This is a genomic window from Clostridium vitabionis (genome assembly GCF_015351765.1).
Lineage (GTDB): Bacteria > Bacillota > Clostridia > Lachnospirales > Lachnospiraceae > Clostridium_R > Clostridium_R vitabionis.
Window position 1 is genome coordinate 114,998 of record NZ_JADKQA010000004.1, and the last position, 175,511, is coordinate 290,508.

At 57.1% G+C, this 175,511-nt stretch carries 170 protein-coding genes, 3 tRNA genes, 2 pseudogenes, 1 riboswitch and 1 other annotated feature (1 of these 177 cut by a window edge); of the genes and pseudogenes, 124 read left to right on the plus strand and 51 right to left on the minus strand.

The window, feature by feature from the left end; genetic code table 11:
- The 10 genes from ISF27_RS08995 to ISF27_RS09040 all read right to left on the minus strand — a co-directional run.
- Positions 1-982, minus strand: the 5' portion of a protein-coding gene (locus ISF27_RS08995) for an ABC transporter ATP-binding protein (RefSeq protein ID WP_194611166.1). 53 nt of this gene lie to the left of the window's left edge; only the first 982 of its 1,035 coding nucleotides appear in the window; it begins with the start codon at positions 980-982; its stop codon lies beyond the left edge, outside the window.
- Positions 983-1,007: 25 nt separating this feature from the next.
- On the minus strand, positions 1,008-1,931 hold the full coding sequence (locus ISF27_RS09000; protein ID WP_194611167.1) for an ABC transporter permease: 924 nt from the start codon (positions 1,929-1,931) through the stop codon (positions 1,008-1,010).
- Positions 1,932-1,968: 37 nt separating this feature from the next.
- Entirely contained in the window at positions 1,969-2,886 is a 918-nt protein-coding gene (locus ISF27_RS09005; protein ID WP_194611168.1) for an ABC transporter permease, read from the minus strand.
- Between the two features lie 134 nt (positions 2,887-3,020).
- Positions 3,021-4,706 carry a peptide ABC transporter substrate-binding protein gene (locus ISF27_RS09010; RefSeq protein ID WP_194611169.1) on the minus strand — a complete coding sequence of 562 codons (1,686 nt, stop codon included), beginning with the start codon at positions 4,704-4,706 and terminating at the stop codon, positions 3,021-3,023.
- A gap of 239 nt (positions 4,707-4,945) precedes the next feature.
- Positions 4,946-6,628, minus strand: a complete 1,683-nt coding sequence (locus ISF27_RS09015) for a peptide ABC transporter substrate-binding protein (protein ID WP_194611170.1) — start codon at positions 6,626-6,628, stop codon at positions 4,946-4,948.
- A 270-nt stretch (positions 6,629-6,898) separates the two neighbouring features.
- Positions 6,899-8,047, minus strand: coding sequence for an NAD(P)/FAD-dependent oxidoreductase (locus tag ISF27_RS09020; RefSeq protein WP_194611171.1), 1,149 nt, complete (start codon positions 8,045-8,047; stop codon positions 6,899-6,901).
- Positions 8,044-8,421 (minus strand): (2Fe-2S)-binding protein, encoded by a 378-nt coding sequence (locus ISF27_RS09025; RefSeq protein WP_194611172.1) that lies wholly within the window; start codon positions 8,419-8,421, stop codon positions 8,044-8,046. Before ISF27_RS09025 ends, ISF27_RS09020 begins: the two co-directional genes overlap by 4 nt.
- Positions 8,421-8,912, minus strand: a complete 492-nt coding sequence (locus tag ISF27_RS09030) for a 4Fe-4S dicluster domain-containing protein (protein WP_194611173.1) — start codon at positions 8,910-8,912, stop codon at positions 8,421-8,423. Before ISF27_RS09030 ends, ISF27_RS09025 begins: the two co-directional genes overlap by 1 nt.
- Positions 8,912-10,066 carry an NAD(P)/FAD-dependent oxidoreductase gene (locus ISF27_RS09035; protein WP_207727423.1) on the minus strand — a complete coding sequence of 385 codons (1,155 nt, stop codon included), beginning with the start codon at positions 10,064-10,066 and terminating at the stop codon, positions 8,912-8,914. Before ISF27_RS09035 ends, ISF27_RS09030 begins: the two co-directional genes overlap by 1 nt.
- The gene (locus ISF27_RS09040; RefSeq protein ID WP_194611174.1) at positions 10,059-10,370 is read right to left on the minus strand and encodes a (2Fe-2S)-binding protein; all 312 of its coding nucleotides are present in this window, start codon (positions 10,368-10,370) and stop codon (positions 10,059-10,061) included. Before ISF27_RS09040 ends, ISF27_RS09035 begins: the two co-directional genes overlap by 8 nt.
- A gap of 195 nt (positions 10,371-10,565) precedes the next feature.
- Between ISF27_RS09040 and ISF27_RS09045 the strand changes: the two genes are divergently transcribed.
- From ISF27_RS09045 to ISF27_RS09055, 3 genes are all read left to right on the plus strand, one after another.
- Positions 10,566-10,805, plus strand: coding sequence for a hypothetical protein (locus ISF27_RS09045; protein WP_194611175.1), 240 nt, complete (start codon positions 10,566-10,568; stop codon positions 10,803-10,805).
- 152 nt (positions 10,806-10,957) lie between these two features.
- Positions 10,958-12,109 carry an exonuclease SbcCD subunit D gene (locus tag ISF27_RS09050; protein ID WP_194611176.1) on the plus strand — a complete coding sequence of 384 codons (1,152 nt, stop codon included), beginning with the start codon at positions 10,958-10,960 and terminating at the stop codon, positions 12,107-12,109.
- Complete coding sequence (locus ISF27_RS09055) at positions 12,106-15,414, plus strand: AAA family ATPase (RefSeq protein WP_194611177.1); 3,309 nt, start codon at positions 12,106-12,108, stop codon at positions 15,412-15,414. The genes ISF27_RS09050 and ISF27_RS09055 overlap by 4 nt, the downstream gene beginning before the upstream one ends.
- 63 nt (positions 15,415-15,477) lie before the next feature.
- On the opposite strand, the gene pepT is transcribed toward ISF27_RS09055, so the two are convergent.
- From pepT to dctP, 7 genes are all read right to left on the minus strand, one after another.
- On the minus strand, positions 15,478-16,722 hold the full coding sequence (gene pepT, locus ISF27_RS09060) for a peptidase T (RefSeq protein ID WP_194611178.1): 1,245 nt from the start codon (positions 16,720-16,722) through the stop codon (positions 15,478-15,480).
- A 4-nt stretch (positions 16,723-16,726) separates the two neighbouring features.
- Entirely contained in the window at positions 16,727-17,308 is a 582-nt protein-coding gene (locus ISF27_RS09065) for a YcxB family protein (RefSeq protein WP_194611179.1), read from the minus strand.
- A 14-nt stretch (positions 17,309-17,322) separates the two neighbouring features.
- Positions 17,323-18,168: an HAD-IIA family hydrolase gene (locus tag ISF27_RS09070; protein ID WP_194611180.1), complete on the minus strand. Its 846-nt coding sequence runs from the start codon at positions 18,166-18,168 to the stop codon at positions 17,323-17,325.
- Positions 18,169-18,223: 55 nt separating this feature from the next.
- Positions 18,224-19,408, minus strand: coding sequence for a L,D-transpeptidase family protein (locus ISF27_RS09075; RefSeq protein ID WP_194611181.1), 1,185 nt, complete (start codon positions 19,406-19,408; stop codon positions 18,224-18,226).
- 178 nt (positions 19,409-19,586) lie between these two features.
- Entirely contained in the window at positions 19,587-20,897 is a 1,311-nt protein-coding gene (locus tag ISF27_RS09080; protein ID WP_194611182.1) for a TRAP transporter large permease, read from the minus strand.
- Positions 20,894-21,604, minus strand: coding sequence for a TRAP transporter small permease (locus ISF27_RS09085; protein ID WP_194611183.1), 711 nt, complete (start codon positions 21,602-21,604; stop codon positions 20,894-20,896). Before ISF27_RS09085 ends, ISF27_RS09080 begins: the two co-directional genes overlap by 4 nt.
- A gap of 277 nt (positions 21,605-21,881) precedes the next feature.
- A complete protein-coding gene (dctP, locus tag ISF27_RS09090) occupies positions 21,882-23,045 on the minus strand; it encodes a TRAP transporter substrate-binding protein DctP (protein WP_194611184.1) in 1,164 nt (387 codons plus the stop codon).
- A 482-nt stretch (positions 23,046-23,527) separates the two neighbouring features.
- On the opposite strand from dctP, the gene ISF27_RS09095 reads away from it, so the two are divergent.
- The 12 genes from ISF27_RS09095 to ribH all read left to right on the plus strand — a co-directional run bounded on the left by ISF27_RS09095 (position 23,528) and on the right by ribH (position 35,988).
- The gene (locus ISF27_RS09095) at positions 23,528-24,100 is read left to right on the plus strand and encodes a xanthine phosphoribosyltransferase (RefSeq protein WP_194611185.1); all 573 of its coding nucleotides are present in this window, start codon (positions 23,528-23,530) and stop codon (positions 24,098-24,100) included.
- Positions 24,101-24,152: 52 nt separating this feature from the next.
- A complete protein-coding gene (locus ISF27_RS09100; RefSeq protein ID WP_194611186.1) occupies positions 24,153-25,424 on the plus strand; it encodes a BMP family ABC transporter substrate-binding protein in 1,272 nt (423 codons plus the stop codon).
- 190 nt (positions 25,425-25,614) lie between these two features.
- Entirely contained in the window at positions 25,615-27,156 is a 1,542-nt protein-coding gene (locus ISF27_RS09105) for an ABC transporter ATP-binding protein (protein WP_194611187.1), read from the plus strand.
- Positions 27,143-28,252 carry an ABC transporter permease gene (locus ISF27_RS09110; RefSeq protein ID WP_194611188.1) on the plus strand — a complete coding sequence of 370 codons (1,110 nt, stop codon included), beginning with the start codon at positions 27,143-27,145 and terminating at the stop codon, positions 28,250-28,252. Before ISF27_RS09105 ends, ISF27_RS09110 begins: the two co-directional genes overlap by 14 nt.
- Entirely contained in the window at positions 28,245-29,237 is a 993-nt protein-coding gene (locus ISF27_RS09115) for an ABC transporter permease (protein WP_194611189.1), read from the plus strand. The genes ISF27_RS09110 and ISF27_RS09115 overlap by 8 nt, the downstream gene beginning before the upstream one ends.
- A gap of 234 nt (positions 29,238-29,471) precedes the next feature.
- Positions 29,472-30,359, plus strand: a complete 888-nt coding sequence (locus ISF27_RS09120) for a transporter substrate-binding domain-containing protein (RefSeq protein ID WP_194611190.1) — start codon at positions 29,472-29,474, stop codon at positions 30,357-30,359.
- Positions 30,360-30,501: 142 nt separating this feature from the next.
- Complete coding sequence (locus ISF27_RS09125; RefSeq protein ID WP_194611191.1) at positions 30,502-31,155, plus strand: amino acid ABC transporter permease; 654 nt, start codon at positions 30,502-30,504, stop codon at positions 31,153-31,155.
- 38 nt (positions 31,156-31,193) lie between these two features.
- Entirely contained in the window at positions 31,194-31,964 is a 771-nt protein-coding gene (locus ISF27_RS09130) for an amino acid ABC transporter ATP-binding protein (RefSeq protein WP_194611192.1), read from the plus strand.
- Between the two features lie 66 nt (positions 31,965-32,030).
- Positions 32,031-32,145: riboswitch (FMN riboswitch) on the plus strand.
- A 110-nt stretch (positions 32,146-32,255) separates the two neighbouring features.
- Complete coding sequence (ribD, locus tag ISF27_RS09135) at positions 32,256-33,521, plus strand: bifunctional diaminohydroxyphosphoribosylaminopyrimidine deaminase/5-amino-6-(5-phosphoribosylamino)uracil reductase RibD (RefSeq protein ID WP_235986211.1); 1,266 nt, start codon at positions 32,256-32,258, stop codon at positions 33,519-33,521.
- Positions 33,502-34,248: a riboflavin synthase gene (locus tag ISF27_RS09140; RefSeq protein WP_194611193.1), complete on the plus strand. Its 747-nt coding sequence runs from the start codon at positions 33,502-33,504 to the stop codon at positions 34,246-34,248. Before ribD ends, ISF27_RS09140 begins: the two co-directional genes overlap by 20 nt.
- 28 nt (positions 34,249-34,276) lie before the next feature.
- Complete coding sequence (locus ISF27_RS09145; RefSeq protein WP_194611194.1) at positions 34,277-35,494, plus strand: bifunctional 3,4-dihydroxy-2-butanone-4-phosphate synthase/GTP cyclohydrolase II; 1,218 nt, start codon at positions 34,277-34,279, stop codon at positions 35,492-35,494.
- A 29-nt stretch (positions 35,495-35,523) separates the two neighbouring features.
- Entirely contained in the window at positions 35,524-35,988 is a 465-nt protein-coding gene (gene ribH / locus ISF27_RS09150; protein WP_456236839.1) for a 6,7-dimethyl-8-ribityllumazine synthase, read from the plus strand.
- A 346-nt stretch (positions 35,989-36,334) separates the two neighbouring features.
- Here ribH and ISF27_RS09155 read toward each other — a convergent pair whose 3' ends face one another.
- Entirely contained in the window at positions 36,335-37,762 is a 1,428-nt protein-coding gene (locus ISF27_RS09155; RefSeq protein ID WP_194608004.1) for an IS5 family transposase, read from the minus strand.
- 360 nt (positions 37,763-38,122) lie between these two features.
- Between ISF27_RS09155 and ISF27_RS09160 the strand changes: the two genes are divergently transcribed.
- Together ISF27_RS09160 and tnpA (ISF27_RS09165) are read left to right on the plus strand one after the other, a co-directional pair.
- Positions 38,123-38,473 carry a glutaredoxin family protein gene (locus ISF27_RS09160; protein ID WP_207727424.1) on the plus strand — a complete coding sequence of 117 codons (351 nt, stop codon included), beginning with the start codon at positions 38,123-38,125 and terminating at the stop codon, positions 38,471-38,473.
- Between the two features lie 6 nt (positions 38,474-38,479).
- Entirely contained in the window at positions 38,480-38,881 is a 402-nt protein-coding gene (tnpA, locus tag ISF27_RS09165) for an IS200/IS605 family transposase (protein ID WP_194611196.1), read from the plus strand.
- 145 nt (positions 38,882-39,026) lie between these two features.
- Here tnpA (ISF27_RS09165) and ISF27_RS09170 read toward each other — a convergent pair.
- A pseudogene (locus ISF27_RS09170) lies at positions 39,027-40,521 on the minus strand (aldehyde dehydrogenase family protein).
- 501 nt (positions 40,522-41,022) lie between these two features.
- Between ISF27_RS09170 and ISF27_RS09175 the strand changes: the two are divergent.
- Positions 41,023-42,813: a Na/Pi cotransporter family protein gene (locus tag ISF27_RS09175; protein ID WP_194611197.1), complete on the plus strand. Its 1,791-nt coding sequence runs from the start codon at positions 41,023-41,025 to the stop codon at positions 42,811-42,813.
- A 57-nt stretch (positions 42,814-42,870) separates the two neighbouring features.
- Positions 42,871-44,019, plus strand: coding sequence for a DUF4317 domain-containing protein (locus ISF27_RS09180; protein WP_194611198.1), 1,149 nt, complete (start codon positions 42,871-42,873; stop codon positions 44,017-44,019).
- 128 nt (positions 44,020-44,147) lie between these two features.
- On the opposite strand, the gene ISF27_RS09185 is transcribed toward ISF27_RS09180, so the two are convergent.
- A complete protein-coding gene (locus tag ISF27_RS09185) occupies positions 44,148-45,521 on the minus strand; it encodes a uracil-xanthine permease family protein (RefSeq protein WP_194611199.1) in 1,374 nt (457 codons plus the stop codon).
- Positions 45,522-45,787: 266 nt separating this feature from the next.
- Between ISF27_RS09185 and ISF27_RS09190 the strand changes: the two genes are divergently transcribed.
- Entirely contained in the window at positions 45,788-49,666 is a 3,879-nt protein-coding gene (locus tag ISF27_RS09190; RefSeq protein WP_194611200.1) for a DEAD/DEAH box helicase, read from the plus strand.
- Between the two features lie 265 nt (positions 49,667-49,931).
- Here the strand turns inward: ISF27_RS09190 and ISF27_RS09195 are convergent, their stop codons facing one another.
- Positions 49,932-50,267, minus strand: a complete 336-nt coding sequence (locus tag ISF27_RS09195) for a DUF1858 domain-containing protein (protein ID WP_235986214.1) — start codon at positions 50,265-50,267, stop codon at positions 49,932-49,934.
- 232 nt (positions 50,268-50,499) lie between these two features.
- On the opposite strand from ISF27_RS09195, the gene aroD reads away from it, so the two are divergent.
- Both aroD and aroE read left to right on the plus strand, forming a co-directional pair.
- Complete coding sequence (gene aroD / locus ISF27_RS09200) at positions 50,500-51,261, plus strand: type I 3-dehydroquinate dehydratase (RefSeq protein ID WP_194611201.1); 762 nt, start codon at positions 50,500-50,502, stop codon at positions 51,259-51,261.
- Between the two features lie 100 nt (positions 51,262-51,361).
- Complete coding sequence (gene aroE, locus ISF27_RS09205) at positions 51,362-52,231, plus strand: shikimate dehydrogenase (protein ID WP_194611202.1); 870 nt, start codon at positions 51,362-51,364, stop codon at positions 52,229-52,231.
- A 134-nt stretch (positions 52,232-52,365) separates the two neighbouring features.
- On the opposite strand, the gene ISF27_RS09210 is transcribed toward aroE, so the two are convergent.
- Positions 52,366-53,799: an SLC13 family permease gene (locus tag ISF27_RS09210; RefSeq protein WP_194611203.1), complete on the minus strand. Its 1,434-nt coding sequence runs from the start codon at positions 53,797-53,799 to the stop codon at positions 52,366-52,368.
- Between the two features lie 35 nt (positions 53,800-53,834).
- Positions 53,835-55,130 carry an FAD-dependent oxidoreductase gene (locus ISF27_RS09215; RefSeq protein WP_194611204.1) on the minus strand — a complete coding sequence of 432 codons (1,296 nt, stop codon included), beginning with the start codon at positions 55,128-55,130 and terminating at the stop codon, positions 53,835-53,837.
- A 273-nt stretch (positions 55,131-55,403) separates the two neighbouring features.
- Between ISF27_RS09215 and ISF27_RS09220 the strand changes: the two genes are divergently transcribed.
- Positions 55,404-56,342, plus strand: coding sequence for a LysR family transcriptional regulator (locus ISF27_RS09220; RefSeq protein WP_268904257.1), 939 nt, complete (start codon positions 55,404-55,406; stop codon positions 56,340-56,342).
- A gap of 110 nt (positions 56,343-56,452) precedes the next feature.
- On the opposite strand, the gene ISF27_RS09225 is transcribed toward ISF27_RS09220, so the two are convergent.
- The 3 genes from ISF27_RS09225 to ISF27_RS09235 form a co-directional block, all read right to left on the minus strand.
- On the minus strand, positions 56,453-57,241 hold the full coding sequence (locus ISF27_RS09225; RefSeq protein WP_194611206.1) for a shikimate kinase: 789 nt from the start codon (positions 57,239-57,241) through the stop codon (positions 56,453-56,455).
- A gap of 294 nt (positions 57,242-57,535) precedes the next feature.
- Positions 57,536-58,483, minus strand: coding sequence for an AEC family transporter (locus ISF27_RS09230; RefSeq protein WP_194611207.1), 948 nt, complete (start codon positions 58,481-58,483; stop codon positions 57,536-57,538).
- Positions 58,484-58,516: 33 nt separating this feature from the next.
- Positions 58,517-59,995, minus strand: coding sequence for a VanW family protein (locus ISF27_RS09235; protein WP_194611208.1), 1,479 nt, complete (start codon positions 59,993-59,995; stop codon positions 58,517-58,519).
- A gap of 212 nt (positions 59,996-60,207) precedes the next feature.
- On the opposite strand from ISF27_RS09235, the gene ISF27_RS09240 reads away from it, so the two are divergent.
- Together ISF27_RS09240 and ISF27_RS09245 are read left to right on the plus strand one after the other, a co-directional pair.
- Complete coding sequence (locus ISF27_RS09240) at positions 60,208-60,567, plus strand: CidA/LrgA family protein (RefSeq protein ID WP_194611209.1); 360 nt, start codon at positions 60,208-60,210, stop codon at positions 60,565-60,567.
- On the plus strand, positions 60,564-61,259 hold the full coding sequence (locus ISF27_RS09245; RefSeq protein ID WP_328701578.1) for an LrgB family protein: 696 nt from the start codon (positions 60,564-60,566) through the stop codon (positions 61,257-61,259). The genes ISF27_RS09240 and ISF27_RS09245 overlap by 4 nt, the downstream gene beginning before the upstream one ends.
- A 62-nt stretch (positions 61,260-61,321) precedes the next feature.
- On the opposite strand, the gene ISF27_RS09250 is transcribed toward ISF27_RS09245, so the two are convergent.
- The 6 genes from ISF27_RS09250 to ISF27_RS09275 all read right to left on the minus strand — a co-directional run bounded on the left by ISF27_RS09250 (position 61,322) and on the right by ISF27_RS09275 (position 66,794).
- Positions 61,322-61,394, minus strand: a tRNA-Val gene (locus ISF27_RS09250).
- A 247-nt stretch (positions 61,395-61,641) separates the two neighbouring features.
- Positions 61,642-62,832 (minus strand): amidohydrolase family protein, encoded by a 1,191-nt coding sequence (locus ISF27_RS09255; RefSeq protein WP_194611210.1) that lies wholly within the window; start codon positions 62,830-62,832, stop codon positions 61,642-61,644.
- A 110-nt stretch (positions 62,833-62,942) separates the two neighbouring features.
- Positions 62,943-63,593 (minus strand): hypothetical protein, encoded by a 651-nt coding sequence (locus ISF27_RS09260; protein WP_194611211.1) that lies wholly within the window; start codon positions 63,591-63,593, stop codon positions 62,943-62,945.
- 36 nt (positions 63,594-63,629) lie between these two features.
- Positions 63,630-64,337: a DUF5058 family protein gene (locus tag ISF27_RS09265; protein WP_194611212.1), complete on the minus strand. Its 708-nt coding sequence runs from the start codon at positions 64,335-64,337 to the stop codon at positions 63,630-63,632.
- A gap of 563 nt (positions 64,338-64,900) precedes the next feature.
- Positions 64,901-65,113, minus strand: coding sequence for a hypothetical protein (locus ISF27_RS09270; RefSeq protein WP_194610096.1), 213 nt, complete (start codon positions 65,111-65,113; stop codon positions 64,901-64,903).
- Positions 65,091-66,794 (minus strand): IS1634 family transposase, encoded by a 1,704-nt coding sequence (locus ISF27_RS09275; protein ID WP_235986045.1) that lies wholly within the window; start codon positions 66,792-66,794, stop codon positions 65,091-65,093. Before ISF27_RS09275 ends, ISF27_RS09270 begins: the two co-directional genes overlap by 23 nt.
- A gap of 206 nt (positions 66,795-67,000) precedes the next feature.
- On the opposite strand from ISF27_RS09275, the gene ISF27_RS09280 reads away from it, so the two are divergent.
- Positions 67,001-68,245, plus strand: a complete 1,245-nt coding sequence (locus ISF27_RS09280) for a PucR family transcriptional regulator (RefSeq protein ID WP_235986237.1) — start codon at positions 67,001-67,003, stop codon at positions 68,243-68,245.
- Positions 68,246-68,295: 50 nt separating this feature from the next.
- On the opposite strand, the pseudogene ISF27_RS13540 reads toward ISF27_RS09280, so the two are convergent.
- Positions 68,296-68,376: pseudogene (locus tag ISF27_RS13540) on the minus strand (IS3 family transposase); the annotation flags it as partial.
- A 551-nt stretch (positions 68,377-68,927) separates the two neighbouring features.
- On the opposite strand from ISF27_RS13540, the gene ISF27_RS09285 reads away from it, so the two are divergent.
- Positions 68,928-70,481, plus strand: a complete 1,554-nt coding sequence (locus ISF27_RS09285) for an SH3 domain-containing protein (RefSeq protein WP_194611214.1) — start codon at positions 68,928-68,930, stop codon at positions 70,479-70,481.
- A 90-nt stretch (positions 70,482-70,571) separates the two neighbouring features.
- Positions 70,572-72,440 carry a D-alanyl-D-alanine carboxypeptidase family protein gene (locus tag ISF27_RS13350; RefSeq protein ID WP_235986217.1) on the plus strand — a complete coding sequence of 623 codons (1,869 nt, stop codon included), beginning with the start codon at positions 70,572-70,574 and terminating at the stop codon, positions 72,438-72,440.
- A gap of 33 nt (positions 72,441-72,473) precedes the next feature.
- On the opposite strand, the gene ISF27_RS09295 is transcribed toward ISF27_RS13350, so the two are convergent.
- On the minus strand, positions 72,474-73,523 hold the full coding sequence (locus ISF27_RS09295; RefSeq protein ID WP_194611215.1) for a 3'-5' exonuclease: 1,050 nt from the start codon (positions 73,521-73,523) through the stop codon (positions 72,474-72,476).
- A 216-nt stretch (positions 73,524-73,739) separates the two neighbouring features.
- Between ISF27_RS09295 and hisC the strand changes: the two genes are divergently transcribed.
- The 13 genes from hisC to ISF27_RS13165 all read left to right on the plus strand — a co-directional run bounded on the left by hisC (position 73,740) and on the right by ISF27_RS13165 (position 83,809).
- Positions 73,740-74,795, plus strand: coding sequence for a histidinol-phosphate transaminase (gene hisC / locus ISF27_RS09300; protein ID WP_194611216.1), 1,056 nt, complete (start codon positions 73,740-73,742; stop codon positions 74,793-74,795).
- Positions 74,796-74,807: 12 nt separating this feature from the next.
- The gene (gene hisB, locus ISF27_RS09305; protein ID WP_194611217.1) at positions 74,808-75,401 is read left to right on the plus strand and encodes an imidazoleglycerol-phosphate dehydratase HisB; all 594 of its coding nucleotides are present in this window, start codon (positions 74,808-74,810) and stop codon (positions 75,399-75,401) included.
- Positions 75,398-76,513 carry an ATP phosphoribosyltransferase regulatory subunit gene (locus ISF27_RS09310; protein ID WP_194611218.1) on the plus strand — a complete coding sequence of 372 codons (1,116 nt, stop codon included), beginning with the start codon at positions 75,398-75,400 and terminating at the stop codon, positions 76,511-76,513. Before hisB ends, ISF27_RS09310 begins: the two co-directional genes overlap by 4 nt.
- Positions 76,510-77,130 carry an ATP phosphoribosyltransferase gene (gene hisG / locus ISF27_RS09315; protein WP_194611219.1) on the plus strand — a complete coding sequence of 207 codons (621 nt, stop codon included), beginning with the start codon at positions 76,510-76,512 and terminating at the stop codon, positions 77,128-77,130. Before ISF27_RS09310 ends, hisG begins: the two co-directional genes overlap by 4 nt.
- A gap of 2 nt (positions 77,131-77,132) precedes the next feature.
- A complete protein-coding gene (hisH, locus tag ISF27_RS09320; protein ID WP_194611220.1) occupies positions 77,133-77,747 on the plus strand; it encodes an imidazole glycerol phosphate synthase subunit HisH in 615 nt (204 codons plus the stop codon).
- Positions 77,748-77,757: 10 nt separating this feature from the next.
- Positions 77,758-78,477 carry a 1-(5-phosphoribosyl)-5-[(5-phosphoribosylamino)methylideneamino]imidazole-4-carboxamide isomerase gene (gene hisA, locus ISF27_RS09325; protein WP_194611221.1) on the plus strand — a complete coding sequence of 240 codons (720 nt, stop codon included), beginning with the start codon at positions 77,758-77,760 and terminating at the stop codon, positions 78,475-78,477.
- Between the two features lie 19 nt (positions 78,478-78,496).
- Positions 78,497-79,258, plus strand: coding sequence for an imidazole glycerol phosphate synthase subunit HisF (gene hisF / locus ISF27_RS09330; RefSeq protein WP_194611222.1), 762 nt, complete (start codon positions 78,497-78,499; stop codon positions 79,256-79,258).
- Positions 79,255-79,668, plus strand: a complete 414-nt coding sequence (hisI, locus tag ISF27_RS09335; RefSeq protein WP_235986231.1) for a phosphoribosyl-AMP cyclohydrolase — start codon at positions 79,255-79,257, stop codon at positions 79,666-79,668. The genes hisF and hisI overlap by 4 nt, the downstream gene beginning before the upstream one ends.
- Positions 79,669-79,725: 57 nt before the next feature.
- Positions 79,726-80,067, plus strand: coding sequence for a phosphoribosyl-ATP diphosphatase (gene hisE, locus ISF27_RS09340; protein ID WP_268904258.1), 342 nt, complete (start codon positions 79,726-79,728; stop codon positions 80,065-80,067).
- A gap of 98 nt (positions 80,068-80,165) precedes the next feature.
- Positions 80,166-81,002, plus strand: a complete 837-nt coding sequence (locus ISF27_RS09345) for a histidinol-phosphatase (RefSeq protein WP_194611223.1) — start codon at positions 80,166-80,168, stop codon at positions 81,000-81,002.
- A gap of 81 nt (positions 81,003-81,083) precedes the next feature.
- Positions 81,084-82,037, plus strand: a complete 954-nt coding sequence (locus ISF27_RS09350) for a cation diffusion facilitator family transporter (protein ID WP_194611224.1) — start codon at positions 81,084-81,086, stop codon at positions 82,035-82,037.
- 306 nt (positions 82,038-82,343) lie between these two features.
- Positions 82,344-82,916 carry a helix-turn-helix domain-containing protein gene (locus ISF27_RS13160; RefSeq protein ID WP_207727425.1) on the plus strand — a complete coding sequence of 191 codons (573 nt, stop codon included), beginning with the start codon at positions 82,344-82,346 and terminating at the stop codon, positions 82,914-82,916.
- A gap of 8 nt (positions 82,917-82,924) precedes the next feature.
- The gene (locus ISF27_RS13165) at positions 82,925-83,809 is read left to right on the plus strand and encodes an IS3 family transposase (protein WP_235986239.1); all 885 of its coding nucleotides are present in this window, start codon (positions 82,925-82,927) and stop codon (positions 83,807-83,809) included.
- 117 nt (positions 83,810-83,926) lie between these two features.
- Here the strand turns inward: ISF27_RS13165 and ISF27_RS09360 are convergent, their stop codons facing one another.
- From ISF27_RS09360 to trmB, 4 genes are all read right to left on the minus strand, one after another.
- Entirely contained in the window at positions 83,927-84,736 is an 810-nt protein-coding gene (locus ISF27_RS09360; protein WP_194611225.1) for a polysaccharide deacetylase family protein, read from the minus strand.
- Between the two features lie 107 nt (positions 84,737-84,843).
- On the minus strand, positions 84,844-85,794 hold the full coding sequence (locus tag ISF27_RS09365; protein ID WP_194611226.1) for a DUF2232 domain-containing protein: 951 nt from the start codon (positions 85,792-85,794) through the stop codon (positions 84,844-84,846).
- Positions 85,795-86,104: 310 nt separating this feature from the next.
- Positions 86,105-86,177, minus strand: a tRNA-Lys gene (locus ISF27_RS09370).
- A 173-nt stretch (positions 86,178-86,350) separates the two neighbouring features.
- Entirely contained in the window at positions 86,351-86,989 is a 639-nt protein-coding gene (gene trmB, locus ISF27_RS09375; protein ID WP_328701592.1) for a tRNA (guanosine(46)-N7)-methyltransferase TrmB, read from the minus strand.
- Between the two features lie 242 nt (positions 86,990-87,231).
- Between trmB and ISF27_RS09380 the strand changes: the two genes are divergently transcribed.
- From ISF27_RS09380 to ISF27_RS09410, 7 genes are all read left to right on the plus strand, one after another.
- Positions 87,232-87,840 carry a Maf family protein gene (locus ISF27_RS09380; RefSeq protein WP_194611228.1) on the plus strand — a complete coding sequence of 203 codons (609 nt, stop codon included), beginning with the start codon at positions 87,232-87,234 and terminating at the stop codon, positions 87,838-87,840.
- 292 nt (positions 87,841-88,132) lie between these two features.
- Positions 88,133-90,325, plus strand: coding sequence for an anaerobic ribonucleoside-triphosphate reductase (nrdD, locus tag ISF27_RS09385; RefSeq protein ID WP_194611229.1), 2,193 nt, complete (start codon positions 88,133-88,135; stop codon positions 90,323-90,325).
- Positions 90,326-90,597: 272 nt separating this feature from the next.
- Positions 90,598-91,215 (plus strand): DUF4230 domain-containing protein, encoded by a 618-nt coding sequence (locus ISF27_RS09390; RefSeq protein WP_194611230.1) that lies wholly within the window; start codon positions 90,598-90,600, stop codon positions 91,213-91,215.
- A gap of 36 nt (positions 91,216-91,251) precedes the next feature.
- Entirely contained in the window at positions 91,252-91,923 is a 672-nt protein-coding gene (locus ISF27_RS09395; protein WP_194611231.1) for a DUF4230 domain-containing protein, read from the plus strand.
- A gap of 520 nt (positions 91,924-92,443) precedes the next feature.
- Entirely contained in the window at positions 92,444-92,857 is a 414-nt protein-coding gene (gene tnpA, locus ISF27_RS09400) for an IS200/IS605 family transposase (RefSeq protein WP_194611232.1), read from the plus strand.
- Positions 92,854-93,990: an RNA-guided endonuclease TnpB family protein gene (locus ISF27_RS09405; protein WP_194611233.1), complete on the plus strand. Its 1,137-nt coding sequence runs from the start codon at positions 92,854-92,856 to the stop codon at positions 93,988-93,990. The genes tnpA (ISF27_RS09400) and ISF27_RS09405 overlap by 4 nt, the downstream gene beginning before the upstream one ends.
- Before the next feature lie 181 nt (positions 93,991-94,171).
- Positions 94,172-95,578 (plus strand): alanine/glycine:cation symporter family protein, encoded by a 1,407-nt coding sequence (locus ISF27_RS09410; RefSeq protein ID WP_194611234.1) that lies wholly within the window; start codon positions 94,172-94,174, stop codon positions 95,576-95,578.
- A 107-nt stretch (positions 95,579-95,685) separates the two neighbouring features.
- Here the strand turns inward: ISF27_RS09410 and ISF27_RS09415 are convergent, their stop codons facing one another.
- The 4 genes from ISF27_RS09415 to ISF27_RS09430 all read right to left on the minus strand — a co-directional run bounded on the left by ISF27_RS09415 (position 95,686) and on the right by ISF27_RS09430 (position 99,612).
- Positions 95,686-97,401: a hypothetical protein gene (locus tag ISF27_RS09415; RefSeq protein ID WP_194611235.1), complete on the minus strand. Its 1,716-nt coding sequence runs from the start codon at positions 97,399-97,401 to the stop codon at positions 95,686-95,688.
- Positions 97,402-97,494: 93 nt separating this feature from the next.
- Positions 97,495-97,713 (minus strand): hypothetical protein, encoded by a 219-nt coding sequence (locus ISF27_RS09420; protein WP_194611236.1) that lies wholly within the window; start codon positions 97,711-97,713, stop codon positions 97,495-97,497.
- Positions 97,714-97,958: 245 nt separating this feature from the next.
- Entirely contained in the window at positions 97,959-98,984 is a 1,026-nt protein-coding gene (locus ISF27_RS09425) for a putative ABC transporter permease (RefSeq protein WP_235986233.1), read from the minus strand.
- Positions 98,985-99,006: 22 nt separating this feature from the next.
- Positions 99,007-99,612 (minus strand): GerMN domain-containing protein, encoded by a 606-nt coding sequence (locus tag ISF27_RS09430; RefSeq protein ID WP_194611238.1) that lies wholly within the window; start codon positions 99,610-99,612, stop codon positions 99,007-99,009.
- Positions 99,613-100,067: 455 nt separating this feature from the next.
- Between ISF27_RS09430 and ISF27_RS09435 the strand changes: the two genes are divergently transcribed.
- From ISF27_RS09435 to nrdG, 4 genes are read left to right on the plus strand one after another with little or no spacing between them, the layout of a single operon-like run.
- Positions 100,068-100,763, plus strand: a complete 696-nt coding sequence (locus ISF27_RS09435; RefSeq protein WP_194611239.1) for a response regulator transcription factor — start codon at positions 100,068-100,070, stop codon at positions 100,761-100,763.
- 15 nt (positions 100,764-100,778) lie between these two features.
- Positions 100,779-103,319, plus strand: a complete 2,541-nt coding sequence (locus tag ISF27_RS09440) for a sensor histidine kinase (protein WP_194611329.1) — start codon at positions 100,779-100,781, stop codon at positions 103,317-103,319.
- A gap of 31 nt (positions 103,320-103,350) precedes the next feature.
- A complete protein-coding gene (hcp, locus tag ISF27_RS09445; RefSeq protein ID WP_194611240.1) occupies positions 103,351-105,228 on the plus strand; it encodes a hydroxylamine reductase in 1,878 nt (625 codons plus the stop codon).
- Between the two features lie 25 nt (positions 105,229-105,253).
- The gene (nrdG, locus tag ISF27_RS09450; protein WP_194611241.1) at positions 105,254-105,748 is read left to right on the plus strand and encodes an anaerobic ribonucleoside-triphosphate reductase activating protein; all 495 of its coding nucleotides are present in this window, start codon (positions 105,254-105,256) and stop codon (positions 105,746-105,748) included.
- Positions 105,749-105,878: 130 nt separating this feature from the next.
- Here nrdG and ISF27_RS09455 read toward each other — a convergent pair whose 3' ends face one another.
- From ISF27_RS09455 to lepB, 3 genes are all read right to left on the minus strand, one after another.
- Positions 105,879-106,688, minus strand: a complete 810-nt coding sequence (locus ISF27_RS09455) for an amidohydrolase family protein (RefSeq protein ID WP_194611242.1) — start codon at positions 106,686-106,688, stop codon at positions 105,879-105,881.
- An 85-nt stretch (positions 106,689-106,773) separates the two neighbouring features.
- Positions 106,774-108,093, minus strand: a complete 1,320-nt coding sequence (locus ISF27_RS09460) for an aspartate kinase (protein WP_194611243.1) — start codon at positions 108,091-108,093, stop codon at positions 106,774-106,776.
- A 58-nt stretch (positions 108,094-108,151) separates the two neighbouring features.
- Positions 108,152-108,793, minus strand: a complete 642-nt coding sequence (lepB, locus tag ISF27_RS09465) for a signal peptidase I (protein WP_194611330.1) — start codon at positions 108,791-108,793, stop codon at positions 108,152-108,154.
- 507 nt (positions 108,794-109,300) lie between these two features.
- On the opposite strand from lepB, the gene glgB reads away from it, so the two are divergent.
- The 10 genes from glgB to ISF27_RS09515 all read left to right on the plus strand — a co-directional run bounded on the left by glgB (position 109,301) and on the right by ISF27_RS09515 (position 120,112).
- Positions 109,301-111,754 carry a 1,4-alpha-glucan branching protein GlgB gene (glgB, locus tag ISF27_RS09470; protein ID WP_194611244.1) on the plus strand — a complete coding sequence of 818 codons (2,454 nt, stop codon included), beginning with the start codon at positions 109,301-109,303 and terminating at the stop codon, positions 111,752-111,754.
- A complete protein-coding gene (locus ISF27_RS09475; protein WP_194611245.1) occupies positions 111,751-112,032 on the plus strand; it encodes a GIY-YIG nuclease family protein in 282 nt (93 codons plus the stop codon). The genes glgB and ISF27_RS09475 overlap by 4 nt, the downstream gene beginning before the upstream one ends.
- A 14-nt stretch (positions 112,033-112,046) precedes the next feature.
- Positions 112,047-113,084, plus strand: coding sequence for a LysR family transcriptional regulator (locus ISF27_RS09480; RefSeq protein WP_194611246.1), 1,038 nt, complete (start codon positions 112,047-112,049; stop codon positions 113,082-113,084).
- Positions 113,085-113,088: 4 nt separating this feature from the next.
- Complete coding sequence (locus tag ISF27_RS09485) at positions 113,089-113,967, plus strand: radical SAM protein (RefSeq protein ID WP_194611247.1); 879 nt, start codon at positions 113,089-113,091, stop codon at positions 113,965-113,967.
- A gap of 16 nt (positions 113,968-113,983) precedes the next feature.
- A complete protein-coding gene (locus ISF27_RS09490) occupies positions 113,984-114,445 on the plus strand; it encodes a zinc ribbon domain-containing protein (protein WP_194611248.1) in 462 nt (153 codons plus the stop codon).
- Between the two features lie 133 nt (positions 114,446-114,578).
- Positions 114,579-114,962, plus strand: coding sequence for a thioesterase family protein (locus ISF27_RS09495; RefSeq protein ID WP_194611249.1), 384 nt, complete (start codon positions 114,579-114,581; stop codon positions 114,960-114,962).
- A complete protein-coding gene (locus ISF27_RS09500; protein ID WP_194611250.1) occupies positions 114,959-115,666 on the plus strand; it encodes an MBL fold metallo-hydrolase in 708 nt (235 codons plus the stop codon). Before ISF27_RS09495 ends, ISF27_RS09500 begins: the two co-directional genes overlap by 4 nt.
- Positions 115,663-116,973, plus strand: a complete 1,311-nt coding sequence (locus ISF27_RS09505) for a dihydroorotase (protein ID WP_194611251.1) — start codon at positions 115,663-115,665, stop codon at positions 116,971-116,973. The genes ISF27_RS09500 and ISF27_RS09505 overlap by 4 nt, the downstream gene beginning before the upstream one ends.
- Entirely contained in the window at positions 116,954-118,459 is a 1,506-nt protein-coding gene (gene malQ / locus ISF27_RS09510; RefSeq protein WP_194611252.1) for a 4-alpha-glucanotransferase, read from the plus strand. Before ISF27_RS09505 ends, malQ begins: the two co-directional genes overlap by 20 nt.
- Positions 118,460-118,474: 15 nt before the next feature.
- Complete coding sequence (locus tag ISF27_RS09515; RefSeq protein ID WP_194611253.1) at positions 118,475-120,112, plus strand: ABC-F family ATP-binding cassette domain-containing protein; 1,638 nt, start codon at positions 118,475-118,477, stop codon at positions 120,110-120,112.
- Between the two features lie 152 nt (positions 120,113-120,264).
- Here ISF27_RS09515 and ISF27_RS09520 read toward each other — a convergent pair whose 3' ends face one another.
- Positions 120,265-120,717, minus strand: coding sequence for a helix-turn-helix domain-containing protein (locus ISF27_RS09520; protein ID WP_194611254.1), 453 nt, complete (start codon positions 120,715-120,717; stop codon positions 120,265-120,267).
- Between the two features lie 450 nt (positions 120,718-121,167).
- Here ISF27_RS09520 and ISF27_RS09525 point away from each other — a divergent pair, with 450 nt between their 5' ends.
- Positions 121,168-121,932, plus strand: a complete 765-nt coding sequence (locus ISF27_RS09525) for an exodeoxyribonuclease III (protein WP_194611255.1) — start codon at positions 121,168-121,170, stop codon at positions 121,930-121,932.
- Between the two features lie 2,058 nt (positions 121,933-123,990).
- On the opposite strand, the gene ISF27_RS09530 is transcribed toward ISF27_RS09525, so the two are convergent.
- Positions 123,991-124,851, minus strand: a complete 861-nt coding sequence (locus ISF27_RS09530) for a class I SAM-dependent methyltransferase (protein WP_194611256.1) — start codon at positions 124,849-124,851, stop codon at positions 123,991-123,993.
- 195 nt (positions 124,852-125,046) lie between these two features.
- Here ISF27_RS09530 and ISF27_RS09535 point away from each other — a divergent pair, with 195 nt between their 5' ends.
- From ISF27_RS09535 to ISF27_RS09780, 50 genes are all read left to right on the plus strand, one after another.
- Positions 125,047-126,423 carry a cell wall-binding protein gene (locus ISF27_RS09535; RefSeq protein WP_194611257.1) on the plus strand — a complete coding sequence of 459 codons (1,377 nt, stop codon included), beginning with the start codon at positions 125,047-125,049 and terminating at the stop codon, positions 126,421-126,423.
- Positions 126,424-126,846: 423 nt separating this feature from the next.
- Positions 126,847-127,167, plus strand: a complete 321-nt coding sequence (gene rpsJ, locus ISF27_RS09540; protein ID WP_194611258.1) for a 30S ribosomal protein S10 — start codon at positions 126,847-126,849, stop codon at positions 127,165-127,167.
- 91 nt (positions 127,168-127,258) lie between these two features.
- Positions 127,259-127,894, plus strand: a complete 636-nt coding sequence (gene rplC / locus ISF27_RS09545) for a 50S ribosomal protein L3 (RefSeq protein ID WP_194611259.1) — start codon at positions 127,259-127,261, stop codon at positions 127,892-127,894.
- 31 nt (positions 127,895-127,925) lie between these two features.
- Positions 127,926-128,546: a 50S ribosomal protein L4 gene (gene rplD / locus ISF27_RS09550; RefSeq protein WP_194611260.1), complete on the plus strand. Its 621-nt coding sequence runs from the start codon at positions 127,926-127,928 to the stop codon at positions 128,544-128,546.
- Positions 128,546-128,845, plus strand: coding sequence for a 50S ribosomal protein L23 (gene rplW, locus ISF27_RS09555; RefSeq protein WP_194611261.1), 300 nt, complete (start codon positions 128,546-128,548; stop codon positions 128,843-128,845). The genes rplD and rplW overlap by 1 nt, the downstream gene beginning before the upstream one ends.
- 136 nt (positions 128,846-128,981) lie before the next feature.
- A complete protein-coding gene (gene rplB / locus ISF27_RS09560) occupies positions 128,982-129,821 on the plus strand; it encodes a 50S ribosomal protein L2 (RefSeq protein WP_194611262.1) in 840 nt (279 codons plus the stop codon).
- 16 nt (positions 129,822-129,837) lie between these two features.
- Positions 129,838-130,113, plus strand: a complete 276-nt coding sequence (gene rpsS, locus ISF27_RS09565; protein WP_194611263.1) for a 30S ribosomal protein S19 — start codon at positions 129,838-129,840, stop codon at positions 130,111-130,113.
- A 26-nt stretch (positions 130,114-130,139) separates the two neighbouring features.
- Positions 130,140-130,526 (plus strand): 50S ribosomal protein L22, encoded by a 387-nt coding sequence (rplV, locus tag ISF27_RS09570; protein ID WP_194611264.1) that lies wholly within the window; start codon positions 130,140-130,142, stop codon positions 130,524-130,526.
- Between the two features lie 12 nt (positions 130,527-130,538).
- The gene (gene rpsC, locus ISF27_RS09575; protein ID WP_194611265.1) at positions 130,539-131,198 is read left to right on the plus strand and encodes a 30S ribosomal protein S3; all 660 of its coding nucleotides are present in this window, start codon (positions 130,539-130,541) and stop codon (positions 131,196-131,198) included.
- On the plus strand, positions 131,198-131,635 hold the full coding sequence (gene rplP / locus ISF27_RS09580; RefSeq protein WP_194611266.1) for a 50S ribosomal protein L16: 438 nt from the start codon (positions 131,198-131,200) through the stop codon (positions 131,633-131,635). The genes rpsC and rplP overlap by 1 nt, the downstream gene beginning before the upstream one ends.
- The gene (gene rpmC / locus ISF27_RS09585) at positions 131,625-131,831 is read left to right on the plus strand and encodes a 50S ribosomal protein L29 (protein ID WP_194611267.1); all 207 of its coding nucleotides are present in this window, start codon (positions 131,625-131,627) and stop codon (positions 131,829-131,831) included. Before rplP ends, rpmC begins: the two co-directional genes overlap by 11 nt.
- Positions 131,832-131,864: 33 nt before the next feature.
- Positions 131,865-132,119, plus strand: a complete 255-nt coding sequence (rpsQ, locus tag ISF27_RS09590) for a 30S ribosomal protein S17 (RefSeq protein WP_194611268.1) — start codon at positions 131,865-131,867, stop codon at positions 132,117-132,119.
- Positions 132,120-132,146: 27 nt separating this feature from the next.
- On the plus strand, positions 132,147-132,515 hold the full coding sequence (gene rplN, locus ISF27_RS09595; protein WP_194611269.1) for a 50S ribosomal protein L14: 369 nt from the start codon (positions 132,147-132,149) through the stop codon (positions 132,513-132,515).
- A gap of 13 nt (positions 132,516-132,528) precedes the next feature.
- Complete coding sequence (gene rplX, locus ISF27_RS09600; protein ID WP_194611270.1) at positions 132,529-132,834, plus strand: 50S ribosomal protein L24; 306 nt, start codon at positions 132,529-132,531, stop codon at positions 132,832-132,834.
- Positions 132,835-132,854: 20 nt separating this feature from the next.
- The gene (gene rplE / locus ISF27_RS09605; protein WP_194611271.1) at positions 132,855-133,394 is read left to right on the plus strand and encodes a 50S ribosomal protein L5; all 540 of its coding nucleotides are present in this window, start codon (positions 132,855-132,857) and stop codon (positions 133,392-133,394) included.
- Between the two features lie 19 nt (positions 133,395-133,413).
- Entirely contained in the window at positions 133,414-133,599 is a 186-nt protein-coding gene (locus ISF27_RS09610) for a type Z 30S ribosomal protein S14 (RefSeq protein ID WP_194611272.1), read from the plus strand.
- A gap of 29 nt (positions 133,600-133,628) precedes the next feature.
- Complete coding sequence (gene rpsH, locus ISF27_RS09615; RefSeq protein WP_194611273.1) at positions 133,629-134,033, plus strand: 30S ribosomal protein S8; 405 nt, start codon at positions 133,629-133,631, stop codon at positions 134,031-134,033.
- An 85-nt stretch (positions 134,034-134,118) separates the two neighbouring features.
- On the plus strand, positions 134,119-134,658 hold the full coding sequence (rplF, locus tag ISF27_RS09620) for a 50S ribosomal protein L6 (RefSeq protein ID WP_194611274.1): 540 nt from the start codon (positions 134,119-134,121) through the stop codon (positions 134,656-134,658).
- A gap of 17 nt (positions 134,659-134,675) precedes the next feature.
- The gene (gene rplR / locus ISF27_RS09625; RefSeq protein ID WP_194611275.1) at positions 134,676-135,044 is read left to right on the plus strand and encodes a 50S ribosomal protein L18; all 369 of its coding nucleotides are present in this window, start codon (positions 134,676-134,678) and stop codon (positions 135,042-135,044) included.
- An 18-nt stretch (positions 135,045-135,062) separates the two neighbouring features.
- Positions 135,063-135,572: a 30S ribosomal protein S5 gene (rpsE, locus tag ISF27_RS09630; protein WP_194611276.1), complete on the plus strand. Its 510-nt coding sequence runs from the start codon at positions 135,063-135,065 to the stop codon at positions 135,570-135,572.
- Between the two features lie 13 nt (positions 135,573-135,585).
- Positions 135,586-135,768 (plus strand): 50S ribosomal protein L30, encoded by a 183-nt coding sequence (gene rpmD / locus ISF27_RS09635; protein ID WP_194611277.1) that lies wholly within the window; start codon positions 135,586-135,588, stop codon positions 135,766-135,768.
- Between the two features lie 17 nt (positions 135,769-135,785).
- Positions 135,786-136,226 carry a 50S ribosomal protein L15 gene (gene rplO, locus ISF27_RS09640; RefSeq protein ID WP_194611278.1) on the plus strand — a complete coding sequence of 147 codons (441 nt, stop codon included), beginning with the start codon at positions 135,786-135,788 and terminating at the stop codon, positions 136,224-136,226.
- Between the two features lies 1 nt (position 136,227).
- On the plus strand, positions 136,228-137,547 hold the full coding sequence (secY, locus tag ISF27_RS09645; RefSeq protein ID WP_194611279.1) for a preprotein translocase subunit SecY: 1,320 nt from the start codon (positions 136,228-136,230) through the stop codon (positions 137,545-137,547).
- Positions 137,548-137,652: 105 nt separating this feature from the next.
- On the plus strand, positions 137,653-138,294 hold the full coding sequence (locus ISF27_RS09650) for an adenylate kinase (RefSeq protein WP_194611280.1): 642 nt from the start codon (positions 137,653-137,655) through the stop codon (positions 138,292-138,294).
- A 73-nt stretch (positions 138,295-138,367) separates the two neighbouring features.
- A complete protein-coding gene (map, locus tag ISF27_RS09655; RefSeq protein ID WP_194611281.1) occupies positions 138,368-139,144 on the plus strand; it encodes a type I methionyl aminopeptidase in 777 nt (258 codons plus the stop codon).
- 34 nt (positions 139,145-139,178) lie between these two features.
- Positions 139,179-139,397 (plus strand): translation initiation factor IF-1, encoded by a 219-nt coding sequence (gene infA, locus ISF27_RS09660; RefSeq protein WP_194611282.1) that lies wholly within the window; start codon positions 139,179-139,181, stop codon positions 139,395-139,397.
- Between the two features lie 87 nt (positions 139,398-139,484).
- Positions 139,485-139,598 carry a 50S ribosomal protein L36 gene (rpmJ, locus tag ISF27_RS09665; protein WP_003497809.1) on the plus strand — a complete coding sequence of 38 codons (114 nt, stop codon included), beginning with the start codon at positions 139,485-139,487 and terminating at the stop codon, positions 139,596-139,598.
- Between the two features lie 76 nt (positions 139,599-139,674).
- Positions 139,675-140,043: a 30S ribosomal protein S13 gene (gene rpsM, locus ISF27_RS09670; RefSeq protein ID WP_194611283.1), complete on the plus strand. Its 369-nt coding sequence runs from the start codon at positions 139,675-139,677 to the stop codon at positions 140,041-140,043.
- Between the two features lie 95 nt (positions 140,044-140,138).
- The gene (rpsK, locus tag ISF27_RS09675) at positions 140,139-140,543 is read left to right on the plus strand and encodes a 30S ribosomal protein S11 (protein WP_194611284.1); all 405 of its coding nucleotides are present in this window, start codon (positions 140,139-140,141) and stop codon (positions 140,541-140,543) included.
- A gap of 18 nt (positions 140,544-140,561) precedes the next feature.
- Positions 140,562-141,155, plus strand: coding sequence for a 30S ribosomal protein S4 (gene rpsD, locus ISF27_RS09680; RefSeq protein WP_194611285.1), 594 nt, complete (start codon positions 140,562-140,564; stop codon positions 141,153-141,155).
- A gap of 69 nt (positions 141,156-141,224) precedes the next feature.
- Entirely contained in the window at positions 141,225-142,190 is a 966-nt protein-coding gene (locus tag ISF27_RS09685; RefSeq protein ID WP_194611286.1) for a DNA-directed RNA polymerase subunit alpha, read from the plus strand.
- Between the two features lie 139 nt (positions 142,191-142,329).
- On the plus strand, positions 142,330-142,866 hold the full coding sequence (locus ISF27_RS09690) for a bL17 family ribosomal protein (RefSeq protein WP_194611287.1): 537 nt from the start codon (positions 142,330-142,332) through the stop codon (positions 142,864-142,866).
- Between the two features lie 249 nt (positions 142,867-143,115).
- A complete protein-coding gene (locus ISF27_RS09695) occupies positions 143,116-144,063 on the plus strand; it encodes an ABC transporter ATP-binding protein (protein ID WP_194611288.1) in 948 nt (315 codons plus the stop codon).
- On the plus strand, positions 144,060-146,171 hold the full coding sequence (locus ISF27_RS09700) for a Gldg family protein (protein WP_194611289.1): 2,112 nt from the start codon (positions 144,060-144,062) through the stop codon (positions 146,169-146,171). Before ISF27_RS09695 ends, ISF27_RS09700 begins: the two co-directional genes overlap by 4 nt.
- A 191-nt stretch (positions 146,172-146,362) precedes the next feature.
- Positions 146,363-147,808, plus strand: coding sequence for a glycogen synthase GlgA (gene glgA / locus ISF27_RS09705; RefSeq protein WP_194611290.1), 1,446 nt, complete (start codon positions 146,363-146,365; stop codon positions 147,806-147,808).
- Positions 147,809-147,811: 3 nt separating this feature from the next.
- Positions 147,812-148,786, plus strand: a complete 975-nt coding sequence (locus ISF27_RS09710; RefSeq protein ID WP_194611291.1) for a peptidylprolyl isomerase — start codon at positions 147,812-147,814, stop codon at positions 148,784-148,786.
- A 235-nt stretch (positions 148,787-149,021) separates the two neighbouring features.
- Entirely contained in the window at positions 149,022-149,900 is an 879-nt protein-coding gene (locus ISF27_RS09715) for an energy-coupling factor transporter ATPase (protein WP_194611292.1), read from the plus strand.
- Positions 149,890-150,780: an energy-coupling factor transporter ATPase gene (locus ISF27_RS09720; RefSeq protein WP_194611293.1), complete on the plus strand. Its 891-nt coding sequence runs from the start codon at positions 149,890-149,892 to the stop codon at positions 150,778-150,780. The genes ISF27_RS09715 and ISF27_RS09720 overlap by 11 nt, the downstream gene beginning before the upstream one ends.
- The gene (locus ISF27_RS09725) at positions 150,780-151,601 is read left to right on the plus strand and encodes an energy-coupling factor transporter transmembrane component T family protein (protein WP_194611294.1); all 822 of its coding nucleotides are present in this window, start codon (positions 150,780-150,782) and stop codon (positions 151,599-151,601) included. The genes ISF27_RS09720 and ISF27_RS09725 overlap by 1 nt, the downstream gene beginning before the upstream one ends.
- Positions 151,601-152,794, plus strand: a complete 1,194-nt coding sequence (truA, locus tag ISF27_RS09730) for a tRNA pseudouridine(38-40) synthase TruA (RefSeq protein ID WP_328701589.1) — start codon at positions 151,601-151,603, stop codon at positions 152,792-152,794. Before ISF27_RS09725 ends, truA begins: the two co-directional genes overlap by 1 nt.
- 189 nt (positions 152,795-152,983) lie before the next feature.
- On the plus strand, positions 152,984-153,418 hold the full coding sequence (gene rplM / locus ISF27_RS09735; protein WP_194611295.1) for a 50S ribosomal protein L13: 435 nt from the start codon (positions 152,984-152,986) through the stop codon (positions 153,416-153,418).
- A gap of 27 nt (positions 153,419-153,445) precedes the next feature.
- Positions 153,446-153,835: a 30S ribosomal protein S9 gene (gene rpsI, locus ISF27_RS09740; RefSeq protein ID WP_194611296.1), complete on the plus strand. Its 390-nt coding sequence runs from the start codon at positions 153,446-153,448 to the stop codon at positions 153,833-153,835.
- Positions 153,836-154,241: 406 nt separating this feature from the next.
- Entirely contained in the window at positions 154,242-155,924 is a 1,683-nt protein-coding gene (locus ISF27_RS09745; protein ID WP_194611297.1) for a histidine kinase N-terminal 7TM domain-containing protein, read from the plus strand.
- On the plus strand, positions 155,912-156,934 hold the full coding sequence (locus ISF27_RS09750) for a sensor histidine kinase (protein WP_194611298.1): 1,023 nt from the start codon (positions 155,912-155,914) through the stop codon (positions 156,932-156,934). Before ISF27_RS09745 ends, ISF27_RS09750 begins: the two co-directional genes overlap by 13 nt.
- Entirely contained in the window at positions 156,912-157,577 is a 666-nt protein-coding gene (locus ISF27_RS09755) for a response regulator transcription factor (RefSeq protein ID WP_194611299.1), read from the plus strand. Before ISF27_RS09750 ends, ISF27_RS09755 begins: the two co-directional genes overlap by 23 nt.
- Before the next feature lie 248 nt (positions 157,578-157,825).
- The gene (locus tag ISF27_RS09760; RefSeq protein WP_328701590.1) at positions 157,826-158,344 is read left to right on the plus strand and encodes a DUF6935 domain-containing protein; all 519 of its coding nucleotides are present in this window, start codon (positions 157,826-157,828) and stop codon (positions 158,342-158,344) included.
- A 161-nt stretch (positions 158,345-158,505) separates the two neighbouring features.
- Positions 158,506-159,318 (plus strand): alpha/beta hydrolase, encoded by an 813-nt coding sequence (locus ISF27_RS09765; RefSeq protein ID WP_194611301.1) that lies wholly within the window; start codon positions 158,506-158,508, stop codon positions 159,316-159,318.
- A 61-nt stretch (positions 159,319-159,379) separates the two neighbouring features.
- On the plus strand, positions 159,380-160,045 hold the full coding sequence (locus tag ISF27_RS09770) for a CatA-like O-acetyltransferase (RefSeq protein ID WP_194611302.1): 666 nt from the start codon (positions 159,380-159,382) through the stop codon (positions 160,043-160,045).
- Positions 160,046-160,147: 102 nt separating this feature from the next.
- Positions 160,148-161,263, plus strand: a complete 1,116-nt coding sequence (locus ISF27_RS09775) for a cation diffusion facilitator family transporter (protein WP_194611303.1) — start codon at positions 160,148-160,150, stop codon at positions 161,261-161,263.
- 127 nt (positions 161,264-161,390) lie between these two features.
- Complete coding sequence (locus ISF27_RS09780) at positions 161,391-162,827, plus strand: hypothetical protein (protein ID WP_194611304.1); 1,437 nt, start codon at positions 161,391-161,393, stop codon at positions 162,825-162,827.
- 131 nt (positions 162,828-162,958) lie between these two features.
- Here the strand turns inward: ISF27_RS09780 and ISF27_RS09785 are convergent, their stop codons facing one another.
- Genes ISF27_RS09785 through ISF27_RS09795 form a run of 3 tightly spaced genes read right to left on the minus strand, consistent with a single transcriptional unit; the run spans position 162,959 to position 165,997 of the window.
- Positions 162,959-163,957: a lysylphosphatidylglycerol synthase transmembrane domain-containing protein gene (locus ISF27_RS09785; RefSeq protein ID WP_194611305.1), complete on the minus strand. Its 999-nt coding sequence runs from the start codon at positions 163,955-163,957 to the stop codon at positions 162,959-162,961.
- Positions 163,958-163,977: 20 nt separating this feature from the next.
- Positions 163,978-165,435, minus strand: coding sequence for a radical SAM protein (locus tag ISF27_RS09790; protein WP_194611306.1), 1,458 nt, complete (start codon positions 165,433-165,435; stop codon positions 163,978-163,980).
- A complete protein-coding gene (locus tag ISF27_RS09795; RefSeq protein ID WP_194611307.1) occupies positions 165,413-165,997 on the minus strand; it encodes a DUF308 domain-containing protein in 585 nt (194 codons plus the stop codon). Before ISF27_RS09795 ends, ISF27_RS09790 begins: the two co-directional genes overlap by 23 nt.
- 267 nt (positions 165,998-166,264) lie before the next feature.
- Here ISF27_RS09795 and ISF27_RS09800 point away from each other — a divergent pair, with 267 nt between their 5' ends.
- The 11 genes from ISF27_RS09800 (at position 166,265) to ISF27_RS09850 (ending at position 174,621) form a co-directional block, all read left to right on the plus strand.
- Complete coding sequence (locus ISF27_RS09800; RefSeq protein WP_194611308.1) at positions 166,265-166,753, plus strand: TetR/AcrR family transcriptional regulator; 489 nt, start codon at positions 166,265-166,267, stop codon at positions 166,751-166,753.
- Between the two features lie 130 nt (positions 166,754-166,883).
- Positions 166,884-167,090, plus strand: coding sequence for a hypothetical protein (locus ISF27_RS09805; RefSeq protein ID WP_194611309.1), 207 nt, complete (start codon positions 166,884-166,886; stop codon positions 167,088-167,090).
- A 37-nt stretch (positions 167,091-167,127) separates the two neighbouring features.
- Positions 167,128-167,264, plus strand: a sequence feature (ribosomal protein L10 leader region).
- A gap of 46 nt (positions 167,265-167,310) precedes the next feature.
- Positions 167,311-167,838, plus strand: a complete 528-nt coding sequence (gene rplJ / locus ISF27_RS09810; protein WP_194611310.1) for a 50S ribosomal protein L10 — start codon at positions 167,311-167,313, stop codon at positions 167,836-167,838.
- Between the two features lie 105 nt (positions 167,839-167,943).
- A complete protein-coding gene (rplL, locus tag ISF27_RS09815) occupies positions 167,944-168,315 on the plus strand; it encodes a 50S ribosomal protein L7/L12 (protein WP_194611311.1) in 372 nt (123 codons plus the stop codon).
- 314 nt (positions 168,316-168,629) lie between these two features.
- Positions 168,630-169,577, plus strand: a complete 948-nt coding sequence (locus ISF27_RS09820; RefSeq protein WP_194611312.1) for an acyl-CoA dehydratase activase-related protein — start codon at positions 168,630-168,632, stop codon at positions 169,575-169,577.
- Positions 169,574-170,674: a hypothetical protein gene (locus ISF27_RS09825; RefSeq protein ID WP_194611313.1), complete on the plus strand. Its 1,101-nt coding sequence runs from the start codon at positions 169,574-169,576 to the stop codon at positions 170,672-170,674. The genes ISF27_RS09820 and ISF27_RS09825 overlap by 4 nt, the downstream gene beginning before the upstream one ends.
- Position 170,675: 1 nt before the next feature.
- Complete coding sequence (locus tag ISF27_RS09830; protein WP_194611314.1) at positions 170,676-171,632, plus strand: acyl-CoA dehydratase activase; 957 nt, start codon at positions 170,676-170,678, stop codon at positions 171,630-171,632.
- Positions 171,633-171,678: 46 nt separating this feature from the next.
- On the plus strand, positions 171,679-172,245 hold the full coding sequence (locus ISF27_RS09835; protein WP_194611315.1) for a GNAT family N-acetyltransferase: 567 nt from the start codon (positions 171,679-171,681) through the stop codon (positions 172,243-172,245).
- A gap of 5 nt (positions 172,246-172,250) precedes the next feature.
- Positions 172,251-173,324, plus strand: coding sequence for an alanine/ornithine racemase family PLP-dependent enzyme (locus ISF27_RS09840; protein ID WP_194611316.1), 1,074 nt, complete (start codon positions 172,251-172,253; stop codon positions 173,322-173,324).
- A 272-nt stretch (positions 173,325-173,596) separates the two neighbouring features.
- Positions 173,597-174,016 carry a flavodoxin gene (locus tag ISF27_RS09845; RefSeq protein WP_194611332.1) on the plus strand — a complete coding sequence of 140 codons (420 nt, stop codon included), beginning with the start codon at positions 173,597-173,599 and terminating at the stop codon, positions 174,014-174,016.
- A 38-nt stretch (positions 174,017-174,054) separates the two neighbouring features.
- Positions 174,055-174,621: a DUF3793 family protein gene (locus tag ISF27_RS09850; RefSeq protein WP_194611317.1), complete on the plus strand. Its 567-nt coding sequence runs from the start codon at positions 174,055-174,057 to the stop codon at positions 174,619-174,621.
- Positions 174,622-174,834: 213 nt separating this feature from the next.
- Here the strand turns inward: ISF27_RS09850 and ISF27_RS09855 are convergent.
- Positions 174,835-174,907: transfer RNA gene (locus tag ISF27_RS09855), tRNA-Ala, on the minus strand.
- Positions 174,908-175,511: the final 604 nt, after the last annotated feature.

A 175,511-nucleotide genomic window follows, 5' to 3' on the forward strand; every position in this document is an offset into this window, starting at 1 on the left:
TCGGCGCATATTCGTGCTGCAGCCAACACCGGGTCGCGTGGCTTGGGGAAAGGCTCGTGAACTCCGGCGGATACTTCGCGCATACCTTCATGCCATAGTCACAGCGCGCGGCGAACGGGCATCCCGCAGGCGGTGCGAAAAGGTCAGGCGGTGTGCCCTCGATCGGCTTTAAGACGGCGTCCTTCGGGGTGCTGAGACCCGCGATGGAGTTCATCAGGCCGTGGGTGTAGGGGTGCGCGGTCTCGTAGAAGATCTCATTGACGGTTCCGTGTTCGAGAACCTCGCCGCCGTACATGACGACAACGCGGTCGCAGATCCGGGCGATGACGCCGAGGTCGTGCGTGATGATGATGATCGAGGTGCCAAGCTTCTTTCGGAGCTCCAGCAGAAGATCCAGGATCTGCGCCTCGATGGTGACATCCAGGGAGGTGGTCGGCTCATCGCAGATGATGAGATCCGGGTGGCTGACCAGGGCAATGGCGATCATGACACGCTGCTTCATGCCGCCGGAGAGCTCGTGGGGATACTGGCGGAAGCGCTTCTCGACATCGGAGATGCCGACCAGGCGCATGATCTCCAGTGCCCGCTCGTGGACTTCCTTCTTCGGGACATCGTTCCGGCCGACGAAGACTTCCTCGATCTGTGCGCCGACCCGCATGGTCGGGTTCAGGGAAGTCATCGGATCCTGGAAAATGAAGCCGATCTCTTTCCCGCGGATCTGGCGCATTTCCTTCTCGGAGAGTTTCAGCAGGTCTCTTCCCTTGAAGAAGATCTGGCCGCCCTCGAAGAAGCCCGGCGGTTCCGGATTCAGGCGCAGGATGCTCTGCGCGGTGACGCTCTTTCCGCAGCCAGACTCACCGACGATGCCCAGGACTTCCCCCTTTTTCACATCGAAGCTGACGCCGCGGACCGCCTTGACGGTGCCGCCGTAGGTGCGGAAGGAATATCGCAAATCTTTGATTTCCAATAGATTCTCTGCCATAGTTTATCCATCCTTGTCTTGTCAATTATTCGGTTCCGCGCAGGTTCGGGTCGAAGGCGTCGCGGAGCCCGTCGCCCAGAAGGTTCAGGGCAAGCATCGTCGTGCAGATGAAGAAGGTGGGCACGGCGATCTCGTGGGGCGCCACCCGCAGCATCTTGATGCCGTCCTTCGCCAGAAGACCCCAGCTGCAGTTCGGCGGGGCGATGCCCAGGCCGATATAGCTCAGGAACGCTTCCTGGAAAATGGCACCCGGGATGGCGAGGCAGAGGTTGGTGATCAGGAGCCCCATGATGTTGGGGATGATGTGCCGGCAGATAATCTTGAAGTTGGACACGCCCAGCAGGCGGGCGGCAAGGACGAAATCCCGCTCACGCAGCCGGAAGGTCTCGCCGCGGACAAAACGGCAGGTGCCGATCCAACCGACGATGCACATGGCGGCGATCAGGGTGCCCACGCCAGTGCCCATGACGACCATCAGGAGGATGGTGACGATCAGGCTGGGGATGCCGTAGAGGATATCCACGATCCGCATCATGATCATGTCCAGCTTGCCGCCGAAATAACCGCAGAGGCCGCCCATGACGGCGCCGACGCACATATTGATGGTCGCGGCGCAGAGACCGATGGTCAGGGATACACGGGCGCCCATCCAGGTACGGACCCAGAGGTCGCGGCCGGTTGAGTCACAGCCAAGCCAGTGTGTGGCGCTCGGGCCGGCGTTGATTGCTGTGGCATCCATGCCGGAGAAGCTGTAGTGGCTGAGCATCGGGGCGAAGATGGCGAAGAGGGCATAAATGATCACAATGACCATTCCAGTGAAGGCGGCGCGGTTTTTCCGCAGCCTTCGCCAGGCGTCCTGCCAGAAGGAGATATTGGGGCGGCTGATCGACTCCATCTTCTCAGCATTTCTGCCCTCGATGACAAAGAGATCTTTTGATAAATCCTGCATATTATTATCACCTGCGATTCCTTTAGATTTAGTGGTCTCAGCGGGACACGCGGATGCGCGGGTCCACAAGTCCGTACAGAATATCCACGATCAGGTTGCAGATGACGAGGAAAATTCCGTAGAAGATCGTCATGCCCAGGATGAGGGAGTAGTCGTTGTTGGTCACGCTCTCAACGTAATATTTGCCCATGCCGGGGATGGCGAAGATCGATTCGATGACAAAAGTGCCGGTCAGGACGGACGCGACGGTGGGGCCGAGCATCGTCAGCACCGGCATGATCGCGTTCCGGATCTGGTGCTTAACGACAATGCGGAGGTTGCTGAGACCCTTCGACCGGGCGGTCTTGATGTAGTCCTGCTGGACCACATCCAGCATGCTCGCGCGCATGATCTTGGAGACGGAGGCCAGGGTGTAGAAGGCGAGGCCGCAGGCCGGGAGAATGGTGTAGGCAAAGCCCTTATATCCGGCGACGGGGAGAAGTCCCCACTTGATGCCGAAGAAAAACTGGAGAAATGCCCCCATGATGAAGTCGGGAATGCTGGTTCCGAGGATGGCGACGATGACACAGAAGAAATCGATCTTCGTGCCGCGGTGGCGGGCTGCAAGGATGCCCAGGACGATGCCAAAGGAAATGGCGAGGACGAGAGCCCTGATGCCGAGGTCAGCGGAGAATGGGAAGCCATCCATGATGATATCGTTGACGGTCCGGTTCGTGTAGAACATCGAGTAGCCGAAGTTCCCGTGAACCAGGTTCTGGAGAAACAGGAGATACTGCGCGATCAGCGGCTTGTTGAAGCCATAGTAGGCTTCCAGGTTGGCCTTGACCTGTGGCGTCAGCTTCGGGTTGGTGAAGGGGTCGCCGGGCATCAGGCGGACGAGGAAGAAGACGACCGTCGCGAGGGTCAGGACGGTCAGCAGGGCTGCGATCAGCCGCTTGACGATGTATTTTGCCATGAGTTGGATCACCTCTGTTCCGAGATTCTGATGTACTTGGAAATGCCGGCAATTGTCCGGAGAGGGATGAAGCTTCTCTCCTCCCGGGACAACGCCGGCAGATGCATTTTGCGTCAGATCAAAAGAGTAATGGATCAGTCTTTTTCCGCAAACGGCCAGTCAAGGTTCAGGCCGCTGAAGTAGAAGGAAACGTTCTTCATCTGCGGGTTCAGCAGGTAGTGCTCCTGCCTGCACTGAAGAGGAACCAGGGCGCCGTCGTCGAGGACGATCTGCTCAGCCTTGTTGAGCATATCCATGCGGGCTTTCTTGTCTGTTTCCGTGTTGGATGCCTTGAGCAGGCTGTCAAACTCATCGTTCTTATACTTGGAGTAGTTGTACGGGTTGTCGCTCTTGAAGAGCTCCAGGTAGGTGTACGGGTCAGGGTAATCCGGACCCCAGCCGGCGTAGGCGAGCTCGTAGTCGCCCTTCGGGAGGACTTCACCGTAGATGTTCTTGTAGGTTACCTGGCGGACTTCCACGTTGATGCCGAGCGCGCTGTTCAGAAGGTTCTGGCAGACCTCAGCGATCTTCTTTGACGATTCCGCATCGGTGGTGGTGATGGTGACGGTGATGTCTGATGCCTTGGCAATGCCCAGATCCTTCATGGCTGCCTCGAGGTACTGCTTAGCCTTGTCAGGGTCGCCGTCCATCGGGTAGGACTTTTCAGACATCGGGTATTCCTCGCCGTAGGTCTTCTCGACACCGTTCACAAGCGGCATTACGAGAGTATTGGTCGGCGTGTAGACATTGTTGGTTGCCAGCTGGATGTAGGCATTCCGGTTGATTCCGTAATTGAGGGCAAGGCGGAAGTTCTTATTGGCGAGCAGTGGGTTCGATCCGCCCTGGTTGATGTAGAGGTAGTCCTCGTTACCGTTCATGTACTCCTGATCCTTGTCGTCGTAGTTCGGCACGGCGTCGGTCGGGATCTTGACGAAGTCCAGGTCGCCGGATTCATACATCGCAAGGGCGGTGTTCTGATCGGCGATTACGCTGACCTCGGCGCCGTCGAGCTTGACATTGTCAGCATTCCAGTAATTCGGGTTCTTCTCGAAGACATATTTCTGCGCGGCAGAGCTGGTCAGCATGAAGGGACCGCTGTAGACATTCTTGCTGGCATCGCCCGCAAAGTCAGTCCCGTACTTCTCCACGATATCCTGGCGGATCGGCGCGTACTCGGCGAGTGAGCCAACGAGGCTCAGGAAGTATGCGGTCGGGTGTTCCAGGGTGATCACCAGGGTGTGGTCATCCGGGGCGGACACGCCGAGCTCGGAGGGCTGCATCTTCCCGCTCTCCACGGCGGCGCCGTTCTTAATATATTCCCCGATGAAGGCATAGACGGAAGCGGTGTTGGGATCCATCAGTCTCTGGAGGCTGTAGACGAAATCGCCCGCCTTGATCGGCTCGCCGTCGCTCCACTTGGCGTCCCGCAGGTGGAAGGTGTAGGTCAGGCCGTCATCGGACAGTTCCCAGGATTCGGCGATACCGGGAGAGATTTCGCCGGCGGTGTTGCGGACAAGCCCCTCCGTCATCGCGTGCTGCAGTTCAGCGTCCGCGATGGAATCCGATTTGTTCGGATCCAGGGTTGTGGCCTCCGAGGTGATCGAGTAGCGGAAAATCTTGTCTCCCGATGTGGAAGAGGCGTTCTCCGAGGCAGCGCTGCCGGCTGCTGCGTCAGTCGCGGCGGCTGTGGTGGTGTCCTTCTCGTAGGCGCCGCCGCAGGCTGCGAGGCTTGCGGTCATGGCACCGCACAGGAGAAGCGACAGGACTTTCGATTTTTTCATAAGCTTTCCCTCCTTGCCCTTATGGGGTGATTTCATTATAACGCCGTACTCCCGGAAAACATAGCTTGGCTGTTATTTTGAATAGTATGAAAAAATTATGATTGAACAAAAACTATTATAACCATACTATAGATAATATGTAAACCCTGTTCTAGGAAAAAAATAGATAAATTTACTTTTTTACGAAATTTGACAGATATTTCACAGAAAAAGAGCACATGCGCCAGAGGACGGGGAGATCAGTCCTTTTCCGCATAAGGCCAGTCCAGGTTCAGCCCGCAGAAATAGAAGGAGACATTCTTCATCTGCGGATTCAGCAGGTAGTGTTCCTCCCTGCACTGGAGCGGAACCAGGGCACCGTCGTCGAGGAGGATCTGCTCTGCCTTGTTGAGCATATCCATACGGGTCTTGGCGTCTAATTCTGTGTTGGATGCATCAAGAAGGCTGTCAAACTCGTCGTTTTTATACTTGGAGTAGTTGTACGGGTTTCCGCTCTTGAAGAGCTCCAGGTAAGTGTACGGGTCGGAGTAATCCGGACCCCACCCGGAGTAGGCGATTTCGTACTTGCCTTTCGGGAGGATTTCGCTGAAAACATTTTTGTAGGTCACCTGGTGAACTTCCACGTTGATGCCGAGAGCGGTGCTGAGGAGGTTCTGGCAGACCTCAGCGACCTTCTTGGACGATTCCGCGTCTGTGGTGGTGATGGCGACCGTGATGTCCGCGGCGTTGGCGATCCCAAGATCCTTCATGGCAGCTTCCAGATACTGTTTGGCCTTATCCTCATCCCCGTCCATCGGGTAGGACCTGTCGGTCATCGGATATTCCTCGCCATAGGTCTTCTCGACGCCGCTCACGAGAGGCATGACCAGGGAATTGGTCGGGGTGTAGACGCTGTTGGTCGCCAGCTGGATGTAAGCGTTCCGATTGAGGCCGTAGTTGAGGGCGAGGCGGAAGTTCTTATTGGTGAGCAGCGGGTTCGACCCATCCTGGTTGATGTAGAGGAAGTCCTCGTTGCCGTTCATGAATTCCTGATCCTTGCCGCGGTAGCCCGGTACGGCGTCGGTCGGGATCTTGACAAAATCCAGATCGCCGGATTCATACATCGCGAGGGCGGTGTTCTGATCAGAGATCACACTGACCTCGGCGCCGTCGAGCTTGATGTTCTCCGCATCCCAGAAATTCGGATTCTTCTCCAGAATATACTTCTGCGCGGCGGAGCTGGTCAGCATGAAGGGGCCGCTGTAGACGTTCTTGCCGGCGTCGGCAGCGAAATCCGATCCGTACTTTTCCACAATGTCCCGGCGGATCGGCGAGTACTGCGGCATGGAACCGATCAGGCTCAGGAAGTAGGCGGCCGGGTGGTCAAGCGTGATGACCAGGGTATGGTCATCCGGGGCGGACACGCCGAGATCCTCGGGCTTCATCTGCCCGCTCTCGACAGCGGCGCCGTTCTTGATATATTCCCCGATAAAGGCATAGACAGAGGCAGTGTCGGGATTCATCAGCCGCTGGAGGCTGTAGACAAAATCCCCTGCCTTGATCGGCACACCGTCACTCCACTTGGCATCCCGCAGATGGAAGGTGTAGGTCAGGCCATCGCCGGACACATCCCAGGATTCGGCAATACCGGGTGTGATCTTGCCGGCGGTGTTGCGGACGAGGCCCTCAGTCAGCGCGTGCAGCAGCTCGGCGTCATCGAGGGCAGTCGATTTGGATGGATCCAGTGAGACGGCCTCTGTGGTGATGGAGTAGCGGAAGACCTTGGCTCCAGATGCGGAAGAGGTGTCCTCTGCCTGTGTGCTGCCGGATGCGGTATCCGCTGCTGCCGTGGCGGCAGCTTTCTCGTAGACGCCGCCGCAGCCCGTGAGTCCCGCGGCCATGGCTCCGCACAGGAGAAATGACAGGATTTTTGATGTTTTCATAAGCTTTTCCCCCTCGCCCTTGCCGGGCGCATATTGAACAGAATCTACCGGATGCACAGCTCTGCTGTCATTTGACATAACTATTGTAACTACATAATAGACGATATGTAAACATGATTCTGAAAAATAACAAAAAATCTGCAAATCTATTCATATTGGTAAAATACACCAGAACAAGGGGCAATCGAGAAGGGAATCCTGCCAATGCCTCATGTTCGGGAAAAAAAGCGGGAGCGGAACCAGGTTCCGCTCCCGCAGGGCAGGAGAAGGTCAGACGACAGCCGGCTCCAGAAGGAGCTTGCCGGTCTTGAAGCGCTCTTTGCTGAACATGGCGATATCCATACTGTCGTCCATGCCGGCAATCTTGTTGGCCATCAGGATGCCGATTCTCGGGGCGACCATGAAGCCGTGGCCGGAGAAGCCGCAGACGGTCCAGAAGCCCTTGGCCTCAGCCGCCTCGTCGATGACGGGGTTGCAGTCCGGGCTCATATCATACTGGCCGGCCCACTGGCGGATGACCTTGGTCTTGCGCAGGAAGGGCAGGGCGTCGCACATGACGGCGCAGTTCTCCTCAAGAAACTGCCAGCTGGACTTGAAATTAAAGCTCGGATCCTCGTTCTTCGTGCCGATGCCCATCAGGAAGCTGCCGTTCGGCTCCTGCTGGACATAATAGGACTTGACGAAGGACATGACCATGCAGTCCAGGACAGGCGCGTATTTCTCCGTGATCAGCGCCTGATGCCGCTCGGAGATGACCGGGACATCCTCGCCGACCATTTTCGCCAGCTCAGGGGCGTGGACATTGGCACAGTTGATGACGGTCTTCGCCTCAAAATTGCCCCGCGTGGTCTCCACGCCGGTGATTTTTCCGCCCTCGGTGAGGAGGCCGGTGACCTCGGTATAGGTCAGGAACTTTACACCCATGCGGGCAGCTCCGGTCGCGTAAGCCTGTGTGCACTGGAACGGGTCCGCATGGCCGTCCTTCTGGCAGAAGGTCCCGCCGTACATGCCCTCGGTGTTGATGCCGGGGCAGATCTCCTTGATCTGCGGGATATCGACGGCGTAGGAATCAATGCCGAGCTTATGCTGAACCTCAAGGTTCTTCTGGAACTGATCCCACTCTTTCTCGGTGTAGGCCACCAGGAGGTAGCCGCCCTGGTGAAGGCCGCAGTTCCGGGAATAGCCGGTGTATTCCTCCAGGTGCTCGAAGATATTCGTGCTCTCGAGGGCGATCCGGGCGTTCAGCTCGGAGCCCCACTGCTGGCGGATGCCGGCGCCGCAGCGGCCGGAAGCGCCGGAAGTCAGGAAGCGCTTTTCAATCAGAAGGACATCGGTGATGCCGCGCTTCGCCAGCTCGAAGGCGGTGGCGCAGCCGATGATGCCTCCGCCGATGATGATGACGTCATAACCCTTTTTCATGCTTTTCCGCCTCCTGCGTGCTCCTTATTCCATGCGTCTGCGAGTGTGCCCATGCTGATTGCCTTTGTCGGCGGACGGAAAGTGGACATCAGCACTTCCTCCATCGGAACATGGTAATAGTTGGCGAGCTCTCTGGCAATCAGCAGGCGGCAGGTGCGTCCCTGGCAGGGACCCATGCCGGCGCGGGTTACCCGCTTGATTTCATCGATGGTGCAGTAGCCCTCCCGGATGCAGTCCATGATTTCCGCCCGGGTGATATCCTCACAGCGGCAGATGATCGTATTTTCCTCCGCCTCGCGGGTTTTCGGGTCGATCGGTGCCTCAAGTGCCTTTTTCGACTCCGGGGAGCCGGGATTGATCACATGGTCTTCCATTACGCTTCACCTCCCACTCTGATGGCGCGGACAGTCATCGCGAGATCCGCCGGAACGCGGATGCCGATGACCCAGGTCATGTTCTTCTTCCCGCCGGAGACGACGCTCTCCACCGGGAATGTGCCGACGGCCTTCCCCTCGCGGTCGAGGCCGGTCACCATATCGCCCTTCGCGGGGACCGGAAGAAACTCATAGGGCAGGCGGACCAGCGCGGAATCGCCGGCGGTCATGTCGACGACGAAAATGGCGAGGCCGGGACACTTGGATACGCAGGCGCTGCACCCGTTGCAGATATCATAATCGATTTTCGGGCGCTGGTTGATGTCCGGCTCGACCTTGAGCGCGCCCTTCGCGCAGGCGGTCATGCAGGGGTTGCAGGGGATATTCTGGAAGCATTCGGTGATCGCAAATGCGCCCTTTTTCATTCTCTCCGCGGAGGGCATTACCTTGGCCAGGTCTTCCTCTGTCGGGATTCCATCCTGATACAGCATCAGCAGTTACCTCCCTTCGCGGCAAGCTCGCCGGGCAGTTCGCCCATGCCGTCCGCCGTCATCTCCATGATTCTGTGTTCCGCCATCTTGGCAAGGCCGGAGCGCACCTTGGCGCCGGTGTCGCCGGATCTGAGCTCGGTGAGCTCCGCGATGGCCTCCTTCTTCCGCTTTTCGGCTTCTTCCTTCTGATAGCCCAGGGCCTCAGCGACGGCGTAGCCGGCGATTTTGCCCTCCACCATGGCGGAGGAAGCTTCCTCGATGCCGGTGGAGTCGCCCGCCGCGTAGATCCCCTTGACGGAGGTCTCCAGATTTTCATCCTTGACCGGGACATGGCCGGAAAATTCCGGAATGTAGGCCATATGGCAGCCCGCCTGCCACAGCAGCTCGGTCAGCGGGGAAAGGCCGACGGCGAGGCAGAGCGTGTCACATTTGACATCCTCCTCTGTGCCCGGGATCGGCTGGAAATGTTCATCGACCTTGGCGATGATGACGCCCTCGAGCTCCCCATTGCCGTAGGCTTCCTTAACGGTGTAGCCGGTGCGGATCGGGACGCCCGCGCGGCGGATCTTGGATGCGTGAACCAGGTAGCCGCCGATCTTCGGGGCTGCCTCGACAACGCCGGCGACATCGACACCGGCCTGAAGCAGCTGGTAGGAGACGATCAGCCCGATATTGCCCGCACCGACCATGAGCGCGCGCTTTGCCGGCAGGACGCCGTAGAGGTTCATCAGCGTCTGGACAGCGCCCGCGCCGTAGATGCCCGGAAGGTCATTGCCCGGGAATTCCAGGAATTTCTCGGAGGCGCCGGTGCAGACAATGATTTTTTCTGGCTTGTATTTCCAATGCTTTCCCTCGTGCAGGACGGTGACGACGCCGTCCTCGTAGAAGCCGAGAACCTCCGCGTCTGTCATGATCTCGATATTCGGATTGGCTTTCACCTTCTCCGTCAGGATCTGTCCGATCTGGAAACCGCGCTCGCCGGCATACTGATGCTCAGAACCGAAGAATTTGTGGGTCTGCTTGACCAGCTGCCCGCCCGGGAAATCAAAGCGCTCGCAGACCAGCACATGAGCGCCCATGGAAGCCGCGGCGTCCGCCGCGCAGAGGCCGGCAGGGCCGCCCCCGACGATGAGAACTTCGACCTGTTTAATCAATGGTGATTACCCCCTTTCCATCCTGTTCGCGCACATCCATGCCGCTCCGGACTTTTGTGACGCAGACGCGGACATTGGGCTCGCCGTCGACGGTCATAAAGCAGGAAGAACAGTTGCCGATCGCGCAGAACAGGCCGCGCGGGCGGTGTTTTTCCTGACTGTGGGCGAGGGTGCGGACGCCGGCAGCGTGCAGCGCCGCGGCGATGGTCTCACCGGTGTAGCCTTCGACCGGGTTTCCGTTATAGAAAAAGGTAACTTTTTCTCCCCGGTCAAATTGAAGAATGGGATGTTCCGAGATTCTCATGCTGTTTGCACCTCCTGTGGGTTGCCCGGGATGCCCTGGCATCCGGGATAGTATCCGACGGTTTTTCCTGATCCGGAGCGGCGGTTTCTTCGCTGCCCTTCCCCTGATATAATAGACTGTGCCGGCAGGCATCTGCCGGGCGGTCCCCCGCTTCGCGGCTGCCGTCGGATCCTGCAGCGGCCGCTGCCTTTGGATTTGAAAAACAGAAAGGCGCAGCCTCACTGCCCGGAAATTCCGGAAGGATTGTCTGCGCCTTTGCAAAGAACATTCTGTTTTTCAAATATGTTTCATATTATCATTCACATATTTTTAAAGATCAATGACCAAATCGTTGATCCTGTACATGAGGGCGCGGATGGAGAGAATATACAAAAAAATATCGGATGGCTTGGAAAAACTGTCTGTGTTGACGATTATAACACATCAAATTTTTGAAATACGAAGAAATTAACGGCGATATATGAAAAAATAGTCATCATAATTTGTGCATATTTCAAAAACGAGATATAGAAAACGGCACATTTTGCTCCGCACAGCACGAAAACGGAATGATTTCTGCACATTTTTGCGAGAGGAGTAGAAAAAGTATGAAAATTTTCCATCTTTCGGATCTTCATATCGGATTAAAACTGCTGAATATGGATCTCCTGGAGGATCAGGCCTACATCCTTGACCGGATCACGGACCTCGCGGCGGCGCGGAAGCCGGACGCGGTGGTGGTCGCCGGGGATCTCTACGATAAGCCGGTGCCTTCCGTGGAGGCGGTCGCCCTCTTTGACCATTTTGTCACCGCCCTCCGCGGGGCGGTGCCGGAGGCGGAGATCATGATGATCAGCGGAAACCACGACAGCGCAGCCAGGACGAACCTGTTCCGCGGCCTGCTGTCCCGGGAGAAGGTCCACATGATCGGGCTGCCGCCGGAGAGGCCGGAGGATCATCTCGAGAAGGTGACACTCCGGGATGCGTTCGGCCCGGTGAATTTTTACCTGCTGCCGTTTGTCCGCCCGTCCATGGTCCGGCTGATCACGGGAAACCGGGAAAATGGCACCGCCATGAGCTATGACGAGGCGCTCCGCTGCCTGATTGCCCGCGAGCAGGTGGACACCGCGGAGCGGAATGTCCTGGTCAGCCACCAGTTTTATCTCCCCGCCGGGAAGAACGCGGAGGAGGTTGAGCGGATGAGCTCGGAGGTGCGGACCGTGGGCAACATCGACCAGGTGTCGGCGGAGGTGCTGGCGCCGTTTGACTATGCTGCCCTCGGGCACATCCACAAGCCGATGAAGGTGGGCAGCGAAATCTACCGCTATCCCGGGACGCCCATGGCCTGTTCGGTCGACGAAGCGGGGCAGCAGAAGGGGATTCTTGAGGTGGAGCTCGGGAAGAAGGGGGATACCGCCATCCGCGTGCTCCCCCTGACGCCCCTCCGGGAGATCCGGGTACTCCGGGGGACACTCGCGGAGATCCTGCGGAAGCCCTCGGAGGATTACGTCTCGGTGATCCTCACGGACACCAGCGACCTCGATGTCATGGATATGCAGGACCGGCTCAGGAACGCATTTCCCAATCTTCTGGAGATCCGCCGGGAAAATGTGCTCCGGGCGGATTACGACGCGCCGTATTCTCCGCGGGCGGAGAAGAGCCCGTACGAGCTCTGCCTGGATTTTCTCGGGGAGGTGGATGAGGAGGAGAAGGCACTGCTCAGAGATGTGCTCAATACTGTCGGGGAGGAAAGAGAATGAGACCGCTGAAACTCACGATGCAGGCATTTGTCTCTTATAAGGACAGGACAGAGATCGATTTTACAAAGCCAAACCAGCGCCTGTTCCTCATTACCGGGGATACCGGGGCGGGGAAGACGACGATTTTCGACGCGATCGTCTACGCGCTCTACGGGGAGACCAGCGCCTCCGAGGGGAGAAGCGCCGGCACGGGGCTGAAAAGCCAGTTTGCCGCCGCAGGGGCTGAGCCCATGGTGGAGCTCACCTTCTCCGAGACGGCGGGCGGGGAGGAAAAGATCTACACGGTTGTCCGGTCGCCGCAGCATTTCCGGCCGAAGAAGCGCGGGACAGGAACCAGCCTCACGGCAGAGCGGGTGACCCTTTATCTGCCGGACGGCACCGCGTTTAAGGGCAATGTCCGGGAGACGGACAGCCGGCTCGTCGAGATCCTCGGCCTCACCCGCGCGCAGTTTATGCAGGTCGGCATGATCGCCCAGGGGGAGTTTATGAACCTCCTCCGGGCGGATTCCGACGAGCGCAAGGAGATCTTCCGGCGGCTTTTCGGCACGGGAAAATATCAGGAGATTGTCCATGAGCTGGCCGAGCGGCGGAAGGCGAAGAACCGGGAGCTCGACGCGGTGCGAACCGTCTTTCTCACGGAAGCGGGGCACGCGGAGATTCCGGCGGATGCCGGCGGCGCGGTGAGCCTCATCGCCCTGCAGAAAAAGATGATGGAAGGCGGGGAGATCCCGGTGACGGACATGGAGGAATTTCTGGATGGCCTCCGGAACGTCTCCGCGGAGATGGACGCCCGGAAAGCGCAGGCTGCGGAGGAGGTCCGGAAAGCCCAGGAGGAGCGCGACCGGCAGAGAGACCGGGCTGCCAGCGCGGAGAACCTGCTGAAGTTCTTCGCCCAGAGGGAGCAGGCTGCGCGGGAGCTTCGGGAACTTGGCGCCCGGGAGCCGGCCCTCCGGGAGCGGCTTGCGCTCGGGGAGACGATCAGAAAATCTTATGAGATCCTGGAGGTCTACCGGCGCTTCGCGGATGCGGAAAATGAGGCGCGGGAGATCCGGAAGAAGCTCGCCGCGGAGAGAGGGAAGATGCCGTCCCTGGAGGCGGAGTATGCTGCCGCCGGGGAGGCGGAGAAGGCGGCGAGAAAAGCGCAGAAGGAAGCCGCCACGGAGGCGGCCGGGATTACCGAGCGCGCGGACCGCGCACTCTCCCTGTTTTCCCGGATCGCGGCTGCCGGAAAGGCAGTCCGGGAGTGCGGGGAAAAGAGGGCCGGGGCATTGGCCGCGCTCAGGGAGGCGAGGGAAGCGGAAGCGGCCTTTGAGGCGCGGGCGGAGAAATGGAAAATGCGCTCGGAGGAGCTCGCGGAGGCTGACCGCCGCCTGGATGCCTGGACAGCGGAGAGGGATGCCCGCGACAGCCTGGCAGGGGACGCGGAGGCGGCAAAAAAACTCGCCAATCAGGCATTTCTCCACAAAAAAGCGGCGGAAAAGGCGGCGGAGGCCTTCGTCCGGGCGGAGGACGGCTACCATGCGGCGGATCAGGCCTGGCAGCGCGGGCAGGACAGCTTTCTCCGGGCTCAGGCGGGCTTTCTCGCGAGGGCGCTCCGGGATGGCGAGCCATGCCCGGTCTGCGGGTCGGTCTCGCATCCCCATCCCTGCGCGCTCAATCCGGAGGATCAGAAGCTTACCCGAGAGGCGGTAGACGAACGGAAAAAGAAAGCTGATCAGGCGGCGGAGCTCCGCCAGAAGGCTGCCGAGGCATCCGGGAAGGCGGCGGAGGCTTTCCGGGGGTCTGTCGAGCGCCTCACGGAGAGCGTGGACAGGCTGGCATCGGGGATCCGAGCGCTTCCGGGCGCGGACCAGCTCCCGGCGGGCGGCGGCCCGGGCCGTCTGGCGGTGGCCGGGTTTACGGCGGGCGTGGATCTTCCGGTGACCCGTCAGGCCGGGGCTGAGGAGCTTTCTGTGCTTCTTGAGCAGGCAATTGCCCTGCTGAAATCCCTGGCAGCGCGTCTTTCGGCGGACCGCGCCGTTTTCGACGGGAAAGAGGGAAAACTCCGGAAGGACGCGGAAGAACTTGCCGGGCTTAAGAAACAGCTGCAGGACGCGGACAGCCGCCGAGCAGAGCTCAGGAAAGGGGAAGAGCTGGCGGAGGCGGCGGACCGTGCGGCGGAGGCAGAGCTCGCGGCAGCCAGGGCCGCGCTGGCGTCGATGAACGGCTCCCGGGACTATGCCGATGAACAAGCCGCCATCGCGGCAAAGCGGGAGGCTCTTGCGAAAACGGGGGCAGCGGATCAGGCGGAGAAGGCCGCGGAGGAACGCCTCCGCAGGGCGGGAACCTCGCGGGACAGCTCGGCGGCACTGATTACCCGGTATGCGGGGGAGCTCCCGGGGCGTGATGCGGAGGCCGCACAGCGAAAGGCGGAATATGAACAGGTTCTCGGAGAGAAAGCGCTGGCGGGGGAGGCCTGGCAGAAGATCACGGCAGAGCACAGGAAGGAGGAGGCTGAGGAGATCCGCCGGGAGGCAGAGCAGATGAGAAGCCGGAAAGCGGCGGCGGAGAGCATGAAAATGTCCGCCGATCAGGCGATCGGCGGACGGGAAAAACCAGAGCTCTCCGAAATCCGGAGCGCCCTCGGCAGGGCGGAGGAGGTTCTCTCATCCGCCCAGGATAAGCTGGAGAAGATCTCCGCGGCGTCCCGGGCAAATGCGCGCGCCCTCCGGGCGCTGGAGCCAAATCTCCGGGAACGCAGCCAGCTGCTCAGGGAATTTACCCGGATGGACAGCCTGCTCGGCCGGCTCGGGGGAAAGCGCAGCGGCTCCCGGATGGATATCGAGACCTTCGTACAGCGCTGGTATCTGGAGCGGATCCTGCGCGCGGCGAATCTCCGCTTCCGCCGGATGTCCGGCGGGCAGTTCGAGCTCCGGATGGTCAGCCTGGACCGCGCCGGCGAGGGGAAGAACCATGGCCTGGACCTGACGGTTTATTCCACTGTCACCGGGAAGGAGCGGTCGGTGAACACGCTGTCCGGCGGGGAATCTTTCCTGGCGGCGCTCTCCCTGGCTCTCGGCATGGCCGACCAGATCCAGGAGAACTCCGCGGCGGTTCACCCCGACATCATGTTCATCGATGAGGGCTTCGGCTCCCTGGACGACCACGCCCGCGAGCAGGCGGTGCGCGTCCTGCAGGGGATGGCGGAAAACTCCCGCTTGATCGGGATTATTTCCCATGTGAGCGAACTCAAGATGGAGATCGAGGACCAGCTGATTGTCACCCGAGACCGGGAGGGCAGCCACGTCCGGTGGCAGATTTCGTGACGCCGGATGCGTCCCGGCGATTCGCTGCCTTCCGGAAGCACCCCGGCAGATTCCACGGCTGGCTCAATCCCGCGCGCCGACCATGTTTTTGGTGATCTCCACCAGCATGGCGGCGATCTTCCGCATCGCGTTGATGTTCAGGTACTCATACACCCCGTGGTAATTCTCCCCGCCGGTCGGCAGATTCGGGCAGGGGAGCCCCTTGTAGCTGAGCACCGCGCCGTCGGTGCCTCCGCGGATCGGAACCGCCTCGGGGATGGCGCCGACCGCCCGAGTGGCCTTCTCCGCCGCGTCGATCAGGAACATGTACGGCTTGATTTTCTCTTTCATATTGTAATACTGGTCCCGGAGCGTGACCTCGACCGAGGCATCTGTGCCCGCGTATTTCTCATTCAGGGTGTCGGCGGCCTCCTGGAAAATGCGTTTTTTCTCCTCAAATTTGTCCCGGTCGTGATCGCGGATGATGTACTTCATCTCACAGTCCGAGGCGTCGCCGCGGATGGAGCAGAGATGGAAGAAGCCCTCATAGCCGTCGGTGTTGTCCGGCCGGCACTCCGGGAGGAGGGCATTGAACGCCATGCCGACGAGGCTTGCGTTGACCATTTTCCCCTTGGCGCTCCCGGGGTGGACATTCACGCCGCGGATGCGGACTGTGCCCGCGGCGGCGTTGAAGTTCTCGTATTCCAGATGGCCGAGGGTCCCGCCGTCCACGGTGTAGGCGGCATCGGCTCCGAAGCCGGCAAGGTCGAAATGCTCGGTTCCGCGCCCGACCTCCTCGTCCGGGGTGAAGGCGATCTCAATTTCCCCGTGCTTTACCTCCGGGTGCGTGAGCAGATACTCCGCGAGATCCATGATCTCGGCGACGCCGGCCTTGTCATCGGCGCCGAGCAGGGTCGTCCCGTCGGTGACCGCGAGGTCATCACCGATCGCTGCCCGGAGGGCAGGAAAGGTGACCGGCGAGAGGACGGCGCCGCTGCCGAGGGCAATGTCGCCGCCTGCGTAGGCGTGGATGATGCGCGGCGAAACGCCGTTTCCGGGAGCGTCCGGCGAGGTGTCCATGTGCGCGATGAAGCCGAGCTTCGGCGTCTTCTGTGCTTCCGGGGACGCCGGGTCGAGGTTTGACGGGATCCGTGCATAGACGTAGCAGTATTCGGAGAGCCGCACATCTTGGGCGCCCATGTCCCGGAGCTGCTGCTCCAGCAGGCGGGCGAGATCAAATTCATCGATCGAGGTCGGCTGGGCCTCCGCGTCCTCCGAGGACTGGGTTCCGATTTTTGCATACATCAGAAAACGATCCAGAATATCCATAAAATCATCCTTTCCTTTCTGTATAGCGGTCTCTCAGTCGTGCCCTGAGGGAGAGAAATGGGATCTGCGGCCGGTTAATGTGCCTGCCGGACGCATTTTCCAGAAAATCGCGAAATTCCTGCTCACGGCTGCCGAGAGCCGCTTTCGGGACGACATAGCCGCCGAACCTGTCGCGGAAAATATAATAGTTTTCGCTGTCCTCGCCGATCCCGGCGATGTCCCGGAAGCGGAGGACGGTGACCTCGCTGCTCTTTGCCGGCTGCGGGATGACGCGGAGGCAGGCGGGGGTGAATTCCAGCCGGTCGCGCGGATAGCCGAGGCCGGAGGCCTCGATGGTCTTCTCCACCTGGTTTACCGTGTGATTGGCCTGGTTGTACCGCCCGGTCAGCAGGTAGCCGCCGTAGGCGATCAGGAGAAAGCTCCACCAGGCGGGCATGTACAGGGCGCCGATGCCGATGACGCTTATGGCGACGAGCGTCCGGGAAATCCGGTTTTTCACGCAGAACAGGTCATACTGCATGTGGGCGAGGCCGGTCAGGCGGCTATGGCTGAGTTCGGTCTCGATGATGAAAGCTGGCGCGCTCAAGGCAGATCCCTCCCTCATGGCCGGAGAATGCCGGCGAGTTCCTTCACATCCCGGAGGACATAGTCCGGCTTCCGCTCCGCGGCGTCGATCATCGCCTGGTCAGACTCCCCCGAGAGGACGCAGACGGACACGGCGCCGGCGTTCTGGGCGACAGCGATGTCCGTGTAGAGCCGGTCGCCGACACAGCAGATTTTCCCGTTCGGGATCTTTCTTTCTTCTGAGATGAGATCAACCATATTCCGGTCCGGTTTGCCGATGTAGACGGGCTTTACTCCCGTCGAGGCGGTCAGCAGGGCGCAGATGCTCCCGCAGTCCGGCAGGACTTCGCCGCCGGGCATGGGGCACACCCAGTCCGGATTGGCCGCGATGAAGCGGGCGCCCTTCCGGAGGTAGTGGACCGCAAGCTGGAGATCCCGGTAGACCAGCTCTGTGTCGAAGCCGACGCAGACCGTGTCCACCCGGTCGGGAAGGCTTTTGTCATCCAGGGATGCGGTCAGGAGATTTACCCCGTAGCTTGCCAGCTCCCGCTGGAATGCGCGGGTGCCCACGACAAAGACCGGTTTCCCGGCGGCATGCTCCCGCATCCAGAGGCCGGTGGCCATGCCGGAGGTGAAGACATTTTCCCGCTCGCAGGGGAAGCCCAGGCGCCTGAGGCGGGTGATGTAGTCCTCGCCCGCACGGGATGAGTTGTTGGTCAGGTAGATATAGCTGCGGCCGGTCGCCTCCAGGGTGCGGATAAAGTCCACTGCCCCGTCGAAGACCTCGTCCCCGAGGTAGAGGGTGCCGTCCATGTCAAGAAGATAGAGCGTGCAGGCGCGGAGCCTGCGGTAACGTTCGTCAGCGGTAAGATTTTCGTTCATTGGTCCTCCGATCGTATGGAAACGGGGGCACCCGAAGGTGTCCCCGTTTGTCCGTTCAGCTGTGATAAATGACAATGGTGGTTCCCCGCGGGATGTTGTCGTGGAGCCATTTCGCGTCATCCAGCGGGAGACGGATGCATCCGTGGGAAATTGCCCTGCCGGTCCTGTCGTCGATGGAGTGCAGCGGCGCGCCCTCCGGCTTGTACAGCGTCGAGTGGTACAGGTAATTGCCGGAAATCTGCGTCGCGTACCAGCAGCGGTATGCGTTCGTCCCGAAGTAGAGCTCCTTGATGCCGGAGCTGTAGACGCCGTCCGGGGTTGCGCCGCCCGCGCCGACGGCGCAGGGGAAGCTCTGGATCTGCGTCCAGTTGCCCTTTGATCCGGTGAAGACCGCAGTCGTGTAGGTGGACTGGTCGGTCAGGATCAGGTAGCCGGTCGGGCTGCTGTATTCCCACGCCTTCCGGAGCATGGGGCTTCTCCGGGCAATGACCTGCTGGTGAAGGCTGTCATAGGTTCCCTGATCGTAGTTCTCTTTTCCGGCAAGGCCGGCGTCCATGCCCTTCTCGGCGAAATAGGTGATCAGCGCCGCGTCGGAGCTGCCTACCTCGTTCACGACATCGGGATGGTGATCCCGGAAATAGGTATAGTCATAGACCGCGGAGAAATCGATCCCGGCGGCGATCGTCATCGGGTGCGGATCCTGCGCGCTGCTGTTTGCGGCGTACCAGGCGATGTCCTCCGCGTTCCATCCCGCCGCGGTGAGGTTTGAGATCTCCTCGGCGCTGGTGGTGTAGCTGTGCTGGCCGCTCACGTTGCTGGCGCGATAGACCGGGACTTCCCGCTGATCGTCCGAGTAGAAAGCGACACCCTCGTCACGCCAGTCCCTCTGGGCGGCAATTCCCGCGCGCTCCTCCTCACTGGCGGTGAAGAAGTGGTCGCCGTTCCGGGCATTGTAGAGGCGGTAGACCGGCGTGGAGGAGCTTGACGGCTCGATCCAGCCGATGCCCTCATACGTCCAGCCGGAGAGGGCCAGATTGTTCCTTTCCTCATAGCTTGCGGTGTAGAGATGACCGCCCTTTTTGCTGTTGTACATGCGGTAGATAAAGACAGCGCTGCTGTCGTCCGCGGCCGCCTGGTCATCGGCGTAGGCGTTCACAGAGCCCGCGATGAGAAACAGCGAGAAGACTGCCGGGAAGATCAGAAGCTTCCCCGCGGATTTCCACCTGGTGACCTTTTTCATAAGTACGTTCTCCCCCTTCTGGCCTCCCGTTTCGATAACGCCGGAAGGCTCCGGCTGTTTTTGGCCGGCTCATTCCATTATAGACGAATCGTCCGCGGAAGACTATAGAAATCAGGAAATTCTTTCTCCGGCGCTGGGCAGAAAACGGGGCTTTTTCCGTCACTGTTCAGGCTCCGAATTATGCCGGGCCGTAGATCAGGTCCGGAAGGATGGTCACAAGGATCGGGCAGAAGGTGATCAGCAGCAGAACCGCCAGCAGGCACACGATGAATGGCCACACCTCGCGGATGAAGTCGGAGATGGGGCAGTTCGTGATGCCGCAGGTGGTGAACATCATCGAGCCGAACGGCGGGGTCAGGCCGCCGATCATGATATTGACGATGACCACCAGGCCAAAGTGGTAGACGTTGATGCCGAGCTTTAGGGCTACCGGCAGGAGAAGCGGGGTGATGATCATCATCGCCGCGCCGCCTTCCAGGAACATGCCCATGATCAGCAGGACCACATTGCACAGGAGCAGGAAGATATACTTATTATTCGTCAGCCCCAGGATTGAGGAGGCGACGATCTTCGGCAGATTGATCCAGGTCATATACTGACCGAAGACATTGGCCGCCACCATGATCAGAACGACACTGGAGGTGCCGGAGATGGTGTCCAGGATAATCGGGATCAGGTGTTCCCGGAGGGTGAGACGTTTGTAGACGACCTTGCCGATGATAAAGCAGTAGAGGACGCCGACGGCACCACCCTCAGACGGGGTAAACAGGCCGAAACGCATGCCGAGGATAATGCCAAACGGGAAGAACAGTGCCCAGAAGGACGTCAGTGCCTGTTTTCCCACGACGCTCCACGGCGGGAAATGCTCATGAACTTTCGGATAATTGCGCTTTTTCGCGATGATTGCCACCACGATCATCATGGAGACACTCATCAGGATGCCGGGAATATAGCCTGCGGCGAAGGTGCGGCCGAGGGATGCCTGCGCGATCAGCGTGAAAATGATCAGGTTGACGCCCGGTGGGATGACCGGCGTGGCGGCGGAGGAGGCGGCGGTGATAGCGGCGGAGAATGCCTTGGAGTAGCCCTTTCTCTCCATCGCGGGCACCAGCATCTTGGACTGCATCGCGCAGTCCGCGTTGGCGGATCCGGAGCATCCGCCCATCAGCATGGACAGGAGGACATTGACCTGCGCGAGGCCGCCCCTCATGTGCCCGGTGACACACTCGCAGAAGTCCATCATCTTATCGCTGATTCCGCCGAAGTTCATGACGGAACCAGACATGACGAAGAACGGGATCGCCAGCAGGGAGAAGGACATTGTGGAGTTCATGACCTTCTGCAGGATGGTCCAGGGAGCGGTGGCATTGTCCAGCACGAGGAAGAAGAAAAATGTGGAGCCAAACAGGGCATAGACGATCGGCATTCCGAAGAAATAGAGAAAGAATACCATGATGATCGGGATAATCTGGGTAAAGGTGAGCGTCATGATTTCCGGCCTCCTTTCTTCGTTTTCTTCCTTCCGCCGTCACTGCCCTTTTTCAGGGGAGTTTCCGGGGAAATAGTTTTTTCGGCGGATTTCTCTTCGAGGTTCTTTTTCGCGGTATCGTCCGGGGACGCCACATCCTCGTGGATATGTTCCTCGATCGGGGTGACCTCGGGCTCCTCCTCAAAGATCGGCGCCTGTGGCTTGAAGCCCTTGATCAGGTGCAGCCGGTCTTTCAGGAAAAAGTAGACGGCATAGATGAGTGAGAGGCCAAAGCCGATGGGGACAGCGATACCGGTCCACCATTTCGGAACGCGGAGGGTATCTGTCATCGTCAGCTTGTAGACGCCTCGCACATAGATCAGATGATAAACGTACTGCGCGCTGATGACGGTCAGCATCAGCAGGACGAGAATCTGAAGAATGTCCATGATAAACTGGATCACGCGCTTCCCCTTCGGGGGGAATAGATTGACCAGGATGTCCACTCCCAGGTGGGCGTGGCGGCGGTGGGCATAGGCGGTCCCGATAAAGACGGTCCAGACGAAGAGGCTGGTCACCACCTCATCGCACCACTTGAGCGGGCGATTGATAAAATAACGCATCAGTACGTTGACATTGACCAGGATAACGCAGATCAGCAGCGTGGTGCCGGTGATGATTGTATCGAGGTTACTTAGAATGGTTTTTCCGGTTATTTTTGTTTTCATCGATTCGAGATCCTCTCATGGCAGGATAAGAAAAAAGGGGGAGCAGGGTGGTGTCAGCCTTTCCGGCAGGCACGGAAGAAGAAAAAGGAACGGCGGGAAGGCAGTCCGAGATGGGGACAGGGACTGCCTCCCGCAGTTCCCTCTCTTCCCACTCTGCGAACTGCAGCTGAATATCCGGTTGTGTTGTGCGGACATCCGGCCGGTCATCCCCCCGGGACCGGCTCCGGAACCTCCCGCCAGTGTTTAATTTTGAACCCCTTCTCTGAAGAACTCTTCCTTATTTCGCTGCGGAAGATGATTCCGCTGCCGCGGCTCCGTCGGCCTGCGTGCTCTCCGCCGGCTCTGTCTTACGGAACTCGGTCAGCTCATCGACGATTTTCTGGTGAAGATCCGGATCCGCGCCGTACTCGGAGACAATCCAGTCATAGACCGGTGCGCAGGCTTCCTCAAAGGCTTCGGTGTCCACATCGTTCCAGGTGACGCCGTTCTGCTTCAGCATCTCGATCATGCTGGCCTCATCGTCTTCGCAGGATTTCTGCTCCCACTCGCCGCATTCCTTCGCGCACTCGTCAATGACGGTTCTGTACTTCTCCGGGATGGACTGATAGAGGTCTTCCGGCATGAACAGCCAGCGGGTAGCCATCAGGTGATTGGTCTTCGCAACCTTCTTCACCAATTCATACGGCGCACCGGCACCAGCCAGCGTTGAGGTCGATCCCTCGAAGCCCTCAACTACGCCGGAGGAGATGGCGGAGAGGCATTCGGTGAAGGACATCGGGACGGCGGTGGCACCCATGGCTTCCAGCGTCTTCACGAACAGGGCGGAGGAGGTGGCGCGCATCTTTACGCCCTTCAGGTCGTCCGGCTTCACGATGTCACGGTTGGTGACCACGTTGCGGAAGCCGAAGGAATACTGGGTATCCAGGATGTGGATATTCTGCTCTGCCAGCCTCTGCTTGATGTCGCTGACAATGTCGGAATCCATGATGTAATTGTACTCGGCGTCGTTGCGGTAAAGCATCGGCCCGACGAGCACAGCGGTGTCACCGACATAGTCAGCGAACAGGGACGGCTCCTCGAGGCCCATCCAGTCTGCGCCGTTGACTGCCTGGGTTACAGAATCGCCGTAGCAGTCCAGCTCGTTCTGGCCGTAGTAGGTTACCGTGATGTGGCCGTCAGTCTTCTCCGTGATTTCCTTTGCCAGCTTCTCGGAAGCCTTGTAGTTCCACTCGGTCGGCTGGAAAACGTTGGAGAATTTGATGTCCAGATGGTAGTCATCATCGTCCGCCGCGGCCTGTGTATCTGCCGCCGCCGTGGTGTCTCCTGATGCCCCGGCGGATCCCGCCGCTGCGGTCGTGGCAGATGAGGAACCGCCTCCGCAGCCGGCGAGCATCGAAGCTGCCATTGCTGCCGCGAGTGTCATAGCGATCACTTTTTTCATAGATTTTTCCTCCTTGGTCATACTCCCCATGTGTTGACCCGTATCTATTCAGCTAAAATTGATTATAAATTGTCTGAATAGACAAATCAATAATATTTGTAAAATATATAAAATAAATCTTGAAAAAACCGGAATAAACTGGCGAAAGCGACAAAAGGTACCGGCAGGCCGGCGGAGGGGCAATGTAAAACTTGTATAAATAAGGGAAGCTTCCCGGGGAATCCATTGTATAATTATTGATCAATGCCGGAATATCGCGCCGCGTACCCGGCTTTGTTCCTGCTTGGCGCATACGCCGGGATATCCCGCAGGCGCCCGATGCGGAGGCGGAATATTACCCAACAATCCTTCCGCTGAAATCCGGGTTAATGATTGACAAGGTAAGGGCATAAGAGATAAAGTTAGGGTTATCAACATTCCCTTAAGGGCTATCGTTTCTGAATAAATACAACTTCATTTTGAATGCGCGGGAGAGGGCAGACATGCGTGAGATGGAAGAGAAGATCCTGACGGAGGGCAAGGTCCTTCCGGGGGGCATCCTGAAGGTCGGAAATTTTCTTAACCAGCAGATTGATTCCGTATTTCTCCGGGAGATCGGCGAGGAGATCGCGAAGCTTTACGCGGGCTCCCGCGTGACAAAGATCCTGACCATCGAATCCAGCGGCATCGCGATCGCCGCGGCTGCCGGCATGATCATGAAGGTTCCCGTGGTCTTCGCGAAAAAGCACCGGACCAGCAATGTGGACGGCGAGGTCTACGCGACCAGCGTCCACTCGTTCACGCACGGCAACGACTATCAGGCCGTGGTGAGCCGCGATTACCTCACCCGCGGTGACCGCGTACTTCTTGTCGATGACTTCCTTGCCAACGGCAATGCGCTCCGCGGGCTGATCGACCTGGTGCGCCAGGCGGACGCGGAGCTTGCCGGCGCCGCGGTGGCGATTGAGAAATGCTTCCAGCAGGGCGGCGACGAGCTGCGGGAGAAGGGCATCCGGGTGGAGAGTCTCGCGATGATCGAGTCGATGTCTGACGGCGTGATCAAGTTCCGCCGGTAAATCTGTGCTCAATGAGCAATCTTACCTATAGATCCACTTCAAGGAGGAAAAAATGAAAAAAGCGGTAAGTTTGATGCTGACAGTATCTATGTGCGCGGCAGCGCTCGCAGCCTGCGGCGGAAGCAGCAGTTCCGCCACAACCGCGGCGGCATCCGGTTCCACGGCTGCGGCAGCGGCGGAGAGCGGCGCGGCGTCGACGGAAGCTGCCGGCGCGAAGTCGGACTTCAAGGCAGGCTTTATTTTCCTGCATGACGAGAACTCTACCTATGACAAGAACTTCATGGAGGGCGCAAAGGCGGCCTGCGATAAGCTCGGCGTGGAGATGGTCCAGAAGACCAATATCCCGGAAGGCCAGGAATGCTATGATGCCGCCGCTAAGCTTGCGGATTCCGGCTGCGGCTTCGTTTTCGCCGATTCCTTCGGCCATGAGGACTATATCCTTCAGGCGGCGCAGGAGTTCCCGGATGTCCAGTTCAGCCACGCGAGCGGTACCCAGGCGCATACCGCCGGCGTGGACAATTTCCACAACGCGTTCGCCTCGATCTATGAGGGCCGTTATCTCGCCGGCATTGCCGCCGGCATGAAGCTGAACGAGATGATCAAGGACGGAAAGATCACCGCGGATCAGGCGAAGATCGGCTATGTCGGCGCCTTCACCTACGCGGAGGTGATCTCCGGTTATACGTCCTTCTTCCTGGGCGCACGCTCTGAGTGCCCGACAGCCACGATGGATGTGACCTTCACCGGTTCCTGGTATGATGAGACCGCTGAGAAGGAAGCCGCCAACAACCTGATCAACGAGGGCTGCGTCCTGATCAGCCAGCACGCAGATTCCATGGGCGCCCCGACCGCCTGCGAGGCAGCCGGCGTTCCGGATGTCTCCTACAACGGCAGCACGGTCGACGCCTGCCCGAACACCTTCATTGTTTCCTCCAGAATCAACTGGGAGCCGTACTTTGAGTATGCGATCACCGCGGCGATGAACGGCGACCCGATCGACACCGACTGGACCGGCGACCTCTCCACCGGCTCCGTGGCCCTGACCGATGTCAACCCGAAGGCTGCCGCCGAGGGTACGCAGGAGGAGATCGACAAGGTGAAGGGTGAGCTGGAAAATGGTTCCCTCCACGTATTTGATACCTCCAAGTTCACGGTTGACGGCAAGGAAGTTACCTCCTGCATGGCGGATGTCGACACGGATCCGAACTACGAGGGCGACACCGAGGCGGTTTCCGACGGCTACTTCCATGAGTCCGAGTACCGCTCTGCCCCGTACTTCGATCTGAAGATCGACGGCATTAACCTCCTGGACACCAAGTCCTGATCAGGCAGAGTTTATAAGGAAAAACAGGCCGGAAGGTTCCGGGGCAGTGATGCCCCGGGGTCTTCCGCGCCGTCATTTATGGGCGGATGCGTTCTGCCATGGGCCGGGGACAGTTCCCCGGCGCCATGGGAAAACATATCCGGAGAGAGATCCCCCGGGACAGAAGGGGCAGCACAGGAAGGAGCGGGAGATGGAGAGCAGGAAACCGGTTGTTTCCATGCGGAACATAACCAAGACATTCGGGCCGGTCAGGGCGAACGACGACGTGTCGCTGGATGTCTACGGCGGGGAGATTCTGGCGCTTCTCGGCGAGAACGGGAGCGGCAAGACAACCCTGATGAACATGCTGTCGGGCATTTACACGCCGGACAGTGGAACGATCCTCATCAACGGGGAGGTGGCGGAGATCCGTTCCCCGAGGGACGCATTTTCCTACGGGATCGGCATGGTCTACCAGCACTTTAAGCTGGTAGACGTACTGACGGCAGCGGAGAATATCGTCCTCGGCCATGAGGAGAAGGGACGCCTGAACCTGAAGGCGGCAGCGGAGAAGATCCGCACGATCTGCCAGGCCTACGGGTTTGATGTGGATCCGGACCAGAAGATCTACACGATGTCCGTCTCCCAGAAGCAGACCGTGGAGATCGTGAAGGTGCTGTACCGGGGGGCCAATATCCTGATCCTGGATGAGCCGACGGCCGTGCTGACGCCGCAGGAGACGGAGAAGCTGTTCCGCGTCCTACGGAATATGCGGGATGCCGGGAAGACGGTGATCATCATCACCCACAAGATGCGCGAGGTCGAGGAGCTGAGCGACCGGGTGGCTGTCCTCCGCGCCGGCCGCTATATCGGGGATATGGAGACAAAGAAGACGAACGCCCAGGAGATGACCAACATGATGGTCGGCCGGCAGGTGACGCTGAATATCGAGCGGCCGGCGCCGGTTAATCCGAAGCCGCGCCTTAAGGTGGACGGGCTGACCGTCCGCACCGGCGACGGTATCCTCCGGCTGGATGATGTCTGCTTCACGGCGAACTCCGGCGAGATTCTCGGTGTTGCCGGAATTTCCGGCAGCGGGCAGAAGGAGCTCCTGGAGGCGATCGCGGGCCTGCAGAAGACCGAGCGGGGCAAGGTCACCTACATCGAGGACAATGGGAAAATGGATGAGCTGATCGGCAGGGATCCGCTGGAGATCGCCTCAATGGGCGTCACACTCGCGTTTGTGCCGGAGGACCGGCTCGGCATGGGCCTTGTCGGGGACATGGACCTCACGGACAACATGATGCTCCGGTCGTACCGGAAGGGCCGGTCCATTTTCACCAACCGGACAGATCCGAGAACGCTGGCGGAGAAGGTGGTCAAGGATCTGGAGGTCAGCGCGGCGTCCATCTCCGAGCCGGTGCGCCGCCTGTCCGGCGGAAATGTGCAGAAAATCCTGGTCGGGCGGGAGATTTCCTCCGCGCCGACGGTGCTTTTGACCGCGTATGCCGTCCGGGGACTGGATATCAACTCGTCCTACACCATTTACCATCTGATCAACGAGCAGAAGAAGCGGGGCGTCGCCGTCGTCTATGTCGGCGAGGACCTGGATGTCATGCTGGAGCTCTGCGACCGCATCCTCGTGCTCTGCGGCGGGCGGGTCAGCGGCATCGTGGACGCGGACAAGACGACGAAAAATGAGATAGGACTCATGATGACCGAGCTCAGGGAGGACGAGGATGACTACGACTAAAAAGAAGCAATCCGGCATCTACATTACCCGCAGGGAGGAAGCGCCGTGGTACAGGAACTGGGCGGTCCGCCTGATTGCGATCGCCCTCGCCCTGGTGCTCTGCGGCCTTCTGACCACGCTCCTTGTCGGGGAGAATCCCATCCAGGTGTACGCTTCGATGATCACCGGCGCGTTCGGGACCGCGCGGAAGACCTGGATCACCCTGCAGGAGACGGCGATGCTGCTCTGCGTCGCCTTAGCGCTCGCGCCTGCGTTCCGGATGCGCTTCTGGAACCTGGGCGGCGAGGGGCAGATCCTTGCCGGCGGCCTGGTCTCAGCGCTCTGCATGATCCTTCTCGGGGGGAAAATGCCGAATGCCCTGCTGATCATCCTGACGGCGGTGGCCTCGATCCTTGCCGGCGCCGTCTGGGGCGTCATCCCCGCCGTCTGCAAGGCGAAGTGGAATACCAACGAGACGCTGTTTACCCTGATGATGAACTATGTGGCAACACAGCTTGTGGCGTTTTTCGTCATCATCTTTGAGTCGCCGCGCGGCTCCGGCAAGATCGGCATCATCAACCAGAAGACCCAGGCCGGCTGGCTGCCCCAGATCGGCTCGAACCGGTATCTGCTGAACATCCTGATTGTCGTCCTTGTGGCGGTGCTGATGCACATTTACCTGAACTACAGCAAGCACGGCTATGAGCTCACGGTCGTCGGCGAATCCCAGTCCACGGCGCGCTATGTCGGCATCAAGGTCGGGAAAACCATCATCCGGACCATGTTCCTCTCCGGCGCGCTCTGCGGCCTCGCGGGGCTGCTGCTCGTGGCAGGCACCAACCACACCATCACGACGACCATCGCGGGCGGCCGCGGCTTCACTGCCGTCCTCGTCGCCTGGCTTGCGAAGTTCAGCCCGGCGGGCATGATCCTCAGCAGCCTCCTCCTGGTCTTTATGGAGCAGGGTGCCGGCGAGATTTCCACCACGTTCGCGCTGAACCAGTCGTTCGGCGATATCCTGACGGGGATTATCCTGTTCTTCATCATCGGGAGTGAATTCTTCATCACTTACCGGGTACATTTCCGCGGAGGCAGAAAGGAGAAGGAAAATGATTGATTTCGTGAGTTTCATTCCCCGGGCGGTCGCCCAGAGTATCCCGCTCATGTATGGCAGCACGGGTGAAACCATCTCCGAGAAGGCTGGCAACCTGAACCTCGGAATCCCCGGTGTCATGTACGTGGGCGCCATCTGCGGGGTGATCGGTTCCTTCTTCTATGAGCAGTCCATGGCCGGGCAGCCGTTAAATGGCTTTCTCGCCATCGCGATCCCGCTCCTCTGCTGCCTTCTGGGGTCGTTCCTCATGGGGCTGCTCTACTGCTTCCTCACGGTGTCGCTCCGCGCGAACCAGAACGTGGTCGGCCTCTCCATGACGACCTTCGGCGTCGGCGTCGGCAACTTCTTCGGCGGTTCCCTGATGAAGCTCGCCGGGAGCGACGTCCCGTCCATCGCCCTCTCGGCGACAAGCCAGTGCTTCAGCCGCCGCCTGCCCTTTGCCGGCTCGACCGGGTGGTTCGGGAAAATCTTCCTGTCCTACGGTTTCCTCGCGTACCTGGCGGTGATCATTTCCCTGATTGCCTCCCATGTGATCGAGCGGACCAGGACCGGCCTCTATCTCCGCGCGGTCGGGGAAAATCCGGCAACCGCGGACGCGGCGGGCATAGGCATTGACAAGTATAAGTATTTTGCCACCTGCATCGGGTGCATGATCGCCGGCCTCGGCGGCCTCTACTATGTCATGGATTACGCGAGCGGCGTCTGGTCCAATGACGCCTTCGGCGACCGCGGCTGGCTGGCCATCGCGCTGGTGATCTTCACCGGCTGGAAGCCGAAGGTGGGAATCCTGGCCTCCATGCTGTTCGGCGGCCTCTACATCCTCTACCTCTTTATCCCGACGGGAACCAATCTGTCCATGAAGGAGATCTACAAGATGCTGCCTTACGTGGTCACGATCATCGTCCTCGTGATCACCAGCATGCGGAACCGGCGGGAGAGCCAGCCGCCGGAAAGCCTCGGGCTCCCGTATTTCCGCGAGGAGCGGTAAGCTGGCCACTGTTCAGCACATGCGGGGAGAGAGATAGCGCTTGACAGCCTTTCCGGCCCTATGGTATGATTGCCCTGTCGATTTTAGCATGGTAAAGTGAAAACGTGCTGAAATCGGCGGGGCTTTTGTTTTTTCGTATTGACCAGCGGAGACCGGGCAGATCCCGGCCGCGGCACCCGGGTTTCAGCAGGCCGGGTGCGGGAGAAAAGAGTACAGAGACAGGGAGAGAAAATTATGAGAAAAAGACTGATCAGCGGGATCCTTGCGGGAATTCTGGCCATGTCCATGGCAGCGTGCGGCGGCTCCGGCTCGTCCGCGAAGACGACGGCAGCAGGGGCGTCCTCCGCCGCGGAGACGACGGAGGCGGCTTCCAAGGAGGCAGCGTCCGGGGCGTCCTCGGAGGCGGCATCCGGCGATAGCGACGTTGCTTATATCAAGGGCAAGGGCACGATGATTGTCGGCATCACGGATTTTGAGCCGATGGATTACAAGGAACAGGGCTCGGACGAGTGGATCGGCTTTGACGCTGACCTTGCGAGAAAGGTAGCTGAGGATCTCGGCGTTGAGGCACAGTTTGTCGAGATCGACTGGGACAACAAGATCCTGGAGATGGAGAACAAGAGCGTGGACGTTGTCTGGAACGGGATGACCCTGACCGACGAGGTGACCAAGTCCCTGTCCTGCACGAAGCCGTACCTGAACAATGCCCAGGTGGTTGTGGTTCCGTCCGACGTGGCGGACAAGTATCAGGATAAGGACAGCCTGAAGGACCTGAACTTTGCGGTTGAGGTCGGCTCCGCCGGCAAGGAGGCTGCTGAGGAGAATGGCCTCAAGACGACCGAGGTTTCGTCCCAGGCGGACGCGCTGATGAATGTCCAGGCGAAGACCGCTGACGCGGCGATCATTGATCTCCTGATGGCGGGCGCGATGATCGGCGACGGCACCTCCTACCCGAACCTCACCCACACGGTTGAGCTGAGCACCGAGGAGTACGGAATCGGCTGCCGCAAGGGTTCTGACCTCACCGATTTCATCGACGAGGAGCTGGACAAGTTCCGCAAGGACGGCTCGCTCAAGGAGCTGGCGGAGAAGTACGGCGTCCAGGACGCGCTTGTTGACTGATCTGTCCATGCCGCGGAGAAGCTGCCCGGCCTGTCCCTGCGGGGGCGGCGGGTCCGCATCAGCGCCGCGGCGATAACATTTTCCGGGGATCGGCAGAGCCGTGAGCGCTCTGTCGATTTCCGCGTATCCCAGGAGAAAACTCATGTTTCTTAACGTTACGCTGGCCCTTTTTGGCGGATTCCTGATGACGATCAAGCTGTTCTGCCTGACCCTTCTTTTTGCCCTGCCCCTCGGGCTGCTGATCTGCTTCGGCTCGATGAGCAGAAACCGGGTCATTTCCGTCCCGGTGAACCTGATCATCTGGATTGTCCGCGGCACCCCGCTGCTTCTGCAGCTCCTGATCATCTACTTCGGCCCGGGCCTGATGTTCGGCGTCAACATCTGGGGCCCCGGCGATCCGGGGCGCTTCACGGCCGCGCTGGTTTCCTTCGTCTTCAACTACTCCTGCTATTTTTCCGTGATCTACCGGGGCGGTATTCAGAGCGTGCCGGTGGGGCAGACGGAGGCAGGCAAGGTTCTCGGTCTGACGAACGGCCAGATTTTCCGGAAAATCATCCTGCTCCAGGTCATCAAGAATATTGTCCCGCCGATCTCCAACGAGATCATCACGTTGGTCAAGGATACTTCCCTCGCCCGCGTGATCGCGGTCTATGAGGTCATCTGGGCCGGGCAGACTTTCATCAAGAGCGCCGGCATCATCTGGCCGCTGTTCTACACCGGCGTGTACTACCTGGTGTTCAGCGCGTTCCTGACCTGGCTGTTCCATGAGGCGGAGAAAAAACTGAGTTATTTCTGAGCGGTTGTGAAAAGATTTCGGAAGAGAGAGGATCAGGCATGGCGTTACTCAAGGTTCAGCATGTAAAAAAGAATTTCGGGCAGACGGAGGTCCTGAAGGATATCTCCTTCACCATGGAGAAGGGCGAGGCGCTCTCCATCATCGGATCCTCGGGGAGCGGCAAGACGACGCTCCTGCGCTGCCTGAACTTTCTGGAGACCCCGGATGAGGGGCAGATCATCGTGAATGGGGAGACCCTGTTCGACGGCTCCGCGCACACGCATTTTTCCGATGAGCAGATTCGGAAAAAGCGGCTGCACTTCGGCCTGGTGTTCCAGCAGTTCAATCTGTTCCCCCAGTACACGGCACTGGAAAATGTCACGCTCGCGCCGAAGCTGCTTTCGGCGGATAAAACGGGCGCGCAGTTCACCAATATCGAGGAGACGGCGCGCCGTCTCCTCGGCATGATGGGGCTGCTCAACCGGGCAAATAATTATCCCCACCAGCTCTCCGGCGGACAGCAGCAGCGCGTGGCCATCGCCCGCGCACTCGCGCTCCATCCGGACATCCTCTGCTTTGATGAGCCTACCTCGGCGCTCGATCCCGAGCTGACCGGCGAGGTTCTCCGGGTCATCCGGTCATTGGCGGAGCAGCACACGACGATGATCATCGTCACCCATGAGATGAAATTCGCCCATGATGTGGCGGACAAGGTGCTCTTCATGGACAATGGGGTGATCCTGGAACAGGGAACGCCGGAGGAGGTCTTCGACAAGCCGCAGCACGAGCGGACCAGGCAGTTTCTCGCCGGATATCGGGATGTCACTTGACGGACGGCATCTCCGGGAGTATGATCAATTTTGTAAGCAGCCGGAAGATTCCGGAAAAACAGAATACAGCGTCTTCAGGGCGGGGTGCGATTCCCCACCGGCGGTAAAGCCCGCGAGCCGAAAGGCATGATCCGGTGAGATTCCGGGGCCGACAGTACAGTCTGGATGAGAGAAGATGAGATAGATACCCGCGCGGAGGTTATGCCGCGCGCCGTTGGAATAGTCTGTGCAGAGCCCTGATCATGAGATCAGGGCTCTATTTTTGTGCGCCCGGCGCGGAAAGGGGGACAAATGGAAGATTCGATGATCGGGCGGCATCTTTCTTCGGATGCCGAGTATATGCGGCGGGCCATTGTGCTGGCGCGCCGCGGTGAGGGCTGGTGCCATCCGAACCCGATGGTCGGCGCTGTCCTCGTGAAGGACGGCGTCATTATCGGCGAGGGATATCATGAGCGGTACGGCGGCCTGCACGCGGAGAGGAACGCCCTCCGGAGCTGCGGCATTTCCCCGGAGGGGGCGGTGCTCTATGTGACGCTGGAGCCCTGCTGCCATCACGGGAAGCAGCCGCCGTGCACGGACGCCATCCTGGAGAGCGGGATCTCCAGGGTCTTCGTGGGATCCCGTGATCCCAATCCGCTGGTGTCCGGGAAGGGTGTCCGGATCCTCCGGGAACATGGTGTGGAGGTCACGGAGGATTTCCTTCGGGAGGAGTGCGACCGGCTGAATCCGGTCTTCTTCCACTTTATCACGACAGGGCTTCCCTATGTCCGCATGAAGTACGCGATGACCGCCGACGGCAAGATTGCCGCGAAGACCGGCGCCTCGCGCTGGATCACCGGGGAGATGGCCAGGCAGCGGGTGCAGGAGATGCGCCACGCCTCCATGGGGATCATGGCGGGCATCGGAACCGTCCTCGCCGACGACCCGATGCTGAACTGCCGCCTGCCGGGCCAAAAGAGCCCGGTCCGGATCCTCTGTGACACGAATCTGCGCCTCCCGCTCAAGAGCCGGATCGCGCAGACCGCGAAGGAATACCGCACGATCGACGTCTGCGGCGCGGATCCGGAGACAGATCCGGTGCTCGCGGACAGGGCGGCGGATCTCCGGGAAATGGGCGTCGAGGTTCTTCCCTGCCCGCTGCCGGGCAATCTCCGCCGGCGGAGCGCCGACCGGGATGTGGTGCTCGGGACATTTTCCGGCAATCCCGACGGGAAAAATACAGATGCCTGCCGTTCCATGGGCGTTGACCTCCCGGTTCTCCTGCGGCTTCTCGGCCGCCGCGGCATCGACAGCATCCTGCTGGAGGGCGGGGGCACGCTGAACGAGAGCGCGCTTACCTCCGGGATCGTGGATGAGATCGATGCTTTTGTGGCGCCGAAGATTTTCGGCGGGACGGCGAAAACCCCGGTCGAGGGCATCGGGGTCTCCGATCCGTCGGAGGCGCTTCTCCTGGAACTCCGGGAGGTCGAGCAGATCGGGGAGGACCTGCTTATCCGTTATCTGGTAAGAAAAGGTGGCGTCCGGAGGGAGGTGCGCGATGTTCACGGGAATCATTGAGGAGGTCGGGATCATCCGCTCCCTGGCGCTCAGGGGGAGTTCCGGGAAGATCACCGTCGGGGCGCGCCGGGTGCTCGAGGGAACCCGGATCGGCGACAGCATCGCCGTGAACGGCGTCTGCCTGACCGTGGTGGCCATGGGGGACGCGGAATTCACCGCGGACATCATGGCGGAGACATGCCGGCGCAGCAGCCTCGGCAGCCTCCGGGCGGGGAGCCGTGTAAACCTGGAGCGGGCGATGGCAGCGGACGGCCGTTTCGGCGGTCATCTCGTCTCCGGCCACATCGACGGGACCGGGGTTATCCGCTCCCTGCGGCGGGAGGAAAATGCGGTCTGGGTGGAGATCGCCGCCCCGCCCCGGATCCTCCGCCTGGTGGTGGAGAAGGGATCCGTCGCGATCGACGGCATCAGCCTCACGGTGGCGGATGTCGGAAGGGACAGCTTCCGGGTGTCTGTCATTCCCCACACCGGGCAGGAGACCACCCTGCTCTCCAAAAAGCCCGGGGATGCGGTCAACCTGGAAAATGATATGGTCGGGCGCTATGTCGAGCGCCTTCTCGGCTGGCCGCCGGGGGCGGAAAAGCCAGCCGGAACCGGAAGGGCATCCGGTGAAGAAAAGCCCGGCGGGACGGGGAGGACATCCTGGGAAGAAAAGCCCGGCATTGCGGGAAATTCCCCGCGGCAGGGGGGACTGACGATGGAGACCTTGCGGAACATGGGATTCTGATCCGCTGGATAAGGAAGGAGCGAACACGATGGCTGAACAGAAGCATGAATATGCGCCGATTGAGAAGGCACTGGAGGATCTCCGGGCAGGCAAAATTATCCTCTGCACAGATGACCCGGACAGGGAGAATGAGGGAGACATGATCTGCGCGGCGGAATTCGCCACACAGGAAAATATCAATTTTATGGCATCCCTTGGGAAGGGGCTGATCTGCACGCCGATGAGCGCGAAAGTCGCCGCCCGGCTCGGCCTTCCGCCGATGGTCAGCGAGAACACCGACAACCATGAGACCGCATTTACCGTCTCCGTGGACCATGTCGACACGACCACGGGAATCTCCGCGAAGGAGAGGGGATACACGATCCGGAAATGCGCGGATCCGGCGACAAAGCCGCAAGACCTGCGCCGGCCGGGGCACACCTTTCCGCTGGTCGCCCGCTACGGCGGGGTTCTCGTCCGCAGCGGCCACACGGAGGCCACCGTTGACCTGCTCCGCCTGGCGGGGCTCACGGAATGCGGGGTGTGCTGTGAGGTGATGGATGAGGACGGCACGATGATGCGGACGCCGAAGCTGTGGGAGATCGCGGACCGCTATGGCCTCACCTTCATCACGATCCGGGAGCTGCAGAATTACTGCCGCATCCATGAAAAACACGTCATCCGGGAGGCGGAGGCCCATCTTCCCACCCGCTACGGCGATTTCCAGATGTACGGATACATCAATGACATTACCGGCGAGCACCATGTGGCTCTCGTCAAGGGGGAGATCGGGGACGGGGAAAATGTCCTCTGCCGTGTCCATTCCGAATGTCTGACCGGCGACACCTTCGGCTCACTCCGCTGTGACTGCGGCCTCCAGCTCAGAACCTCCATGGAGATGATCGAGAAGGAGGGGCGGGGGATCGTCCTCTATATGCGGCAGGAGGGCCGCGGCATCGGACTGATCAACAAGATCAAGGCCTATGCCCTCCAGGAGCAGGGCTATGACACCGTGGAGGCGAATGTCAAGCTCGGTTTTGCTCCGGATCTCCGGGAGTACTGGGTCGGCGCGCAGATCCTCCGGGATCTCGGCGCGAAATCCCTGCGCCTTCTGACCAACAACCCGGACAAGATTTACCAGCTCAGCGGGTTCGGCCTTACGATCACAGACCGGGTGCCGATTGAGATCCCGCCGCAGAAATTCGATTACCGGTATCTCCGGACGAAGAAGACGAAGATGGGACACATCCTGAATGAGATCCGGTGAGCAGCAGAGAGGAGAAGAAGATGAAAGAAATTCATGTGCTGGAAGGAAAAGTGGTTGCCCCGGAGGGGGTGAAGATCGGGATCGTGGTATCCCGGTTCAACGAGATCATCACGAACAAGCTTCTCGGCGGTGCGGTGGACGGCCTGACCCGCCACGGCGTGGACGAGCGGAATATCACGGCGGCGTGGGTGCCCGGCGCGTTCGAGATTCCGACGGCGGCTCTCCGGATGGCGAAGTCCGGGGTCTATGACGCGGTCATCTGTCTCGGCTGCGTCATCCGCGGCGAGACGACCCACTACGATTACGTCTGCAATGAGGTCTCCAAGGGCATTGCCCAGGTCGGCCTGGCGACCGGGGTGCCCACGATGTTCGGGATCGTCACCACGGAGAACATCGAGCAGGCCATCGCCCGGGCAGGCAGCCATGTCGGCAATAAGGGCTATGACTGCGCCCTCAGTGCCATTGAGATGGTGAATTTGCTGCATCAAATGTGAAAAATCGTACAATTCCAGGGCAGCGGGCAGGTATTGACGGAAATTTATGGTTCGGCGGGAAGCTTCCGCCGGACCTTTTGTCGTTTCCGGGCTGGCGGAAAAATGATAAGATGGCAGAAATCTGTGAAAATACAGCGAATTGCGAGGGCGTATATGACAAAATAAATTTAAGTTTGACAATGTTGAGATGAAATTCGTTTATATCAAAAAATTCATACAAATTTTGGAAAGGTTGTGGTATGATATAAATAGTGTCTGCTCAACATTGGGTCCAATTTTAGCAAACTGCAAAGGTATCTGGACGGCTGCCAACCGTACAGTGCAGCCCGGAATTCTGGCGAATTGCTCACGTTGCATCGTCCATTTCGATGAACTGCGCTGTTTCCGGCCCGTATCCGCAGTCCGCAAAATAAAGCACAAAAAGATTCCCTGTAGGAATTGCGAAGAGGTTGGTGACATAGACTGATAATGCGATAGATGCCAGTGTTGTTTCAGCCAGTCTGGTCATAATGAGACCAGCGCCGTTACAACGCTTCTCCCTGCTGAAGAAGCGCTCTACCTCGATCCGGTCAGTGTTGTCTTTATACTCCTCCCGGTTAGCCTTATGATCGGCTGCGGGACGCCCCAGTCTCGGGCCGGAGATGCGGATGCCGTGCTCTTTACAGTAAGCACGGTTCGCCCTTGTCCTGTAGATCTGGTCAACAAGAACCCGTACCGGATAATGCCCGGTGCGTTCCTTATAACGTTCTACCGCATCCTGCAGGACAGAGCTCTCATTGTAAGGATCAAACTGGAGCTTCTCCAGGCGGGCGTGGCCCTTTTCGTCAATGCTGACATCATACTTGGCGCCAAACTCCACGGGAGACTTGGCTTTGCCGCGCACGATGGGACGGATATACGGCTGGCTGATGCTCACAATCCGGTCATCCACTCTGTGAGTGTTGTTATCAAACATGTACTTCTGCTGTTCGTACAGCTTCTGGACGGTCAGATAGCAGTCAATATACTTCTGTGGCAGGGCATAGCCTTCTGTCATGTATGCCTCCAGATACCGCAGATCGCGATTCAGGCAGCCAAGCTGCTTACGGATCAGGCTCCGGAGCTTCTTCGTCGGGCGTTTTTTGGCTTTCGCCATGGCAAGATATTCTTTTCTTGCGCGCCTCCGGTATGTTCTGGGCTTCGTCCATGGATGATACTGGTGATGGAAATAGTCAATCATCTCTTCGAGCTTCTCCCTGGCATCATTGAGAAGCACAAAGTCCTGAGGATACTTGATGTTGGACGGAGAACAGGTGGCATCCAGAATGAAAGTCCCCACGTTCTCCCCGTCGGCGGATTTTTCCGGTTTATCGCCGGCATGTTCCGGCGTGGCAGCGCCTGCAGCAAGGTATTCTTCATTCGCCATCATCAGAAAACGGGAATCCAGCCTGCGGCGAAAATACACGAGAACTGTCGGCTTGAACGGGCAGGTGTCCGAAAACCGGTCCATACCAATGAAGTACTGGTAATACGGGTTTTGGGCGACTTCCTTAACCAGCCTGCGGTCAGAAAGCCCCTCACGTTTCTGAATGATCAGAGCACCGAGAGCAACACGCAGAGGAAAGGCCTGCCGTCCTTCGTGTGAGGGAAAGAGAGAAGCGTACACTTTTTCCAGGCTTGTCCAGTCGATGGCATTTGCAAGCCGGACCCATTCATTGTTTTCATCCAGCGGTGTTCCACAGCTCTGGTTGAAATCAAAAATCGAAATCTGGTGCTCGGACGGTTTTTTGTACATGGCGGACTGCCTCGGATATATCAATAAGTGCAAAGAAATTAGGAGAAATTGCAAAAATCTTTGCACTTATTATACCGCAATCCGCCGTTATTGTCAGTAAATATTGCATTCTACGCTATTGAGCAGACACTAAATACTGATTCAATGTGGTTTTAAAGACTACTTGATTTCCCGGCTTTACATCTTTGATCCGCTTCGTTGGGTGACACCAGGGTTACCGGCGCGTGTTCGCTCAGGAAGTTCTGAAATCGAGACAGAACCTGTCGCAGCAGTATTTTCCCGGAAGGAACAAGAAATATGGATTTTGAGATCCGCGGGGCAGTTTATCGCCCGGCGGTGAGGGGGAAAGGAGATTTCCTTATGCAGAGGATTACAATGTTTTATCTGGAATCCTGCCCGTACTGTGCACAGGCGACACAGGCAATCCGAGAGCTCCGTTCAGAGGATCCGGAGTATGCCAGGGTAGAGCTGTGGTACGTGGAGGAGACCCGCCGCCCGGATGTGGCGGCGAAGTTTGATTACTATTATGTTCCGGCGATGTTCATCGATGGCGAGCGGATTTACGAGGCGAAGCCCGGGGAAAGCTATAAAACCTGCAAGGCGAATGTGAAAAGGGTGTTTGACCGTGCTCTGGGCCGCATTCCAGTGAGCGGGTTTGAGGCAAGGCGGAAGGCCGGAAACATTGGGGACGACGCCGTGGTGGGATTTTAGCCGCGCATGAAGACGGTTTACCGAACCACGGACACAACGGTCTCCATGCTCCGATACCATTTTGTCTTCTGTCCGCGCTACCGCCGCAGAATCTTTGACATCCCGGGCGTCGCGGAGTGCTTCCGCAAGGCGACCGGGGAGGCATGCCGGAAAAACCACATTGAAATTCTGGACATGAAATGCAATTCCGATCACGCACATCTGTATGTCAGCGCGCCGCCGCAGCTGAGCGTTCCCGAAATCATGCGGATCATCAAGGGCGCGACGACGCACCTGCTCCGGGACACCTTCCCCGAGCTCTCGCAGATGCCGTCCCTGTGGACGAGAAGCTATTTCGTCTCTACCGCGCCGGCACTCAGCGAGGCGACGATCCGGCGCTATACCGAGACCCAGCGGACGAGGTACTGAGCGCGGGTGGGAAGCGGACATCCGATGAAGACAAAACCAAGGCATAAGAAAACGACGGCAGGATAGAGAAGGCCCCTTCCGGGAGGAATTTCCCGGAGGGGGCCTTCGATTTCAGCAGAGCACTTACGCTTTGGGAATATGGCCGTCAGGTGGTCGGATAGAATCCCGACGGAGCATCGGTCAGGTCGATGAAAATATTCTTCTTCTGCGTGTAATTGTCCAGAATCATCTTGTGTGTCTCGCGGCCGATGCCGGACTTCTTGTAACCGCCGAACGGGGCCTTCTCCGGAAGCTGGTTGTAGGTGTTGACCCACATGCGGCCGGTCTCCACAGCCCTGGCTACACGGAACGCGCGGTTGATGTCCTGCGTCCAGACCGCGCCGCCGAGGCCGTACTCGGAATCATTGGCCATCGCGATGACCTCGTCCTCATCATGGAACTTGATGACAACGGCAACCGGGCCGAAGATCTCCTCCTGCGCGACGCGCATCCGGTTGTTGCAGTCCACAAGCAGGGTCGGCTTCATGAAGGCGCCCTTCGCGAGATCGCCCTCGGCCGCCCGCTCGCCGCCGCAGGCTACTTTTGCGCCCTCAGCCTTGCCAATCTCGATGTAGCCGAGAATCTTTTTCAGCTGCCCTTCGTTGATCTGGCTGCCCATCTGGGTCGCCGGATCCCACGGCATGCCGACTTTGACTTGATGAAACCGTTTTACTGCCTCCGCGATAAATTTATCGTAGATGGTATCCTGGACGAAGACTCTCGATCCGGCGCAGCATACCTGGCCCTGGTTGAACAGGATGCCGAGCTGCAGGCCATCCATCGCTTTCTCCCAGTTGCAGTCGTCGAAGAAGATATTCGCCGATTTTCCGCCGAGCTCGAGGGTCGCCGGGATCAGCTTCTTCGCGGCCGCCTCGGCTACGCTGTAGCCCACCTCGGTTGAGCCGGTGAAGGCAAGCTTGCGGATGTCCGGATGGTCAAGGAGATACTGGCCTGCCTTGCCGCCGCTGCCGGTGATCACCTGGAATACGCCGGCCGGGATGATCTCCTTCGTCATCCTCGCGAACTCAAGAACCGAGAGCGAGGTCGCGCTCGACGGCTTGAATACGGTGCAGTCGCCGGCAGCCAGCACCGGGGCCAGCTTCCAGGCCGCCATGCAGAACGGGAAGTTCCACGGGACAATCTGTCCGACGACGCCGATGGGCTCCCGGAGGATGATGGAGAGATATTTCTCGTCAATCACGGTCGCGGATCCCTCCTCCGCCTCAATGCAGCTGGCAAACAAAGTAGCGGAAATGGTCGATGGAGAGCGGAATATCGATATTCAGGGTCTCGCGGATCGGTTTGCCGTTGTCCATGGATTCCACCATGGCGAGATAGTCCTTGTTCTTCTCAAGAACATCCGCGACCTCCCGGAGAATCGCCGCCCGCTGTTTCGGCGTGGTCTTCTTCCAGGTCTTGAACGCCGCCCAGGCGCCCTTTACCGCCTCATCCACATCTTCCTTCGTCGCCGCCGCGCAGGTGGCCAGGTATTCGCCGTCCGCCGGGCAATAGCTCTTGAAGGTGCCGCCGTCAGACGCGTCGCGGAATTCTCCGTTGATGTACAGTCCATATTTTTCCTGAAGCTTTACGTGTTCACTCATCGCGTACCTCCTTGCTCTATTCCGTCGAAAAAAGGATCTGCCGTCCCCCGTGCGGCAGGTCATTCCTTCGGGGAAAATCGTTTATCCTGGGCACCTGCGGGGGAGAACGCGAAAAGCCGTCCGCGTGCGGCCGGTTTGCGGGTTCTCCCCCGCAGGGGCTGAACAGTGACGCATATTGTATTTTTATTAGAACATAGCACCCAGAAATTGTCAATAAAAGTTAATAAAATAGCATAAATGATAAAATAATAACGGATGATAAGCTGATATTACCGGATAATATATCGATATAATTTAACAAGCAAAATAATAAAAGGATAATTCTTAACAAGCACAATAACTCGGCGCGGATGATTAACAGCTGGGGAAAGATCAGCAGCGATCGGGGCTGCGCCGGGAAAATCTCCCCGCGGAAGCCGTTTTCATCCTTCCGGAAATATAGTACAATCAAAATATTGCGTTTTTGGCGGGGAAGTGCCCCACCGGCGTCAGGAGGAAAATATGGGTATAGAAAATATTCTGTCACTGATCGGCGGACTTGCTTTATTTCTCTATGGCATGCATGTCCTCGGCGACGGGCTGACCAGGCTTTCCGGAGGGCGGATGGAGTCGATCCTCTCCAGGCTTACGAGCAACAAGTACATGGGTATCCTGCTCGGCCTCGGGGTCACCGCGGTTATCCAGTCCTCGTCGGCGACAACGGTCATGGTGGTCGGCTTCGTCAATTCCGGCCTGATGAAGCTCCAGCAGGCGGTCGGCGTTATCATGGGCGCCAATATCGGAACGACCGTGACCAGCTGGATTCTCAGCCTGGCCGGGATCAGCGGCAGCAATGTGTTCCTCTCGCTCCTGAAACCGCAGTCCTTCTCCCCGGTGCTCGCGATGATCGGCGTGATCCTGATCATGACCGCGAAATCCGACAAAAAGCAGACAGTCGGCACGATCCTGATCGGCTTTGCCGTCCTCATGTTCGGCATGGAGGCGATGAGCGATTCGGTTGCCCCGCTGGAGGACGTACCGGCATTTACCCGGCTGTTTGTCGCATTTTCGAACCCGCTTCTCGGCATGCTGGTTGGTGTCGGGCTAACCGCAATTATCCAGAGCTCATCCGCGTCCGTTGGCATTCTCCAGGCGCTGTGCATGACCGGGGCGGTGCCCTACGCGGCGGCAATCCCGATCATCATGGGACAGAACATCGGTACCTGCGTCACGGCGCTCCTCTCCTCGATCGGGGCGAAGATCAACGCGAAGCGGGCAGCTTTTATCCACCTGTATTTCAATGTGATCGGCACGCTCCTCTTCATGGCAGTCTTTTATCTGATCAACCTGGTTCACCCGTTTTCTTTCCTGAATACGGCGGCGGGGCCGGCGGGGATCGCCATTGTCCACTCGACGTTCAATATCTGCGCGACGCTTGTCCTCCTGCCGTTCTCTGATCTTCTGGTGAAGCTGGCGACGCTCTCCGTGCGGGATCACGAAGCGGGGAAGAGCGCGGAAAAGGGGAGGCCGGAGGAGCTCGGGGATCTCGACCCGCGTTTCCTCGAGCAGCCCGCATTTGCCCTCAGGCAGAGCGCGTCCGCGACCGAGCGCATGGCCACCCTCGCGAGACAGACCTACAGCCAGGCATTTGCCGTTGTGCGCAGCTACAGTGAGGATGAGGTCAACCAGGTCTACACCCTGGAATCGCGGGTGGACAGCTACGAGGACGAGCTGACCGCCTACCTGACGAAGATTATGACGCATGACCTCCCCCGGCGGGATTCCCTCAAGGCCTCAGAGCTTCAGCACTGCATCGGCGATTTCGAGCGGATCACGGACCACGCACTGAATGTCGCCGTCGCCGCCCAGAAGATGCACCGGAAGGGGCAGGCCTTCTCGCAGGATGCCGAGGGGGATCTGGGGATCCTCGACGGCGCCATCCGGGAAATTCTCTCGCTCACGGCGGCCTCCTTCATCGCGGACGACACCGAACAGGCAAGCCGCGTGGAGCCGCTCGCGGAGGTGATCGACCTGCTGAGCGAAAAGATCAACGACCGGCATATGCAGCGCCTCGCGGAAGGCCGCTGCACGGTGGAGATGGGGTTTGTCCTGCAGGATATCACCAGCGATATGAAGCGGATCGCGGACCATTGCAGCAATATCGCGATCACCGTGATGCAGATGAAAAATGGCAGCATCGGCCAGCATGGGTACAAGGAATTTGCCGACAGGGAAGGAAGTGCTTACCACACGCTCTTCCTCGGATACCAGGCGCAGTTCGCGCTTCCGGAGAGTGCGCATAAGGATGCCTAAGGCGGCGCAAAACTTCGGATGCGGGGATAGAAAAAAGAAAGGGGATCATCATTTATTATGGATAGAAAAGCGGTCAATGAAATCCGCAAGCTGTTTAATAAGAACGACTGCCGCATCGACAAGCTGCGGGGCTGCTTTGTGGATGAGAATAAGCAGCGGGTGTTTGAGATGAAGGAGAACTTCCTTGCCCTGCCGGACGAGGAATTTGTCAAGTACAGCGATCTCTTCAAGAAAGCCATGTCGGGGCGCTTCGGGCGGACGCTCTTCAACCTGGAATTTCCCTCGGAGGAGGAACAGGAGGGCGGAAGGCAGGAATTTCTGTACCGGCTGAACCGGAGCGGCCTCATGGATGAAACGCTGCTGGACGAATTCTACCGGAAGCTGGTCGAGAAGCTGCAGATTCAGGGCAAATACCTCATTCTCGCCGCCCACGGCGTCTATGACGTTCCCGGGCGCACCTCAGACAACCTCGAGATGGAGGACGCTTCCGAGTATATTTATGAATTCACAGCCTGCGCCATCTGTCCCATCACGCTGACCAAGGAAGGCCTCTGCTGCGACGCGGCGGCCAAGACCTTTGTCGCGCGGCCGCAGGATCTCGGGGTGGACAGGCCGCTGCTCGGCTTCCTGTTCCCGGCGTTCAATGACCGGGCCGGGGATATCCATGCGGCCCTCTACTATTCCCGGAAGGCGGATGAGCGCCATGAGGAGCTGGTGCGGGATTTTCTCGGCACGGAGCTGCCGCCGGATGAGGAGGCGCAGAGAAGTGTGTTCCGCCGGGTGATCGAGGAGACGCTCGGGCGTGACTGCGGGTTTGCGCAGGTGAAGGAGATCAATGAGGCGGTCGGGGAAATGGTTGAGGCCGCGAAGGACAGCCCGGAGCCGGCCGTCCTGGACAAGGCGGACATGCGGAAGCTTCTCGAGGACAGCGGGGCGGATGCGGACACAATGAAGAAATTTGAGACAGTCTATGACGAGAATGTGGAGGACGGGACGGCGCTCCTCGCGGAAAATGTGACCGATACCTCCCGCCTTGAGGTGAAGACGAACGGCATGAAGCTCAGCGTGAAGGCGGAGATGGCGCCGATCGTGGAGACGCGGGTCATTGACGGCATCGAGTATTTCCTGATTCCGGTGTCGGACGATGTGGAGGTCAACGGGATCAGGATCCGAAGCAGGCGGCAGCCGGAGCCCGGGCAGGAATAATCAAGCAGAGCGGCGGTTCGCGGCACACGGGAAGCCCCGGGAGCCGGAAATGCCCCGGAGAGTAGAAAAAGGGCTGCTGTCATTCCCTTTTCGTGGGGAGTGGCAGCAGCCTATTTCTGTACTTACGGTCAGCGCAGGCTCTTTCCCTGGGAGATTTCCAGGTCGACGCCGGTCTGGTTCGGCTCATCGTTCTCGAACTTATAATTCTTTCCGGGCAGGATCGCGTTCATCAGAATGCCGACTAGGGATCCGGTGGCGAGGCCGGAGAAGCTGATGGTGACATTGCCGGCGGTGAAGCCGACAGAGCCCTTCGTGGAGTAGGTGATGCCGATGGTCAGTACCAGGATCAGGGCGGCGACGATGACATTGCGGCTTTGGGAGAAATCCACATGTGTCTCCACGACGTTTCGGATGCCGACGGCGGAAATCATGCCGTAGAGAACCAGGGAGATTCCGCCGATGGTTGCCCCGGGCATCACCTCAATGATTGCGGCGAATTTCGGGCAGAAGGAGAGGATGATAGCGAACACCGCGGCGAGGCGGATGACGCGGGGGTCATAGACCCGGGTCAGCGTGAGGACGCCGGTATTTTCCCCATAGGTCGTGTTCGCCGGCGCGCCGAAGAGCGATGCCAGGGTGGTGGCGAGGCCGTCGCCGCAGAGCGTGCGGTGCAGGCCGGGGTCACGGATGAAGTTGATGCCGACCGTCGAGGAGATGGCGGAGATATCGCCGATGTGCTCCATCATCGTCGCGAAGGAGATCGGGACGATCGTGAAGAGCGAGGTGATCAGCAGGGGGACGTTCGTATTTCCGCCGGTGAAGATGGAGAAGACCGTCTGGCTGTAGTGCACCGGCAGGCCGAACAGGGGAGCTTCCATCACCGGGGTAAAATCGATGATCCCGGCGATGGCGGCTGCGACATAGGAGCCGATGACGCCGAGGAGGATCGGGATAATCTTCACCATGCCCCGCCCCCAGATGTTGCAGGCGACCACGATAATGATGGCGACGAGGGCGATCGGCCAGTTCGTCTCACAGTTTTCTACTGCGGATTTCGACAGCGTAAGGCCGATCGCGATGATGATCGGGCCGGTGACGACCGGCGGGAAGAACTGCATCACCCGATTTGCACCGTAGGTTTTGAAAAATGCCGCCAGGACCAGGTAGACGAGGCCGGACGCCGCCACGCCGAAGCAGGCGTAGGGGAGAAGCTCCGGCTCGCCGTGCGGCGCGATCGCCATATAGCCGGCGAGGAAAGCGAAGGAAGAGCCGAGGAACGCAGGCACCTTTTTCTTGGAAATCAGATGAAAGAGCAGCGTGCCGAGGCCGGCGAAGAGAAGCGTGGTGGAGACGCTCAGGCCGGTGAGCAGCGGAACCAGGACGGTGGACCCGAACATCGCGAAGAGATGCTGCAGGCCGAGGATAAACATCCGGGGCGCTCCCAGGACGGTGGCGTCGAAGATGGCTTCTTCGCCGACTTTGATTTTCGGAATTTTTTCCATACGTTTCCCCTTTCTGTCGGTGGCCGCCGGGCGGCCGCAGGTCAAGTCTATATTGCGGGATATTCACGGCCGTCCGGAACAGGTCAGGAATACCCGCAAAAGGCGATGGGGCTTCTTGCGAATCTTCCTGACCTGCGGGTTCCCGGACAGCCAGGGCTATTGTAGCATATCCGTAAAAAATGTTACAGGAGGAAAAGGGAAAATCCATGTTATAATAGAACGATTGCAGTATTTTGCCTAAATCGTCATTGGAAAGGAACTGCCGCATGGAATGGTCTTATCTTTTTGCCCCCAGAATCGAAAAGCAGGGCAGGCTGATGTATCAGAACGGCCAGGTGATCAACCTGGTTCGGGACGGCAATGTCTACAGCGCTGATGTCCTGGACGGTGACAGATACCGGGTAAAGGCGCTGTTCAACCGGAAAGGGCAGCTGACCCAGGTGGGCTGCAGCTGCTGGGATTCGGCAAAGGGGAATTTCTGCAGCCACATGGCAGCCCTGCTCTACAAGCTGGACGGCGGTGACCGGGACGGACAGCCGGAAAGCTCGTCAGGGAATGCCTCACGGGAGCCCGCATCCAGGGAAAACGGGCTGTCCGGAAACGGCGGCGCGTCCGGGATGGACAGCGCCCCGGACGCGGGGGATAGAACTGCCGCGGGGACAGGGCAGAGCATGCGCGCGATGAAGAAAAAAGGCCGGAAGCAGAAGCTCACCGACAGCCAGATGGAGAGCCTGACCGAAGAATTTTCTCATGAATACCACTATTTCGATTTTCCGTCGATCGTGCGGAGCAGTGGCATTTACCAGGATGTCTGGGAGGCGGGGATCCGGCTCGCGGAGTCGGGAGAAGTCACCCTGGGGCAGTTCAGGCTTCTGCGGGACACCGACAGGGATGGCCGGAGGTCCATTGTGGCAAGCGTGGACGCTGAAGGCAGGCCGAGTCAGACAGAGCGCCGGAGATACAACGAGTGGGGATACCACGTCAGCGCGCTCATCGGGCGGAAAGCGGTTATCAGCATGGACTGTTCCCGATACCAATGCCCGTCAATCTGGCGGCCGGGAACCCGCCCCGGCGAAGTCTGCGCGCACATGGCGGCGCTGCTGTGGCTTGTCGGACGGCATATTCTGGAGCATAATCCCGGCGACGCCACCGACCCGGAGGCGTATTCCTTCTTCCATGAAGTTGAGGACGCCGGAGGGCAGGAGGAGGACGAACCGTCGGATCTCCTGCTGGAGCTGACCGGAGGGGCGCGCCAGGAACTCCTGGAACTCGCGCCGGACATTGTGGACATCCAGAGGGGTTCGGTGCCGCAGGCCGCTTTCCGCGTGGGCGGCGCGAAGAAGTTCCGCATCCGCTCGGTGCGGGAATTCGTGGAGAATGTGGAGCAGGACCGGGCGATGAAATTCGGCACAAAGACGGTTCTCTCCCTTGGGGAGAACCGCTTCACGAAACATTCGCTCCCTCTCTGGGAGATCATGCGGGACGAAATCCGTGAGCAGGATCTGCGCGGCCAGCTGATCATGCTTTCCAATCAGAAGGATCGCATCAACCTGATCGGGGAGAACATGGATCGGTTTTTTGACTGGGCGAAAGGAAAATATCTCCCGAGCCGTATTCCGGACGCAGTGTCGGAGACGGTCGGTTTCCGGGATAAGGAGCAGGTGCCGGAAGTGCTGGTGAAGCCGGGGGAGCTGGAGGGCGAGGAACTCGAGAGCCTTGTGGTGGAGAGCGATGTCGTTGCTCTCTGTATGGGCAGAAACTGCGGCTACTGGTTTGACGGCAGATACATCAACCGGATGTCGGCGGCAGGGAGCCGTGCGCTTGCCCCGCTGCTCCATCTCGCCAGGCAGCTGGGTTCCCAGAGGGTGCATTTCTGGATAGGCAGGAAAATGTTTGCCTCCTTCATGTATGATATCCTGCCGAGCCTGGAAAAATGCTGCCGGGTGACGATCGAGGACGAGGACAGGATCCGCTCCTTTCTGCCGCCCGAGACCAGGTTTTCGTTCTATCTGGATACGGACGGGGAGCACGGCAGCCGGACAGCGGCGGTCTGCCTCGCCCAGGCAGTGTCCGGAGAGAACAGGCGCCCGCTTCGTACGGGAAATCCGCGGGAGGAGAGGGTGCAGAGGATGCTCGCCCGGTATTTTCCTGAAAACCTGCCTTCCGAGGAGGGCACACTGGTCTCCACCGGCGGGGATGACGCCCGCCTTTATCTTCTCCTCGAGGAGGGGATCAAAAAGCTGCTCCCGGCAGGGGAGGTGCACTATACCGACAGCTTCCGCCGCCTCACCGTGAGACGGCCGGCGAAATTCGCGGTCGGCGTGAGCCTGGAGAGCGGCCTGCTTCACCTCACGGTCTCCAGCGATGAGTACACGCCGGACGAGCTGGCGGAGATTCTCGGGGCATACCGGAAAAAGAAGAAGTTTTACCGGATGAAGAACGGGGACTTTGTCCGCCTGGACAATGAGAGCCTGGGAAGCCTGGAAGCGATCATGCAGGATCTCCACCTCACACCCCGCGAATTTGTCCGCGGCAAGATGAACATTCCGGCGTACCGCACCCTGTACCTGGACAAGATGCTGGAAAATACGGAGGAAATCTATGCCGAGAGGGACAGCCGCTTCCGCCGCCTGATCAAGGAATTTAAGACGATCAGCGATGCCGATTTCGCGGTTCCGGAGACACTCAGGAACGTGCTCCGGAAATACCAGGGCACCGGTTACCGCTGGCTGAGGACCCTCGCGGCGTACGGCTTTGGCGGTATCCTGGCGGACGAGATGGGGCTCGGAAAGACGGTGCAGGCGATCGCCGTGCTCGAGGCAGAGCGGGAAGAGCGGGGAGAGCAGTCCGCAGCGCAGCGGATTGCGCTGATCGTCTGCCCGGCCTCCCTGGTCTACAACTGGGGCGAGGAGCTTCACCGGTTTGCGCCGGCTCTCCGGACGGTCCTGGTTACCGGGACGCAGGCGGAGCGGAAGGAGATCCTCGCCGCGGCGGCGGATCCGGCCAGCGAGGCGGATGTCCTCGTGACGTCCTACGACCTGCTCCGCCGCGATATTCCGGAGTACGAGGACATTTCCTTCCGGTATCAGATCATCGACGAAGCCCAATATATCAAGAACCACACCACCGCCGCGGCGAAGGCAGTCAAGCTCATCCACAGCGGCACCAGGTTCGCGCTGACCGGGACGCCGATCGAGAACCGGCTCTCCGAGCTGTGGAGTATCTTCGACTATCTGATGCCGGGATTCCTCTACGGCTACGATACTTTTCGGTCGATTTTTGAAAATCCGATTGTGAAAAATGACGACCAGGAGGCCAGGGAGCGGCTCAGCCGCATGCTCGGGCCGTTTATTCTGCGCCGGTGCAAGAAGGATGTGCTGAAGGATCTGCCGGACAAGCTGGAGGAGATCCGCTATTCCAGGATGGGCGGGGAGCAGAAGCGGCTGTATGACGCGCAGATGATCCGCATGAAGCAGATGCTGGAGAAGAGCCGCCGGGAGGGCGGCGAAGGCGGGCAGGACCCCGAAGACGGGACTTCTTCCGCCAAAGACAGGATACGCGTCCTGGCGGAGCTGACAAAAGCCAGGGAAATCTGCTGCGATCCCTCGCTTCTCTATGAGAACTACACGGGCGGCTCTGCGAAGCGCGAGGCTTGCCTCGATCTCATCCGGAGCGCTATCGACGGCGGGCACCGCATCCTGCTGTTCTCCGCATTTACCTCGATGCTGGCGCTGCTCAAGCAGGATCTCGAGGCGGAAGCGATCGAGTACTTCGAGATTACCGGCGTCACGCCGAAGCAGGAGAGGATCCGCCTGGTCGGAGAATTTAACAGCGGAAATGTTCCCGTTTTCCTGATCTCCCTCAAGGCGGGCGGCACCGGCCTCAACCTGACCGGCGCCGACGTTGTGATCCACTATGATCCCTGGTGGAACCTCGCCGCGCAGAACCAGGCGACGGACCGGGCGCACCGCATCGGGCAGACACGGACGGTGACAGTCTACAAGCTGATCGTCAAGGGGAGTATTGAGGAGAAAATCCTGAACCTGCAGGAAGCCAAGCGGAAGCTCGCGGATGACGTGATGAGCGGCGAGGCTGTGGGCAGCGGCAGCATCAGCCAGGAAGAGCTCATGCAACTGCTGGATTAACAACTCAGCCCTGAAAGGATGGCTTTACCGCACTGAATTCTGTGATTATTCCGTATGCACAGGACAGTTCGCAAAAAGGCCGTGTGTTGGCTATCTTACGAACAGAGAATAGAGAATAACCTCCCTCCGGAGGCCTCATGGAATGGATTGATTCCGTGAGATCCCCGGAGGGAGGTTATTTTTTGAAAAATTTGAGTCAATGGAGAAAGCTACGTCAGGGAAAACGGGGATGCTGCAAGCGGACAGCAACTCTCCATTTCAGAACTCAGGCAAGGTTCAGCGATTCGTTCAGGTACTCGGTGACTTCCTCACCGTTCAGTGCATGCACCATGCAGGCGTCCGCCAGGGATTCCATGAGCGACGCGGGGCAGCTGATGCAGCCCATGCCGCACTGCATGAGAAGATCGGCCGCTTCCGGATGAAGTGTGATGATGTCCCCGACGATCATGTCCGAGGTGATGGGCTTTTTGCGGAGCGCGTCCACTTCCTCCGAGGTCATTGTGCCGTCACTGCGGATGGCGTCATCCCCGCCCTGGGCTTCGGCAGCCGCGTCAGCCTGCTGATCCTTTTTGCTGGAATAAAATTTATCAAAGATACTCAAGGGGTTACCTCCTATGGGAAACAAGGTTGACAGTTCGGAGGGAGGCAGATGGTATCCCTCCGGTAAATCCAGTATACAACATTTGTCAAGATAGGATGACTGAATGCTGAGCGGACAAAATTTTCTTCTCCTTCTTCTCGTTTTCCTTGTGTTTCAATGGTATAATAATGCCACAGCAAAAGCTGGTTCAATATAACTTCAGGAAATACCAGAATATACAGGAGGTAGCGCTGTGCGGACAGTCAGACTGGGCAAGGTGGAGGTTGGTGCGGGGAGCCCGAAGGTGATCGTGCCGATCGTGGCGGCGACGCGCGAGGGAATCCTCGCCAAGGGCGAGGAACTCCGGAATTACGCCATGGATGTTGTAGAGTGGCGCGTAGATTTTTATGATGATGTCTTCGATATTCCGGCGGTTGTGGAGACAGGAAAAGCGCTCAGGAGGGTTCTGGGCGAGGTTCCCATTCTGTTTACTTTCCGGACAAAAAAGGAAGGCGGGGAGAAGGCCATTGATCCGGAGGCCTACACCGCCCTGAATAAGGCGATGGCGGAGAGCGGGAGCGTGCAGGCGGTCGATGTGGAGGCATTTTCCGGCGATGAGATAGTCCGGGAAAATATTGCGAACATCCACTCTGCGGGCGCCGCTGTTGTCGGCTCGAACCATGATTTCGGCGGGACGCCGGATCGGGCGGATCTCCTGTACCGGCTGCGGAAGATCCAGGAGCTGGGTGCGGACATCCCGAAGCTTGCCGTGATGGCCAATTCCCGCGCGGATGTGCTGGTTCTCCTGGATGCAACCAGGGAGATGGCGGAGAAATACGCGGACCGGCCGATCATTACCATGAGCATGGGGCCGCTGGGCGTCATCACCCGGATTGCCGGCGAGGAGTTCGGCAGCAGCATGACCTTCGGGGCTGTCGGGCAGGTTTCCGCGCCGGGACAGATTCCGGTGGAGAAGCTCAAGGATGCGATGAAAATACTGCACGACGCGCTCTGAGCGGGCGAGAGATTCCGCCCTGCGGGTGCTTCCCGCTGCGGAAGCCGGAGAGGGGATTGCCCCGGCAGGAGACAGGATGGAAAAGAGGAGGTCTTGAAAAATGACAGAAATTCCGATCAGCGGACATACACAGCTTTACTGTCTTATCGGCGATCCGGTCGCCCACAGCATCAGCCCGGCGATGCACAATGAGGCATTTGCCCAGCTGGGGATCGACAGCCGCTATGTGGCATTCGATGTGAAGCCGGAGGACTTGGAGGATGCGGTCGAGGGGATGCGGAAACTGGGCATCCGCGGCTGGAACATTACGATGCCCCACAAAAACCGGATGAAAGAGCTTTGTGACAAGGTCAGCAAGGCCAGTGAGATCTGCGGAGCATGCAATACTGTGAAAAATGAGGACGGCGTCCTCTACGGGACAACTACCGACGGCGTGGGCTGGATGGAGAGCGCGCGATTTGCCGGCCATGACCCGGTGGGAAAAACTATGGTGCAGCTCGGCGCAGGCGGCGCAGGAACGAGTATCCTCGTCACTGCGGCGATTGATGGGGTGAAGCATATCGATCTCTTCAACGCGAGGGACAAGTTCTGGCCGCGTGTGGAGGAGATGGTGGAGAAGATCAATGCGGAGACCGCCTGCCGGGTGGAGCTGCATGACCTGTCGGATCAGGATCGCCTGCGGGATGCCGTGCAGAAGGCAGATATTCTGCTCAACACAACCCCGGTTGGCATGGCGAAGATCCCGGGCTGCCTGATTCCGGACGCGGGATATTTCCATGAGGGACTCGTGGTTTCCGATGTGATCTACGAGCCCAGGGAAACCGAGCTCCTCCGGATGGCGCGGGAGAGCGGCCTTTCCACGTTCAATGGCATGTATATGCTGCTCTATCAGGGAGCGGCATCCTTCAAGATCTGGACAGGCCGGGAGATGCCGGTAGATATCGTGCGGGAGAAATATTTCTCCGGGTAAATGTTCAAGTCGTCGTTCAGACCCCGCATGTGCTGAACGGTTACATACGCAAAAGCAAAAAGGACTTCCCAGTGTTTTGACGGGAAGTCCTTTTTTCGGTCTGAAACGGAAAGATTTACATTTCCAAGGAGGGATCAGAGCAGTGCCGCTGCCAGCGGATAGCCAACCAGCGCCAGGATGACTGCGGAGAGAATAGCCATCAGCCCGCCGTATTTCAGCATGTCGGTATTATTTACCCATCCAGTGCCGGCGACAACGGCCATCGGCATGGTCGCGGACGGAGTGGCGTACGCGTAGGAGGCAGCAGCTCCAATCATGCAGGCGAGAGCCATCAGGCTGACATTTCCCATCGCCATGGCAATCGGGCAGGAGATGGTGAAGAAGATGGTCGCGCACACGGTGTTTGACGCGAAGTTCGTCAGGATGACGCAGAGCACAGAAACTGTGACGATAAATACCATAGCGCTCATGCCGGTAACGAGAGGGGTGACTTTTTCTGTGAGGAATTGCGACAATCCGACAGATTCCAGGGTCAGGGAGCTGGAGACGACGAGGACAGCGGCGTTGAAGATCAGCGCAGCCCACGGGACACCGTTTTTTGCGGCATCCCTGTAATCCATGATCGGTTTCCCGTCGACATGGATCAGGCAGAGAAGAACGATCGCGAGCATAACCGGGACGGCATTGCCCAGGCCGCTGAGCCAGGCACCGGCCGCCGGAAGGACATTCTTCAGGCTGCCCTGGAGGAACCAAATGATCATGATGACGAGGAACATCGAGGAAGCGATTTTTTCCTGACGGCTCATCGGCTTGAGCTCTGCACGCATTTTCCGGACATCGTAGCCGACAAGGCGGCTCAGGTCGGGGCGGTAGAGGAAACGGAAGATCAGCATGAGAACCAGGAAAATGAGAATGCCGGTCACAAATCCGAAAATCGAGTAGTTGACGATATTGACGGTCTCCCCAGTCTGTTCAGTGAGTAACTGGAGCGGAATCAGGATGATCGCATGGCCGAGCGGTGTGTTTGCCGAGCCGATGCCAACAGCAAATCCCAGGCCGAGAACCATCATCTGAGGGAAGCGGTCACCCTTGTGAAAATTGAGCTCCTGGAAAATTTGTTCCGCGATTGGAAGAAAGATCAGCAAGGCTGCGGTCTGTGACATGAAGGAAGCGACAAACATCGCTCCGAAAAGAAACATGAAAACGAATGCCCATGGGCTTTTCTGCGCGAACTTGTTCGTGAAGAACATGATGGCGAGGCGGCGGGAGAAGCCAACCTGGGAGAGAACATAGCTCATCATGAAGAAGCAGAGAAGGAAGGCAATCGTGGCATTGCCGTAGCCGGCCTTGAAGACATCTCCGGGTTTCATGATCCCGTAGAGGACGAGGACAGCCATAACCAGAAAGCTGGGCCAGTCAATGCCAACACAGTTCCAGAGGAGAAGCGTTCCGGCGAAAATACCGATGACACTCATGCCCAGCTGGCTCATTCCAGCTGGCGCCGGGATGAGGCCGAAAAAGAAGACCAGGCAGAGGGAAATGATGGTGATGACATTTTTTTTGCTCATAATTTTTTGCTCCTTTTCCGTAATCTTGCTGCGGGTCAGCCGGCCGGGGGATCGGATGGCGGGCAGCTATACTTTTTTTTGAGAAAAGCTTGCAGGGTGGCGGCTGGGATGCGGTCGAGATCCAGATGATTCTGGGCGGCGCAGGCGGCGGCATATCCGGCTGATTCTCCGACGTTCATCATGATCGGCATGACGCGGACGGCGCCGTATGCTTTGCGGTCGCAGCAGAGAATCTTGCCGGCGGCGAGAGTCCGGTGCAGGCCAGCGGGGATCAAGCTGCGGTAAGGAATGTGGTAGACGCCCGGAAGAACCTGGAAGGTCACTCCGCCTGTCGCGGGATCGTGAATATCAACAGGATAACAGCCCTGGGCAATGCTATCCTCAAATTCCGTCATGTGCTCAAGATCATCGATGCCGAGGCAGTAACTGCCCCGGATTGTCCGGGAATCACGAACACCGAGGATCGGGGCAATTCCGGCGAGGGCGGCGTGTTCAAGGCCGGGTACGCGGGCACGGATAAATTGAAGGATCGGGAGAATCTGCGCCCTTGCCTCGGTAACCGCCCGGCTCATCCCGATAGGATCTTCAAAATCCTCGTTGATCCGAGTGACGTTTACGCTGACATCTTTTGTCCCGGGGATCGGCGTGAAGGCCAGGATTTTTCCGTAGAGGACACCTTCCCTCATGCCAAGCTGGATGGTCTCGGACAGTGCGGCGCTGTGCACGAAAGCATCCAGCGCGTTCTGCTCAATGCCCGACAGGCGGAACATCAGCGTGTTGATCATGGTTTTCCCCACCTCAGCGCGTGTGGTCTCCCCACCGAGCATACGGATCGCGGCGGCGCTTCCTGTGGCATCAATGAGGTAGCGTGCGGTGAAAACCTCGGACGTTCCGAAATTATCCCGCACCGTAAGACGGACACTGTCGGGAGCCAGCGCCTCCTTTTCCGCATTCTGGATCTCCGCGAAGTAACGGATCTCCACACCGGCATCAGCGGCCATGCGGTCAAGCAGGATTTTCAGGATTTCGGGGTTGTAGCGCAGGCGGTCCACTTTCACGGATGGATTGGAGGAAAACGGAACCTCGGTATACAGAGCAGCATCTCCCGAGCGGATCATGGTATTCATGATCTCCGCCTCGATGCCTCGGTAGATGGGCTGCCCATGGAAAGTCGGTGCATTCATTTCCGTGAGCCCGGAGATAGTCATGTTGCCGCCGAGGCAGCTGCTTCGCTCGATGACGGCGGTGCGGAGGCCGCACCTCGCCGCTGCGATTGCGCTCAGAGCGCCTGCGGTGCCGCCCCCGGCGACAATCAGGTCATAAGGTTTCATCGGCCAGTTCCTTTCTGGAAAATGGTCTGCAGTGCAGGCAGGGATTTGACATTCTCTGCTTCAGTGCATTATCATGGGGTCGCTTGGTTTATTTATAATCTACTAAATAAACGCGAAAATACCGAATGATTTTTGGAATGCTAGAAGACTTCCGAAGAATAGGTTTCCCCAACAGCAGAAAACATGAGACGGTTTCGGAATACTATTCCGAAATTAATAATTATAATGAAAAAATGGAATAATCAGACGGAGTGGGTTGCCGCGGGGGTTTATATGAATTTTTTTCAACTTGAGTGTTTCAGGATGATCGAGAAAAAGAAGAGTTTTACCGCCGCTGCGGATGAGCTCTCACTATCCCAGTCGGCTCTTTCCAAGCAGATCAGCCGCCTGGAGGATGAGCTTGGAGTACGGCTTTTTGACCGCAGCCGCCGGAATGTCAAAATGACGCTCGCCGGCCAGGAATTCTCGGCTCACGCGCAGAAGCTCTGTGAGGATTACGAGAAGATGCAGCAGGCGATCCGCTGGTATCGGGAGAACGGGCGCATCGTGATCGGCGTTGTGGAGAGCATCGGGAGCAGCGATCTCTCAGAAACGATCGGCAGCTTCCTCAATCTCTTCCCGAGAGGCGATGTGGACGTTGAGGTCCGGAAGGCGACAACCTGGCAGCTACTCGATCTTTTAAAAGATGGGCAGATTGACATGGCTTTTGTGGCGAGGATTGAATCCGCGGTGCTGGGAACATCGAATCTCGACCGCTGTGATTTGCGTGGGAATGAGCGCTATACCCTGCGGAAGGATGTCTACCGTGCGGTTGTGAATCCCGATCATCCTTTCGCACGGCAGGAATCGCTCACCTGGGAGCAGCTTGCGGGAGAAAAGCTGGTGATTCTCGATAAGGCGAACAGCCTGAACGCCATGATCCGAAGCATGTTTGCCAGCCGGAACCTGGAACCGGACATCGTCTTCGAGTGCGGGGATGTCAGCACGCTGATGAGCATGGTGAAAGCGGGATTTGGCATCAGCATGTTTTCTACCCAGGTTGCGGCAAGCCGAGGGGATCTGGTCTCTGTGGAGGTGAGGCCGGCGCTCACCCGTGACCTGGTGCTTGTTGTGCCGAAGGAATCGGCAAAGGGAAGAAGCCTTGCGTCAAGATTTGTGCGCCATACCCTGGAGCATTTTGGCAGCGCGGAAACAGAGCGGGAAAAGAAATAGTACGGCGGGAACGAAAAATGCACACATAAAAGCCTGTCAGGGCGGAGCGTCAGCTCCTGTCCTGACAGGCTTTTTCATGGAAAAGTCATTCTGGACGGCTGCCAGAATATTCAGCTTCTCGCATTGAATGCGATCGGCTTGGTGATGATTTCCTCACAGACCTCAAGAATGCTCTTTCCATCGGTATTCACGATGACATCGGCGGCGGCCTTATAGATGGCATCCCGTTTATTCATCAGCTCGGAAATGCCCTCGACGGTCTTTCGGCCGCGGAGCATCGGGCGGGAATCATCGTCCTTTAAGCGTTCCAGGATGGTCTCCGGGCTGGCGGTCAGGAGGACGATCCGGCTGTGTGTCCGGAGAATATCCACATTCTTCTGGCGGAGGACAGTTCCCCCGCCGCAGGCGATGACCGTCTGCTTGAAGGAGGCGAAGCTGGCGAGCGCCTCGGTTTCAAGGTCGCGGAAGTGTTCTTCCCCGTATTTCGCGAAGATATCGTTGATGCTCATTCCGGCGTTCTTGACCACAACATCGTCGCTGTCCACGCTGTCCATCGCCAGCATGTCCTTCAGCAGGCGGCAGACAGAAGATTTTCCGGTGCCCATGAAGCCGATCAGGGCGATATTTCCGTGGATCAGCGCCTTGGCCTGGACGTGCTTGCTCATCTCGGTGATGGCGGAGAAAATATGGAGGATCTCATTTTCATAAGTATTGCCGTCGGCGAGGGTGCGCAGCCGTGCCTGCTGCTTTTCCTCCTGCTTCTGCTGGAGAATCGGGATGCCGTGAATCTTTTTATAGGTAATGATCTCATTGATGCAGTTCATGCGGTGTTCAAGCTGCATCAGGATTTCGTCGTCACAGGCGGCGATGTCGCTGCGGATTTCCTCAAGGTCTCTCATTGGAGGTCACTCACTTTCTAAATAAAAAGCGTTAAAGCTTTAATGCGTGTTGATTTTCTTATTATACGGGGTCTTTGCGCAAAATGCAAACCTTTTCTTGTCTCTGTTCGGCATCTGCCAGGGATAGGGACATAAAACGGCTGCCTGCAGACGATTTTGTGCCCCTATCCCCGACTGATGGCCAGTCACCGGCCTTCACCGCCCCGGCGGCACAAAATTCCCCCGGACACAGTGCCCGCCGGAAGATCCGGCAGGGGTTGTGCCCGGGGGCTTGTGCCAGGAGAATCCCGGAGCTTACCCGAGAAGGCCTAAGGCGGAGTAGCTGAAAATGATCAGGAACAGGGTTCCGATGGAGAGCACCGTGCTGAGCACGATGAACTGGCCTGCGAGTTCCCCGTCACCTTCCATGTTCTGTGCCATGGCGAAGACGGAGGTTGCGACCGGCGTGGACCAGAGGAGGAGGTAGACAAAGCGCTCGATGGGATCCAGGTGAAGCACCGTGAGGAGAAGCACCGAGGCGATGACCGGCTCGATGAGCAGCCGGATGGCTATGCAGGGAACCAGGTAGCGGAGGTTCTTGCCGATGGCGCGGAACTCCAGGGTGCCGCCGAGAACGATGAGCGCCAGGGGCGTTGTCATTGCGGCAACATTGCGGATCGGCACCTGCAGGCCGGTGGGAATCGGGATCCGCAGCAGGAAGAAGACGAACCCGGTCAGGGCACCGGCAATCAGCGGGTTTTTGAAAATATTTACAATCAGCTGGAGCGGCTTGATCTTTCCGCCGCGGAACATTTCCAGAAGAAGGACACCGCTCGCGTTGTAGATCGGCACGATCACGGCGATCAGCATGGATGCGACAGTGCCGCCTTTCTCTCCGAATACACTTTCCGTCAGGGGCAGGCAGTAGAGGACAAAATTGCCCCGGTAGAGCGCCTGGATGATGACGCTCCGCTTCGGATTTTCCGAGATAATCCGGGGGATCAGGATGGTCAGGAAAATGATCACCGCGATCACGCTGCCGGCGCAGATGCCGATAAAACGGAAATCAAAAACCGTACCGCGGTCAATTTTGACCATGTTCCAGAACATCAGCGCGGGAAAAAATACCCGGAAGACCAGCTTGTTCAGCCTGTTCAGGAACGGCGTATCGACGAGGGCAGTGCGGTGGTTCAGCACATAGCCCAGCGTCAGATACGTGAGAAACGGCATGACCGCCGTAAATGCAATCAGAAAGGATTTCAAGGTATCCCCGCCTCGCTTTCCGAGAGAATGTGATCAGGATGCGGACTGCGCCGCCTCTGCGCCGGGACCCTTGGGCTCCGCGGCAGGTGCCGTGTCGGAGGCAGGGCCGGAAGGCGCCTTGGTCTCCGGTGCCTTCGTCTGGGGTTCTGTTTCCGGAGCCTGAGTCGGCGGCGGGGTCTCAGGCACCTGTGCCGGGGCTGTGGACTCCGCGGGCTTTGCCGGCGCGGCTGTCTCCGCGGGCTTTGCCGGCTTTGCGGTATCGTGGGACTTATACCTTGCGGTATGATCCAGCGTCCGCTCCGTCACCTGGCCGTTCCGGGACACAACCTTATAGACATCCCATACCCGGTTTCCCCGGTTTACACATTCCATGTCCTGCGTGACACCGTCTGCCAGTACCGGAACGCCGTAAATCTGTGCGGTCACCGTGCGGTTGGAATAGCTCTCCAGGATGCAGATCGGGTAATCTGAGGAATTGACAAATTTATAATTGGGACCGCCCCAGGATACGGTGGCATCCCGGCCCGGGGTCACATAGCTGGGTTCAAAGGTGTGTGACTGGCGCAGCGTGGTGGTGAGTCCGGCGGAAAATACAGCGTTGTAGAGTGTCGTGGAAACCTGGCAGACACCGCCGCCGGTTTCCTGGACGACCTCGCCGTTCTGGTAGGCAGCCGCTTTGCCGTATCCCTTGGCAGTTGTGCGCTCGCCGACCCGGTCATTGAAGGAAAATTCTTCCCCGGGCTGCAGGATCATGCCGTTGATGGCTGCCGAGGCGAGGGCGACATTCTTGTTTCGCGTCGCATTTGCCGTGGTTTTGGTGGTGTAGGAGCCGATGATCCGGTACTGGGCTTCCATGGTGCCGGAAGCGGCCTCCGCGGAACCTACGGCGTCAACGGCCTGGTTAAAAGCATGGTTCGCATAAGCGCTCATCAGCGCCTTCTGCGTCCCATCCGTGTCCACGGTGAATCCGGGAACCGGATCGCCGAAGGAGAATTTCCCCGTGGCGGCGTCATAGCCGGTCAGTACGCCGGGTTCCGCAGCCTTGTTCCATTTTTCCCCGGCTTCTGCCGCAGCTTTTTTTGCAGCATCAGTGAAATCCGGCAGCTCCAGCACATAGTCCGCCGTGGTTCCGGACGAAGTCTTCCCGCCCTCGCTGGAAATCACCGTGTCCAGAAGCTTTTCCACCGCCGGCTTGATCGGGTCGTCGATGGCGATCGTCTCCTCCCCGTAGGAGAGGCCAAGATTCCAGGTGTAGACCGCGGAGAGCGTGCTTAAGACTTCCTTCCGGGTCTTTCCTTTCAGGGAGAGGCGGGCGCTCTCCGCGCCTTTCTCCGCGCCGGTGAGCGCGGAATAGTCGAGATAAGTGTCTGTCCCGATGGTTCCCTCCTCGACGAGCTGAATCGACTTGGCTGCCCCCGTATTCTCCGTGGCCGGCGTTTTCTGCGAGCATCCGGAGAGAAGGGCAGCTGTCAGCAGGACGGCGGGAACGATAGCTGCTGTGAATTTTTTCATTACTACTTCCTTATCTTATGCTTGGTTTGCCATACTGCCTTCTATCATAACGCATAGATCATAGATAAGGAAGGCGGAAGATGAAAATAGGGGGAAATTCCCGCGATGCTGGGCTGAACAGTTACAATGTTTTTGGAAATATACATTTCACCTGGCTCTTCTTATGTTAAGATTACGTTAAAATTCGCAGCCAAGAAGACTTGGAGGTCAGCATGAAGTATGTGAGGCAGTTTGAAATTATCCTGGCGATATCCTTCGTGGGGGAAATTCTCCACGCGGTAGTTCCGCTGCCGGTTCCGGCGAGCATCTACGGCATTCTCCTGATGCTGCTGTGCCTGCACAGCGGGCTTTTCCGCACGGACCAGATCCGGGAGGTCAGCACTTTTCTGATTGAGACGATGCCGATGATGTTCATCGCGCCGGCGGTCGGGCTGGTCGACTCCTGGGATGTGCTGAGGCCGATTTTTCCGGCATTTCTTGCCGCCCTGGTGGTCTCCACAGCCGCGGTATTCGGTGTTTCGGGCAGTGTTACGCAGTGGCTTGTCCGCAGGGATCGAAAGGAAGAAAAATGATGGATGATTTCCTGAAGAGTTCCTCTTTTTTCGGAATGTTCGCCTCCGTGGCGTTTTATCTGCTCGGCATTGAGCTGAAGCGAAGATTCCGGATGCCGTTGTTTAATCCGCTCCTGGTCGCGATCGCGGGGGCGATCGTCGTGGTGATTCTCTTTCGGATCGATTATGCGGATTATAACCGCGGGATGAGCATTTTCAACTACCTGATGACGCCGGCGACGGTCTGCCTCGCCGTACCGCTCTATGATGAATTTTCCATCCTGAAAAAGAATGGAAGGGCGATTGTCCTCGGCGTCCTTGCGGGCGTTCTCACCTGCATGGTGACGATCCTGATCTTTGCCGCCGCCTTCCATTTCGACCACACGATGTTTGTCACCCTGCTCCCGAAGTCGATCACGACCGCGATTGGCGTCGGCCTGTGCGCGGAGATGGGCGGAAATTCCGCAATCACCGTGGCAGCCATCGTCATCACCGGGGTTCTGGGCGGGATTTTTGCGGAAACCTTTCTCCGGCTGTTTCATATCACGGAGCCGGTAGCAAAGGGCGTGGCGATCGGCACCGCCGCCCACGCGGTAGGCACCGCCGAGGCGATGAAGATCGGGGAAATCGAAGGCGCTATGGCCAGTCTCTCCATTGTGGTGGCGGGTATGCTGACCGTGGCGTCGGCAAATATATTTGCCCGATTCCTGTGAGCAAAAAAGAAAGCCGTTTAACCGAGCTATTTCGATACGGTTAAGCGGCAATTCTAAAGTAGTGGGCGCAACGGGGCTCGAACCCGTGACCTCCCGCGTGTGAGGCGGACGCTCTCCCGGCTGAGCTATACTCCCAACAAAAATGATTCTAACACGATCCGAAGGTGATTGCAACCGAAAAAGAAAGTTACCAGGATCACTGTAGTGGCAGTTAGCATTTTCGCTTACGTCCTTATCCAGTTCTTTCCCATCCGTGCTCGGCATGTAAAAATCAACGAGACTATGCTTCTGACGCGCATTAAAAATTAAATCTGGGGTTTGCCCAAGTGAACATGCCCCAGATTATTCGCTTAATAATAACAACAACGAGAATACCACATACTTAATGAATTAGTTCTCCGCCTAGGTAAACAGAAACCAGATTTTCAGTGAATGCAGTGATTTTTTTATAAGGATTTTCGCTAAGGACATCAAAATCAGCAAGCTTACCTGCCTCAATCGACCCGATCTCATTATCAATACCGAGAACTTCTGCTGCTGTTTCTGTCGCAGACGTAATGATTTCATCCGCCGGCATACCATATTCTTCCATGACAGTCATTTCTTTGAAGGCAACCGGATGTGGTCCAAACAGTGGCGATCCTGCATCTGTTCCTAGTGCGATTCTGACACCTTTTGCTCTGGCTCTTGCGAAAGTACTTCGCTGTTGCTGAGTCACGAGCAAAGATCGATTAACCATGAAATCACTTAGCACCCCTTTTCCCTCGCTAAGGAGCTTATATATTGCAAGAGTTGGAACCAGTGTAAGATTCTTTTCTTTCATCATATCTAGATATTCATCTGGGATGTCTGGTCCATGTTCAATTGTGTCGATCCCAGCTCTAATGCATTCAATAATTCCCTCTTGTGAAACTGCATGTACCGCAACTTTCATGTGTAAACGATGGGCTTCATGCACAATAAATGATAGCTGATCTAGGTCATACATGCTTGGACCGATATCCTCCAGTCCAGCCGCTCCTCCAGTATCCATAATCTTGATCCATTGACACCGAATCCCTTTTTTCACAAACAGTGCCTTCTTAGCGCGGATTGCGTAGAGCAACTCGTCCTTGGTATTTGCGATTGTTCCGATAGACGGTACATGCCCATAGATACTCTGAATTGCAGATCCGCATGGGATGATTCGGCATCCTTTAATATATCCATGTTCCATTGCCCAGGCAGTTTCTACCGAAATATCGTGCGGGCTACCAACTTCGCGGATGGTAGTTACTCCATGCTTTAATGTTGCTTCTACATTCAGCACGCTACGCAGAAATGCCTGATATGATCCATACATTTCATCCAGATCTTCTGAAATGGCACTGCCATCCCATGTACTGTGCACATGCATATCAATAATTCCTGGAGTCAGATATAGGCCGCAACCATCAACCACCGTATCTGCATGATCCAAGATATCTTTCCCGACCGCGGAGATTCGACCATCACGAACAAGGACATCCGTATCTGGCAAAATCTCTCTCCTCTTGACATCTATTACATTAATTTTTTTAAACAATAATTCCATATCACCACGTTTCCTTTCAAGAGATTACTCAACTCATACTCTCTTCATTTCCATTTACGATCACTCTAGTCAATTATTTTTAATAGGGAACTGAGTTTATTGCAGTGTGTTTAATTTTTTAACAATCCAGATTTGTACATTATCCGTGACAAAACCACGGTAACAGCGATGCCTCCGAGCAGAACCCACTGCAGATTAATTTTCAGAACTAAGATGGCAACAAGGCAGACAATCATTGCCACCGCAGAAACCTTAACCTGTTTCAGCATCCACAAGCCAGCTAATGCTCCGAAAATTGCAGGAACGACATTATTAAAAGCTGGTGCTAATACCGCGGAATTTAGAATTGGCGTAAGCGGCGCCATTAGGATAATGCCAAGCGCGATAACAATTGTCGTCGTGATACTGGAAACTGCGACGGCAACAACAGAAACAGCGTTTGCTTTTTCTGATCCTGCCTCAATTCCAGCAATACTCATTGCTGAGAGGGCACAGGGAATTTTCTGATTCTGAAGATTTCCCGTAATATAGGTAAGGTACAGACTTCCTGGACCAAGAATCGGTGGAAATGCTATCATTTCACTCAGAACATAAGATTCCATCATTATAATCATTGTCAGGATACCCGGCCAGATTATTCCCCAATCAGGCCAGATGCCGAATTGGATCGAGGCAAACACCGGGAATGCGCAGATTGCTGCTAAAGTAATCCATCCATAAAGCCTTCCGTCATGATGCATCTTTTTTTCAAAATCCGTCATTTCTGTTTCTCCCTTCCAGCTATGTTATCTGTGAATTTAACTCAACACCGGTGTAATTATCATTGATACGATAAGCCCGAATAGGATCGTCAGCGGAAAAGCATAATCTTTAAACCACTTAAGTTTTGGGTTCTTTGCAAGCACATTGCAGAGATAGGAAAATATAAAGCAAGAAATAATTACTGTAGCAGGAATAACACCACGTTTTCCATTGTTAATTGCAAAAGCTGCAATCACAGTAACCAGTGCAGACAGACTGAAAATGCCAATCCATTTGTTGTCCCTTTTCCGAAATACATCATAGGTTTGGCACACAGGCTTCAATACAATCAGAACAGTAGGCAGCGCGATTGAGCAACCAATCGTCATTGCCCACGCCGCATTTATCCAAGCTTCCAGCGTCATACCGGTAGTTGTGAATTCCACGCCGGTCGCTTCAACTGCCATAGTTGCAGCAATCAATTCATTGTTTGCGGAACCTATGACTGAGGTTCTAAGCCAAGGCAGTGCAACTCCCAATACTGGAACCATCACGATAACACTTAGTACGATTGGGATCGATGGAACAAGGCTAATACCAATGCAGTTTACAACAATTTTCTTGAGTTCTTCTTGGGGTATACCGAGATGTTTCGCCTGCTTCCATCCTGCTTGCAGAAACAGCAGACAGACAATAGTAACTAGAACCAATACGGCAGCAACAAATAAAGTTAGCGAGATACTGGTTACTTCTTGTTGATACATTAAAAATGCCCCCTTTTTTTAAAAAAGTTTTGCTTTCTTATAATAGATATTACTATTCGCTTGTGTTATATACTATGTGTTGCAAATACAAAAAAAAGACGATGTAATTGTTCTAAAATGATCTAGTATTCTTTATAATACATAGTAACTTGACACTTAAGATTAAAATATTTTGTATTTTAAAAATGCAAAATTAATTCGATGTATCACTTATAAATTTTTGCAAAGGGGTGGAATTCTGTGAAAATATCTGCTTTATTAGAAAAATTACCGTCCCCCATGCGTGTCCATTTGAATCCGGACGTCTCGGGAAATGCAACGATTCGGCAGATCTGTAAGCTATCTGCTGCGTCCATTTCATTCTCAGCAGATACTATCTATATCTCTGAATACTCAAATTATCTTAGTCTCAACTGTAGATTGGCTCCGTCTGTTTTTCTGTTGATTCAAGATAACACTGCTATTTCAGAGAAAGACTTGCCGGAAAATTATATTTTGTATTCGCGGAATATGCGAGCCAACAGTTTATTGTGAACTCTGCAAAAAAGTTACACTAAACGCCTTCAGGGATTCAGAAACGTCATGATCTCATCAAGACTCTTGCCGCTCTTGAGGTAAGCATCCATGATGACATCAGCTTCAATCCGCCGTTTCTGTTCCTGAAGTCCCTTAAGTTTGTCTGCGAGTTTATCATATCTGTCCTGCAGCCTGGACATATCGGATTTGACCTTGTTGATTTCAGCATCGATGCTTTCAGTCGATTTCTTCCTCGCCATTGTCAGGTTCCTCCTTACTCTCGAATGCTTGTGCCACGCTTAACAGTCTGCTGTACTCCTCAGCGTTTTTCCGGATATCGGCATCTCCCAGCCCGAAGGAACTGAGGATAATCTTCTGGGTTTTGGTAACTGCATGATCCAGTTTATAGGTGTTGTTATTGCGGCGGACCATCTCGATCTTTTCGAGTTCCCGGATCGCTGCCGGAACTGTCATATACTTCTGTCTGGTTTCCAATCGGATCATCTGCTCCTTAAGAAGGTTGTAAATCCGATTGCGGACGATCAGCGCAATGAACTCAAGAAAGATCTTGGACGACATACTCTCGGATGAGTGGACCCGTTCGCTCTGAGAACCGATAAAAGTCTTGTCGGAGCGGAACAGTTTCTCGGAGATATCTCTTCCTTTGTACTGAACCAATGCCTGAGTGGCTGTCATCTTCTCGGATGTGATGATGCAGAAGTATCCGCAGAGCTGCAGCTGCCGCTCGATCACATCGGTTCTTTCATCTGCACCCTGGAAATGTCCCTTCCGGTCGTAGTGCAGATGAAAGTATTCCTGATAGGTCTTGCCGAATTTTGCTTCTTTTCCGATGTGTTTGTCGAGAAACTGCCGGAACTTTTCAATCCTCTGCTCCAGGTGCTCACGCTCGGCAGCCTGTCTTGATGGATTATAAAAGATATGGAAGTATCTCTCTTTCGTATCATCCTCATAGAGTTTTGCGGCAGTCGTTGTTCCGTAAACTTTGTAAGCACGAATGGCTGATTCCCGCTTTGTTTCAAAAGTGCCCTGTTTTTCAAGGATCAATGACGAAACCAGTGCCTTGCAGCCTTTGCACATGATGATGAAAGTATAATCGTTCTCATCTATATATTGGATGTTTTCCTTACTAAAATAGCCCCGGTCAAGAATGAAACCGATCTTCTTGTAGTTATACTCCATGACCTTGTCGACCATGAAGGTGAGCTGGGAAACATCCGCAACAGAACCAGGATACTCTTCATAGAAGAGCGGCACCCGGTTGGATTTATCCATAGCGATCGAGAGATTGAATACCGGAAGGCCTTTATCGTCCTTGGCTTTTCCGAATTCAACGATGTCGATATCCCCGGCCTCGCAGTTTTTGTTGGTGGAATCATAGGAGATATAGATCCTGCTCCTGTGATCCCGGTTCTGATTCCAGTCATCCAGAAATCCGATGCACTGATCTTTCGTGATTGATTTCAGAAGCCTGCTGACCTTGGAATCGCTGTAGATCGTCATCTTCTCTGAATAGAGGGGATGAGTGAAGGCGAAATCAGGATAATACTGTCCGGCGTTTTCTTCATCGACGATCAGATAGGAAACGAGGTCCAGTATAAGGCCGGTATCATCGCCAAAACGCTTTCTGAGCATCGGCACAAGTTTATATTCATCGAGTACCTTCCGGATGATGACACACGAGCCGATCTTCAGACAGCAGCTTCGGTATGCAAACGGGAGTACATCCGGAATCTCGGCATCCGGAAAATAAACCTGAAACTTTTCGTTTGGAAACATGAGTGACGAATCCGCTGGGGATACCTTCCCGACAATCGTCCGCAGAGGGACAGCGTACTGCTTATCCGGATGGTATTCGCTGCCATACTGGTACAGGATATACGTCGTTTCACCTTTTTTCTTGGAAATGATTTTGCCTTTCATTTCCGGTATTTTGACCGTGGTATTGAGGTACATGGCTCCTCCAATATTTAGTGTAACCGTTACACTAAATATACCACTGCCGATTCATTTCTGCAATGGCTGGAACCCGCATATTTCCTTACTTTTTTAGAGTCCAAAGTTGAAATGGAACTTTTAGTGGAACTCAGTTGAAGAGTTCACATTTATATGTTCGTTTACTTTCTTTGATGGAGACATCTGAGCGTGTAACGGCAGCTAAACTTACGCTGAGTAATGCAATGTTGGACGGGGGAACCATTGCTGATATTTTGGAGATTGCTTCTTCTTTGCTTCAAAATCCGATTCTCTTGCAGGATTTTACGACTAGGGTGCTATTCAGTTCTTCTATATCCTCGTCTGCAATGGAAGATGAAATTCTGCATAGCGTATTTACTTATGGCTATGTCCTTCCAGACCTTTTTGAAAAATATGATTATGATAATGTTCTTGACATGATTGCCCAAGAACCTGAAGCTTTCCTTTTACAGTCAGACAAGAAAAACAATCGATTGATTCGTAGGCTAAATGTCAATAAAAAGTATTTTGGTTGGGTACTGGCAGTGGAAGATACACATCCGTTCCAGTATGGTGATGCTGATATCATGAATTATCTGGCCGAAATTCTGACATTTATGCTGGAAAAAGACAACTATTCTGCCGGCAACACGCAAGTAGAGAACCTCATTACTGAACTGCTCGATGGAATGACCTCATATACCGAAAAAGATTTTCGACAACGTGCATCTCGTTTTGGCTGGAATATAAGAGATTCTTTTGTCTTGACCGTTCTATCTGGCAAAAAATTGACTCATGTTGGCAGAAATACAATGGCGGCTTATCGAAACCACCTGTCTTTGCTATTTCCTGAGGCCAAAATATTTGTTTATCACAATAACCTTAATTTACTCTCAGAATATCGGAATAATAATTTGCAAGAAGATCGCATACTTTCTATTGTCGAGAATTATGGGCTGACTGCATCAATCAGCGATCCGTTTGAACAGATCACTGATCTTCCGGAAGTTTTTCGAGAACAATTAGCTGTTTTGCACATTGGAAGAAAATTAAATAGATCAGACCGAGTTTGGCATTTCCGGGATTTCGTTATTTATGTCGCCGTCTTTTATCTTGCACAGACAGGCAATATTCGTCATTACTGCAGTGATGGTCTGGTTCGAGTTTTTAAGTATGACAAAAATCACGGATCAGATCTTGCAAAATCCAAACGCGTGTATCTGGAAAGCGGAGCGTTGAATACTGCCAGTAAAAAACTAAATATCCATCACAACACGCTCCAGTATAGGCTGGCAAAATTCAATGAGATTTCCGGAATCGGGATTAATAACAGAATGTCTGAACTGGAACTGATATTGTCATACTATATTTTGGATTTATTTCCAGAAATTTTGGATCATGACGGAAAGGAAGCATAAGCAGCAAGCAAGAGCTGTGATAGTGGGGTGCGGGCATTTTCTTGGACTGCCTAAGTAGCAATTCCAAGACTACGTCTGTACTCCAAAGGGCTCATGTTACCGAGTGATACCTTGATCCGTTTTTCATTATACCTAAGAGATGAGCTCTTGGCTCTTTATATTTTTCAATTTACACCATTATAAGGGCATTACCACACTAATATAGTCCGTGAATTTATCCGGCACCAAACTTCCACGAAGCAGATACTGCTGGGCATCAATTAATGCCATCTTTCGGAATCATTTTGACCATACAGTCCTAAGATACTAGCAGAATAATCCCGTTTCGGATTTTCGAAAGAGAGCGTCCAATGAACCGTATTCTCGAAATTCAGAATCGTGATGCCAGGAAGCCTTACCAATACAGCCTTCATCGATACCACATCCTTGTTCTTTACGCTATCATAAAAGCGGAAACATCAATTAATAAAATGCAAAAACGGAACATTATGTATCGTTCATTGAGTTTAATTTAAGACTACGTTCCGCACAGCCCGGAAATATCAAGACGGCGATATGTTCCCACAGAACGGAAGAGGTTTTTCAGTGGAGGGAATAAATTTTCGAAGCCCCGCAAAAGCCGTGCACATTTTGCCCGGATAGATTATAATCAACATGATTATAGTTTCAGGAGGATTGGACTATGGCAGACGCAAGAAGAGACAATTCGCCGGACAGCCGGGAGATGATCCGGTCCGGCGTCCAGGAGATAGAGCATCTGATCGGCAGACAGGAATATCACGAGGCGATGATCCGCGCGGGGGAGACGCTGAAACTCATGGTGGATACCCTCTGTGCGCGGGAGGATATCCCGGACGGCAGCCTGATCGAGCGGATTGACGAGCTGGAAAATCACGGTGTGCTCGATAAAAATGCGTATGAGCGCTATAACCGGATCCGCATGATCGCCAGCAAGGCAAAGCATGAAAATGATAACAGCGCCTACAACGCGAATCAGATTCACCGGTTGCTCGCGGATGAGGTTTCGGTCTTTCCCGGCATGGATGATCTTCAAGCAGCCGGGACAGGGCGTCATGCGCTGAGGGAAAAAGGGTCGGCGCGCCTTGCGGCAGACCGTTCGGAGAGGGATAACCGCTTTGAGCGCGAGGCCAGGCAGCAGGATGCCATCCGCCGGGCAAAGCGGGCGGAGAAGCTTCTGGCGGAAATTTCCGATAAGGATGCCGGGGAAGCTCAGGCGCCCGCGGAAAAGACCGCCCAAAATAGCAAAAATCCAGAAAGTACCGAAAGCGCCGAAAACATCGAAAGCACCGGAAATTCCGAAACTTCCAAGGCGGAAGCGAAGGAGGGCATTTCTGTGGTGGGAAATGCGTCCGCGGGGAGCATGGAAGCCATGCCGGATAAGCCCGCAGTGGAGAGTACAGAAGCTGCGCCGGACGAGACGCCGGCGGGGAGCGCGGAAGCTGCGCCGGAAAAGCCGGCCGAAAGTGCGGAGGCTGCGCCGGAAAAGCCGGCCGAAAGTGCGGAAGCTGTACCGGAGGGCAGAGATGCTGCATCGGAAATGACTGCGGAGGAAGGACAGGAAGAAGAAAGTCGGGATGAAGAACGCCAGGCGGATGAGAGGGAAACACTTCGCGGCCGGCTGGCTGCGAACCGCTCCGCGTCCCGCCGGAGGAGAGCGATGAATGCCGGGCCTTCGATCAGCCCGTCGGCGGTCATTAAGCCGGTTCTCCTGATCGCGATCATCATCGTTCTTCTGGTGATCATCCGGCTGCTGCAGCCCGCGGGGGATATTTCCGGGACGGCAGCGGAGACTGCGGCGGCTGCAAGCAGTGTCGCCGGGGAAAGCACGGAGAGCGGTGCCACAGGCGAGAGCGCGGAGAGCGGTGCCACAGACGGGAGCACGGAGAGCGGCGCTGCGGATGAGAGCGCGGAGGGCAGCAGCGCTGCGGATGCGGAGACTACGGCAGCGGAGAGCGCTGAAACGACAGCCCAGGCTGCTTCGGAGACCGCCGCGCAGACGAAGGCTGCCGCGGCGAGCTATCGGGTTAAGGCGGATGTCGAGATTGTGCGCGTCCGTAAGACGCCGAAGACCGATGACGACACCAATATCGCAGGACTTCTTGCCGCCGGCGACAAGGTCAGCTATGTCGGGGATCAGGATGACCAGTGGGCCATCATCAATTACAACGGGAAAGAGGCCTACGTAGCGAAGCAGTATCTCGAGAAGGTTGAGTAAACCGGAGGGGCAGAGTTCTGAAAGAGGAACCCTGCCTCTTTGTGTCCGGGGGTTCTCCGCGGCAATATCGGTTTACCATAAGGAAAAAGGATGAGAAAACACGGAAAATGGCAGCCGGGTCCTGTCCGGCTTCTTCTTGCGGCAGCACTCGCCGCCGCGCTGCTCTTTGCGGGATTTCCCCGCTGTAACCGGGCGATGGCGGACACGCCCTGGCCGTCAGGCTGTGATATCGCGTCGGATGCCGGCGTCGTCATGGATGCGGCGACCGGGACGGTTCTCTACGAAAAGAATATGCACGGCACCTACCCGCCGGCCAGCATCACCAAGGTGCTGACGGCGCTGATCGTGCTGGAAAAATGCGATCTGGGCGAAGAAGTGACGTTCTCCCGGAATGCCGTCCGGAATGTTGAGGATGACAGCACGTCCGCCGGCTACGAGCCCGGCGACACGGCATCGGTCGAGACGCTGCTCTATGCCCTGCTGCTCAAGTCTGCCAATGAGACGGCAAATGCCCTGGCGGAGCATGTCTCCGGGAGCACGGAGGCATTTGCCGGCCTGATGAACGAGACGGCAAGCGCGCTGGGCTGCCAGGATTCCCATTTTGCCAATCCCAGCGGGCTGAACGATCCGGACCACTATGTCAGCGCGTACGATATGGCGCTGATTCTTCGGGAAGCGATTCAGAATCCGGTCTTTGTGCAGATCATCTCGACACCGTACTATCAGCTTCCCGCGAACAGCAGGTATCCGGACGGCCTGGCGATCTCCCCGGGCAACAAGATGGTCAAGTCCAACTGGCCGCAGTACCGGAGCGACTGTATCGGCGGAAAAACTGGATATACGCAGGCCGCGCGGAATACCCTGGTCAATGCGGCGCGCGAGGGGGATTTTACCGTGGTCACGGCGGTCCTGCACAGCAGCAATACGCAGTACGAGGATACCAGCCGGATGATGGATTTTGCTTTCCAGAATTTTACTTCGGTTCGGGCAGCGGACACGGAGACGGCGGTCAGCCGGCTTGCGGATGACCTGACGATCGGCGGCTATCGGGGAAGCGCCGGCCTCGTGCCGGTGGTGGACAGCGAGAGCCGCCTGGTTCTGCCGAAAAATGCGCCGGCCGACAGCCTCACGGTCTCTGTGGAGATGGCGGCGGGGGCAGCGGATGACACGGCGGGAACATCGGACAGTACGGCAGGAATATCGGACAGTACGGCGGGAACATCGGACAGTACGGCGGGAACATCGGACGGTACGGCGGGAACATCGGACGGCACGGCGGGAACGCCGGACGGCGCGGCAGGAAAACTGACCTACGCCCTGGATGGGCAGACGGTCGGCACCGCCTGGCTGTTCTTTGCCCGGCAGTCTCCATTCGGTGAGGCGGATCCCGGCGGTGACCAGGCGGTGCACTCCGCCCTGTCCGGGGGAACTTCCAAGAAGGAGAGCGCGGAGAGCGCGGAGAGTACCGGAGTGCCCGGAATTTCCGCGCTGCTCTCCGGGATCGGGGCGGAATCCGCCACCGGAACCACCGGAGTTGATGCGAAATCTGCGCTCACCGCTTCCTCCGCGGAGGAGAGCGCGGCGCAGGCAGGGATTCCCTCCGTGCGGGAGCTTGTCGGCCGGATTCCGCGCCGGGTACTATGGATCGCGGCCGGATGCATTTTCCTGGTTCTGGTGCTGAACCTGCTGTTCAGCATCCGGAGGGCGGGAAAAGCCAGGGAGGAGATGGAGGCGGAAATCCGCCGGAGAAAGCGGGAGAAGCGCCTCCGGGAGAGCGGCATGACCCGTGAGGAACTGGAAAGGATGAAAAGACAGATCCGCGAGGGGGCAGCCCGCCGGAAGGAGGGCGGCCCGGCGGAATTCCCGAAGAAAACCGGGAAAACGGCAGGATCCCCGAAGAATGCGGGGAAAGCGGCGGGGAAGCCCCCGGAGGGCGGCCCGGCGGACGGGCAGGAATAGAGTTCAGACTTTACGGCGCGGGACAGGGCGGGATCAGGGCTCCAGCATTTTCCTGCGCCTGTTTCTTCCGATCGCGCTGCCGGAGGCGGGGCGCAGGCCGGTCTTCTGCGGCGCCTTTGCCTCCTCCATTCGGAGGCGGCGGTTCCTGGCGGCGCGCTTTCTGCGCTGATCCTCCTTCTTCCCGATGACCAGCTCCACGCCGGATTCATCGGTCAGGCGGGTGGTTTTTACGGCAAAAAAACGGCCATCGTCGGTCTTTTTCACCCGGATTTTCCCGCAGACGTAACCGTGCTCCGGGCAGACGGCAAGGCAGTAATAGTAGCGCTGGTTGGTGGTGAACCAGCGGACTTTCTTCCTGAGAGCGCGGTGGCATTTTGTGCAGCAGATCCGCGTGAGCTCCCGGTCGGCGAGAATGTCCTCCTTTACCGCGTAGGGGTGGCTGACCAGTTTTTCATAATCCGGAAATTTCAGGAAGAACGGCTCTTCATCCTCGCCGGGAAGCCGGTAGTAGTCTGTCGAGACATAGGCCTTCCGGCTCAGAAAATTCATCTTCTGCATGACCTTCGCCGTGTACCAGGCGTCGTCCGCCGCCCGGTGGAATGGGCGCTCCGCGGCGATTGCCATCTCCGCGGCAGCCTTGTCCAGGGATTCCATGACAGGACTGCCGGTGATCATGCCGTAGATTTTCTGGAGGTCATAGTAAAGAAAGGGGACAGGGAAGGGAAGTTCCATGCCGTAGTAGACCATATTCCGCTGAAGCTCGGTCAGGTCCATGGATCCCCAGGTACAGAACATATAGTCGTCACCGCACCAGGTGAAAAAGTCGTCCATGACCTCCGGGAAGCTGCGCCCCTTCGCCCGGAGTTCTTCCATGGTGAGATGAGTGACTTCTGTGATTTTCCGGTTCATTTTCCGGTAGACCGAAGGGCGGATGAGACCCTGGAATTCGGACACGATCTTGAGATGTTCGTCCAGGCGGACGGCGCCGATCTCGATGATTTCGAAGGGAAGCTCGGCGAGGCCGGGAGAATGAAAGGCTGGCGTCTGGTTCCATTCCAGATCCATCACGACATATTGGCTCATGGTTGTACACTTTCCTGAAAAAGATGATTACTGACAGTTTATTTTATCACATGCCGCGCGTGCCGTCGACAGGCGGAGCAGGTTTTGGCCGGCGGCAGCGGCGCATGCGTTGGCAGGTTTTGGAAAATGCGGTCTTGACAAAAAATTGAACTTATTTTATCATACCCGTATGCCACACTTTAGTTTGCTACCACGATAAAGCGACAGGAGGCCAGAATGTCCCGTTATTTGAATCCTCTATATAAAGACCTGATTCCCTATACGCCCGGGGAACAGCCCCAGAACCGGAAATACATCAAGCTCAATACCAACGAGTCCCCGTATCCGCCGGCGCCGGGCGTGCTGGATGCCGTGAACCGTGAGGAGGCGGAGAACCTCCGCCTGTATTCCGACCCCACGGTGATGCCGCTCAAGGAAGCCCTGGCTGACCGGTACGATGTGCGTCCGGAGAACATTTTTGTGGGAAATGGCTCCGATGACTGCCTGAATTTTGCCTTCATGGCGTTCGGCGCCGACGGCGCGGCGTTCGCGGATATCACCTACGGGTTTTACACGGTATTCGCCAGCCTCCACCACGTCCGGGCGGACATCAAGAAGCTGAAGGAGGACTATACGCTGGATCCCGCGGATTACCGCGGCTGCGGCAAGGCGGTCTTTATCGCCAACCCGAACGCCCCGACCGGCCTCTCCATCCCGGTTTCCAAGATCGAGGAGATCGCCCAGAGCAATGCGGGCCATGTGGTGGTGATTGATGAGGCCTATGTGGACTTCGGCGGCGAATCGGCGGTGCCGTTCGTCAAGAAGCACCCGAACCTCCTGGTGGTTCAGACATTTTCCAAGTCCAGGTCGCTCGCCGGCGCAAGAGTGGGTTACGCGATCGGCAGTGAGCAGGTGATCGCCGACCTTGAGACGATCCGCTACTCGACGAATCCCTACAATATTAACCGGATCAGCATGGCGGCTGCTGCCGCGGCGGTTCGGGACCGGGCATACTACCAGGCAAACTGCCGGAAGATCATGGCGGTGCGCCAGTACACGAAGGATGCCCTGGAGAAGCTGGGCTTCCGCGTGCTGGATTCCCAGGCGAACTTCCTCTTTGCCGAACACCCGGACTATAGCGGGAAGACCATGTACGAGCAGCTCAAGGAGAGAGGAATCCTGGTCAGGCACCTGCCGGGCAAGCGGACAGACAACTTTAACCGGATCACAATCGGGACGAAGGAACAGATGGACGCCCTGCTGAAGACGGTGGAGGAGATCCTGAACAGCTAAGGAGAACAGATGATGAGAAAAGCAGAGATACGGAGAACCACAGCGGAGACGGACATTTCCCTGGTTCTCGATCTTGACGGAGACGGAAAACATTCGGAGATCAGCACAGGAATCGGGTTTCTCGATCATATGCTGGTGCTCTTTTCCCGGCATTCCGGGATTGAGATGAAGCTTTCCTGCAAGGGCGATACCTGGGTGGACGACCACCACAGCACCGAGGATATCGGGATCGCCATGGGCGAAGCCGTGCGGAAGGCGCTGGGCGACAAAAAGGGGATCCGGCGGTACGCCTCGCTGTACCTGCCGATGGACGAGGCGCTGGTGCTCTGCGCCGTGGATATTTCCGGCCGGGGCGGCTGCTATCCGGTGCTGGATTTCCCGTCGGAGAAGATCGGCACCTTCGACACGGAGCTGGTGGAGGAGTTCCTCCGGGCATTTGCGGTCAACGCGGGAATCACGCTTCACGTCCGCCAGGAGGCCGGCGTGAACTCGCACCACATCGCCGAGGGCGTGTTCAAGGCCCTTGGTCATGCGATGCGGGAGGCAGTCTCCATTGACCCGCGGTTTGCCAAGGATATCCCATCGACGAAAGGTGTGCTGGAATGACGACGACAGATTTCAATGAGCTCTATAAATCCTTCGGATATCGGAAGTTCAAGATGTCCAAATTTGAACCCTATGACCTCTACGCGGATTACCGCGATTTCCTGACCAGCCGGGAGCTGATCACCTTCACGGACCTGGACGGGACGCTTCTCGCGATGAAGCCGGATATCACACTCTCCATCATCAAGAACAACACCGGTGAGGAGAAGGTTTATTATAACGAAAATGTCTACCGCGCCCGCAATCATCACTATCGGGAGATCCAGCAGGTTGGCGTCGAGTGCGTCGGGAAGGTGGATTTTTACTGCGAGGCGGAGATCCTCGCCATGGCGGCGAAGTCTCTCGCCCTGATTTCTGACCGCTATGTCCTCCGGGTTTCGGACGTCGGCTTCCTCGACCAGGCGATGGCGGCGCTCGGGCTCTCCCCGAGCACAGAGGCGAAGACCGCGGAGCTCTTCGGGGCGAAGAACACGGCAGGGCTCAAGGCGCTGGAAAATGCGGGGGAGATTACCGCGGAGGCGGAGAAAGCCCTGGCGGCCCTCATGGAGTTCTACGCGCCGTTCGAGCAGGGCATCGGGATGATTGAAGGCATGGACGTTCCGGGAGCTCCGGAGTTCGCCGCAAAGCTCCGCCAGGAGGCGGAGGTGCTCCGGGCCTTCGGTGTGCTGGATTCCATTTTCCTGGACTTCTCCCTCGTCAACAGCATGGATTACTATAACGGGATTGTCTTCCAGGGGGCGGTTCCGCAGATCCCCTATGAGCTCCTGTTCGGCGGGCGCTACGACCGCCTGCCCAGGAAAATGGGCAAGGACATGGATGCCATCGGCTTTGCCATTTACCTGGATGAGATTGACAATTACATCACACCGCCGGTAAAGTATGACGTGGATTATCTCCTGGTCTATGACGGGGAGGATGCCGGGAACGCGGTAAAGGTCGCGGAGGCGGTCCGGGCGCTCACCTCCCGCGGGTACCAGGCCCGGGCGGTGCGCCGGGATATGGCGGAGAGCATGCAGCAGAGGCCGAGAAGCCGTTTTACGGTCGATCTCGCGAAGGATGGCTTTGATCCGGAGAGCCTCAGGGAGAACACCAGGGGAGGTGCCGCAGAATGATTAACGTTGCGCTGCCGAAGGGAAGGCTCGGCGAAAAGGCTTATGCCATGATGGCGGAGGCGGGCTATGAATGCCCGTCCATCCTCGAGAAGAACCGCAAACTGACCTTTGAGAATCCGGAAAAGGGCGTCCGCTATTTCTGGGTGAAGCCCTGGGATGTCGGCGTGTATGTGGAGCACGGCGCCGCGGATGTCGGCATCTGTGGCAAGGATATCCTGTTGGAAAATACTCCCGATGTCTACGAACTTACCGATCTCGGTATCGGGAAATGCCGGATGTGCGTGGCCGGGCCAAAGGATTTCTTCGATGACGGCCGCAGGACGCTCCGCGTTGCGACGAAATTCCCGAATATCGCCTCCGGTTACTATGAGTCGGTCGGCAGGGATATCGAGATCATCAAGCTGAACGGCTCCATCGAGCTTGCCCCGATCCTCGGGCTCTCCGACGTGATTGTCGATATCGTCGAGACCGGCAACACGCTCAGGGAAAATCATCTCGCGCCGCTGGTGGATATCGTGAATATCAGCGCCCGCTTTGTCTGCAACAAGATCAGCTATCAGTTCAAGTATGAAGAGATCCTGCGGATGAACGCACTCCTGGCAGGAAAGGAAGGATGAGCATGATTGCGATTATTGATTACGGGGCGGGAAACCTGTTCTCCCTCAAGAGCTCGCTCGGCATCATCGGCGAGGAGGCGGAGATCACCAGGGACCGGGAGGTGCTCCGGAAGGCAGACCACCTGATCCTGCCTGGCGTGGGCGCCTTCGGTGACGCGGTGAAGAAGCTCCGGGAGACGGGCATGTTCGACGCGGTGAAGGCGGAGGCGGAGGCGGGAAAGCCGCTCATGGGCATCTGCCTCGGCATGCAGCTGCTCTTTGACCGCTCCTTTGAGTACGGCACGCACGACGGCCTCGGCCTCATCCACGGCGAGATCCGGGACATTTCCCCGATGCTGCCGGAGAATTACGATGTCCCGCACATGGGATGGAATTCCCTTCACCTCATCGGGAAGTGCCCGATCCTCAGGGACACCCGGGAGGGGGATTATGTCTACTTCGTCCATTCCTTTGCCGGATTCGGCTGTGACGAGGACCTGCGCGCCACCGCGGACTACGGCTTCCCGGTGACCGCGGTTGTGCAGCATGAAAATGTCTGCGGCTGCCAGTTCCATCCGGAGAAGAGCGGCGCGGCCGGGATGAAGATCCTGAAGGCATTTGCCGATTGGAAGCCCTGAGGAGGATGACATGGTAATTATTCCCGCAATCGATCTGTATGATCAAAAGGTAGTCCGCCTTCTCCAGGGGGACTACAGGAAAATGACCGTCTACTCGGAGGATCCGGCGGAGGAGGCGCGGAAGATCGCCGCCTGTGGAACGACGGATCTCCATGTGGTTGACCTGGAGGGCGCCCGGGACGGGAAGACCAGCAATTTTGACGCGGTTGCCGCGATTGTCCGGGCATCGGGCATGGCCGTTGAGATCGGCGGCGGAATCCGCGACCTGGAGACGATCCGGCGCTACCTCGACGCCGGTGTTGCCAGGGTGATTCTCGGGACAAAGGCGGTGACCGATGAGGCGTTCCTCCGGGAGGCGCTCGCGGAGTTCGGGAGCGCGGTGGAGGTCGGCGTGGACGCGAAGGACGGGAAAGTCGCGGTGAGCGGCTGGACCAAAGTCCTGGATGTGGACATGCTGGATTTTGTCCGCCACCTCGGAGAACTCGGCGTGAAGCATGTGATCTGCACGGATATCTCGCGCGACGGGGCAATGAAGGGCACGAACCTTGCGCTCTACCGCGAGCTTAAGGCGCTCGGCGGCCCGGAAATCACCGCGTCCGGCGGAATTTCCACCTATGAGAATATCCGGGCGCTGAAGGATATGGGCATCTACGGCGCCATCGTCGGGAAGGCGATGTACACCGGGGACATTGACCTCAAAAAGGCCATCGCGATCACCGGGGAGCAGTGAGCCGGACGGGAGGAAGATCATGATAACAAAGAGAATCATCCCCTGCCTCGACGTCAAGGACGGCAGGGTAGTCAAGGGAGTCAATTTTGAGGGGCTCCAGGACGTCAGCGATCCGGTCACGCTCGCGGCGGAGTATTCCGCCGCCGGGGCGGACGAGCTGGTCTTTTACGACATCACGGCTTCAGCTGAGGGGCGGAAGCTTTTCACCGACGTCCTCCGCCGGGTGGCGTCCTCGATCTTTATCCCGCTCACCGTGGGCGGCGGCATCAGCTCGATCGAGGATTTTGACCGCGTCCTCCACAGCGGCGCGGACAAGGTATCCGTCAATTCCGGCGCCATCCGCCGGCCGGAGCTCATCCACGAGGCGGCGGAAAAGTACGGCAACCAGTGCGTTGTCCTCTCGGTCGACGCGAAGCGGGTGGACGGGAAATTCCACGTCTTTCAGAACGGCGGGCGCCTGGACACGGGCATGGACGCCCTAGAGTGGATCCGCTCCGGCGTGGAAGCCGGCGCGGGGGAGGTTGTCCTCAACTCCATCGACACGGACGGCGTGAAGAAAGGCTTTGATCTCGAGATGCTGAAGGCGGTCAACGCGATCGTCAAGGTTCCGGTGATCGCCTCGGGCGGTGCCGGCAGCATGGAAGATTTCGTGGAGCTGTTCCGGGAGATCCCGGACATCTCCGCAGGGCTTGCCGCAAGCATTTTCCACTTCGGGGAGGTCTCGATCGCCGACCTGAAGAAGAGGCTTGCGGAGGAAGGAATACCGGTGCGCCAGGGATGAACGGGAAAATGGATGAGGCCGCGATTCTCCGCGCGGCGGAGCGGGCCGGGAAGCCGGCGGAGCGCTCCGGCAATTTTAACCTGGAGAAGGTTGTTTTTGACGACAGGGGGCTTGTGCCCTGCATCGTCCAGGATTACAATACCGGGCGGGTGCTGACCCTCGCCTACATGAACCGCCGCTCCCTGGAAATCACGCTGGAGCGCGGGGTGACTTGTTTCTGGTCGAGATCCCGCGGCGAGCTCTGGCTGAAGGGCGAGTCCAGCGGCAATTTCCAGCACATCGTGACGCTGGAGACGGACTGTGATGCTGACGCCATTCTGGTCCGGGTGATCAAGGAAGGGCCAGCCTGCCATCAGGGGACGGATTCCTGCTTTGACGGCAAGATGTGGGTGGAGTTTAAGCAGAAATAACGGTTCAGAAACGGGCTTGCACTGAACCAGACAGAATAAGAGAGGACAGGAGTTATTATGGCAGAGGAAAAATTTACCATCGACGCGCTCTATGCGCTGCTTCAGGACAGAAAGGCAAAGATGCCGGAGGGTTCCTACACGACCTACCTGTTTGACAAGGGGCTGGATAAAATCCTGAAAAAGGTGGGCGAGGAGTGCACCGAGGTCATCATCGCCGGAAAGGACAGGGATAAGAAGGAGACCGTCTATGAGATTGCGGATCTCACCTACCATGTGCTTGTCCTGATGGTGGAGGCGGGCATCACGCCGGAGGATATCCGGGCGGAGCTGGATTCCCGCCGCGTGATCGACCACAAGGTAAAGCAGGAGAAGATGGCTTCCGACGCGGATTCCGAGTGACGTCTGCCGCCGTTTTCGGGGATCGTCCGGCTGCTGGGGCGCGGTTCCCGACGGCGGGGATAACTTTGGCGGCGGGAGGATTTCGAGAGGAGTGGGATATGGCCCTGCTGGCAAATTTTCACACGCACTGCACCTTCTGTGACGGGAAGGACACGGCGGAGGATATGGTGAGGGAGGCGGTCCGGAAGGGCTTCCTCCACCTGGGAATGTCCAGCCATGCCGATACCTGGTTTGATCCGGATTACCGGATGGACATGAAGGCTTATCTCACCGAGATCCGCCGCCTGCGGGAGGCTTACCGGGACAGGATCGAGATTCTCGCGGGCGTGGAGATGGATTGCCTTTCCCGTCCGGAGGCGTCGGACGGGGCCGAATATGTCATCGGTTCCACCCACTACCTCGACCTCGGCGATGGCCGGTATCCTTCTGTGGACGATACGGTGGAGATCCAGGACCGGGTCTGCCGGGAGGAATTCGGCGGTGATTATTACCGGTACTGCCGCGCGTATTATGACCTGGAAGCCCAGGTCGTCGCGCGGACGAAATGCACCTTTATCGGGCATTTTGACCTGGTGACGAGATTTAATGAGGAAGAGCCCCGGTTTGACGAGGAAGATCCCCGCTATCTCGGTCCGGCGAAGGAGGCCATGCGCGCCCTCGCGGAATATCGGCTTCCGTTCGAGATCAATACCGGTGCCCTGAACCGCGGGAGACGGTCTGTGCCGTATCCGGCGCCGCCTCTCCTCCGATATCTGCATGAGCTCGGCGGGGAGATCATCATCAATTCCGATGCCCACCAGAAGGAGAAGCTCGACGGGGCATTTCCCGAAGCCATCCGGTGCGCCATCCGGTGCGGATTCACCCACACCAATATCCTGGCCAAGGATGGGGGAAAACCGGTTTTCCGCCAGATTGCCCTGGACCGCCTGCTCTGACCTGCGCAAGGCGGCACGAAAGAAAGTTAATATTGACTAACATTTCACCTCGAGAGTACGTTATACTTCCGAGGTGATTTTATGAATAAGCAGAAAGAAAATGAGAGATACTCCGGCGCTGATGCCAGCGAGATCCGTCTGGGCAATCTTGCCAGCGCCGGCCGGGACGTGCGGTTCCAGAAGGATGCAGCCCGGGTCTCTCTTGTCGGTATTGTCGGCAATGTGATCCTATCCCTGATGAAGCTGGCTGCGGGCGTGATCGCCCACTCGAGCGCCATGGTTTCCGATGCCATCCATTCGGCATCAGATTCTGTCTCCAGCGTCATCGTGATCATCGGCGTCCGCCTGTCCGGAAAGGCGGCGGATGAGTCCCATCCCTACGGCCATGAGCGGTTTGAGTGTGTAACCGCCATTGTCCTCTCGGTGATTCTCTTTATCACCGGCCTCTTTATCGGCCTGAACGCCGTGAAGACGATCCTGGGGTTAAATGGTGAAGTCCAGGTTCCCGGCGCCCTGGCGGCGGCAGCCGCCGTGGTCTCGATCGTCAGCAAGGAGATCATGTATCATTACACCATGCACTATGCGGCACTGTACGATTCCAGCGCGCTCCGCGCGTCCGCCTGGGATCACCGGAGTGACGCATTTTCCTCAATCGGTTCCCTGGCCGGCGTCCTCGGCGCCCGGATGGGCTATCCGGTGCTGGATTCGGTGGCCAGCCTGGTCATCTGCGTCTTCATTGTGAAAGCGGCGTACAGCATTTTCCAGGACGCCATCGACAAGATGGTGGATCATTCCTGCGACGAGGAGACGGAGAAGGCAATCCGCGCGCTCGCGCTCAGCAAGCCCGGGGTGCTCGGCGTTGACCTCCTGCATACCAGGGTATTCGGCAACAAAATCTATGTGGATATGGAGATCGCGGCGGATGGGAATGAATCCCTGAGAAATGCGCACGCGACGGCTGAGGGCGTGCATGATGCCATCGAGAAGGCATTTCCCCAGGTGAAACACATCATGATCCACGTGAATCCGAGGTAAATGCCGCTGCTCCGGAAAGCGCTCCGCGTAAGCAAAGGGGCTGCCGCATCGAAAATGATATGCTACCCCCAAGTAGGACATTGAAATATAAAACCTACTTGGGGGTATTTCTATGTCCAATAGAATCAAGATCGATCCATTAATAAAAGTCAAACTGGTTGAAAGCTATCTAAGGTCAGAGATTGGCTTAAGAGAAGCGGCCAGACAGGCAGGCTTGGCGGGAAGTGGAACAGACTCGTTCATGAAATTGGCTTAAGAGAAGCGGCCAGACAGGCAGGCTTGGCGGGAAGTGGAACAGACTCGTTCATGAAATGGGTAAACATCTATAAAAATGAAGGCCCTGCTGGTCTCCTTCCCCAAAAGCATTCTAAGAGTTATCCATTGACTACAAAGCTGGCGGCTGTGAATGATTACCTTGAGGGTAAAGGTTCTCAGCTGGAGATAGCTGCTCGCTATGGGCTCAGATCAAAACATCCATTAAGCAACTGGCTAAAAGAGTATAATACTCATGGAGAAATCCGTTCCCGTGGAAGCGGAGGAGGTAGCTACATGAGAAAAGCCAGACAGACAACACCAGAAGAGCGTCTTGAGATCGTACGGGCCTGCCTTGCCAATGATAAGAATTATGGCGCAATGGCGTTGAAATATAACTGTTCCTATCAACAGGTACGCAACTGGGTAATGCGCTATGAAAAGATGGGATCTGCAGGCCTGGAGGACCGGCGGGGTAAACGTGCCGGCACACAGCCGGCCAGGACGCCTGAAGAAGAGCAAAGAGACAGGATCGCTGAACTCGAAAGGAAGATCCGTGATCTCCAGATGGAGAACGACCTGTTAAAAAAAGTCAGAGAGTTAGAGATGAAAGATCGCTATCTCTGACTCGACATCTGTATAAATACCAGGCGATCAAAGAGCTTTCAGAAGAAAAGCATTATCCTGTGCAAAGATTGTGTGAGCATCTTCACCTTTCGCGAGGGGCTTACTACCGATGGCTCAGGAATCCTGTAAGCCTCAGCGAGAAACGCAACCAGGAGATCTCAGAGAAGGTCAGTGCCATCCATGAAAGCCATCCTGATATGGGATACCGTCGGATCCGGGATGAACTGGAAAAACATCAAGGGATTGATGTCAATGATAAACGTATCTTACGTATTTGTCGGAAAAAACATATCCAATCTGCAATCAAATGGAAACCGAAGAGCTGCACAAAAAGCAGTGATGATCCGGCGCACATCGCGAAGAATTACCTTAACCGGGATTTCCACGCGGATGCTCCGAATAAGAAATGGCTGACTGATGTAACTGAGTTCAAGTATTACATCGGCACAGATGTTCATAAGGTATACCTGAGCGCCATCCTGGATCTATATGACCGCAGGATCGTAGCTTACAAGATCAGCGATCACAATGACAATCCGCTTGTCATGAACACTTTTGACGAGGCTGTGGCCCTTGAGCCGGACGCGCATCCTCTGTTCCATAGTGACAGAGGTTTCCAGTATACAGGCAAACAGTTCTGCACACGTTTAAAGAAACATCATATGAAGCAGAGTATGTCCAGAGTCGCCTATTGTATCGACAATGGGCCCATGGAAGGTTTTTGGGGTATTTTGAAGCGGGAAATGTACTATGGCAGGAAGTTCACCTCAAAAGGGGATCTGACCACTGCTGTTGAATCCTACATAAGGTATTACAACACAGAGCGGATCCAGCGGAAGCTGCATCTGATGACGCCTACGGAATTCCATGATCATTTTGATGCTGCAGCATAAGAATACCGCCAGCCGATGCTTGACTGGCGGTAAAGAGCTTTTTAATTATTCACTGTCCTCTTGACGGGTAGCACACCAAAATGCGGCAGCCCCTTTGGCATGTGCGGGAAAGTAACCTTAATTTTTGAAGAAATCCGGGTCGGCCGTCCTGTCGATGGTCACGGAGAGCTCTCCGTCATCGGCGGAAGCGAGCTGACCTTCCGGGAAAGTGAAGGTGACGCCGTTCTTGTCTACGTTCCAGACGAGATTGCCGCCGTCCACCTGGGATTTGATCGCTGAGGCGTAATCATTGTTGAAGGTGACATCGGTGTACTCACTCTTCAGGCGGCTTGCCAGTGTATCCGCGAGGGAGGAGGTGTCCTTCACCATGTCGTCCAGGGATACCTGTGCCCCGTCCTTGGAGCGGAAGGTGACGGCGCGTGCCGTGATCTCCGGAGTATCTCCCAGCGTATCGGTGTATTCGGTGATCAGGAGGCTCACATATTCCGGACTTGCGGAGACCACGTCAACCTCCGAGTCCACCTCGTAGGGATCAAAATCTGTCTTATTGCCGGCATTGGCATCCGCGGCATCCTGCAGGCTGTCCAGGCGCGCCTGGATGCGGTCAGATTCGTCATCGTTGAATTTGTTCAGGGCATCGGCCAGGTCTGTGTAGCTGTCCTCGCCGGTGCTGAGGCTTACGGTATCGTAGCTGCTGACGATCACCGCTGCGCCGTCGTCACGGTTCACGGATGAGTCTACGGTGTCCACCTTCACGGCAAGGTCTGCTGCCGGTGCCGCCTCCGTGGTCGTTTCCGCCACTGTCGTCTCCGCGGCTGTTGTGGCGGCCTCCGTTGTCGCAGAAGTCTTGTCCCCGCTGCCGCAGGCAGTGAGAAGCGAGGCAGCCGTCAGTGCGGCTGCAGCAAGAATGCTATACTTTTTTTTCATCGAAAATCCTCCTTTGTTGCTGCCAGGGAGGCACAGGCCTCCGTGTATGGGGTTAGTATAGCGCGCCGGGCATTTACGAAACAAGGCGGAGAATATTTAAGGATTCGTTAAGACCGGTTCCCGGAGCTGATTTCCTGCCAGCGGGCGAGGAGAGCCCGGTGAAATCCGGTGGAAATGTACAGGAAGCCGGCGACAGCGACCGGGAGGGACATCAGGAAAAAGAGCAGGATGGCCAGAATCGCCGGGAGAAAACGGGATCTCGGCAGCATCAGCTTGAAACTCAGCGTCAGCGCGAGAAAACCGAAACACATCAGGTAAAATACGCCGAGAATGCCGGCGCACTGGCTGATATTTTCCAGAATGACATTGTTCATCGGCGCCGCGAAGGAAGAGTAATAGAGAACCAGGCAGGCCATAGCAGCCCAGCCGGTCCAGACCGGCGGCATAAAATAGAAGATGGGCGTTGGCCGCTGTACCGGGAAGCGGAGGCGCCGGAGAATCAGCAGGCTCAGCTCATAGACGACAAAGCCCTGGAGAATGCCGGAGACCGCCATGGAGATCACGAACATCCGGGTAAAAAAGCTGACCGAGAAGGCATTCTCCGGAACCTGGGCACCGGACTTCTGCATCATCTGCTCAAAAACGGATTTCATCTGGACAATGTCCGCGGTGAGGTTATAGCCGGAAAGGGAGGCCAGCACCACGGTGGAGAGCACAGTGGCGGCAGCGGACAGCGCCATGACCAGGAGCAGGGTCGAGGTCATATTCTTGTGGTGATTGAGCCGTGTGCCGAAAATCATGCCGATGAGTGCCTGGGAAACGGCGTAGAAGATGTTGGTAAAGGTTGTGCAGAGGAAGGCGATCATGCACATGCAGACAAAGACAGGCAGGCTGGATCTGCCCCCGTACAGGGCGGCGTAGGCTACCATGGGAATCGGGTAGATAAAAAGAAAAACATCCTGAAACAGGCCGCCGGTCTGGCGGTCCAGAAGAAGGAGCGCGCCGAAGATGGCGATGATCATCGCGCCCTGGGTAATCCTTTTTGTGCTGGAATTCACGGGGAGCCCTCCTCGTTGGAATATCGATATTCTCCTTGTTCAGCCCCCCGCATCTCGCGAAGCTTCGCTCCGCTCGATGCGGGCTGGAATTATCGTGCCCCTTGTTCAGCCCCCCGCATCTCGCGAAGCTTCGCTTCACTCGATGTGGGGGTTCCGAGCGCCTGCGGCGCTTGGCCAGCCCATTTCGAGAGGCACCCGAAAATACCTGCAAGCAGTTTTTCGGGTGCCTCTCGAAATGGGCTGCTGAACAAGGGTAAAATAAAAGCACCAACCCCACAGCTCTTACGTCTGCAAAATCGGTACTTTTTCGTGCGCCTTCAGGGACTCGAACCCTGGACAAATAGATTAAGAGTCTACTGCTCTACCAACTGAGCTAAAAGCGCATCTTTGTTTGATTGTCTGTCGCTCTCTCAACGACATGGCCTATGATAAACTATAGCGGAGGGAAAGTCAAGCAAATTTTTAAAAAAATATAAAAAATATTTTTCTGCCATAAAGTCCGCCATCATCTCCATGTCACCATGCATGATGCCGGACTTTGGACACGGGAATCTTCTTATCTTCTCGCGGCCAGCTTGCAGATCGGGTTCCCCTTGGCGGAGAACTTCGCTTCATATTCCGTCATCACATTTCCGATTCCCATGCTGCTCCGGTGGAGGTCATAGGTAAGTCCCGTGATGGTCCATCCGCACTCCTGCACGGTCTCTACGGAATAATCAAAGAGCCCGCGGTTGTCCGTTTTGAACTCCAGCGTTCCCGACGGCGCCAGGATGCGGTCATAGACAGCGAGAAATTCCGGGGAGGTCAGCCGCCGGTCCGCGTGGCGCTTTTTCGGCCATGGGTCGGAAAAATTCAGGTAAATCCGGTCCACCTCGCCCGGGGCGAAGATTTTGTCCAGCTCCTTCGCGTCCGCGCAGAGAAAGCGGAGGTTTGGGAGGGGATCCGCCGTGAGCTTCGCGATAGCCTTGAGGAGGACGGTAGCGTACCGTTCAACGCCGATAAAACTCACCCCGGGGTATTCCCGGGCCATCTCATGGAGAAAGATGCCCTTGCCCATGCCGATCTCCAGCCGGATCGGGCTCGCGGCTTCGAAAATCCGGGTCCAGCGACCCCTTTCTGCTTCCGGGTTATGGATCACCAGGGGGCTTTCCCCCACCATCTGCTCAGAGCCGGGAATATGGCGCAGTCTCATGATTTTCCTCCGATTCTTTTCGCTGTTTTGTCTGCCGAAATCATAGCATTCCGGTGTGTGGCGGTCAAGAAAGGGTGGAAAGTTTTTCCCTCTGCGGTAAAATACTGGTATCTGTTCGGAAGCCCACATGCCGGGGAAAACCTGCAAAACCGTTTGCGGGCAGCCGTTTTGCGGCTTCTCCCCGGCATGTGTTGGGCCGTTGCCAATTCTGGGATCTGCCCGGAGAGGCGGATGGGAGGGATAAGATGAGAATCATATTGGCATCGCAGTCGCCGCGCAGAAGGGAGCTTCTCACCCTGGCAGGGCTTGACTTTACGGTGATTTCTTCCGGTTTTGAGGAAAATTCCCTGGAAAATGATCCGGCGAAGCGCACGATGGCGCTCGCGGAGGGAAAGGCGCTCTCCGTTTACCGGAAGGTCACGGCGGGGGAAAGTGAGCCCGCGGGAGGTGCGCAGGCCCCTGCCGTCGTGATCGGCGCGGACACGATGGTCGCCTGCGCCGGAAAAATCCTGGGAAAGCCGAAAAGCCGCGAGGAGGCGGAGGCGATGATCCGCCTCCTCCAGGGCAGGGTGCATGAGGTGTATACCGGCGTGAGCCTCGTGTGGGGCGATGGGGATAAGCCGCGGAAGAAGACATTTTTCGAGCGGACGGACGTGGAGGTCTATCCGATGACCGAAGCGCAGATTGCCCGCTACGTGGATACCGGCGAGCCGTTTGACAAGGCCGGCGGCTACGGCATCCAGGGGGCGTTCGCCGTCTGGGTCAGGGGTATCCGCGGGGATTACTGTAATGTCGTCGGCCTTCCGATCGCCCGCCTGACCTGGGAAATGCGGGCCGCCGGCCTGATTGGCTGAGACGAGCGGATTCCAGGCGCCGCAGGCGCTTAATCCCATGCCTGAGGGAACTCGCAAAACCGTCTGCAAGCAGTTGTTCTGCGGGTTCTCCCGGGCATGTGTTGCGTGGATACAAAATTTCGCTGAATTTTCCCGGGAGATTTTCGTGAAAAATTTTCCGCCGGGAGCCCTGTACATTTCCCGGAGTATGTATTATCCTAGACTAGTCACAAGATATTGTGTGTGAGGAAATGCAAACACCACATTTTGTGGATTATGTGGATAAGATGTGGATAGACGGAGGTTCAGTGATATGGAAACGCTGCAGGTCAACACGAATGTCATTAAGCGGAGCGGGGAAGAAGTGCCTTTCCACGAGGAGAAAATCTACAATGCCGTGGCCAAGGCCAATAAGGAAGTAGACCCGATCCACCGCCTGAATGAGTACCAGCTTCAGGCTGTGGCGGACAATGTGTCCAAGTGGGCCGCGCAGTCCACGCATGCCGTCAGCGTTGAGGATATCCAGGACATGGTGGAAAAGAGCATCATGGAGATGCGCGGCTACGAAGTCGCGCAGAAGTATGTCCGCTACCGCTATAAGCGGGAGATCGCCAGAAAGTCCAACACCACAGATGACGGCATTCTTGCGCTGATCGACAACCTGAACGAGGAAGTCAATCAGGAAAATTCCAACAAGAACCCGGTCATCAATTCTACCCAGAGAGATTATATGGCCGGGGAAGTCAGCAAGGATCTGACAAAGCGCGTCCTGCTGCCAGAGGATATCGTCCGCGCGCATGAGGAAGGCATCATTCATTTCCATGATTCCGACTATTTCGCGCAGAGGGAGCACAACTGCGACCTGATCGACCTCGAGGATATGCTCCAGAACGGCACGGTAATCAGCGAGACGATGATCGAGAAGCCGCACAGCTTCTACACCGCCTGCAACGTCACAACCCAGATCGTCGCGCAGGTGGCGTCCAACCAGTATGGCGGCCAGTCGTTCACCCTGTCGCACCTGGCGCCGTTTGTCGATGTCAGCCGGCAGAAAATCCGCCGCCAGGTGATCGCGGAGAGAACCGAGTGCGGCGAGTCCCTGGATCCGGAGATTATCCATAAAGTCGTTGAGAGACGCCTTCATGAGGAGATCAAGAGCGGCATCCAGACCATCCAGTACCAGCTGATCACCCTGATGACCTGCAACGGGCAGGCACCGTTTGTGACGATGTTCATGTATCTGGACGAGGTTCCGGACGGGCAGACCAGGGATGACCTGGCGGCGATCATCCGGGAAGTGCTGGTCCAGAGGATGCAGGGCGTGAAAAATGAGAAGGGCGTGTGGATCACGCCGGCTTTCCCGAAGCTGATCTATGTCCTCGACAAGGATAATATCACCGAGGATTCTAAATACTGGGAGCTGACCAAGCTGGCCGCCGAGTGTACGGCGAAGCGGATGGTGCCGGACTATATTTCCGCGAAGATCATGCGCGAGCTCAAGAACGGCGAGGTTTATCCGTGCATGGGCTGCCGTTCCTTCCTGACGGTGGAGGACAGCCAGAGAAATGCGGACGGTTCTCACAAGTTCTACGGCCGCTTCAATCAGGGCGTGGTTACGATCAATCTCGTGGATGTCGCCTGCTCCTCCTACGGCGATATGGACAAGTTCTGGAAAATCCTGGACGAGCGCCTGGAGCTCTGCCACAGGGCGCTTCGCTGCCGGCACGAGAGGCTTAAGGGCACGCTCTCCGATGCGGCACCGATTCTCTGGCAGAACGGCGCGCTCGCGAGATTAAAGCCGGGCGAGAAGATCGACAAGCTGCTCTATAACGGGTACTCCACCATTTCCCTGGGCTATGCCGGCCTTTCGGAGATGTGCTGGCGGATGCTGGGCAAGTCCCACACCACGCCGGAGGGCGAGGAATTTGCCCTCAAGGTGATGCAGAAGCTGAACGATAAGTGCAAGGAGTGGCGCGAGGCCGAGAACATCAGCTATTCGGTCTACGGGACGCCCATGGAGTCCACGACGTATAAATTTGCCAAGTGCCTCCAGAGACGTTTCGGCATTATCCCGCACGTGACGGACAAGAACTATATCACGAACAGCTATCACGTCCATGTGACCGAGCAGATTGATGCCTTCAGCAAGCTGAAGTTTGAGGCACAGTTCCAGAAGCTGTCCCCGGGCGGCGCGATCAGCTATGTCGAGGTGCCCAACATGCAGAACAACATCCCGGCGGTGCTCTCGATCATGAAGTATATCTATGACAACATCATGTACGCCGAGCTGAATACCAAGAGCGATTACTGCGAGGTCTGCGGCTACGACGGGGAGATCAAGATCGTCGAGGACAAGAACGGCAAGCTGGTATGGGAGTGCCCGAACTGCGGCAACCGTGACCAGCACAAGATGGCCGTCGCCAGAAGAACCTGCGGCTATATCGGCACGCAGTTCTGGAACCAGGGAAGAACCCAGGAGATCAGGGACAGGGTGCTGCACCTGTAAAAGACAGGGGGAGATTCCCGCGCCCGGCCAGGATTCGCACCGGATCATTTAAGATGACAATTGCACATCGGATTGAGATGACAAAAAAAGGGGGTTCCGGCCGCAATGGCAGGAACCCTTTTTCAGTGCGCGCGGAAAGCCCGGCTTTGCGATTTTGTCCCGTAAATACGGGCAATTGTGATATCATGGTAAAGACCAGATGATTCAAGATCACTCCATAGACGGCGGATTCAGGGGAGGCCGGGAAATGGCGGTGAAGAACAGGGGGGAAAATGAAAGTTATCAATTTTTTGAAGATTCCGCTCATTGTTGTAGGGATCGCTGTCCTGGTGTTTTTTGGGGGAAGAAAGCTGATTCGTACCTGGAAACCTTTTCATCACGAGGATGCAAAAGTCGTCACCATCACGGAATCAGAACTGGAAAAGGTAGTTCGGGAGGGCACACTCTATACCGCGGAATATCCCTATAACAGCTATGTGACCGCTTCCGATGACAAGGGAGAGATTAAATATTACGCCGCGTACAATGGCACGGTGAAAGCGGGCTTCGATACCAAGCAGGTTGAGGTGTCTCTAGACGCGGAAAAGAACCTGATTACCGTCCATCTTCCGGAAATCCAGATTGACGCGACCGTGGATCCGGGATCGATGGAATTTATTTTCCAGAATGACAAGTACAATACCGATACCGTTGCGAGTGAGGCATATTCCCTGGCGGAGGCTGATCTTGCCGAAAAAGCAAAACAGGATGACGAAATCCTGCAGGCGGCAACCAACAACGCGAAGGCGGTCGAGAAGGAATTTATCGAACCCTGGGTTAACCAGGTCAGCCCGGACACACAATACCGTGTGGAGGTGCTGGCAGTGGGGGAGGCTTCCCCGGAGGGGTGATATCGGCAGATTTGCCTGATGCAAAGGAGAAAAATGATGGAGAAAAAAATCAGAATGATCCCTGCCGTGTTCCTGAGCATGATGCTTGCGGTGCTTTCCGGGTGTTCCGGAAATGTATCGATTAACGTAAATCCAAAGGAAGCCGCGGCGGAGGAGAATTCAGAACAGGGGCCGGAGATCGGCAGGATTCAGAGTATCTGCAAGCTGGCGACACTGAAATGCCAGTATCACAACATCGCAAAATCGGTCAAATATCCGGGAAACGGAATCATCGATCATTTGATGAGAAAGTCTCGGAAATTCTGGATTGAGTATCAGGGAACGGTGGAAATCAGTTTCGACGTCAACAAATTAAAAATGCAGCAGGACGGGAAAAAGATCACCATCGTGCTGCCTGAGCCGGAATTAACTTGTGATATCGTGCAGGGCTCCTGGAATCAGGACTCGTATATCATCGAACCGAATACATGGATCCTGCAGAACCCGATCACTGCAGATGATCAGAAAAATGCGGTCGCGGCAGCGCAGGCGGACATGGAGAAGCAGGTGCGGGATTCCACACTGATCGCCACGGCGGAAGACCAGGCGAAGGCGCTGATTACGAGTTATATCAACCAGATCGGCGATTTGACGGGAAATACATATCAGGTCACGATCGAGACGACAGAAAGTTCCGGTCCGGTGCCGACGGAGACGGGACAGTCATAAGTAACCTGATGAAAAGTGAATATGAAAAGATATGGATATAGCCCAACAGTGTGGAGCTGTTGGGCTATGTCATAGGATAGGAATCGGAAACCGCACAAAATTTCCATTGTTGGGATGATTACCAAAAAGCAGCTTGAGGACTTTGGGAGATCATCCCCTACATATCCAATGGCAAAAAGAGGAATGCCAAAGACGTCATTTACGCATGTAGCGAGTGTGTTCGGCTGAACAAAGCAGGCATCGGTGAGCACTTCGATCAGTAGAGCCACGGCGTAAATCCCGGGGGCGTCAGGAGGCGCCTGATGGAGGGCGGGCATTTCCCACAGAATCCAGAATGTTGGTGCGCGATGAGTGAAAATGTATTAAGATAGAATTATCTTTAAGTAACCGGGCGAGAATTCTCGGCTATTTATAGCCGAGATAAAAGCCCGTTATTTTATAGTACCGAACATACTATATGTATTACGGAAAAATGCAGTATATTGTTGCGTATTTGCAACTTTTGATATATACTATATGTATGGATAGCAAATACACTCACGCACGAACATGCGTATACAACATCAATTATCATATAGTATGGTGCGTAAAGTACCGCAGGAAAGTCCTTAAACCTGAGATAGCCAACAGGTTATATGAACTCCTAAAGGCTATCGGCAATGAAAAGGGGTTTACTGTCGTAGACTGTAAAGTAGGTGAGAGTGATCATGTGCATTGTTTTGTATCTGCTCCACCTAAGATATCTGTGACACAGATAGTAAAGTATCTCAAAGGCATTTCGGGTAATACATTGTTCAAAGAATATCCCGATTTGCGTAAATATTTATGGAAGGGACAACTTTGGAACGGCTCATACTTCTGCGAAACTATAGGCTCTACATCAGAAGAAAACATTCTAAAGTATATTGAAAGGCAAAAGAACTGTCAGTTATGAATAAAGCAATCAAATACAGAGTGCATCCCACAACTGAACAATCTGTTATGTTTGCTAAGACCTTTGGCTGTTGTCGTAAGGTCTATAATCTTATGCTTTCCGATAAAATTGACGGCTACAAAGCTACGGGCAAATTTCCTACTGTTACGCCTGCCAAATATAAGAACGATTATCCTTATCTTAGGGAAGTGGATAGTCTTGCTCTTGCCAATAAGCAAATGGACTTACAGGAAGCGTTCCGCAATACATTTAGCAAATCCCGCAAAAAGAAAAATGGTTTTCCTAAATTCAAATCCGCAAAGCATAGCCGGAAGTCCTATACTACGAACAATCAACATGGGACAGTTGCCATTATAGACAACAAATATATCAAGCTTCCTAAGATTGGCAAAGTAAAAGCCGTCATCCATCGCATTCCTGATAGCGATTGGATTGTAAAATCAGCTACGGTATCACAGGAATCAGATGGCAAATATTATATTTCTGTTCTCTTTGAGTTTGACAATGCCATAAATCTTTATGTAGCAGATAAGACCAATGCTATCGGATTAGATTATACTTCTAATGGCTTGTATGTGGACAGTAACGGTAACGTAGGAACAAATCACAAATACTATCGTGAAAGCCATGACAAACTTGCCAAGGCACAACGTAGGCTGTCACGTATGCAAGGCTCTAAAAAGCATGAAATCAAATCCAACAATTATATAAAACAACTTCGCAAAGTGAATAAGATACATAGGTATATCGCTAATCAGCGTCTGGATAACCTGCATAAAATATCTACGAAGATAGCCAATTCGTATGATGTTGTTTGCGTGGAATCCTTAAACATGAGGTCTATGGCAAATCATGGCTTCGGTAACGGCAAAGCTACTCTTGATAACGGTTATGGTATGTTCCTGTCTATGCTTGAATACAAGCTATCTGATAGGAATAAGTATCTTATCAAGGTAGATAAGTGGTTTCCGTCATCACAAATATGTCATTGTTGTGGAAAGATACATCCCGAGATGAAAAATCTCACAATTCGCACAATGAAATGTGATTGTGGTCTTACGATGAATCGTGACCAGAATGCCGCTATCAATATCTTACGTGAGGGATTACGACTACTGACTAAAGTAGCCTAAAACTAAATATTACAGTAGGGATGGAATAGCCCAAACTCATACGCCTGTGGACACTGTGTAAGACGAGCCGTTACGTATCATCGTAGCCAGCGCAGTAGTGGTTGAAGCAGGAAGCTCGGTTACTTGTAACCGAGTAGTTCACCACGCGAACATGAAACTCCGCATGCCAGAGGGGGAAAATATGGACATATTGATGAATTTTACGGATCGCCTGGATTCCTTTCTCTACACCTACGTTCTTGTGATTATCCTGATTGCTGCCGGAATTTATTTCACGGTTGTGACGAAGGGCGTCCAGGTACGGCTGTTCCGCGACGCGCTCCGCGTGGTCATGGAAAAACCGGACAAGGAGGGTTCCGTGTCTTCCTTCCAGGCGCTGATGGTGTCTACCGCGTCCCGTGTCGGTACCGGTAATATCATCGGGGTAGCCTCGGCGATCATGGCGGGCGGCTACGGCGCGGTCTTCTGGATGTGGATTATCGCGTTTATCGGCGGTGCCTCCGCGTTTATTGAGAGTACGCTGGCGCAGATTTATAAGAAGCGGGATCCGAATGGCGGAAGCTACGGCGGGCCGGCCTACTATATTGAAGCGGCGCTGCACAGCAGAGGTCTTGGCGCGGCGTTCGCAGCCTTCATGATTCTCACATACGCGGGCGGCTTCAATATGCTCTGTTCCTACAATCTGCAGTCCACGTTCAAGAGCTACAGCTTCTACAACGGAGCCTCTCCGGCCATCATCGGCGCCATCACCGCGCTGCTTGTCGGCTACTGCCTCTTCGGCGGCGGGAAGAGGATCGTGTCCGTGACCTCGATCCTGGTTCCGTTCATGGGCTGCGCCTATGTCCTGGTCGCGCTGATTGTCATTGTTCTCCATATTCAGGTTCTTCCGGGGATCTTCGCGCGGATTTTCCGTGAGGCGTTTGATTTCCGGGCAATTTTCGGCGGATTTGTCGGCTCCTGCATGATGTACGGAATCAAGCGCGGGCTGTATTCTAATGAGGCGGGTGTCGGCTCCGCGCCGAATGCCGCGGCTGCCGCGGATATCAGCCACCCCGTGAAGCAGGGGCTGGTCCAGATGCTCTCTGTTTTTATCGACACGCTGCTTCTCTGCACCTGCACAGCGTTCCTGTGCCTCTGCTCCGGCGTGGATCCTGCAGGGATAGAGGAAAATGCGATTTATGTGCAGGAGTCGCTGCGCGCGGTTCTCGGCGGATTCGGCCCGGTCTTCCTTACGGTTGCCATGGTTCTCTTCGCGTTTACGACGCTGCTCGGAAACCTGTTTTACATGGACAATCTGCTCATTTACCTGCACCGGAAAATTCCCTCGCATCAGTTTATGACCGGTTTCCGGCTCACGGCGGTGGTGCTGATTTTCGCCGGCGCCTGCATGAAGGCTTCGCTGCTCTGGAATCTGGCGGATATCTTTATGGGAGGCATGGCGCTGATCAATATCCCGGTGATCGTCCTCCTGCACCGCACGGCGCTCGGCGCGCTGAAGGACTACTGCGCGCAGCGGAGGCAGGGGAAGAACCCGGTATTTTCCGCACAGAGCGTCGGGCTCGAGGGGAAACTGGATTTCTGGGCGTGAAAACTTCCGGGATGACAGCCGGAGAACAGCCGGGCATTTTCTCCCGAGAAGGCCTGGGGCATTCGGATCCGGAATTCCGGATGGAGCTGATCACGATTATCGTTCGATTATCGTCCTGTTCTGTGCCAGCGGAACGGGAATTTACGGGACGGTCTGTGTTGGAAAAGAGCCTTTGACTGCTTTCCCGCTTTCCTTATTCCCCGGACGGCGTCCGGGATGAGCAGCAGGACATAGAACGCGGTATACTGGGATTTTGCCTCCCAGAAGAGATGAAACAGGAAGCCGCCGATGAAGATGACGGCAGGAATCAGCCTGGCGAAGCTCTCGCCAGGCTGATTTTTGGCCTTGGCATGCACCGACCCGTCAATTTCCGCAGTGGCGTTTGCCGCCGCTTTTCTTGCCGTCCCGCCATACACAGCATTCACCGCTCCGGCATTCCCGGCTGCGGAAGTTTTTGACTGGCTGACGAGCAGGGCGTTCAGGAATGCCCCCTCGTAGATCAGCGAGAGGACCATATTGGTTATTCCGACGTAGAGAGTATGCAGCACGCCGTCCTGGTTCCAGAGGCTGTCCGTCACGGCAGGGATCCTGGAATGTCCGATGATCTGCTGGATCCAGAGGGACTGGAAAGTCGGGTCAGTCCACTGGGAACGGGTCTTCTGCGCGAAAAATTCCAGGGTGTAAGCCGGATCCGATGCGAAGTCGCGGAACGTCTCCCGGAGATCTGCGCGGATGAGGCCGGAGGCTTTCGCGGGATCGGCACCGCTCTCCCGGAAAATGCGCACGTTGTAGCCGTTGTACCAGCCATTTGCCCGGCTCCCCGTCTGGAGACCCATTTCCACCCAGGCGGTCTGCGGGATTCCCCCGGCGGGGCAGCCGGTGATGGCCTCTGTCGCCAGGCGGACCAGGAGGCTTACGCCGAGAGCCATAGCCGCGATCAGGATCGCTGCGGCAGCCGGGCGGAAGTCCCGCCGGATAATGGCTTCGCCGAGAAGGTAAAGGACAAGTGCCACAAGGACGATCAGATAATTGGATTTCAGGAGGACAGCGAGAGCAATAGCAGCTCCGGAGAGGAGCAGCCAGCCGGCGCGGAAGCCATGATCCAAAAAGCGCCGGGCGGCATAGAGCGCCAGCATCGAGAGGCCGAAGCCGGGCAGTGTCCCGTAGACGAACAGGTAGTAGAAGGCAAAAGGCAGGAAAAGAAGAAGCACGGCCTGCATTTTCCAGCGGCCGCCGATGAAGCGGGAGAGACACCAGGTTCCGAGGAGAAGATAGCCCAGGTTGAGCGCGCGGAAGACAGCCGGGGCCGCCGCGCCGCCGAAAATCCGGATCAGCAGGGCCATGTACAGGATGAGTCCGTTCTGGTTCGGATACGCCCAGACGTAGCCGCTGGTGTCGTCGCTGTACTGGAACAGCGCTTTCTCCCACGCCTGGTAATTACCCTCGAGGAACTGCCCGGCGATTTTCATACTGAGGGCGGAGTCTGACCCCGCGTAATCCGGGACAATGGCCATCCAGAGGATGCCGAAGGCGGCGCAAACCGCGCAGAGAACAAGCAAAGGCCTCCGTCCGGCGTTCGCCGGGCGGAGACCTTCGTTCTCTTCGGGAAATTTTTGGGCGCAGAACATCACCGCTGCCGCGAGGAGGGCCAGATGAATTACCGGGATATCCCGGTGATACTGGGTGATTTCCTTCCCGCCGAAAACCAGGCAGGTGCCGTTCATGCTCATCCAGGAAAGGACGGCAAGTATGACGAGAAGGAATGCGCGGATAACTCCGGTCAGGAGGCGTTCCGCCCTGCGATCAGCCTGTTTTTGCGCCATGGTATGTTCCTCTGCTGCCTGCACCGGCATTCGCTGCTGCCTGCCCCGGCATCCTATGCTGTGCGCCGGGGCGGAGTGTTTTGCCCCGGAAATTTACTTTCTGGCCGTCTTTGCCCCTGCTGTGGGCAGATCCGCGCCGCTGGATTTCGCCGGGACGCTCTTCGCGGCGGACGAATGTTCCAGTCCTTCCGGCGCGGTGATGACTGTGGATTCCACCGGAACCTGGGACGGTTTCGTACTGCTGCCGGACGGGCCGCAGGCGCTCAGGGCGAGCGCCAGGAAAAGCCCCGGCAGAAAAAGCCATTTTTTCATGATCTTCCTCCGAACGGTAATTCCCTGATCTCACATCTTTTGACGACGGGATTATAGCACCGCGCGGTGAAAAAAATGTGTCCGCGGGGAAAATGTCAGAGGACTGTCAGAATCCTTACGAAAACCGCAAAATAGACGAAAGCTCAGGCTGCCGTTCACGCCTCATGCCCTGGGAGAACCCGCAAAACGGCTGCTGGCAGGCAGTTTTGCGGCTCTCCCAAGGCGTGTGCCGAACAGCAACAAGCTCAGCCGTCCTTCCAGTCGGGGTCGGCTTTTTTCAGCGCTTCGATCAGGTCGGCAAATTGTTCGTGCCGGAGCCGTGGGAATGCGCGGAGCAGGCGGACGGTGCCGAAGTGCCGGTTGGCCCGGAGAGCCTCCCGGAGTTCGCCCGCGCGCTTCTGGAGGTTCTGCCGCTGCTCCTCGGAGTAGAGATTTAAGCTGCTGCCGAGCTCCCCGGCTTTTCCGTAGAGCTCCCCGGCTTTTCCATAGAGCTCCCCGGCTTTTCCGTAGAGCTCCCCGGCTTTTCCTCGAAGCCGGTTCATCTGCGCGTCCGAGTATTCGCTCAGCGCGCTGCTGAGCTCCTGGCGGCCGAGAGTTGCCTGGACCTGGGCGTGCTGCAGTTTCTGGACGGTCTCCAGGGAGTTTTCTCCCACGAAGGTGCTCAGGCGGTCGGAAGGAATCCGGAGCTTCCGGCGGATGTCATCCAGCTCGCCGAGGCGCCGGTTCATCCGGAGGACGGAGAGCACGGTGACGATAAAGTCAAAGAGATAGCCCGCGTAGAGCACGGCCATCACCGGCCAGCCGATCCGCTGCGGAATCATCTGCGCGGTGTGCTCGGCGAGTTCCCGGTGAAGAACCTTCACCACGAGGACGACGCCGATCCCCCAATAGATGCTGAACTCCAGGCAGATGTAGCCGTGGAAGTTCAGGGGCTTGTCGCTGTAATCCCACCACCGCGCGTGAAAAATCTTGTCGAGGGCCCATCCCGCGACGAGCTCGACGGCGGTGGTCAGCAGCATGCCAAGAAGGAACAGCCAGCCGGTGCCGAGATTCACGGCGCCCGCGGAAGCGTGTCCGGCGAGCAGCCGGTCTACCCCATTTCCGGCGGCGAGGACAGCGAGCATCCCGAAACCGTACACCGGGCAGACAGGGCCGCAGAGAAACCCGCGGTTTACGATCTTGCCCAGGTGTACCGCGTGGAAGATCACTTCAACCACCCAGCCGAGAAAGGAGTAGAGCAGAAAGTAAAGGCAGATTTGATAATACGTCATTCCGGCGATCATGGGCTGAACCTTACTTGGACGCTTTTGTTGTGGAAGCGGCCGCGGAGGCGGAGGCACCGATGTGGCGGTAATCTTTGACGTAGCCGGCATTGTCGATGACCTTTTTCCCCTTCACGGTGAGCGTCAGGGTCTTGCCCTCCAGGTTGTTGAGCAGGGTATTGGTGAGGGCTGTCTGCACCAGCTCGTCGTCGGCCTTGTCCAGGGAAGAGAGGTCGCAGGTAAGGCTGCCGTTGTCATTCTTGAAGCTGTTCACCTTGATCCCGGATTCGATCACGCCGAGCTCGGCCATCTTGTCGATCAGCTTCTGCGCGTCCACGGAATCGCCGTCCACGGCGTCCATGGTCTGCTCGAGGCCGGTCCCGTCGGACTTGATGGTGTAGATGGCGACAGCGGTCTCTGTCACATCATCGGTGTTGCCGGTCATGCTCATCTTCTCCGCCGCGCCGTCAACGGTGGTGTAGGTCTCCCCGTCCGGGGTCGTCTCGCCCTTGCCGGCGGAAGCCGCGCTCTCGGCGGCAGACTGGGCCGGATTGTTCTTGGTCGGTGTGCATGCCGTGAAGCTTCCGGCGAGTGCCGCGGTCAGGAGAAGCGCCCCTGCGAGTGTTCGTATTTTCATGATGATAACCTCCTGGGATAATTCGAAAAATGCCTGCCTTTTGTGCCGGGAGACAGTGTCTCCACAGTGCCCGTATTATACACCAAGGAAATTTGCGCGGCAACCGCAATTCCCGGTGCGGCGGGAGATTCCGTGAGATTTCACAGATTCTTCACGGCTTGCCACTGTTTGGCACATGCAGGCGGAGAACCTGAGAGCGGGCGTCTGCGGACGGCTTTGCGCGTTCTCCACCTGATTTCGTCCCTTGCGCAAAAAACCTCTCTATTATAAAATAAAAGCAGCTGTCCGGAGCCTGCATCCCGCGAAGCCCTGCTTCCCCGCATGTGCTGGACAGGTAAAAATAGAAGAGGTTAAGCTGATGGTTGACTGCCGCTTCCGGCGCGGTTCACGGCAAGCCGTGGCAGCGCCCCGGGGCGGCGTTTTTCCTGTTTGGAAAGAAATAAGGAGGAAGTCCGATGCAGACGATTCTTGTGTGCGACGACGACCATGAGATTGTCGACGCGATTGAGATTTATCTCACCGGCGAGGGCTACCGGGTTCTTAAGGCCTACGATGGTCAGGAAGCCCTTGAGCTGATGAAGAATAATGAAGTGAACCTGCTGATCCTGGATGTGATGATGCCGGGGCTTGACGGCATCCGAACCACGATGAAGGTTCGGGAGACCAGCAGTGTCCCGATCATCATCCTGTCGGCGAAGTCCGAGGACGCGGACAAGATCCTCGGCCTCAATATCGGTGCCGACGATTACATCACGAAGCCGTTCAATCCGCTGGAACTGGTGGCGCGGGTGAAATCCCAGCTCCGCCGCTACACCCAGCTGGGCAATATGGAAGCCAGGGACAGCGCGCACATTTTCACCTGCGGCGGCCTGGAGATCAACGATGAGAATAAGGAGGTCTTTGTGGACGGCAAGCCGGTCAAGCTGACGCCCATCGAGTACAATATCCTTCTCCTCCTCGTGAGGAACGCGGGGAAGGTTTTCTCTATTGACGAAATTTACCGGAAAATCTGGAATGAACAGCCGATTGACGCGGACAATACGGTCGCGGTCCATATCCGCCATATCCGCGAGAAGATCGAGATCAATCCCCGGGAACCCCGCTATCTCAAGGTGGTCTGGGGCGTCGGCTATAAGATTGAGAAGCAGTAAAAGAGGGCTCTTTTGATGAATTTCTCCATGTGGACCCTGCAGACCCGGAAGATCGCCGCCAGCGTGCTGCACCTGGTTTTTCTCGCCATCGCGGTTCTGGGGATCAGCACGATGTACATGAACGACAACTTCGGCGTCGGCATCACCCGGATCAAGAATGTCAGCTACGAGGAGACGGACGAATTCGGCAGCCGCGTGAACAGCGACATCAACAGCATTTTCCAGTACATCCGGTACCGGGATGTCTTCTCCCACGGCGGGAGCATCAGCTCGGACAGTGAGATGCTCCGGATCATGTACGGGCCGACCGAGACGGTCTCCTACACCCTGCAGGACCTGATTGTCTTCCTGGAAGCCAGAGGCTATGTCCTGAGCGAGGATTTTGTGTGCACGAAGGCCGGAAATCCCTCCGCGACGGCGGCGAACCGGGAGGGCTATGTCCTCTGGACCGCAGCGACGCCGGAGGTTGCGCTGGACACCCCGCGCAAGACCAGCCGGGTCAGCCTGGAGGATGCCGCGCTCAAGGTCATGGACTCCCTCAGCGGTTATTACCGGACATACAACCGGTTTTTTGTGAGCGGCAGCAATTTTCTGTTCAAGGTCAGCTATACGAATCCGGATAATCCCGCGGACACCACGGTCTACACGAACGCGGACGGCCTCACGGAGGACAACGTCCGGAATTACGGGAAATATGCCTACCTTCCGGGCAATTCGGTGTTCTATGACACGAACCTCCGGTCGATTGCCCTGAACACGATCCCGGCGCTGGTGTCGTACAATCCCTATTCCGGGAGCAATTTTTACCTGCTCGCCGCGGTGGACACCAGCTACCCGGCGGACGATATCTACGCCCAGGCGAAGGCACGGTACACCGGCATGCAGGATTACTATATCACCGGCTTTGTCCTCATGGTGATCGGGATCCTGGTCGCGGCGATGACGCTCGTTTACCTGGTCCGGATTTCCGGGCACACGGACGGAAGCCGCGAGATCCGCCTCCGGGCGGTGGACAGAAATCACACGGAGACCGGCATTCTGCTGTTTGCCCTTGTCACGGCTGCGGCTTTCGGCCTCTGCCGGATCGTGGTGATCCGGCTGGTGCACCTGTCGATTCCCCGCGCATCCTGGCCGCCGGCGGAGAAGGCCTGCTATCTGTCTGTCCTCTACCTGGGCGCGCTGCTCACCTTTTTCAGCATGCTGCGCCGCTTTAAGGCGGGCGTCCTCTACTCCGGCAGCTGGCTCTATACGCTGGAGGAGCGGATGCAGGTCCCGAAAACCGGGAAGGTCAGCCGGGCGAAGGCATTTGCCCAGTTTGTCGCCTTTATTCTCGTCAATGCGGGGCTGGTGGGACTCTCGTGCCTGCTCTTTACCCGGGTCTTTGCCAGCCGGGCGCTCGGCATTTTTCTCGGTGCCGTGGTGCTGGCCTTCTGGCTGGTGATGAATCTCTGGATTTTTTCCGGGATTTTCCGCCACCGGGCGGAGATGAACGAGCTCGTGGACGCAGTCTCCCGCATCTCCTCGGGCGAGACGGATTTTAAGATGGATACGGAGGGCTTTGACGGCCAGGAGCTGGCGCTGGCGGACGGGCTCAACAGGATCGGGGACGGCCTGGAAAATGCCCTGCGCGAAAAGGTCCGCAGCGAGCGGCTGAAAGCCGACCTGATCACGAATGTGTCCCACGATATCAAGACCCCGCTGACCTCGATCATCAATTATGTCGACCTCATCAAGCGGGAGGAGATCACGGATCCCCGGATCCGGGGCTATCTCGAGATCCTGGACCAGAAATCCCAGCGGCTGAAGACCCTGACCGAGGATCTGGTGGAGGCGTCCAAGGCGAGTTCGGGCAATATCCACATGGAGATGGCAAGAATCGACCTGGTGGAGCTGGTCTGCCAGACCAACGGGGAATTTGAGGACAGGCTGGCCGCCCGGAACCTGCAGCTGATCATGCGCGCCCCGGAAGAGCCGCTGGTGATCTGGGCGGATGGCAGGAGCCTCTGGCGGGTGGTGGAAAACCTGTACACCAACGTCTGCAAGTACGCGCTGGAGGGCAGCCGCGTCTATGTGGATATTGTGCGCAGGAGGGCGGATATGGCGCATGTCCCGGCTGCTGCTGTCCCGGAGGAGGCAAAGCCGGGGGAGGCGGCAAAGCCGGGGGAGGCGGAGGAAGGAGGCAGCCTTCCGGACCGCGTCATTTTCACGATCAAGAATATCTCCTCGCGGCAGCTGAATATTGACCCGGAGGAGCTGACCGAGCGCTTTGTCCGGGGGGATGTCTCGAGAACCACCGAGGGCAGCGGCCTCGGGCTTTCCATCGCGAAGAGCCTGACCGAGCTGATGAAGGGAACCTTCACGATCACGATCGACGGGGACCTGTTCAAGGCGAGTGTGGCTTTTGACCTGGCAGAGCCGGAGAAAAAGCCGGAGACGCCGGGAAATGCTTCTGCGGAAGCCGGGCTGCCGGAGATGCCTCCGGCGGAGAGCGGGAGGACGCCCGGGGATGAGGCTCCGGGGGAAGGAACCGGCAGGGATGCTGATGAACTAAAGTGAGGATCAGGAGAATTAGGAGGAATACAGCGATATGGCAAATCTTATGTTCTGTTATCAGTGCCAGGAGGCAGCGATGGGGGCGGGATGCAGCCTGACCGGCGTCTGCGGGAAGAAGCCGGAGCTGGCAAAGCTTCAGGATCTGCTCATCTATGCGGCGAAGGGTCTTGCGGCGGTGTCCGCCGAGTGGATTGCCGAGGGGAATCCCGTGCCGGGGGAGGCGGCGAAGACGGTCCGCCGGGATCTTGTGATGACGGCGGTGAACGTCAATTACGATGCTTCGGCCATCCGGAAGCAGGTCACTAAGACCCGCCGGGTGAAGCGGGAACTCCTGGAAAAGCTCGCCAACCGGGAAGGTCTTCCGGAAGCGGCGCTCTGGGATGACGGGGAGGCTGCCTACGAGCTGATGGCGTCCTCACCGAAGGTCAGCATCCTGACGGCGGATTCTGAGGATATAATCGGGCTCCGTGAACTCGTCATCTACGGCCTCAAGGGAATCTCCGCCTATCTGGAGGCTGCCGGGGAGAATGCCCCGGAGGATGCCGAGACGGACACCTTCCTCCTCCAGGCGCTTGCTAAGACCGCCGGCACCGGGGAGAATTTTAATGAGCTGGTCAACCTCGTCCTCAAGACAGGCCAGTACGCCTACCGCGCGATGGAACGCCTGGATCAGGCGAACACTGCCCGCTTCGGCGAGCCGGTCATCACGAGGATCAACCGCGTGCACGGCGTAAAGCCGGGCATCCTGATTGCCGGGTCTGACCTGGGCGTCGCGGAGGAGGTGCTCCGCCAGACCGCCGGCACCGGGATCGAGGTCTACGCCCACGGGGAAATGATGACGGCCTTAACTTACCCGCATTTCCGCGAATATCCCCATTTTGTCGGGAGCTACGGCGGCGCCTGGTGGCGGGAGAAAGAGGATTTTGACTGCTTCGGCGGGCCGGTGATTGTCGCCGGCGATGCGATGGTTCCGCCGGGGGCTTCCTACGAGACGCGGCTGTACACGGCCGGCGCGGCGGGATTTCCCGGATGCCGGCACCTGGAGCGCAGAAGCGACGGGAGCCTCGACCTGACGGAGGTCATCGAGCAGGCGAAGAACAGCCCGGCGCCGCGGGATACCGCGCCTTCCGCGGCATCGGCGGTCGGCGGCTTCGGCAGAAAGCGCATGGCGGCTTTGAGTGATATGATTCTCGATGATGTCCGCAGCCAGGCCATCCGCGGTTTCCTCGCGGTGGTTGGCGACGACGGCCGGTCCGCAGTCCGGAAGTATTATACGGAGCTTGCGGAGAAAATGCCCGCGCGCGCGGTGATTCTCGCCGCGGGGAGTGTCAAGTACCGCTTCGAGGATCTCGGCCTCGGGGATATCCTCGGCATCCAGCGGCTCACCGATATGGGACAGAGCGGCGACTGCTATTCCCTGATCCAGACCGCGATGAATTTCAAGGCGGGGCTCAATCTCGAGGACATCAACGACCTGCCGTTCACCTGGCTCGTGTCCTGGAATGACCAGCGGAGCATCGCCAACCTGCTGGCGCTCCTCTATCTCGGGATCAAGGATATCTACCTGGGACCCACGATGCCCGCGTTTATCACCCGGAATGTCATGTCTGTCCTGGAAAATACGTTCGACCTCCACGAGACGACAGAGGCGGAGCGGGATCTCAAGGAATTTTTCCCGGAGGACGGGGAGACCCGCGCGAAGTCGGTGAAGCCGGACATCACGAAGGATATGCTGGTCAGCGATATCGTCCGCCGGTATCCGGATGTCGTTCCCACGCTGCTCGCCTGCGGCCTCAACTGCCTGACCTGCGGCGCCTCCGCCTTCGAGACGCTGGAGGAAGCCTGCCAGGTGCACGGCATTCCGGTGGATGAGGTTCTTGAGGCCATCCAGGATGACCCGATGAGGGACTGAGCCCTGGAGTGGTTGGAGGAAAATGATGAATTACGGAAATATAAAGAACTTTGACATTTCAGACGGGCCGGGCGTCCGCGTCAGCCTTTTTGTCTCCGGATGCCGGAATCGCTGCCCGGGCTGTTTCAACCAGGAAACCTGGGATTTCGGCTTCGGCAGGCCATTCACGGAGGAGACGCTGGGGGAGATTCTGAACCATCTGGCGCCGGATTATATCCAGGGCTTTACGCTCCTCGGCGGCGAGCCCTTTGAGCCGGAGAACCAGGAAGTGCTGGCCGGGGTTCTCACGACGGTCCGGGAAACTTACCCGAAGAAGGATATCTGGTGCTACACTGGCTATACGCTGGAGAAAGACCTGGTGCCGGGCGGGTCGAAGTATACGCCATGGACGGACACGATGCTGAAGGCCATCGACGTCCTCGTCGACGGGAAGTTCATCGAGGCGGAGAAGGATATCTCCCTGCAGTTCCGGGGAAGCCGGAACCAGCGGATCCTGCACCTGCATCAGCAGGAGGAGTGAACCAAGGCGCCGGAAGCGGGCATCAGCCGCGGACAGCCGGCGCTGGTATCCGGCTCTGAGCGTACCAGGGCAGCGAGAATAGGATCAAGAGAGGCGGCCGGTTTCCGGAGAAACCGGCCGCCTCTCTTGGTCAGATGTGCAGCTGGTAAATTCTTTCGGCATTTTTGCGGAAAACCGCCTCCCAGTGCTTTTCCGGGATGATCTGCCGGGTGAGCTCGATATAGTCGCTGTAGTTCGCGAGCGGCCAGTCTGTGCCGAACATGAACTTGCTGTAATCCTCGACGTAGGTGATCCAGGTGCGGAGCGCCTCCAGGTAGTGGCACTGCTCCTGGAAGTACGAAGGGCTGAGCTTTCCCTCGATGAGGCCGGACAGGTCAACGGAGACATTGCCGTTCTTCTCCGCGACCGCCGCGGCATCCATCAGGAAGGGGTTGCCGTAGTGGCACATGACGAAGCGGACGTGGGGATGCAGGACGGCAGCGTCGTCGATCGTGAGCGGGTGGCTGTAGCGGAGCATGGCATTTGACCCGGCGGTCTGTCCCGTGTGGACGGCGACCGGCTTGTCATATTTTTCCGCGAGCTCATAGACCGGCTCGTAGCGCCTGTCGGTGATATAGACCGAACTGTAGCCCGGGTAGAGCTTAATGCCGACGCACTGCGGCCTCCGGAGATTGGCCTCGATCTTGTCGATCGCCGCACTGTTGTCCCGCTTGCCGAGCTCGTAAGCCTCGATGCCGATGCAGTAGCGGAGAAAATCCGGGAACCGGTTGTCCTCGGGATTCAGGCCGGCATTGCCCATGACGATGCCGCAGGCGATATGGTGCGCGTGAAACTCCGCCCGGAGGCCCGCCTCCGAGTTCTCGCTCTCCGCGTTGTCCGCGATGGTGTTGAAATACTTTACTTCAGGCACATAGTGCAGATGGGCGTCAATGATCGTCAAGAAAATCACCTCCATAAGCCAATTTGCTAAGGAAAGACGCCGCGGGCGGGGCAGTCCCCGGCCGCGGCGTCCTGCTGTGCAGAAATCAAAGGGCAGTGTTGATGAAGATATCATAGATCGCCCGGACCGCGGGCTCAAAGTCCTCGTTCTTCATGCCGACGATGATATTCAGCTCACTGGAGCCCTGGTCGATCATCTTCACATTGACTCTCGCGTGGGCGAGGGCGGAGAAAATGCGGCCGGCGGTGCCCCGGGCGCTCTTCATGCCGCGGCCGACGACGGCTACGAGGGCAAGGCCGGACTCCAACTCGATGGCGTCCGGGTGGACGGCGCGGTGGATGCCGGAGATGACAGCCTGCTCATGCTGCATGAATTCATCCTGGTGGATGAAGACGGTCATTGTGTCGATGCCGGACGGCATGTGCTCGATGGAGAGACCCTCGCGCTCGAAGACCTCAAGCACCTTGGCGCAGAACCCGATCTCGGAGTTCATCATGGCCTTCTCGATCGTGATCGAGCAGAAGCCCTTTTTCCCGGCAACGCCGGTGATCGTGTATTTCGGCCGGCGGCAGGTATTTTCCACAATCATGGTGCCGGGATCCTGCGGGCGGTTGGTGTTCAGGATGTGGATCGGGATTCCCTCCTTGCGCACCGGGAAAATGGCATCCTCATGGAGCACGCTGGCACCCATGTAGGACAGCTCGCGGAGCTCCCGGTAGGTGATGAGGTCGATCGGGATCGGGTTCGGGACGATCCGGGGATCGGAAACCAGGAAGCCGGAGACATCAGTCCAATTTTCATAGATGTCCGCGTGTGCCGCCCGGGCGACGATCGAGCCGGTCACGTCGGAGCCGCCTCTCGTGAAGGTGTGGATATTCCCGTCCTCGTCGGCCCCGTAGAAGCCGGGGATCACGGCGCGCTCGACAGTGCCGAGGCGGAGGCCGAGCTCCGCATCGGTCTTATCCTGCTGGAAACGGCCGTCCTTTCCGAAGGAGATCACGTCTGCGGCGTCGATGAATTCATAGCCAAGATAGTGGGACATCACGATGCCGTTCAGATATTCGCCGCGGGAAGCCGCGTACTCACGGCCCTTTTTGGCGAGAAAGTTTTCCTCAATGGTCTTGAACTCGTAATCCAGGCTGAAGTTGAGGCCAAGCCCTTCGATGATCTGGTTGTAGCGGTCCTTGATGGCCTGAAAGATCTTCCCGTAGCTTTTGCCCGCCTCGATGGCGTCGTAGCACTGGTACAGAAGATCGGTAACCTTGGTGTCCTTGCTGTCGCGTTTGCCCGGCGCGGAGGGAATCACATATCGGCGGCTTTTGTCCGCACGGATGATGTCCCCGACTTTTTTGAACTGCTTCGCGCTCGCGAGCGAGCTTCCACCGAATTTTACCACTTTGATCATGACATTTTGTCCTTCCTGTGAGATAGCAGCATGCGGGCTTTCCGGAGAAAGCGCGTGATCAGTTGTCAAGCCATTTGAAGCCCGGGAAATAGCGGAACAGGACCTTGGCGACCAGCTTATCCCGCTTGACATAGGGATGTTCCCAGCGCCGGGAGTCATTGGAATAATTCCGGTTGTCCCCCATCATGAAATAGCAGCCTTCGGGAACCTCAAAGTGCATTGCGGGCTCATTCTCCATCGGCTCGGCGATGTAGGGCTCGTCCAGCGGGGTGTCGGAGCCGTTCAGGTAGACGCCGCCGTCGTGGATATCGACGGTATCCCCGGGCATGCCGATGATCCGCTTGACATAGTAGGTTTTGATGCCCTTGGCTTCGTCATCCGGGTAAATAAAGATGGCGATGTCGCCCCGATCAGGTTCGCCGAATTTATAGCTGAGCCGGGAGCCGATGACACGGCTTCCCGTCATGATGGTATTTTCCATGGAGCCGCTGGGCACCTGGCTGTTCGCGATGATAAAGCGGTCGAGCACGAAGGCGATGACGACGGCGATCACCAGAACCTCGATCCAGCTCAGGACCTCGCGGAAGAGGCTAGGCTTTTCCGGCGGATTGTTCTTCCCGCCGGGCTTTCCGGAAGTTTTCGCCTCCTCCGCTTTCTCCGGCTGCTTGTCCTGCACCTCGGCCACATTGGCGTCCCGCATGTCCCGGCCGCCGTTGATGCCGATCTTTCCGTCCTGGAGATCCTCAAGAATCTGGTTCAGGTCGCCGTAGCGGAAGTCCTCGGAATCGACGTTCGTATTCACCGGGCGGACCCGCAGGGACGGATCCCCGGAGGCGGGCTTTTTGTCCTCCGCTTCTTCCTCCGGCCGGGTTCCCTCTTTCTCTTTTTTGCTTTCTTCGTCGTTATCCATATCCAACCTCAGAAAAAATTCTTGTTCAGTCTTATTCCATGGGTTGCCGTTCAGATCCGGTAAATGCCGAGCAGCCACCGGAATGGGGCAATTTCAGATGTATAGTGTAAAATAATTCGCGGAAATGTGCAAGCGTTTTGCACGGCTTTCGGCGGGGAATGGCGCATTCCTGCCGGTTTTCCGGGGGATCCGGCGTTGTATTTGACGGGGCCAGATGATACAATATGGACAGCCGAAATCCGGGGGAATCTTGACATTCCGCGGCTCGCGGCGATGAACAGGCAGGAGGAGGATTCAATGGAAAAAACACTGTATGATCTGATGGACTGGGCAGGCATTGAGGAAATCACCTATTCGGAATCATCCGATCCGCACCGCATTCTCGGCGCGCATATGACCGACCAGGGAATGCTTGTGCAGGCCTACATCCCGACCGCCCGCGACGTCTCCGTGAAACTCACGGCGACAGGAAAACAGTATAAAATGGAACTGGCGGACGAGAGCGGATTTTTCGCCGCCCTGATCCCGAGAAAAAGCCCTGCGGAGTACACCTTCCAGATTTTCTATGATAACGGGACGCTGGAGGAGAGGCACGATCCCTACAGCTTTGCGCCGCAGATCAGCGAGGCGGAGCTGAAGAAATTCGCCGCCGGCAACAATTTTGAAATCTATCGGCTGCTCGGTGCGCACCCCATGACTGTCCGCGGCGTTTCCGGGGTCTATTTTGCTGTCTGGGCGCCGAATGCCATGCGGGTCAGTGTGGTCGGCGACTTCAATCTCTGGGACGGCCGGCGGAACCAGATGCGCCGCCTCGGCGATTCCGGCGTATTTGAGCTCTTCATCCCGGAGCTTACAGCCGGCAGCATCTATAAATATGAAATCAAGAATTATCACGGGACACCGTTCCTCAAGGCGGATCCCTATGCTTTCGCGGCAGAGTTGCGCCCGCATAACGCCTCCCGGATCGCCGATATCTCGAATTTCCCCTGGACTGACGGAAAATGGCTGGAGGAGCGGGCAAAGACGGATACCGGGGAGCGTCCCATGTCGATCTACGAGGTGCACCTGGGATCCTGGAAGCGGAAGCCGGTCGCGAAGGATAAGCGCGGCAGGGAGATCGCCGGGTCGGAGTTTTACAATTACCGGGAGATCGCGGAGGAGCTTGCGGCTTATGTGAAGAAGATGGGCTACACGCATGTTGAGCTGATGCCTATCATGGAGCATCCGCTGGATGCCTCCTGGGGATATCAGGTCACCGGCTATTATGCGCCGACCAGCCGCTTCGGGACACCGGAGGATTTTGCCTGGTTCATGAACTATATGCACAGCCAGGGGATCGGCGTCATCCTGGACTGGGTGCCGTCGCATTTTCCAAAGGATGCGTGGGCTCTGGCCGGGTTTGACGGGAGCTGCCTTTACGAGCACAGCGACCCGCGCCGCGGCGAGCATCCGGAGTGGGGCACGCTGGTTTTTGACTACGCGCGGCCGGAGGTCTCGAACTTCCTGATCGCGAATGCCCTGTTCTGGATCGAGCAGTATCACGCCGACGGCCTGCGGATGGATGCGGTGGCTTCCATGCTTTACCTGGATTATGGAAAGGGGCCGGGCGAGTGGGTTGCCAACATGTACGGCGGCAACGAGAATCTCGAGGCGGTGGCGTTCCTCCGGGAGCTCACGCAGGCGGTGCACCGGAAGAAGAACGGTGCCTTCCTCGCGGCTGAGGAATCCACGGCCTGGTCGGGGGTGACTGCGCCTGCCACGGGCGACGGCCTGGGCTTCGATTATAAGTGGAACATGGGCTGGATGAACGACTTCCTGGAATATATGAAGTGCGACCCGTATTTCCGCCACGGCAGCTACAATAAGCTGACGTTCAGCATGATCTACAACTACACGGAGAAGTTCATCCTCCCATTCTCCCACGATGAGGTCACCCACGGAAAGAGCTCCCTGGTGGGCAGGATGCCGGGACAGACGCTGGAGGCGAAGTATGACAACCTCCGCGCGGCTTACGGATTTATGATCGGGCATCCGGGCAAGAAGCTGCTGTTCATGGAGCAGGATTTCGGGCAAATGGACGAGTGGAACGAGGACAGGGAAGCCGAGTGGGCGCTTCTCCAGTACCCGATCCATCAAAAGACCCAGGATTACTGTGCGGCGCTTCTGCATTTCTATCGGAAGCAGCCGGCGCTCTGGGCGAAGGATTATGAGCCGGAGGGCTTTGAGTGGATCAACTGCATGGATGCGGACAAGAATATCGTCGTGTTCCTGCGCAAGACGGATCAGCCGGAGGAGACGCTGCTCTTTGTCTGCAGCTTTGCCCCGGTTCCGACCAGCAAGTATACCGTGGGGGTTCCCTTTGCCGGGAAATTTAAGGAGGTTTTCGGCAGCGAGGACGAGAAGTTCGGGGGATCGGGCATCGCCAACCCACGGGTGAAGGCTTCAAAGCCGGAGGAGTGGAACAGCAGGAAGAATTCGATCACCATCGCCATCCCCGGAATTGCCGTGATGGTGTTCAGCTGCACGCCGGAGAAAGCGCCGGCGAAGAAGGCACCGGCGGAAAAGGCCGCGAAGAAGGCGCCGGCGGAAAAGGCCGCGAAGAAGGCACCGGCGGAAAAGGCTGCGAAGAAGGCGCCGGGAAAGGCAAAACCGGTGTCCATGGCGAAAAAGGTGGCGGAAGCCGGAAAAAAGAAGGTGTCCGCGGCAAAGAAAGCGGCGGCGACAGCCGTGAAGAAGGCCGCGGAGGGATGAATTACACCTATCTGCTCCGGTGCGCGGACGGAACCTACTACTGCGGCTGGACGAATGACCTAGAACACCGCCTGAAGTCCCACAACAGCGGAAAGGGTGCCCGCTATACGCGGAGCCGCCGCCCGGTAGCCCTCGTCTGGTACGAGGAACACGAGACGAGGGGCGAGGCCATGAGCCGGGAGGCGGCGGTCAAGAGGCTCTCCCGGGGGGAAAAGGAGAAGCTGGTCAGTTCATTCCGGGAAGAAGGGCAGAGCAGAGAGGGGAAGCACACAGCATGATGTCAGGAGGATGTATGTTCGACGGTAAGGAATATGTTTACGCGGTCTATGAGGAGAAGAGCTTTTCCCGCGCCGCGCAGAAATTGTATATTTCCCAGCCGGCGCTGAGCACAGCGATCAAGAAGGTGGAGAAGAAGATCGGGCGGCCGATCTTCGACCGGAGCACGAACCCGATCAGCCTGACGCCAAGCGGGGAGATCTACATTGAGGCGATCGAGAAGCTGTTCAGCCTCGAGCAGAATACCCTGAACCAGATGAACAACCTGAATGGCCTGCTGGCGGGAAAGCTTGCGGTCGGCGGCACGAATTTCTTCACCTCCTTTGTTCTTCCCGAGCTTCTGGGCAGATTTTCCCGGAAATATCCGCAGATCCAGATTGAGCTCAGCGAGGGGACGACAATCCAGGTCACCAGCCGGCTGCTCAGCGAGGAAATTGACCTGATGATCGACAATTCCGAGCTGGATGACACCAATTACCAGAAATTTTATTTCTGTCCCGAGCGCATTATCCTGGCGGTTCCGGAGAGTTTTCCGATCAACGGCATGCTGACAGGGTACCAGCTCACCCAGCGGGACATCCGGGAGGGGAAACATGAGCTTCCGGAGACGCCGGAGCTTCCGCTCGGCCGCCTGGGGAGCACGCCGCTCATCCTTCTCAAGGAGGAGAACAGCATCAGCAAGAGGGTCCGCAGGATGTGCAGCCTTGCGAATTTTGACCCCCATATCCTGCTGAAACCGGACAGTGCGGTGTCGGCGTTCAACATGGCATGCACGGGCGTCGGGGCAGCATTTGTCCCCGACGGCATGGTGCGGAACCTGACGTATCCGGTGCCGCTGTGCTTTTACCGCCTGAATGAGGCGCTTGCCCTGCGGCGGGTATATTTCTATAAAAAGAGAAATAAATATATGACCAGGGCGATGGAGGAGTTTATCCGCATCGCCGTGGGTGATCAGGCGTATGAGAGGACGGCGGGGGAACCTTCCGGGATGGCGGAAGGCGGAAAAGCAGCAGGAACGCCCGCTGCCCCGGCTGAGGGCGGAAAGGCGGAGTAAGTCTATGGAATATGAAGGAATCATCTACCGGCCGCCCAGCGAGGCGAAGAGCCTGATCCTGCAGGTTACGGTGGGCTGCGCCCACAACACCTGCACGTTCTGCAATATGTACCGGCAGAAGAATTTCCGTATCCGGCCGCTCCCGGACATTCTGGGGGATATCCGGGAACTGGAGGAGGGCGGGTACGGTCCCTATATCCGGCGGGTTTTCCTCGCGGACGGAGACGCGCTCGCGATGGGGACGGAGGAGCTGCTTTCGGTTCTCCGGGAGATCCGCCGGGTCTTCCCCGCGGCCGGGCGGGTTTCCGCCTATGCCAGGGCGGACGATGTCCTGCGGAAGACGCCGGAGGAGCTGCTTTTGCTCCGGGAGGCCGGGCTTACCCTCTTTTATCTTGGGGCAGAGTCCGGAGACGACGGGATCCTTGAGGCGATCCACAAGGGGGTAAGCTCCGCGGATCTGATCGCGGCAGCACAGAGGATGCGCGGGGCGGGCATCGGATCGTCGGTGACGCTGATTTCCGGCCTCGGCGGGCAGGAGAAGATGGAGATTCACGCGAAGGCGTCCGCGAAGCTGATCACCGCCATGCGGCCGGAATATGCCGCATTTCTCACCCTGCGCCTCTACGAGGGGACGCCGATGTATGAGGACGCGGCCAGCGGCCGTTTCCGACGCATCACACCGGACCAGATCATGGACGAGATGGAAATTTTCCTCACCCATGTGGATTCTCCCGGAACCGTCTTCCGGAGCAATCACGCATCCAATTATCTGGCGCTGGCGGGAACCCTGAACGGGGATATCCCGAAGATGCTCGCGCAGGTCCGCCGGGCAAGGGACGGGCATCGGTACCGCCGGTTCCGGGAAACCGGAGATCTGCTATAGAAGTCGAGGTGTTCTGATGTTTTTTATCGGTGGAATTATGCCCGGGACGAAGCAGCTGGATTTCGGGCAGACGGGGATCTGCCCGCGCTGCGGATCCTACGGGCGCTATCAGGTGTATATGACGTATCTCTGCTTTACGTTCTTCTTTATCCCGCTTTTCCGATGGAATCGAAAATTTTATGTGAAAATGTCCTGCTGCGGGGCGGTCTATGCGCTGAGCCGGGAGGCAGGCATGGCGATCCTCCAGGGAAGAGATATCGAGATTGAGGAGTCCGACCTCACGCCGGTGCCGGACGGCAGCGGCTGGGGCGGCGCGGACGGCAGCGGCCAGGGCAGGGACGGCTGGCAGGGTAACGGGTGGAGCGATCCGGGCGGCCGGGGCGGCCGCCCGGTCCGGCGGTGCCCGTCCTGCGGTTATGAGACCAGCGAGGATTTTACCTACTGTCCGAAGTGCGGCACCAGGATGGAGCGGGAGTGAGCCGGCGGCGCTGTGATGGCGCCGGTAAGCCAGAGAGTAGGATGGAACGGGAGTGAGCCGGCTGCGCCGGAAATCCGGAGAGCAGGGAACAGAAGACAGGCCGCCTCATGGCGGGGAAAGAGAGGAACGTACGATGAATACAGGAATCCGAGGCAGACAGGAGACTGTTGTGACACTGGAAAACTGCGCGAAAACCATGGGAAGCGGCGCGCTGGAGGTCTTTGCCACCCCGGCGATGATCGCGCTGATTGAGGAGACCTGCTGGAAGTCCGTCCAGCCGGAGCTCGCCGAGGGCGAGGGCACGGTCGGGACGAAGCTGGATGTGGCGCACATCGCGTCAACTCCGGTCGGCCTCAGGGTGTGGTGTGAGAGCGAGCTTACCGAGATTGACCGCCGCCGGCTGGTCTTCAAGGTAGAAGTCTTTGACGAGAAGACCAAGATCGGCGAGGGCACGCACGAGCGCTTCATCATCAATAACGAGAAATTTTTTGCGAAGGCGGAGGCTAAGAAAAATTGACGGGCCGTCTTCAGGTGACGTATATTCACCACAGTTCGTTTCTTGTGGAGACGGCATCCCACACGATGCTGTTTGACTATTTCCGCGGGGACCTTCCTCCGGTCCGCCGGGAGAAGCCGCTCTGGATATTCGCGAGCCATGCGCACTCGGACCATTATGTTCCGGGCATTTTCCGGCTGAGCGGCCTCGCGGACGAAGTCCACTATGTGCTCAGCGATGATATTCCCTTCTCGGATGTCCCGGAGACGCTCCGGGAGCAGACAGCCTTTCTGGGCGCGGGATACACAGCCGAGGGGGACGGCATCCGGATCCGGACCTTTGATTCGACAGACCAGGGCGTGGCGTTTCTCGTGGAGAGCGGCGGCCAGGTGGTCTATCACGCCGGGGATCTTAACGACTGGTACTGGGACGGCGATGAGGAGGACCGGGCAAACTCCCGGAAATATCTGGCGGAGCTCACGAAGATCCGGAATACGGGGCTCCGGGTGGACTGCGCGTTTGTCCCGCTGGATCCGCGCCTCGGGGCTGACGAGTACCGAGGCATGAAAGAATTTATGGAAAATGTCGGCGCCCGCCATGTTTTCCCGATGCATTTCTGGGGGGATTACACCGTGGCCGACCGGCTGAAAACAAGCACCGCCTCCGACGGATGGCGGGATAAGCTGATCGTTCTTCATCGCGAGGGGGAGAGATTTCTGCTGTGAACAGGATAATCAGGAACATCCGTGCCGTGGATCCGGCGAGCGGATTTGACGGGATCGCGGATATCGTGATCCGTGACGGGTTAATCGCGGAGGTCTGCCCGGCGGGGGGCGGCGCTGAGGCGGATGCGCGGGACATCGACGGGCGCGGACTGACCGCCTTCCCGGGGCTCATCGATGTGCATGTGCATTTCCGTGATCCCGGGCTCACCTATAAGGAGGACATCCTGACCGGGGCCGCGGCGGCGAAGGCCGGCGGGTTTACCACGGTCGTCGCCATGGCGAACACGAAGCCGCCGGTGGATACCGTGGAGACGCTCCGGGATATCCTGGAGAAGGGGAAGGCCACGGGCATCCATGTGCTCTCTGCGGCGAATGTGACCCGCGGCATGAAGGGACAGGAACTCACAGACATGGAAGCCCTGGCACAGGCCGGGGCGGCGGGATTCACTGATGACGGGATTCCGATCAAAAACGGGGCTATCCTGCACGAGGCGCTCCTCCGTGCCGGGAGGCTTGGCCTTCCGGTCAGCCTGCACGAGGAGGATCCGGCATTCATCGCGGATAACGGGGTCAACCGGGGGCACGTTTCCCGGGTGCTCGGGATCGGCGGTTCACCGGCGATCGCAGAGTATTCCATGGTGGCCAGGGACATCGCGATTGCCGCGGACACGGGCTGCGACCTGGATATCCAGCATGTAAGCTCTGCGGTGACGGTGGATCTCATCCGCCGGGCGAAGGCGGCCGGCATCCGCGTGTGGGCGGAGGTGACGCCGCACCATTTCACGCTGACCGAGGACGCGGTGCTCTCCTACGGCACGCTTGCCAAGATGAACCCGCCCCTCCGGACGGCGGAGGACCGGGAAGCGCTGATCGAGGGCCTCAGGGATGGCACGATCGACATGATCGCGACAGATCACGCGCCTCACAGTGCGGAGGAAAAGCAGAGGGCTTTGACGAGTGCCCCGAGCGGCATCATCGGCCTGGAGACCGCGCTGCCGCTCGCGGTGACGGAGCTAGCCGGGAAGGGCCGCCTCACCTATCTGGAGCTTGCGGACAGGATGTCGCTTGCCCCGGCGAGGCTGTACCGCCTTCCGGGAGGCAGAATCCAGCCCGGCGCCCCGGCCGACCTGGTGATTTTTGATGACCGGGAAGAATTTTCCGTGGAGGGCTTCCGCTCAAAGGCATCCAATTCCCCCTTCCTCGGCTGGAAGCTTAAGGGAAGGGTAAAATATACCATTTGCGGCGGAGAGATCGTTTTTTCGGATAGCAGGAAAAGTGAGGACAGCGATGGAAAAGACAGTACTTGACCGCGGCGCGGGCATCCTGATGCCCATCTCTTCCCTGCCGTCGCCCTACGGGATCGGCACCTTCGGCCAGAGTGCCCGGGAATTCGCGGACTGCCTGGCCGCGGCGGGCCAGAAATACTGGCAGGTTCTCCCGATGGGGCCGACAAGCTACGGCGACAGCCCCTATGCCGCCCTGTCGGCATTTGCTGGAAATCCTTATTTTATCGACCTGAACGAGCTCAGGGATGAGGGGCTGCTCACGCAGGAGGAGATCGACGGCATCGACTGGGGGGATCATCCTGACCGGGTGGATTATGAGATGCTCTACCGGACCCGGTTCACGCTTCTCCGGAGTGCCTATATACGGAGCGGGCACAGGGATACCGAGAAGTATACCAGGTTCCTTGCGGACAATGCCTTCTGGCTGGAGGATTATGCCCTCTATATGGCCGTGAAAAACGCTTTCGGCGGCCGCCCTTGGACGGAATGGGAGGAGGATATCCGTGTCCGCGACCCGGACGCGGTGCGGGAATATCAGGAGAAATATGCGGAAGACATTGACTTCTGGAAGTTTCTCCAGTATAAATTCTTTCAGCAGTGGCGCGATCTCAAGACCTATATTTCAGGAAAGGGGATCCGGGTCATCGGCGATATCCCGCTCTATGTCGCGATGGACAGCGCTGATGTCTGGTGTCATCCGGAGCTTTTCCAGCTCGACCGGAAGACCCTCGTGCCCACGGAGGTCGCGGGCGTGCCGCCGGACGCATTTACCAGCGACGGCCAGCTCTGGGGAAATCCGCTCTACAACTGGACGCTGATGGCAAAGGACGGGTTTTCCTGGTGGCAGAACCGGATGCAGGCCAACGCCGCCCTCTATGATTTCATCCGCATTGACCACTTCATCGGCATCGTCCAGTATTACGCGATCCCCTACGGGGAGAAGACCGCGCGGAACGGCCGCTGGAGAAAGGGTCCGGGTGCCCGGCTGATCGCGGCGGTGAAAAGGGCGCTGAACGGCACAGAGACCGGCATTATCGCCGAGGATCTGGGGGTCGCGGTGCCGGAGATGGACGAGCTCCTCGAGAAAAACCATTTCCCGGGGATGAAGATCATCGAGTTCGCCTTCAGCGGCGACCGGAGGAACCCGCACCTGCCGCACAATTATGTGCCCAACTCCGTCGTCTACGGCGGGACGCACGACAATGAGACGCTGGCGGGGTATTTCCGCCAGGAGTGCCGGGAATGGTGGGAGCTGCAGTATATCTGTGATTACCTCGGGGCGTCGCACCAGGAGGAGGTCCCGAACCTGGTATTCCGGGCCGCGTATGAGAGCGTGGCGAGCGCGGCCATTTTCCAGATGCAGGACGTGCTCGGCCTGGACAACCGCGCGCGGATGAACACGCCGGGGAAGCTCGGCGGCAACTGGGAATGGCGCATGCTGCCGGGACAGTTTAATGAAGAAAGAATCGGGTATCTGCGGAGGCTCGCGGATATCTACGGAAGGTAAAAGGAGAAGTCCAGAATGATCAGTACAAGCAACATTTCGCTTCGCGTCGGCAAAAAGGCACTTTTTGAGGACGTCAACATCAAGTTTACGGAGGGCAACTGCTATGGCGTGATCGGCGCAAATGGTGCCGGAAAGTCGACTTTTCTCCGGATTTTGTCCGGACAGCTGGAACCGACCACCGGCGAGGTGATTATCACCCCCGGGCAGCGTCTCTCCTTCCTCCAGCAGGACCAGTTCAAATATGACGCCTACCCGGTCCTGGACACGGTCATCATGGGCAATAAGCGCCTCTATGACATCCGGAACGAGAAGGACGCCATCTATGCCAAGACGGATTTCACCGAGGAGGATGGGGTGAAGGCCGCCGAGCTGGAGGCGGAGTTCGCCCAGATGGACGGCTGGAACGCCGAGGCGGACGCGGAGAACCTGCTGAACGGCCTTGGCGTCGGGGAAGAGTTCCACCAGAAACAGATGAAGGAGCTGACCGGCCCGCTGAAGGTCAAGGTCCTCCTGGCGCAGGCCCTGTTCGGCAACCCGGACATCCTGCTGCTGGACGAGCCGACGAACCACCTGGATCTGGACGCGATTTCCTGGCTGGAGGAGTTCCTGATCAATTTTGAAAATACGGTCATCGTGGTCTCCCATGACCGGTATTTCCTGAACAAGGTCTGCACCCAGATCGCGGATATCGACTACGGGAAGATCCAGCTCTATGCCGGCAACTATGACTTCTGGGTGGAATCCAGCCAGCTGATGATCCGCCAGATGAAGGAAGCCAACAAGAAGAAGGAGGAGAAGATCAAGGAGCTGCAGGAATTTATCCGCCGCTTCTCGGCAAATGCCTCGAAGTCCAAGCAGGCGACCTCCCGAAAGAGGGCGCTGGAGAAGATCCAGCTGGATGAGCTGCGCCCGTCGAGCCGGAAATATCCGTACATCGATTTCCGCCCGGAGCGCGAGATCGGCAACGATGTCCTGACCGTGGAAAATCTGACGAAGACGGTGAACGGCCGCAAGGTTCTCGACCATATCTCGTTTACCCTGACCCGTGACAACAAGGCGGCGCTTGTCGGGCCGGACGAGCTCGCGAAGACGACGCTCTTCAAGATTCTCGCGGGAGAAATGGAGCCGGATGAGGGCAGCTATAAGTGGGGCCTGACGACGTCGCAGGCGTATTTCCCGAAGGATAACTCCGCGGAGTTTGACAGCGATGAGACGATCGCCGAGTGGCTGACGAAATACTCCCCGATCAAGGATGCCACCTATGTCCGCGGCTTCCTCGGCCGCATGCTGTTCGCCGGCGAGGACGGCGTCAAGCAGGTGAAGGTGCTCTCCGGAGGGGAGAGGGTCCGCTGCATGCTGTCGAAGATGATGATCTCCGGCGCCAACGTGCTGATGCTCGACGAGCCGACAGACCATCTGGACATGGAGTCGATCTCCGCCCTGAACACGGGTATGATCCGTTTCCCCGGCGTCATCATTTTCTCCTCGAGAGACCATCAGATCGTCGAGACGACAGCGAACCGCATCATGGAGTTCGTGAATGGAAAACTGATCGACAAGATCACAACCTATGATGATTATCTGGCCAGCGATGAGATGGCGAGAAAGAGACAGGTTTACACTGTCACGGAGGACGAGGAGGAGGACGACTGAGGCTGCCTCCGGCCTGCTTTCCGGAAGAACAGGGAAAACCCCGCCGCAGCATGAGTTCCTGTGCCGCAGCGGGGTTTTCTGCCGATATGTCGCTGGAAAATTTTTAGCGTTTGCGCGGATGCCTGGGCGCCCGGCCGGAACGGGTTCCGCCGTCAGGTAGCCTTCTCCCCGGTTGTCGGGGATTCCGGCTGCTCTGCCTCCTTCCGCCTGCTCCAGCGCATCTGTTCGCTGTACCAGAGATAGCGGGCAAAATCCGCAACTCTCCGCCGGTCCTGCTCGGTCATCTGCTCGATGCGGATGCAGAAATCATAGTAGGTGACCTCGCCGGCGAGCGGTTTGTCCGCCTGCGGGCATTCTGCCGGTCTGCCCCGCAGGGCCGGCGTCCTCCGGTCGGTGAGGCCGAGGAGATAATCTGTGCTCACGCCGTAGAGCGCGGCGAGGCGGATGATCATGTCCGAGGTGAGCGGCGACCGGCCGGTTTCCAGCCGGGAGTAAAACTGCTGGGAGGTGAACACCAGGGCGGCTACCTTTGCCTGATTCCAGCCGCGCTCATGGCGGAGATGCCGGAGCCGATCGCAAATCGCCTGCGTATTTGCCGGGTTCATGGTCACTACCTCCTGCCCTTCGTGCATTTTCTGGAAATGAACCCCGCATCGGGAGAGGCACAGCCTCACGGAATAGGGGGTCTCAACAGATATCTCAGTTTAACATAGGAAAATCGAGGCGCAGAAAAATACAACGATCTGGCGTACAGCCGGCGGCGCTTACAACGAATCAATGTAAAACCTGCCCGCAAACCTGCCTGCGAGCAGTCGTTTTGCGGGGGATCCAGCGCACATGGGTACTGTTCAGCCTCCGCATCTCGCGAAGTAAAGCTTCGCGGGATGTGGAGGGCCGAGCGCCTGCGGCGCTTGGCCACATGCATGGAGATACCCCGCAAACCTGCCTGCAAGCAGTCGTTTTGCGGGGTATCTCCATGCATGTGCTGAACAGAAGCAAAAAATTGTTTCACAAATATTCCGAAAATCGTTTAAGATAAGAGAGTGGAGGGATGTATGAAGAAATTTATTTCATGGAATGTGAATGGGCTGAGGGCCTGCATGCAGAAGGGTTTTGCGGAGACATTTGCCCGGCTGGACGCGGATATTTTCTGCATCCAGGAGAGCAAGCTGCAGGAGGGGCAGATTGATTTTGCTCCGGAAGGGTATCATGCCTACTGGAATTACGCGGAGCGGAAGGGATACTCGGGAGTGGCCCTCTTCACCAGGGAGGAACCGGTCTCGGTCAGATATGGCATGGGTGTGGAGGAACACGACCATGAGGGACGCCTCATCACCGCGGAGTACCCGGATTACTATTTTGTGACCTGCTATACCCCGAATTCCGGGGATGGGCTGAAACGGCTGGATTACCGGATGACCTGGGAGGATGCCTTCCTCCGGTACCTGAAGGAGCTCGAGAAGGAGAAGCCGGTCGTCTTCTGCGGGGATCTCAATGTCGCCCACGAGGAAATCGACCTCAAGAATCCGCGGACGAACCGCAAAAACGCCGGATTCACCGACGAGGAGCGGGCAAAATTCACCGGTCTTCTCTCTGCCGGCTTTATCGATACGTTCCGATACTTCTACCCGGATACGGCGGGCGCCTACTCCTGGTGGTCGTACCGGTTCCATGCGCGGGAAAAGAACGCGGGCTGGCGCATTGACTATTTCTGTGTCTCCGCGGCATTGAAGGACCGGCTCCAGGACGCGAAGATCCTGGCGGAGATCACCGGGTCGGACCACTGCCCGGTGGAGCTGGATTTCCGGGAAGGGGACTGACGGGGGGATGTCGTAACTGTCCGGAACCCCGCTTGTGCGAACAGTAACGGTATTTCCGGCAGGGCAGGAAGATTGCAGATTCTCCAGATTGCGGAGGTGGAGTGAATGACATTGACAGGAAGGGCTTCGGCAGACAGAAATTTCACTCAGGGGGTTACGGCGATTCCCGGCGGCGTGCATATCTGCGTGACGGTTCCGGGCAGGGCGGTCAGCCTCCTGCTCTACCGGAAGGGGGGCCGGGAACCGGAGGAAATCCCGTTTCCGGAGGAAAGCCGCATCGGGGACTGCCGGACCATGGATCTTCTCTGCGGAGATCTCGCGGCGTACACATATACTTTCCTGGTGGACGGAAAAGAAATCACGGATCCGTCCGGGCGCGATTTCGCGGATACCCAGCCATGGGGCGTCTATCGCGGGGAAATGCCCAGGCGGTGCCGCTTCCCCTCGGGGGATGACGGCTGGGGAAATGACCGCCATCCGGGGCATTCCTTCCGCGATACCGTGATCTACCGGCTGCATGTCCGCGGCTTCACCAAATCGGCAACCTCGGGCGCGGGAAAGGCCGCCGGCACTTTCCGCGCCGCGGCAGCCCGAATCCCCTATATCCGGGAACTCGGGGCGACGGCTGTCGAGCTGATGCCGGTTTACGATTTTCAGGAGGTGATGACACGCCGCGAGGAGAGGCCGCGCCATGCGGAAGAACCTGCTTCGGCGGATGGCAGTACTTCGGCGGGCGGAAGCGTCCAGCCGGGCGGCGCCGCTTCCGCGGACGCGCTCCGGGATGTGCCTACCGGGAAGATCAACTACTGGGGCTATACGCCGGACAGCCGGTATTTCGCGCCGAAGGCGGCGTATTCCGCGGGGGATGACCCCTGCCGGGAGTTCCGGGACATGGTCCGGGAATTTCACCGGAACGATATCGAGGTCTATGTGGAGCTGTATTTCCCCGCGGGGACGCCCGCACAGCGGATCCAGGAGGCGGCGAGGTTCTGGGTGTGGGAATATCATGTGGACGGCATCCGCCTGAACGGCAGTGCCAGCCCGGCGATTCTTCTGGACGACCCGATGCTCGCGGAGACAAAGATTTTCGCGGCAAGCTGGTTCGGGATGCTGCCCGCGGCGGAACCATTTGCCCGGAAAGAGAAAAAGAAAGTCCGCCTGGCGGAATATAACGACGGCTTTCTCGAGGATATGCGCTGTGTCCTCCGCGGGGACAGCGGCCGCCTGGGCAGCCTGGTCTTCCGGACAAAAAATAATCCCGCCGGCTGTGCGGAGATCAATTATCTCGCCAACACCAACGGGTTTACGATGATGGACATGGTTTCCTACAACGAGCGCCACAACGAGGCGAACGGCGAGGACAACCGGGACGGTATGCCGGACGACCGCTCTTGGAACTGCGGGGCGGAGGGGCGGACAAGGAGCGTGAAGATCCGGGAGCTCCGGTTCCGGCAGCTGAGAAACGCCTTCCTCCTGCTCCTTTTGAGCCAGGGGACGCCACTCATTCTCGCCGGGGACGAGTTCGGCAATTCCCAGCGGGGCAACAACAACGCGTACTGCCAGGATAACAGCGTCTCGTGGCTGGACTGGCGCGATCTTGAGAAGAATCAGGGCCTGTACAGCTTTGTCCGGAAGATGATCGCCTTCCGGAAGGCGCATCCGGTCTTCCATCTCCCGGAGGAGCCGAAGAACGTGGATTATCTGTCGAAGGGTTTTCCGGATGTCTCCTACCATGGGGAAAATGCCTGGCAGCCGGATTTCGGGGACAGCCGGCGCGCGCTGGGGATCCTCTACAACGGCGCCTACGGCATCCGGGAGGACGGCTCCCGGGATGATACGTTCTATGTGGCCTACAATATGCACTGGGATACCCGGGCGTTCTGGCTTCCCCGGGCGGAGCAGGGCTTTTGCTGGCGTATCGCGGTGACGACAGAGCTCCCGGATGACGAGGGGATCTTCGGGGAGGGCCGGGAAAGGACCCTCGAGGATCCGGCATGTCTCAGGGTGCCGGGCAGATGCATTGTCGTCCTGCGTGCCGTGCCTAGCGGGGAAGATTCCTCATGCCTCCCAGCGTCCGGAGGCGCCGCAGGGGAGGACGAGGCCGCTCGCGGTGACGGGGAGCCCGAGCTCGTCGGAGCGGACGCTGCCGCCGAACCTCGGGAGGACGGCGCTGGAGATCATGTAGGTTAAAACCGAGGGCGCGAGGCCGGTGGTGTAGGAATTGACGAGGAAAAACAGCGGGCGGCTGCTCAGGAGGTTCGCGCAGAGCTGGATGAAGGGGTAAATGTTCTCCTCGATTTTCCAGATTTCCCCCTTGGGTCCCCGGCCGTAGGACGGCGGATCCATGATGATGCCGTCGTAGTGATGGCCGCGGCGGATTTCCCGCTCTACAAATTTGGTACAGTCATCGACGATCCAGCGGACAGGTGCCTGCGCAAGGCCGGAGGAGGCGGCGTTCTCCTTCGCCCAGGTCACCATCCCCTTCGAGGCATCCACGTGGACTACGCTTGCGCCGGCCTTTGCCGCCGCGAGCGTGGCGCCGCCGGTGTAGGCGAAGAGGTTCAGCACCTGGACAGGGCGGCCGGCACGGCGGATTTTCTCGGAAAACCAGTCCCAGTTGGCCGCCTGCTCCGGAAAGAGGCCGGTGTGCTTGAAACTGAAAGGTTTCAGGTTGAAGGTAAGATCCCGGTAGCCGATGGTCCACTGCTCCGGCAGGCTGAAAAATTCCCACTCGCCGCCGCCGCGCGTGCTGCGGTGGTAGTGCGCATTCATTCTGCGCCATCCCCCGGCGCTTTTCGGCGTGCTCCAGATCACCTGGGGGTCAGGGCGGACAAGAAGGTATTTTCCCCAGCGCTCCAGCTTCTCCCCCTCGGAGCAGTCGATGACTTCGTAATCTTTCCACTGATCGGCAATCCACATAGATGATATTCTCCTCGCATGTGATGAACGGATAGGTACTTTTTCCGGAAGCGGGAGAGATCCCGCCGCTTTGGTATCATCATAAGGCCGATTGTAAGCATTTTGCAAGAAAATTGTGCCGCTTTCCGCATTGCGGGAGAAAGGCGGCGCTGATACAATAGCATTGAAATGATAGACTTTCATCGGAGGGAAGCTATGAAGAAGAGAATTCTGATCTGCGCCCTGGCTGCCGCGATTGCCGCGGGAGCTGCCATGACCTCCTTTGCGGGAGGGTGGCAGAAGTCCGGATCCGAGTGGACATATGTGGAAGACAGCGGGAAGACCGCCACGAATGTCTGGAAGAAGGGCGCCGACAATCAGTGGCGCTGGGTGAACAGCAGGGGTGTCATGGCGACAAATTCCTGGGCGGACGGCGAGTACTATGTGGACGGTGACGGAAAGATCATCACCTCCCAGTGGAAGAAGCTGAGCAAAAAGGACGGCAGCAGTTCCACGATGTACTGGTACTACTTCGGGAACAGCGGCAAATGCCTCTCGGACGGCTGGGCCAAGATTAACGGGAAGTATTACTACTTCAACGATGACGGCGAGATGCAGACCGGCTGGGTGGACAGCAGCAATTATTATATCGGGTCGGACGGGGCGATGAAGGTAGGCTGGGCTTACTGTGAGGATCCCGACAGGGACGACGATGACGACGACGGGCCGTATGTCGACAGCCCGAATGACGGTGAGGATTCTCACTGGTTTTACTTTGAATCCAGCGGAAAAAAATATGAGCCGGGAAGTACCTCCAATGGCTATGGCCTGAAGAAAATTGATGGGTACTACTACTGCTTTAACGAAGACGGCGAGATGCAGACCGGCTGGGTATATGTGAAAGACGCCGGAAACAGTTTCAAGAGTTACCGCTATTGCGGGGATGACGGGAAGGTAAAGACCAAATGGGCGATGCTGACCCCGCCGGATGGCGAGGATGACGACCTCGGCCTGGACTATGGAACTGATGAAGAATGGTATTACTTTGACAGCAAGGGTGTCCCGGAGGTTGGACCGGACACGGACAATGCCTCCACAAGCAACCTGAAGAAAATCAACGGCATTACCTATCTCTTTAATGAGAAGGGCAATCCGGTCTATGGGCTCCGGAAGCTCCAGATCGGCAAGACTGGCACCTACACGGCATATTTCTTCGGCGCCGATAAGGCGACCAGCTCGGTCCAGACTGGCACGGGCAATGTGGAAGAAGCCGATGGGTCGACGCATGAGTACTATTTCCAGACGAACAGCAGCACGAAGGGACGCGGCTTTACCGGTGTCCATGAGAACAAGCTCTATTATATGGGCAGGCTCCAGACCGCAGAGAATGACAGCTATCGGATTGTCGCGGTTGGCGGAAATCATTACATTGTCAACCGGTCCGGCAAGGTGCAGAAGAAGGATACGGTGAAGATCGGCGGCGTCAAGTATAAGACCAACAGCACTGGCGCCATCTACCAGGTGGACGGCGCAAGCGGGAACGGCGGCGACGCGGCGGAGGAACCGACGGAGCCGAATTTCTGGGAAGACTGAGACTGGCTGATTTTCCTGCGGATATTCCCGCAGGGGATGGACAGGAAAGAAAGATTCACATCTATATAGAAGGGACCCGGCCGGAAAGCCGGGTCCCTTCTTCACGGAGCGGTGCCCGGGAATGGCGTATTCCCTAGAAAAAATCAAATATCGGGCGAAAAAAGAACTTGCATTTGAAAAAACGCTGTGCTATGATAATCAGGCTGTGACATGATAGCTATGAAGCGTGAAGTTGCGGCCCTTTGCGGCCGGTTCTCCGTGGAGCGAATGTCAAGTTAGAAACTGGCGACAAGTCACTGTACAAAAACAGCAGAACCGGCGGGAGCCGGTAAGTTGGGATGTCTCGATGTCGGGACACGCCCGGGTATGTGTACAGTCACCGCTTGTCGTGCTTATTAGTACGAAAAGGAGGCGACTTTTTTTATGGCAAGTCAGGTTATGAGAATCACGTTAAAGGCTTATGATCATCAGCTGGTAGACCAGTCTGCGGCAAAGATCGTGGCGACCGTAAAGAAGAATGGATCAAGGGTGAGCGGACCGGTTCCGCTGCCGACCAAGAAAGAGGTTGTCACCATCCTCCGCGCGGTTCATAAGTACAAGGATTCCCGCGAGCAGTTCGAGCAGAGAACACACAAGAGACTGATCGACGTTATTGCTCCGAACCAGAAGACCATTGATGCGCTGCAGAGACTGGAAATGCCTGCAGGCGTTGCCATCAATGTCAAGATGAAGAACAACAAGTAAGAAACAGCAGACTCCGGCAGGGCTTGTCCCTGGTCTAGGATGAACACCGGTTTCGGTGCTCCGCTGTAGAAAAAACAGGAGGTCATTTTTCATGAAGAAAGGTATTTTGGCTACCAAAGTCGGAATGACACAGATCTTTAATGAAGACGGTGTGCTCGTTCCGGTAACTGTTCTTCAGGCTGGCCCGTGCGTGGTTACGCAGGTCAAGACTGAGGAGAATGACGGCTACAAGGCTGTCCAGGTCGCTTTCGCCGACAAGAGGGAAAAGCTTGTCAGCAAGCCGATCAAGGGCATCTTCGACAAGGCAGGCGTGAGCTACAAGAGATATATCCGCGAGTTCCGCTTTGAGGATGCCGAGAAGTATTCTGTAAAGGATGAGATCAAGGCTGATGTCTTCGCGGCAGGCGATAAGGTTGACGCGACAGCCATTTCCAAGGGCAAAGGCTTCCAGGGTGCGATCCGCAGATTCGGACAGCACAGAGGCCCCATGGCTCACGGTTCCAAATTCCATCGTCACCAGGGTTCCAATGGTTCCGCTACCACACCCGGACGCGTACCGAAGGGCAAGGGAATGCCGGGACATATGGGCAGCGTGAGAGTAACTGTTCAGAACCTCGAAGTGGTAAAGGTTGACGCAGAAAACAATCTGCTCCTGGTTAAGGGTTCCGTTCCGGGTCCGAGAAAGTCCCTGATCACGATCAGAGAGGCAGTCAAGTCTGCTAACTAAGACGAGGGGAAGGAAAGGAGGAACACTTTAGATGGCTAACGTATCTGTTTATAATATGGAAGGCGCGGAAGTCGGCACGATCGATCTGAACGATGCCGTATTCGGCGTAGAGGCCAATGAGCATCTGCTTCATATGGCTGTTGTTGCCCAGCTGGCAAATCGTCGCCAGGGCACACAGAAGGCAAAGACCCGTTCCGAAGTTTCCGGCGGCGGCAGAAAGCCGTGGAGACAGAAGGGCACCGGCCACGCGAGACAGGGTTCGATCCGTGCTCCGCAGTGGAAGGGCGGCGGCGTTGTATTCGCTCCGGTTCCGCGCGATTACACCATCCGCCTGAACAAGAAGGAGAAGAGAGCGGCTCTTCTGGGCGCGCTCAGCAGCAGGGTCAGCGAGAACAAGCTGGTCGTTGTGGACTCCCTCAAGTTTGATGAGATCAAGACCAAGAAGTTCGCCGAGGTCCTGAAGAACCTCAAGGTTGAGAAGGCGCTGGTCGTTCTCGATGACGAGTGCGATAAGACAGCGGTTTCCGCAAGAAACATTGCGGATGTCAAGACAGCAAAGGTAAATACCATCAATGTTTATGACATCCTCAAGTATGGCACCGTTGTTGCCACCAAGGCAGCGGTTGCTTCCATCGAGGAGGTGTATGCATAATGGCAAACATTCAGTATTATGATGTGATCATTAAGCCGGTTGTGACCGAGAAGAGCATGAGCGGCATGGCCGAGAAGAAGTACTGCTTCCTGGTTCATCCGGATGCTACCAAGCCGATGGTTAAGGCTGCCGTGGAGAAGATGTTCCCGGGCACCAAGGTTCAGAGCGTCAATACCATCAACCAGGACGGCAAGAACAAGAGAAGAGGCATGGTTACCGGCAAGACCGCGAAGACCAAGAAGGCCATCGTAAAGCTTACCGAGGACAGCAAGGAAATCGAGATTTTCCAGAGTCTGTAATTTCCGCCGGAAAGAAAACGTTTGAAAGGCAGCGGGATGAGTTTCCGGCAGAGCCATTTCAAACTCAGCATTATACGGTAGCCAGTCCGTGAGAAACGGGGCGCGGGTCACCGCGTTCACGAAAGGAGTTTGAGTCATGGGAATTAAAACATACAGCCCATATACACCGTCAAGAAGAAACATGACGGGATCGGATTTCTCCGAGATCACCAAGACCACCCCGGAGAAGTCGCTCGTTGTTTCTTTAAAGAAGAATGCAGGCCGCAACAACCAGGGCAAGATCACGGTAAGACACAGAGGCGGCGGCAACAGAAAGAAATACAGACTGATTGACTTCAAGAGAAACGCGAAGGACGGAATCCCGGCAAAGGTTGTTGCTGTGGAGTACGATCCGAACAGAACAGCAAACATTGCGCTGATCTGCTATGCGGATGGTGAGAAGAGCTACATCCTCGCTCCGCAGGGCATCACCGTCGGACAGGAGATTATGAGCGGCGCCCAGGCTGAGGCCAGAACCGGCAACTGCCTTCCGCTCGCGAACATCCCGGTCGGCGCGAATGTTCACAATATTGAGCTCGTTCCGGGCAGAGGCGGCCAGCTTGTCCGCTCCGCAGGAAATTCCGCTCAGCTTATGGCAAAGGAAGGCAAGTACGCCACCCTCAGGCTCCCGTCCGGTGAGATGAGAATGGTTCCGATCGACTGCCGCGCAACCATGGGTATCGTAGGCAACGGCGATCACAACCTGATCAACCTCGGCAAGGCAGGACGCACAAGACATATGGGAATCCGCCCGACGGTCCGCGGTTCTGTCATGAACCCGAATGACCATCCGCACGGCGGCGGCGAAGGCAAGGCTCCGGTAGGACGTCCGGGTCCGTGCACACCTTGGGGCAAGCCGGCTCTGGGTCTCAAGACCAGAAAGGCCAACAAGCACTCCAACAAGATGATTGTCAGAAGAAGAAACGGAAAGCTTTAATCCTGGGAGGTAAAGAATGGGTCGTTCAATTAAAAAAGGACCGTTTGCGGACGCTTCGCTGTTAAAGAAGATCGACGAAATGAACGCCGCCGGACAGAAACAGGTCATCAAGACCTGGTCCCGCCGTTCCACCATCTTCCCGCAGATGGTTGGTCATACAATTGCGGTTTACGATGGCAGAAAGCATGTTCCGGTATATGTTACTGAGGATATGGTTGGCCATAAGCTCGGTGAGTTCGTTGCCACAAGAACTTACCGCGGCCATGGCGCTGATGAGAAGAAGACTCGATAATACAGTTTTGAGAGGAGGTTTTTGAAATGGCTAAGGGACATAGATCTCAGGTCAAGAGAGAGAGAAACGCCCAGAAGGATACCAGACCGTCAGCAAAACTGTCTTACGCGAGAGTATCTGTTCAGAAGGCTTGCTTTGTACTGGATGCAATTCGTGGAAAGAGCGTCGAAGAGGCACTCGGAATTCTGACTTACAATCCCAGATATGCATCTTCCGTGATCAAGAAACTGGTGGAGTCCGCTGCTGCGAACGCTGAGAACAACAATCAGATGAACCGCAGCGGCCTGTATATTGCTGAGTGCTATGCAGGCCAGGGCCCGATCATGAAGCGCGTACATCCGAGAGCGCAGGGAAGGGCATACAGAATCCTGAAGAGAATGAGCAACATCACCGTTGTTCTCGATGAGAAGTAAAGGGAGGATAATATGGGACAGAAAGTTAATCCGCATGGCTTAAGAGTCGGTGTCATCGACGACTGGAGCTCCAGATGGTATGCTGATGACAAGAGATTCTCCGACTATCTTGTCGAGGATCACAAGATCAGAGAGTTCCTGAAGAAGAAGCTCTATGATGCCGGCGTTTCCAAGATTGAGGTTGAGCGTGCGGCAAATAAAGTTAAGATCATCGTTTACACCGCAAAGCCGGGCGTTGTCATCGGCAAGGGCGGTGCAGAGATTGAGAAGACGAAGAAAGAGGTTCAGAAGCTGACCAAGGATAAGGTCTTCATCGACATCAAGGAGATCAAGAGACCGGACAGGGACGCTCAGCTGGTTGCCGAGAATATTGCCCAGCAGCTCGAGAACCGTGTTTCCTTCCGCCGTGCAGTGAAGTCCGCGATGAACCGCACGATGAGAGCGGGAGCCAAGGGAATCAAGGCCTGCGTTGCAGGACGTCTTGGCGGCGCTGATATTGCACGCAAGGAGTTCTACAGCGATGGAACCATCCCGTTGCAGACACTCAGGGCAAACATTGACTATGGCTTCGCTGAGGCCAGCACAACCTATGGCAAGACTGGCGTCAAGGTTTGGATCTACAAGGGCGAAGTTCTTCCGGTCAAGGGAAAAAAGGAAGGGAGCGATAAATAATGTTAATGCCGAAGAGAGTTAAGCATAGAAAACAGTTCCGCGGCTCCATGGCAGGCAAGATTACCCGCGGTACGAAGATCACGAACGGTTCCTGGGGTCTTGTGGCTACCGAGCCGTGCTGGATCAAATCCAATCAGATCGAGGCTGCCCGTGTCGCCCTGACCCGTTATGTAAAGCGTGGCGGACAGATCTGGATCAAGATTTTCCCGGATAAGCCGGTTACCGCAAAGCCGGCCGAGACCCGAATGGGTTCCGGAAAGGGCGCCGTGGATTACTGGGTAGCGGTGGTTAAGCCGGGCCGTGTCCTTTTTGAGATCGCCGGTGTTCCGGATGATACGGCTAAGGAAGCACTTCGTCTGGCTATGTACAAGCTTCCGTGCAAGTGCAGAGTCGTTTCCAAAGAAGAGTTAGAAGGCGGTGATAACAGTGAAAATTAACAAGTACCTTGAAGAGTTAAATAATAAATCCACTGCTGAGCTGAATGACGAGCTGACCGCGGCTAAGAAAGAGCTCTTCAACCTGAGATTCCAGAATGCTACCAACCAGCTGGATAACACAGGCAGAATCAGGGAAGTCCGCAGAAATATTGCCAGAATCCAGACTGTTATTACAGCCAAGAAGGCTGAGGCGTAATAATTTCCAATAAATGGAAAGGAGATAGCTACCGTGGAGAGAAATCTTAGAAAAGTACGTACCGGCAAGGTAGTCAGCAACAAGATGGACAAGACGATTGTTGTTGCTATCGAGCATCACGTAAAGCATCCTCTGATCGGAAAGATCGTGAAGAGAACATATAAATTAAAGGCCCATGACGAGAACAACGAGTGCGGGATCGGGGATACGGTAAAGGTTCAGGAGACCAGGCCGCTGTCCAAGGACAAGAGATGGAGACTTGTTGAGATCGTTGAGAAGGCGAGATAATCTCAGCGCAGAAAGGAGAATTGGTCCATGATTCAGCAGGAATCGAGATTAAAAGTGGCCGACAATACCGGCGCAAGAGAGCTTCTCTGCATCCGTGTAATGGGCGGTTCCACAAGAAGATATGCAGGAATCGGTGACATCATTGTTGCCAGCGTTAAAGATGCAACACCGGGAGGCGTTGTAAAGAAGGGCGACGTTGTCAAGGCAGTCGTTGTCCGCACAGTGAGAAGCACGCGCCGCAAGGACGGCTCCTACATCCGTTTCGACGAGAACGCAGCGGTTATCCTCAAGGAAGATAACACGCCGAGAGGAACCCGTATCTTTGGCCCGGTTGCGAGAGAGCTCCGTGAGAAGCAGTTCATGAAGATCGTTTCTCTGGCTCCGGAAGTTCTGTAAGGAGGTAACGACGGTGCAGAAGATTAAGAAAGACGATACGGTAAAGATTATTGCCGGCAAGGATAAAGATAAGACTGGAAAAGTGCTTTCCGTTGACGTAAAGAACCACAAGGTTAAGGTCGAGGGATGCAACATGGTAACCAAGCACACCAAACCGTCCGCACAGAATCAGCAGGGCGGCATCATCCACGAGGAAGCTCCGCTGGACATTTCCAATGTCATGCTCGTCGTTGATGGGAAGACCACCAGAGTTGGCTTTGGCGAGAAGGACGGAAAGAAAGTCCGTATCGCGAAGGCGACCGGCAAGGCCATCGACTGAACCAGGGAGGAGGAAATCGAATGTCCAGATTAAAAGAAATGTATCAGAACGAGATCATGGACGCCATGACCAAGAAGTTCGGATATAAGAATGTAATGGAGATCCCGAAGCTTGACAAGATCGTTGTCAACATGGGCGTCGGTGAGGCCAAGGAAAATGCGAAGGTTCTCGATTCCGCAGTCAGAGACCTTGAGCTCATCACCGGACAGAAGCCGATCCTCACCAAGGCGAAGAAGTCGGTAGCAAACTTCAAGATCAGAGAGGGCATGGCCATCGGCTGCAAGGTTACCCTTCGCGGCGAGAGAATGTACGAATTCGCTGACCGCCTGATCAACCTGGCACTTCCGCGTGTACGTGACTTCCGCGGTGTCAGCGCGAATTCCTTCGACGGCAGAGGCAACTACGCACTCGGCATCAAGGAACAGCTGATTTTCCCGGAGATCGAGTACGATAAGGTTGACAAAGTCAGAGGCATGGATATCATCTTCGTAACAACTGCCAAGACGGACGAGGAAGCCCGCGAGCTGTTAAGACTGTTCAACATGCCGTTTGTGAAATAATCCAGGAGGAATTTGATCTATGGCTAAACTGTCGATGAAGATTAAACAGCAGCGTCCGGCGAAGTTCTCTACCAGAGAGTACACCCGCTGCAAGATCTGCGGCCGTCCCCATTCCGTGCTGAAGAAGTACGGCATCTGCCGTATCTGCTTCCGTGAGCTTGCCTACAAGGGCGAGATTCCGGGCGTCAAGAAGGCAAGCTGGTAAAGAGAGAGAATAGAGGAGGTAAAACTCAAATGACAATGAGTGATCCGATTGCAGACATGCTTACAAGAATTCGTAATGCAAATGTCTCCAAGCATGATACTGTGGACGTTCCGGCATCGAAGATGAAGATTGCCATCGCGGATATCCTCGTTGATGAGGGATACATCAAGAAGTATGACCTTACCGATGATGAGCACGGCTTCAAGAACATTCACATCACCCTGAAGTACGGCAAGGACAAGAGCGAGAGAATCATCTCCGGCCTGAAGAAGATCTCCAAGCCGGGCCTGAGAATCTACGCCGGTAAGGAGAACCTGCCGAAGGTTCTTGGCGGTCTCGGCATCGCCATCCTTTCCACAAACCAGGGCATTATTACCGACAAGAAGGCGAGAGAGCTCGGCGTCGGCGGCGAAGTACTGGCATTTATCTGGTGACATACGGCACTCGAGAAGCGCAGGTACTGAAAACAGAGAGAACATCGCATTCTCTCCGAGAATCTAAGTAGGAGGAATTAAAGGCATGTCACGTATTGGTAGATTGCCGGTTGCGATTCCGGATGGCGTTACGGTTACAATCGCAGAGAAAAATCAGGTAACAGTTAAGGGACCCAAGGGAACCCTCGAGAAGACATTTTCCCCTGAGTTAACCATCGAGGAGAAGGACGGACATGTGGTAGTTACCCGTCCGAACGACCTTAAGAGAGTAAAGGCTTTACACGGTCTGACCAGATCCCTGATCAACAACATGGTCATCGGCGTAACCAAGGGTTACGAGAAAACCCTGGAGATCAACGGTGTCGGCTACAGAGCTGCCAAGCAGGGACAGAAGCTGGTGCTCACCCTCGGCTTCTCCCATCCGGTAGAGATGCAGGATCCGGAAGGCGTCGAGACAAAGGTTGATGGCAACAAGATCGTCATCAGCGGCATTGACAAGGAGAAAGTCGGCCAGTTTGCGGCGGAGATCCGTGACAAGAAGAAGCCGGAGCCGTATAAGGGCAAGGGCATCAAGTATTCGGATGAGGTTATCAGACGCAAGGTCGGCAAGACCGGTAAGAAATAATTAAGGAGCGTGTGAAGATGGTTAGCAAAAAGTCAAGAAGCGAAATCCGCGTTAAAAAGCATGAGAGATTACGCAATCGTTTTTCCGGCACAGCTGAAAGACCGCGTCTTGCCGTGTTCCGGAGCAACGATCATATGTATGCCCAGATCATAGATGATACCGTCGGCAACACCCTGGCTTCCGCGTCCACGGTTGAGAAGGATGTGAAGGCACAGCTTGCGAACACTGACACGACCGAGGCTGCCGCATTTGTCGGCAAGCTGATCGCCGAGAGAGCGCAGGAAAAGGGAATCAAGAAGGTTGTCTTCGACAGAGGCGGATACATCTACCACGGAAAAGTTCAGGCCCTTGCGGATGCCGCGAGAGAAGCCGGTCTTGAGTTCTAAGGAGAGGAGAACATACATATGAAGCGTGAAAAAATTGATGCCGGCAAGCTTGAGCTTGAAGACAGAGTTGTTTCGATCCGCCGAGTATCCAAGACCGTAAAGGGCGGCCGTACACAGAGATTCGCAGCCCTGGTTGTCGTCGGCGATAGAAACGGTCATGTCGGCGTAGGTATGGGCAAGGCGGCAGAGGTTCCGGAGGCAATCCGGAAGGGCAAGGAAGCTGCTGAGCGCCACGTCGTTGAAGTTTCCCTTGATGCCAATAAGAGTGTTCCGCACGATTACTACGGTGTATACGGCAGTTCCAACGTACTGCTTAAGCGGGCTCCGGAAGGAACCGGTATCATCGCTGGCGGTCCTGCCCGTGCCGTTATCGAGCTTGCAGGATATCAGAATATTCGTACCAAGTCTCTCGGATCGAACAACAAGGTTAACGTCGTTCTCGCGACACTGACCGGCCTCCGTTCTCTGAAAACCCCGGAAGAGGTTGCCAGAAACCGCGGCAAGTCTGTTGAAGAGATTCAGAACTAAGGAGGAGACCACAATGGCAGAGAAATTAAAGATCACACTGGTGAAATCTCCTATCGGTGCGGTTCCGAAGCAGAAAGCTACGGTTGAGGCCCTCGGGCTCAGAAAGATGCACCACACTGTTGAACTTCCGGATAACGGCGCTGTCAGAGGAATGATCCAGAGCGTCAGACATCTGGTGAAGGTTGAGGAGATCTGATTTAGGAGGTGCAAGTCATGGATTTATCCACATTAAAGCCGGCAGCCGGTTCCGTACACAGCGACAACTTCAGAAGAGGCCGCGGACATGGTTCAGGCAATGGCAAGACTTCCGGTAAGGGCCACAAGGGACAGAAAGCACGTTCCGGCGCACCGAGAGTCGGATTTGAGGGCGGCCAGATGCCGCTGTACAGACGTCTCCCCAAGAGAGGCTTCACCTGCATCAATTCCAAGAGGATTGTTGCGATCAACGTGAAGGATCTGGAGCGTTTTGATAACGACACAGTTGTTACGGTAGAAAAACTTGTCGAAGCAGGTGTTGTCAAGAATCCGCGCGACGGCGTTAAGGTTCTGGCCAACGGCGAGCTCACCAAGAAACTCGTTGTCAAGGTCAACGCTGTCAGCGAAGGCGCCAAGGCAAAGATCGAGGCAGCCGGCGGTACCTGCGAGGTGATGTAATATGCTTCAAACGCTCAGGAAGGCGTTTCAGGTGAAGGAAGTCCGCAACAAGCTTCTCTTCACCTTCATGATGCTCGTGGTGATCCGCCTGGGCTCACAGGTTCCTGTTCCGGGCGTAAAGACCAACTTCTTCGCAAATCTGTTCGCCAACCAGTCCAGTGATGCCTTCGGCTTTTTCAACACGATCACGGGCGGTTCCTTCACGAACATGTCCATTTTCGCGCTGAGCATTACCCCGTACATCACATCGTCCATCATCATGCAGCTTCTCACGATCGCGATTCCGAAGCTTGAGGAGATGCAGAAGGAGGGCGAGGACGGGCGCAAAAAGATTGCCGAGTACACCCGCTATGTGACGGTCGGCCTTGCCCTGATGCAGTCCATCGCGATGAGCGTGGGCTTCGGCGGGCAGGGACTCCTGATCAATTACAACGCCATGAACGTGATTGTCGCGGTGGTTACCATGACCGCCGGGTCAGCCATGCTGATGTGGATTGGTGAGCAGATCACCGAGTACGGCGTGGGCAATGGCATCTCCATTGTCCTCCTGTTCAATATCGTGTCCTCAACCCCGAACGATGCCCTCACCCTCTTTGAGCGATTCATCAAGGGAAAAACGGTTGCGGTCGGTGTTGTCTACGCGATCATTATTATCGCGGTGATCGTCGCGATCTGCGTGTTCACGGTTTATCTTCAGGACGCGGAGCGGCGGATTCCCGTGCAGTATTCCAAGAAGCTGCAGGGGCGGAGAATGGTTGGCGGGCAGTCTACCTATATTCCGCTCAAGGTGAACACCGGCGGCGTTATCCCGGTAATTTTCGCGTCATCCCTGATGTCCTTCCCGGTCGTCATCGCGGAATTCTTCCACGTTGATTACTCGACGAAGCTCGGTCAGGTGCTGATGTTCCTGAACTCCGGCAACTGGTTCAGGCCTGAGGCTCCGGTTTATTCCATCGGCCTCGCGGTATACATTCTGCTGATTGTTGTGTTCGCGTATTTCTATACCTCGATCACCTTCAATCCGCTGGAAGTTGCCAACAATATGAAGAAGTCCGGAGGCTTCATCCCCGGCATCCGCCCGGGTAAGCCGACATCGGACTATCTGAACAATATGCTGAATTATATCGTCCTGATCGGTGCGGTCGGACTGATTATCGTCTGCATCATCCCGATCATGGTTTCCGGCGTTTTCAAGGTCAGCCGAATGTCCTTTGGCGGTACATCGCTGATCATCATCGTCGGAGTAGTTCTGGAGACGATCAAGGCCGTGCAGGCACAGCTGCTCGTCCGGAACTATAAGGGATTCCTTAACGAGCTTTAAGGATTCTTTCCTCAGCGGTTAATTTCCGGCAGGCGCTTGCAGACACGTCCGTGACTACAAGTGCCTGCCGGTATTCGCAGGGAGAAAGAGTGAAGGAGGCATTTTATGAGGATTGTAATGCTTGGCGCTCCCGGTGCCGGCAAGGGCACCCAGGCGGATAGGATCAGTGAGAAGTACAGGATTCCGCACATTTCTACCGGGGATATTTTCCGGAGCAACATTAAGGCCGGTACTGACCTCGGAAAGAAGGCAAAGGAATATATGGACCAGGGCCTTCTTGTGCCGGATGAGATCACGATCGGCATGCTTCTTGACCGCATCGGCGGGGAGGACTGCCGCGAGGGCTACATCCTGGATGGTTTCCCGAGGACAATCCCGCAGGCGGAAAGCCTGACGGATGCACTGGCGAAGCGTGGCGAGAAGATCGATTTCGCGATCAACATTGATGTCCCGGATGAGGCTATCATCGGCCGGATGTCCGGAAGACGCGCCTGCCTGAAGTGCGGAGCGACCTACCATATCGTGTCGATGCCGCCGAAGAAGGAAGGTATCTGTGACCGGTGCGGGGAGAAACTGGTGATTCGCGATGATGATAAGCCCGAGACCGTACAGAAGAGACTGAAGGTTTACCATGAGCAGACGCAGCCGCTGATCGAGTACTATGAGAAGCAGGGCGTCCTCAGGACAGTGGACGGGACACAGCCGCTGGAGAGAGTGTTTGCGGATATCACCGCGCTTCTCGGCTGATCCGCCGGGAAAGACGAAGATCCCGGCAGCACAGGCCCGCTGGTGAATGCAGAAGTGTGGGAGGCTGGAAAAAATGGCAGTCATTATTAAATCGCCGACGGAGATCCGCCGGATGCGGGAAGCCGGAAGACTTCTCGAGGAGGTTTACCTGGAGCTTGCAGAGAAGCTTGCGCCGGGGATGACCACCGCCGAGATTGACCGGATCGGCGAGGAGTTGATTCTCAAGAGGGGCTGCATCCCGTCCTGCAAGGGATATGAAGGCTTCCCCGCCGCGTTCTGCATTTCCGTGAACGATGAGGTTGTGCACGGAATCCCGAGCGAGGCGAGAACCATCGAGGATGGCGACATTGTCAGCCTGGATACCTGCCTTGTCTGGAAGGGCTACCAGGCGGACGCGGCGAGGACATTTCCCATCGGGAATGTGGCGGAAGAAGATCTTGACCTCATCCGCACCGCGAGGGAGAGCTTCTTCGCCGGAATCCGCTTTGCGAAACCGGGATATCACATCCGCGACATCTCCCGCGCTATCCAGAACTATGTGGAACGGCGTGGGTACGGAGTCGTCCGTGATCTTGAGGGACACGGCATCGGCGCGGATATGCACGAAGATCCCGAGATCCCGAATTATGTCACAAGGCGGCGGGGCGTTACCCTGAAGCCGGGAATGACGCTCGCGATCGAGCCGATGATCACTGAGGGGGACTGGCTCGTCGGCTGGATGGATGACGGATGGACAGTAGTAACACTGGACGGGTCCAATGCCGCACACTATGAGAATACCGTACTCATCACCGAGGGGGAGCCGGAGATCTTCACCTATTCCGGCGAAGCTCCGGTGATTCAGGAATAAAACGATTATAGAATAGAAAGGGGAGTGGAAATCCTTGTCAAAATCAGATGTCATTGAGCTTGAGGGCGTTGTCGTTGAGAAACTTCCGAACGCGACCTTCCGAGTTGAGCTGGAGAACAAGCACGTTGTGCTCGCGACCATCAGCGGGAAGCTTCGCATGAACTACATCAGGATTCTTCCCGGCGACAAGGTTAAGCTGGAAATGTCTCCGTATGACCTGTCCAAGGCGAGAATCACCTGGAGAGATAAATAAAATTATTCTTGCAATGGAAAGTCCACAGTGCTATAATGCTTAAGCGACTTTGTTGGATGACCGTGAATGGAGGAAAGGAGGATTACTATGAAAGTCAGATCTTCGGTTAAACCGATTTGCGAAAAGTGCAAGATCATCAAGAGAAAAGGCAGCATCAGAGTAATCTGTGAGAACCCGAAACACAAGCAGAGACAGGGCTGATAAGTCCCGCTCGCGGTGCGTCAAAAAGCGCAGGTTACAAAAGCAACGCAAATAGTTAATGGAGGTGCAACACACAATGGCTCGTATTTCAGGTGTCGATTTACCGAGGGAAAAACGCGTCGAGATTGGCCTGACCTACATCTATGGTATCGGCCGCGCCAGCTCGGACCGCATCCTCAAGGATGCCGGCGTTAACCCGGACACGCGAGTGAAGGACCTTACAGATGACGATGTAAAGAAGATTTCCGAAGTCATCGCAGAGACCCAGGTAGTTGAGGGTGATCTGAGAAGAGCGGTCGCTATGGATATCAAGAGACTGCAGGAAATCGGCTGCTACAGAGGCATCCGTCACAGAAAGTCCCTTCCCTGCCGTGGCCAGAAGACCAAGACGAATGCCAGAACGTGCAAGGGTCCGAGAAAGACCGTTGCGAACAAGAAGAAATAATTGATATTTTTTCCTGTTTTGATTCTGACATGGTGACAGTGGATCCCGGGGGATTCAGTACAGTAATTGCGAAAAAGAAAGTAGGTTAGTTTAAAATGGCGAAGAAAGTGTCGACTTCAGCAAAAAAAGCGACAAAAAAGCGCATTAAGAAAAACGTTGAACACGGACAGGCTCACATTCAGTCTTCTTTCAATAACACCATTGTTACGCTGACTGATGCACAGGGCAATGCATTATCCTGGGCAAGCGCGGGCGGTCTCGGATTTAAGGGTTCAAGGAAATCTACTCCATACGCAGCACAGATGGCTGCAGAAACTGCAACGAAGGCAGCTCTTATCCATGGATTAAAGACGGTTGATGTTATGGTTAAAGGTCCGGGTTCCGGCCGTGAGGCTGCGATCCGTGCACTTCAGGCATGCGGCCTTGAAGTAACCAGTATCCGCGACGTGACGCCGGTTCCGCACAATGGATGCCGTCCGCCGAAGCGCAGAAGAGTCTGATTTAGGAGGTAAGAAATCGTGGCAGTTGATAGAGTTCCTGTACTTAAGAGATGCAGATCCCTTGACCTGGATCCGGTGTACCTTGGTATCGGCAAGACATCGAAGAGAGAACCGAGAAGAGCCAACAGAAAGCTCAGCGAGTATGGCTTACAGCTGAGAGAGAAGCAGAAGGCCAAGTTCATCTATGGCGTTCTTGAGAAGCCGTTCAGAAACTATTTTGCGAAAGCGTCCAGACAGAGAGGCCAGATCGGCACGAACCTGATGGTTCTGCTGGAGACCAGACTGGACAATGTCATTTTCCGTATGGGTTTTGCCCGCACGAGAAAAGAAGCTCGCCAGATCGTTGACCACAAGCATGTGCTGGTCAACGGCAAGTGCGTGAATATCCCGTCCTACGAGGTAAAGGCCGGCGATACCATTGAGATCAAGGAGAAGTTCAAGACTGCTCAGAGATACAAGGATGTCGTTGCCGTTACCGGCGGAAGGCTTGTTCCCGCATGGCTTGAGGCTGACAATGAGAACCTTAAGGGCACGGTTAAGCAGCTGCCGACCAGGGACGAGATCGACGTTCCGGTTGACGAGATGCAGATCGTCGAGCTTTATTCCAAATAATCTGCGGGCTGATGCGCTGGCTGGTAATTTATACCCCTCACATAAGATGACCCAGAAGGAGGGATTATCGTGTTGGATTTCGAGAAACCGAAGATCGAAATTGCAGAGATTTCAGATGACAAGAGATACGGCAGATTTGTTGTTGAGCCTCTGGAGAGAGGCTACGGCCTGACCCTGGGAAATTCCCTCAGAAGAATCATGCTTTCCTCTCTTCCGGGTTCCGCAGTAAGCCAGGTGAAGATCGACGGTGTTCTGCATGAATTCAGCTCAATCCCGGGAGTTAAGGAAGATGTCACTGAGATTATCATGAATATCAAGAGCCTTGCGATCAGAAACCTCTGTGAGGATGATGATCCCAAGACCGCCTTCATTGATTTTCAGGGCGATGGCGTGGTAACCGCGAAGGACATCCGTACGGAAACTGATGAGATTGAGATCATGAATCCCGATCAGGTCATCGCGACGCTCAGCGGCGGCCCGGACTGCAAGCTCTATATGGAGCTTACGATTACCAAGGGGCGCGGATATGTGGGCGCCGACCGCAATAAGCGCGATGACGTGCCGATCGGCGTGATCGCCATTGACTCCATCTACACACCGGTAGAGCGTGTCAACATGAACGTTGAGAACACCCGTGTCGGCCAGATGACCGATTACGACAAGCTCACCCTGGAGGTTTACACCAACGGGACCCTGGGCCCGGATGAATCCGTCAGCCTGGCGGCGAAGGTTCTCAGCGAACATCTCAACCTGTTCATTGACCTGTCCAAGAGTGCCAAGGAGGCAGTGGTAATCAAGGACGACAAGGCCAGTGAGTCGGAGAAAGTGCTCGAGATGAATATCGACGAGCTCGAGCTGTCTGTCCGCTCGTACAACTGCCTGAAGCGGGCGGGAATCAATACCGTCGAGGAACTTTGCTCCAAGACGCCCGAGGATATGATGAAGGTCAGAAACCTTGGCCGCAAGTCGATGGACGAAGTTATCGCAAAGCTGAAGGAACTCGGCCTTTCGCTGAAACCCAACGAGGAGGTCTGACTCAGCAGGGCACCTGACAAGCGCGAGCCCGGCGGGCGAAGCGTGAGTTTCGTGCAATACCCAAAATGGATCACCAGCAGCCGGCCAGTAAGTCCGAAAGTGCGTGGCCGGTTGTTCCACGAATGGAGGAAATTTTATCATGGCAAAGTACAGAAAGCTTGGAAGAACTTCTAACCAGAGAAAGGCTATGCTCAGAGGCCTCACCACCGCGCTGATCAACAACGGCAAGATCGTGACCACCGAGATGAGAGCGAAGGAAGTTCGCAAGATTGCCGAGGGCCTGATTGCCCTTGCCGTCAAGGAGAAGGACAATTTTGAGACCGTTACCGTGAAAGCCAAGGTAGCCAAGAAGGATGCCGACGGCAAGCGGGTTAAGGAAGAGAAGGACGGCAAGAAGGTTACCGTTTATGAGGAAGTGGAGAAGCAGATCAAGAAGGATAAGCCCTCCAGACTTCATGCCAGAAAGCAGATGCTCCGCGTGCTCTACGATGTGACCGAGGTTCCGGCTGCAGGTAAGGGCAGAAAGAAGAATACCAAGAAGGTAGATCTTCCGGCGAAGCTGTTCGATGAGATCGCTCCGAAGTATGCGGGCCGCAACGGCGGTTATACCAGAATCGTCAAGATTGGCCAGCGCAAGGGCGATGCAGCGATGGAAGTTCTTCTTGAGCTTGTCTGAAATGTAAGATGATCTGTCCGGAAGCCTGCATCAGGGAAAGTTCCGTTTTTCCTGATGAGCTCCGGGACGGAGGAAATATCGGCGGCTGCCGCACGGGGGAGAGGATTCCTTGTGCCGCGGCCGCTTTTTTTGGCAGAGCACTTCATGTGCGCGAGCCTGATGGCGACGCGAGAGTTTTGTGCGAGCTATGCAAATTTGCTTGGCAGGGACGAGCCGGAATTACCGGACTGGATACTGCAGGAGGAAAATATGATCGAAGTCCGTCATCTGACGAGGCAGTTTGGCAAACACGTGGCACTGAATGATGTCTCATTTACCGCGGAGAAGGGGAAAATCTACGGCTTTCTCGGGCCGAACGGCGCGGGAAAAACTACGGCGATGAATATCATGACCGGGTGCCTGGCGGCAACCTCCGGCGAGGTACTGGTTGACGGTGAGGATATCCTGAAAAGGCCGCGGACGGTAAAGCGGAAGATCGGCTATCTACCCGAGATCCCCCCGCTCTACCCGGAGATGACGGTGCGGGAATTTCTTCGATTTGCCGCCGGGCTGCGGGGCGTCCCCGCCCGGGACAGAAAGGACGCAGCAGAAGGGCTGATGGAGAAGATGGGAATCGCGGAGATGGCTGACCGGCTGATCCGCAGCCTGTCAAAGGGATATCGGCAGAGAACCGGGCTTGCGATGGCCATGATAGGCGATCCGGAAATCCTGGTTCTGGACGAGCCGTCGTCCGGGCTCGACCCTGAGCAGCAGAAGCAGATGTTCCGGGTCATCCGAGAGCTTCGGGGCAGCCACACCGTGATCCTGAGTTCTCATATCCTTCCGGAAGTCAGCGCGCTCTGCGATGAGATCTGGATTCTCGACCGCGGTGTCCTCAAGGCGGGCGGAAGCCCGGCGATGCTGCAGAACCTGGTCCGCGGTCCGCGGGCTTACCGACTTACCGCGGATGGCGATCCGTCGGACATCACCGCGAAGCTTGAGGCACTGCCCCATGTCACGCGGGCAGCTGTGGGCGAAAAGACGGAAAATGGCGGATGGTCATACGTGATCAGCACGGATACGGCGGAGGATATCAGCGCGGAAATCTCCCGCGCGGTGTTCCGGGCCGGGTACAGCGTCCTCGCCCTCGGGCGTGAGGAGGCCTCCCTGGAGGAGGTATTCCTCAAGCTGACCGGGGACGGAGAGGAGAGAGCATGAGAGCGATATTTTCCCGGGAGTTTTTCTCCTATTTCCGAACCTATACCGGATGGCTGTTTACCGCCGTTCTCTGGCTGTTTGTCTCCATCTACGTGGTGCTCAATAACTTTTTCGGGCTCTCCGGCAGCATCGTGAATAGCCTTTCGATCGCGATCGTCGTCCTGCTGGTCCTGGTGCCCGTTCTGACGATGCGGACGATCGCCGGGGAGCGCAGAAGCCGGACAGACCGGCTTCTCCTCTCGGCTCCTGTCGGGACAGGGCAGGTCATTCTTGGCAAATTTTGCGCGGCGGCAGGGGTGTTCTCCCTCCCCATCGCGGGAATCTGCCTCTATCCGCTGCTCTTCTCCCGGTTCGGGGAGGCGGCGCTTCCGGAGAGCTATCTGGGAATTTTCGGGCTGTGGCTCTTCGGGCTCGCGGCGATCGCCGTGGGGATTTTCGTCTCCTCCCTGGCGGAAAATCCGCTGACTGCGGCAGTGCTCTCCTTCGCGGTCCTGTTTGTCAGCTTCACGATGACTGCCGTCCGGGCGATGGCCGGCGGCATCCCGGGCGCGATCGCCTACGCCCTGGATCTGCCGTCGCGCTTTGACGATTTTCTGGGCGGGACGCTGAATCTCGGATCTGCCGCCTACCTGGTGACGGTAACGGCTCTCTTCCTCTTCCTGGCGGATCGGTCGGTCGAGAGGCGCCGTTTCCCATTTTCCGGGAAAATGCGGAAGCGTACTGCCATACGGGCAGTCTCCGTGCTCATCGCAGTCGCCGCGGCGGCCGGCGGGAATGCCGCCATCGCGCATCTTCCGGAAAGCCGGCGGGTGATCGACCTTACCGCGAACCGGATTTACGGCCTGAGCGATGAGACGAAGAAGCTGGTCAGGGGGCTCGGCGAGGACATCACGATCTACATCCTCGCGCCCGAGGAGTCCCAGGATAACAGTGTGGCATCCACCCTTCGCCGTTATGCGGAGCTCAGCCCGCACATCCACCTGGAAAATGTCGACATGGCGAAAAATCCGGGATTTGCCGACAAGTACGCGGACGGGAAGGAAGTCTACACCAACAGCCTGGTGGTCGAGAGCCCGGAGAGATACCGGCTGATCCCGTATATGGATCTTTACGGCACCGAGGGCAGTGTGGACAGCGGGGATTTCCAGATGACCTCCTACGATGCCGAGGGACAGATCACCTCCGCGCTTTCCTATGTGACAACGGACAGCATGCCGAAGGCCTATGTGCTCACGGGGCACGGGGAAATGGCGCTGGATGGCACGTTTTCGAACGCCCTCGCGAAGCTCAATGTGGAGACGGCGGAGCTTGACCTCCTCCAGAACGACAAGGTGCCGGATGACGCGGCGGCGGTGATCGTGAACGGCCCGACCTCCGACCTCTCAGCGGACGATCTCGCGAAGCTTGAGGACTACGCGGGGCGCGGCGGGAATTTCTTCCTGGTGACGAACTTTACGGCGCAGTCCGACATGCCGGAATACGCCTCGCTGCTCTCCTGGTACGGGGTGGCCGCGAAGCCGGGTGTTGTGATTGAGCAGGATGCGGCGCACTACTACCAGAACGGCACCTACCTCCTTCCCGATCTCCGTCAGGATGCGCAGATCACGCATGATGCGGCGGTGGGAAATGGCTATGTCTTCACGCCGTACGCGCAGGCGCTCACGCATCCGGCGGACGGTGACGGCCTCACTTACACGGATCTTCTGACGACCACGGCGGATTCCTACAACCACACGGATATCACCAGCCAGAGCATGGCGAAGGCGGACGGTGACGAGGACGGCCCGTTCACCGTGGGGCTGTCCGTCCGGAAGGACATTTCGGGCGGCGCGGGAAGCGAGGCGGTGATCATTTCCTCCCCGAATATCCTGACCGCGAATGCGGATCAGGTGGTCTCCGGCTCAAACCGGAAACTTTTTGCGGGCGCGATGACGGAGCTGACCGGGACAGAGACTTCGATTTCCATACCGGCGAAAAGCTTTTCCGGATCTGGCCTTACCATGAGCGCGAGGACCGCGCTGGTTCTCGGCCTCATTGCGGTTGTGCTGATTCCCGGGTTCCTGCTTCTCTTCGGCGGGGCTTATGTACTGCTCCGGCGCCGCCGGTGAGCCGCGGGCGGGGCGGTGAAACGGCAGCGGAATCGACGCGTTCCGGGGCGATAACGGCAGCGGGAATGCTGCCGCCGGAAAGCGCCCACGCACGCCCCATGCCGTGATAGTGCTTGTAAACGGCCATCGGATACGATAAAATATAAGCAGATCGTATTAACTCCGGATCGGAGAAAGCGGAGGCAGTATTTATGAAAAATATCCTTTTTGTGGCATCCGAAGCCGTGCCGTTCATCAAAACCGGCGGGCTCGCTGACGTTGTCGGTGCGCTTCCCCGCTATTTCGATAAGCGGTATTACGACGTGCGGATTATGATCCCGAAGTATCTCTGCATCAGCGAGGAATTTCGGAACAAGATGGAATACGTAGACCATTTTTATATGGACTATCTCGGCCAGAACCGGTATGTCGGCATCCTGAAATATGAATGGATGGGCGTTACCTACTATTTCATCGACAATGAGAGCTATTTCTGGGGCAGCAAGCCCTACGGCGACTGGTATTATGACCTGGAAAAGTTCAGCTTCTTCTGCAAGGCAGCCCTGTCCGCCCTGCCGGTCATCGGGTTTAAGCCGGATATCATCCACTGCAACGACTGGCAGACCGGCCTGATCCCGGTTCATCTGAAGGACAAATTCCACGGTGGCGAGTTCTTCCGGGATATCAAGAGTGTCATGACCATCCACAACATCAAGTTCCAGGGCGTCTGGGATCTGAAGACCATCCAGCGCTTCTCGGAGCTTCCGGATTACTATTTCACCCCGGACAAGCTGGAGGCGTACAAGGACGGCAACCTGCTGAAGGGCGGCCTGGTCTATGCGGACGCGATCACCACGGTGAGCCCGTCCTACGCGGATGAGATCAAGATGCCCTTCTACGGCGAAGGGCTGGACGGCCTGATGCGCGCCAGGGCGAACAGCCTGCGCGGCATCCTGAACGGCATCGACTATGAGTCCTACAACCCGGAGACGGATATCCAGATCGAGCACCATTATAACCTCAAAAACTGGCGCAAGGAGCGGGTGAAGAACAAGCTGGCGCTCCAGGAACGCCTGGGGCTCCCCCAGGACGAGGACACCCTGATGATCGGCATCGTCTCGCGCCTGACGGATCAGAAAGGTTTCGATCTGATCCAGTGCGTCATGGATGACATCTGCTCGGATGCGGTGCAGTTCGTTGTCCTCGGCACCGGCGACGAGAAGTACGAGAACATGTTCCGCCATTATGACTGGAAGTACAATGACCGGGTTCGCGCGAACATTTATTACTCGGAGGAGCTGGCGAGGAAGATTTACGCATCCTGCGATGCGTTCCTGATGCCGTCCCTCTTTGAGCCCTGCGGCCTCGGGCAGCTGATTGCCCTGCGTTATGGGTCGCTCCCGATCGTCCGGGAGACCGGCGGCCTCCGGGATACCGTGTGGCCGTACAATGAGTATGAGGACACCGGCACGGGATTTTCCTTCTCCAACTACAATGCCCACGAGATGCTTGCCTGCATCCGCTATGCTGAGCATATCTACTACGACTGTCGGAGAGACTGGAACCGCATTGTGGACCGCGCGATGAGCGCGGACTTCTCCTGGAAGGTATCCGCGAAGAAATACCAGGAGATGTATGACTGGCTGATCGGATACTGATCGATGAAACATTTTGGAAAACTGATGGGGGCAGCCTTTCTTGCGGGCTGCCTCCTTCTCACCCCAGGCTGCGCCGTGCCCGGAAGCGGCGGGGGAAAGTTGGAAAAATACAGCAGCGCGCAGAGGGCAGTGATCGCCTCGACGGAGAGGAACCGCTGGGAGGCGGCCTTCGGCATCGGGATCCTGGAGATGAAAACCGGGGAGGGGACTACGTTCGCGGACGAGCTCTCCAGCGAGGTGGACGGGTTTATGCGGGATCTCCGGGTGGTCCGTGCGGCATGCGGCGACCAAGGCGTCACGCTGAACCGGCAGGAGGCGAAGGCGGCAAAATCAGCGGCTGCGGAGTATGACGGCAGCCTGACGGATGCCGGCCGGGAGAACCTCGGCGGGGTCAGTAGGGAGGAGATCCAGGAGCTTTACCACGACTATCTGCTCGCGGTGAAATACGCTGGAGAGCTCTCCGGAAGCGGGCCGCTGGAAGTGAGCGACAGCGAGGCCAAGGTCATCCGGGTGCTTCGGGCGGCGGCGGACGATCAGGAGACGGCGGAGAAACTCCGGGAGGCGGCCGCCGCGGGAAAGGACTTTACAGCGGAAGCGAGAGCGCTTGGCCTTTCCCCGGAGGAATGCGCGGTCGGGCGCGGCGAGTGCGGCACCGACGACGTGGAGGCGAAAGCCCTGGAGGACGCGGAGTTTGCGCTTGCCCGGGGAGATGTGACCGGCGTCATGCCCTCCGGCGGGAAGTACTATGTGGCGAAGTGCATTGACGACTATGACGAGGAGGCCACCGAAGAGCGGCGGGAGCGCATCGGCAGGCAGCGCGTTGGCGCGGCGATGAAAAAAATCTGCTCGTCATACGGCGAGCCGGAGGAGCCCGAGGGTACCCCGGCATCGCTCGCGCCGGCGGAGAGCCTGCCGGACTGCCCGCCGGAGGCGGACTTTTTTGCGATTTTTGAAAAATACCGCGCCGATCTGTCCTGAGGCTTTTCTTGACGAAAGCAGGGGCGTGCAATAGAATGATGCCAGGGTCGAAAGGCTATCGCCCCGATCATGCCTTCATGAATCGGGGCGATAGCCTTTCGAACCGCCCGGTTGCACCCAACATTACAGCATCACAGGGCAGAACAGTGACAGAAGCCGGATCCGGGAAAGCTGCCGGAACCGGCCGGATTGCCGGCACACCGCCAAAGGCGGGCGCCAGGGAAAGAATGAATTCATGGACAGTATGATAAAAGCAGAGGAACTGGTGTACGATTATGTCCGCCGCGACGAGGAGACGGGGGAGGAGTCGGTGATCCGTGCTGTCGATCACCTGGATCTCTCGATCGCGCCGGGGAGCTTCGTAGCCGTTCTCGGGCACAACGGTTCCGGGAAATCCACATTTGCCAAGGAAGTCAACGGCATCCTGATGCCGACGGAAGGCGTCCTCTATGTGGACGGCATAGACACCTCAAATGAGGAACAGATCTGGGAGGTCCGGAAGACCGCCGGGATGGTATTCCAGAATCCCGACAACCAGATCATCGGGAATATTGTGGAGGAGGATGTCGGTTTCGGGCCGGAGAATCTCGGCGTGCCCACGGAGGAGATCTGGGAGCGGGTAAACCAGGCGCTGGATGCCGTGGAGATGACTGCTTACCGTAAAAAGTCCCCCAACCATCTGTCCGGCGGGCAGAAGCAGAGAGTGGCGATCGCCGGCGTCCTCGCGATGAAGCCGAGGTGCATTGTCCTGGACGAGCCCACGGCCATGCTTGACCCGGTCGGGCGTCGGGAGGTCATCCGTACGGTCCATGAGCTGAATGAAAAGGAAAAGATCACCATCCTGCTGATCACCCACTATATGGAGGAGGCCATTGACGCGGACCGTGTCGTCGTGATGGACGACGGGAAGCTGGTCATGGACGGAACGCCGCGGGAAATTTTCTCCCAGGTGGAGAAACTCAAGAGCTACGCGCTGGACGTCCCCCAGGTGACAGAGCTTGCCTGGGAGCTCAGGAAGGCAGGGATCGGGCTTCCGGGCGGGATTCTCCGGAGAGACGAGCTGATCCAGGCGCTGATGCCGCTGCTTAAGGGGGATCGGGAAAATGGCGATTGATGTACAGAATCTGACCTTTACGTATAACGCCGGCACAGCCATGGAGCAGAGGGCGCTGGATGATGTCAGCTTCTCTATCCGCGATGGGGAATTTGTCGGCCTGATCGGCCACACGGGTTCCGGAAAATCCACGCTGATCCAGCATTTAAACGGCCTGATCCGGGCGTCCTCCGGCCGCATCCTCTACAATGGCGAGGATATCTATGCAAAGAATTATCCGATGAAAGACCTCCGGAGCAAGGTAGGCCTGGTCTTCCAGTATCCGGAACACCAGCTCTTCGAGACGGACGTCTTCTCGGATGTCTGTTTCGGGCCGAAGAACCTGGGGCTTAGCCGGGAGGAGGTGGAGAAGCGGGCACGCCATGCCTTGGATCTGGTGGGCATGGATGAGAGCTTTTACGAGAAGTCGCCGTTTGAGCTCTCCGGCGGACAGAAGCGCCGGGTGGCGATTGCCGGCGTCCTCGCGATGCGCCCGCAGATGATGATCCTCGACGAGCCCACCGCAGGCCTTGACCCGCGGGGGAGAGATGAGATCCTCGACCAGATCGGCCGCCTGAACAGGGAACACGGCATGACGATCCTGCTGGTTTCCCACAGCATGGAGGATGTCGCGCGCTACGCGGACCGCCTGCTCGTCATGTACGGCGGGAAGCTCATGTACAACGGGACGCCGAAGGAGGTCTTCCGCCACTATAAGGAGCTGGAGAAGATGGGCCTTGCGGCGCCGCAGATCACTTATGCGGTTCACGAGCTCCGTGATATGGGCGTGCCCATCGACCCGGATATTACAACTGTCGAGGAAGCGCGGGACGCGATCCTTGCGCTTCTGGAACACCGGGGCGGGCACCCGCGGGAAAATGTGAAAGGAGGGAAAGCCTGATGCTGCGCGAAATTACCATCGGCCAGTACTATCCGGTTGATTCGGCGCTGCACCGGCTGGATCCCAGGACGAAGCTGGCGGGAACGCTGGTTTTTATCATATCCCTGTTTCTCTGCAACAATATCCTCAGCTATCTCGCGGCCACCATTTTCCTGCTCGCCGTGATCAGGATCTCCAAGGTGCCATTTTCCTACATTGTGCGCGGGCTCAAGGCGATCGTGATCCTGCTCATGATCAGCGTTGTATTCAACCTGTTCCTGACCCCCGGCACGGTGCTCTGGCAGCTCGGTCCGCTGAAGCTGACCCGCGAGGGACTGCGGATCGCGGCGATGATGGCGGTCAGGCTGATCTACCTCGTCATCGGCTCCTCGCTCATGACGCTGACGACGACGCCGAACCAGCTCACGGACGGCATGGAGAAGGGGCTTGGATTCCTCACGGTCTTCCATGTCCCGGTGCATGAGATTGCCATGATGATGTCCATCGCGCTCCGTTTTATCCCGATCCTCGTCGAGGAGACCGACAAGATCATGAAGGCGCAGATGGCGCGCGGCGCGGACTTTGAGTCCGGGAACCTGTTCCAGCGGATCAAAAACATGGTGCCGCTCCTGGTTCCCCTCTTTGTCTCAGCGTTCCGCCGGGCAACCGACCTGGCGATGGCTATGGAGGCGCGCTGCTACCGCGGCGGCGCCGGGCGGACGAAAATGAAACCCCTGCACTACCGGACGGCGGACCGGCTGGCGTATCTGCTGCTGCTCGGCTATTTTGCGGTGATCCTGGCCGGCAGGTTCCTTGGCGGGCGCCTTGTGGGGATGTTCTGATGATGAGGAAAATCCTGCTTCGCGTGGCCTACGACGGCACGGCGTATTCCGGCTGGCAGCTCCAGCCAAATGGCGTGACCATCGAGGAGAAGCTGAACCAGGCGCTTCTTGGCCTCTTTCATGAGGAGATCCAGGTCGTCGGGGCGAGCCGGACCGATTCCGGTGTCCACTCCCGGGGCAGCGTGGCGGTCTTTACGACATCTGCCCGCATGCCCGCGGATAAAATGACAATCGCATTAAACCAGAGGCTGCCGGAGGATATCCGCGTGCAGAGCTCGGAGGAGGTGCCGATGGCCTTCCACCCGAGAAAGCTGAACGGGGTCAAGACCTATGAATACCATATCCTGAACCGGAAGGTGGAGGATCCGCTCCGCCGGCTGGACAGCACATTCTGCTACTACCCCCTGGATCTCGGGAAAATGCGCGCCGCCTCCGCCTGCCTGGTCGGAGAGCACGATTTCGCGAGCTTCTGCACCGTGAAGAGCAGCGCGGAGACGACGGTCCGGACCGTCTACAGCCTCACGGTTGACCGGGACGCGGAGGACATGATCACGATCCGGGTGAGCGGAAGCGGGTTCCTCTATAACATGGTGCGGATCATCGCGGGTACGCTGATGCGGATCGGCACCGGATTCTGGCCGCCGGAGAAGATGCGGGAGATCCTGGAAGCCCGGGACCGCCGGGCAGCCGGGCCGACCGCCCCGGCGCGCGGGCTCACGATGGTGGGCCTCACGTACGAGAAGATGCCGCCGGAACAGTTTTCCGGGGAAAATGCGCACTACAGCTACACCGTTGACCAGAGGGAGCTGTGCGCGGCCGCGGAAAAGGTGATGGACGGGCAGGAATTTCCCGTTTTCCTCCCCGCGATGCTGTCGGAGACCTCCCGGGGGCAGCTTGTCTCCCGGGTCACGATCCATCGGTGTGAGCAGGAGGAGCTTCTTCCCCTGGCCGGGCGGACCGTGCACCAGGCCTACCGGAACGGCGCCGGCAGAGTGCTCGTTCGGTGCGGATTCCCGGCTTCCGGGCAATCCCTGTCCGGCGGCTCCGCCGAAGCCGCCGGCGCGTTTGCTCCGGGCAGCTGCGCCGGGCTTTACCGCCTCGAGGTGCCGGAAGACCCGGAGGAGGCATCGGCGGGCTGGCTTTACGCGCGTTTCACCGGAAATGACAGGACATCATCCGCCGGGAGGCTGTGATGCCCCGCTGGAAGTGCCGGAAAACCGCGATGTTTCGCCGGAAATTCTGTTGACACGCGGAAATCGTTATAATATAATTACTAATCGTGACGAAATGCGAAATTGCCTGAGCCAGGCCCCGGAACAGGCTTATTTCATACAGAAATCAACATTATCCGTTTGACGACGCAAGTTTTGGGAGGTCAATTCATGAAGACTTTTATGGCCAGTCCGGCAACAGTTGAGAGAAAATGGTACGTCATTGACGCCGAGGGCGCTACCCTTGGCCGTCTTTGCTCCGAAGTAGCGGCTATCCTCAGAGGAAAGAACAAGCCGATCTTCACTCCGCACATTGACTGCGGCGACAACGTTATCGTGATCAACGCATCCAAGATCAAAGTAACCGGCAGAAAGATGGACAGGAAGATTTACTACAGCCACTCCGATTATATCGGCGGCTTCAAGTCCGCAACGCTCCGCGAGATGGAGCAGAAGAAGCCGGAAGAGGTTATCCGCCTTGCTGTCAAGGGCATGCTTCCGAAGGGTCCCCTGGGCAGACAGATGATTACCAAGCTTCACGTATACGCTGGACCGGATTATGAGCAGAAGGCTCAGAAGCCGGAAGTTCTGGAATTAAAGTTCTGATAAGAGGATCCGAAGGGAGAAAGAAAAATGGCGAATAAATATTATGGAACTGGAAGAAGAAAAAAGTCCGTTGCCAGAGTTTATCTTGTACCGGGAACCGGCAAGGTAACCATCAACAAGAGAGATATCGATGAGTACTTCGGCCTGGAGACCCTCAAGACCACGGTTCGCCAGCCGCTGGCTGCTACCGATACCGCTGACAAGTTTGACGTCCTGGTCAATGTTCACGGCGGCGGCTATACCGGCCAGGCAGGTGCCATCCGTCACGGCATCGCCAGAGCGCTGTGCGAGGTTGACGCGGATTACAGGCCGGCGCTGAAGAAGGAAGGCTTCCTCACCAGAGATCCGAGAATGAAGGAGAGAAAGAAGTACGGTCTCAAGGCCGCACGTCGCGCTCCGCAGTTCTCCAAGAGATAATCAGACAAAATTTTACAGTACGAAAGCTGCAACCCCCGGGAAGGCAATATCTTCCCGGGGGTTTTGTTTGAATAGTATCCAGCTCTCTTCAAGTCCCGTGATCTGTTTTGCCATGCAGGCCATCGCCTCGTTCCGGCAACTCGCAGACCATGCAACTCGGAACCTCCATAGGCATGACCGTGATGGACGAGGATGACCGTGTCCGGTTCCGCAGGAACGTGCTGCTGTCCGAGCCTGCTACGGGATAACTGCGGCATATTCTGAAAAGGAAAATTCCCTGCTTTGAGGCTGGCATATCTGCGCAAGCCTCAGAGCAGGGAATTTTCCTGATCCAGGGCAGGTCATATAAAAGTACGGAAAAGTGCGGTATAATGAAACCATCCTATCGATGACAGGAGGGTTGTCCATGAACGCTGCAATGCGGAACTATTTTGGGATCTGGAAATCCCAGGGCAGCTATTTTGCCGCCGCTTTCGCTGTGGCTGCCGCATTTGCGCTCCGGCAGATCGCAATGCATGCGGGTTTATGGCTTGACCGGTGCTGCGTCGTCCTCCGCACGGCTATCCATCTCGGGCTCTTTGCGGCATGGGGCATTTCCGTCCGCGACCGGATTATCCATCCCCAGGTGCGCCGGTATCTTGTCGCCATTGCCGTGCTGATCGAATTCTGGATTACGGTCAAGGGCATCCGGTATTCCCTGGACAACTGCGCATGGCTTTTGCGCGGCCTCTGGTATCTATACTATCTTCCCTTGCTGTTCATCCCGCTTTTCACGCTGCTTATTGCCATGTCTCTGGGAAAGCCGGCGGATTTCCGCCTTCCGCGATGGACGGCGCTTCTTTTTCTCCCCACGGCGGCGCTGCTGCTGATGATCCTGTCAAACTACCTGCACCAGCTCGCCTTCCGATACCCGGAGAATGCGTCCGTATGGGGGGATGACTACCGGTATGGCATCGTGTATTTTCTGGCAGCCGGCTGGATATTTGCCTGCGGGCTGGCGGCAATGGCGGTCATGTTCTTCAAATGCCGCGTGCCTGGCAGCCGCCGGGTGATTGCCCTGCCTTTTGTCCCTATCCTTCTGCTCCTTTTTTACAGCGTGTGCTATATTGTTCGCGCACCGTGGCTGAAACTCCTGGCAGGCGATATGACGGTTGCCTTCTGCCTGCTATTTTCCGCAACGCTGGAAAGCTGCATCCAGTGCGGGCTGATCCGGGCGAACACCGGCTATGCGGAACTGTTTATGGCCAACAGCCTGGGCACGCAGATTACCGACCGGGAAAATGTCGTCCGCCTCACCAGCGCCAATGCCAGGAATCTTACGGGCGAGCAGCGGATGCTTGCCCGGATGCATCCGGTTTTCGCGGATGGGGCGACACAGGTCAAAAGCAAGCCGATTCATTTCGGCTATGTCGTGTGGCAGGAGGATGTCGCCGGACTTTCTCAGGCTATTGCGCAGACGGAGGAAAATTGCCGGGTGCTTTCCCGGCGCAACCGGATCCGGCAGAAAAACCTCGAAACGCGGAGAAATATTCTTGCCCTTAAGGAAAAGAACCGGGTGATTGACCTGCTGAACCGGGAAACTGCCGGGCAGATCAGAAGGATCGAAAGCCTGCTCTCCCAATGTGAACTGGAAAGTGATCCGTTAGAGCGGAAAAAGCTTCTTGCCAGCGCGGCGGTTCTCGGCGCCTATGTCAAACGCTTTGGCAATCTCCTGCTGATGAGTGAGCAGGAAGGGACGGCGGATATCCGCGACCTGGCAAGGTGCTTTGAGGATTCCTTTGCCAACCTGGAGCTGCTGGGAGCGGAATGCCTCTGTACATTTCCGCGGGATGTCACTCTTGAATCAAAAGATATGCTCCGCGTATACCGGGCTTTTGAGGCCGTGCTGGAGGACTGCCTGTTCGACCTTGGCAGTGTGTGGGTCAATGCGCGGGAAAGAAAGGGGGAGTTTCTCCTCTCCATCGATTTCGCCTGCGATACGGATTTGTCCGCGCATCAGCACGAAGCGGATGCTTATTCCGCAGAGGACGGAACCAGCCGCTTCACCTTTCGGATCCGGAAAGGCGGTGAGCGCCTGTGGAAGCACTGAAGGCAGTCAGGCAGTTCAAAGTGCGGCACGAACTTCGAACCGCGGTAAAAGAGGCGTTCGACACCCTGCCCTCCGCTGTCTGCTATTTTGCGCCCAATGGCACCGTCAAACTCTGCAATGCGGCAATGGATGCCCTTTTCCACAAAATCGCGCAGAGCGACCTGCAGAGCCTGGATGAGCTGAGAGGCGCGCTTTCGACCTGCGGCAATACCGGCGGCATTCTCCGTGAGGGCAGTGTATTCATTTTCCCGGACGGGAAGGCGTGGAAGTACTCCGAGAGGGAAGTCACAACCGCGCAGGGCATGGTCTTTACCGAGGCGGTATTTGATGATGTGACCGCTCTACATGAAAAACAGCGGGAACTGCAGCGGCAGTCCCGGGAACTGCAAAAGATGTACCGGGAGCTCGATGCCCTGTCGGAAAATCTGCGGGAAATGGCCAGGGAACAGGAACTTCTGCACCTGAAAACCCGGCTGCATGACCAGATGAATATGGGTATTGCCGCCATCCGGCAGGTTTTGTGCCAGGACACGCCTTCCGGGGGAAATGCCGACGCTATCCGGCAATTTCGCCGCGCCATGCGGAACCTGCGTGAGGAAAATCCCTGCCCCAGGGACGGGGTGCCAGAATTTATCCGGGACGCGGAAGTTTCCGGAGTCCGTGTGGAAATTCGCGGTGAGCTGCCGGCGGGGGATAAGCTGCGCCGCCTGATCCTGGCGGTCATGCGGGAAGCCTGTATCAACGCCATCCGCCATGCGGATGCGTCGGCCCTGGCCGTAGTATTGGATTGGGCGGCAGATACGGTCACGCTGCGGATCACCAACGATGGCAGGCGGCCGGATAGGGAGATTGTGCTCCGGGGAGGTCTTCTGAATCTCGAAAAAGTGATCGTGCGGGCTGGCGGCAGGATGGAGATCCGGTCAAAGCCGGAATTTATGCTGACGGTCACCTTGCCTGCCGGCGAGGAAAATGGACAGGGGGTGCGGTATGACAAAAGTCCTTGTGGTTGACGATCAGCGCATCGCGCGGGAATATATGGAAAACGTTGTGCGTGGAAGTGAAGGTTACCGGCTGATGGGCAGTCTCACCAGAGCGGACATGGCTGCCGCCGTCTGCCGGCGGAGCGCAGTGGAATTGGTGATTATGGATGTCTGTACCCACGGAAGAAAAGACGGCATCGACGCCGCCGCGGAGCTGCGGGAGCAATTTCCGAAGCTCAAAATCATCGTTGTCACGTCCATGCCGGAGGAGAGCTATGTCAAGCGGGCGAAGGCGGCGGGAGTGGACAGCTTCTGGAACAAGGAGACAAGCCCAGAGGAGCTGGTCACCGTAATGGACGCCACCATGCAGGGCAGGCGGATCTGGCCCGGCGAAACGCCTGCGGTAAAGCTCGGCATCGCGACGAGCACAGAATTGACGGAGACGGAGATCAGGGTCCTGCGGATGGTCTGCGAGGGGCTGGAATACAGCGAGATCGCCGAAGAGCTGCACTATACCAGGGACAATGTGAAGTATCACATCCGCAATATCCTGCAGAAGACAGGTTACGCGAACAAAACCCAGCTGGCGATTGCCGTGACCGGTAAGCGCTTCATCATCCCCAGGCTCTTCGACGAGCAGGAAGATTCGGGGGAAAACCCCATCACTTTGTGAAGTTTCTTTGCCTTTATGTCCGGTTTTGATGGTAAACCGGATATTTTTTTGCAAAAAGCGCAATAATTTACCTACATGGGTAGGGAAAAGGAGAGACTGTTCCGGTACAATCCAGATAATCATGGGGGACTGGCATTTGGTGCAGAATCACAAGCCAAAGGATCCCATCGGTCCAGTTTCGCCTTTTCTTGTATCTATTGGGGGTGCTTATGCGCTTTTTTATGCAGTTTCAAAAACAGATTCAAGATGTGTTGAAGTCCGGCGCCTGGAATCGGGAAAGTCAGAAGGAGACCTTTGCCTTCACCGCATTGCCGGAGAATGTCGGACAGATGAAAAGCCTGCCGGAGGCTGCGCTGGACACACCATTCCAGACGGCGGCACTGACGGTATGCGCCCTGTGCGCCTTTGCCGCTTCCCCAGAGGCCGGCGCCGGGATGCTGGACTTCCTTCGGGGTTCCCGCCCGCTCACCTGGCTGGACATTTCCTGTCTCGAGGAGGATTTTCGGGACGGGCGGGCATGGATCCCCTTTTCCTATTTTGCCGGGGCATTGCCGGAGAATCACTATTCCCCCGATCAACCGTACTCGCTGGCTGTCTTCTCGGATGAGTACTCCTTTGATGGCCAGGGAAATGCGCGGCTCTATCTCACGAGCGGTGGCGCGGAAAAACCGCGGCATGTCAGGCTGAAACAAACGGGAGACGGGAAATGGCATCTCTGGGAGCAGTATCTTCTGGCCGATATCCGCAAGCCGGAGATATCAGGCTGAGTCTGCCGCTGTCATAGCGCACATATCATCCGCTGTGGAGGTATGAGCGCTATTTTTTTCATTTGTATGGCGATGCTTCCATTCGTCCGGGATTGCCATCCGGGCTGCTTCTCCGCTATAATGGGGTCAGTAAAAAATCTGCAGAAGGACAGGAGGAGCCGATGGCTGATCAGTATCCCGCGCTTCCCGAGGAAGCAAAGAAAAATCTCTGGGGAAATGCTGCCCTGCATATGCTCTGGGCATGTGCCGCAGACCCGCGTTTCAGTTACCGGGTGCACATCCCGGACGAATATCTGGAAAAAGACCGCCAGGAGCTCGGGCTTCTTGTTTTCATTCACGCTACAGGCTGTTCCGTGGAGTATTTTCTGCGTGCGGCGTCCGGCTGGGCGGCGGAACACCATCTTGCACTGATGGCGCCGGTATTTCCCAGCGGAATCCTCGACCGCGGCGACTTCAACGCTTACAAGGACCTGGTCGGCGGAGGCATCCGCTATGACCTTGTGCTGTCCGCCATGCTGGAGGAGATGGGGAAACGCTATCCGGGCATTCAGACAAGAAAATTCCTCCTTTTCGGGCACTCCGGCGGCGGGATGTTCGCCAACCGCTTCCTGTTTGTTCATCCGGATAGGGTCCGTGCCGCGGTGATCAGTGCGCCGGGAAGGCCGACCTTGATCAGCGAGGAGGAAGACTACGGCTGGGGGATCCGCAATTTCCGCGAGGTCTTTGACAAGCCGTTCGATCTCCCCGCCGTGCGGCAGGTGCCGGTACATGTCCTTGTCGGAGAAAACGACAATAAATTTATCGGGGAGAACCGGTACGGCAATAACCGGCTCGACCGGATGAAAAACTTTGCCGCAAACCTCAAAGCCGCGGGTGTCGCCGCCGATCTTGAGATCATCCCGGGCATCGGCCACATCGACGGCGCGGAGGAGAGAATTGCCGCCGCAGAGCGGTTTTTTGAGCAATTTCTTTGAGTAAAAGAGCCGGAAAACGCGGTATAATGAAGCCATCCTATCGATTGCAGGAGGTTTGCGTATGGGAGATTTTCCTGCGTATCAAGTCATTGACCTGGCAAAATGGCCCAGGCGGGAACATTTTGCCTATTACCGGGACCAGATCCGGTGCGGCTATTCCCTGACCTCGCGGATGGATGTGTCCGAAATGCTGGCATATTCCCGGAGAAGCGGCAGGCGCTTTTACGGCTGCTTTCTCTATGCGGTTTCGCGGACCGTGAACAGCATGGCATCCATGCGAATGATGATCCCGCCGGAGGGAGGTGCCGGCGTCTGGGAGAACGTGCACCCGAGCTTCACGATCTTCCATGAGGATGATCACACGTTCAGCGATCTCTGGATGGAATACTCGGAGGATTTTGACGCCTTCTACCGGGAATTTGTCCGGGTGGTAGAAGTATACGGGAAAAATCACGGCATCAAGGCCAGAACAGGCCAGCCGGCGAACTTTTTCTGCGCAAGCTGCGCGCCCTGGATTGATTTCGACGGCTATTCCACCTGGGTTGCCGGGAGCGACGAACCGGCACTTTTCCCGATCATCACCTGCGGGAAATATGTGGAGGAGCCCGGGGGTGCCACACGCATGCCGGTGAACCTCACGATCTCCCACGCGGCGGCGGACGGCTGGCATGTGGGAGTATTCTTTTCGAGGCTTGAGGGAAATTTCGCGGCTTTCCGGGAGAGATAGCCGCTATGCCGGGCACCCGCGAGGCAGATTTCGCTTGCCGCTATGCCGGTGCGGGGTCAAAAGCCAGTTCGCGGAAAGGCAGAAAGAAGGAAAAATCAAATCATGGAACGAAGCAGTCAGATTATCCGCACGAGCCTGATCGGCATCGGGGCGAATCTTTTTCTTGCCGCCTTTAAGGCGGCGATCGGCGTTTTGTCGAATTCCATCGCCATCACGATGGACGCCGTCAACAACCTGAGCGACGCGATGTCCTCGCTGATCACCATCCTGGGGACAAAACTGGCGGCGAAGCAGCCGGACCGCAAACACCCGCTGGGCTATGGGCGGGTGGAGGATCTGAGCGCGACGGTGATTTCCGTCATCGTCCTCTACGCGGGCGTCACCTCGCTCATCGAGTCTGTCAAGAAGATCATCCATCCGGAGACAGCGGACTATGCCGCGGTCTCTCTGGTGATCATCGCCGTTGCCGTCCTGGTCAAAATTGGTCTCGGCCTCTATGTGCAGAAGATGGGGAAGAAGACCGATTCGGACGCCCTGATCGCTTCCGGCAAGGACGCCATGTTCGATGCGGTCATAAGCGCGTCAACCCTTGCCGCGGCGCTCATTTACCTGTGCTCCGAGATCAGCCTGGAAGCATGGCTCGGCGCGGCGATTTCCCTGCTGATCGTGAAATCCGGCGTGGAGATGCTCCGGGATACGATCAGCAAAATTCTCGGCGAGCGGGTGGATAAGGATCTGGCGCTCGGCATCAAATCGGCGATCAGCGCGTTTCCGGAGGTTCTCGGGACGTACGACCTGATCATTCACAATTATGGGCCGAACCTGCAGGTCGGTTCGGTGCACATCGAGCTCCCGACCGACATGACCGTCGCGCAGCTCGCGGCTCTGGAGTACCGGATTGAGGCGGAGGTATTTGACAAATACCGGGTTGTCCTGACCGGAATCTCCGTCTACGCGGTGGATCCGGACAATCCCGAGGGACAGAAAATACACCGGGATATCCGGGATATCGTGGAGAGCTATCCGGAGATTGCCAGTATGCACGGATTTTACATTGACCTGAAGGAGAAGGAGCTCCGGTTCGACATCGTCCTCCGTCTGGGAGCCGGCTCCCGGGAGAGGCAGAAGGAGATTTATGCGGACATCCGGCGCCGTGTTGAGGAGCGCTGTCCGGGGTATCATATCCAGATCAACGTGGATTACGATATCTCCGACTGATCCCTTGGGAAAATGCCCATATCCGGGATCCCTGCCGCCGGCTTTGCCGCAGCGTAAAGGTATCGGCATTCCGGGTTCCGGCAGGTTCCCGGAGCACATTCGGGGCGCCTGCCCCGGGGAGGAAGTTTTGAGGAAGAGAATGCGTTCCCCGCTCCTGGCGGGGATTCTGGCAGCAGGAGCTCTGGCTGTGGGGGTTCTTGCGGCGGCCGGGTGCGGAAACAGCGCGCCGGTGGGAAAAACCGAGAGCAGCGCGGCGGAGAGCCCGGCGGAGATGTGCGGAAGCGGCGCGGGTGAGGCAAATGCCGCCGGCGCGGAGCTTGCCGGATCGGACACGCGGAAGATCATCGCCGAGGCGCAGGGGATGGAACTCCAGGAGATCGCAGAAAAGGCGATCCGGGAATCCGGCGGCAGCACATTCCGGGGGATCGGCACCGACAGCCGGGCGGCCCTCGCGATGCGGAATTTTGTGAAATACCTGCAGACGCTGGATCCGGCGTACAGCGCGGAGACGGAGTGGTACACGATGTCTGTGCCGTCGGCGGTGAGCGCGCTGGGCGGCGATCTCGCGGATGGCGCGGGCGCGAAGTATTCCGTGGCCATTCTCCAGGATATGAACCGGGTGAACCGGGAACTCGCCGACCCGTCACTGCTGGACACCTTCATCCCGAAAACCTGGGCGGAGGATCTGGGCACGGAGCCGGAGAGCTACCGGGGGTATCTCACGCTCATGACCTCGGTCAAGCCTTTTCTTTTGAACAGCGCCGGCGGTGCCGTATCCGCCAACTGCTGGGATTTTGCGGCGGATTCTGTGCATCTGATGATGGCTGATGCGGATCATGAGACAGTCAACCGGAATTTCCTCCTTCTCCTCACCAGGGACAGCTATGCGGCGAAGCTCCGCGAGGCGTTTGCCGCGTTGGATGACGGGACGAAGGCGGTTCTCCAGCCGGAGATCGACAGCGCGGCGGCGGAGGCCTCGAAGCTCGGCCTCGGCGAGGACGGGCGGTATGCGCTCGCCTATATCCGCCGGCTTCTCGGTTCGGCGGATGTCCGGGACGCCGACGGCCCCATCTGTGATACCCTGGCGGGAAATGACGCTGCCGGCGCTTCTGCCCTGATCGCCTATGATACGCTCCGGGCAGTGGAGGAATCCTCGTCAAAGTCGGTGAAAAATATTTCCGTCGCCGCCTATGGGGACGGCTACCAGGGGATCGGCGGCTTCACGTACACGAAGAACCTGTTTGTCAGCGACAGAGCGCCGCTTCCGTGGACAGCGTGCGCATTTGCCGCCTGGGTCAGCGCGACGCCGGACGGCTTCTCCGCCTTCGGGCGCGATATCGGGGCTTACGCCGCGGACACCGCGGTTGCGCACGAAAACGAGAATACTTACACGCTCCGCACCGGCGGCGTCAATGAGAGCGGGGAGGATGAATTCCCGGCCAAGGACGACCGCGGCCTCTCCTTCTGGGAGACCGGGGGAAATGCCGTGGCGGAGGATCTCCAGGAGATCCGCGCCGCGGAGGAGAGCTGCGGGGCATGGCTTGACGGCGTCCTGGGGAAATAACCAGGAAGATCAGTGCTCTGCATAAGCAAATTTGCTAAGTTCGAACTGCGCTCACGCTTGTCCTCGTTAAGTGGCTGGTTATTGTTAAGTGCTCTGCTAAAAAGAGAACCGGCGGCAACGGCGCTTTCGCGTCACTGCGGCCGGTTCTTTAAGAATACGCCGATGCTGGCGAGGAACGGGAAGAAATAGGTGGCGATCCGGAAGAGGAACATCACCGATGCCGCCGTCCCGGCTCCCAGGATCGGGGAAAAGATATACAGGTAAGACACCTCGGTGGAACCCAGGCCGGAGACGCTCGGAAGCACGCCGGTGAGGAGCTGCATGATCGCGGTAAGCCCGACACTCCGGAAAAAGGAGAGCGTCCCGATGCCGATGCCCCGCAGGCAGAACCAGGTGATCGCGTACATCGCGGAGAGCTTCAGCAGGTGAAGGAGGATGGCTTCAAGGATCACCAGGGGTCGGCGGAATACCCGGTCGGAGGCCATGTAGAGATCGTTCAGCCGGAGAATCCAGGCGCTTTTCCGCTCCTTCCAGACACCCCTTGCCGGGATCAGGCCTAGGAGCCTGGCGACAAGATGCCGGAAGCCCAATTTCCCTGTGAGCAGGAGAACCAGGCCGGCGATGATCACCGCGGTGAGGAGAAAGCCTGCCCAGAGGACGGCAGCCTCTACGGTGTCGCCGGTGAGGCTGCTCCGCGTAAGAAAACAGGCGAACAGGACAAGCGCCGCGTAGATCAGGATCGAGGCCTTCTGGAAAATGTAATGGATGGTTAAAAGGCCGAGACCGACTGCCCAGTCCGCCCCGTAACGGGCGAGATAGCTCAGCTGCAGCGGAAAACTCCCGGCGGAGGCCGTGGCTACCCTGCCGAAGATCTCAAGCCAGCTTAAAGGAAGGCATGCAGGCAGCGTAAGATCCGGCCACTCCGGCTTCAGCAGCGCGTAGTACGCGCAGCCGTCAAAAAACTGATAAACCAGTTCCAGGGAAAGGATCATCAAAAGAAACAGCGGGGAGACCGCTCTGAGGGAGTCTGCGATTGCCCCGCTGTTTTTTCTGAAAACCAGGAAAAGCGCCCCGATCACCAGAAGATAGGCGCCGATCCTGAGGATCAGCGATAATCTCTTATTGCTCAAGATGCATCACTTCTTTGTTTTCATGCTGTTTTCCTGCTGCCCTGTGTTTCATCCACGCCGCCAGTTTTCCCGGCAGCTTCCTCTGCGTTGGCCTTTTCGGCAGCTTCCTTCGCCTTCTCCTCATTGAGGGCTTTTTTGCCGTTTTTGGAATTCTCCCACAGCTCCTTGGCTGCCGGCGCCCAGGTCTTTGCGTACTCGTCGCATTTTGCGCACAGATGGTCCGCGGATTCCGGCGACTGCAGGTCGGTAGACTTTGCGCCGGTCTCCTTCACCATCTTCCGGAGCATATCCGGATTTTCCAGCATCGGGCAAGGCCGCAGCATGTTCTTGTTGAACGGCTGGTTGTCGTGATAAGCCATGAAGATCGGGGAGCGGAGCGCGTCCAGGAGCGACATCTCGCGGATGTTCGCGTTGGAGTAGTGGATAAATACGCACGGGTCGACATCGCCGTTCGCGTTGATGTGCAGGTAGCGGCGTCCTCCGGCGACACAGCCGCCGATGTACTCGCCATCGTTCTGGAAGTCGATCGCGAACAGTGGCTTCTCGGCGCGGTACTTGCGGATCCTGCGGTAAGCCTCGATTCTCTGATCCTTCGTCGGGAGAAGGTCCGGGGTGGCGTCATTTCCCACCGGCATATAGTGGAAATACCAGATGAAGTACACGCCCTGCTCCACCAGCATGTCAAAGTATTCCTCCGAGGTGATGGAGTCGAAATTTGCCTTCGTGTAGCAGGAGGAAATACCGTAAACCAGCCCTCTCTCCCGGAGGAGCTTCATGGCGTGCAGCACGCGCTCAAAAGCGCCGGTGCCGCGGCGGCCGTCGGTGGCCTTCTCGAAGCCCTCGAGGGAGATCGCCGGGATAAAGTTCTTCACGCGCAGCATATCGTCCGCAAACTTCTCATCGATCAGCGAGCCGTTCGTGAAGGACAGGAAAATGCAGTCCGGGTGCATTTCGCACAGGCGGATCAGGTCGGCCTTGCGGACGAGCGGCTCGCCGCCGGTGTAGATGTAGAAATACACGCCCAGCTCCTTGCCCTGCCGGATGATGCTGTCGATCTCCTCCAGGGAGAGGTTCAGGCGGTTGCCGTACTCGGCAGCCCAGCAGCCGGTACAGTGGTAATTGCAGGCGCTTGTCGGGTCCAGAAGGATCGCCCACGGGATATTGCAGCCGTATTTCGCCCGAGCGGCCTCCTGCTTCTGCCAGCCGGAGAGGCCGGCGTTGATGAAGAAGTTGACGGCGATGGTCTTGGTGACGTCCTTGTTCGTCTCCTGGAGGATATGCTTTGTGATGAAGGTGTGGTATGGGCTGTCCTTATCCTCGATGACCTTGCGGACCATAGCTCTCGCCGGGCCGAGTTTTCCTCCGGAGAAGCGGTCCGCCCAGTCCATGATTTTCGGCAGGTTCTTCTCCGGGTCAGCGTAGATATAGTCGACCATTTTTTCCAGGCCGAGCTTTTCAAGTTCTTCCTTTGCGTTCATGTTCCAATCCCCCTATGCAATGCTGCGGGCGCATCGGCTTCACAGCGGTGACCATGATAAAGTGATTCATAATGCCGTCGATGACGAGCGCGGCGATAAACAGGATATGCCGCACGTTCTCGGAAAACCCGAGGGAAATGATCATCAGACAGCCGAAGAAGGATGCCGCGATGGCCAGCACCAGAATGATTTTCCAGGTTTCCAGGCCGAACGCTTTCCCATCCCGCGCCAGCTGGATCCGGAGAAGCCCGTCAATCAGGACGAGCAGGCCAAAGGTGAGATAGAGGCTTTCGGTCTGATGGCGCTGGACGATTGTGATGACCCCGAGAGCCATCAGCAGGATGCCCAGGGCGAGGTCGTACTGAAAAGCGAGACAGTAGAAATCCTTGGAGAAATATCCGATGATCCGGACCAGGCCGTACGCGAGCATGATGGCTCCACAGCAGGTCTGAAATCTGGGATCCAGAAAACTCGGATCCAGCAGGTAAACCAAACCAGCGGCGACATACAGCGCGATGCACACGCCGATATACCCGTACTTCGCGATTTGGTTGGCATTCACATGACACCACTTCCTTTGCAATATTCCTTATAGGGATAAAATATTGCATAAAAAAGCCGGATTCAACGGGCATTCCCGGGGGAAATGTCTGAATTCGGACAACAAGGGTTCAAATGCCCAAATTTCTGTGTTACAATCTTTAACATCGATACTTAAATATCCTGAATGATTTGCCGCGCGGGCTGTCTGAGGGGAGATGAGCCGGCGCCTGGGGTTGAGGGAATGACAGGAACGGAAGAGAGAATCGAACAGGCTTTTCGGGAGCTGTTGAATGAAAAACCTTTCAGCAGCATCACGGTGAAAAATATCATCGAGCGCTGCGGTGTCAACCGCAATACCTTCTATTATCATTATGAGAGCATTCCCTACCTGATGGGGATGATCATCAAGAAGGATCTGGACCGCCTGGTCAGTGAACATTATGATTTTGAGAATCCGCTCCGCTGCATTGAGCCGATCGTAGAGTATGCGGCAGATAAGAAGAGATCCATCCTGCACATCTACCATTCGGTGGAGAGGGAACGGTTTATCGATGCGCTGCAGAAGGCCGCAGGGTATATGGCCGGCCAGTACGTGGACGTGGCATTTGTGGGAAAAGAGCTGGGGGACAGTGACCGCGGCCTCCTGACCGCCTTCTACGCATCGCTGACGGTCGGCGTCCTTCTCGGCTGGCTGGATAAGAACATGGAGGACGACCTGGTGGCAAGCATCCACAGGGTCAACGACCTCCTGCTTGCATCCGAACGGAAAATCTGACCATGCGCTTCATGGCCGGTTGCTAACCGGACGGAAAATCTGCGCTTTGGCAGGTGTATTTTCCCCCGGGAGTGTGTTATAATTTCTTCAAGAATCAAGCGGCGATGCCGCGGAAAAGGAGAGAGTAATCATGGATGATATCAGTTTATTAAAGTATAAGGTATGGCTGGTCAGCGATGCCGGCGTGAAGGCAGGTCTGATGACCGAGGAGACAAAGTACCTCAAGGCCGCGTTCCGCGAGAAGGCAGAGGTTTACGCCTATGTCAACTGGCTGAAGGAGACCGATACGCTGCACACCTATGAGGTTGAGGAGCCGCCGAAACCGGTTAAAAAATAATGGAAAAACCTCTTGACACGGTATTCCGGGCATGCTAAAGTATCTAAGTTAGCTGCCGAAGACAGCAGGTGCCGCAAGGCATAAGTTCGGGAGAACACCTGCCGAGGAAGACGTGGAAGAATACGAATTTCCGCCTCTCTGTCTTGATGGCAGAGAGGCTTTTTCTTTTCTGAAGGTTGTCTCTTGGGCGGTTAAAAACTAAAACAGGAGGAAAAGATTCATGGCAAAAGTTGAATTAAAGCAGCCGGTTGTTCAGGAAATTGCCGAATTATTCAACGGTGCGCAGTCCGCAGTTGCTGTCGATTATCGCGGCCTCACTGTGGCTGAGGATACAGAGCTTCGCAAGAAGCTGCGTGAAGCCGGTGTTTCTTACAAGGTTTACAAGAACACCCTGATCCGTCTCGCTGCCAAGGATACGGCATTTGCAGGCCTTGACCCGATTCTGGAAGGCCCGACCGCAATCGCTGTCTCCAAGGAAGACGCGACCGCTCCGGCAAGAATCATCGCGGATTTCGCGAAGAACGCCAAGGCGCTCGAAATCAAGGGCGGCATCGTGGAAGGCCAGTATTATGACGCCAAGGCGATGCAGACCATTGCTTCCATCCCGTCCAGAGAGGTTCTTCTTGGAAAACTTCTTGGAAGCATCCAGTCCCCGATCACGAACTTCGCAAGAGTTCTCAAGCAGATCGCCGACAAGGAAGGCGCGGGCGAAGCTGCTCCGGCAGCAGAGGCTGCACCGGAGGCGTAATCCAGTTCCGCAGGTTCCGATCCGTTCGGACAGGTGCGGCGGCCTGCTGAATGCAGCTGACGCCGCAGAGAGAAAGAAAGAAGTATTTTAAGGAGGAAAATTATCATGGCTAAGTTAACTACCGAAGAGTTCATTGCCGCTATCAAAGAGTTATCCGTACTTGAGCTGAACGACCTCGTAAAGGCTTGCGAGGAGGAGTTCGGTGTATCCGCAGCTGCAGGCGTTGTTGTTGCCGCTGGCGGTGCTGCTCCGGCTGAGGAAGAGAAGACCGAGTTCAACGTAGAGCTGACAGAGATCGGCCCGAACAAGGTTAAGGTCATCAAGGTTGTTCGTGAGATCACCGGTCTCGGCCTGAAGGAGGCTAAGGATCTGGTTGACGGCGCTCCGAAGAACATCAAGGAAGGTGTTTCCAAGGACGAGGCTGAGCAGATCAAGGCTAAGGTTGAGGAGCAGGGTGCGAAGGTTACCCTGAAGTAATCGGACATCTGCAGAGATTGAGGGGGCTGTCCCCGGAACCGCGGTAACATCGCGGGGCCGGGACAGCCCCCTTTCTTTACGCAGAGCAAAGTTTCGCTCGATGTGAAGGCCCGAGCGCCTGCGGCGCTTGGATGCGCGCTGGGAGAAGTCAGGTATTCGCAATTTGCTTTGGGATGTGATATAAATAGGACATACCCGAAAGTTCAATTTATTGAAACTGTTCAGAGCATACCGGAGGGGAAAATCCGCAAAACGGCCTCTTATAGACGGGATGCGGGGGTCTGGGCAGTTCCCGTTTATGGGAGGCATCATCAATGGAACAGAAGAAAGTGAGCGGTCCCACGATCGGCATTCCGCGAGCCCTGCTCTATCATCGTTACGGCGTCCTGTGGACAGAGTTCTGGCGGCAGCTGGGCGCCCGGGTCGTGGTCAGCAAGCCGACCGACCGGGTAACCCTGGACGAGGGGAGCGCCCTGGCAGAAGCGGAAATGTGCCTTTCCGTCAAGACTTACATGGGACACGTAAAGGCGCTCATCGGACATTGCGATTACATTATGGTTCCGGCGTACACCGGTTTCGGCGTCCGGCGGACGATGTGCATGACATTTCAGGCGCTTCCGGATATCACGAGGGCGGTCTTCCGGAACAGCGGGCAGAAATTCCTCACCTGCAGCATCGGTCCGGGACGGGGGATGTCGGAGGAGGACGGGCTTTCTTCCATGGCAGAGAGCATCGGTTACGGAAAAAAGGACGCTGTGCGGGCTTACCGGGCGGCGTCGAAAAAAGCGGCAGCAGCCTATGACGCCCGCGTGAAACAGAATGAGGCGCTCTACAAAAAGGACGGCATCAAGGTCATCGCCGCCGCGCACAGCTATGTGGCGGAGGACGCATTTTCCGGCGGGTACATCCTGGAAATGCTTCGGAAGATGGGGGTCACGGTGATCCGCGCCGACCTTACCGACCGGAAGAAAGCCCTTGCCCGGAGCACCCATTTCTCCCCGACGATGAAGTGGGAGATGAACCGGGAGATTACGGGCGGCATGCTGAACCACTGGAAGGAGGCGGACGGCCTGCTTCTGCTCAGCGTCTACCCCTGCGCGTCGGATTCCATGGTCAATGAGATGATTACCCGGAAGATGGAGGACTGCGGCCTCCCGATTCTGACCCTGACGCTTGACGCCCAGAACGGCGTCGCTGGCGCGGAAACCCGGCTGGAGAGCTTTATCGATATTATCCGGATGAAAAAGGGAATGAGGCTATGATTGACGAACAGTTTACCGCGGACACCAGGCGGAGAAAAAAGAAAGTGGCGTTTCCGATGTTCGGCCACTATAATATTCCGATCGCTTATTTTGTGGAACATGCCCTCCATGCGGATTATGTCCGCCAGCCGCCGCTGACCCGGCGGACGATGGAGATCGGCGCGAAGTACAGCCCGGACATGGTCTGCACACCGTTCAAGACTGTCCTCGGCAGCTCGATCGAGGCTCTGGAAGCCGGCGCGGATACCCTGATTCTGCCGATGGGGCTCTGCCGCCTCGGCTATTACGGGGAGCTCGCCGAGCAGATTCTCCGCGACCTGGGATATCATTTTGAGATGATCAATATGGCGGAGTACACCACCGGCAGGCCGCTGGACTACCTGAAGGCATTCCGCGGATTCCGGGACAGGGTGCGGCCGGTCCGCTTTGGCCAGCTCTCGTTAAATACCCTGAAGATGGCCGAGCATCTGGACGAGATGGAGGACGAGTATTACAAAAATGTCGGCTTTGAGACGCAGAAGGGCGCCTATGAGAAGGCGTTCAAGACGATGCTCGCGGAGATGAAGAATGCGGGGGATCTCGCGGCGATTGACGCGGCATACGCCCGGTGCAAGTCCGCATTTTCCGAGATTCCGGTGGAAAAGGGCGAATTTCCGCTCCGGGTCGGCATAATCGGGGAATACTTCACGGTGATGGATGCATTTTCCAACTGCGACCTGGAAAAAATGCTGGCGGACATGGGCGTTGAGGTACACCGCTGGATGAATGTCACCCACCGGAATATCCATTATCCGGGGGAGAGGAATCTCCATGTGCGGATCAGCGACCTCTGCAGTTATGAGATGGGGCCGACCTCGACCGCGAATATCTGGTGCGCGAGAGATTACGCGGAGCGGGGCTTCGACGGCCTGATTCACGTGAAGAGCGCCGGCTGCACGCCGGAGATCGACATCATGCCGGTACTCCGGGAAATCTCGGAGCAGTACGACATTCCGGTGCTCTACCTGACCTACGACACGGAGACCGGAACGGCCGGGCTTCTGACCAGGCTGGAAGCATTCTATGACATGATCCGCATGAGGAAGAAGGTTGTATAAAATGCAGGACGTAACCATGGGAATTGATGTGGGATCTATTTCCACGAAGGGCGTTATCATGACGGAGGATAACCGGATCCTCTGCAGCGGCTACATCTGGACCGAGGGCGATCCCATCACGGCGGTAAAAAAGCTGGTGGGCATCATGGAGGGCCAGTTTGACAAGGAAAAATACCGGATTGTGGCGACCGGCACCACCGGGAGCGCGCGGAAGCTGACCGGCGCCATCGTTGACGCTACCGTCGTCAAGAATGAGATCACGGCACACGCGGTCGGCACAACGACGTTCCACCCGGATGTCCGGACCATCCTGGAGATCGGCGGGCAGGATTCCAAGATCATCCTGATTGATCACGGCGTGGCTTCCGATTACGCGATGAATACGCTGTGCGCGGCGGGAACCGGAGCATTTCTGTCCAGCCAGTCCCGGCGGCTCGGCATCGAGGTGGAGGACATGGGCGCCATCGCGGTGAAATCCAAGCACCCGACGCCGATCGCGGCGCGCTGCACGGTATTTGCCGAATCTGACCTGGTTCACAAGATCCAGGTCGGGCATTCCAAGGAGGACATCATCGCCGGCCTCTGCCAGGCGGTGGTGAACAACTATCTGAACAACGTCGGCAAGGGCAAGCGCATCAAGTCCCCGGTGGTCTTTCAGGGCGGTGTGAGCCGGAATATCGGCGTGGTCAAGGCCTTCGAGCAGGCACTCGGCTGCCCGGTGATTGTCGATGAGAACGGCCATCTGATGGGCGCGATCGGCGTGGCGATCCTGGCGCGCAGGAATCCGGTGCGCCGGGTCTTTGACTTTGCAATGAGAAATGTGGAATTTACCACCCGCGAGGTGGTCTGCGGCCACTGCCCGAACCACTGTGAGATCATCGTGGTCAGCCGGGACGGAAAGCAGATCGACAGCTGGGGCAACCGCTGCGAGCGGGGCGCGATCCATCCGGCGAAGTGACGCCGGGGACTGTACAATTCCCTACACCCCGGAAAGTGAGGTGCCTATGGAACTTAACGAGAAGATCACAAGAAAGAGAACAAACGGCGATATACAGGAATTTCTCCTGCGCTGCTGCCGGCCGGAGGATCTCGAGGCGATTCTGACCCTGCAGACGCTGGTCAAAACGAGTCTCGGCGGCTACGGCGAAATCTTCGTTGAGGATACCCGGGAGGAGTTGGCGGAGTCTCTCGAACTGGACTGCTGCATCGGCGCCTGGGCAGACGGGAAGCTTGCCGCGTTCACCCTCTCGATCGCGAACCGGATTTCTGACCGGAATCTTGCCCGGAAGCTCGGCGTCGCCGATGAGGGACTTGCCGACTACGTCACCTACGATACCACATTTGTCCACCCGGATTTCCGCGGATTCGGCCTCCAGCAGTATTTCATGCCGCTCAAGGATCGGGATGCCCGGGAACGGGGCGCGTCCTACGCGCTCTGCACAGTCTCTCCGGATAACCCGCACAGCCTCTATAACACACAGGCCACCGGATTCCAGGTGGTCAGGCGCTGCACGATGTACGGCGGCGTCGACCGCTTTATTCTGGAAAAATCCGTCGGCCAGGGCGGGTGATCCTTATGGAAGGCACATATCTGGAGGTCAGGCTCCGGAAAATCGCGGAAAATGCCTCCCGCATCCGGGAGGCATGCGGCCGCCGCGGCGTCGATGTCCTGGCGGTCACCAAGGGATTCGCGGCAATCCCGGAGATTGTCCGGGCGATCGAGGAAGGCGGGATCCGCCGTTTTGCCGATTCCCGGCTGATGAATATCAAAGCGCTCCGGGATCAGGGATTTTCCAATGAAATCACCCTGCTGCGGATCCCGATGATCAGCCTGGCCGCGCAGACGGTCAGGTATGCGGATGTCAGCCTCAACTCCGAGTACGCGGCCATGGAAGCCCTGTCGGAGGCGGCGCGCGCGGCAGGCAAGGTTCACCAGGTCGTGATGATGGTGGAGCTTGGCGACCTCCGGGAGGGGATGCTTCCCCTGGAGGCTGTCTATACCTGCAAAAAGGCGGCAAAGCTGCCCGGCATCCGGGTTGTGGGCGTCGGAACCAACATGGGCTGCTACGGCGGCATCCTTCCGACCCAGGACAATCTTTCCGTGCTCCGGCTGGTTGCGCAGGCGGTTCGCGAGGAGACCGGGCTTGCCCTGCCGGTGGTCTCCGGGGGAGGAACATCGTCACTGAAATTGGTGTATGACGGCACGATGCCGGAGGGGATCAACCAGCTCCGGATCGGCGAGGGGCTTCTTCTCGGGACGGACACGACGAGGGGGGATGTCATCCCCTGGCTCGAGCAGAATGCCTTCACCCTCCGGGCGGAAATTGTCGAGATTAAGGACAAGCCGTCCAGGCCGATTGGCGAGATCGGCAGGGACGCCTTCGGCAACATCCCGGAATTTGCGGACGAGGGCATCATGCGCCGCGCGATCGTGGCGGTGGGGAAGCAGGACGTCCAGCCGGCGGAGATCACGCCGGTCGATCCCGGCATCCGGGTCCTCGGTGCGAGCAGTGACCACACGATCCTGAATATCGGCAATTCCGAGCAGCACTACCGGGTTGGCGACCGGATCAGCTTCCGCCTCTCCTACGCGGCGATGCTGACGCTCTGCACTTCCGGCTACATCGCCAAGAAGATGGTGCGGGAGTGAGCTGCGGCTCCCCGGCTGTGCCGGTTCAGTCCTTGCAAGCTGTTCCTGGGAAATACCCCTGCCGCCTGTCTGAGCGGCGGGGGTAGACTTAACGAGAGAAATTCAACAAGTATAACAATAGTTATTGACATAATTCTGTAATTATAGTAATATAATCCAGAAGCCAATTTCACCCAGTATTCCTTCCCTGAATGTGGGGAACCGGGCGGCTGTTCGGGCTGCTGTTTCCTGACGGTGGGTTTCAGGGAGACAACGGAAAGGAGTTCATGATCATGAGCAAGGTGGCGGTTGTTTACTGGACAGGTTCCGGCAATACACAGGCGATGGCTGACCAGGTCAGGGCAGGTGCCGAGGGTGCTGGCGCGGCGGTGGATGAAATCTTTGCGGATCAGTTTACCGCTGCAGATGTGGCAAAATATGATGCATTTGCTTTTGGCTGCCCGGCAATGGGGGATGAGGTGCTTGAGGAGGGAACATTTCAGCCGATGTGGGATGAAGTGAAATCCTCCCTCAGCGGCAAGAGCGTCGGACTGTTTGGCTCCTATGGATGGGGGAGCGGCCAGTGGATGGAGGATTGGAAGAGCGATGCGCAGAGCGCCGGCGCTCAGGTTGTGGGAACGGTCATTGCGAACAATGCCCCGGATGACGCCGGCTGCGAGGAATGCAGATCCCTCGGTGCAAGGCTGGCCTGATTTCTGCTGCGAAAGTGATTTCGACAGGAGCTGACGCGATGAGTGACCGATATTTAGTGGATTTCTGCGCCCCGACTTTGGCCAAGCTGAAAGCGGCAAGCCTTTTCAGCTGCCGCCCGGAGGGTGCGGGTGACCTTGACCGCTGGCTCGCGGGACACGAGCGGGAGTTTATCCGTTCAGGATTGCGGTTTTTTGTGCTGCGGCGAAGCCGGGAAAATGCGCTGGTTCTTCTGTACCGTGAGTCACAGCTCCGGAGGGCGCTGTCCGCTCCCGACGTGCGCGAATTCCTGGCAGGGTTTGGCTACCCGGGTGAATTGCCCGGGACAGAGGCCTGCCTGCTTCATTTGAAGGAGCGGGTCGTTTCCTGCGCGGACGGCGGATTTCCTCACGAGATCGGCATTTTTCTCGGATATCCGCTTTGCGATGTCCGCGGGTTTATAGAGCAGAGGGGCAAACACTGCCTTGTCCAGGGATTCTGGAAGGTCTATGGAAATGAAAAAGAGACCTGTGCGGCCTTTGCCCGCTTCCGCAAGTGCCGGGAAATCTACCGGGAATTGTGGCAAAGCGGGAGGAGGACGCTGGTGGAGCTGACTGTGGCGGGGTAAAATGAGCGGCGGAAGGGAAATGCGATCCCTCCTCCGCTCGTTTTGTTATGCAGAGCACTTAACAATAACCAGCCACTTAACGAGGACAAGCGAAAGCGCAGTCCGAACTTAGCAAATTTGCTTATGCTTTTACTGCAGTGGCGGGAAAGATACGCAGAAAACGACAAAACCGGCCAGCGAAAAATCGCTGGCCGGTTTTGGGCAATGTACTTATGGAGCGTATGGGATTCGAACCCACGACCTCCTGAATGCCATTCAGACGCGCTCCCAACTGCGCTAACGCCCCGTACCCTGCAATTAAACCATGTTTATCGCGTTTCGTCAACCGGTTCCTGAAGAAAAAATAATAAAAATCGAAATAATAAACTTGCGGCTGAATCCGGGAGGCGGCGCGATGAGGTTGGCTGACTTGAGATCAGCAGAAAGCAGTAAGGGGAAGAAAATTTAGAGCGGCAGGGGAATCTTGGCACTCCCATATTTGGAAAATTGATTGAATATTATATATAAAATATACATTTCAACGCGAAAGACCGAATTTTCACGAAACACATTTCGCCGGCGTGCCCACAAAATGCTGATATTTCCTTGCTTTTTTCACTAGATCTTGCGGACGGAAAATTGTTTTAGAAAAGTTGAAAATTCCGCTTGACTTCCTATGGGTGTAGTGTTAAGATACATCATGTCGTGAGCGAGTGCGGCAAACGAGTGGCCGGTCACTTATGGGCCACTTAAAAATTTCAAAAAGCTGTTGACAAGCGGGCAAGAAAGTAGTAACCTATAAAAGTTACAGCTCAAATGTAACAGCAACGGACATTGAAAACTGAACAGTATATAGAACCCTGAAAATTCCAAGAACAGCAGGCGATAAGGTAGAGCCTGCGGCCCTCATC

Excerpts from the sequence above, each read along its gene's own strand:
- ISF27_RS09280 (WP_235986237.1), top strand. The coding sequence starts at position 67,001 with ATGGAGACATCTGAGCGTGTAACGGCAGCTAAACTTACGCTGAGTAAT.
- rplW (WP_194611261.1), top strand. The coding sequence starts at position 128,546 with ATGGCAAACATTCAGTATTATGATGTGATCATTAAGCCGGTTGTGACC.
- ISF27_RS09240 (WP_194611209.1), top strand. The coding sequence starts at position 60,208 with ATGAAGTATGTGAGGCAGTTTGAAATTATCCTGGCGATATCCTTCGTG.
- ISF27_RS09420 (WP_194611236.1), bottom strand. The coding sequence starts at position 97,713 with ATGAAAAAATGGCTTTTTCTGCCGGGGCTTTTCCTGGCGCTCGCCCTG.
- ISF27_RS09255 (WP_194611210.1), bottom strand. The coding sequence starts at position 62,832 with ATGGAATTATTGTTTAAAAAAATTAATGTAATAGATGTCAAGAGGAGA.
- ISF27_RS09690 (WP_194611287.1), top strand. The coding sequence starts at position 142,330 with ATGGCAAAGTACAGAAAGCTTGGAAGAACTTCTAACCAGAGAAAGGCT.
- ISF27_RS09710 (WP_194611291.1), top strand. The coding sequence starts at position 147,812 with ATGAAACATTTTGGAAAACTGATGGGGGCAGCCTTTCTTGCGGGCTGC.
- dctP (WP_194611184.1), bottom strand. The coding sequence starts at position 23,045 with ATGAAAAAAGTGATCGCTATGACACTCGCGGCAGCAATGGCAGCTTCG.
- ISF27_RS09520 (WP_194611254.1), bottom strand. The coding sequence starts at position 120,717 with ATGAACCCGGCAAATACGCAGGCGATTTGCGATCGGCTCCGGCATCTC.
- rplV (WP_194611264.1), top strand. The coding sequence starts at position 130,140 with ATGGCTAAGGGACATAGATCTCAGGTCAAGAGAGAGAGAAACGCCCAG.
- rplJ (WP_194611310.1), top strand. The coding sequence starts at position 167,311 with ATGGCAAAAGTTGAATTAAAGCAGCCGGTTGTTCAGGAAATTGCCGAA.
- ISF27_RS09145 (WP_194611194.1), top strand. The coding sequence starts at position 34,277 with ATGGCTGAACAGAAGCATGAATATGCGCCGATTGAGAAGGCACTGGAG.
- ISF27_RS09850 (WP_194611317.1), top strand. The coding sequence starts at position 174,055 with ATGAGTGACCGATATTTAGTGGATTTCTGCGCCCCGACTTTGGCCAAG.
- ISF27_RS09825 (WP_194611313.1), top strand. The coding sequence starts at position 169,574 with ATGATTGACGAACAGTTTACCGCGGACACCAGGCGGAGAAAAAAGAAA.
- ISF27_RS09840 (WP_194611316.1), top strand. The coding sequence starts at position 172,251 with ATGGAAGGCACATATCTGGAGGTCAGGCTCCGGAAAATCGCGGAAAAT.
- ISF27_RS09725 (WP_194611294.1), top strand. The coding sequence starts at position 150,780 with ATGCTGCGCGAAATTACCATCGGCCAGTACTATCCGGTTGATTCGGCG.
- ISF27_RS09460 (WP_194611243.1), bottom strand. The coding sequence starts at position 108,093 with ATGATCAAAGTGGTAAAATTCGGTGGAAGCTCGCTCGCGAGCGCGAAG.
- ISF27_RS09610 (WP_194611272.1), top strand. The coding sequence starts at position 133,414 with ATGGCTAAACTGTCGATGAAGATTAAACAGCAGCGTCCGGCGAAGTTC.
- ISF27_RS09440 (WP_194611329.1), top strand. The coding sequence starts at position 100,779 with ATGAATTTCTCCATGTGGACCCTGCAGACCCGGAAGATCGCCGCCAGC.
- hisI (WP_235986231.1), top strand. The coding sequence starts at position 79,255 with ATGAACGGGAAAATGGATGAGGCCGCGATTCTCCGCGCGGCGGAGCGG.
- ISF27_RS09105 (WP_194611187.1), top strand. The coding sequence starts at position 25,615 with ATGGAGAGCAGGAAACCGGTTGTTTCCATGCGGAACATAACCAAGACA.
- ISF27_RS09190 (WP_194611200.1), top strand. The coding sequence starts at position 45,788 with ATGGAATGGTCTTATCTTTTTGCCCCCAGAATCGAAAAGCAGGGCAGG.
- ISF27_RS09410 (WP_194611234.1), top strand. The coding sequence starts at position 94,172 with ATGGACATATTGATGAATTTTACGGATCGCCTGGATTCCTTTCTCTAC.
- rpsC (WP_194611265.1), top strand. The coding sequence starts at position 130,539 with ATGGGACAGAAAGTTAATCCGCATGGCTTAAGAGTCGGTGTCATCGAC.
- glgA (WP_194611290.1), top strand. The coding sequence starts at position 146,363 with ATGAAAAATATCCTTTTTGTGGCATCCGAAGCCGTGCCGTTCATCAAA.
- glgB (WP_194611244.1), top strand. The coding sequence starts at position 109,301 with ATGGAAAAAACACTGTATGATCTGATGGACTGGGCAGGCATTGAGGAA.
- rplC (WP_194611259.1), top strand. The coding sequence starts at position 127,259 with ATGAAGAAAGGTATTTTGGCTACCAAAGTCGGAATGACACAGATCTTT.
- rplE (WP_194611271.1), top strand. The coding sequence starts at position 132,855 with ATGTCCAGATTAAAAGAAATGTATCAGAACGAGATCATGGACGCCATG.
- nrdD (WP_194611229.1), top strand. The coding sequence starts at position 88,133 with ATGGAAACGCTGCAGGTCAACACGAATGTCATTAAGCGGAGCGGGGAA.
- ISF27_RS09480 (WP_194611246.1), top strand. The coding sequence starts at position 112,047 with ATGTTCGACGGTAAGGAATATGTTTACGCGGTCTATGAGGAGAAGAGC.
- tnpA (WP_194611232.1), top strand. The coding sequence starts at position 92,444 with ATGGATAGCAAATACACTCACGCACGAACATGCGTATACAACATCAAT.
- ISF27_RS09530 (WP_194611256.1), bottom strand. The coding sequence starts at position 124,851 with ATGTGGATTGCCGATCAGTGGAAAGATTACGAAGTCATCGACTGCTCC.
- ISF27_RS09830 (WP_194611314.1), top strand. The coding sequence starts at position 170,676 with ATGCAGGACGTAACCATGGGAATTGATGTGGGATCTATTTCCACGAAG.
- rplO (WP_194611278.1), top strand. The coding sequence starts at position 135,786 with ATGGATTTATCCACATTAAAGCCGGCAGCCGGTTCCGTACACAGCGAC.
- ISF27_RS09535 (WP_194611257.1), top strand. The coding sequence starts at position 125,047 with ATGAAGAAGAGAATTCTGATCTGCGCCCTGGCTGCCGCGATTGCCGCG.
- ISF27_RS09775 (WP_194611303.1), top strand. The coding sequence starts at position 160,148 with ATGGAACGAAGCAGTCAGATTATCCGCACGAGCCTGATCGGCATCGGG.
- ISF27_RS09490 (WP_194611248.1), top strand. The coding sequence starts at position 113,984 with ATGTTTTTTATCGGTGGAATTATGCCCGGGACGAAGCAGCTGGATTTC.
- rplL (WP_194611311.1), top strand. The coding sequence starts at position 167,944 with ATGGCTAAGTTAACTACCGAAGAGTTCATTGCCGCTATCAAAGAGTTA.
- rpsI (WP_194611296.1), top strand. The coding sequence starts at position 153,446 with ATGGCGAATAAATATTATGGAACTGGAAGAAGAAAAAAGTCCGTTGCC.
- ISF27_RS09245 (WP_328701578.1), top strand. The coding sequence starts at position 60,564 with ATGATGGATGATTTCCTGAAGAGTTCCTCTTTTTTCGGAATGTTCGCC.
- rpsH (WP_194611273.1), top strand. The coding sequence starts at position 133,629 with ATGACAATGAGTGATCCGATTGCAGACATGCTTACAAGAATTCGTAAT.
- hisE (WP_268904258.1), top strand. The coding sequence starts at position 79,726 with ATGGCAGAGGAAAAATTTACCATCGACGCGCTCTATGCGCTGCTTCAG.
- ISF27_RS09345 (WP_194611223.1), top strand. The coding sequence starts at position 80,166 with ATGGCCCTGCTGGCAAATTTTCACACGCACTGCACCTTCTGTGACGGG.
- ISF27_RS09415 (WP_194611235.1), bottom strand. The coding sequence starts at position 97,401 with ATGGCGCAAAAACAGGCTGATCGCAGGGCGGAACGCCTCCTGACCGGA.
- ISF27_RS09115 (WP_194611189.1), top strand. The coding sequence starts at position 28,245 with ATGATTGATTTCGTGAGTTTCATTCCCCGGGCGGTCGCCCAGAGTATC.
- hisB (WP_194611217.1), top strand. The coding sequence starts at position 74,808 with ATGAGAAAAGCAGAGATACGGAGAACCACAGCGGAGACGGACATTTCC.
- ISF27_RS09485 (WP_194611247.1), top strand. The coding sequence starts at position 113,089 with ATGGAATATGAAGGAATCATCTACCGGCCGCCCAGCGAGGCGAAGAGC.
- ISF27_RS13350 (WP_235986217.1), top strand. The coding sequence starts at position 70,572 with ATGAGAAAACACGGAAAATGGCAGCCGGGTCCTGTCCGGCTTCTTCTT.
- ISF27_RS09080 (WP_194611182.1), bottom strand. The coding sequence starts at position 20,897 with ATGACGCTCACCTTTACCCAGATTATCCCGATCATCATGGTATTCTTT.
- ISF27_RS09695 (WP_194611288.1), top strand. The coding sequence starts at position 143,116 with ATGATCGAAGTCCGTCATCTGACGAGGCAGTTTGGCAAACACGTGGCA.
- ISF27_RS09265 (WP_194611212.1), bottom strand. The coding sequence starts at position 64,337 with ATGTATCAACAAGAAGTAACCAGTATCTCGCTAACTTTATTTGTTGCT.
- ISF27_RS09405 (WP_194611233.1), top strand. The coding sequence starts at position 92,854 with ATGAATAAAGCAATCAAATACAGAGTGCATCCCACAACTGAACAATCT.
- secY (WP_194611279.1), top strand. The coding sequence starts at position 136,228 with ATGCTTCAAACGCTCAGGAAGGCGTTTCAGGTGAAGGAAGTCCGCAAC.
- ISF27_RS09075 (WP_194611181.1), bottom strand. The coding sequence starts at position 19,408 with ATGAAAAAGGTCACCAGGTGGAAATCCGCGGGGAAGCTTCTGATCTTC.
- rpsS (WP_194611263.1), top strand. The coding sequence starts at position 129,838 with ATGGGTCGTTCAATTAAAAAAGGACCGTTTGCGGACGCTTCGCTGTTA.
- ISF27_RS09185 (WP_194611199.1), bottom strand. The coding sequence starts at position 45,521 with ATGGAAAAAATTCCGAAAATCAAAGTCGGCGAAGAAGCCATCTTCGAC.
- ISF27_RS09435 (WP_194611239.1), top strand. The coding sequence starts at position 100,068 with ATGCAGACGATTCTTGTGTGCGACGACGACCATGAGATTGTCGACGCG.
- ISF27_RS09845 (WP_194611332.1), top strand. The coding sequence starts at position 173,597 with ATGAGCAAGGTGGCGGTTGTTTACTGGACAGGTTCCGGCAATACACAG.
- ISF27_RS09125 (WP_194611191.1), top strand. The coding sequence starts at position 30,502 with ATGTTTCTTAACGTTACGCTGGCCCTTTTTGGCGGATTCCTGATGACG.
- rplF (WP_194611274.1), top strand. The coding sequence starts at position 134,119 with ATGTCACGTATTGGTAGATTGCCGGTTGCGATTCCGGATGGCGTTACG.
- truA (WP_328701589.1), top strand. The coding sequence starts at position 151,601 with ATGATGAGGAAAATCCTGCTTCGCGTGGCCTACGACGGCACGGCGTAT.
- ISF27_RS09310 (WP_194611218.1), top strand. The coding sequence starts at position 75,398 with ATGACGACGACAGATTTCAATGAGCTCTATAAATCCTTCGGATATCGG.
- rplR (WP_194611275.1), top strand. The coding sequence starts at position 134,676 with ATGGTTAGCAAAAAGTCAAGAAGCGAAATCCGCGTTAAAAAGCATGAG.
- ISF27_RS09425 (WP_235986233.1), bottom strand. The coding sequence starts at position 98,984 with ATGACGTATTATCAAATCTGCCTTTACTTTCTGCTCTACTCCTTTCTC.
- rplM (WP_194611295.1), top strand. The coding sequence starts at position 152,984 with ATGAAGACTTTTATGGCCAGTCCGGCAACAGTTGAGAGAAAATGGTAC.
- rpmJ (WP_003497809.1), top strand. The coding sequence starts at position 139,485 with ATGAAAGTCAGATCTTCGGTTAAACCGATTTGCGAAAAGTGCAAGATC.
- ISF27_RS09275 (WP_235986045.1), bottom strand. The coding sequence starts at position 66,794 with ATGAAAGGCAAAATCATTTCCAAGAAAAAAGGTGAAACGACGTATATC.
- ISF27_RS09055 (WP_194611177.1), top strand. The coding sequence starts at position 12,106 with ATGAGACCGCTGAAACTCACGATGCAGGCATTTGTCTCTTATAAGGAC.
- ISF27_RS09175 (WP_194611197.1), top strand. The coding sequence starts at position 41,023 with ATGGGTATAGAAAATATTCTGTCACTGATCGGCGGACTTGCTTTATTT.
- ISF27_RS09095 (WP_194611185.1), top strand. The coding sequence starts at position 23,528 with ATGCGTGAGATGGAAGAGAAGATCCTGACGGAGGGCAAGGTCCTTCCG.
- rplB (WP_194611262.1), top strand. The coding sequence starts at position 128,982 with ATGGGAATTAAAACATACAGCCCATATACACCGTCAAGAAGAAACATG.
- ISF27_RS09260 (WP_194611211.1), bottom strand. The coding sequence starts at position 63,593 with ATGACGGATTTTGAAAAAAAGATGCATCATGACGGAAGGCTTTATGGA.
- ISF27_RS09010 (WP_194611169.1), bottom strand. The coding sequence starts at position 4,706 with ATGAAAAAATCGAAAGTCCTGTCGCTTCTCCTGTGCGGTGCCATGACC.
- aroE (WP_194611202.1), top strand. The coding sequence starts at position 51,362 with ATGACAGAAATTCCGATCAGCGGACATACACAGCTTTACTGTCTTATC.
- ISF27_RS09070 (WP_194611180.1), bottom strand. The coding sequence starts at position 18,168 with ATGAACGAAAATCTTACCGCTGACGAACGTTACCGCAGGCTCCGCGCC.
- ISF27_RS09160 (WP_207727424.1), top strand. The coding sequence starts at position 38,123 with ATGCAGAGGATTACAATGTTTTATCTGGAATCCTGCCCGTACTGTGCA.
- hcp (WP_194611240.1), top strand. The coding sequence starts at position 103,351 with ATGGCAAATCTTATGTTCTGTTATCAGTGCCAGGAGGCAGCGATGGGG.
- rpsM (WP_194611283.1), top strand. The coding sequence starts at position 139,675 with ATGGCTCGTATTTCAGGTGTCGATTTACCGAGGGAAAAACGCGTCGAG.
- ISF27_RS09005 (WP_194611168.1), bottom strand. The coding sequence starts at position 2,886 with ATGGCAAAATACATCGTCAAGCGGCTGATCGCAGCCCTGCTGACCGTC.
- ISF27_RS09100 (WP_194611186.1), top strand. The coding sequence starts at position 24,153 with ATGAAAAAAGCGGTAAGTTTGATGCTGACAGTATCTATGTGCGCGGCA.
- ISF27_RS09790 (WP_194611306.1), bottom strand. The coding sequence starts at position 165,435 with ATGAACGCAAAGGAAGAACTTGAAAAGCTCGGCCTGGAAAAAATGGTC.
- ISF27_RS09650 (WP_194611280.1), top strand. The coding sequence starts at position 137,653 with ATGAGGATTGTAATGCTTGGCGCTCCCGGTGCCGGCAAGGGCACCCAG.
- rpsK (WP_194611284.1), top strand. The coding sequence starts at position 140,139 with ATGGCGAAGAAAGTGTCGACTTCAGCAAAAAAAGCGACAAAAAAGCGC.
- ISF27_RS09475 (WP_194611245.1), top strand. The coding sequence starts at position 111,751 with ATGAATTACACCTATCTGCTCCGGTGCGCGGACGGAACCTACTACTGC.
- ISF27_RS09025 (WP_194611172.1), bottom strand. The coding sequence starts at position 8,421 with ATGGAAGACCATGTGATCAATCCCGGCTCCCCGGAGTCGAAAAAGGCA.
- ribD (WP_235986211.1), top strand. The coding sequence starts at position 32,256 with ATGGAAGATTCGATGATCGGGCGGCATCTTTCTTCGGATGCCGAGTAT.
- ISF27_RS09295 (WP_194611215.1), bottom strand. The coding sequence starts at position 73,523 with ATGAGCCAATATGTCGTGATGGATCTGGAATGGAACCAGACGCCAGCC.
- ISF27_RS09085 (WP_194611183.1), bottom strand. The coding sequence starts at position 21,604 with ATGAAAACAAAAATAACCGGAAAAACCATTCTAAGTAACCTCGATACA.
- nrdG (WP_194611241.1), top strand. The coding sequence starts at position 105,254 with ATGAATTACGGAAATATAAAGAACTTTGACATTTCAGACGGGCCGGGC.
- ISF27_RS13160 (WP_207727425.1), top strand. The coding sequence starts at position 82,344 with ATGAAATGGGTAAACATCTATAAAAATGAAGGCCCTGCTGGTCTCCTT.
- ISF27_RS09140 (WP_194611193.1), top strand. The coding sequence starts at position 33,502 with ATGTTCACGGGAATCATTGAGGAGGTCGGGATCATCCGCTCCCTGGCG.
- ISF27_RS09215 (WP_194611204.1), bottom strand. The coding sequence starts at position 55,130 with ATGAAACCTTATGACCTGATTGTCGCCGGGGGCGGCACCGCAGGCGCT.
- ISF27_RS09210 (WP_194611203.1), bottom strand. The coding sequence starts at position 53,799 with ATGAGCAAAAAAAATGTCATCACCATCATTTCCCTCTGCCTGGTCTTC.
- ISF27_RS09745 (WP_194611297.1), top strand. The coding sequence starts at position 154,242 with ATGAACGCTGCAATGCGGAACTATTTTGGGATCTGGAAATCCCAGGGC.
- ISF27_RS09495 (WP_194611249.1), top strand. The coding sequence starts at position 114,579 with ATGAATACAGGAATCCGAGGCAGACAGGAGACTGTTGTGACACTGGAA.
- malQ (WP_194611252.1), top strand. The coding sequence starts at position 116,954 with ATGGAAAAGACAGTACTTGACCGCGGCGCGGGCATCCTGATGCCCATC.
- ISF27_RS09130 (WP_194611192.1), top strand. The coding sequence starts at position 31,194 with ATGGCGTTACTCAAGGTTCAGCATGTAAAAAAGAATTTCGGGCAGACG.
- ISF27_RS09220 (WP_268904257.1), top strand. The coding sequence starts at position 55,404 with ATGAATTTTTTTCAACTTGAGTGTTTCAGGATGATCGAGAAAAAGAAG.
- tnpA (WP_194611196.1), top strand. The coding sequence starts at position 38,480 with ATGAAGACGGTTTACCGAACCACGGACACAACGGTCTCCATGCTCCGA.
- ISF27_RS09765 (WP_194611301.1), top strand. The coding sequence starts at position 158,506 with ATGGCTGATCAGTATCCCGCGCTTCCCGAGGAAGCAAAGAAAAATCTC.
- hisH (WP_194611220.1), top strand. The coding sequence starts at position 77,133 with ATGATTGCGATTATTGATTACGGGGCGGGAAACCTGTTCTCCCTCAAG.
- hisF (WP_194611222.1), top strand. The coding sequence starts at position 78,497 with ATGATAACAAAGAGAATCATCCCCTGCCTCGACGTCAAGGACGGCAGG.
- hisA (WP_194611221.1), top strand. The coding sequence starts at position 77,758 with ATGGTAATTATTCCCGCAATCGATCTGTATGATCAAAAGGTAGTCCGC.
- ISF27_RS09360 (WP_194611225.1), bottom strand. The coding sequence starts at position 84,736 with ATGAAAAAAAAGTATAGCATTCTTGCTGCAGCCGCACTGACGGCTGCC.
- ISF27_RS09525 (WP_194611255.1), top strand. The coding sequence starts at position 121,168 with ATGAAGAAATTTATTTCATGGAATGTGAATGGGCTGAGGGCCTGCATG.
- hisC (WP_194611216.1), top strand. The coding sequence starts at position 73,740 with ATGTCCCGTTATTTGAATCCTCTATATAAAGACCTGATTCCCTATACG.
- ISF27_RS09270 (WP_194610096.1), bottom strand. The coding sequence starts at position 65,113 with ATGGCGAGGAAGAAATCGACTGAAAGCATCGATGCTGAAATCAACAAG.
- ISF27_RS09720 (WP_194611293.1), top strand. The coding sequence starts at position 149,890 with ATGGCGATTGATGTACAGAATCTGACCTTTACGTATAACGCCGGCACA.
- rplD (WP_194611260.1), top strand. The coding sequence starts at position 127,926 with ATGGCTAACGTATCTGTTTATAATATGGAAGGCGCGGAAGTCGGCACG.
- pepT (WP_194611178.1), bottom strand. The coding sequence starts at position 16,722 with ATGGATATTCTGGATCGTTTTCTGATGTATGCAAAAATCGGAACCCAG.
- ISF27_RS09040 (WP_194611174.1), bottom strand. The coding sequence starts at position 10,370 with ATGAGAATCTCGGAACATCCCATTCTTCAATTTGACCGGGGAGAAAAA.
- rpmD (WP_194611277.1), top strand. The coding sequence starts at position 135,586 with ATGGCAGAGAAATTAAAGATCACACTGGTGAAATCTCCTATCGGTGCG.
- rplN (WP_194611269.1), top strand. The coding sequence starts at position 132,147 with ATGATTCAGCAGGAATCGAGATTAAAAGTGGCCGACAATACCGGCGCA.
- ISF27_RS09180 (WP_194611198.1), top strand. The coding sequence starts at position 42,871 with ATGGATAGAAAAGCGGTCAATGAAATCCGCAAGCTGTTTAATAAGAAC.
- ISF27_RS09285 (WP_194611214.1), top strand. The coding sequence starts at position 68,928 with ATGGCAGACGCAAGAAGAGACAATTCGCCGGACAGCCGGGAGATGATC.
- ISF27_RS09015 (WP_194611170.1), bottom strand. The coding sequence starts at position 6,628 with ATGAAAACATCAAAAATCCTGTCATTTCTCCTGTGCGGAGCCATGGCC.
- rpsJ (WP_194611258.1), top strand. The coding sequence starts at position 126,847 with ATGGCAAGTCAGGTTATGAGAATCACGTTAAAGGCTTATGATCATCAG.
- ISF27_RS09235 (WP_194611208.1), bottom strand. The coding sequence starts at position 59,995 with ATGAAAAAATTCACAGCAGCTATCGTTCCCGCCGTCCTGCTGACAGCT.
- ISF27_RS09390 (WP_194611230.1), top strand. The coding sequence starts at position 90,598 with ATGAAAGTTATCAATTTTTTGAAGATTCCGCTCATTGTTGTAGGGATC.
- ISF27_RS09120 (WP_194611190.1), top strand. The coding sequence starts at position 29,472 with ATGAGAAAAAGACTGATCAGCGGGATCCTTGCGGGAATTCTGGCCATG.
- ISF27_RS09515 (WP_194611253.1), top strand. The coding sequence starts at position 118,475 with ATGATCAGTACAAGCAACATTTCGCTTCGCGTCGGCAAAAAGGCACTT.
- rpsE (WP_194611276.1), top strand. The coding sequence starts at position 135,063 with ATGAAGCGTGAAAAAATTGATGCCGGCAAGCTTGAGCTTGAAGACAGA.
- ISF27_RS09380 (WP_194611228.1), top strand. The coding sequence starts at position 87,232 with ATGAGAATCATATTGGCATCGCAGTCGCCGCGCAGAAGGGAGCTTCTC.
- ISF27_RS09350 (WP_194611224.1), top strand. The coding sequence starts at position 81,084 with ATGAATAAGCAGAAAGAAAATGAGAGATACTCCGGCGCTGATGCCAGC.
- hisG (WP_194611219.1), top strand. The coding sequence starts at position 76,510 with ATGATTAACGTTGCGCTGCCGAAGGGAAGGCTCGGCGAAAAGGCTTAT.
- ISF27_RS09020 (WP_194611171.1), bottom strand. The coding sequence starts at position 8,047 with ATGAAAAAGGGTTATGACGTCATCATCATCGGCGGAGGCATCATCGGC.
- ISF27_RS09820 (WP_194611312.1), top strand. The coding sequence starts at position 168,630 with ATGGAACAGAAGAAAGTGAGCGGTCCCACGATCGGCATTCCGCGAGCC.
- ISF27_RS09225 (WP_194611206.1), bottom strand. The coding sequence starts at position 57,241 with ATGAGAGACCTTGAGGAAATCCGCAGCGACATCGCCGCCTGTGACGAC.
- ISF27_RS09110 (WP_194611188.1), top strand. The coding sequence starts at position 27,143 with ATGACTACGACTAAAAAGAAGCAATCCGGCATCTACATTACCCGCAGG.
- lepB (WP_194611330.1), bottom strand. The coding sequence starts at position 108,793 with ATGCGGGACGCCAATGTGGCCGAGGTGCAGGACAAGCAGCCGGAGAAA.
- ISF27_RS09700 (WP_194611289.1), top strand. The coding sequence starts at position 144,060 with ATGAGAGCGATATTTTCCCGGGAGTTTTTCTCCTATTTCCGAACCTAT.
- ISF27_RS09000 (WP_194611167.1), bottom strand. The coding sequence starts at position 1,931 with ATGCAGGATTTATCAAAAGATCTCTTTGTCATCGAGGGCAGAAATGCT.
- rplP (WP_194611266.1), top strand. The coding sequence starts at position 131,198 with ATGTTAATGCCGAAGAGAGTTAAGCATAGAAAACAGTTCCGCGGCTCC.
- ISF27_RS09805 (WP_194611309.1), top strand. The coding sequence starts at position 166,884 with ATGGATGATATCAGTTTATTAAAGTATAAGGTATGGCTGGTCAGCGAT.
- map (WP_194611281.1), top strand. The coding sequence starts at position 138,368 with ATGGCAGTCATTATTAAATCGCCGACGGAGATCCGCCGGATGCGGGAA.
- ISF27_RS09050 (WP_194611176.1), top strand. The coding sequence starts at position 10,958 with ATGAAAATTTTCCATCTTTCGGATCTTCATATCGGATTAAAACTGCTG.
- ISF27_RS09835 (WP_194611315.1), top strand. The coding sequence starts at position 171,679 with ATGGAACTTAACGAGAAGATCACAAGAAAGAGAACAAACGGCGATATA.
- ISF27_RS09715 (WP_194611292.1), top strand. The coding sequence starts at position 149,022 with ATGGACAGTATGATAAAAGCAGAGGAACTGGTGTACGATTATGTCCGC.
- ISF27_RS09155 (WP_194608004.1), bottom strand. The coding sequence starts at position 37,762 with ATGTACAAAAAACCGTCCGAGCACCAGATTTCGATTTTTGATTTCAAC.
- ISF27_RS09030 (WP_194611173.1), bottom strand. The coding sequence starts at position 8,912 with ATGCTGTATCAGGATGGAATCCCGACAGAGGAAGACCTGGCCAAGGTA.
- ISF27_RS09395 (WP_194611231.1), top strand. The coding sequence starts at position 91,252 with ATGGAGAAAAAAATCAGAATGATCCCTGCCGTGTTCCTGAGCATGATG.
- ISF27_RS09755 (WP_194611299.1), top strand. The coding sequence starts at position 156,912 with ATGACAAAAGTCCTTGTGGTTGACGATCAGCGCATCGCGCGGGAATAT.
- ISF27_RS09770 (WP_194611302.1), top strand. The coding sequence starts at position 159,380 with ATGGGAGATTTTCCTGCGTATCAAGTCATTGACCTGGCAAAATGGCCC.
- ISF27_RS09430 (WP_194611238.1), bottom strand. The coding sequence starts at position 99,612 with ATGAAAATACGAACACTCGCAGGGGCGCTTCTCCTGACCGCGGCACTC.